Here is a 222,574-nt window from a genome sequence, read left to right on the forward strand (position 1 = left end):
CTGAAGGTTAAGAGGAGGAGTGCAAGCTCTGAATTGAAGCCCAGGTAAACGGCGGCCGTAACTATAACGGTCCTAAGGTAGCGAAATTCCTTGTCGGGTAAGTTCCGACCTGCACGAATGGCGTAACGACTTCCCCACTGTCTCCAGGACATGCTCAGCGAAATTGAATTCTCCGTGAAGATGCGGAGTACCCGCGGTTAGACGGAAAGACCCCGTGCACCTTTACTGCAGCTTCAGAGTGGCATTAGGAAAGAACTGTGTAGCATAGGTGGGAGGCTTTGAAGCATTGGCGCCAGCTGATGTGGAGCCATAGGTGAAATACCACCCTGTTGTTTTCTGATGTCTAACCTCGAACCATTAGCTGGTTCAGGGACCCTCTGTGGCGGGTAGTTTGACTGGGGCGGTCGCCTCCTAAAGAGTAACGGAGGCGCGCGAAGGTTGGCTCAGGCCGGTTGGAAACCGGCTGTTAGAGTGCAATGGCATAAGCCAGCCTGACTGCGAGACTGACAAGTCGAGCAGAGACGAAAGTCGGTCATAGTGATCCGGTGGTCCCTCGTGGAAGGGCCATCGCTCAACGGATAAAAGGTACGCCGGGGATAACAGGCTGATAACCCCCAAGAGCTCATATCGACGGGGTTGTTTGGCACCTCGATGTCGGCTCATCACATCCTGGGGCTGGAGCAGGTCCCAAGGGTTTGGCTGTTCGCCAATTAAAGTGGTACGTGAGCTGGGTTCAGAACGTCGCGAGACAGTTTGGTCCCTATCTGCCGTGGGCGTCGAAATTTGAGAGGAGTTGACCCTAGTACGAGAGGACCGGGTTGAACGTACCTCTGGTGTACCTGTCGTCGTGCCAACGGCGCAGCAGGGTAGCTATGTACGGACGGGATAACCGCTGAAAGCATCTAAGCGGGAAGCCTCCCTCGAGATAAGATTTCACAGGACGGTGAGAGACCATCACCTTGATAGATCGGATGTGGAAGTGCGGTAACGCATGGAGCTAACCGATACTAATCGTCCTATTCGCGCTTGAGAGTCCCACCATCAACGACAGCCCTGGCTGTCCAAGACGGTCGGATGATGAAAGCTCGACGCCAGAAACAACAAGCTCTTCAATGTGCACGCATCGATTTTAAACCTAACTCGTAACCCCGTCCGAATGGCATCCGCCATCTCGCCGGGGTCCCCGCGAACCATCATCTCGCGGGGCTGCCGCCGCCGGCTTCATTGCCTGGTGACCATAGCGTCGGTGTCCCACCCGATCCCATCCCGAACTCGGCCGTGAAACCCGACTGCGCCAATGGTACTATCGCTTAAGCGATGGAAGAGTAGGTCGTCGCCAGGCATTGCAGCCGGCGCGCATACGAGAAGAACCCATTCGCAAACTCGTCCCCAAAGGACACCGTCGCCTCCGCCACAAAGCGGAGGCGCTCGTGTCTCAAGGACAAAACTTCAGTGTCGCGGGGTGGAGCAGCCCGGTAGCTCGTCAGGCTCATAACCTGAAGGTCACAGGTTCAAATCCTGTCCCCGCAACCAAAACTAACAGAACAGCCCCCAGCGCCTCCGCGCTGGGGGCTGTTCTCGTTCTGGGCGAGTGTGAAAAGGTTCGATATCCTCGCTACGATTCGCACCACGCCTCAACCGTCTTCGCTGACATAGCTTGGTGCATGTTCGCCACGCACAAACAAAAAGGCGGCAGCCTCACGACGGCCCACTCCGGCTAGCTCTGGTTACTGCAAGGTACGCCAGCCCTCATCAGTTGATTGAGATTACGTAGAATTTGCGGAACGGGCGGTGAACTGTCCTCGTTGGATTACCATTCCCGAGGAGAAGGCAATGGCGGATCCAGCCCATACGGCGTCAGCGGACGATGCGCCGCTCTACACGTCGAAACATCGCGCGGCCGCGGTGGCGGCAGCGATGCATGGCTCGATCGATGCCCCGGCGGACGGCAATCCGGACGCACTGGTCGCGCGCAGCGTCACGATCAATCGACCGCCCGACGAGCTTTACGCCTATTGGCGCGATTTGCCGCAGCTCGCGACGTTTATGGAGAATGTCGAGCGGATTGAAATGCTCGACGATCTGCGCTCGCGCTGGGTAGTAAAGGCGCCGGCGGGCCGCGACGTCGAGTGGGTTGCGCAGATCACTGAGGATCGGCCGGGCGATGTGATCGCTTGGGCGTCCGAGGAGGGGGCCGAGGTGCCCAATAGCGGGCGCGTCGAGTTTCGCGACGCGTCGGGCGGACGCGGCACGGTCGTCACCGCGACGATCCTCTATGATCCGCCGGCAGGCGCGATCGGCAAGCTGATCGCCAAGCTGTTCCAGCGTGAGCCCGCGATCCAGGCGCGGCGTGACCTGCGCCGCTTCAAGCAACTGATGGAAACGGGCGAGATCGCCACCGGCGCCCGCAACCAGCGCCTCGTTCAGGAAGGAAAGAACTGATGCGCGCTCTGGCTTGGCACGGGAAGCACGACGTGCGCGTCGACACGGTTGACGATCCCGAGATCCTCAACCCGCGCGACGCGATCATCAAGATCACCTCGACCGCGATCTGCGGGTCGGACCTTCACCTCTACGACGGTTACATTCCGACGATGCAGTCGGGCGATATCCTCGGCCACGAATTCATGGGCGAAGTGGTCGAAACGGGGCCGAAATCGACGCTCAAGAAGGGGCAGCGCGTGGTCGTGCCCTTCACGATTTCGTGTGGGTCGTGCTTCCACTGCAGCAAACATCAATATTCGGCGTGCGACAACGGCCTGCCCGCGGACAATCAAGATATCGCGCAGTCGCTGTATGGCCAGCCGATGGCAGGCCTGTTTGGCTACAGCCACATGACGGGCGGCTATTCGGGCGGGCAGGCTGAGTATGTGCGCGTGCCGTTCAGCGACGTCGGCCCGATCGTGATCCCCGACGGCATCGAGGACGAGAAGGTGCTGTTCCTCTCCGACATCCTGCCGACCGGATGGATGGCGGCGGAGAATGCCGACATCGAGCCCGGCGATACTGTCGCGGTGTGGGGCTGCGGGCCGGTAGGGCTGTTCGCGATCCAGTCGGCGTTCCTGATGGGGGCGGAGCGGGTGATCGCGATCGACCACTTCCCGCATCGGCTCGAACTCGCCAAGCGCTTCGGCGCCGAGACCATCAACTTCGAGGAGAGCGCGACCTACGAGGCGCTGATGGAGATGACGGGCGGGATCGGCCCCGACGCGTGCATCGACTCGGTCGGCCTCGAGGCGCACGGGCTGTTCGTCGATAACATCGTCGATCAGATAAAGGCGTCGACCTTTCTCGGCACCGATCGCCCGCACTCGATCCGCCAGGCGATCGTCGCGTGTCGCAAGGGCGGCCGCGTCTCGATGCCCGCGGTGTACGGCGGGTTCGTCGACAAGTTTCCGCTCGGCGCATTCATGGAAAAGGGGCTGACGCTCAAGACCGGGCAGACGCACGTCCAGCATTACATGCCCGGTCTCCTCGCCGCGATCATGGAGGGGAAGATCGATACGACCTTCCTCATCAGCCACACTTTGCCGCTCGAGAACGCGCCCGATGGGTACCGCATGTTCCACGATCATCAGAACGAGGTGACCAAGGTCGTCCTGAAACCCGGCCTGGACCGCATCCAGCTCTGATCCCCCAGAACGGCGCGCCGTAGCGGCGGGCCAGGAGAAACAATCATGGCCGACAAATTGGCGATCATCACCGGCGCGTCGACCGGTATCGGGTTCGAACTGGCAAGCATCGCGGCACGCGAGGGCTACGACATCATCGTCGTCGCCGACGAGCCGCTGATCAACGCCGCCGCGCGCGATTTCGAGCAGTTCGGCACCAAGGTGGAGGCGGTCGAGGCGGATCTCTCGAGCATCGAGGGCGTCGACCGCGTACTCGATGCAGCGGCGGGGCGGCGGATCGATGTGGTGTGCGCCAATGCCGCGATCAGCAAGGGCGGGCCGTTCCTCGACGAGAGCGTCGCCGACTGGCGGCGATCGGTCGACACCAACATCACCGGCACCGTTTATCTGCTGCAGCGCACACTGCGCGACATGGTGGCGCGCAATTCGGGCAAGATCCTGGTGACGGGGTCGATCGCCGGGTACATCCCGGGCAGCTTCAACGCGATCTACAATGCGACCAAGGCGTTCGTCGACAATTTCACTGAGGCGCTGCGCGACGAGATCAAGGACGTCGACGGCGTCACGCTGACGACGCTGATGCCGGGGCCAACCGACACCGAGTTCTTCGCGCGCGCCGACATGCTCGATACGCCGGTGGGCAAAAGCGAGTCGAAGGCCGATCCGGCTAAGGTCGCGCAGGACGGATGGGACGCGCTGATCGCGGGCAAGGGGCATATCGTCTCTGGCCTGTCGAACAAGCTGCAGGTGATCGGATCGGGGCTGCTGCCGCAATCGGTGCTCGCGCAGATGCACCGCGGCATGGCGGAACCCGACGGCGGCAAGGAGTGATCGCCTAGCGATCCCCTGAGGCGATCGGGCAGGGCTTCCCCCGCGGCTCGATCCAATCAGGCCTGGCCAACGTGTCAGGCTGCTTCGCCCAACTCTCCTGCTAAGCCTGCACCGCTGGCGGCGATCGCCGCGCGCGAAAAGTGCTGGCAAGCGCGGACGGGCCCCGGCACACTCGTACGCGAGCCATCGGGATCGCCGCGCCGCGTGCGTGGCGACGGGTGAGGGGAGGGAAGGATGAGCAACCTGCCGCCGACGTTCGGCGAAGCGCTGGCGCGGCACGCGGTCGAGCGGCCCGATCAGGTCGCGCTGCGCTTCGAGGATCGCGTCACCGACTATGCGACGTTTGACGCGCATGCGAGCCAGATCGCCAACGGCTTGATCGCGATGGGGATGCGCAAGGGCGATCGCATCGCCTACCTTGGCAAGAACAGCGATTGGGCGGTCGAGCTTGCGCTCGGCGTAGCGCGGGCGGGGATGATCCTGGTCCCGGTGATCTGGCGGCTCGCGCCGGCGGAAGTCAACAGCATCCTCGCCGATTCGGGCGCCGAGATCCTGTTCGTCGAGCCGGCGTTCGAGCGGCTGTTCCCCGTGCCGACCGTGATCGTCCTCGACAATGGCTTCGCGCAGTGGCGCGACGCGCAGAGCGCCGTACCGCCCGCCGTCTCGGTCGACGAGGACGACGTCGTCCTCCAGCTCTACACCTCGGGCACCACCGGCGCGCCCAAGGGCGTGATGCTCAGTCATGCCAACGGTATCCGCCAGCGCCAGGCGCAGCTCGACGCGCAGGTCGACTGGCTGCTCGCCAATCCGGGCGACGCGACAATCATCGCGATGCCCTATGGCCATATCGGGGGGGTCGGCGTTGCGCTTGGCGCAGTCAACAGCGGCCAGGAACTCATCATCCACGCCGAATATGATGCGGGCGCGGTGATGGACGCGATTGCCGCGCATCGTGTGCGCCGGCTGTTCCTGGTGCCCGCCGCGATCGGGCTGATGCTGCAGCATCCCAAGGCCGCGACCGCCGATTTCTCGTCGATTGAGACGCTGTCCTACGGCGCCAGTCCGATCCCGCTGCCGCTGCTCCAGCAGGCGGTGGCGCGGATCGGCTGCGGCTTCGTCCAGGTCTACGGCATGACCGAGACGTGGGGCTCGATCGTCGCGCTGCCGCCCGAGGATCACCTGCCCGGCCGCGAGCACAAGATGACGGCGGCGGGCAAGGCGCTGCCCGGCGTCGAGCTGCGCATCCTCGACGAGGACGGCAACGACGTGCCGCCGGGGACGATCGGCGAAGTCGCGATTCGCAGCCCCAACAACACGCGCGGCTATTGGAACAAGCCTGAGGAGACCGCCAAGGCGCTGATCGGCGACGGCTGGCTGCGCACCGGCGATGCCGGGATCCTCGACGAGGAAGGCTATCTGTTCATCCAGGATCGCATCAAGGACATGATCATCACGGGTGCCGAGAACGTCTATCCCGCGGAGGTGGAGAGCGCGATCTACGGCCATCCCGCGGTCGCCGACGTCGCCGTGATCGGCGTGCCCGATCCCAAATGGGGCGAGGCGGTGAAGGCGATGGTCGTGCTGCACCCAGGCGCGGAAGCCGATGCCGTGGCGATCATCGGCCATGCGCGCGAGCGGATCGCCGGCTTCAAATGCCCCAAGAGCGTCGACTTCATCGACGCGCTGCCGCGCAACCCCTCGGGCAAGATCCTGCGTCGGACGCTGCGCGAGCCGTTCTGGGCCGGGCTCGATCGAAAGGTGAACTGATGGACTTCGCACGCACCGACGAGCAGCGAATGCTCGGCGAGACGCTCGACGCGATGCTGACGGTGGCGAGCAGCGACTGGCGGATCGTTGGCGAGGCAGGGCTCGACGCGCTCGGTATCGCAGCTGCCGACGATGGCCTGGGGGAGGAGGCGCGCGACGCGGCGGTCGTCGCTGCTGCGTTTGGCCGCGCCAACGTGGTGCTCCCTTGGGCGGAGCATTGGGTCGCGACGCGGCTCGGCGAGCGCGGCGATGGCGGCCCGCGCGCGGCCGATCCCGCGGCGGTGCTTGCGCGCGCAGGCAACCAGCGCGCCTGGGCCGAGGACGCGCTGACGGTGCTGCACTGCGCGGAGATCGTCGGTCTGTGTCGCACCATGCTGCGCGACGCGGCGCGCTTCGCCAAGGAGCGGCGGCAGTTCGGCGTCGCGATCGCGAGCTTTCAGGCGCTGCGCCACCGCATGGCGGACATGGCGATGACGCTCGAACTCGCCGCCGCGATGACCGATGTCGCGATCGATGCGCTCGACGCGGATGACGGGAACGAGGCGGTGCGCGCGAACGCAGTCTCCGCCGCGCGCGTGACGTGCGACGATGCCGCGCGACTCGTCGGCGAAGGCGCGGTGCAGATCCACGGCGCGATGGGGCTTACCGCCGAACTCGCGCTCGGCGGCTACTTCCGACGTGCCCGCACGCTAGCACAGGGCGATGGCACCGCGCGGGCGCACCTGCGCCGCTACGCCGCTTGATGGGGACGCTGCGGAACTGATGCGGATCAATGCCGTTGGATAAGCAAGCGATCGCATGGGCGGTCGCGCCCCTCGAACCAACGGAGCGCCATCATGGGTGAACTCACCGACAAGCTGTCCGCCGCGGGCAACAAGGTCGCCGGCAACGTCAAGGAAGCCGTCGGCAAGGCGACGGACAATGAGCGTCTTGAAGCCGAAGGCGAGGCGCAGCAGGCGAAGGGTACCGGCCAGGACGTCAAGGGCAGCGTCAAGGGCGCGCTCGGCGACAAGATCTGATCAATCCGCCATTGTGACGCGAGACGACCGCTCCCTGTCCGGGGGCGGCCGTTGTCGTTTGTGGGCTAAGCAGCCTGATCGACGACGACGCGCGCGATCAGATCGCGCTGGATCTCGTTAGATCCGGCGTAGATGCTGCTCGCGCGGTTGTTAAGATACTTGGGCATCGCGGTGGCGATCGCGTCGGGCGCGTCGTCGAGTGGCTGGTCCCATCCGGCGGCGATCTCGAGTGCGAGCAGGTCGATCCGCTGCGATGCCTCGGTCCCCAAGACTTTCAGCATCGACGGGCGCACGCCGTCCGCCGGCCCACGACCTTCGAGCACGGCGAGCTCGATTGCTCGCAGCGCGTCGATCGCGATCGCCTCGCGCGCCAGTCGCTCGCGGTTGCCCTCATGCCCGAGCCAGCCGATCGCTTCGGCCGCCTCGCGCACCATCGTCAGGTGCGCCGCGAGCCCCGGCGCGTAGCGACCGCCACGCTCGAACGTCAGCAGATGCTTGGCGACGGTCCACCCGTCATTCTCCGCGCCCAGCCGACCGCTCACCGGCACGCGAGCGTCGTCGAAGAACACCTGATTGAACTCATGTTCGCCGGCGAGCGTGGTGATCGGAGAGACGGTGACTCCCGGCGTGCTCATCTCGAGCAGCACGAAAGAAATGCCCGTTTGCGGCCGCCCCTCGGTGCTGGTGCGCACCAGGCAGAACATGCGGTTCGCGAAGTGCGCGTGCGTCGTCCAGATCTTTGAGCCGTTGAGGACGTAATCGTCGCCGTCGCGCACCGCGCGCAGCTTCAGCGAGGCGAGATCGGAGCCCGATCCCGGCTCCGAATAACCCTGGCACCAGTAATCGTCGCCCGACAGGATGCGCGGCAGCAGCTCGCCCTTCTGCTCCGGCGTGCCGTAATGCATGATCACCGGCGCGACCATCTTGAGCCCCATCGGCGACAGCGACGGCGCGTGCGCGCGGGCATATTCCTCCGCCCAGATATAACGCTGGATCTCGTTCCATCCCGTGCCGCCGTGTTCGATCGGCCAGTCGGGCGCGACCCAGCCCTGCGCGTGCAGGATCTTCTGCCACGGCACGGCGATATCGGGGTGAAGGAACACGCTGGTCCCACGCCGCGCGCCGCGCCGAAGCTCGGGCGTCAGCTTCTCGTCGAGAAAGGTGCGCACCTCGTCGCGAAAGGTGCGCGCGGCGGCGCTGTTCAGGCTCTCCATCGCGCCATCATGCGCAATGCCGCGCCGCTGTCCACCCTGACGCTCCTGCCAGGTTAGCCGCTTCACTTACGCATCGGGGCCGAGGAAGCCGTGCCCGGTGGCGATCTGGATCATCCGCGCGCGCGTCGTCGCCCCCAGTTTCTCGGCGGCGTTGCGCAGGTGGAAGCGCACCGTCGATACCGACAGCGTCAGGACCTTCGCGTGTGGCGACCACCCAGCCTTGCGCATCGCTGCGGATCAGGGCATCGCAACACCGTAACTGATGTTATGGTAGATAAAAGGGAGAGGGTGATGGCCGGTCGGTATGCAGGCAAACATGTGTTCGTCGCGGGGGCGTCGAGCGGGATCAATCTGGGCATCGCGCACGCCTTTGCCGCCGAAGGCGCCAAGGTAACCGTGCTGAGCCGCAGCGCTGACAAGATCGAGGCGGCGGCTGCCGGGCTGCACGACGCGGGTGCGGAGGCGATCGGCATCGCGTGCGACGTGCGCGACTATCCGGGGCTGGAGGCGGCCTATGCCGAGGCCACGGGTAAGTTCGGACCGATCGACGTCTTGATATCGGGCGCGGCGGGCAATTTCCTCGCACCCGCGGTCAAGCTGTCGGCGAACGCGTTCAAGACCGTCGTCGATATCGACCTGCTCGGCACGTTCAACGTGTTCCGCGCGAGCTACGATCACTTGGTGAGGCCCGGCGCGTCGCTGATCGCGATCACCGCCGGTCAGGCGGTCCATCCGTCGTCGTTCCAGATCCATGCCTGCGCCGCCAAGGCCGGCGTCAACATGGTAACGAAGTGTCTCGCGCTCGAATGGGGCCCGGCCGGCATCCGCGTCAACGGCATCTCGCCCGGCCCGATCGGTGATACCGAAGGCATGAAGCGTCTCGGCGGCGATCCGGCGCGCGAGCAGCAGATCAAGGGCCGCCTCGCGCTGCGCGACTATGGCACCAAGGCCGACGTGGCAGAGGCAGCGCTGTGGCTGTCGAGCCCTGAGGCGAAATACGTCACCGGCGCGATCCTCAACGTCGACGGTGGCAGCGACTTGGGCGACGCGAGCGCCAACGCGCTCGGCTGATCGAAAGCCGCGGCCGGCGATCAGGCGGGGCGGTTGACGCCGATCCCCAGATCCGCCGGCCCGAAGGCGTCCGGCAGTAGATCGGACAGGCGATAGTGCGCGATCGCATCGCCCTGCGCGCCGGCGCAATAGACGCGAACGTCACGTCCGCCGATCTGCGCGGCTTCGTTGATCACCTGACGGCAGCGGCCGCAGGGCCGGACGACATCCGCGCCGGTGATCGCGCCCGATCGGATCATCCCGCCGACGACGCCGATCGCGACGACGTCGCCCAGCCGCCCGCTCGCGCTCGCCGTCGCGATCGCTACCGTCTCCGCGCACAGCGACAGGCCGTAGCTCGCATTCTCGAAGTTGGCGCCCGGCACGATCGTGTCGTCCGCCAGCAGCACCGCCGCGCCGACGCCGAAATTGGAATAGGGGGCGTGCGCATGTTCCGCCGCCGCGCGCGCCGCTGCGATCAGCCGCGCCGCCTCGTCACCATGGTCCACGATATCGTTCATTGCGCCGCCACGTCCCAATTGATCGTTCCGTTCACCCCGTCGATCCGCCGCCGGTCGCTCGCGCGCCACATGCGCCACGGGCGCGAGGCATAGTCGGGCGCGAAGAAATTACCCTGTGCCCACAACGGACGCGGGATCGCACTTGCCAAATCGTATCGCCGTTCGACCGTGCGCGAGACGCGCAGCATCACCGGCGTGCCGGTATGCGCCTCGATCATGCTCGCCGCCTGCCGGATGGCGTCGACGAGCTGCTGACGCTCGGGCTGGGTGTCGCATCCCTCGACGGTGTCGATGTCGATCGCAGCAGGCAGTGCGCGGTCGTCGCGCGGTACGACGGTGTTGAACGCATTCGCCTGATCGATTGCCGGTTGGCACATCGACCAGACGTGAACCGCCCCGCGTCGCATGCCCGCGGCGGCGATGCCTTGCCAGTTCGTCTCGAACTGCCGGTCGCGTTGCACCGCGCCGTCGGTCGCGACAGCATAGGCGAAATCGGCGCCGCCGCCCGCCACGACCGGCCACTCGATCGCGCCGTTCGCCTCGCTCACGTCGACGCCCTGCACCGGATAGGTTTCGGTTGAGGGCCGCCAACGCGCGGCATATTGCCACCCCGCAACGCCAAGCACCGCCAGCGCGAGCACGATCAGGACGAAGCGGCCAATCCCGTACATCGCCTCAGCCCTTGATGTGCAGCACGCAGATCAGCGTGAACAGCCGCCGCGCGGTGTCGAAATCGACCTCTATCTTGCCCGCCAGCCGCTCGCGCAGCAGCTCGGCCGCCTCATTGTGAATCCCGCGCCGCGCCATGTCGACCGTCTCGATCTGCTGCGGCGTTGCCTGACGTATTGCTTGGAAGTAGCTGTCGCAGATTGCGAAATAGTCGCGGATTGGCCGGCGGAAACGCCCCATACCAAGAATATGCGCTTCGAGCGGCGAGCCGTCCTCGCGCTTGATCTGCATTGCCAGCCGCCCTTCCTCGACCGACAGCGCCAACCGGTACGGCCCGGCATAGCCGTCGGGGTGCTGCTTCTGCGGGGCGAAGTGATTGCCCTCGATAAGATCGAAGATCGCGATCCGCCGTTCCTGCTCGATATCGGCCGAGCGCCACAGGATCGTGCGTTCGTCCAGTTCGATGTCGATGATCCGCGGATCGGCCATCTGGTCGCGATAGAGACCAATTGTCGCTGCGACAATTCTCGTGTTCCACAGTTTCGCCGCGCGCCGGCAATGCGTAGAAGAGGTCGCATCATGGCGACTCTGGCTTTCCCGCAAGCGGCTCCGGCTGCCCCCGTCCACTTGCCCCGCAACGTTGAGGCGGAGGCCGCGATGCTCGGCGCGATGATGATCGACAACCGGCTGGCGGACGATATCGCCGACCAGCTCGATCCGCAGCATTTCTACGAACCGGTGCATGGCCGCGTCTTCGCGGCGATCAAGACGCTGCGGTCGAACGACATGCTCGCTACTCCCGTCACGCTACGCCCGATGTTCGAGGCGGACGAGGGGATGCGCGAGCTCGGCGGCCCGGCGTATCTCGCGCAGCTGACCGGATCGGGCGCGGGGCTGATCGGCGCGCGTCAGTTCGCCAAGCAGATCTACGATCTTGCGATGCTGCGCGCGCTGGTGACGGTGGGTCGCACGCTGGTCGATCGCGCGATGGACACGTCGGAGGAGGTGAACCCGCGCGCGCAGATCGAGCTTGCCGAAGAGGAATTGTTCAAGGTCGCAGCCGACGGGACGACCGAGAATGCGATCAAGAGCTTCGCGCAGGCGACCAAGGTCGCGCTGAAGATGGCGGAGACCGCGCTCAACTCGGGCGGCAAGGTTTCGGGCATCACGACCGGCTTCGATACGGTCAACGGCCGGATCGGCGGCATGCACCGTTCAGACCTTATGATCCTTGCCGGGCGCCCCGGCATGGGCAAGACGTCGCTCGCCACCAACATTGCGTTCAACGCCGCGCAGCGCTGGATGATGGACATGAAGGCAGGTATTGCGCCGAGCGAGTCGATCGGCGCCAAGGTCGCGTTCTTCAGCCTGGAAATGTCGGCCGACCAGCTCGCGACGCGTATCCTCGCCGAACAGTCGCGCATCACGTCGGAGAAGCTGCGCCGCGGCGACATCAGCCGCGCCGAGTTCCACCAGCTTGCCGCCGCCGCCGCCGATCTGGAAAGCCTGCCGCTGTTCATCGACGATACCGGCGGCCTGTCGATCAGTGCGCTGCACACGCGCGTTCGCCGGCTGCAGCGGCGTCACAATAACGAAATCGGTCTGGTTATCGTCGATTACCTCCAGCTCCTCAGCGGCAGCGGCAAATCGAGCGACGGCAATCGTGTGCAGGAAATCTCCGAGATCAGCCGCGGGTTGAAGACGCTGGCAAAGGATCTTCACGTCCCCGTGCTGGCGCTGTCGCAGCTCAGCCGCGCGGTCGAGCAGCGCGAGGACAAGCGCCCGCAGCTCTCGGACCTGCGCGAATCGGGGTCGATCGAGCAGGACGCGGACATGGTGTGGTTCGTGTTCCGCGAGGATTATTACGTCGCGGCGAAGGAGCCAAAGCGACCGACCGAGGGTGACAATTCGAAGATCTTCGAGGACCATGCGGCGTGGGCGAGCGACATGGAGCGCGTCTACGGTCTCGCCGAACTCATCATCGCCAAGCAGCGTCATGGCGCGACAGGGAAGGTGACGATGAAGTTCGATCCCAGCGTGACGCGGTTCAGCGACTACGCCGGCTATTGATCGGAATAGGTTCGCGTTGTTGGTGAGCACGTCTGAACCACGGCGCGCCTTCGGCCGCGGGGCGGCGCGTCAGAACGCGGGCTCTTCGCCCGGCTTCTCGGGCACGTGGATGCCACATTCCACCTTGTCCCAACCGCGCCAGCGCCCGGCGCGGGGATCCTCGCCCGGCAGCACCTTCGAGGTGCACGGCTTACACCCGATCGAGGGATAGCCGTCCGCCTCCAGCGGATGCCGCGGTAGTTCGTGCGTATCGAAATAGGCGTCGATACGCGCCTTGTCCCAGTCGGCGAGCGGATTGAGTTTCAGCCGTCCCTCGTCGATCTCGAACCGCGGCAGCGCGGCGCGGGTCTTCGACTGGAACCCCTTGCGGCCGGATATCCACGCGTCGAACGGCAGCAGCGCGCGGCGCAGCGGCTCTACCTTGCGCAGATCGCAGCAGCCGTCAGGATCATATGACCAGCGCAGCCCGGTCGCGTCCTTCGCCGCCAGCAGTCGCGGATCGGGCCGATAGACGCGCAGGTCGGTAAAGCCGAGCTGTTCGGCGAGTTGGTCACGATATTCAAGCGTTTCGCCGAACATCTTCTGCGTATTGGTGAAGATGACCGGCACGTCCTTGTCGACCCGCGCGATCATGTGCAGCAGCACCGCGGATTCGGACCCGAACGAGGACACCGCCGCCACCCGCCCGGCAAGGTCGCCGCTGAGCAGGATGCGCAGCATTTCCTGCGTTTCCACGCCCGCGAAGCGCGCCTCCATCGCCGCCGCATCTGCCTGGGTGAAGGCGGGCGTGACGTCGATCATGTCGAGGCGCCGCGCGGCCTCAGCCATGGCGCAGCTTCCACACCGGCACCGCCGCGTCGGCGGCGGACTGGTAATGGTAATCGTAGCGATCGAGGCTGCGCTGCAGCGTGTCCGGGTCAATCGGCGCCTCCGGCGCAAAGCTGTCGAACCCGCAGCGGCGCATGAACGGCAGCTGGTCGACCAGCACGTCGCCCGCTGCGCGGAGCTCACCGCTATAGCCCGCCTCGCGCAGTACGCGCGCCGCGGAATAGCCCCGACCGTCACGGAAGGTGGGGAAGCTCACTTCGATCAGCGCGAGCTGGCCGAGGTGCGGCAGCAGCGCGCGTGCGTCGTCGCCCGCTTCGATCCGCACCGCGCCGGCGTTGGTCTGTCCCTCGAGAAACGAGTCGAGCGTAACCGCCGGCTCGTCGTGCGCCTCGTCGTCGCGAAAACGCAGCAGCGCATCGGTGTTGCCGGCCAGATCAGCCATTGTAGATCGCCTCCTTGAACGCATCGAAGCCGACGCGGCGATAGGTATCGAGGAAGCGCTCGCCCGGCTCGCGGACTGCGACGAACTTGTCGGTGACGCGCTCGATCGCATCGACGATGCCGTCCTCGTCGAACCCAGGGCCGGTGATCTTGCCGAGGCTCACGTCCTCCGCGCCCGACCCGCCGAGCAGCAGTTGGTAATTCTCCTTGCCCTTACGGTCGACGCCTAGGATGCCGATGTGCCCGGCGTGGTGGTGGCCGCAGGCGTTGATGCAGCCCGATATCTTGAGCTTGAGCTCGCCCAGGTCGCGCTGCCGATCGAGATCCTTGAAGCGCGTCGCGATCTTCTGTGCCACCGGGATCGAGCGCGCGTTGGCGAGGCTGCAGTAATCGAGGCCGGGACAGGCGATGATGTCGCTGATGAGGTCGAGGTTCGCCTCGGCGAGCCCGGCCTCGGTCAGCGCTTGCCAGACGGCGTTGAGGTCCGCCTTGCGCACATGCGGCAGGACGATGTTCTGCGCATGCGTCACGCGAAGCTCGTCGAACGAGTAGCGCTGCGCGAGATCGGCCATCACATCGATCTGGTCGGCGCTCGCATCGCCGGGAATCCCGCCGACGGGCTTCAGCGAAATGTTGACGATGGCATAGCCCGGCGCCTGGTGCGATTTCACGTTCTGGTCGAGCCACACCGCGAAATCGGGATCGCTGCGGTCGACCGAGTCCGACGCGCTTGCCTCGAACGCGGGCGGCGCGAAGAAGGCGCTGATCCGATCGAATTCGGCGAGCGGGGGATCGATCCCCAGCGTCTTGACGTGCGCGAACTCCGCCTCGACCTGTCGACGATATTCATCCGCGCCAAGTTCATGGATCAGGATCTTGATGCGCGCCTTGTAGATGTTGTCGCGCCGGCCGTAGCGATTGTAGACGCGCAGGCACGCCTCGAGATAGCTCAGCAGATCGTCGGCACCGACGAAGTCCTTGATCTCGGGCGCGATCATCGGCGTGCGGCCCATGCCGCCACCGACGAACACGCGCCCGCCGAGAACGCCGTCGCGCTTCACCAGCTCGATGCCGATATCGTGCAGTCGCATCGCCGCGCGATCCTCGGGCGCCGCGATGACGGCGATCTTGAACTTGCGCGGCAGGTAGCTGAATTCGGGGTGGGAGGTGCTCCACTGGCGCAGCAACTCGGCCCAGGGGCGCGGATCGGCCACCTCGTCCGCGGCGGCGCCGGCATACTGGTCCGAACTAATGTTGCGGATGCAATTGCCGCTCGTCTGGATCGCGTGCATCTCGACCGTCGCTAGCTCGGCGAGAATGTCAGGCGCGTCCTCCAGCTTGATCCAATTGTACTGGATGTTCTGGCGCGTGGTGAAGTGGCCGTAACCACGGTCGTATTTACGCGCGATATGCCCCAGCATTCGCATCTGCCGGCTGTCGAGCGTGCCATAGGGCACCGCGACGCGCAGCATGTAGGCGTGGAGCTGCAGATAGAGGCCGTTCATCAGCCGCAGCGGCTTGAACTGATCCTCGCTGATCTGCCCCGCCAAGCGACGCTTCACCTGATCGCGGAACTCGTCGACCCGCGCGTCGACGATCGACTGGTCATATTGATCGTATTTATACATCGCGACTTTCGTCCAAATCTGCGGTTCGCGGAAGGCCTGGAGCGGCGTTACGCGGGAAGGGAAAGTAGAAGGGCAGGGCGGCGTGTCAGCCGCGCCCGATGATGCGTCTCAGATCACCCAGCTTCCTGCGTCGGCATCGGCGGGCTTCAGCGTCAGATCGGGGCGCACGGTCGGGCCGAGCGCACGAATGCGATCCTTGATGTGCGCCGGGCGCGGGCCTTCCGCGGTCGCCGTCGCATCGATCACATAGGGACCGTTGACGCGCCGCGCGCCTTCCTCGGCCTTGGCGATCGCCTCGCCCTTATCGGCGACGTCGACGGCATCCTCGACGTGGCGCGACCAGCCGTTGCCGGTCCACCACGTCACGTCGCCAGTCGGCAAATCGTTGCCCGTCAGCAGTTTCATGCGTTCAATCCCTCCGCGGCGCGCGCCCAGGCGACCAGCTTGTCCTCGGCGTCGGACAGTTCGACGACCTCGCCGACGACGATGATCGCCGGGCTCGCCACCGCCTCGCGTTCCACCATCGGGCCAAGATCGGCAAGCAGCGTCTTGAGCGCGCGATGCCCCGGCAGCGTACCCTTCTCGAGCACGGCGACAGGCATGTCGGGTGCGACGCCGTCGGCCATCAGCTTGTCGGCGATCGCCTCGGCGGTCGCGACACCCATGTAGATCACCAGCGTCCGACCCTGGCCGGCGAGACCGGCCCAGTCCTGCTCGGTCAGCCCCTTGCACTGGCCGGCGACGAAGCTGACCGCGCTCGAATGGTCGCGGTGCGTCAGCGGCAGCATCGCCTCCGCCGCGCAACCGAGCGCAGCCGACACGCCCGGCACCACTTCCACCGGCAGGCCGGCAGCGCGAACCGCCTCGACCTCCTCGCCGCCGCGCCCGAAGATGAACGGATCGCCGCCCTTCAGCCGCACGACGATACTCCCTGCGCGGACGTGCGCGACGATGAGCGCATTGATCGCCTCCTGCGGCAGCGTGTGGCGCGCGCGCCGCTTCGCGACCGAAATGCGATGCGCGCCGGCCGGCGCAATATCGAGCACGCGCGAATCGATCAGGCCGTCATGAACGACAACGTCGGCGACGCGCAGCGCCTCGACCGCGCGCACCGTCAACAGGACGGGATCGCCGGGGCCGGCGCCAACGAGGATGACGCGCCCGCGCGCGTCCGGATCGAGAAGGCTGATCATGCCAAAGGAGATGGGCGAGGCGCGAATGAGCGGCAACCGAGCGATGCTTGGCGTCGGCGTAGGTTAGCTATCGGTGGAGCGGCGGGGAGATTGCCGGCCTTCTAGGCCTATCGGGCCGGTGCCGCCGCGAGCCATAAACCGGTGGCGGTGCCGGGGCGCGGATTACAGGATCGGCGAAAGATGCGCCGACGGCCACGCAAAAAAGAAGGGGCGACCCAGCGGGCCGCCCCCCCGACAGATCAGTTGCTGTCCGAATCGTCGTTGTCGTCGACGACGAGGTAGATGCCACCAGCGACGATCAGCGCAGCGAGGATCGCCGGAACGATCGACACGCCAGCGAGGCGGTCGCCCTTCGCGGTCGCGGTGCCGGCACGCGCCGACTTGGCAACCGAGAGCTTGGCGGCAGGCGAGGTCGCCGGCGCGGCCGAGGCGGCGACGGGCGCGAGGACGAGCGCGGTGGCGCTCAGGCTGGTCAGGAACTTGGTCATCATATCGTTTCTCCTGTTAATGCAGGCAGCGAGAGGCGGCGAACTGCGAAGAGCTTATCTGGACGCGACTTTGCCGCACTGCGACACCCCTGTCGTACGGCCTGCGCGTTTTTCGCGACGGTTGTGCCATTTGTGCCACGCCGGGCCTGTCACCAGATCGGCTTCCGTCGGCGCGCTCAGCCGTCGCGCAGCCCGATCCCAATCGAGGCGCGCGCGGCATCGGCTTCGTTCGAGACGACCGGATAGGCGCAATAATCGGCGGCGTAATAGGCGCTCGGCCGGTGGTTACCCGACCAGCCGATCCCACCGAACGGCGCGGCCGACGAAGCGCCGTTGGTCGGCCGGTTCCAATTGACGATCCCTGCGCGCGCACCGGCCCAAAAGCGATCGTAAAGCGCCGGCGTCTGGCTGATCAGCGAGGCGGACAGGCCGTAGCGCGTGTTGTTCGCCTCCGCGATCGCCGCCTCGAAATCGGATAGCCGGACAACCTGCAGGATCGGTCCGAACAGTTCGAGATCGGGGCGGTCGGCCACGTCGGTCATGTCGATCAGGCCGGGGCCGAGGAATGGCCTGTCTGCCACAGGGCGTTCGAGATGCCGGATCACCTTGCCGCCGCGCATCAGCAGCGCGAGGAAGCTCTCCGTCAGCTGGTCGGCGGTATCGTTGTCGATCACCGGCCCCATGAAGGGCGAGGGGTCGTCGTGCGGCGCGCCGATGATCAGGCGGGCGAGCAGTCGATTGATCTGGTCGAGCAGCGGGTCCGCCAGCCGCTCGTCGACGATCAATCGTCGTGCCGCGGTGCAGCGCTGGCCCGCAGTGGTGAACGCCGATTGGATCACGAGAACGGCGGCGGTGTAGATTTCGGGCGTGTCCCATACTACGATCGGGTTGTTGCCGCCCATCTCCAGCGCGAGGATCTTCTCCGGCTTCTCAGCGAAGGCGCGGTTGAGCGCGATTCCGGTGCGCGCCGATCCGGTGAACAGCAGCCCGTCGATGTCGGCATGCGCGGCGAGCGCGCGGCCCTCTTCGGGACCGCCGATGACGAGACGGATGGACTCCTCCGGCACGCCCGCCGCGCGGTAGCATTCGACAAGGAAGGCGCCCGTCGCCGGCGTCTTCTCCGATGGCTTGAAGACCACGGCGTTGCCCGCGATCAGCGCCGGGACGATATGGCCGTTGGGCAGATGCGCCGGGAAATTGTACGGCCCCAGCACAGCGAGCACGCCGTGCGGCTTGTGGCGCAGCGCCATGCGCGATCCCATCGGCGCGTCGAGCCGCCGCTGCGCGGTCCGATCGGCATAGGCGCTGACGGAGATATCGACCTTGCCGATTACGGTGTCGACTTCGGTGCGTGCCTCCCACAGCGGCTTGCCCGTCTCGCGCGCGATGATGTCGGCGAAGGCGTCCTGCCGCTGGCGCACCACGTTGGCAAAGCGCCGCATCGTCTCGATACGATAGGTCAGCGGGCGCGCCGCCCAGGTCGCCCAGCCGCCACGCGCCGCCGCCACTTCCGCGTCGACGTCGCCGATCGGCCCGCGCCACAGTTCCGCGCCGGTCGCGGGTTCGAAGGAGACGATCTCGCTCAAGGGCAAACCTCTGGTACGCTGCCCGCACGCGATGGGCATTCGCCCGCCCTTACGAGACTTGCCCGGCGCGAGACAAGCCGCCCGCGAGGAGGCCGACGTAGGCGCGGCGCCGGCTTGCGGGCTGACCGGCGGACGTGGATAGGGGCCGGACGCGCTAGGAGGGCGGGCATGGCCGCGTGGCAGGATCTGTTTTGGTGGTCGGGTGATGGGCTGCGGCTGCATGCGCGCGACTTTCCAGGCGACGGAGCCAGCGGGAACGAGGCATTGCCGGTGCTCTGCCTGCCCGGGCTGACGCGCAACGCACGCGACTACGACACGCTTGCCCGCCGCCTATCGGGGCGCCGGCGCGTGCTCGCGATCGACCTGCGCGGGCGCGGTGAGAGCGCCTATGCCAAGGACCCGATGAGCTACGTTCCGCTCACCTACGCGCAGGATATCGCCGCGTTGCTCGCCGATCAGGGGATCGATCGCTTCGTCGCGGTCGGCACGTCGCTCGGCGGGATCGTGACGATGCTGCTCGCGGGCATGCTGCCGGGGCGCATCGCGGGCGCGCTGCTCAACGATGTCGGGCCCGAGATCGAAGCCGCCGGGCTGCACCGCATCCGCGGCTATGTCGGCAAGTCGAGCGCCTGGCCGACATGGATGCACGCTGCGCGCGCGACGCAGGAGGCGAATGCCGACATTTATCCCGATTGGGGGATCGAGGAGTGGCTGGCGATGGCGAAGCGGCTCTATCGGCTCAACAGCGCCGGCCGCATCGTGCTCGACTATGATCTCAAGATCGCCGAGCCGTTCCGCGTGCCGGGCAACGAGGCCGGGCCCGACATGTGGCGTGCGCTCGCCTCGCTCACGCCGGCACCGGTGCTGATCGTGCGCGGCGGGCGATCCGATATCCTGAGCGCGGCTACCGCCGACCGCATGGTCGCGGCGCTGCCCGATGCCGAGCTCGTCACGCTGCCCGGCATCGGCCACGCGCCGACGCTTGCCGAGGCCGGCGTGCAGGGCGCGATCGACCGGCTGTTGGAACGCGCCGGCAAGGAACCGCCAAGCCGCTGAAACGTCGGGGCTTCGACCAGACGGGAGCCACGATGACTGACCTTTCCGACGCGCATACCGGCGCCACGCCGCTCGCCGGCCGCCGCATCCTCGTGACCGGCGGGACGACCGGGATCGGCCGCGCGATCGCCGTGCTGCTCGCCAGCGAGGGCGCGAAGGTCTTCATTTGCGGCCGCGACCAACAACATCTTGCCGACGCGCTGGCCCGCATTCGCGAGGTGGGCGAGGGAGACGGCCTGTCGATCGACCTGGCAGAGGCGGACAATGTCGACCGGCTGTTCGCTGCGGCGACCAACTATCTCGGTGGCCTCGACGTCGCTGTCGTCAACGCCGCGCGCCACGCCGAGGGGCTCACTGAAATGAGCGAGGCCGATCTGCGCTACACGATCGGCAGCAACTTCACCGGCTATCTCCTGTCGGCGCAGGCCGCCGCCAAGGCGATGGGCGCCTATGGCGAGGATGCGAAGGGGCAGGGCGATATCGTCCTCGTCGGATCGATGAGCGCCTATGTCCTCGGGCCCGGTTCCACCGTCTATGCCGGGATCAAGTACGGCATCCAGGGCTTCGCGATCGCGCTGCGTCGCGAGCTCGGCAAGAAGGGCGTGCGTGTCTCGTTGGTCGAGCCGGGCCTCACCGGCAGCGACATGGTCAAAGATGGAGAGAACCAGGTCGAGCGGATCAACAAGGAAGAGATGCTGCGCGCCGAGGATATCGCGATCGGCGTCCACTATCTGCTGACGCAGCCGCGCCGCGCGGTCGTGCAGCAGATCACCATCTCGCCGCGCATGCAGGACCTGGAATGACCTTTCCGCTCGACCACCTCATCTTTGCCCCCGACGACGTCGATCTCTCGCGCTCCCCGCTCGCCGGGCAGATCGACGAGGAGACCTACGTCCTCGGCGCATTCAATCCGGGGATGACGCGGCTGCCCAACGGCAACCTCCTGCTGATGGTGCGGATCGCCGAGGCGCTGCGTACCCCGATCCGCGACGGTCACGTCCGCGCGATCCGTTGGGAAGGCGGCGACGCGGGCGGCAGCTATGCGCTCGACCCCTGGCCGCTCCAGCTCGTCGACACTGCCGATCCGCGCAAGTTCATGATGCGCGGCGGCGGGTGGAAGGTGATGGCGCTCACCTCGCTGTCGTGGCTGCTGCCGGTCGAGCTCGATCCCGAGGGGCGCCGCGTCGAGGCGGTACACTACGACCATGCGATCGCGCCGCGTGCCGGCTATCAGAATTATGGCGTCGAGGACGCGCGGATCAGCCGCGTCGGCGACCGCTATCTGATGACGACCTGCTCGGTCAGTCCCGAGCGACATTCGACCACGCTTTATACCAGCGCCGACGCGCGCGACTGGCAGCTCGAGGGCATCGTCCTCGATCACCAGAACAAGGACATGCTGATCTTCGAGGGCATGATCGGCGGCAAGTTCTGGGCGCAGACGCGGCCGCTCGGCGATCTCTACTTCGCCTATCCCCCCGGCAGCGAGTGGCGCGCCGGCCCGTCGATCAACCTCGCCTCGTCGCCCGACGCCTTGCACTGGAAACCGAGCGATCACCCCGGCATCCGTCCGCACGCCGCAACGGTCTCGACGGCGCGGATGGGCGGCGGCGCGCAGCCGGTGTTGACGCAGGTCGACGGGCAGGAGGGGTGGCTGACGCTGTGGCACGGTGTCGAGCCATCGGGCGTCGTCGGCATCTACCGCACCTATTGGACGCTGCTCGACAAGGATGAGCCGTGGCGCACACTCGCCACCAATCACACGGCGCTGCTCGAGCCGAACCCGGCGGTGACCGAGCCGCTGAAACATCAGCTCTATCTCGACAACGTGGTTTTCACGACGGGGCTGGTCGACGGCGGCGATCACTGGATTGTCGCGAGCGGCGAGGCCGATCTCGCCTGTCGCATCACGCACATCCCCAAGACGGCGATCACCGCCCGCGGGTGATCGCCCAGCCGCCGCCGGCTTAGTCGAGCGGCGGCCCGAACACCGACCAGCCGGTCCGCGCGCCGAACATTTCGAGCGCGCGGACGCCGAGCATCGAATTGCCGTTCTGGTCGAGATTGGGTGACCAGACCGCGACAGCGCCTCTCTCCGGTGCGACCGCGATGATCCCGCCGCCGACCCCGCTCTTCGCCGGCAATCCGACGCGCACCGCGAAATCACCCGATCCGTCGTAATGGCCGCACGTCATCATCAGTCCGAGCAACTTGCGCATCCGCACCGCGGTCGCCTCCGCCGCCTCGTCGGTGCGCGAGCGGCGGGTGCGTGCGAGGAACAGCCCGGTGCGTGCCAGCCCCCGGCAATCGAGCGTGATCGCGCACTGGTTGACGTACGCCTCCATCACCGCGTCGAGCGAGCCGTGAAGGTTGCCGTGGTGACGCATGAAGCTCATCATCGCCCGGTTCAGATCGCCGCCCTCATGCTCGGACGCCAGCACCTCTGGGTCCAGCGACACTGTGTCGCGGCCGGCATGATGGCGCACGAAATCGACCACCGCGCTCGCCTGCTCGTCGTCGCCGAGCTCTTCGACCAGGATATCGACGATCGCCAGCGCGCCGGCGTTGATGAACGGGTTGCGCGGAATGCCGTGCGTGCGCTCGAGGTCGACGATCGAGTTGAACGGATCGCCCGACGGTTCGCGTCCGACGCGGTCGAACACCTTGTCGCCGATCGCGCACATCGCCAGTTCGAGCGCGAAGACCTTGGCGATGCTCTGCAGCGGGAAGGGCGTCGTCGCTTTGCCGGCGGAATAGATTTCGTCGTCGACGGTGGCGACGGCGATGCCGAACGCACCGGGCTTCTTGCGGTCCTCCTTCGCATCGCCCGCTGCCTCGATCTCGGCGGCCTTGTCCGCGATCTCCGCCGCGATGTCGTCGACGATTTGCTGCACGCTCTTCTCCAATGGCTCACAGCCCGAACGGGTGACGGCGGCCATGTGTCCGGTCGTTCGCGAACGCGGCTGACATGCGAATCGCGCCGGGTCTCAACGCGCGCGGCTTTTTCGCCTAGACGTCGCGGCGCCATGCCTCAGCCGATAAACATCCTGCACCTCCATTCCACCTTCGATCTCGGCGGCAAGGAGGCGCGCGCGGTACGGCTGATGAATGCGTTCGGCGATGGTGCGCGCCACACGATCGTCTCTGGCATGGAGGGCCGCTACGGCGCGCGCGACCGTATCGAGCGGTACGTCAAGTACGAGATCGCGCAGGATCCGCCCCCGCTGCAGGGCCGTCCTTCGGTCTATCGCTACGATGCGATCGCGCGCTACATGCGGCGCTTCGATCTGGTGCTAACGTACAATTGGGGTGCGATCGACGGCGTTATGGCGCGCCGCGTGTTCGGCCGCGGCGTGCCTCCGGTGGTGCACCACGAGGACGGCTTCAACGAGGACGAGGCCGGCGGGCTCAAGCGCGAGCGAAACCTCTATCGCCGCCTCGCGCTCGGCGCGGCGCACGCCCTCGTCGTGCCCTCGGCGACGCTCGAACGCATCGCGCTCGATACCTGGAAGCAGCCGCGCGCCAAGGTGTACCGCATCGTCAACGGCATCGCGACCGATCTCTACGCGCGTCGCCCAGAGCCGAAGGCGATCCCCGGCTTCGTGCGCAAGCCCAAGGAGATTGTGATCGGCACCGTCGCCGGGCTGCGCACCGTCAAGGATCTGCCAGCCCTCGTCCGCGCTGTCGGCGGCCTTTCCGGCCGCTTCCGCCTCGTCATCGTGGGGGAGGGCCCCGATCGCATCAACATCGAGCGTACCGCGCTGGCGATGGGAATCGAGGATCAAGTCCTGCTCCCCGGCTTCCTCGACCGGCCGTATCGCTTCATCGGGCATTTCGACCTGCTCGCGCTGTCGTCACGGTCGGAGCAATTCCCGATCGCGGTGATCGAGGCGATGGCGGCGGGGCTGCCGGTCGTCGCGCCGCCGGTCGGCGACGTGCCGGCGATGGTCGCGCTGGAAAATGCGCCGTTCATTACCGATCATCCGGGCGAGATCCGCTTGCGCGACGCGATGCAGGCGCTGATCGCCGACCCCGATCTGCGCGCACAGGTCGGCGCCGCCAACCGCCGCAAGGCGCAGGCCGAGTATGACGAACAGCAGATGATCGCCCGCTACGCCGCGCTCTACGAGGCCGCGATGCGCCGGCCGGGCGCGCTGACGTGACGCGCAAATTGCTCGCGCGCTGCAACCTTTCGGGCTAGGGCGCCTTATTCTGTCCACAATATAGGTGATCGACGCTCGTGGCATCTGCCGTGTTCAAGGGGCTTCAACCCATCAACTATGCCGGCCGCGAAGTGTGGCCGCTGGTGGAGGGCGGCAAGGGCGTGGCGGCGACGAATCACGCCTCGGCCGGCGCCTGGGCGGCGGCGGGCGGCATCGGTACGGTCAGCGCGGTCAACGCCGACAGTTACGATCCCGACGGCAAGATCATCCCGCAGATCTATCGTGCGCTCACCCGGCGCGAGCGCCACGAGGAACTTATCGCCTACGCTATCGAGGGCGCGGTGCAGCAGGTCCAGCGCGCGTGGGACATTGCCGGTGGCAAGGGCGCGATCAACATCAACGTCCTGTGGGAAATGGGCGGCGCGCAGCGCGTGCTGCAGGGCGTGCTCGAGCGTACCAAGGGTCTCGTTGCGGGCGTGACCTGCGGCGCCGGCATGCCGTACAAGCTGAGCGAGATCGCCGCGTCGTACAACGTCAATTATCTGCCGATCGTCTCCTCGGGCCGCGCCTTCCGCGCGCTGTGGAAGCGGGCCTATTCCAAGGTCTCGGAGCTGCTCGGCGCAGTGGTGTACGAAGATCCGTGGCTTGCCGGCGGCCATAACGGCCTGTCGAACGCCGAAGATCCGCTGAAGCCCGAAGATCCCTATCCCCGCGTCAAGGCGCTGCGCGAGACGATGCGCGAGGGCGGCATTCCGGACAGCACGCCGATCGTGATGGCGGGCGGCGTCTGGTACCTGCGCGACTGGAACAACTGGATCGACAATCCCGAACTCGGCGCGATCGCCTTCCAATACGGAACTCGGCCACTGCTGACGCAGGAGAGCCCGATCCCGCAGGAATGGAAGGAGCGGCTGATGACGATCGAGGAGGGCGACGTCCTGCTCCACCGCTTCTCGCCGACCGGCTTCTACTCCTCCGCAGTCCGCAATCCTTTCCTGCGCAGTCTCGAAGCGCGTTCGGAGCGCCAGATCGCCTTCTCGACCCAAGAGGCGGGCGATCACGTCTTCCAGCTCGACGTCGGGGTGAAGGGCAAGAACTTTTGGGTCACCAAGGGCGATTTGATGCGCGCGCGTGAGTGGTTCGGCCACGGCTTCACCGATGCGCTGAAGACGCCCGACAACACGCTCGTCTTCGTCACCCCGCTGGAGAAGGCGGAAATCCGTAAGGACCAAGCCGACTGCATGGGCTGCCTAAGCCAGTGCCTGTTTTCGAGCTGGGCGGATACCGAGACGAACTCGACCGGGCGGCTCGCCGATCCGCGCAGCTTCTGCATCCAGAAGACGCTGCAGGAAATCGCGCACGGCGGCGATACGGAGGCCAACCTGATGTTCGCCGGCCACGCGGCCTACAATTTCAAGCGCGACCCCTTCTACTCGAACGGCTTCGTGCCGACGGTAAAGCAGCTGGTCGATCGCATCCTGACGGGCGACTGAGCCGCGGGTCGGCGTCGTCGATCCTCAGGCAGGAAGACCTCACTGCCATCGTAGCGGTGATGCACTCCTGACTTGCGCCAGTGATAGTGGGCCCGTGCAGCTTCGCTCTTAGGAAGCGCAAGCCGCTGTTGAGAGCGTTGACTTCGTTCAAGCCGGCTTGCTGCGCGAAACGGCGGCGCTCTCGAAGCCTCGCCGACCGATCGATATGGCGGCGCTACGACGCCAATCGGTAACGGTCGGCGGCGGCCCCGATCAGGCCCAGCCCTCGAGCACCTGATCGGGCGGGCGATGGCCGTCGGCCCACATGCGGATGTTGGTGATCACCTTCTCGCCCGTGGCGAGCCGCCCCTCGTAGGTGGCCGAGCCCATGTGCGGCGTCATCACCACATTGGGCAGCGCGAGCAGCCGCGGGTCGATCGCGGGCTCGTGCGCCCATACGTCGAGCCCCGCGCCGGCGAGCCGTCCCGCCTCGAGCGCGTCGACCATCGCCTCCTCGTCGACGATCCCGCCGCGGCTGGCGTTGATCAGGAACACGTGCGGCCGCAGCAGTGCGATGCGGTTCGCGTCGATCAGATTCTCGCTGTCGGCGTTGCGCGGCGTGTGGATCGTCAGGATATCGATCCCTGCCAGCATCTCGTCGAGGTTGGGGTGCCACTGCGCCTGCAACTCGGCCTCGACCACCTTGGGCAGCCGGTGACGGTTGTGATAGTGGATCGACAGGCCGAACCCGCGCGCGCGACGCGCCACCGCCTGGCCGATCCGGCCCATGCCGACGATGCCCAGCGCCTTGCCGCCGATACGATGCCCCAGCATCCCGCCGGGCGACCAGCCCTTCCATTCGCCCGATCGTACCAGCTTCTCACCCTCTGCCAGCCGCCGCGGGACGGAGACGATCAGCGCCATCGTCATGTCGGCGGTGTCCTCGGTCAGCACGCCGGGCGTGTTGGTCACGATGATGCCGCGCGCGCGCGCTGCCTTGAGGTCGATATGGTTCACGCCCGCACCGAAATTGGCGATCAGCTTCAGCCGCGGCCCCGCCGCCGCGATCAGCGCGGCGTCGATCGTGTCCACCACGGTGGGCACCAGCACGTCGCAGTCGCGTACCGCCGCCTCGAGCGCCGAACGGCTCATCGCCTGATCGCCGCGGTTGTTCACCGTGTCAAACAGCGTGTCTAGCCGATCCATCACGGCATCGGGCAGTTCGCGGGTGACGACGACGCGGGGCTGGGGAGTGCGCTGGCTGTCCATCGCCTGCCGACTTGGCGAAGCGCCGCGCAAGCGTCAACGATCGGTTGAAGCCGCGCCCCGCCCGCGGCTACAGCGGGGCAGGTGACAGGGGCGGGCGATTGGGGCAGGCAATGCGGCGAACAGGTAGCGTAATCATGGCATTGGCGGCCGGCGCATTGGCGTTCGCCGGCAGCGCCGAAGCACAGGCGGGCAAGGACAAGCCGAAGCCGCCGTATTTCGCATCGATCAGCGCTGGCAAGGCGCGGATGCGCTCGGGCCCCGGGCGCACCTTTCCCGCGACCTGGCTCTACGTGCGCGCCGATCTGCCGATCCGCGTGGTCGACGTGTTCAAGGAATGGCGCAAGGTGGAGGATCCCGGCGGCACGCAGGGCTGGATGCTCGGCGCACTCGTCAGCGGCACGCGCACCGCGATCGTTCAGGGTTCGGTCGTCGAACTGCGCGAGCGGCCGGCCTATGGCGCGCGGATCCTGTGGCGCGCCGAGCCTGGCGTCGTCGGCCGCGTCAGCCAATGCGCGCGCGGCTGGTGCCGGCTCGACGTGAAGGGGCAGGCGGGATACGCCGAAGTGGCGCGGCTGTGGGGCGTGACGCCCGACGAGACGCTGCCGTGACCCCGATCCCCGGCTTCGATCAGGACGCCTTCGTCACCGCGACGCTTGCCGAGGATCTCGGCGACGCGGGCGACATCACTTCCGCCGCGGTAATCCCCGCCGATGCACGCTTCGTCGCGGCGATGAACACGCGCGACGCGATCACCGTCGCGGGACTCGACGTCGCCGCCGCCTTCTTCCGCCGGATCGATCCCGAGGCGACGATCAAGATGCTTGTCGTGGACGGCACGCAGGCCGCCCCCGGCACGCGGTTGATGACAATCGAGGGCAGCGCCCGCGCGCTGCTCACTGCCGAGCGGTCGGCGCTCAACACGGTCCAGCATCTGTCGGGGATCGCGACGCTCACCGCGCATTATGTCGCCAGGATCGCGGGCACCGGCGCGGTGCTGCTCGACACGCGCAAGACGCTCCCCGGCCTTCGCCACCTGGAAAAATATGCGACGCGCACCGGCGGCGCGCAGAACCACCGCATGGGCCTGTGGGATGCGGCGATGATCAAGGACAATCACGTCGCGGTCGCCGGCAGCGTCGGCGAGGCGGTGCGCCGCGCGCTCGCCGCCGGCATCGCCGAGGTGATCGTCGAGGTCGACCGCGTCGACCAGATCGAGCCCGCGCTCGCCGCCGGTGCGACGCGGCTGCTGCTTGACAACATGCCGCCCGCCGTATTGCGCGGCGCCGTCACGCTGGTCGGCGGCCGCGTGCCGACCGAGGCATCGGGCGGCGTCAACCTCGACACGATCCGCGCGATCGCCGAAGCCGGGGTCGATTTCATCAGCGTCGGCCGGCTGACGCAATCCGCCCCCGCCGCCGATATCGGCCTCGATTTCGCGCTCATCTGAAGGACCTGCCGATCGTGCTTCGCCCGCCATCGATCGTCCGCTTCGAGCGGCTGTATCTCGCTGCCGTCGTGATCGGCCTCGCCAATACCGGCTTCGGCTGGGCACAGTCGATGCGCGGTTTCGCGCGCAACCCGATGCTCGCCGAGATGACGTGGCTGTTGCCCACGCTCGTCGCCGTCGGCCTCGTGCTGCGGCTAACGCTCTGGTACTTCACGGCGCGACGCCCGAGCCTCGTCGCCAAGTGGATCGTCGTGGCGCTCGCTGCGATCGCGGCGGTCGGTCTGCTGCTGCTCGTCTTTGCGCTGGCGAGCGGATCGTCGCCGTCGCCCGCGGCGACGGTTACCGGCGCGCTGTCGGGCGTGCTTCACGTTGCCGCGGCGGCCTGTCTCTTCCGCAACGACGCGCGGCAATGGTTCGGCGAAGCCGCCGACGAAGATCTGGAGAACGAAGAATGATCCGCGTTGCCCTTGCCGTATCGATGCTGCTGCCGGGGGTGGCGACCGCGCAGGCGCTGCAATGTTCGGTATCGCCAAATACCGCGCTGTCGGTCCGCCCCGATCTGCCCAGCGAGCGTGAGCCGCAGCGGTTGCTGCCGATCGGCCATTACACGCTCGCGATCAGCTGGGCCCCGCAATATTGCCGCAACAAGCAGGACGATCCGCGCGCCAGCTTCCAGTGCGGCGGGGACAACCGCTTCGGCTTCGTCCTCCACGGGCTGTGGCCCGACGGCGTCGGCAAGGAGTGGCCGCAATATTGCAAATCGACGCCGCTGCTCGCACCCGCAACCATTCGCGCCAACCTGTGCGCCACCCCCTCGGCGCAGCTGCTGCAGCACGAATGGGCGAAACACGGCACGTGCATGGCGGGTGAGACGCCCGACAGCTATTTCGCGCGATCCACCGCGCTCTACCGCAAGCTGCGCTATCCCGACATGATGCATCTGTCGCGCCGCCCGCTCACTGCCGGGCGCTTCGCGCAGGCGATGGCGCGGGCGAACCCCGGCATGCGCGCAGACATGATGCGCGTCACCGCGACGCGCGAGGGCTGGCTCGACGAGCTGTGGATCTGTATGGACAAGAGCTTCCGCTACGCGCGCTGCCCGGCCCATCAGGGCGGCGTCGCGCCGAGCGCCAAGCTGCGCATCTGGCGCGGCCGCCGCTGATCGGCGGCGAGGACCGCCCCCGCGCTGCCGGCGGGGGCGGGCATCCGGGTTAGCGCTTGCGCGTCAGCTCGCGCATCGCATCGTCGAGCCCGGCGAGCGACAGCGGATACATACGGTCGTTCATCAGCTCGCGGATCACCTTGACCGATTGTGAATAGCCCCATTGCGCCTGCGCCACGGGGTTCAGCCACACCGCGGCGGGATAGGTTGTGGTCAGCCGCTGCATCCACACCGCCCCCGATTCCTCGTTGAAATGCTCGACCGAGCCGCCGGGATGGGTGATCTCGTACGGGCTCATCGACGCGTCGCCGACGAAGACCAGCTTATAATCGTGCGGGAACTTGTGCAGCACGTCCCACATCGGCGTCCGCTCGGCAAAGCGGCGCTTGTTGTCCTTCCACACGCCCTCGTACGGGCAATTGTGGAAGTAGAAAAATTCTAGGTTCTTGAACTCGCTCGTTGCCGCCGAGAACAATTCCTCGCACAGTTTGACGAACGGATCCATCGATCCGCCGACGTCGAGGAACAGCAACAGCTTCACCGCATTGCGGCGCTCGGCACGCATGCGGATGTCGAGCCAGCCCTGCCGCGCGGTGCCGTCGATCGTGCCGTCGATGTCGAGCTCGTCCTGCGCGCCCTCGCGCGCGAACTTGCGCAGCCGGCGCAGCGCGATCTTGATGTTGCGGGTGCCCAGCTCCTTGGTGTTGTCGAGATTGCGAAACTCGCGCTGATCCCACACTTTCAGCGCGCGCTTCTGCTTCGATTCGCCGCCGATCCTGACGCCCTCGGGGTTGTAGCCCGAATTGCCGAACGGGCTGGTGCCGCCGGTGCCGATCCACTTGTTGCCGCCCTGGTGGCGCTTCTGCTGCTCCTCGAGCCGCTTCTTTAGCGTCTCCATGATCTCGTCCCACGAGCCAAGTGACTTGATCGCTTCCATTTCCTCTGGCGTCAGGAACTTGTCCGCCACCGCCTTCAGCCAGTCGGCCGGGATCTCGGCGCCCTCCTGCGCGAAGCTCGTCTCAATCCCTTTGAAGACCTTGGCGAAGACCTGATCGAACTTGTCGAGCAGCCCCTCGTCCTTCACGTACACCGCGCGCGACAGATAGTAGAAATCCTCGGGCGTGCGGTCGATCACCTCGTGCTGCAGCGCCTCGAGCAGCAGCAGATGCTCCTTCATGCTCGCGGGGATGCCGGCGACGCGTAGCTCGTCGAGGAAGTTCAGGAACATCGGCTCTCCGCCCTATCGTCTGCTTTGACGACGGCTGATGCCAGAGATGCGGCGAAGCGGCCAGCCTGAACTTCGGTTATGGTTTTCGCAGGTTCAGCGACGTGATGCTGCCGCGCCGGCTCCGGGCACGTAGGCGTCGATCAGCGCGCCGACGTAATCGGGATCACGCCCCGTCAGCTCGGCGGCGGGGCGGGCGGGGGAGTAGATGAACCCGTGCACGCGATAGGTCGTCCCGCCGAGCCCGTCGGCGTCGCGGTACCACACCTTCACCTCGCTCCAGTCGTTGCGCTTGCTGACGTCGAACACCGTCACGTCCTGCTCGGCATGGCCGCGCACGCCGTTTTGGCGCGACCAGTTGGCGTGGGTGAGCATCAGTACGCGGTCTTCGACGATCCGACTGACGACCGCGACATGGCCCAGCGGCAGCCGCGCCTGCTTGGCGAAGGCGATGACCGATCCGACGACGGGCTTCTCGCCGCGGCGATACTTGCCGTCGGCCTGATCCCACCACGTCCAGGCATCGCCGTAGATCTGGATGCCCGATGCCTGCCGCGCGAACGGCACGCACTGGCCAACATAGTCCAGCAGCGATCGGGCTTGCGCCGGGGCGGAGAGCAAACACGCAAACGCTGCGACGATAGCGAGGGGGGAGCGCTTCATCACCCCGCGAAACTACGCTCGATCGGTTGAGCAGCAGGTTGCGCGTCGTAGTTAGCAAAGCGTTAGCGCGCTCTCGTGAACGAGGCGTCGCATGCGTAACAATCGTTGATAACGATAAACCAACCCGCCGAATCGCGCGACCGGACCGGCCGGGGGCGGCGCGCCGATCGACGCGCCGCCGGCCCCAGTGATCAGTTCTTGTTCGCCTGCCGCTTGGCCATGAACGCCAGCCGCTCGAACAGCATCACGTCCTGCTCGTTCTTGAGCAGCGCGCCATGGAGCGGCGGGATCGCCTTGGTCGGGTCGCGGTTCTGCAGCACGTCGAGTGGCATGTCCTCGTGCAGCAGCAGCTTAAGCCAATCGAGCAGCTCGCTGGTCGACGGCTTTTTCTTCAGGCCCGGTACCTCGCGCACGTCGTAGAAGATGTCCATCGCCTTACTGACGAGCATCTTCTGAATGCCGGGAAAGTGGACGTCGACGATCGCCTGCATCGTCTCGCGATCGGGGAATTTGATATAGTGGAAGAAGCAGCGGCGCAGGAACGCGTCGGGCAGTTCCTTCTCGTTGTTCGAGGTGATGACGACGATCGGGCGCTCGGTGGCGCGCACCGTCTCCTTCGTTTCGTAGACGTGGAACTCCATCCGATCGAGTTCCTGCAGCAGATCGTTGGGAAACTCGATGTCGGCCTTGTCGATTTCATCGATCAGCAGCACGGGCAGCTCGGGTGCGGTGAACGCCTCCCACAATTTACCCTTCCGGATATAGTTGCCGATGTCGTGCACGCGCTCGTCGCCGAGCTGGCCGTCACGTAGGCGAGCGACGGCGTCATATTCGTACAGGCCCTGCTGCGCCTTGGTCGTCGACTTGACGTTCCACTCGATCAGCGGCGCGCCCGTCGCCTTGGCGATCTCGTAGGCGAGGACGGTCTTGCCGGTGCCGGGCTCACCCTTCACCAGCAGCGGCCGGCGCAGCGAGACGGCGGCGTTCACCGCGACTTTCAGATCATCGGTCGCGACGTAGCTCTGCGTACCTTCGAAACGCTTCATGCCCTCACCCCGTCTTCTTCGAATATCGGGTAGGGCGATGCGGGAATTTTCGCCGCGGTGCAAGCGGCTGAGACCGGCGCGCGTCAGTCGGTGCGCGCGCTCGCGCGGGCGTCGAGTAGATGCCACAGCCCGCGATGCTGCGCGACGAGCTGCTGCGCGCCGAAGCGCATCGCGCGTTCCGCCGCCGGGGTGGTCGCCGCACGATCGGCGATGCGCGCGATATCCGCCAGCCGCGGCAGCGTGCTCGGCGCGATCGGCGTGCCGGCGCGCTCGGCGGCGGCATCGAACATCGGGCGGATACGCTGCCAGTCGGCGAGGAAGGCGAGCGCCGCGCCGGTGGCGCAACCGAGCCGGTCCGATCGCGCCAGCGTCGCCAGCGCGTGACGCTGCCCGATGATCGTCGTCGTCGCTTCCGTCTGCCCCGGTGTCGACGGGATCGGCCCGATCGCGACGGTCAGCGCGATCAGCCGCTCGCGCTCCTGATCGAAGGCGAGCGCGGCGTCGCCGAGCCACATTCGAACGCCTGCGTCTGCGATCGCTGCACCCGCGAGTGCGACGATGCTCGGCGCGGTGCCGTGCAGGCTGCAGAAGGCGTGAACCGCATCGGCGAGATCGCGCCCGCTCGCGCCCGGCTGCATCATCCGTCGGGCATGCGCGGCGGACAGGCTGCCGTCGTCGGTGACGATGTCGACGATTGACGGGCCCAGCGCTGTGGAACCTGCACTGGAAATCATCGACACGCCCATTTCCCCAAACCGGTGGAGGGAGCGGCTTACAGGCAGGGGTGTAAAGAGGGCGTTTATGCCCCGCCGTCGTGCGGCACGATGACGGCGAATACCCCCGTAATGCGCCCGCCCGCGGTCAACGGCGCGAGCCCGATCGCCGCCGGCGATATCTCGGCGCCGCCGACCAGCAGCGAGGCCGAGAGCGACATCGCTGCACCCTGCTCGATCACGGCTTCCAGAGCATCGCCGACGCGCGTGCGATCGAAGACCGCGATCAGCGATACCAGCCGTGCCGCGGCAAGCGCGTCAAGCGTCGCGCCAGTGAGCGCGGCCAGCGCCGGGGTCGGCTCTTCGATTCGACCCCGGAGATTGAGGCTGACGGCGGCCGATCGCGTCGCGGCAAGCGCGGCCGACAGCGCCTCGTGCCGCTCGCGCCAGCGCTGACTCTCCTCGGTTGCGGTCGTGTCCGCGATCTTGACGACGCATCCCTCAGGCGTCGCGATCACGGTGCAGGCGAGGCGCCGTTCCGCGACGCGCGGCGAGCGGCACTCGATCGTCTCCGTCTCGCCCGATGCGAGAACGCGACGCACGGTAGCGGGTAGTGTCGTATCGCCTGGCGCGGCGCAGCCGGCGATCGGCTGGCCCGCGCTCGCCGCCGCCCCGAAATAGCGCCGCGCGCCGCGGCTCGCGCCGGTGATGACGAGATCGCGATCCGTCACCAGCATGATCGTCTCGACCACATCGAGCAGCGTGTCGCGCATGGTGTCACCGGATGCGGCCGCGAAATGCGGCGTGCACAGGGCGTCCATCACGTCGAGCGAGGTGAGCACCAGCCGCGGCCGCCCGCGATGCAGGATATAGATCGGCGCACGCGTCGCCCGCTCCTGCCAGACGCCGAAATGGCGGACTAGATCGGACGCGGTGACACGCTGTTCGGCACCGGGCTGCGTGGGAGAAAGTCTGATCATGCACTCGTTTCACCGAGCGCGCGTCACGACGACAACCGATCAGCGTCGGAGCGGATCAACCCGCATTTTTTTTGGGCCGAAACGAAGGTTCCCGTCACCAGGCGGCGGAAGGCGGACGGCGTGGCGTACCACGCCGCCGCGCTTTGCCCTTATTGGTCGAGGAAGCTGCGCATCTTCCGGCTGCGGCTCGGATGCTTCAGCTTGCGCAGCGCCTTGGCTTCGATCTGGCGGATGCGTTCGCGCGTCACGCTGAACTGCTGGCCGACCTCCTCCAGCGTGTGATCGGTGTTCATGCCGATGCCGAAGCGCATCCGTAGCACGCGCTCCTCACGCGGCGTCAGGCTGGCGAGGACACGGGTAACCGTCTCCTTGAGGTTCGCCTGGATCGCGGCGTCGACCGGGATAACGGCGTTCTTGTCCTCGATGAAATCGCCAAGGTGCGAATCCTCCTCGTCGCCGATCGGGGTCTCGAGGCTGATCGGCTCCTTGGCGATCTTCATCACCTTGCGCACCTTCTCCAGCGGCATGGAAAGGCGCTCGGCCATTTCCTCCGGGGTCGGCTCGCGGCCCTGCTCGTGCAGGAACTGACGGCTGGTGCGCACCAGCTTGTTGATCGTCTCGATCATGTGGACCGGGATACGGATCGTGCGCGCCTGATCAGCGATCGAGCGGGTGATCGCCTGCCGGATCCACCACGTGGCGTAGGTCGAGAACTTGTAGCCACGGCGGTACTCGAACTTGTCCACCGCCTTCATCAGGCCGATGTTGCCCTCCTGAATGAGATCCAGGAACTGCAGCCCGCGGTTGGTGTATTTCTTGGCGATCGAGATCACGAGGCGCAGGTTCGCCTCGACCATCTCCTTCTTGGCGATCCGCGCCTCGCGCTCGCCCTTCTGCACCATGTTGACGATACGGCGGAACTCGATCAGCGCCATGCCGGTCTGCTGCGAGATTTCCGCGATCTCGGTGCGGATGCGATCGACCGCCGCCGCCTCGTTGGTCGCGAACGCCGTCCATTTCTTGTCGAGCCCGTTGACGGTCGCGAGAAACGTATCGTCGAGCTCGTGGCCCATGTAGCGGTCGAGGAAGTCCTTGCGGTTCACCTTGTGCCGCTCGGCGAGGCGCAGCATCTGCCCGCCCAGCGCGGTGAGGCGCCGGTTATAGCTGTATAGCTGGTCGACGAGATACTCGATCTTGGCGTTGTGGAACTGGACGCTCTCGACCTCCGCGGTCAGCTCCTCGCGCAGCTTCTGATACTTGCGCTCGTCCGCTGCGGTCAGCTCGGTCCCGCCGCCCATCGCGTCGAGCCGGCCCTGCTGCATCTTGGAGAATTTCTTGTAGATCGCCGTGATGTTGGCGAACTTCTCAAGCGCCATTGGCTTGAGCGTCTCCTCCATCTGCGCGAGGCTGAGGGTATTGTCCTCCTCCTCGTCGTCCGACGGCCGCGGCGTGCGGCGCTCGGTCAGCTCGTCGTCCTCGTCGGCCGACGCTTCCTCGGGTTCTTCTTCTTCCTTGAAACTGGTGCCCGCGGTCTTCTCGCTGATCTCGCCGCTGTCCTCCTCGGCGCCCTCGACCTGCTCGGCGGATGGCCCCTTCGACAGCATCGCGTCGAGATCGAGGATCTCGCGCAGCTGCATCGTGCCTTCGTTAAGCTGCGTCGACCAGTCGATGATCGCGTTGAACGTGATGGGCGATTCGCAGAGACCCATGATCATCGTGTCGCGGCCGGCCTCGATACGCTTGGCGATCGCAATCTCGCCCTCGCGGCTGAGCAGCTCGACGGCGCCCATCTCGCGCAGGTACATGCGCACCGGATCATCGGTGCGGTCGACGGTTTCCTTTTTCTTCTCGGGCGCGGGGGCATTGTCCTGGTCCGCGTCGACGGTCTCGACCTCGTCCTCGGCCTGCTCCTCGCTCTCGCCGTCCTCGCCCGCTTCCTCGTTCTCGACGATGTTGACGCCCATCTCGTTCAGCGCGGACATCACGTCCTCGAGCTGATCGGACGACATCTGATCCTGCGGCAGCGCGGCGTTCAGCTGATCATAGGTGATGTACCCGCGCTTCTTGGCACGGGCGACCAGCTTCTTGATATCCGCGTCATTGAGATCGATCAGCGGGGCATCGGCCACTTCCGCGCCTTCGTCTGCACCGCTACCGTTCACCTTCGCCATTACTCTTCTTCGCTCCAATCGCTGTCGCCGCCACCAAGCTCGAAGCCGCGATCATAGAGAGCGGCTTTTTGCGCGTAGAGCGCAGATCGTGTCCGGTCGAGAGCCAAGTACTCCTCCGCAGACGGATCGGCACGAACCGCACGGTTCACTGCATCAATCTCGCGAAGCAGATCCTGTTCCTCATGAACAAACTCCACCATGCCCCCAAGCGTCCGAATGGAGGATGCTGGGTCAGCATCCCAGGGGAACCGTAGGTCGGTTTGGATGTCGTGACGGGTTTCTGGCTTTAGTTTGCTGGCAAGCAATATGGATTGCAGCGCGTCCGCATCAAGCCCTGGACGCTGAATCACCGCTTCAATCATAGTGTCACGCCAAGGCAGCAGTCGCTGGTCAGTCACCTCAAGGCTGCTGACTGGCTCCATCATGATTGCAAGTACAGCCGGGTACCGGGACAAGCCGTAAAATACGGATCGCATGTACGAGGCGAGTAGATTCCGGGGTGCATGAGGTCCCGTCTGGATCACCGCCGTTCCGATGACTTTACGTTCGCCGCGCTTCCACCCGTAATCCTCAAAAAACAGGTCGTTGAGGGCGCGTCGGTATTCTGCCTGAACAAACTTCGATTCAATCTTATCGGCTAGGTCGACGACGGCCTGTCGCAGGCCTGCCCGGCCTTCGGGCGTGTCCGTGAGAGCTTCGGCACGTGCGCTCTGGTATAGCACCGAAACCAGAGGCTTGCGTTGACGCGCAACCGCCTCGAATGCGTCGGATCCGCTTGCCCGCACCAAATCGTCCGGATCCTGCCCTTCCGGCAGCGTCACGAACGATAGGCTGCGCCCCGGCGCCAGCATCGGCAGCGCGCGATGCGCCGCGCGGATCGCCGCCTTCTGCCCCGCTGCATCGCCGTCGAAGCAGAGCGCCGGCACGTCGGCGATCCGCCACAGCCGTTCCAGTTGATGCTCGGTCAGCGCAGTGCCGAGCGGCGCCACCGTCTCGCCGATCCCCGCCTGCGCCAGCGCGATCGCATCCATATAGCCCTCGACGACGAACACCCGGTCCGCCTTGCGCGCGGCGGGCAGCGCGCGATCGAGGTTGTAGAGCGTGCGCCCCTTGTCGAACAGCGGCGTGTCGGGGGAATTCAGATACTTGGGCTCGCCGTCGCCGATGATCCGCCCGCCGAACGCGATCACCCGCCCGCGCTGGTCGCGGATCGGGATCATCAGCCGGCCGCGAAAGCGATCGTACGGCTCCTTGCCGTCGACGCTGATCAGCAGCCCCGCCTCGATCAGCATCGCGTCGCCGAACTGCTTCAGCGCAGCGCGCAGCTTGCCGCGCGTGTCCGGCGCAAAACCGAAGCCGAAGGCACGCGCCGTCGCGGCCGATATGCCTCGCCGGTCGAGCAATTCGCGCGCCGCAGCCCCCTCCAGGCCCGCCAACTGACCAGCGAACCATTCGCTCGCCGCCTGCATCACGCCGTGCAGCGACAGCGCCTTCTCCGCGCGTTCGGCCGATCTCTTGTCGGGCGCGGGCACGTCCATCCCCGCCGCCTGCGCCAGTTCCTTCACCGCATCGATGAACGGCAGCCCGCGCTGATCGGTCATCCAGCGGATCGCGTCGCCGTGCGCCGAACAGCCGAAGCAGTGGTAGAAGCCCTTGTCGTCGTTGACGTAGAAGCTCGGCGTCTTCTCGTTGTGAAACGGGCAGCAGCCCTTGTACTCGCGTCCCGCCTTGGTCAGCTTGGTCGTCTTGCCGATCAGCGCGCTCAGCGACGTGCGCGCGCGCAATTCATCGAGGAATGCGGGGCTTAATGACATAGACTGTCCGTCTGCGGCAGGTTCAGCACGTCAGCCCGCCAGCGCTGCCTTCACCAGCCCGCTCGCCTTCGACATGTCGAGCACGCTGCCGTGCCGCCCCTTCAGCTCGGCCATTACGCGGCCCATGTCCTTCATCCCCGCCGCACCGATCTCCGCCTTGATCGTCTCGATCACGGCGCGCGTCTCCGCCTCGTCCATCTGCCGCGGCAGGAACCGGTCGATCACCGCCACTTCGGCCTCTTCCGCCGCCGCCAGTTCCTCGCGGTCGCCCTTGCGATACATCTCGATCGATTCGCTGCGCTGCTTCTTCATCTTCTGCAGCACCTCGACGACGAGCGTATCGTCGTCGGGCGGCGTCGCCTGCGTGCGCACCTCGATGTCGCGGTTCTTGATCGCCGCCTGGATCAGGCTGATCGCCGCGCGGGCTTCCTTGTCGCCGGCCTTCATGGCGGCGATCTGGGCTTGCTTGATGTCGTCTCGAATCATGGTGCGGCGGCCCATATCAGATTGACGCGGCGGGGGGGCGGGTTTAGCGCGCCGCACTTAACACACATCGCCGATCACCCAGGAGTGCCCGCCCAATGGCCGACGCCAAGCCCTCGCACGCGCCCAAGCCCGACGGCGCCACCGGCGCCCTCGTGCTGGCGTCCGGCGACGTTCTGTGGGGACGCGGTTTCGGCGCGGAAGGGCAGGCGGTCGGCGAGGTGTGCTTTCACACCGCGATGACCGGCTATCAGGAGATCATGACCGATCCCTCGTTCGCGGGGCAAATCATCACTTTCACCTTTCCGCATATCGGCAACGTCGGCGCGAACCCCGACGACGTCGAGGCGGACGAGCCGCACGCGCTGGGCATGATCGTTCGCGAGGACGTGACCGCGCCGTCGAACTTCCGCGCGGTGGAGCGGCTCGACGGGTGGATGAAGCGGCATGCGCGCATCGGCCTTTCCGGCATCGATACCCGCGCGCTGACGCGGCGCATCCGGCAGGGCGGGGCCCCCAACGGCGTCGTCGCGCATTCGGCGAGCGGCACGTTCGACATCGATTTTCTGCTCGGGCTGGCGCGCGCCTGGCCAGGTCTCGAGGGCATGGACCTCGCCAAGCAGGTGACGCGCGAGACGCACGGCAGCTGGGGCGAGGATCGGGCGGGCGGCATCTGGCGGCTCGGCTTCGGCTACGGCGACAACGCGGACGAGGATCGCCCGCACGTCGTTGCGATCGATTACGGCAGCAAGCACAACATCTTCCGCAATCTGGCGCAGGCCGGCGCAAAGGTGTCGGTCGTCCCGGCGGAGGCGAGCTACGACACGATCATGGCGCTGCAGCCCGACGGCATCTTCCTGTCGAACGGGCCGGGCGATCCGGCGGCAACTGGGGAGTATGCCGTGCCGGTGATCCGCCAGCTGCTGGATACGGGCAAGCCGATGTTCGGCATCTGCCTCGGCCACCAGTTGCTCGGGCTCGCGGTCGGCGCGCGCACGACCAAGATGTTCCAGGGCCATCGCGGCGCGAACCATCCGGTCAAGCGCCTTGCCGATGGCGTGGTCGAGATCACCAGTATGAACCACGGCTTCGCGGTCGAGCGCGAAAGCTTGCCCGCAAATGCGCGCGAGACGCATGTTTCGCTGTTCGATGGCAGCAACGCCGGGCTGGAGCTGACGGACCGTCAGGCGTTCAGCGTTCAATATCACCCTGAGGCAAGCCCGGGGCCGCAGGACAGCCTGTATCTGTTCGAGCGATTCGTCGGTTCGCTCAGCAGGTGATCGAAGCCGTGCCTTGCCGGAACTAGCTCCCGGCAAGGCACGTGCGGTCATCAGAAGATGAAATCCGCCTCGACCGGCGCCGTACTGGTGCCAGCGAACTGAACGGTGAAATCGGCGAGGTCATCGGCATTGGTATCGACGCCGGCGAAGGTTACACCGCCGACCGACGAGAAGCTCACGTCGGCGGCAGTAATACCGAAGGCGCTGAGATCGACCTTGTCGGTGCCGGATACGAAGTCGAGGATCGTATCGTTCCCCGGCCCGCTGGTGAAGACGAAGGTGTCCGCGCCGGCGCCGCCAATGTGCTGGTCGTTGTTCGCGCCGCCGTTCAGCGTGTCGCTGCCGGCACCGCCGACCAGGAAGTCGCTCGCGCCGCCGCCGGTGATCGTGTCGTTCCCCGTGCCACCGTTGATATAGTAGCTGATCGTCGACGCGCTGTTATCAAGCACGTCGTCGGCTTGCGTGCCAAGCTGTACCGCGGCGAACTGATCGCCACGTGCCGTGCCGCTGACGAGATCGCGCACGTCGAACGTGACGCCGGCCGAGGAGAAGAAGGTGATCCCTTCATCGTCGAACCGACTTACTGCGCCGGTAAGGGCGCCGGTCGCATCCTCGGCCTGCAACCGAACGGCGAGGCCACCATCCTGATTGGCAGCCGTACCGGCATCCGCCGCATTGCCGTTACCCACCTCTGCACTGGTGAACGTCAGCCGCACCTGAGTCGTGCCGGTCGCGGCCGACACGTTGACACGATCATCGCCCACACCGAGATTGACCGCATCCGCGCCATCAGTTGATACGTTGAAGATCGCGGTGTCATTGCCAATCCCGCCGAACACCGTGTCAGCACCGCCGCCACCGATGAAGCTGTCATCGCCGGCAGAGCCGATCAGCCGATCGTTGCCGGCGCCGCCGACAAGGAAGTCGTTCGCGCTGCCGCCGGTGATGACGTCGTTACCGGCGCCACCGTTGATATAGTAACTGATGGTCGTCGCGCTGTTGTCGATAACCTCGCCGATGGACGTTCCCAGTTGCACCGCCGCAAACTGATCGCCGCGCGCGGCACCGCTGACGAGATCGCGGACGTCGAAGGTAAGCCCGGCACTGGAAGCGAAGAAGGTGATGCCTTCGTCGTCGTATCGGCTGGCGATACCGGTAAGCGCGCCGGCCGCGTCTTCCGCCTGCATCCGAACGGCTAGATTGCCGTCCTGATTGGCGAGCGTGCCGCTATCGCTGGCGTTTCCGTTGCCGACCTCGGCGCTGGTGAAGGTCAGGCGGACCTGCGTGGTTCCCGCTGCGGCGGACACGTTGACGCGATCGGCGCCCACGCCGAGATCGACGGTATCGACGCCGTCGGTCGATATGTTGAAGATCGCGGTATCGCTTCCTTGGCCGCCGCTGATCGTGTCGTTGAGCGCACCGCCGATGAAGCTGTCGTCACCCGCGCCGCCGACGAGGCGATCCGCCCCTGCACCGCCGACCAGAAAGTCATTGGCGCTGCCGCCGAAGATGACATCGTTGCCGTGTCCGCCGTTCACATAATAGCTGGCCGTAGCGGCGCTATTGTCCAGCGTTTCACCGGCGCGCGAGCCAAGCTGCACTGCCGCGAACTGGTCACCGCGTGCCGTGCCGCTCACCAGATCGCGGACGTCGAACGTCAGCCCGGCGGTCGTCGACACGAACGTGATGCCCTCGTCGTCATAGCGGCTGATCGCCCCCGTCAGCGCGCCTGAAGCGTCTTCCGCCTGCATCCGGACGGCTAGATCGCCGTCCTGATTAGCGAGCGTACCCGAATCGTTGGCAGCGAGATTGCCGACCTCGGCGCTGGTGAACGTCAGGCGGATCTGCGACGTGCCGACAGCGGCGGCGACGTTGACGCGATCGCTTCCGACACCCAAATCGACGCGGTCCGCGCCGTCGGTGGAAATGTTGAAGACCGCCTGGTCATCGCCCTGGCCGCCGGTGATCGTGTCGTCGCCTGCGCCGCCAATGAAGCTGTCGTTGCCGTCACGCCCGCCGAACAGTGTGTCATTGCCGGCGCCACCGACGAGGACGTCGTCGCCGAGACCGCCATTGATATCGTCGTTGCCACGACCGCCGTTGATATAGGCGGCGATCGTCGATCCGCCTTCGGCATAATAATCGTCGCTCGACGTGCCGAGCCGGACGATGCCGAACTGCGTGCCCCGTTCAACGCCGCTGACGAGGTCGCGTACATCGAAGGTGTAGCTGCCGTCAGAAACGAAGCTGATCCCCTCGTCGTCGAAGCGCCCGATTGGCCCGGTCAGCGCGCCGGACGCGTCCTCGCCCTGCACGCGAACGGCGAGATCACCGTCTTGGTTGGCGAGCGTGCCGTTATCTGTCGCGGAATCGTTGCCCACTTCCGCACTGGTGAAGGTCAGCCGGACCTGCGTATAAAGTTGCTCACGATTACCAAGAAAGACGACGTCGTATCCGGCGCCGAAGTCGCGTGAGACGCCTGCAAGAAACGCCAGGCTATACCCGGCCTGATCATCACGTACTCTGCTGCCGTTTACCGTCGCCATCCATCTTCTCCCTTGGTTATTGTGAGCAGCTACGAACAGGTGTGCGAGAGGATGCGCGGCAACAAAAAGAATTAATATGCCGTTAACCTTGCCTGCGCGCAGTTGCATTGGCGGGCCGACGTGTCATAGGGCGCGGCTTCGATGCATCAGCAACACACCCCCGGCGCGGCGCCGTCGCGCTCGTTCGCGCGCGGGTGCTGGCAATGATGAATTGTGCTGATGAAGCGTGCGGCGCGCGTGTTCCATCGTGCACCTCCTATCCAATGCGCGAGCGTTGCCGGGCGATCGCATCGATCGTCGCGCGGCGTCTTCGCTCGTCCAGCGAGAAGACCTAGATGCCCAAACGCACCGACATCTCCTCCATCCTCGTCATCGGCGCCGGCCCGATCGTGATCGGTCAGGCGTGCGAGTTCGATTATTCGGGCACGCAGGCGATCAAGGCGCTCAAGGAAGAGGGCTATCGCATCGTCCTGGTCAATTCGAACCCGGCGACAATCATGACCGATCCCGAGCTCGCCGACGCCACCTATGTCGAGCCGATCACGCCCGAGATCGTCGCCAAGATCATCGAGAAGGAGCGGCCCGACGCGGTCCTCCCGACGATGGGCGGGCAGACCGCGCTCAACACCGCGCTCGCGTTGTTCCGCGACGGCACGCTGGAGAAGTATGGCGTCGCCATGATCGGCGCCGATGCCGAGGCGATCGACAAGGCCGAGGACCGGCTGAAGTTCCGCAATGCGATGGACAAGATCGGCCTCGAAAGCGCCCGCTCGGCCGTCGCGCATACCGAGGCGGAGGCGCTGGACGGACTGGAGAAGGTCGGGCTCCCCGCGATCATCCGCCCGAGCTTCACGCTCGGCGGCACTGGCGGCGGTGTCGCGTACAACCGCGAGGAGTTCATCGAGATCGTCCGCAAGGGCCTCGATGCCTCGCCGACCACTGAGGTGCTGATCGAGGAGTCGCTGCTCGGCTGGAAGGAATATGAGATGGAGGTGGTCCGCGATCGCGCGGACAATTGCATCATCATTTGCTCGATCGAGAATGTCGATCCGATGGGCGTCCATACGGGGGATTCGATCACCGTTGCGCCGGCGCTGACGCTGACCGACAAGGAATATCAGATCATGCGCAACGCCAGCATTGCGGTGCTGCGCGAGATCGGTGTCGAGACGGGCGGCTCGAACGTCCAGTTCGCGGTCAATCCGAAGGACGGCCGCCTGATCGTGATCGAGATGAATCCGCGCGTGTCGCGCTCGTCAGCGCTCGCCTCGAAAGCGACCGGTTTTCCGATCGCCAAGGTCGCGGCGAAACTCGCGGTCGGCTACACGCTCGACGAGATCACCAATGACATCACCGGCGCGACGCCGGCGTCGTTCGAGCCGACGATCGACTATGTCGTCACCAAGATCCCGCGCTTCGCGTTCGAGAAGTTCAAGGGCGCCGAAGCCGTCTTGTCCACCGCGATGAAAAGCGTCGGCGAGGTGATGGCGATCGGCCGCAACATCCAGGAATCGATGCAGAAGGCGCTGCGCGGGCTCGAGACCGGGCTCAGCGGCTTCAACCGCGTCGAGCGGCTGATGGGGGCGCCGCGGGCGGAGATCGAGGCGGCGCTTGCCGTGGCGAGCCCTGACCGGTTGCTCGTCGCGGCGCAGGCGCTGCGCGAGGGGTTCACCGTCGCCGAGGTCCATGCGATCGCCAAATACGATCCGTGGTTTCTCGAACGGATCGCCGAGATCGTCGCGGCGGAGGAGGATGTGTGCCGCAACGGCCTGCCGATCGACGCGGCGGGGATGCGGCGTCTCAAGGCGCTGGGTTTTTCCGACAAGCGACTCGCCTGGCTCGCGCTGCAATCGGCCAATCTGCGCGGCATGCAGCGCGGCATCGCGCAGGGCAGCGGGCTGATCCACGAAGCGGTCAAGGCGATGACCGGCGGGGTAACCGAGGAGGAGGTACGGGCGCACCGGATCAAGCTGGGCGTACGCCCGGTGTACAAGCGCATCGATACCTGCGCGGCCGAGTTCGACGCCAGGACGCCGTACATGTACTCGACCTACGAGGGGCCGAGCTTCGGTGAACCGGAATGCGAATCGCAGCCGAGCGAGCGGCGTAAGATCGCGATCCTCGGTGGCGGACCGAACCGGATCGGGCAGGGGATCGAATTCGATTACTGCTGCTGCCACGCCTGTTTCGCGCTGGCGGACGCCGGCTTCGAGACGATCATGGTCAACTGCAATCCGGAGACGGTGAGCACCGACTACGACACGTCGGACCGGTTGTACTTCGAGCCGCTGACCGCTGAGGACGTGCTCGAGATCCTGCATGTCGAGGCAAGCCGCGGCGAGCTGGTCGGCGTCATCGTTCAGTTCGGCGGGCAGACGCCGCTCAACCTAGCGCGCGCCCTGGAAGCGGCGGGCATTCCAATCCTGGGAACGTCGCCCGCTGCGATCGATCTCGCGGAGGATCGCGAGCAGTTCGCTGCGCTCGTCAACCGGCTGCGCCTGTTGCAGCCCAACAACGGCATTGCGCGCAGCCGGGACGAGGCGCTCAACGTCGCCGAGCGCGTCGGCTACCCCGTCCTGATGCGGCCGAGCTTCGTTCTTGGCGGGCGCGCGATGGAGATCGTCGACGGCCCGGCTCAGCTCGACAACTATATCCAGACTGCGGTGCAGGTGTCGGGCGACGCGCCGGTGCTGATCGATCAGTATCTGCGCGACGCGATCGAGGTCGACGTCGACGCGATTTGCGACGGCGAGGACGTTGTAGTCGCCGGCGTGCTCCAGCATATCGAGGAGGCGGGCGTTCACTCGGGCGACAGCGCCTGCTCGATCCCGCCCTATTCGCTGCCGGACGAGATCGTCGCCGAGATCGAGCGCCAGACCGAGCTGCTCGCGCGCGGGCTCGAAGTCCGCGGCCTGATGAACATTCAGTTCGCCGTGAAGGACGGCGCGGTCTACCTCATCGAAGTAAACCCGCGCGCGAGCCGCACGGTACCGTTCGTTGCCAAGGCGATCGGCGCGCCGATCGCCAAGATCGCCGCGCGCGTGATGGCGGGCGAGAAGCTGCGCGATCTGCCCATGATCGATCGACGGATCGGCTATTTCGCGGTCAAGGAAGCGGTGTTTCCGTTCAACCGCTTCCCCGGCATCGATCCCGTCCTGTCGCCTGAAATGAAATCGACCGGCGAAGTGATGGGGATCGACCGCGATTTCACGACCGCCTTCGCCAAGTCGCAATTGGGGGCGGGGACGATGCTGCCTGATGCAGGCGCGGTGTTCGTCAGCGTCAAGGATGGGGACAAGGCGGCGATCGTCCCGGCGATCCGCGATCTCGCGAATGCAGGCTTCACCATCGTCGCAACTGCCGGAACCGCCGATCACCTGCAGCGCGCCGGCATCGACGTCGAGCTAGTCAACAAGGTAGCGCAGGGGCGGCCGCACATTGTCGATCGGATCAAGGACGGCGGGATCGCGCTGATCTTCAACACGACCGAAGGGTGGCAGAGTCTGAAGGATTCGCAGCCGATCCGCGCATCGGCGGTCAATCAGCGCATTCCGTATTTTACGACGGCGCAGGCGAGCATTCAGGCCGCGAAGGCGGTTACGGCCGCAACGCGCAACCTTGAAGTGCGGCCGCTCCAATCTTATTATTCGCGGCTGCACAATTAATCCCCGGCATCATTGTTGAGATGTGCGGCGATCCGAAGAGGCGGGTCGCCGGAGGAAGGGGTTTCGGGAAGGAAAAGGCGCGATGGCGACGGTCGACAAGATGCCGATGTTGCAGGAAGGCTATGATCGGCTGACGGCTGATCTGAAGCGGCTCAAGATCGAACGGCCGACGATCGTCGATGCGATCGAGGAGGCGCGCGCGCACGGTGATCTTTCGGAGAACGCCGAATACCATGCCGCGAAGGAGCGGCAGGGCCAGATCGAGGCGTCGATCGCGGACATCGAGGACAAGCTAAGCCGTGCGCAGATCATCGATCCGCGCGATCTGTCAGGCGACAAGATCGTGTTCGGCGCGACGGTGACGCTGCTCGACGAGGACGACAAGCTAGTCCGCTACCAGATCGTCGGGCAGACCGAGGCCGATGCGAAGTCGGGGCGCATCAGCTACAATTCGCCGATGGGGCGGGCGCTGATCGGGCGTAGTGTCGACGACGAGGTCGAGGTGTCGGTGCCGGCGGGCGAGCGATATTACGTCGTCTCAAAGATCGAATTTATTTGAGAGAATCGACGCGTTACGTGACCTGGCGCTGCAAATCGCGGCGGCAGGTCACCAGATTAGCTTACTCGGACGACGCGGCCTTAAGCAGGTCAGGCTCGAGCAGACGGTGCAGATGTACCACCACATATTTCATTTCCGCATCGTCGACGGTGCGCTGCGCCGCACCGCGCCACGCCTTTTCGGCGGAGGCATAGTCCGGAAATACGCCGACGATGTCGATCGACTTCAAGTCTGCGAAATCAAGGGTTCGCGGGTCGGAAACCCGCCCGCCAAATACGAGATGGAGCTTGCTCATGCCGGCTCCTTACCGTGTCGGCGGGCGGGTTTGAAGCGACTTACTGCGGCACCTTGATCTGCTCGCGACCGGCCTGCGCGGCGGCGGTTCCGGCATGCGACGCCGCTTTGGCGACGCCCTGGAACAGCGACTTCGCCTGATTACGCGCGGCGTCCTTCGTCAGACCAAGCTCGTCGAGCTCGCTCCGGCCGACATCCTTCGCTGCCGCAAACGCCGCGAGCGCCGCGGCACCGACGCGCTTGCCGACCGGGGCGAGCAATTCCTTCTCACGTGCGCTGCGCGGAACGAGCGCGCCGACCAGCGCGCCGACCGCAAGCCCACCGACCAGGACGCCCAGCGGGTTGTCCTGGACGACATCGCCGGTCTGATGCGCCGCCTCGCGCAGATGCTCCTTGGTCGATGAGGCTGCGTCTTCGGCACGCGCGAGCGCACTGTCGTAGGCGTTGGTCGCGCGATCGCGCAGCGTTTCGTGATCGGTCGAAGTGTGATTGTCGGTCATATGTCGTTCCTCTCGGCCAATTCCGGCCAGTCACCAGGGATCGAACGCGCTAGCGAAGGCGCGGTTTCGCTGTTCCGTTGCGCTGCGCCGCGCCCGCGCCGTTTGAACAGCGCGGCGATGCGGCGGCGGGCAAGTAAAGCGGCGGCGAGGGTTACCGACCAGACGACCGCGTCGGGATGCTGGCGCGCGGTTTCTACACCACTACGCAACGCCTTCTCGCCGCCTTCTGTCAGGCCGTCCATCGCGTCACGCGCCACGACACGCGGGTCGAGCTTTGCTTGCAGCGCCCCGACCGTGTCGCCAAAGCGCCTGCGCGCCTCTGCGACACGTGCTTCGGCAGTATGTATGCCGGTCGGATCGCTCATGCCGCGGTTCCTTGCGCCAGCCGCGACTTGCCGATCAGCGCCAAGATTCCCGCTACGAGGAATACGGCACCAACTACGGCGAGCGTGGCGAGCCCGGGCCCGATCAGCGTCGCGAGGCTGAGGATCAGGCCGACAAGCAACGCGATCAGACCTGCGAGACCGAGGACCGCTGCGATTCCGAAGAACGTCGCGGCCGACCGATACCGTGTAACTGACGCCGTCGCGCGCGCCTTTACCAGACCTATCTCGGCCTGCGCCATTTCTCGCGCGTCGACGACCAGCTGCGATACCAGCTGCCCGACGCCCGCGTCGCTATGGCGCACGGGAGTGCCCGTCACCGCGATCAGCCTTTATCGCGCTGATCGAGACCGGCAGAGAGCAGGCGCGCGACGACGAAACCAGCGGCGGCCGCGGCACCGATCGCGACGGCGGGGCTCTTGCGAACCAGGGCGCGTGCGTCGTCGAGCAGATCGTCGACCGATCGATCGTTCAGCGAGGAGGAGAAACCCTGCACGCTCTCGGCAGCGTTGCGCGCATATTGGCCGTATTGCGCGCCGAGCTTGTCGTCGACCTGCGCCGCCGCATCGTTGAGCATCTGCGACAGCTGATCGAGCGCGCCGCTAGCGCGGGCCTTGCCCTGATCGGCGAGGCCGAGCACGCGGTCGGCGGCCTCACCCTTCAGTTTCGTTACATTCTCGCTGATCGTCTGACGCGCGCCGGGCGACCCTTCATCACCGCTCGTCGCCGTATCTGCGCCGCTCGCGTTCGTGTCAGAACCGCTCGACGGCGACGCGAAATCGTCTCCGGCACTCTTCAGCGGATCAGCCGGCGCGAATGCGTCGGCAGCAGCAGGCGAGATGTCCTGATCGGTCATTGGTTTGGGCGTTTCGTCGGCCATCACGTATCTCCTTGGTCGAACCCAGAAACCCCGCGGCGCTCGCCCCGGTTCCATCGTCATTTGCCGCTGGGGCATTGCGTCGTTATCGCACGCGTCGAACTCGTCACCCGCCATCGTAGAAGGATCGTTACGTGACCGCAATTATCGACCTGCAGGGCCGCCAGATCATCGACAGCCGGGGCAACCCGACGGTGGAGGTCGACGTGATCCTGGAAGATGGCAGCTTTGGGCGTGCGGCGGTGCCATCGGGCGCATCGACCGGCGCGCATGAGGCCGTTGAGAAGCGCGACGGCGACAAGGCACGGTGGCTCGGCAAGGGCGTCGAGCAGGCGGTCGACGCGGTGAACGGCGAGATTGCCGACGCGATCCGCGGTCTTGAAGCAGAGGACCAGATCGAGATTGATGCGGCGCTGATCGACCTCGACGGCACCGACAACAAGGGGCGGCTGGGCGCCAACGCGATCCTGGGCGTCAGCCTCGCTGTGGCAAAGGCTGCGGCCGATGCGCGCGGCCTGCCGCTCTACCGCTACGTCGGCGGGGTCAACGCGCATGTCCTGCCGGTGCCGATGATGAACATCATCAACGGCGGCGAACATGCCGACAACCCGATCGACTTCCAGGAATTCATGATCATGCCCGTCGGCGCGGACAACATCATGGACGCGGTGCGCTGCGGATCGGAGATTTTCCATACGCTCAAGAAGGGGCTGCACGACAAGGGGCTGGCGACGTCGGTCGGCGACGAGGGCGGCTTCGCCCCGAACCTCGCGAGCACCACCGACGCGCTCGACTTCATCATGAGCTCGATCGAGAAGGCGGGCTACACGCCGGGCGACGACGTGATGCTCGCTCTCGATTGCGCCGCGACCGAGTTCTTCAAGGACGGCAAATATGTGATTTCCGGGGAGAACCTGACGCTGGAGCCCGGCGCGATGGCGGATTACCTGGCCGATCTCGTCGCGCGCTACCCGATCCTGTCGATCGAGGACGGCATGGCCGAGGATGATTTCGAGGGCTGGAAGGCGCTGACCGATCGGATCGGCAACAAGGTGCAGCTTGTCGGCGACGATCTGTTCGTGACCAACCCGGCACGGCTGCGCGATGGCATCGCGCAGGGGCTTGCGAATTCGCTGCTCGTCAAGGTCAACCAGATCGGCACGCTGTCTGAGACGCTCGAGGCGATCCGCATCGCCGAGCGCGCGGGCTACACGGCGGTGATGAGCCACCGTTCGGGCGAAACCGAGGACTCGACGATCGCCGATCTCGCCGTCGCCACCAACTGCGGGCAGATCAAGACGGGTAGCCTCGCGCGGTCCGACCGGCTCGCCAAGTACAACCAGCTGATCCGGATCGAGGAGGAGCTCGGCTCGATCGCGATGTATGCGGGCCGTGACGTGCTGCGGACACGCTGAAACCGCTTGTAACCAACGGGGGCTTGGGCGAGAATCGCGGCACGATGCGTCGCAAGCCCTCCAACTTTCGCTCCGTTCTGAAGCGCGCTGCCTGGCCGGCGGTCGCGCTGGTCGTGATGGCGTTCTTCGGTGGCTATGCCGTGCTCGGCGCCAACGGACTGCTCGCGTTCGGCGACTACAAGCGCCAACTGGTGAAGCGCGAGCATTATTACGCCGCGCTCGACCAGCGGCGAGAGATGCTCCGCAATCGTGTGGCGCTGCTCGACCCGCGCCACGCCAATCCGGACATGGTCGACGAGTTGGTGCGCCGCGAGCTCAACGTCGCGCATCCCGACGAGGTGATCGTCCCGCTGCGCTGATCGGTCGCTAGGCGGGCCGGCATCGCCGGCCCGCGCTGCGTCAGCGGAGGAACGTCAGCAGATCCTGCGTCAGCCGATCGCTCTCGGTCGCGAACAGGCCATGCGGCGCGCTGTCGTACTCAACTAGCTGGCTCGCGCTGATCCCGGCCGCCGCGGCGCGGCCCGTCGCGTCAATCGGGACGGTCTTGTCGCCGGTGCCATGAATGACCAGCGTCGGCACGCGGAATGCCGGCAGATCGGGGCGGAAATCGGTATGCCCGAAGCTGTCGGCGCATTGCAGCGTCGCGCGCAGCGATGCCTGCATCGCGAGGCGCCACGCCCAGTCGAGCGTCGCTTCGCTGACCGGACTGGTGACGTAGCCGACGCCGAAGAAGTCTTTGAAGAACGTGCGGAAGAAGTCCGGCCGATCCTTCTTGATACCGGCGGCGATCTGCTGAAGCTGATCCTCCGGCACGCCGTTAGGATTGTCGTCGGTCTGGAGCATGTACGGCACGACCGACCCGACCAGTACGGCGGAGGCGACGCCGCGGCCCTCATGGCGGCTCATGTAGCGCGCCACCTCGCCGCCACCCATCGAGAAGCCGACGAGCGTTGCGTCGCCGCCGATCTCCGCCGCCTTCATCACGTCGGCGAGATCATCGGTGAGTGAATCATAGTCGTAGCCGTCCCACGTCTGGCTCGATCGGCCGAAGCCGCGACGATCGTAGGCGATGACGCGGTAGCCCGCCTCCGCCAGCGCGACGGCCTGCGGGTCCCAGCTGTCAGCGGACAGGGGCCAGCCGTGAACCAGAACGACCGGCCGCCCGCTGCCCCAATCCTTGACGAACAGGTCGGCGCCGTCGCGCGTCTTCACATAGGGCATCATCATCTCCGATCTTCGACGATGCGGTAACGATGCTCGTTCGGCGGCGTTCCGGCTGTCGACAACACCACCCGGAAGCGTACGGTCAGCGTGGTTGGCGCAGGGTCAACACTTCGTCGCGCACCTCTTCGGTGCTGGGATTGCGGATAGACGGGCGCAGCCGCGCGATGCTGCATAGCCCGGCGAGCAGCGCCAGGCCGGCGGCGACGAGTGGGGGAACTGCGCCCGCACCGATCCCCGCGGCAAGCAGCGCGGCGGCGAGCGTCGCGCCGATCGTCTGCCCGGTCAACCGCACCGTAGAGACAAGACCGCCGGCCGCCGCCGCGCGCGCCTTCGGCGCCGATCCGACGATCAACCGTGCGTTGGGCGGGAGGTAGAGGCCGAAGCCGGACCCACACAGCGCCATCCGCCACGCGACGTCGACATAGCTTGGGTCGGCCGGCATCGTCGCGAGTAGCGCGAGCGCCACCAGGGTGACGGCCATGCCCAGCCCGCCGAGAATGCCGGCGGGCACGCGATCGGACAGGAAGCCCGATAACGGGGCGACGATCATGTTGGTCAGCGGCCACGGGGCGATGCAGGCGCCGATCTGCGTCGCGCTGAAGCCGAGCGCCGACAGGCGGAACGGCGTGGAGACGAGCAGCGTCATCGAAGCAGTGAAGGCGGTGAGGCTGCCGAACGCCGACAGCGCAATGATCGGCCGGGCGAGCAGGTCGACCGGCAGGATCGGGGCGGGTGCACCGATCTCGCGCCGGACGAAGACCCAGCCCAGCGCGGCGCCGGCGAAGATGATAGCAGCGCTGACGACGGGGCTGTCGCCGTGGACGAGGCTCTCGGCGCCGCCGATGATCAGCCCGAACATCGCCGCGCACATGATCGCGCCGACGAGGTCGAGCTGCGCGAGCCGCGGCGCCGGATCGGGCAGCGCGCGCCCCAGCGCGATGCTGACGACCGCGAAGGGAATGGCGCTGGCGAATACCCACGGCCAGGGCGCGACGGCGAGCACGAGACCGCCGATCGTCGGCGCCGCCGCGGCCGAGCTGGTAACGATCACCGAATTGATGCCGAGCCCGCGCCCGAGCTGCCGCGCGGGATAGGTCTGGCGGATCAGCGCGGAGGAGACGCTGAGCACGCCCGCCGCACCGATGGCCTGTACCGCTCGGACGATCAGCAGGAACGGCAGGCTCTTGGCGAAGAAGCACAGCAGCGTCGCTGCGGCGAAAACCATCTGGCCGGCCTGGTAGGTGCGTTTCAATCCGATCCGCTCGCCCAGCCCCGCGAAGGGCAGCAGCAGCATCACCAGCATGACTTGGTAGACGGTGACGATCGATACCACCGAACTCGGCGCGACGCCCAGGTCGCGCGCGATCGTCGGCAATGCGACGTTGGCGACGCCGCCGTCGATGATCACCAGCGCCGATCCGCACCCCAGCGCCGCGATCGCGCCGTAGCGGCGGGGTAGGGGAAGGCCGTCCGACATTGCGGTCCGCCATACGCCTCACGACGCGTGCGGCAAGTATTGCCGATACCCGGCGTGCGCGGCACAGGCGGCGCGACCTTCGAACGGAGCAGAGCGGATGAGGCGGTTGGCGATCGGGGCGGCGTGGGCGATGCTTGCGGCAAGTGGCGGCATCGCGCAGACGGCTGTGATGACCGATGCCGACCCGCTCGCCGCCGCCGATCCGCACATCTGGCTGGAGGACAAGGACGGCGCGGCGGCGCTCGCCTGGGTCGAGGCGGAGAACAAACGCACGCTCGCGCGGCTTGAGGCGGATCCACGCTTCACGACCTTCAACGACGAGGCGCTGGCGATCGCCGCGGCCGACGATCGTATCCCGATGCCCGCGATGATCGACGGTCGGATTATGAACCTGTGGCGCGACAAGGCACATCCCCAGGGCATCTGGCGGTGGACCAGCGAGGCAGATTATGCCGGTCCCGCCCCGCATTGGACTACGCTGATCGATCTTGATGCGCTGTCGCGCGCTGAGGGCAAGAAGTGGGTCTGGAAGGGCGTCACCTGCCGCCAGCCGGATGAGAAAAGATGTCTCGTCGCGCTGAGCGAGGGCGGGGAGGACGCGACCGAGTTGCGCGAATTCGATCTAGCAACCGGCAAGTTCGTCGACGGCGGTTTCGTCCTGCCGGCGTCGAAGCAGAACGCCGACTGGATCGATGCCGATACGCTGATCGTCTCGCGCGACTGGGGCGAAGGGACGCTGACGAAGTCGGGCTACCCCTTCGTCGCCAAGATCGTGAAGCGGGGCGAGCCGCTGTCGGCCGCGCGGGAGATATATCGCGGGACCGTCGACGATATCGGTGTCTGGCCGTTCGTGGCGGTCGACGGAAAGGGAAACCGCGCCGTCATCGTCACCCGTGCCAAAACGTTCTTCACGTCCGAGAACCTGTTGTGGGACGGCACGGCAACGCGGCGGATCGGTATCCCCGACAAGGCGGACATCAAGGGGCTGGTCGAAGGCCAGCTGATCGTCCGCGTCAGCGAGCCATGGGGCGCGATCCCGGAAGGCGCGCTGGCGTCCTTGGCGCTCGACGCCGCGCGTCGCGGCGAGGGAACGCCGACGCTGATCTTCGCGCCCGGGCCGCGGCAGTCGGTCGAGCGTGACAATATCCGCGTCACCGGCAATGCAGTGATCGCCGCGATCTACGACAACGTCCGCGGGCGCGCGATGGCGTTCCGCCGCGAAACGGGCGCATGGCGCGCGACCACGCTGGTGCTGCCCGACAATCTCTCGGTCGATCTCGTCGCGACCGATCTGCGGCACGATCGCGGCTTCCTGACCGTATCGGGGTTCACCACGCCGACGCGGCTGATGGCGTTCGATCTGGCGAACGGCACGGCACCGCGCGCGGTCAAGGCCTTGCCGGCACGCTTCGACGCGACGGAACTGACGGTCGATCAGTTCGAGGCTGTCTCATCCGACGGTACGAAGATACCTTATTTCGTCGTACACCGTGCCGGCGCTTCGGCCGACGGCGCCACGCCGACGCTGATGACGGCGTACGGCGGGTTCGAAGTCTCCATGACGCCCTATTATTCCGGCGTTACGGGCAAGCTCTGGCTCGAGCGTGGCGGCGCCTTTGTTCTCGCAAATATCCGCGGCGGCGGCGAGTTCGGCCCGGCCTGGCACGAGGCCGGGCGCAAGACAAAGCGGCAGTTGATCTTCGATGATTTCGCGGCGGTGGCGCGTGACCTGTCGCGGCGCGGCATCACGCGTGCGGACCGGCTGGGCATCTTCGGCGGCTCGAACGGCGGACTGCTGATGGGCGTCGAACTGACGCAGCATCCCGAATTGTGGGGCGCGGTAACGATCCAGGTCCCGCTGCTCGACATGCTCCGTTACGAGGGTATCGCCGCAGGCGCGTCGTGGGTCGATGAATATGGCTCGGTCGCCAATCCGGACGAGCGCGCGTTCCTCGCACGGATCTCGCCCTATCACGCGCTGCGGCGTGGCGAGCGTTATCCCGAACCCTATATTTGGACCACGACTAAGGACGACCGGGTCGGCCCGCAGCACGCGCGCAAGTTTGCGGCGCGGATGAAGGAGTTCGGGCTGCCGTATTTGTTCTACGAGGATACCGCGGGCGGACATTCGGGCGACGCCGATATCGCGCAAGCAGCGCGATTGCAGGCCTTGCAGACAGTCTATTTCGCGCAGAAACTGATGCCAGCCGGCGAACCGCGTTAAGGCGCTGGGGGACGCGATCGCTATCGATCGGCGTGCAAATGGCGAACGCTGGGTTGCGCAAAGGCTTCTTGCTGCGGTGCAGCGAAATACGTTAGTTGGCTGAACATGGAACTGACTATTGACGAGGATCGGGTGCACGCGCCGCCATCGCCGCCGCCGGCTTCGATGCCGGTCGTATTCGAGGCCATCGTCAAGCAGCAGGCGCTGGCCGCGACCTATAATCTCGGCGCGGTAACGCTTGCGCCACACGTCGTGTATACCAAGCACGGCGAGTTCTACGTCGATGCCGTGACGCTCGAGCGCGATGGCAAGCCTCCTAAGGAGCCGAAGCTCGGCGCGTTCAAGATCGCCGGTCTCGGCGGGATCCGCATGACGCCGCGCCGTTTCACGCCGAGCGAGCTATTCGATCCGATGGAGGCGCGATACGAGGGCGTCACGCTGCTAGCGATCGACCGGTGACGTTTCACGAAACTACGCAGGGTTAGGATTGAAACGTCCCGTCAGATTGCGTGACGTGTTCTCGGCGCGATGCTGAGCGCTTCCATGCCGCTCGCTGTCGCATCATTTTCGTCACTGCGAACGCCCGCCGCGAGATCCGGTGCACGCCTCGGAAAGGCGCCCCCTCCTTGCGGACGCGCTTCCGAGGCATGCGGTCTGCGCCTTACCGGCAGCGAACTTGGCTGTTCTGATCGACCGAGCGCCCCGCGAGTGCGCCGGCGGCTCCGCCGAGCAGCGTGCCGACGATTCGGCTGCGGCCGCCGTCGATGACGTTGCCGAGCACGCCGCCGAGCGCACCGCCGACGATCAGCCCCGTCGTTCCATCGGAGCGGCGGCAATAGTAACGGCCGTCCGATCCCGAATAGACGCGATCGTTCGGCGAGAGCACGCGCTCCTGATAATTGCCCTGCCGATAGTAACGCGAGGGATCATAATCGCCCTCGTCGCGCCACTGATCATCGTCGTAGCGTGTCACCGGCCCGGGCGCGGTACGCCCATCATCCCAGCGCGGATCGCGATAGCCGCCGCCGGGGACGCGCCGTACCGACTGGTAGCGATCATATTCGCTGCGGAAGATCTGCATCTCGCGCTCGAAGCGATCCTGCGCCGCGCGGAAGCGCGCGTCGTCGACGCTCGACTGGGCGAAGGCAGGGGTTCCGACGGCGACGCTGATCGTGGCCAGGGCGATACCGATGCGACGGGTAAGCATGTCACTATCCTCTCACTGCCCTTAAGCGGGCAATGCTGGATACGGTTACGCTGTCGTATCGTTCCAGCCCGATGACACCGCGCGATATCACCGCTAGGCCGGAAGGACGCGGGCGGCACATTGCCCGGCTTGGCCTTATCCTGTTCTACGCCGTCGCCGGGGTCGGGCATCTCGTCTTCACCGATGCGATGGTTCGGATCGTGCCCGGGTGGGTACCGCAGCCGCGCCTCTTCGTGCTGGCGACCGGCGTCGCGGAGCTTGCCGGTGCGGCGGGGCTTCTCAGCGTTCATACGCGCCGGGCGGCGGGGTGGGCGCTCGCGGCCTACGCGCTGTGCGTATGGCCGGCGAACGTGCAGCACGCGATCATCGATCTGGGCAGCGGACGCGGCCTGCCGATCGCCTATCACGCGCCGCGCCTCATGCTGCAGCCGCTGATCATCTGGTGGGCGTTGTGGGCGAGCGGCGCGTGGCCGCTGCGCCGCCGCGGCGCTCGGCATTGATCGAGCATCGGCGGCCTGGGGGAATCCTTTACCTCGAACGGACCGCATCAATTTGAAGAAGTATAGGCCAGCGCTACGGCGTCAGTACGAACTACAGCCTCGGCGCATCGGCGAGAATCAGGCACGACGAATGGTGCAAGCCCAACGGTGGCCACCCGCGGTGCGTTGCGCCTTTGCCACGAAAGCAAGTCACCGTCAGTACGGCGCCGCTAAATCTGGATTCAGCTTCGTCTCACGCGTACGCGTCAGGAAGGTGCGGATTCAGGGTAGCGAGATGAAACTGTCCATCACGCGCTTGCGGCCCGCTTTCTCGAACTCGATCTCGAGCTTATTGCCCTCGATCTCCGCGATCGTGCCGTAGCCGAATTTCTGGTGGAAGACGCGCAGCCCCAGCGACAGATCGTCGCGCCCCTTGTTGCCGAGGCTGACCGAAGGCGCGCGGCTTTCCACGACACGTGTCGGCTCGCGGCTGAAGGTGCGCGTCTGCCACTCGCCGCCGGGCTTGCCGCCCGCCGGCTGCGCGAGCGTGCCCGCCGCGCGCTGCCAACCGGGACCGCGCCCGGTACCTCGGCCGACATCCGCGAAGGGATCGGCGCGTTCGGACCAGTTCGCACGCCACAGGCTCTCGCCGCCCGACATCGTCGTCTCGGTATCGATATGGTCGGCGGGCAGTTCGGTGACGAAGCGCGACGGGATCGACGATGTCCACTGGCCGTAGATACGGCGATTGGCGGCGTGGAAGATCACCGCGCGGCGCCGCGCGCGCGTGATCGCGACATAGGCGAGGCGGCGCTCCTCCTCCAGGCTGCGCGTGCCGCCCTCGTCGAGCGCGCGCTGTGAAGGGAACAGCCCTTCCTCCCAGCCGACCAGGAACACGGTGTCGTATTCGAGCCCCTTGGCGGCGTGGATCGTCATGATCGTTACCTTGGGATCCTCGCGCGTCCCCTCGTTATCCATGACAAGGCTGACGTGCTCGAGGAACGCGCCAAGGCTCTCGTATTCCTCCATCGCGCGAACGAGCTCGGTAAGGTTCTCGAGCCGGCCTGCCGCCTCCGCCGACTTCTCGGCCTGCCACATCGCGGTATACCCGCTCTCGTCGAGCAGCTGCCGCGCGAGTTCCGGGTGCGGCAGCTCGCGCGCCATCTGCCGCCAGCGCGCGATGTCGCCGACGAGATTGCCGAGCGCGCGGCGCGCCTGCGGCGTCAGCTCGTCCGTATCGAGGATACGCGCCGCCGCCGCTGTCAACGGCAGCTGCTGCGACCGGGCGAGCTGGTGCACCTTCGCCACCGCCTTGTCGCCGAGCCCACGCTTGGGCGTGTTGACGATGCGCTCGAACGCGAGATCGTCCGCCGGCTGGTTGACGACGCGAAGGTAGGCGAGCGCGTCGCGGATCTCCTGCCGCTCGTAGAAGCGAAAACCCCCGACGATGCGATACGGCATACCGATCGCGATGAAGCGGTCTTCGAACTCGCGCGTCTGATGCTGCGCGCGGACGAGGATCGCGATCTCGTCGAGCGACTTGCCGGCGCGCTGGCACGCTTCGATCTCGTCACCGACGCGGCGCGCCTCCTCCGGCCCGTCCCACACACCGATCACGCGGACCTTCTCTCCGACATCGATCTCGGTCCAGAGCGTCTTGCCGAGCCGCCCGGTGTTGTTGCCGATCACCCCGCCGGCCGCGCCCAGGATATGCGGCGTCGACCGATAGTTCTGCTCCAGCCGGATGACCTTCGCGCCCGGGAAATCCTTCTCGAACTTAAGGATATTTTCGACCTGCGCGCCGCGCCACGAGTAGATCGATTGATCGTCGTCGCCGACGCAGCAGATGTTGCGTCGCTCCTGCGCGATCAGCCGCAACCAAAGATACTGGACCGAATTGGTGTCCTGATATTCGTCCACCATCACGTAGCGAAAGCGCTGCTGATAATGCGCCAACACTTCGCGATCGGTCTTCAGGATCGTCAGAACGTGCAGCAGCAGATCGCCGAAGTCGCAGGCGTTCACCGCCTTCAGCCGCTGCTGATACTGTTCGTACAATTCGCCGCCGCGGCCGTTGGCGTAGCGCTCGCTCTCGCCGGCATCGATCTCGCGCGGGGTAAGCCCCTTGTTCTTCCACTCGTCGATCAGCCCGGCGAGGCTGCGCGCGGGGAAGCGCTTCTCGTCGATATCCGCCGCGACGATAAGCTGCTTGAGCAGCCGTAGCTGGTCGTCGGTATCGAGGATGGTGAAGTTGCTCTGCAGCCCGACCAATTCAGCATGGCGACGCAGCATCTTCGCGCCGATCGCGTGAAACGTACCGAGCCACGGCATTCCCTCGACCACGTCGCCGACCAGCCGCCCGACGCGTTCGCGCATCTCGCGCGCCGCCTTGTTGGTGAACGTGACGGACAGGATTTCGCTAGGATACGCCTTGCGGGTATGGAGGAGATGCGCGAGGCGCGCGGTCAGCGCCGCGGTCTTGCCCGTACCGGCGCCGGCCAGCACGAGCACTGGACCGTCGGTCGTCAAGACCGCTTCGCGCTGCGGCGGATTGAGGCCGCGTAGATACGGCGGATCGGCAAGCTGGGTATCGGTCACCCAGGAACAGGTAGGCAGGGTTGCCCGGCGACGCAATCCATGAGAACAAAGGCGAAACGATAACGGGAGAGGATGAATGGCGACGACCGGAAGGTGCCATTGCGGGGCGGTGAGTTGGTCGGCAGAGGGGCCATGCGAGCATCACGCGCTGTGTCACTGCAGCGATTGCCGCCGCTGGTCCGGCGCACCGATGGTCGGCTGGATTGCGTTCAAGGCCGATCAGGTTACGGTGACGGGCACGCCCGCGGTGTACCGATCGTCGGAGCACGGCGCGCGCGAGTTCTGCGGCGCGTGCGGTACGGGCTTGTTCTATCGCAACGAAGCGTTCCTGCCGGGGCTGATCGACATTCATTCGGGCACGCTTGACGATCCCGAGAGCGAGCCGCCGGGGGCGCAGATCATGGTCAAGGACCGGCTGAGCTGGACCCCGACGATGACCAACTTGCCGGAATTCAGCACCTATCCCGGCTTGGGCGAATGATCCGTGATCCGATCGCCGCGTGGCACGGCTATATGGCGGCGCCGCGCGCCGCCCTGCTCGACGCGCTGATCGCTGACGAGTGCGTATTCCGCTCGCCCGCCGTACATACGCCGCAAGTCGGCAGGGCGCTGACGATCAAGTATCTGACCGCCGCAGCCGAAGTGCTCGGAAAGGACGGCTTCCGCTACGTGGGCGAATGGCGCGCCGACCGTTCGGCGGTGCTCGAATTCGTCTGTCGGATCGACGGCGGGATCGACGTCAACGGGGTCGATATCATTGCCTGGAACGACGCGGGGCTGATCGTCGATTTCAAGGTAATGATCCGACCGGTGAAAGCACTGAACGCGGTTATCCCGCTGATGGGCGCCGTGCTCGCGCGGTCATGCTGATAAAGGTCGGGGCAGCACGCTTACCGAGTACTGCCCCGTAGTTCAGGGAGGTGCGGGCAGGGGGGAACCTGCCCGACAGCCGACGCCCACAGGGGGGGAGGGGCGCCGACGCATCCGATCTAGGCGCGCGATGTTGCCGTAGTATGTCAGGCGTGGGAGTTGTTGTTGCGCGCCGGAAACATTGACGGCGGCGGTTGGGGATTGGATGGAACGTCGATGGATACCGCCGCGTCCCCCAATTCGCACCGCCGCGTCCTGCTGGCGAGCTTCGTCGGCACCGGCGTCGAATTCTATGATTTCTACATTTACGCGACTGCCGCCAGCCTCGTCTTCGGCCAGATTTTCTTCCCGGTGGCGGCGCCGGGCATGCAGCAAATGGCGAGCTTCGCGACGCTCGCCGTCGCTTTCTTCGCGCGGCCGGTGGGGGCGGCGTTCTTCGGCCATTTCGGCGATCGGATCGGGCGCAAGTCGACGCTGGTCGCCAGCCTGCTGACGATGGGCCTGTCGACGACGCTGATCGCCTTTCTGCCGACCTATGCGCAGGCCGGCTGGTGGGCGCCGTTCATCCTCTGCCTGCTGCGGTTCGGCCAGGGGTTCGGCCTTGGCGGTGAGTGGGGCGGGGCGGCGTTGCTGGCGGTGGAGAACGCCCCGCGTGGCTGGCGCGCGCGGTTCGGCTGCGCGCCGCAGATGGGCGCGCCGGCGGGGTTCATCGCGGCGAACGGCCTGTTCCTCCTCCTCGGCCTGTGGCTGACGCCCGATCAGTTCCGCGACTGGGGCTGGCGCATCCCGTTTCTCGTCAGTGCGCTGCTCGTCGGGCTGGGGCTGTGGATCCGGCTCAAGCTGACCGAGACGGCGGAATTTGCCGCCGCGCTGGCGGAGGCGCCGCCGCCCGCGGTGCCGCTGGCCGAACTGCTGCGCCACCATGGCGCGGCGGCGCTCGCCGGAACGATCGGGGCGATCGCGTGCTTCGCGCTCTATTATATCGCGACCGCCTTCACGCTCGGCTACGGGACAAAGTCGCTCGGCTATTCGATGCAGGCGATGCTGCTCGTCCAGCTCGGCGCGGTCCTGTTTATGGCGGTCGGCATCTACGCCTCGGCCTGGCTAGCCGACATGCGCTTCGACGAGCGGCGGGTGCTGGCGGGCGGGTGCGTGGGCGTAATCGTCGCCGGTTTTCTGCTTGGGCCGATGATGGGGTCGGGATCGCTCGTGCTGGTGTTCGCCTATCTGGCGCTGTCGCTGCTGCTGATGGGGTTCGTCTACGGTCCGCTCGGCGCGTGGCTGCCGGGGCTGTTCCCGCCGCGGGTACGCTACACGGGCGCGTCGATGGCGTTCAACCTCGCCGGCGTACTCGGCGGCGGGTTGACGCCGCTGGTGGCGCAGGCGCTGGCGGGCAACTTCGGGCTCGGCGCGGTCGGCCTGTACGGCAGCGCCGCCGCCGCGCTAAGCCTGATCGCGCTGATTGCGGTGCGGCCGACACCGCATACGCACGCCGTGGTGCTCGAGCCGTAGCTGCTCGGTCGACCTGCGGCGGTGCGATCAGGCGCGGCGCAGGATCGTGATCTTCGCCTTGCCATAGACCCGCTCGGCGGCGATCGCGAAGCCGTCAACCTTCGCGTCCTCGGTCCGCCCCGTCTCGATGCTGACCCAGGTGGCGGGCGACACCCAGCCCAACCGAGCGAGCTTGTCGAGGGCGACCGCGCCTGCGCCGCTCGCATAGGGCGGGTCCATCAGCATCACGTCGAGTGGCGCGCGTGCCGGGCCGAGCGCCAGGACGCTGCCCGCACGTACCTCGGCACTCGAAGCACCCAAAGCGGCGATATTGGCGCGCAACGCATCGAGTGCCGGCTTGTCCTGCTCGACGAACAGGCATGAGGCCGCCCCGCGCGACAGTGCTTCGATGCCGAGCGCGCCCGATCCGGCAAAGAGATCAGCGACTGCCAGCCCCTCGAAGCTGCCGACGCGGCTCGCCAGCATCGAGAACAGCGCCTCGCGCGTCCGATCTGCGGTGGGCCGCGTCGCGTCGCCTTTTGGCGCGATGATCGGGCGACCGCGCCACTGCCCGGCGATGACCCGCATCAGCGTTTGCCTCGCGGGCTGCCCGGCCGCGGCTTGCCGGGCTTCGTCGTGCTTGGACCCGTTCGCGCTCCGGGCCGCGAACCACCGGTGCCGGAGTTCGGGCGGCGGTCGTTGTCCGCCGGGCGCGACCCGCCGGCGCGTACCGGCCTCTCGGTGTTGCCGCTCGGCGCGCTCCGATCGGTTCGACGGCCGGCTCCCGCCCGCTGGTTGTCTTCCTGTCTGGCGTTCGATGTCGGCTGCCTGGCCGAACGCGTGGGGCGACCGCGCAATACGCCGGTCGCGCGACCCGCGTCGGCATCGTCGCGCGATCTTGCGGCCGGTACCGACGGGCGCGCGCCGCGCGCCGCGGCGGGCAACCGATCGGCTTCGTCGCCATGGGCTGCGCGGAACGATCGGCTGCGCGCCGATGGCCCCTTTACGCCGCGCGTCGCGACCGTGCCGTCTGCCCGGCGGCGCGGCTCGTCCTTCGCGGGGGGCTTGGCTCCACTCGCCGGTTTGGCGACGCGCGGTTTCTCGTTACCCGGTTGCGGCGCCGGTTTGAGAACGGCATCGGCCGGCAGTTCGACCGGGGTCACCGCACGGCGGCGCGCTGGTTGCGGGAGGTCGCGGCGTACCGGATCGGCGCGGAAGCTCTCAACGTCGTGGCGGCGCACTTCGCCGATTTGGCCCGGCTGGAGATCACCGAGCAGGAACGGCCCGTAGCGCGTGCGGATCAGGCGGCTGACCTGGAGCCCGAGATGTTCGAGCACGCGGCGCACCTCGCGGTTCTTGCCCTCCTTGAGGATCATCTCGATCCATACATTGGCGCCCGTACGCCGTTCGATATTGGCGTCGATCGAGCCGTAGCGGACGCCCTCGATCTCGATCCCCTCGATCAGTTCCTCCAGCTGCGGCTGGCTGATCTGGCCGTAGGCGCGGGCGCGATACGCGCGCTCGACGCCTGTCGCGGGTAGCTCGAGCTGTCGCTTGAGCTCGCCATCGGTGGTCATCAGCAGCAGACCCTCGGTGCTGAGATCGAGCCGCCCGACCGGCATCAGCCGCGGCAATCCCTTCGGCAGCCGATCGTAGATCGTCGGGCGGCCGGCGGGATCACGCTCGGTCGTCAGCAGGCCGGGGGGCTTGTGGTAGAGGAACAGCCGCGCGGATTCGGCCTCGGCGACGGCGTTGCCGTCGACGGTGACGCCGGCCAGCGAGGAAAGAAGCGTCGCCGGCGTTTCGATTACCGCGCCGTTGAGCGACACCCGGCCTTCGGCGATCATTCGCTCGACCTCACGGCGTGAGGCGACGCCCGCGCGGGCGAGCAGCTTGGCGATCCGGTGCGAAGCGGACCGATCGGGGGACGTCTTGGGCATGACGCCTGATACATGCGTTGAGCTGCGCGCGAAATTAAATGCGACCGGAAAGAGGCGGCAGCGTTATCGCTCCGCAGGCGTTACGGTGCCGACGTGTATCTCTTACATACAGGGTGTTCGGATGATCTTTGGCCGACGGAAAAGATCGATCGTCCGGCTCCTCGTTGTCGAGGACGAGCCACTGGTCGCGTTCGACGTCGAGCACATGCTGACGGATCAGAAGTTCGAGATCGTCGCGACAGTCGATCGCGTCACCGACGCGCTCGCGATCATCGCGTCGGGCGCCGAAATCCATCTGGTACTGGTCGACGTCGTCCTGGCCGATGGCAGCGGGGTCGAGGTGGCACGTGCAGCGCAGGTGCGCGGCATCCCGGTCATGTTTGTGACCGGCCACTGTCCGGGTGAGGCAGAGGCAGTCGCGAACGGGTGCCTGTCGAAACCCTATTCTGACCGCGATCTTGTCGGCGCGATCCGTGCGATCGAGGCCAGTCACGAGGGGCGAAAGCCTTCGCGGTTGCCGGTGGGATTTCGCCTGTTCGATCGGGATAGGGTCGCCATCGGCAACGGCGCTATCGCCACTTAGGCGCGTCGCTGCGCCTTTAATCGACGAGCGGGTCGTTCTCCGCGCCCGGCGCCTAGTCGACGTCTGCAAGGGCTGCCGGTCCGTCGCTGCGATCGCCAGCTACACCCTCGTCAGCCGCGCCAACTTCCGCGCCCGGGGATCGCGCCGACGCGTGTCGCTCGAGGTCGGTCTGGGCCGCATCGTCCTGCGCCGCGGGCGGACTGTCGGGTGCGACATCGCTGTCGTCCTCCGGCAGGCTATCCGGATTGGGGTCGCTGCCGCGCTGATCGGTCACGTCCGATGCCGCCTTCCTTATAAGTTTGGCTGCGTTGGTGCGGGATCGCTGCTCGGCGCGCCGGGTGCCGGTTGATCGACGTCCGGAGCGGGCGGCGTGATTTCGGGCGGCGGCGTGTCGGGCTGGCCGGGCTGGGTGGGCTGCGGGGCTTCGTTGGGGGGGACGGATGCCATTGGTCGTATTCCTCTCACTCGCACAACGCGCGGCGCGGGTGCAAGTTGCCGGTGCGGCTTGCCGTGCGGACTTGCGCGGTATAGAGGCCCGCGACCGGCGGTGCCTTAATGCGGGCGTGGCGGAACTGGTAGACGCGCTGGATTTAGGTTCCAGTATCGCAAGATGTGGGGGTTCGAGTCCCTTCGCCCGCACCAGTTACTCCGCGGCATGTTCGCGGACAGGCACCATCCACGAAATTTCAGTTGAAGGCACGAAGATGCAGACTGTCGAGACGTTGAACGAGGGCCTGAAGCGCGCCTACACGCTGACCATCCCGGCCAAGGATATCGAGGGCCGCGTGGATGCGGAGCTGAAGCGTGTCGCGCCGCAGGTGCGCATGCCCGGCTTCCGCCCCGGCAAGGTGCCGGCGAACCTCGTGCGCAAGATGCATGGGCCCGCGCTGCTTCAGGACGCGCTCAACACCTCGATCCAGGAAGGCATTCAGTCGCTGATCGCGGAGCAGCAGCTGCGCCCCGCGATCCAGCCGTCGGTCGAGCTTGTCGAGGGATATGAGCCCGGCAAGGATGCCGAGCTCAAGATCGAGCTCGAAGTGCTGCCGCAGGTGCCGGCGCCGGCAATCGACGGGCTGAAGCTGGAGAAGCTGACTGTTCCCGCCGATGACGCGACGGTCGACGCACAGCTGCAGAAGTTCGCCGACCAGTCGAAGCGCTGGGACGATACCGAGGAAGGCTATGCCGCGCAGACCGGCGACCTCGTCACCGTCGACTTCGTCGGCAAGACGATGGACGGCGTCGCGTTCGAGGGCGGCACCGGCAGCGACATGGCGGTCGAGCTCGGCGCGGGCCGTCTGATCCCGGGGTTCGAGGATCAGGTGGTCGGCGCCAAGGCGGGCGAGGATCGCCAGATCAAGGTCACCTTCCCGGAGGACTATCAGGCGAAAGAGCTCGCCGGGCAGGACGCGACGTTCGATCTCGTCATCAAGTCGGTGAAGACCGCCGGCGAGGCGACGGTCGACGAGGAACTGGCGAAGAACCTCGGCCTCGAGAGTCTGGAGCAGCTGCGCGGCCTCGTCCGCGGGCAGATCGAGCAGGAGCTCGCCGGGCTGACGCGCACCTACATGAAGCGCAAGCTGCTCGACCAGCTCGCCGCGGGGCACGATTTCGAAGTGCCGCCGTCGATGGTCGAGGCCGAGTTCCAGCAGATCTGGAGCCAGCTTGAGCACGAGGCGACGCACGAGCCCGATCCCAAGGCGGCGATGGAGGAGATGGAGAAGGAGCGCGACGATTATCGCAAGATCGCCGAGCGCCGCGTCCGGCTCGGCCTGCTGCTCAGCGAAATCGGCCAGGCGAACGGCGTCGAAGTGTCGAGCCAGGAAATGAACCGTCTGATCGCACAGGCCGCGCAGCAGTATCGCGGCGAGGAGCAGCAGCGCTTCATCCAGTACATCCAGCAGGAGCCGATGGCGGCCGCGCAGCTGCGTGCGCCGCTGTACGAGGACAAGGTCGTCGACTTCCTGTTCGACAAGGCCGAGGTGACCGAGCGTGAGACGACCCGCGAGGATCTGGAGGCGGCGATCGAGAGCGAGGACGGCTTCGCAACCGGTACGCATCATCACGATCACGACAATCACAAGCCGAAGCAGAAGGCGAAGAAGAACGCCGACGATGCCGCACTCGCCGATGGCGAGGTAGCGGATGCGCCGGCTGAGGCAACGGACGCCGAGGCGAAGGCTGCCAAGAAGCCCGCCGCCAAGAAAAAGGCGAGCGACGCATCAGACGGCGAGGGTGAGGCCGCACCGGCGAAGAAGCCGGCGGCGAAGAAGGCCAAGCCTGTCGCGCAGGACCAGAATGCGGCGGCTGAGGCTCCGGCTGGTGACGAGACGGCCAAGCCCAAGAAGGCCGCCGCGAAGAAGGCGCCGAAGACCGACGCCTGATTGCGTCCGACCGTTCGATCCCGACCGGCGTCCACTCTTCCGCAAGAACCTTCCGCTAGGAAGGCGGCGACAGTGGACCCGGGCGGCCGTCGCGCGGTGACGATAGGAAGAACCCGTGCCCGAGCCGACGATCGCCGTTCTTCTGCCGTGTTACAACGAGGAAGCGGCGATCGCGCAGACGGTCGCGGGATTTCTGGCAGCGCTGCCGTCCGCTACGATCTACGTCTACGACAATAACTCGCGTGATCGCACGGTCGAGGTCGCGCGCGCCGCGGGCGCGATCGTGCGCACCGAGCGAACGCAGGGCAAGGGCGCGGTGGTGCGCCGCATGTTCGCCGACGTCGATGCCGACATCTACGTCATGGCGGATGGCGACGCGACCTACGATGCCGCGTCATCCCCAACGCTGGTGCAGCGGATGGTCGACGAGCAGCTCGACATGGTGGTCGGCTGCCGGATCGGCGAGGCGGCGGCAGCGTATCGGCGCGGGCACCGGCTCGGCAATGCGATGCTCACCGGCATGCTCGCGCGGCTGTTCGGCCGCAGTTTCAGCGACATTTTGAGCGGCTACCGTGTCTTTTCGCGACGGTTCGTGAAGAGCTTTCCGGTACTGTCGGTGGGCTTCGAGATCGAGACCGAAATCTCGGTCCATGCGCTCGAACTCAAGATGCCGGTGACGGAGATCGAGACGCCCTATTTCGCGCGGCCCGAAGGCTCCGTGTCGAAGCTTAGCACCTATCGCGACGGCTGGCGGATACTTGGGACAATCGCGACGCTGTATCGCATTGAGCGACCGCTGTGGTTCTTCGGCGCGTTCGGCGCGGCGCTGCTGCTGCTTGCCGTCGTGCTCGCCATCCCGCTCGCCATCACCTATGCGCAAACAGGATTGGTGCCGCGCTTCCCCACCGCGATCCTCATCACGGGCCTGACGATTCTTGCCGCATTGTGCGGCTTTGCCGGCCTGATCCTCGATACCGTCGTGCGCGGGCGGCGCGAAATCCGCCGGTTGGCCTATCTCGCGCATCCCGCGCCCGGAAGCCGCTAGGCGACGACGCGCTTATCACGCTGGCGGCTGCGCCTGACCTGGGCTAGCGTCGCGGCATGACCCTGCGCTTCACCCGCCCGCTCGCCATTGCATCGCTTGCTGCGATCGGGCTCGCTTCCCCCGTACAGGCGCAGGACACGCAGCCGCCGCATCGCTACCGCGTGACGCTGGGGCCGCAGGTCGGCCCGCGCTATCCCGGCGCTGACGGAGCGAACATCACGCCGTTCTTCGATCTGGCGCGCGCGCGCGGTGACGAGCAGTTCGTTTTCTCCGCGGCGGACGAGAGTTTCGGGCTGACGCTGATCCAGGCGAACGGCTTCGCCGCCGGCGCGGTGCTTGGGCTCGAGGGATCACGGCGCAAGCGCGATGCACCGGGCCTGCCGCGCGTCGGCTTCACCTTTGAGCCGGGCGGCTTCGTCCAGTATAACTTCGGCGAGCCGCTGCGCGCCCGTGTCGAGGTGCGCCAGGGCATCGGCGGACACAAGGGGCTGACGAGCTACGCTGGCGTCGACTATGTCGCGCGCGATCGCGACGAGTGGCTGTTCGCGATCGGGCCGCGGCTGACGGTATCGAATGGCCGTTATCAGCGCGCCTATTTCGGCGTGCCGGCCGATCGATCGATCGCAAGCGGACTGCCCACCTATCGCCCCCCCGGTGGCATCCAGGCCGTCGGCGGGACGGCGAGCTTCATCAAGCGGCTGACGCCGCGCTGGGGCGTCTATACCTACGGCAAGTACGATCGATTGATCGACGACGCGGGCCGCTCGCCCGTCGTGCGCGCGTACGGCTCACGCAATCAGTGGTCGGCAGGGCTCGCGGCGTCCTACACTTTCGGCGGCGGGAACTGACCGCGCGCGGGTCTTGAAGTCGCTCGTTGCGCGGGCGACATAGGCGATCTCCAGGGCATAAGAGAGACTTTCAATGCATAATCCGTTCGAGACCGGTGACTTTGCAGGGGCCTTGGCGCGCGCCGGTGTCGGCATGCAGCAGACGCAGGCCGGGCTCGTTCCCATCGTGATCGAGCAGTCGAACCGCGGTGAGCGCTCATTCGACATCTTCAGCCGTCTGTTGCGCGAGCGCATCGTGTTCGTGACCGGCGGCGTCGAGGACGGCATGGCCAGCCTGATCACGGCGCAGCTGCTGTTCCTTGAATCGGAGAACCCGAAGAAGGACATCTTCATGTATATCAACTCGCCGGGCGGTGTCGTCACGGCGGGCATGGCGATCCACGATACGATGCAGTACATTCGGCCGCGCGTCGGCACCGTGTGCGTCGGCCAGGCGGCGTCGATGGGCAGCTTCCTCCTCGCCTCGGGCGAGCCGGGCATGCGCGTGGCGCTTACCAACTCGAGGATCATGATCCACCAGCCGTCGGGCGGCGCACAGGGCATGGCGGCGGACATCGAGATCCAGGCGCGCGAGATCCTTCGCATGCGGCATTTCCTCAACACGCTGTACGCCAAGTACACCGGCAAGCCGTTGGAGGAGATCGAGCGCGCGATGGATCGCGACAAGTTCATGAGCGCCGACGAGGCCAAGGAATTCGGCCTGATTGACGAGGTGTTCGACAAGCGGCCGGCCCCGGCCGATGATGTGGCAGCGGCGGCCTGAGCCTCGTTAGCCTTTTTCCGGCATTGCCGGATCGAGACTGGCCGGGTTACCATGCCCGGCCGAAAAGGAAGTGATTGAATGACCAAGCTCAGCGGCGGTGACTCGAAGAGCACGCTCTACTGCTCGTTCTGCGGCAAGTCGCAGCACGAGGTTCGCAAGCTCATCGCCGGCCCGACCGTGTTCATCTGCGACGAGTGCGTCGAGCTGTGCAACGACATCATCCGCGAGGAGACCAAGTCGGCGCTGGTGTCGAAGAAGGATGGCGGTGTGCCGACGCCGCAGGAGATCTGCGACGTGCTCGACGACTATGTCATCGGGCAGAAGCAGGCCAAGCGCGTGCTCTCGGTCGCGGTGCACAATCACTACAAGCGGCTGAATCACGGTGCCAAGGGCGCCGACGTCGAGCTCGCCAAGTCGAACATCCTGCTCGTCGGGCCAACCGGCTGCGGCAAGACGCTGCTGGCGCAGACGCTGGCGCGCATCCTCGACGTGCCGTTCACCATGGCCGACGCGACGACACTGACCGAGGCCGGCTATGTCGGCGAGGACGTCGAGAACATCATCCTCAAGCTGCTCCAGGCGTCCGACTATAACGTCGAGCGGGCCCAGCGCGGCATTGTCTACATCGACGAGATCGACAAGATCAGCCGCAAGGCCGAGAACCCGTCGATCACGCGCGACGTGTCGGGTGAGGGCGTGCAGCAGGCGCTGCTCAAGCTGATGGAGGGCACCACTGCCTCCGTCCCGCCGCAGGGCGGGCGCAAGCATCCGCAGCAGGAGTTTCTGCAGGTCGACACGACCAACATCCTGTTCATCTGCGGCGGCGCGTTCTCGGGGCTCGAGAAGATTATCGGCGATCGCCTGCAGGGCAAGTCGATCGGGTTCGGCGCTTATGTCGCCGCGCCGGAGGAGCGCCGCACCGGCGAGATGCTGCGCCAGACCGAGCCGGAGGATCTGCTTAAGTTTGGGCTGATCCCTGAGTTCGTCGGTCGTCTGCCGGTGATTGCGACGCTCGAGGATCTCGACATCGCCACGCTGGTGAAGATTCTGAGCGAACCGAAGAACGCACTCGTCAAACAGTATCAGAAGCTGTTCGACATGGAGGAAGTGAAGCTCGGCTTCACCGACGACGCGTTGGTGACGGTCGCCAAGAAGGCCATCGATCGCAAGACCGGTGCGCGCGGGCTTCGCTCGATCCTCGAAGCGATCCTGCTCGACACGATGTTCGAACTGCCGGGCATGGATTCGGTGGACGAGGTCATGATCGACAAGGACGTGGTCGATGGACGCAAGGAGCCGATCCGCGTCTACGCCGACAAGAAAAAGGCGACCAGCGGCGCGGCGTGACCGTTTCCGCCGTGTGAATGGTTGCGGAGGGGCGTCGGGAAACCGGCGCCCCTTTTTGTTGCGCACGTCCAAGGACCCAACGGGCGCGCGTGGCATTTGTTGTAGATAGCCCAAGGGAGAAATAATGCCGGAACAGGCCAACAACGTCGACGCGATCGTGCCGCCTGCCACGCAGCGCGCGCTCCTGAAACGGCTCGCGCTGCCGTGGTGGACGATATTGTTCCCGTTCCTTGCCGCTGTCGCCGTGCTCGTATCGCTCTACGCAATGGGCACCTTGGGAACGATCGGCGCTTCGGTCGTGCTGATCGGCGCAGTGCTGGCCGCCGTCCATCATGCCGAAGTCGTCGCGCACCGGGTCGGCGAGCCGTTCGGTACCTTGGTGCTAGCGATTGCGGTGACGGTAATCGAGGTGTCGCTGATCGTCAGCCTGATGCTGTCAGATGCCGGCGACGCGTCGGCGCTGGCGCGCGACACCGTCTTCGCGGCGATCATGATCATCATCAACGGTATCGTCGGCCTCTGCCTGATGGCCGGGGGGCTGCGGCACGGCGAGCAGCGCTTTACGCTGCGCGGGGTCAGCGCGGCGCTGGCGGTGCTGACCGCGATGGTCGTCCTGTCGCTGGTGCTACCAAATTTCGTCACCAGCGCGCCTGGACCGACCTACGCGCCACCGCAACTGATCTTCGTAGCGATCGTATCGCTGTTCCTCTATTTGATGTTCGTCCTGGTGCAGACGGTGCGCCACCGCGAATACTTCCTGCCCGACGAGGAACTGCCGGCGGACTCGCATGCGGAGCGCCCGTCGACACTGACGACCTGGGCCTCGGTTGGCCTCCTCCTCGTGGCGTTGGTCGGTGTCGTGCTGCTTGCCAAAGGGCTGTCGGGCATCGTCGAGCGGGCGGTGCTCGACGCCGGCTTGCCGCTGGCGATCGTCGGCGTCGTGATCGCGGCGCTGGTGCTCGCGCCGGAGAGCCTGGCCGCATACCGCGCGGCGAAGCGCAACCGCTTGCAGACCAGCCTCAATCTCGCGCTCGGCTCCGCGCTGGCGACGATCGGCCTGACGATCCCGTCGGTAGCGATCGTCTCACTCATCCTCGATCTGCCGCTCGCGCTCGGCATCGGATCGAAGAGCATCACGCTGTTGATCTTGTCGATGTTCACGATCACGCTGTCGCTCGGTACCGGGCGCACGACGATCCTCGGCGGGGCGGTGCATCTCGTGATCTTTGCCGCCTACCTGTTCACGACAATCGTGCCGTGAATGGCGTGCGGCTTGCCGGGAAGGCCGACCGCGCGCATGTCGCCGCGATGTTGGCGCGCGCGTTCGACGATGATCCCGCGATGCGCTGGATCATTCCTGACGCAGCGGAGCGAGCGCGCCGACTGCCGCGACTGTTCGCCATCCTGTTCGACGAGGACGCCGCAGGGATGCGGCTGGTGGCGCCGCAGGCGCAGGCCGCAACGCTGTGGCGGGCGCCCGGCGGCGCGCGGACCAACGTGGTTCAGATCGCCCGCAACCTGTGGCCTTACTGGCGCGCGCTCGGCGCCAGTATTCCGCGTGCGCTTGCGCTGTCCGGGGCGATCGCGGCGCACATGCCGAGTGGTGCCTTCTGGTATCTGCACGTTGCGGGGTGCGACCCGGCGGCGCAGGGGCGGGGGCTGGGCGGGGAGGTAATCCGCGCCGGCCTGTCCCGCGTCGCAGGGCGCTTCCCGGTGTACCTCGAAACGGCGACCGAGAAGAACATCGGCCTCTATCAGCGATTCGGCTTCGTCGTCACCGATCGGTGGCAGGTCGGCAGCGACGGGCCGACCTTCTGGTCGATGCTGCGACCGGCGGATTAGAAGATCTGCATCATCGCGATCAGCGTCAACCCAATGAGGCACGCGCTGGACAGCAGGAATAGGATGAAGCGCGGCTTCACCTTGTTTACGGTCGCCTGCACCAGGCTGTGGGCGATGCGAATAAGCGTGTAGCCCCAGGCCAAGGCCACGCTGCCGACATGATTTCCGGCACCGGCAAGCACCAGCGCGCCGCATATCGCGTAGAAGAGCGTCGGCTGTTCCATCAGGTGATTGTAGTTGTGCGCCTTCCACTGCGCGGCGGCGGGCAGCGAACGATCGGCGTCCGCCGCCTTGCTGCCGACCAGACTGCCCATGCTGATCCCTGCCTTGCGCAGCGCGGGCAGGCGTGTGATGAGCATCCAGCCGAGCATGACCAGGGTCCACGCAATCAGCGTGACGATGGGTTGAAGCAGCGCGGTCTTTGCCATGGCGACAGGCTAGCGCGCCCGCCGCCGCGTGTCAGGCGGATGTTTGCGGCACAAGAAAGCCCTCCCGCAGCAGCGTCACCGAAGCGACGTGCCGAGGGAGGGCAATGGTTAAGCCCTGTTACGGCGGGTCAGGCGAACAGCTTCGCCCAGCCGCGCTTGGCGCGATCCTTCCAGTGGCCGCGGTGATAGGCGTCGGATGCCAGCAGCGGCATCACCGAGCCTGCTTCCGCAAACACCATCTGCTCGATGCCGGTGTTCACCTTGCCCCACGACGCAGCTTCCTGCAGCGTCGAGGACGAGCAGGCGCCATCGCGCACGTCGGCGACGGTGATCTGCACCGCATACTTGTGCACCTCGACGTCCTCGTGACCGAGGATCTCGGCGCAGACGACGGTGTCCTGGATGAAGTTCTTCGGCACGCCGCCGCCGATCATCAGAAGCCCGGTGGTGCCGGCCTCGATCTTGATCTGCGTCAGCTCGCGGAAATCGGCGATCGCGTCGAGCACCATGTACGGCTGGCCCGCCTTCGCGCGATCGACCTGATGCTTCACCAGGCCGAAGCCGGCCGACGAATCGACGAACGCCGGGCAGAAGATCGGCACGTCATGCTCGTAAGCGAGCTTGACGAGGCTGTTGTCCTTCTTGCCGTGCTCGACGAGATACTTGCCCATCTCGCGAATGAAGGCGCGCGAGCTGTACGGCTTGGGTTCGAGCGACTCGGCGATCTTGTTGATCGTGAAGTCACAGTCCTGCAGCTGCTCCTCATCGATGTAGGTGTCGTAGATGCGGTCGATATAGAGCGAGCGAAGCGTATCGTCGTCGGGCACCTCGAGCGCCTGATAGTGCTTGTGGCCGAGCCCCTCGAAGAAATCCATGTCGACGATCGTCGCGCCGGTCGCGACGATGCAGTCGACCATGTTGTTGCGGACGAGTTCGGCGTAGAGATCCATGCAACCGCCGGCGGAGGTCGAGCCGGCGATCACCAGCACGACGGTGCAGTCCTTGTCGGCCAGCATGTCGTTGTAGATTTTCGTCGCGCGGCCGAGATCGCGGCTGGTGAAGCTCATGTCGCTCATCGCGTCGACGATCGGTCGCGCGTCGAACGAGCGGATGTCGATGTGCTTGACCTGCTTCGACAGCAGTTCCGCCTTGCGCGTGTCGTTGATCGGCGCGTTGGCGCCCGCGGTCTTGTTGAGGGTGTCGGTCATGGGTTGCTCCCGCATGATGGCACACGTCGTTCGAAGGGGACGCGCTAACCCGTAACGCGGCGGCGCCCCGAGGAGCGCCGCCGGCTTTTTCAATGTCGGCCGCGCGTTACAGCGTGACGACGTTGGACGCGGCCTCGCGTTCCACATCGGTGTACATCGACACCATCGGCTCGTCCGCGACGATCACCGTCTCGTCCGATCCGAAGCCGTTGAAGGCGGTGCGCATCGCCGAGCCGTAGGCGCCGAGCATGCCGATCTCGAAATAGTCGCTGGTCTGGATATCGGCCGGCAGCAGGAACGGGCCCTGCATATGGTCGATATCGTCGCAGGTCGGCCCGTAGAACGAGAAGGGGTGATCGCGCACGGTCGACTCCGGCTCGCGCAGCAGCGCAACCGGAAAGCGCCAGCCGATGTGCGCCGCGTCGAACAGCGCGCCGTACGCGCCATCGTTGATGTACAGCTCGTTGCCGCGGCGCTTCTCAACGCGCACGACGATGCTGCTGTATTCGGCGCACAGCGCACGACCGGGCTCGGCCGAATAGCTGATCGGCAGGCTCTCGAACGCGCGGTGAATCGTCTCGAAATAGCGCTCGAGCGGGGGCGGCTCCATGCCCGGATAGGACGAGGGAAACCCGCCGCCGACGTCGATCACGTCAACCGTCACCGCCGCCTCGACGATCGCCGCGCGCACGCGCTCCATCGCATCGGCGTAGGCGTCAGGCGTCATCGCCTGGCTGCCGACGTGGAAGCAGATGCCGAGCGCGTCGGCCGCCTGCCGGGCGGCGAACAGCAACGGCTTCGCCTCGTGCGGCGCGACGCCGAACTTCGATGCGAGGCTGAGCTTCGAGTGTTCCGACGACACGCGCAGGCGAACGCAGAGCGTCAGGTCCGCCGCGTTGCGCGTCGCGCGCATGATTTTCTCGAGCTCCTCGAGCGAATCGAGGCTGAAGGTGCGCACGCCATGCGTGAAATACGCCTCGGCGATCGCTTCCTCGGCTTTCACCGGGTGCATAAAGCACAAGGTGGCGTCGGGCAGCGTGCGCGCGACGAGCCGCACCTCGGCAATCGAGGCGACGTCGTAGTGCGTGATGCCGTTATCCCACAGGATCCGGATCAGCTCGGGCGAAGGATTGGCCTTGACGGCATACATCGACCGGCCCGGGAACTTCTCCACGAAGAACCGGGCGGCGCGTGCCGCGGCGTGCGGACGCACGAGCGTGACCGGCTGGACCGGCTTGCCCTGTGCGATGTCGATGGCGCCCGAAACGGTCGGGACGTCGGTCGAGAGGGGCGCTAGCCCCAGCGCGCGATGATCCTGGTGCAATTCAAGGGACCTCCAATGCCAGAGGGCAAGCCCCCGGTCTTCAGTTGCGAAAACACTGCCTTGCGGTGGAAGTCCCATGGGGCAGCGGAGGCGCGAGTTAGGGTCCGCGAAGGTGCATGTAAAGGGTTTTTGATACCGTGCCCTTGGCGCTAGGATGAGATGTGACGATTATACGACAGCCGACCCGCGCCGGGGTGCGCGACGCCGCCGCCAAGGTAGCCGCGATCCTGCCGCCGACGCCGCTTTTCACCGCCGAGATCCACGGCAGAACCGTAGCGTTGAAGGCGGAATCGCTGCAGCCGATCGGCGCATTCAAGATCCGCGGCGCGTGGCATCGGCTGACCGCGCTCGACGAGGCGGCGCGCCGGCGCGGGGTGGTCGCTTTCTCGAGCGGCAACCATGCGCAGGGCGTCGCCTGGGCGGCGCGGCGGCTCGGCATGGCGGCGACGATCGTCATGCCGGCCGATGCGCCGCGCGCGAAGGTGGAGGGCACGTTGGCGCTCGGCGCCGAGGTCGTGAGCTACGACCGCGAGCGCGAATCGCGCGAGCAGATCGCAGCGCGGCTCGCGAAAGCGCGCGGCGCGACACTGGTGCCGAGCTTCGACGATCCGTGGATCATCGAGGGGCAGGGATCGACCGGGGTCGAGGCCGCCGCGCAGATGCAGGAGGCTGGTCTGGGGCAACCGACGCGTGTGATCGTGCCGTGCGGCGGCGGCGGGCTCGCGGCAGGGATCGCGCTGGCGCTGCCGGACGCCGCGATCACCGTCGTCGAGCCCGAGGGCTGGGACGACATGCGTCGCAGTCTGGAGGCGAGCTGCATCGAGCCGGTGGGAGACTCGCCGCCGCCGACCGCGTGCGACGCGCTGCAGACCAAGATCGTGTCGCCGCTGACGTTCGACGTCCTTTCACGGCGTGATGCGACGGGGGTGGCCGTCAGCGAGAAGCAGATCGCCGCGGCGCAGCGCTGGGCGGCGGAGACGCTGCGGCTGGTGGTGGAGCCGGGGGGCGCGGTGGCGCTCGCCGCGGTGCTGTCGGGCGCGGTGCCGGTTGCCGACGGGACGCTTGTCATCCTGTCGGGCGGAAACGTCGATATCGCCGCCTATGCGCGTGCGATCGCGACGCGCTAGGGCGAAGCCATGAACGACGCTTACACCGGCATCGCCGCCGCCGCCCCCGCGATCGCGATGATCGCCGCCTTCGCCTGCGCGATCGGCGGCGGCTGGATGATCGTGTCGCGGCGTGATGCGCGGAAGGGCTGGCTGCTGATCGTGATGGCGACGGTGCTTGTTGGCAACGTCGCCATCTGGAACCTGTGAACCGGCGTAGGCGTCAGCGGATCGGCGAGTTCGGGTCGAGCCGCATGTCGAGGTAATTATCCACCGACTTCATCAGGTCGTCCATCTCGTGCTCGAAGAAATGGTTCGCGCGCGGGATCGTGTCGTGATGGATGGTAATGTGCTTCTGCGTGCGCAGCTTGTCGACCAGCTTCTGTGTCGCGGGCGGCGTCGCCACCTCGTCCTCGGCGCCCTGAATGATGATGCCCGACGAGGGGCAGGGCGCGAGAAAGGTGAAGTCGTAGAGGTTGGCGGGCGGCGCGACCGAGATGAAGCCGCGGATCTCGGGGCGGCGCATCAACAGCTGCATCCCGATCCAAGCGCCGAAGCTGAAGCCGGCGATCCACGTCGTCGATGCTTCGGGGTGGAAGCTCTGTACCCAGTCGAGCGCGCTCGCCGCGTCGGAGAGTTCGCCGACGCCGTTGTCGAACGTGCCCTGGCTTTTGCCCACGCCGCGGAAGTTGAAGCGCAAGGTGGCGAAGCCGCGGCGCTGGAAGGTCTTGTAGAGCGCCTGGACGATATGATTGTTCATCGTGCCGCCCGCCGTCGGGTGCGGATGAAGGATCATCGCGACCGGCGCGCGTGGCTTCGGGGCGGGGGCGAAACGCCCTTCGAGACGGCCTTCGGGGCCGGGAAAGATCACTTCGGGCATCGATACTCTTGTCGTTTTGCGCACGCCGGATGTGGCGCGGGAACTGCGGGACTATATAGGACGGGCTTTCGTTTAGGGAACGACTTTTGCCCGACCGGCTCTATCTCGATCATGCCGCGACCACGCCGATGACCGCCGCGGCACGTGCCGCGATGGCGCACGGCATCGATCTGTGGGCGAACCCGTCGTCGCCGCACCAGGAGGGCCGTGCAGCACGTGCGGCGCTCGAACAGGCGCGTGCGGCGATCGGTAGAGCCTATGGCTGGGAGCACGAGGTGCTGCTGACGAGCGGGGCGAGCGAATCGCTTGCGATTGCGCTGGGCCGCGCGATCGTGACGCGGCAACTCGTGTCGGCGGTCGAGCACGATGCTGCGATCCGAGCCGCGAGCGACGCGGCGGCGACGGTGCCGGTTGGGGCGGACGGAATCGTTGATTGCGCGTCGCTCGAGGCGGCGCTCACCGCGCAGGCCGGTGCGCGAACGCTCGTCTGCGTGCAGTGGTGCAACAGCGAGACCGGTGTGCGCCAGCCGATCGCTGCGATCGCGCGCATCGTTCATGCCGCAGGCGGCCTGCTGCTGGTCGACGCGGCGCAGATGCCTTCGTCGGCGGAACTGGCGGACCATGCCGACTTCGTCGCACTCTCGGCCCACAAGCGCGGCGGGCCGCCGGGGATCGGCGCGTTGCTGGTGCGCGATCTTGCTACGCTGCACCCGACCGGCGGGCAGGAACGCGGTTATCGGCCGGGTACCGAGAATCTCCCCGCCACGCTCGGCTATGCCGCCGCGCTCGCCGAGCTCGAACCTGATCATGCCGACTTGCGCGCGCGGCTCGACGACGCGATCCGGCGGTCGGGCGGCAGCGTGGTCGCCGATGGCTCCCCGCGTCACCCGGCGATCGCCAGCTACCGCCTTCCGGGTACGCCGGCGAGCGCGCAGCTCATCCGGCTCGACCTCGCAGGGATCGCAGTATCGGCCGGCAGCGCGTGCGCGAGCGGCAGTCTGAAGCCGAGCCATGTGCTGCGCGCGATGGGGTGGAGCGAGGAGGCGACGCGCGAGGTCATCCGGGTGAGCTTGGGCCGCACGACGAGCGCCGCCGACGTCGACCGCTTCATCGTCGCGTGGCGCGACATGGCGCGTGCCGTCCGATCGCTCGCCGCATGATCTACCTCGATTACCAGGCGACGACGCCGCTCGCGCCCGAGGCGTTCGACGCGATGGTGCCGTGGTTGCGCGACCATTTCGCCAATCCGCACTCGCCGAGCCGCATCGGCCGTGCGGCCAAGGCTGCGATCGAGGTGGCGCGAGACCAGGTGGCGGCGCTGCTTCCCCCCGGGGGACGAGTCGTCTTCACCAGCGGCGCGACCGAGGCGCTCAACTGGGCGATCAAGGGAACGCGCGGGTCGATCGTGTCGATCGCGAGCGAACATGCCGCGGTGATCGACACGCTGCGTGCCGAGGGCGCCGCCGGGCGCGAGGTAACGGTGCTGCCGGTGCGCCCCGACGGTCGACTCGACTTGTGGGTGGCGCGACGCGTGCTGGGGCAGGGGGCAGGCCTGCTCGCCGCGATGCTGGTCAACAACGAGATTGGCGTGACGCAGCCGATCCGCGAACTCGCCAGCCGCGCGCGGTCGGTCGGCGCGCTGGTGTTGTGCGATGCGGTGCAGGGTTTCGGCCGCGTGCCGATTCCCGAGCAATGCGACCTGATCGCGGTGTCGGCGCACAAGATCCACGGACCCAAGGGGATCGGCGCTTTGTGGATCCGCGACGGCGTGACGCTCGCGCCGCTGCTGCACGGCGGCGACCAGGAGGACGGGCGCTCGGGTACGCTGAGCCCGGCGCTGTGCGTCGGGTTCGGCGTCGCCGCGCGGCTGATGGCCGAACGACAGGACGCGGACCGGGCGCATGTTGGGCGGTTATGGGATATCGCGACCGAGCGGCTGCACGGCTGGACGCTCAACGGATCGGCAGAGCACCGCTACCACGGAAACGTCAACGTGCGGCGCGCGCGGCTCGACGTGAACCGATTGATGAGTGATTGCCGCGAGATTGCCTTCTCGGCCGGATCGGCCTGTGCCAGCGGATCGGGGCGGCCGAGCCATGTTCTGAAGGCGATCGGCCTGCTCGATGCCGAGGCGCGCGCCTCGATCCGGCTCGGGTTCGGCCGCTATACCAGCGAAGCGGAGTTGCGCGCCGGGCTCGACCAGATCGTCGATGCGGCGGATCATCAGGTCGGGCGATGAAGATCGTGTTCCGGCAAGGCGGCGCGGAAGACGTGATCGCCGACGGCGCGCCGGGCGAGCGCCTGCTGCGGGTTGGCCAGCGGCACGGGCTGCCGCTGGAGGGCACGTGCGAGGGTGATCTTGCCTGCGCCACCTGCCACGTCATCGTCGATGCCGAGGATTTCGCGCGGTTGCCGCCAGCGCGCGAGGAGGAAGAGGACATGCTCGACCTGGCGCACGGGGCGACGCGATATAGCCGACTGTCGTGCCAGATCATCCTCGACGAAATGCTCGACGGTCTGCGCGTGACGGTGCCCGGTTAAAGGGCACAGGTGGCGTTCATCTTGAAGGGTTTAGCCCCCGCAACGTGCGAACGTGTGAAGGAGTAACGAGATGAAGCTGATCGCTCTCACCGCCGCTGGCCTGCTCGCCGCCAGCGCGCTGACCCCCGTTCCCGCCGATGCGCAGCGCCGTGGCTGGCATGACGATCGTGACTGGCGTGGCGATCGTGGCTGGCGGGGCGATCGCCGACATTGGCGCGGGGATCGCCGCCATTGGCGTGGCAGTCGCGGTCATCGCTATCGCTACCGGCCGCGGCAGCGCGTCGTCTGCCGTGTCGTGCGCGGTTATTACGGCCCCGTGCGGCGCTGCTTCACCGTGCGGCGTTAGGCCGCACGTCGACCCTCTTGAACCCCGCCCCGCGCTCGGCCATATGGCCGCGCGGGAGTCGGGCGGACGTGGTCGTCGCCAACCTGGTCAGATCCGGAAGGAAGCAGCCACAACGATTTCGCCGCGGGTCGTTCCGGCTCCCACCGCGCCGCTCACGTTGGCCTAAGCTATGCGCCGGTCTGATAAGCGCCGTGTGAGCCGTTCTTCGCTTCCTCGATCGATTGCGACGGCATGCGGCGCGGGTGGCGAGACCGCCGGCACGTTTCCGCCGAAATCCCCCGCTGACTTGGCGGTGTCCTGCGCCTATGTTGCACCGGTGCGTAACCGTTATCTTCTCGCCGCTTCGTTGATCCGGGCATGACCGACACGCTTCTCGGCCTTGACGAGCCCGCGCCGCCGCCGCGTGGCGGCGAGGCGTATCGCGTGCTCGCGCGCAAGTATCGGCCGCAGACGTTCCAGGCGCTGATCGGCCAGGAAGCGATGGTTCGCACTCTGGAAAACGCGATCAAGCGCGACCGTATCGCGCACGCGTTCCTGCTGACCGGCGTTCGCGGCGTCGGCAAGACGTCGACCGCGCGCCTCATCGCCAAGGCGCTGAATTGCGTCGGGCCGGATGGGCAGGGCGGGCCGACGATCGATCCGTGCGGCGTCTGCGAGCCGTGCCGTGCGATTGCCGAGGGTCGGCACATCGACGTGATCGAGATGGATGCCGCAAGCCACACCGGCATCGACGACATCCGCGAGATCATCGAGGCATCGCGCTACGCCGCGGTCTCGGCGCGGTACAAAGTCTACATCATCGACGAAGTCCACATGCTGTCGAAGGCGGCGTTCAACGGCCTACTGAAGACGCTGGAGGAGCCGCCGGGGCACGTGAAGTTTCTTTTTGCCACGACCGAGGTGAACAAGGTTCCCGTCACCGTCTTGTCGCGCTGCCAGCGCTTCGACCTGCGGCGCATTCCCGCCGAGAAGCTGGCCGAGCATTTCGCCGCCGTCAGCGCGAAGGAGACCGTGTCGGCCGAGCCGGAGGCGCTGGCGCTGATCGCGCGCGCGGCTGAGGGCTCGGCGCGTGATGGACTGTCGATCCTCGATCAGGCGATCGCGCATGCCGATCTCGAGGGCGGCGGCGTCACCGCCGCGGCGGTGCGCGAGATGCTCGGACTGTCCGATCGCGGCGCGGTGCGCGATCTGCTCGGCTTGCTGCTTGCCGGCGACGCACCGGGTGCGCTCGCTGCGCTGCGCCGGCAATATGATTTCGGCGTCGACCCGCAGGGCGTGCTGCGCGCCTTGCTCGAGGCGGTGCATGGCGTCACGCTGGTCAAGGTCGGCGCCATGGACGATCCGGCGCAGCCGGCGGAGGAGCGCGCGGCGTTCCACGACTGGGCGGGCAAGCTCTCCTTCCCGCTGCTGCATCGCTTGTGGCAGCTGCTGCTCAAGGGACACGACGAGGTCGCGCGCGCCGCGCTGCCGATCGAGACGGCGGAAATGGCGCTGCTGCGCCTCGTCCACGCGCGCAGCCTGCCCGATCCGGCCGAGTTGATGCGCGCGCCGCGTGAGGCGGCAGCGCCGACCGCGGCGCTACCGGCTGCGCCCGCATCACCGACGCGCGAGGAATTTTCGGCGCAGGACGCGCTGCCTGCCAGCTTCGCTGCCATGGTCGAGCGGCTGGAGGCGGGGGGTCACCATCTGCTCGCCGTGCGGCTCGCCCATGGCGCGCGCGTGGTGCGCTACGCGCCGCCCGAGATTGTCTTCAGCGGCTCGCGTCCGATCGCGGCGGATACACTGAACGACACGACGCTTGCGCTGCGCGCGATCACGGGCACGGCCTGGAAGCTGTCGATGATCGACGCTCCGGGCGAGCAGACGTTGAAGGAAATCGCCGATCAGGCCGCGGAGGCGGAGCGTCAGGCAATCCTGGCATCGCCGTTGGTCAAGGCGGCGTTTGAAGCATTCCCCGAGGCCGAACTGATCGACTGGCCGCAGAAAAGGAACAACGCGTGAAGGATATCAACGAACTGCTCGCGGCCGCGCAGAGTGCGGCGGAGAACGTGCAGAAGCAGATGGATCAGGCGCAGGTGACGCTCGATCAGATCGAGGTCGAAGGCGCGGCCGGTGGCGGGCTCGTCAAGATCAAGGCGACCGCGAAGGGCCGCATCCTGTCGGTGGCGATCGACGATTCGCTGATCGTGCCGGCCGAGAAGCAGATGCTCGAGGATCTCGTCGCGGCGGCATTCAACGACGCGCGCGCGAAGGCGGACGCTGTGTCGTCGCAAGAGATGGCAAAGATGACGAGCGGACTGCCGCTGCCGCCGGGCTTCAAGCTGCCGTTCTGATCGACCGCGGCCAACGGGCTCGGCGGCCTGCGGTCACCGCAGGCAGGCGTCGAGCCCCTCGCGCCGAACGGTGCCGACGTAGCGCGCCAGTGTGTTGCCATGGCGTCGGACGAAGCCGTGCGGTGCGATTGCCGCGCGCTTCTTGGGCAGCGGCAACACCGCGGCGATGCGCGCCGCTTCGGTGGCGGTCAGCCGATCGGCCGAGTGATTGAAATAGCGGATCGCTCCTGCCTCGACGCCGTAGGTGCCGATCCCGGTCTCGGCGACGTTGAGATAGACTTCCATGATCCGGCGCTTGCCCCAGATCGTCTCGATCAGGAACGTGAACCACGCCTCGAACGCCTTGCGCGCGTAGCCGCCGCCCTGAAACAGGAAGACGTTCTTCGCCGTCTGCTGGCTGATCGTCGATCCGCCGCGAATCCGCCCGCCCTTGGCATTGCGATAGGCGGCACCGGCGATCGCGCGGAAATCGAAGCCGTTGTGGCTGCAGAAGCGCGCGTCCTCCCCGGCGATCGCGGCGCGCGGCATATCGGAGTCGATCTCGTCGAGCGGGCGCCACTCCTTGGTGATCGAGTGGCCGGAGATCAGGTCACCCAGCATGGTAAAGGTGAACGGCGGCGGAACGAAGCGCAGCGCGACGACCCACAGCAGCGATAGCACGACGAAGGCAACCGCGATCTTGGCGACGATACGAACGAGGCGTGCGCCTAGGCCCGGCCCGCTGCGCCTGCGCCGATCATCGCGCACCGAACTGCCGGCCATCGACGTCAGATCCGATCGGGGACATAAGCGAGCAGCCCAGGTGCGCCCGCCTTCGATACGTCCTCGAAGATTGCGAGGTAGCGCTCTGCCATCTGCGTCGGTGAAAGGACGGGCGGAATGGCCTGCTGCAAATGACCGTAGAGTTCGAGATCTGATGCCTCGGCAATGCGATCCGCGAGATCGGCCGGATCGCCGCGCAGGAAGTGCAGGCCGTTGACCCGATCGGTGACCTTCTCCGCCATGCCGCCGATACCCGTGCAAAGGACCGGGCGGCGCGCCTGGAACGCCTCTTGGATGACAACAGGCGAATTCTCCCACCACGTACTCGGGAAGACGACATAGTCGCACGCCGCCATCAGGTCGGCGACGCTGCCGTTATCGTAGGCTCCGGCGTAGCGCAGGAACGGATAACGCTCGCACGCCGCGTCGAAACGCTCGATAAAAGCGGGCGATTGTCCGATCATATTGCCATGAACGACGATGCGGATTTGAGCGCAAAGTGCCTCGTCACGCGCAATGATCGCACATGCATCGAGCAGCACGTCCATACCCTTGAAGGGATTGATCTGGCCGAAATAGCTGAAGGTCCAGATCCGTCTGCGCGAAACGGATCGTGTGGGCGAGGCGCGGCCCTGTTCGATACCGTTTTCAATGACGTGCACGCGGTCAGCAGGCAGTCCGTTTCGAACCATCGTGTCGGCGAGGAAATGGCTCGGCGAAACGAATGCGGCAACCGGCGCCAGCGCGGCCGCGAAATGCTGCTGACGGACCGCGAACTGCTGGCGGCTATGTTCGGGATAGCAGGCGCGGCAGGCGCCCGGCGTCGGCCCGTCGCAAAGTGCGTTGGTGTGACGCTTAATCAACTGTCCGTGATTGTGACAGATCGCGAGAAATTCGTGGATCGTGAAAACAACGGGAATGCCGACATCGGTTACGTCTCGAAAGATCTCGCTGCCCACGTTGAGAAAGTGATGCGCATTGAGCAGCGCAACCCGCTCGCGCTGCAGCAGCGCGATAAGCGATCGTCGCACGTCGATCGAGGAGAGGTGATAGAAATGGTCGTAGAGCGTCGAGCGATAAGGAAGGGCAAATTCATAGGGATCGAGATCGAGCCGATCCAATGCCGCTTCATCGCACGCGCTGATCAGGATCGCATCGACGCCGCTTGCGCGCAGGCCGCGGAACAATGTTCGCGCGGCGATCTCCGCTCCGCCCTTCGACAATGAGGGGTGCGTATGACTGAGGATCGCGATGCGTCGATCGGTCAGGGCGCCGGCTGCCGGCGACGGATCGACATCAGCCACCCGCGATCTCCAATGCCTGATCGATACGCGCGGCAAGTCTCGAAATGCGGGGTTGACCGAGCGATAGCGCGGCCTGCGTTATGATTGCGCGTTGTTCGCCGCGATCCTGCGAGACCTGCGTACCGTCATTGCCGTTGGAACGGTGCGTTCTCCCGGCGACGTCGGCCTGCCACCAGTCGCGGGTGGCGAGGCAGGCGTCAGTCGATATCACGGGGGCCAAGGTCGTATCGGCGGGATCATCGATGGCGAGAAACGAGACATCGCGCGGTGCAGTGCCGACCGCCGACCAACCGCGTTCGGTCAGTCGCACATGTCCGCTGACGAATGCGAAGCTGTCGAGTTCCAAAGCCGTCGTTATGGGATCGATCGCGTCGGATGTCGGATCGCATAGCGGTGAGAAGAACAGGCTGCACCGACGACCGCTATGCCGCTGTACATCGGCAAATAGCGAAAGCGTCAGCGATCGCTGCAGCGCAGTGCCGGCGATCAGGACGATACCCGTCGTTTCGGGCAGTCGCCACGCGTTGCGCATGATATCATCGACGAGAAGCATGAAATCGGACGGCGAGGACGGAACGGCAAGAATCAGCGCGTGCCCGACCGGCGCGACGACGTGTGCCGTTACGTTTCGTCTGCGGGCACGGGACATCACGGCCGCATGGTGCGCGAAGACCGGGAAGAAGCGTTCTGCTTCGATCGCAGGGTAGAAGCGTTCGACGATATCTATCGGGGCTGTGCGGCCGATCACCCGCACGGCCCCTGGCGGGATCGCGGCGGCGGTGCCCTTGCCGTCGTTCCACGTCGCCTTGACCATCACCCCGTCGATCGCAGCATCGTCGAAGGTGCCGCGAAAGAGTGCGATAAATCCGGAGGGGACGAGCGACTGATCGATGTCGCGCTTCAGCGCTGCGATATCTGGGCGTGGGTAGCGAACCACACTACCGTCTTCTGCGCCCACCACCGTGGTGCCAGCCTTTAGCATGAAGGACCGAGCCTCCTTGCGCGTACTGAGCACCCAACCGTTCACAAATACGCCGAAGCCGGGCAGGACGGCGGCTTCGTCGATCTGAATGCGCTCCGGGCTGGCGGGGGCGGGGTCCTCGAACCATGCGCCACCCTCGTGGAAAAGTTCCTGAAGGCGGCCGCGCATCGGCCCGGCAGACTTGTTGAGAATATCGCGTATCGACGGCGCGATTGCCGTTTTGGTGACCAGACGCGTCGGATCGAGCGATTCAAGGATACGCGCGCTACCATCCGCCATGAACATTCGAAACGGCGGACCGGCTTGTGGACGCCATCCCGAATGGACGATGCCTGCGAACGCGAGGCATCCGCTCGGCAAGTCGTCGCGCGGTGCGAGTGCGTAGGCAAAGCTGCCATCGAACGCCCCGTCGTCAAGGATAACGACCGGTCGATCAACTACCCCGTCGTCGACCATCCAGCCGGTGACCCAGACCAGTTCCGGATCCTCGACGCAGATCGTCTCGATAAACCCGGTCGCGCGCTGCGTCGCCCATTGTCGCGCGAGATCATGCGCGAGCCCGGCCTGCTCCGCCAGAAATGACAAGCGTTCGAACAGCGCATCGATCGTCGCGACGCGGCTGGTAGCGGCGTTGCGCCGAACGGCGCAAAGCGATCGCGGCGGGGATGAGGACTGAAGGAGCTGGTTCGTGTCGCGCACCCAAACGGATAGTTCGGCATCGCCCCCGCTTTCCGCAACCTGCACGATCTGGTCGCGCACCGCAGCGTCGAAGCGGAAGCCCGGACGAGCCTCAACACCGCGATCGCGCGCTACGTCGGGACGATCGATACCGTTGGTCGTGACTGCGATAACGGCATCGCCCGCGCGTAGCTCCAGCGTCAGCTTGCGCGCGGGATCGTCCTGGTCGAGCACCCAGCCTTCGGCGCCGAAGATCTCTCCGAGCTTCTCGACATGGCCGACGATGGTGCCGTGCGACAATACTGGATCGGCAACCATCGAAACGCTTATCCCGCTGAACGAGACGACAGTAAACAGACGCAGAGGCGGCGCTTGTCAACGGCGGCGATCGGCCGGACGGTGCAGCATCAAGATAGGAATTAATGGTCGGGGAAAGAGGATTCGAACCTCCGGCCCCCACGTCCCGAACGTGGTGCTCTACCAGGCTGAGCTATCCCCCGACCAGGGGACCGTCCGGCACTTCGGCCGGCGGCAGGTCGCGGTGTATAGCAGCCAAATTTGCTGCCGCAAGCGCGGATTCGATCGCCCGTTTCACAGCGCCCGCGCGGCAAGCATTGCGTCGATCGCAGTGAATTTTTCACGTGGGGAGCCATCGCGCGCGGCGGCGATTTCGGCCTCCTCGATGCGCTTCCAGTCGCGGAAGGTGACGACGTCGGTGCCGCGCGCCACGAACAAGGCGTCGAGACCGTCGCGACCGGCCTTGCCGCTGTCGTCGATGGTCTCGCCGGCGATCCGCTCGGCGATCATGAACCCGTCGGGCCGGTTCGTCCCGATCGTGCCGGTCGGCCCGCGGCGTGCCCATCCCACGGCGTAGAGGCCATCGTCGATGCGCCCGTCGACATTGGCGAAGCGGCCGAGCCTCTGATCGTAAGGCACACCGTCGATCGGCGGGGTACGATAGCCGATGCAGCTGACGACGAGATCGGCGGGGATGGTGTAGAACTCGCCGCTGCCAACGGCGCGGCCTTCGGCGTCGAGCATCGTTCGCTCGACCGTCATCCGCTCCACGCGGCCGTCGCCCTCGATCGCCGTCGGCATGGCGAAGAAGTCGAACGAGATCGCAACCGGCTTGGCGCTCGCGCCCGTCGCCGCGAAGCTGCGCAGGTGCGCGACCGACTTGCGCATCCCGGGATCGAGCTTTTCGTCGGCTTCGGCGGGTGGCAGGTCCGCCGGATCGACGCGCGGCGCGGCGCGGCCGAGATGCGCGAGTTCGCCGAGCTCCTTGGGCGTCATCGCGATCTCGTGCGGGCCGCGGCGCGCGACGATCGTGACCGAGGTGATCCGATGGGTTCCAAGCGCGTCGAACGCATGGCCGACGATGTCCGACCCGGCGAACTCGCCTTGCGTCTTGGCAAGGATGCGCGCGACGTCGAGCGCGACATTGCCGGCGCCGACGACCACTGCGTGCGGGCCGGCGAGCGGCGGGTCGAGGTTCGCGAAGTCGGGGTGGCCGTTGTACCAGCCGACGAACGCGGCGGAGCCGATCACGCCGGGCAGGTCGTCACCCGGGATACCGAGCGGCCGGTCGGCCGGCGCGCCTGTCGCTAGGACGACGGCGTCGTAGAGCCCGCGTAGCTCGTCGATCGTCACGTCGGCGCCGACGGTGACGTTGCCGACGAAACGGACGTTGTCGCTGAGCGCGGTCGCCTCGTAGCGGCGCGAGACCGCCTTGATCGACTGGTGATCGGGCGCGACGCCGGTGCGGATCAGGCCGTAGGGCACGGGCAGCCGATCGATGATGTCGACGCGGACGGCGTCGCCGAACTGCTTCTGGCACGCCTCGGCGGTATAATAGCCTGCCGGGCCCGAGCCGATGATGGCGACGTGACGCATGTTCGCTCTCCCTGCCGTCACGCTAGCGGGTTGGCGCGCGGGGGCAAGCGCGGTTATCTGCTGGGGCATGTCGCACCTCGAATGGCTTGCAACCCTGCTGGGGATCGCCTGCGTATGGCTGGCGGCGCGGCGACATATCTGGACGTTTCCGACCGGGATCGCGTCGGTCACGCTGCTCGGCATCGTCGTGTTCGAGGCGCGGCTTTATAGCGACGCCCTGCTTCAGGCGTTCTTCGTCGCCGCCAATCTATATGGCTGGCGCGCATGGCTGCGCGCAAAAGGCGCGGCGGGTGAGGTTCGCGTCGGGATGCTGGGCGGACGCTCTCGCGCGCTGGTGGCGATCGCGATCATCGCGGCGATGCTTGCCTGGGGCGGGGCGATGCGGTCTCTCACCGACGCGTCGTTTCCGTGGTGGGACGCGGCGATCGCGGCGGCGAGCGTCGCCGCGCAGCTGCTGATGGCGCGGCGACGGCTCGAGAACTGGCACCTCTGGATTGCGGTGGACCTTGCCTCGATCCCGCTCTACCTCGCCAAGGGATTGTACCTGTTTGCGGGACTGTATCTGATCTATTTAGCGCTCGCGATCCTCGGCCTCGTCCACTGGCAGCGTGCGTTGCGGGCGGAACGGCTGGCATGACGCCGCGGTCGGTCTGCCTGCACGGCCCCGAATCGACCGGCAAGTCGACGCTGGCCCCGCAGCTTGCGCGGCATTTCAACAGCGAGTGTGTCGCGGAGTTCGGCCGGACCTATTGCGAGCGCTACGGCACCGATCTGTCGATGGCCGATCTGGTGATGATCGGGCATGCGCATGATCTGAAGATTCGCGCCGCGCTGGCGAAGGATGCGCCGCCGGTGATCCTCGACACCGATCCGCTGATGACCGCGGTGTGGGCGGAGATGATGTTCGGCCGGCGCGATCCATGGTTCGATCGCTGGACCAACACGGCAGACCTCTACCTGCTGTTCGACATCGATCTGCCGTGGGAGGCGGACGGCACCCGGATGTTCGGCAGCCCGGCTGCGCGCCATCGCTTCTTCGATCTGTGCCGGCGCGAACTCGAGCGCCGGCAGGTGCGCTGGGTGACGATCAGCGGGCAAGGTTCGCAGCGCTATGCCGCCGCGCTGGATGCGATCCGTTCGTATATGGCCTAATGGATCGGCTGTCGGGCGGTACTTTCGGTTGAACGCGCGCTGGGCCGCGCCATCCTTTGGCATCGGGCGCATCCGGTGCTAACGGCCGCGACGATCCCCTTTTGCTGGTAGAATTTCGTGGCCACCGAGCTTTCCAAGATCCGTAACTTCAGCATCATCGCGCACATCGATCACGGCAAGTCTACGCTCGCCGACCGGCTGATCCAGCGTACCGGCGGCCTCTCCGATCGCGAGATGAGTGCGCAGGTGCTCGACAACATGGAGATCGAGAAGGAACGCGGGATCACCATCAAGGCGCAGACGGTGCGCCTCGAGTGGAAGGGCCACGTCCTTAACCTGATGGACACGCCGGGGCACGTCGACTTTGCCTATGAAGTCAGCCGCAGCCTCGCAGCGTGCGAGGGCGCGCTGCTCGTCGTCGATGCGGCACAGGGCGTGGAGGCGCAGACGCTCGCCAACGTGTATCAGTCGATCGAGCACGATCACGAGATCGTCCCCGTCATCAACAAGATCGATCTCCCCGCCGCCGAACCCGAGAAGGTGCGCGCCGAGATCGAGGACGTCATCGGGCTGGACGCGAGCGGCGCGGTGCTGGCGAGCGCCAAGTCCGGGATCGGCATCGACGAGATCCTCGACGCGGTCGTCGAGCGTATCCCGGCGCCGAAGGGCGATCCCAACGCGCCGCTGAAGGCGATGCTGGTCGACAGCTGGTACGATCCGTATCTGGGCGTCGTCATCCTGGTGCGCGTCGTTGACGGCATGCTGAAGAAGGGCCAGCAGGTGACCTTCATGCAGGCCGGGACGCAGCATCTGGTCGATCGCGTCGGCTGTTTCCGCCCCAAGATCGAGCAGCTGGCGGACCTCGGCCCCGGCGAGATCGGTTTCATCACCGCGCAGATCAAGGACGTGGCGCAGGCGCGCGTCGGCGATACGCTGACCGATACCAAGAAGCCTGCAGCGGAAGCGCTGGCGGGGTTCAAGGAAGTGCAGCCGGTGGTGTTCTGCGGGCTGTTCCCGGTCGACGCGAACGACTTCGAGAAGCTGCGCGAATCGATCAGCAAGCTGCGCCTCAACGATGCGTCGTTCAGCTTCGAGATGGAGACCAGCGCGGCATTGGGCTTCGGCTTCCGCTGCGGCTTCCTAGGGCTGCTCCACCTCGAGATCATTCAGGAGCGGCTGACGCGCGAGTATGATCTCGACCTTATCACCACCGCGCCGAGCGTGGTGTACGAGATCGATTTGACGCACGGCGGCGGGCAGATCGAGCTGCACAATCCCGCCGACATGCCCGACCCCAACAAGATCGAGCTGATCAGCGAGCCGTGGATCGAGGCGACGATCTACGTCCCCGACGAATATCTCGGCTCGATCCTGAAGCTGTGCCAGGATCGCCGCGGCATCCAGAAGAACCTGACCTATGTCGGCGGGCGCGCGCAGGCGACGTACGAACTGCCGCTCAACGAAGTGGTGTTTGACTTCTACGACCGGCTGAAGAGCATCAGCCGCGGCTATGCCAGCTTCGACTATCATCAGATCGGCTATCGCGAGGGCGACCTCGTCAAGATGAGCATCCTCGTCAACAACGAGCTGGTCGATGCGCTGTCGATGATCGTCCACCGCGGGACGGCGGAAACGCGCGGGCGCGGCATGTGCGAGCGGCTGAAGGACCTGATCCCGCGGCACCTGTTCAAGATTCCGATTCAGGCGGCGATCGGCGGCAAGGTGATCGCGCGCGAGACGATCGCCGCGATGCGCAAGGACGTGACCGCCAAATGCTACGGCGGCGACGCGAGCCGCAAGCGCAAGCTGCTCGACAAGCAGAAGGAAGGTAAGAAGCGGATGCGCGAGTACGGCTCGGTCAGCATCCCGCAGGAAGCATTCATCGCCGCGCTTCGCATGGGTGATGACGCGTAAGCCGAACCGCGCCGTTCAGCCGCAGGCGAATGGCCAAGCAGATTGCGCGTCGGGCGGTGAGTTCGCCCGGCATCGCGTACGCGCGGCGCCGGGCGTAGCGCATCAGCGGCGCTCGGCCGCCGTTTGCGCGCGGATCGCGACGAACTCCGACGTTGGACGCCACGCCGGCCACGTGCCCGCCTTCGCGAGCCGCGAACCCATCGCGTGGAACAGATCGACGTCCTCGGCCGCGCCGATGAAGTTCCAGCTAGGCGTCCAGGCGTCGCACGTCTTGTGGTAGCAGGCCATATAGCCGTCGAGCCACTGCTGGCCGGCGGGGCGGCCGCCGACGCGCATGTCGCTCGCTCCCCCCAATGCCATCAGCTGGAGCGAGGGCACGCCGCGGCGTACGACCGAGAAATGGTCCGCGCGGTAGAACAGCCCGCGCTCGCTGGCGGTCTCTGGGGTCACGGTGCGGCCCTGCGCGCGTGCGGCGTCGGCAAGCAGATCCTCGAGCGAGGACTGGCCTGCGCCGACGAGGATCACGTCCTTGGCGCGGCCCGCTGTCTGCAGGATGTCGAGCGTCAGGTTTGCGGCGGTGGTGGCGAGCGGCGTGACGGGGTGCGCGGCATACCATTCGGAGCCGAGCAGGCCGCGCTCCTCCGCGGTCCACAGCGCGAAGACGAGCGTGCGATCGGGCGCGGCGCCGGCCTTGAACAGGCGTGCGAGTTCAAGCACGCCGGCGACACCCAGCGCGTCGTCGTTCGCGCCGGGGCGGATCGTCTTGCCGGCGGCATCCGCCGGGCCCTCGCCATAGGCGTCCCAATGCGCGGCGAACTGCACCGTTTCCTGCGGCCGGGTGCGGCCAGGGATCTTGGCGAGGACGTTGGCACTCTCGATCCGCTCCACGGTGACGGGCAGGCGCGCGGAGAAGCGGGCCTTCATCGCGACCGGCTGAAACGACGCGCTGCGCGCCTTCGTGCGCAGATCGGCGAGATCGAGTTTCTCGGCGGCGAACAGGCGGGCGGCGGCATTGGCCGAGAGCCAGCCCTGCAACGCGATGCGCGGATCATCCGCGCCCCGGACGATGTCGTAATTCTCGCCGTTCGAGGCATTGGCGGTCGACCATGGATAGCCGGCGCCGGCAGTATCGTGGACGATCAGCGCGCCGATCGCGCCGCGCCGCGCGGCTTCCTCGTATTTGTACGTCCAGCGGCCGTAATAGGTCATGCGCTTGTCGCCGAAGCGGCCCTTAGCATCGTCGCCCGCAACAGCCTCGAAATCGGGATCGTTGACGAGGAAGACGGCAACCTTGCCCTTCAGGTCCTGTCCTTTGAAATCGTCCCACTGCGCCTCGGGCGCGCTGACGCCGTAGCCGACGAAGACAAGCGGCGCGTTGGCGATCGTGACGGCTGGATCGGGGCGCACCGTGGTGAGCGCGACATCGGTGCCCTGCGCGAGCTTGAGCGCGCCGGCGGATACCGGGCCGTCGCCGAGACGCGTATGGATCAGCGGCACCGCCTGCGTCCACGCACCGTTCGGGCCGGCGGGTTCGAGCCCCAGCGCCTTGAACTGCGCGATCGACCAGGCAATCGTCTTCTTCTCGCCATCGGTACCCGGCGAGCGGCCGCCGAACTCATCGGACGCGAGCGTCTTCATCATGTCCGACAGGCGGGCGGGATCGGTCTTCGGCTCGGCGGGGGCGGCGCGCTGCGCGGTGGCGGGAACGGCAAGCGCCGCCGCCAGCGCCGCGGACACGAGAAAGCGGGTCATGATCAGTCCTTCCACCGAACGAATACCTGATTGTCGCGACGGTCGATGTCGATCGAGGGGATCGCGTCGACGAGGTCCGACAGGCGCTTGTAGCCGTAGTTGCGCACGTCGAAGCTGGAGCGGTTCGCCGCGCGCTGGCCGAGCGCGGAGAGGCCGACGAAGCCCTTCGCGTCTGGTTTGAGCGATTCATACGCGTCGAAAAGCAGTTGCAGCAGTTCCGGGTCGTCGACGGTGCCAGCAAGCGACTTCGCCGCGGCGGGCGGTGCTGCGCCTATCGAGGGGGGCACCGACTGGTCGATCGGCACGTCGACCTTCTTGACGCGCTTCGGCTTGCTTGTCTCGAGCAGCGCATTGACGTCGATGAAGCGGGTGCACGCGGTGCGGAAGCCCTCGGGCGTATTGCCGTTGCCGAAACCGTAGACCGGCAGGCCATCCTGCCGGATGCGCGTCGCCAGCGGCATGAAATCGCTGTCGGACGACATGATGCCGAAGCCCTGGACGCGCCCGCGGAACAGCAGGTCCATCGCATCGATCGTCATCTTCATGTCGGTGGCGTTCTTGCCCTTGGTAAGATCGAACTGCTGCTGCGGTTCGATCCCGTGCTTCACCGTCATGTCCTGCCAGCCCTTGAGGCCCGGCTTGGTCCAGTTGCCGTAGACGCGGCGGACGTTGACGCTGCCGAGTTCGGCAAGAACGGTGAGCACGGGATCGATCGCGTGCCAGCTGGCATTGTCGGCATCGATCAGCAGCGCGATGTTGCGGGTGGGGAAGTCGTCGCTCATGCGCGGCGCATCGGCGCTGGGCGCGCCGCCGTCAATCGATCCGCGGCCAATCGCGCCGACGCCGGTCAGTCGTTGCCGCGGCGATCGCTGCGATACGCCTGGCCTGCATCAATATCGTCCTGCTTGGTGGCGCGCGTCGTGCCGTCGGGATCGTCGATCTGCTTCAGATCGGCGGCAGAGCCGATGTCACGCCCAAGCGCGCCGCCACTGGTACCGGTATCGGCGTCGCCGGCGGGGATCATGCCTTCGATCACGTCCTTGTCGTCGTGATCGCGCGCGCTTTCGGTGCGGGGATTTTCGTCCATTGCCTCAACTCCTTGTGCGGGATTGGGAGAACGGCCGGGCGGCGCATGGGGTTGCGTTCAGGATGCGGGATAGCTGACGGAGATCACCTCATATTCGCGCTCGCCCGCTGGCAGCGCAACGCGGCGAAGGTCGCCGATTGCCGCACCGCGCAGTGCACGCGCGAACGGCGCGTTCCAGCCGATGCGCCCGGTGCCCGCATCGGCTTCGTCGTCCCCGACCAGCGTCAGCGTGCGCTGCTGATCGTCCTCGTCGGCAACCGTCACGGTCGCGCCGAAATAGACGCGGGTGCGGTCGGGCGCCTGCGCGGGATCGACGACCTTCGCCGCCTTCATCCGGCGCGACAGAAAGCCGAGCCGGCGGTCGATCTCGCGCAGGCGCTTGCGGCCGTAGATATAGTCGCCGTTCTCTGACCGATCGCCGTTGCCCGCCGCCCAGGCGATCGTTTCGACGAGCGCCGGGCGCTCGGTGGCGAAGAGTTGATCATATTCCTGGCGCAGCGCGGCATAGCCGGCGGGGGTGATGTAGTTCGGGCGATCCATCGCGTCGTCCTAGGCGCTGCGTTCGCAGCCGTCATGCCGTGAGGTCATTTCCGGTTCCTGAAATCCCTCGTGCCGGCTCCGCGATGGCTTACCCCGTGCGATTGCGGCCGAGGTACCAGCTGAGGTTCGCCGGCCCGCGGCTGCGCGCGCGCGACGGATTCATGAGATCGTAGACGACGGCGTTCTCGAGAACGCGCTGGACGTAGTTGCGCGTCTCGGTGAACGGGATCGCCTCGATCCAATCGACCATGTCGACGCCGCCGGTGCGCGGATCGCCGTTGGCGCGCAGCCACTTGTTCACGTTGCCCGGCCCGGCGTTATAGGCGGCGACGGCGAGCGGATAGCTGCCGTAGCTGTCGAACACCCGCCTGAAATAGCTCGAGCCGAGCTGCGCATTGTAGCTCGTGTCCGAGATCAGCCGGCCGGTGTCGTAGGGCAGACCGATCTTGCCCGCCTGCTCGCGCGCGGTGCCGGGCATCAGCTGCATCAGCCCGCGCGCGCCGGCGGACGAGATGGCGGCACGATCGAACTGGCTTTCCTGGCGGGCGATCGCGTGAATCATCGTCCACTGATTGTCATACCCCGACGGCACGGCAACGGTCGGAAAGGCGATCGCGCTGTAATCGGTGAGGCCATTCTGCATCGCGGCGCGACCCACCATCACCGCGAGGTCGGGGCGGCGGATCGTCCGCGACAATTCGTCGGAGAGGAAGTGATCGGCATCGGAGGATACCGAGCCGGCGATCACCTTCACGAACGCCGATTGATCCTGATACTGGCCGATCGCGCCAAGGAACTGCGCCGCGCGCACCGTCTCGCGTGCGAAGAACGCCTGGCGTGTCGCAGGATCGATCGTGCGCGGAGCGAGCGGCGGCGGCGCGACGAGCGGGCGCCGCAAATGCTCGATCGCGAGCTGGCCGTAGAATTGGTCGCGATAGCCGGCGGCGCGGTTGAAGAAGGCGTCGCGATCCGCCGAGCGGCCCGCCGCTTCCGCGGCCCGGCCGGCCCAGTAGAAGCCCTTGGCGCGGGTCTGCGGCGATTGGCTGCCGCGGCCGTAGCGATCGAACATCGTCATCGCATCGGCCGGCCGCCCAAGCTTGTTGAGCGCGGTCTGGCCGGCCAGCCAGACGAGGCTCGTATAATCGTCGCGCTCGCCATACGGCTTCTTCGACACGTCGGTGCCGGCGGGATAGGCATCGTCGGCCTGGCGCGCGATGTCGTAGGCGGTCTGATGCTGGTTGTCCGCCGCCGCGCCGCGCGCGTTGGTGAGCAGGACCTCGTAGAATTCCTCGACGTTGCCGGGTTTCGTCATGCCGGACGCGCGGGCGCGGGCGAGCCAGCCGCGCGCGCTCGGCGACGCGCCGCTGTTGCGCAGCCACACCGCCTTGTCGGCGACATAGCCAGCGTCACTGCCGCCGATCGCATCGTTCGCCGCGGCGAGCGCGGACGCGCTCTGCGCGTCGGTGCGGAACGCCAGCCGCGCCTCGAACAGCGAACGTCGTGCGGGCGAGGTGAGCACGATCTGCCGCGCCGCGAGGCCGGTCGAGCCCTGCCACAGCAGCGCATCCATGCGCGCGTCGTGATCCTCGGGGCGCAGCGCGCCGGCGAAGCTCGTCAGCAGCGCGGCCTCATCGCCGGGTGACAGCGCCCCGCGGCGCCACGCGGTGCGCGCCGCCTCATACGCCTCGGCAGGTGCACCGCTCGCCTGCAACGCGCGGGCATAGGCGACGCCGCCCCCAGCGGTCTGCGGCGGGAAGCGCCGAAAATAGGCAACGACACTGCCCGGCGTCGCATAGCCGGTGCCGGCCTGCTTCTCCGCCGCGCGGCGGTTCGCTGCCTCGTTGGGCCAGCCGGGATGCGCCATCAGGAAGCCGGCGTAGCTGTCGAACGGCAGCGAATCGGTCTGCTGCAACGCGCGCCACTGCGCGATGGCGGCGGCGATCGCACCATTGTCGGTGTAGCTCGTCGTGGGCTGCGCGCTCACCGTCTGCTGCCCCAACAGGTTCGCCGCGCGGGTGCGTGCCGCCTCGTCCTGGTCCTGCGCGACGAACAGCGCGCCGCCCAGCCCAAGAGCCATTCCGATGATCGCGCCCGATTTCAATCCTGTCACCATGTGGACAGAATAGCCGGCCAACCCGTATCTGTCCTGAACAGATCAACGCATCTATCCGATTTCAGGAGCATCCCCCATGTTTTCCGGTTCGATCCCGGCGCTCGTCACGCCGTTCGACGCCGATGGCCGCTTCGTCGAGGCGGCGTATCGCGAGCTCATCGAATGGCAGATCGCGGAGGGATCGTCGGCGCTGGTGCCGTGCGGCACGACGGGGGAGGCGGCGACGCTGACGAAGGACGAGCAGTTCGGGATCGTGAAAGTCTGCGTCGATCAGGCGCGCGGGCGCGTGCCGGTGATCGCGGGGGCGGGATCGAACGACACGCGCGTCGCGGCGGAGAATATCGCTGCGGCAAAGGCGGCGGGCGCCGACGCCGCATTGATGGTGCCGCCCTATTACAATCGCCCGTCGCAGGAAGGCATCTTCCAGCATTTCGCGGCGTTGGCGCCAAGCTCGGCGGTACCGATCGTGCTGTACAACGTGCCGGCGCGGACGGTGACTGATATCCTGCCCGAAACGCTGATCCGCATCGTGTCTGCTTTCCCGAAGGTGTTCGTCGCGGTGAAGGACGCGAGCGGCGTGCTGCCACGCGTGTCGCAGCATCGCGCGGCGCTGGGCGACGGTTTTTGCCAGCTGTCGGGCAACGACGACCTGGCGCTGGCGTACAATGCGGTGGGCGGCGCGGGCTGTATCTCGGTGAGCGCCAACGTCGCGCCGCGGCTGTGCGCGGATTTCCAGGCGGCGGGGACGGGCGCGGACGCGCTGGCGCTCCACGACAGGCTGTTCGCGCTCCACACCGCACTGTTCTCCGATGCGTCGCCGGGGCCAGTCAAATACGCGATGACGAAGGTCCGCTCCGGCTTTCCCGCCGGCCTCCGGTTGCCGATGACGTGGCCAAGCGAAGCGGCGCGCGCCGCGGCGGATGCAGGGCTCGCACACGCCGGACTGGCCTGACCGCCGCCCCGCCGTAATGGCGCCGCAATGGCTGCGCAGCTTGCGGTGACGCAGGTGGGAGACGGCAGTGGCGGGTTGGATGATGCTCGCGCTGCAGGTGATTGCTGGCCCGCCCGCGCCCGTGCCGCCGCGCCGAGCGACCGAGCGGTCCTGCCCCGTCGCACAGCCCGGCGAGGATATCGTGGTATGTGCCCCGCCCAATGACACGTATCGCCTGAAGCCGCTGCCCGGACGCTTCGCCGCCGATCGCACGCCGCCCAAGGCAGAAACGACGATCGCCGGCGTCGGGCGGGTCGCGGCCGAAGTCGAGCAGGGGGCGGATGCGCAGGGCGGCGTGATCAACCGCGCGATGATCCGGCTGCGCATTCCGCTGGGCCGCAGCAAACCCTAGAAGGACGCGGCTTCCCACGCGGGATGCGACGCCCTACATCGCGCGTCCCATGTCGCGTCCCAAGCCAGCCACCTTCGACAAGAAGAAGATCGTCGCGGAAAACCGCCGCGCGCGTTTCGACTATGAGATCGACACCAAGTACGAGGCGGGGATCGTCCTGACGGGCACCGAGGTGAAGAGTCTGCGGTTCGGCGAAGGGTCGATCGCGGAGAGCTACGCCGAGGTGAACGACGGCGGTGTGTGGCTAATCAATTCGAACATCCCCGAATTCAGCCACGGCAATCGCTTCAATCACGAGCCCAAGCGGCCGCGTAAACTGCTGCTTCACGAGCGCGAGGTAAACAAGCTGCACGGCGCGGTTGCGCGCGACGGCATGACGCTGGTTCCGTTGATGATCTACTTCAACGGGCAGGGGCGCGCCAAGGTGGAGCTGGCGTTGGCGAAGGGCAGAAAGGCGCACGACAAGCGCGAGCATATCAAGGAGCGCGACTGGAAGCGCGACGCGGCGCGAATCATGCGCGAGCGCGGCTGATGGCGGCGCGGCCGCCGTCGATCTGGCAGCGGTTCGCGGGCTGGTGCCACCGGAACCTGCCGACGCGCGAATCGATGGAGCAGAGCCGGATGCTGCGCCCCGTCGCGCATCGCGTGCTCGCGCCGGCGCTGTGGCGCTTCACGCGGCGATCGGTGCCGCGCGGCGTCGCGCTCGGCATGGTGACGGGCATCCTCTTTCCCGTCGCGCAGATCCCGTTCTCCGCGCTGCTCGCGCTGCCGGTGCGCGCGAATATTCCGGCCGCCGCGCTGACGACGTTCATCACCAATCCGCTGACGACGCCGCCGCTGTGGGTCGCGGCCTATTATATCGGCAAATGGTCACTGCGGCTGGATCAGGCGTTGCCGGGCGACCCCGTCAGCAAGGCGGCGCACGATGCCGCGCAATCGAGCTGGATGCAGTGGCTGATGTCCGACGCGGCGCCCGCCACCGCGCTCGGGCTGCTGATCGTCACGGTGGTCCTCTCGGCGGCGGGCTATGCGCTGTCGGCGCTCGGCTGGCGTCTGTGGATCGCGCGCAAGTGGCGGCATCGTCACATCCGCAACCACATTGACGAGGCGTCTTAAGCGGATAGAACACGCGCCTTCCCCAACGAAGGCATTGTATCCATGCGTTCATCGTACATCGTCGCGGCCATCCTTTCGACCACCGCCGTGGCCGCCATCGCCCAAACTACGACGCGGGCGCCCGTTGCCGCACCGACAGCGGCGCAAACCGCAACGGTCGGTAAGGCAGCCGCCGGCACTGTCGCGCCGGCCGACGCCAACAAGCCGCAGATCGGCACTTTCGGTTTCGACATGGCGGGCCGCGACACCAGCGTCACGCCGGGCGACGATTTCTACGACTATGCCAACGGTACGTGGAACCGGACGACGCAGATCCCGGCGGACCGCTCGACCTACGGCATGTTCAACGTGCTGCAGGACCTGTCGCGCGAGCAGACGCGCACGATCCTAGAGGAGCAGAGCCGCCAGCCGGGCAGCAAGTCGGGCGATTTCTACGCGAGCTTCCTCGACGAGGCCGGCGCGAACGCCAAGGGCGTGACCCCGGTGAAGCCGTGGATCGCAGCGATCAAGGCGGCGCCGAGCAAGGCGGCGCTTGCCGCGGAGGCAGGGCGGATGCAGCGGCGCGGCGTCGGCACGCTGTGGAGCACCTACGTCAGCCAGGATGACAAGGCGCCCGACACCTATGCCGTCGCGTTCAGCCAGTCGGGGCTCGGGCTGCCCGACCGCGACTATTATCTGAAGGACGACGCCAAGCTCGCCGCCAACCGCACCGCGTACCAGGCGTATCTGGCGCAGATGCTGACGCTGGCGGGCGAGCCGAACGCCGAGGCGCGTGCCGCGGCGGTGGTGGCGATGGAGAAGGGGCTGGCGACGGCGCATTGGACGCGCGTCGAGAGCCGCGATGCGGACAAGACGTACAACAAGCTGAGCTTCGCCGATCTCAACACGCGGGCACCCGGCTATCCCTGGGCCGAGCATTTCAAGGCGGCGGGCATTCCGACGAACGCGACGCTGCTCGTCGCCCAGCCGAGCGCCTTCGTCGGCGAGGCCAAGGTGTGGAACGACACGCCGTTGCCGGTGCTGAAGGATCACCTGATGCTGCGCATGCTGTCGAGCTACGCACGCTATCTGTCGAAGGATTTCGACGATGCGCGCTTCGCTTTCTACGGCACCGAGCTCGCCGGTACGCCGCAGCAGCAGGCGCGCTGGAAGCGCGGCGTCGACCTCGTCAGCGATCAGCTGGGTGAGGATGTCGGCAAGGCCTATGTTGCGCGCTATTTCCCGCCCGAGGCGAAGGCGGCGGCGGACGCGCTGGTGCGCAACGTCATCGTCTCGATGGGCGATCGGCTGAAGAAGCTCGAGTGGATGGCGCCGGAAACCAAGCAGAAGGCGCTGGCGAAGCTAGCCGCGTTCACGCCCAAGATCGGTTATCCCGAGACGTGGCGCGACTATTCGGCGCTTGAGATCCGCCGCAACGACCTGGTCGGCAACGTCGCACGCGGGACGGAGTTCGAGTTCCAGCGCAATCTGAGCAAGCTCGGCCAGCCGATCGATCGCGGCGAGTGGTTCATGACGCCGATGACGATCAACGCCTACGCCAACCCGACGATGAACGAGATCGTGTTTCCGGCCGCGATCCTGCAGCCGCCGTTCTTCGATCCGAAGGCCGATCCGGCAGTCAACTACGGTGGCATCGGCGCGGTGATCGGCCACGAGATCAGCCACCATTTCGACGATCAGGGCCGCAAGTACGACGCGACCGGCAAGCTCACCGACTGGTGGACGGCGCAGGACGTCGCGCGGTTCAAGACCTTCACCGATCGGCTCGTCGCGCAATATGACGGCTATGAGCCGCTGCCCGGCCAGCACGTGCAGGGCGGACTGACCCTGGGCGAGAATATCGCCGATCTCGCGGGGCTGACGGTGGCGATCGACGCCTATCATCGGTCGCTGAACGGCAAGCCCGCGCCGGTGATCGACGGCGTCAGCGGCGATCAGCGCTTCTATCTCGGCTGGGCGCAGGTGTGGCGGACGAAGTATCGCGAGCCGATGCTTCGCCAGCTGCTACTGTCCGATCCGCACTCGCCCGGGATGCAGCGCGCCGATATCGTGCGTAATCTCGACCCCTGGTATGCGGCGTTCAATGCCAAGCCCGGGCAGAAGCTGTACCTGACCGATCAGCAGCGCGTTCGCATCTGGTGATCGGACGATCGCCGCCGCCGGCTTGACCGCGGGGCGGCGGGGGCGGAAGGACGGGGAAGCGATGGCGACGCTTCCCCCTCCCGAGCTGCACCGACTGACCCCGCGGGGGGCGCTAGCCGTGGCGCTGGGCGCTGGCGTTGTCGCCGCGTTGCTCGTCCTGTGGCTGGTCGGTGACGCGGTCGTTGCGCTCGGCTTCGTTGCGGCGGCGATCGTGCTTGGCGGCGGCGTGATCGCCCATCATCTTCTGGCGCCGGTGGCAGCGCCTGCCCCTGCCGAGATCGATTGGCATCTGGTCCGCACGCTGGCGGAAGAAAGCGGCGACGCGATCGCGATCACTGACCGCGCCGGGCGCCTAGTTTGCGCCAACGACCGCTACGAAGCGCTGTTCGACGGCCTCCCGACCCCGCCGGCGCTGCCGATCGACGTGGCCGGGGTCGGCGCCCTGTCGGACATCGGGCGCGCGGCGTGGCGTGACGGCCGGGCGCGGCTCGAGCGCGTCGCTGTCGGGACGCGATCGGTTTCGATCGAGGTCGTACGCACGGGGCATCAGCAGGATCTGCTGCTGTGGCGCGCCGCCTCGACGGCGGAGGCGGACGACAGCCGCGCGCTCGCGACGGCGCTCTCCGGCGCGCTGGGTCGTCGATTGGCGGAAGCGGGGATCATGGCCGCGCTGATGACGCCCGAGGGCCGGGTGCTGGCGGCGGATCCGGTGCTGGGCGCGCGCGCCGCAGGGCGGGGCGAAGCGGCGTTGATCGGCCAGGATTTCGCGCGCTGCCTGATCACCGACGGACGCGGCAGGATCCGGTTCGAGCGCGAGGGGCTCGACGGCAATCCGCTGCGCCTCGTCCAGGTGCCGTTCGCCGATCGGCCCGAGGCGCCGATCCTCGTCGCGCTGCTCGACGAGGAAGAGATGCCGCGCGCGATCGCAGGGGGCACGACCGATCATATCCGCACATTGGTGCAGATGATGCCGCTGGGCATTGCGCTGGTCGATCGCGACGGCCGCTTCCTCGAGATGAACGACGCATTCCTGCGTGCCGCGGCGGTCGATAAGGCGGCGCCGCCGCTCTACCCGGGCGACCTCGTCATGCGCGAGGACAAGGCGGCGGTCGCCGATGCGGTGCGGCGCTTCGCCGGCGGCGGTGCGGCGCACGCGGCCGACATGGCGGTGCGGCTGCGCGATCATCCCGACGAACCGGTGGTGCTCTCGATCGCCGGCGCGCGCGGGCTGGGCGAGGCGGCGGTGGTGCTCAGCCTCAAGGACAATAGCGAGGAATCGCGCCTCAAGCGCGAGGTCGCGCAGGCGACGAAGATGCAGGCGGTCGGTCAGCTCGCCGGCGGTGTCGCGCACGATTTCAACAACATCCTGACCGCGATCATCGGGCACTGCGACCTGATGCTGATGCGCCACTCGCCCGGTGACAGCGATTACGACGACATTCAGCAGATCCGGAACAATTCGAACCGTGCGGCGGGATTGACGCGGCAGCTGCTCGCCTTCTCGCGCCAGCAGACGCTGCGTCCGCAGGTGCTGCAACTGCCCGACGTCGTGTCGGAGGTGTCGAACCTGTTGAAGCGGCTGCTGGGCGAGACGGTGACGCTGGAGGTGCGCCACGGCCGCGATCTGGGCCCGGTGCGTGCCGATCCCGGGCAGCTCGAACAGGTGGTCGTCAACCTTGCCGTCAATGCGCGCGACGCGATGCTCGCCAAGCATCCGCACGGCGGCGGCAAGCTGACGATCCAGACGCGTTCGGCGACGATCGTCGAGGTGCGCCGGCGGGGGCCGGACATCATGCCCGCGGGCGATTATACCGCGCTCGAGATATCGGACACGGGATCGGGCATCCCGCCGGATATTCTGCCGAAGATCTTCGAGCCGTTCTTCACTACCAAGGAAGTGGGCAAGGGAACCGGGCTCGGGTTGTCGACCGTCTACGGCATCGTTAAGCAATCGGGCGGCTATATCTTCGCCGATTCGAAGCCGGGGCAGGGGGCGAGCTTCACCATCTATCTCCCGGTGCACGCGCGTGGCGAGCCCGTCGCGCCGCGCAAGCCGGCGGCGAAGCCGAAGCCAGCGGAAATGTGGGGCACGGGAACGGTTCTGCTGGTCGAGGACGAGGATATGGTGCGCGCCGTCGCGGAGCGCGCGCTGACGCGGCAGGGCTATACCGTGCTGACCGCGGAGAATGGCGAGGTCGCGCTCGAACTCATTGCGGAGCATCCGCGCTTCGACCTGCTCGTCTCCGACGTCGTCATGCCCGCGATGGACGGTCCGACGATGGCGCGCCACGTGCGCGCCCGCTATCCCGACCTACCGATCCTGTTCATGTCCGGTTATGCCGAGGAGCAGCTGCGCAAGTCGATCGATCTCGACAACGTCGCCTTCATTCCCAAGCCGTTCTCGGTGCAGCAACTGGCCGCTGCGGCGCGCGAGGCGCTGGCGGCGACGTAGCCGACACAGGTGCCCCGTAACGCGACGGATCGCACCGCCAACAGGCCGTTGCGAGGACGGTACGGCGCCTTTAAGGGCGACGCATGAATAGTCGCGTACTGCTCGTCGAGGACGAGCCGCTCATCGCCATGATGCTCGAAGATTTCCTCGAGGCGCTCGACCGGCAGTGCGCCGGCACTGCGGATAGCGTGTCGGCGGCGCTGCCGATGGTCGAGGCGGGAGAGGTCGATTGCGCGATCCTCGACGTCAATCTGCGCGGCGGCGAGAAGAGCTGGCCGATCGCCGCGGCGCTGGCCGAGCGCGACATCCCCTTCGTCTTCGCCACCGGCGGGGCGGACGACATGATCGCCGACGAATATCGCGATCGTCCGATCCTGCAGAAGCCGTTCACGATGGACGGCGTGGAAAAGGCGCTCGACGCGCTGGCGTAAGCGGCATAGGCGCTGGGGCGCCATGACGAACACCTTCGACAAGTCGCGGTTGCCGAGCCGCCATGTATCCGTCGGCCCCGAGCGGGCGCCGCATCGCAGCTATTACTACGCGATGGGGCTGAGCGAGGAGGAGATCGCGCGGCCGTTCGTCGGGCTCGCGAGCGCGGGAAACGACAGCGCGCCGTGCAACACGACGCTCGACGCGCAGGCCGACGCAGCGCGGCGCGGGGTTGAGCAGGGCGGCGGGATGCCGCGTCGCTTCAATACCATCACGGTGACCGACGGGATCGCGATGGGCCACCAGGGGATGAAGGCGAGCCTCGTCAGCCGCGAGGTGATCGCCGATTCGGTCGAACTCTCCGTGCGCGGGCATTGCTACGACGCGCTGGTCGGCTTTGCCGGGTGCGACAAGTCGCTGCCGGGCATGATGATGGCGATGCTGCGGCTCAACGTACCGTCGATCTTCGTCTACGGCGGATCGATTCTGCCCGGCCGCTTCCAGGACCGCGACGTGACCGTCGTCGACGTGTTCGAGGTGGTTGGCCGCTACGCCGCCGGCACCTGCCCGATCGAGGAGGTGCACGCGCTCGAGAAGGTCGCGTGTCCGGGGCATGGCGCGTGCGGCGGGCAGTATACTGCCAACACCATGGCTTGCGTCGGCGAGGCGATCGGATTGTCGCTACCGAACAGCAACATGGTGCCCGCGCCGTATACGACGCGCGAGCAGATCGCGGTGGCGGCGGGTGCGCAGGTGATGGAGTTGCTCGCGCGCAATATCCGCCCGCGGGACATCTGCACGCGCGAAGCGTTCGAGAATGCGGCGCGCATCGTCGCCGCGACGGGCGGATCGACCAATGGCGCGCTTCACCTGCCGGCGATGGCGCACGAGGCGGGGATCCAGTTCGACCTGTTCGACGTCGCCGAGATCTTCAAGTCGACGCCCTATTGCGCCGACCTGAAGCCCGGCGGGCAATATGTCGCGAAGGACATGTACGAGGCCGGCGGCGCGTACATGCTGATGAAGTCGCTGCTTGCCGAGGGTCTGCTGCATGGCGAGTGCATGACGGTCACCGGCAAGACGCTGGGCGAGAACATCGATCAGGTGACGTGGAACCCCGACCAGAAGGTGATCTACGACGCGAAGACGCCGATCACGCCTACGGGCGGCGTCGTCGGGCTGCGCGGATCGCTTGCGCCGAACGGGGCGATCGTCAAGGTCGCGGGCATGCACCGGTTGCAGTTCGAGGGGCCGGCGCGTTGCTTCGATTGCGAGGAGGATGCGTTCAAGGCAGTCGAGCATCGCCAGATCCAGGAGGGTGAGGTGGTCATCATCCGCTACGAAGGGCCCAAGGGCGGGCCGGGCATGCGCGAAATGCTGTCGACCACGGCGGCGCTCTACGGCCTTGGCATGGGCGAGAAGGTGGCGCTGATCACCGACGGGCGCTTCTCTGGCGCGACGCGCGGCTTCTGCATCGGCCACGTCGGGCCGGAGGCGGCGGAGGGCGGACCGATCGCGCTGGTCGAGGATGGCGACACGATCCGTATCGATGCCGAGGCGGGGACGATCGACTTGCTGGTCGAACCGGCCGTGCTTGAGCAGCGCCGAGCGGCATGGCAGCCGCGTGTGTCCGAATATGGGTCAGGCGCGTTGTGGCGCTATGCGCAGAATGTCGGGCCGGCGTACAAGGGGGCCGTCACCCACCCGGGAGCTGCTGCCGAACGCCATGTCTACGCGGATATCTGACGCACGGTTGCTCGTGCCGCTGGTGGCCGCGCTCGCGGCGTGCGGTCCCGCGAAGACCGACACCAAGGTGCTGGCGAAGGTGGAGGCCAACCAGGCTGCCGATGCGGTCGACGACGGCCGTGTGCAATGCGCGCCCGCCGGCGCCGACGCCTTCGCGCGCGTGTGCGAGATCGAACGCGCGGAGACCGAGCGCGGCATGGTGCTGACCGTGCGCCACCCCGACGGCGGATTCCGCCGCCTACTGGTGACCACCGACGGACGCGGCGTCGTTGCCGCCGACGGCGCCGAGCCGGCGCAGGTGACGCTGGTGGGGAAGGACGAGATCGAGGTGGCGCTGGGCGACGATCACTATCGCCTCCCCGTGACGACGCGGACGGTCGCCGCCAAGTGACGCGGATCGACGGGCAGCCGATCGTCCGCGCAGCCGAAATGCGCGCCGCCGAGGCGGCGGTGGTGGCGGCAGGCACGACGGCGCAGGCGCTGATGACGCGCGCCGGGCAGGCTGCGGCCGAGCAGGTGCGGCGGCTTGCAGCGGGCGCCGAGGTGCTCGTTCTGTGCGGGCCCGGCAACAACGGCGGTGACGGCTACGTTATCGCGACGGCATTGCGGCAAGCCGGCCAGCCGGTGCGTGTGGCCGCGATCGATCAGCCGCGCTGCGAGGCCGCGATCGCCGCGCGGGCGGGCTGGGGCGGGCGTATCGAGGCGCTGGCCGCGGCGGAGCCGGCACCTGTCGTCGTCGACGCCTTGTTCGGGATCGGTCTCACCCGGCCGCTCGACGAGGCAATCGCGGCACCGCTCGCGCGGCTGCTGCGCAGCGCTCGACTGTCGATCGCGATCGATCTGCCGAGCGGCGTTGCGACCGACGATGCGCACTGCCTGAACGATCTGCCGCCGGTAGACCTTACGTTCGCACTCGGTTCGCTCAAGCCCGCGCATGTGCTGCAACCAGCCGCGGCACGGTGCGGCACCGCGCGTGTGGTCGATATCGGCGTATCGGTGCCGGATCCGGTCCGCGCCGCGGCGGCGCCATCGCTCAACACGCCGCCAACGAGCGCGCATAAATACTCGCGCGGGACGGTGACGGTGGTGGCCGGATCGATGCCCGGAGCAAGCGCGCTCGCGGCAACGGCGGCGGCGCGCGCCGGTGCGGGTTACGTCCTGCTGCTGGGTAGCGCGACCGACCGGCTGCCGCACGCCATCGTCCGGCGGCGCTTTTCCGCCGAGGCATTGGCCGACACGCGGATCGGCGCTGTCGTGATCGGGCCGGGGCTGGGGAGCGGCGATGCGGCCCAGGCGCGGCTCTACGCGGCACTCGAAAGTGGGCGCCCGCTCGTCGTCGACGGCGATGCGTTGCGACAGATCGACGGCCGGCGTTTCAACGGCCGCGCGATACTGACGCCGCATGCAGGCGAGTTCGCACATCTGTTCGGCGAGGATGGTGGCAGCAAGCTTGACCGGGCGCTCGCCGCTGCACGGAAGGTGGAGGCCATCGTGGTCTTCAAGGGCGCTGACACGGTCATCGCGGCGCCTGATGGCCGAGTGATCATTCATGCCGATGCGCCAGCTTGGCTGTCGACCGCCGGTACGGGCGACGTGTTGGCGGGAACCATCGCGGCACGGCTCGCCGCAGGCCGCGATCCGCTCGACGCGGCGAGCGAGGGAGTGTGGCTGCATGCCGAGGCTGCGCGCCGCGCCGGCGCGGCGTTCATCGCCGACGATCTAACGCACCATCTGCCGGGAGCGATCGCCGCATGTCTCTGACCGATGCCGGGACAATCGTCCGCGTCGCCGCACGCGGAGAGGGAATAACCGGCGATGGGCGACCGGTGCCCTTCGCCGCGCCGGGTGACCGAATCGATGCGGGGGGTGCGCTCGAATGGGGCGCGCACCATCAGACGCCGCCGTGCCGCCACTTTCCCGAGTGCGGCGGCTGCCAGTTGCAGCATCTCGACGACGTAAGCTGGAGCGGCTTCATCGTCGACCGGATCGCGGGGGCGCTCGAGGCGCAGGGGCTGTCGGCCGATATCCGCCCGCCGGCGCTGTCGCCGCCGCGCACGCGCCGTCGCGCGACACTGCATGCCGAGCCGTCGGGCCGGATCGGCTTCTCGATCGAGAAAAGTCACGCGATCGTCGACCTGCAGGAATGCCATGTCCTGGCGCCTGAATTGTTCGCGCTCGTCGCGCCGCTGCGGCGCCTGATCCACGTGCTGCGTCCTAAGCGGCGGCTCGATATCCACCTGACGCTGGCTGATCAGGGCGTGGACTTGCTGATCATCGGGATCATGCCGCAGGGGTTGAAGGCGGCGGAGGCGATCACCGCCTTTGCCGAGGCGAATCGGCTTGCGCGGATCGCCTTCGACGAAGGCTTTGGTCCCGAGGTGCGCTGGGAGCCCGAGGCGGTGACGGTGACGCTAGGCGGCGTCCCCGTGCCCCTGCCGCCCGCCTCGTTCCTGCAAGCGACGCGCGAGGGGGAGGCGGCGCTGGTTTCGGCGGTGCGCGCGATCGTCGGTGAGGCGGGTGTCGTCGCCGACCTGTTCGCCGGGCTTGGCACCTTCGCGCTCGCGCTGCCGGGGCGCGTCTATGCTGCGGAGGGGGGACGGGAGCCGGTCAGCGCGCTCAAGGCGGCGGCGGGGCGCGCGCAGCGGCCCGTGTTCACCGAACATCGCGACCTGTACCGCCGGCCACTGACGGTTGCCGAACTCGACCGCTTCGGTGCGATCGTCATCGATCCACCGCGCGCCGGCGCGAAGGAGCAGGCGGCGGCGATCGCGGCGGCGCGCGGCCCGAAGCTCGCCTACGTGTCGTGCAATCCGAGCAGCTTCGCACGCGACATCAAGACGATGGTGGCCGGCGGCTGGACGGTCGACTGGATTCAGCCGGTCGGCCAGTTCCGCTGGTCGACGCACGTCGAGCTGGCGGCAAGCCTTAGCAAGCGTCCCTAAGCGGGGTAACTGGCGGCTACGAAGTAGAGCCCGTCGGGCGGCGCGTTGAGCCCGAGGCGGGCGCGGTCGCGTGCCTCCAACGCATTGCGCAGATCGTCCGCGCTCCAACGCCCGAGCCCAACCTGCGCGATGCTGCCCACCATCGAGCGCACCTGATGGTGGAGGAACGAGCGTGCCGCCGCCGCGATCGTGATGCGATCGCCGGTGCGCGTGACAATGAGCCGGTCGAGCGTCTTGACCGGACTCGCCGCCTGGCAGCGCGCCGAACGGAAGGTGGTGAAATCTTGCAGCCCCACCAGCGCCTGCGCCGCGGCGTGCATTGCCGCGGCGTCGAGCGGCTGCGCGACGTGCCACGCAAGCCCCTTCTGCCAGGTGAGCGGCGCGCGGCGGTTGACGATATGATATTCGTACGCGCGTCCGGTGCACGAGAAACGCGCGTGCCAATCGTCGGCGACCTCGGTGCAGGCGAGGACCGCGACGGGGGCGGGGCGCAGCCGCGCGTTGAGCGCTTCGCCAAGGCGGAACGCACCGATCGGCTTGGCGATATCGAGGTGCGCGCGCATCGCCGCGCCGTGGACGCCGGCATCGGTGCGCCCCGCCGCGTGGACGGTCGTGCGCTCACCGGTGACGGCAAAGGCGGCGTCCTCGATCGCCTGCTGCACGCTGGGGCCGTGATCCTGCCGCTGCCAGCCCATGAAGGGGCGGCCGTCGAACTCGACCGTCAGCGCGTAACGCGTCACAATCGCATGCCAACGGGAATGGCGAAGCCGCGCAGTAGTTGGTCGACAGACATCACGCCGCGACCGGCGCGTTGCACCAGCGTCGGGCGGATGGCACCGGGCGCGCAGGCGATGGTGAGACGGTCATCGAGCACGACGCCCGGCTTGGCAGTGCCGTCGTTCGCCTGATCCGACGACTCGACTACGTCAGCGGCAAGCAGGCGGATCCGCTCGCCCGAAACGTCGATCCACGCGCCGGGCGGATTGAAGGCGCGCAGCTGCCGCTCGACCGCGGCGGCCTCCTGCTTGAAGTTGACCCGCAATTCCTCCTTGGCGACCTTGGCGGCGTAGGTGATGCCGCCGTCGGGCTGCGCGACCGGCGGATAGGCGTCGAGATCGGCGAGCACCGTCACCATCAGCGCCGCGCCCATCGCGGCGAGCTCGGCACTGAGCTCGCCGGTCGTCTTGCCGCCGATCAAAGTTCGGCCCTCGAGCCGGACAGGGCCGGTATCGAGCCCCGCTTCCATCTGCATGATGCCGACACCCGTCTCGACGTCGCCGGCGAGCACCGCGCGGTGGATCGGCGCCGCGCCGCGCCAGCGCGGCAGGAGCGAGCCGTGGATGTTGAGGCAGCCATGGCGCGGCGCAGCGAGGATCGGCTGCGGCAGGATGAGGCCATAGGCGGCGACCACCGCGACGTCTGCGCCTAGAGCGGCGAACGCCTCCTGCTCCGCCGCACCACGCAGCGACGTGGGCGTGCGTACCGAAATGCCGAGCGCCTCGGCGCGCTGATGGACGGGGGAGGGGACGAGTGCGCGACCGCGCCGGCCGCCTGGGCGCGGCGGCTGACTGTAGGCAGCTACGATGTCGTGCCCCGCCGCAACCAGCGCGTCGAGCGCCGGCACCGCGAATTCGGGCGTACCCATGAAGACGATCCGCATGGCGCGCGCTTCAACGCGCTGGCGCGGTCCGACGCAACCCCCTATCTGTTCCCTCGATGGCATCACAGGAGATCGAGGCGCTGACGGGCGCGCTGGCGCGGCTGCCTGGCCTCGGGCCGCGGTCGGCACGGCGGGCGGTGCTGCATCTCGTCAAGAAGCGCGAAGGCGCGCTGATCCCTCTGCTCGCGGCGCTGCAGGCGGTAGACGAGCGGCTCGCCACCTGTTCGATATGCGGCAACGTCGACACCACCGATCCGTGCGCAATCTGCGCCGATGCGCGACGCGACGCGCGCGCGCTGTGTGTGGTGGAGGAGGTCGCGGACCTGTGGGCGCTTGATCGCTCGCGCCTGTTCCCGGGGCGATTCCACGTGCTCGGCGGGCGGCTGTCGGCGCTGGAGGGCGTGCGGCCGGAGGATCTTGCGATCGACCAACTCGTCCGGCGGATCGAGGCGGGCGGGATCGACGAGGTGGTGCTGGCGATGAATGCGACGCTCGAAGGACAGACCACTGCCCACTACATCGCCGAGCGGCTCGAGCGTTTCCCGGTGCGCCTCACCCAATTGGCGCACGGGCTGCCGGTGGGGGGCGAGCTCGATTATCTCGATGAGGGGACGCTGGCGCAGGCGCTGCGGGCCCGACGTCCCGTAGCTTGATTCGGCGGCGCGCGACCAATATCTGGCGCGCATGGCCGTACTTCCCATCGTCGAGATTCCCGATCCGCGTCTTCGCCTCGTCTGCGCCCCCGTCGAGACGATCGACGATGACGTGCGTCAGCTCGCCAACAACATGATCGACACGATGTACGACGCCCGCGGGATCGGGCTGGCCGCGATCCAGGTTGGCGTCGCGCGCCGCGTGGTGGTGATCGACCTTCAGGAGCGCGTCACCGAGGACGAGGAGAAGCCCGAAGCCGTTCGTGATCCGAAGGTGTTCATCAATCCGGAGCTCGTCTCGGTATCCGAGGAAACGTCGCGCTATAGCGAGGGGTGCCTCTCGATCCCCGAGCAATATGCCGAGGTCGAGCGGCCCGCGAGCTGCCGCGTCGCGTGGCTCGACCTCGAAGGGGCGCGACACGAGGAAGAGATGAGCGGGCTGATGGCGACGTGCATGCAGCACGAGATCGACCATCTGAACGGTGTTCTCTTTATCGACCATATCACGCGTTTGAAGCGCGACATGCTGCTCAAGAAGCTGGCGAAGATGCGCAAGAACGCCGCCTGATCGCGCTTGCCCGCACGCTTAGCGGCGGGTAGGTTCGCGCTTCGTTCTTGTGCGGGGTGCGGTGTGGATCCGGTCGTTGTCGTTTTCGTGATCCTCGCGCTGCTCGCCGGTCTCGCGGCGGGTTGGTGGCTCGCGAGCCGCGGCGTTGTCGTGCTGCGTGCCGAGCGCGACGCGCGCGCCGAGGAGGCCAAGCGCGCGATCGTCGATCTCGCCGGCGTGGAGGAGCGCGCACGAACGGCCGACAGCCTCCGCGCCGAACTGGCGGCGGTTCGCGCCGACCGCGACGGCGCGCGTGGCGACGTTGCGCGGCTCGAGGCCGAGGCGCGCGGGTTCGATGCGCGGCTGGCCGAGCTGCGCGAGGCGAAGGATGCGCTAACGGCGCAGTTCAGCCAGGTCGGCCAGACCTTGCTCGCCGAAGCGCAGGACCGCTTCCTGCAACGCGCCACCGAGCGGTTTCGCGAATCGGAAGAGACCGCCGGACAGAATCTTCGCGCGATGCTCCAGCCGGTCAGTGATCGTCTGCAACGTTACGAGGAGGGGGTCGCCAAGGTCGAGGCGGAGCGGCGCGACGCCTTCGGGGAGCTGCGCGGACAAATCGAGCAGATGCGCGTCGGGCAGGAGTCGGTGCGGAGCGAAGCCGCCAAGCTCGTCAACGCGTTGCGCAATGCACCAAAGGCGCGCGGCCGCTGGGGCGAGCAGCAGCTGCGCAACGTGCTGGAGAGTTGCGGGCTGTCCGAACACGCCGATTTCGCGACCGAAGTGTCGGTGACCGATGCTGACGGCGCGCGTTTTCGCCCCGACGTGATCGTGCGCATACCCGGCGGCAAATCGTTAGTGATCGATGCCAAGGTGTCGCTCAACGCCTATCAGGACGCGTTCGGTGCGGTCGACGAAACCGAACGGCTCGCCGGGTTGACGGCGCATGCGGCTGCGATGCGCGCGCACGTTAACGGGTTGGGCGCCAAGGCCTATTGGAACCAGTTCGACGATGCGCCCGACTATGTCGTGATGTTCGTGCCGGGTGAGCATTTCCTGTCCGCGGCACTCGAGCACGATCCGGTGCTGTGGGACTATGCGTTCGAGCGCAAGGTGCTGCTCGCCACGCCGACCAACCTGATCGCGATCGCTCGCACCGTCGCGGCGGTATGGCGGCAGGAGATGCTGGCGAAGGAGGCGCGAGAAATCGCGCAGCTCGGCAAGGATCTCTACGCGCGCCTGGCGACGATGGGGGGCCATGTCGCGAAGCTCGGCAAGAACCTCGACACCGCGATGAGCGCGTACAACCAATTCGTCGGCAGTCTTGAATCGCAGGTGCTGACGCAGGCGCGGCGCTTCGAGACGCTCAAGATCGACACTGCTGGCAAGAGCATCGAGTCGCTGCCGGTCGGCGAGCAGAATGCACGCGCGCTGACCAAGCTGGTCGGCGGCATGGACGAGGCAGCGGAGTAGGGATTCTCCGATACGCCGTCAGGGCGCCGACGGAGTCGACGGCGAGGGTGTTATCCGCGCAACGTAGAGGCGGCGCGCGCCTTGGCCTCTATTTCCTCCGGTGTGCCGCCGGCGACCCAGCTGCCACCCACGCACAGCACGCGATCGAACGCGAGCCACGTCGTGGCGGTGTCCTCAGTGATGCCGCCGGTGGGGCAGAAGCGGCACTGGTAGAAGGGAGCGGCGAGCGCCTTGAGCGCCTTTAGGCCGCCCGACGTTTCCGCCGGGAAGAACTTGAAATGCGTCAGCCCGAGGTCGAGCCCGCGCATGATGTCACCCGCCGTCGCAACGCCGGGGAGATAGGGCACGCCGCTGGCGACGATCGGCGCGGCGAGCCGCTCGGTCAGCCCGGGAGATACGATGAACTCGGCGCCGGCGTCCATCACCGCCTCGAACTGCTCGACCGAGACGACGGTGCCGGCGCCGACGATCGCGCCGGGCACACGCTTCATCTCGCGGATCGCGTCGAGCGCGGCGGGTGTGCGCAGCGTTACTTCAAGCACGAAGAGCCCACCGGCGACGAGCGCCTCGGCAAGCGGCCGCGCCGCCGAAAGATCGTCGATCACCAAGACGGGAATGACGGGCGCGGTGCGCATGATGTCGTCGATCGTGGTCATGCGCCATGTTCCTGCGCGAAGGCGGCCGCCGCCCCGAACAGGCCCGGCTGCGGATGGGTGATGAGCTTGACCGGGATGCCGGCCATCATCGACTGAAACCGCCCCTTGGCAACGAAGCGCTGGTCGAAACCCGATCGGATCAGCCGGTCCTTGATGCGCAGGCCGAGCCCGCCGGCGATGACGACGCCGTTCGCGCCGTGCGCCAGCGCGAGATCCCCGGCGGTGGCGCCAAGCGCGAGGCAGAAGCGATCGAGCGCGGCGAGGGCGATCGCATCCGTGCCCTCGAGCGCCTCGCGCCAGATCGCCTTGTCGTCGCGCGTCGGCACGGGCCGCCCCTCCATCTCGGCTAGCGTCTCGTAGATCGCGACGATGCCGGGCCCGGCGCAGATCCGCTCGGCCGACACGCGCGTGAAGGTGCGGCGCAGGCGCTTCAGGATCGCGTCCTCGATCGGATCGAGCGGCGCATAGTCGACGTGCCCGCCCTCGGTCGGCAGGACGTGATAGCCGGCATCGGTTCGGAAAACCTGCGCAACACCCAATCCGGTACCTGGACCGCACACCGTGGTGACGCCGCGCTCGGGCAGCGGCGTATCGGGGCCGCACAGATGCTCGAAGGCGGCGGCGGGGAGTTGCGCTACTGCGTGGCCGATCGCGCCGAAATCGTTGACGATCGTGTAGGTTTCCGCGCCTAGCCGCTCGGGGATCAGCGACGGGCGGATGACCCACGGATTGTTGGTCAGCCGGATGACGTCGCCAGTGATCGGCGAGGCGACGGCGATCGCCGCTGCGCGCGGTACCGGGCGGTCGAGCTTCTTCTCGAATGCCTGCCACGCCGTCTGCAGGCTGGCGTGTTCTGCAGTCTGAAGCGTGACGGGCTCGCCAAGCGCAGTGACGCGGCCGTCGGCGACCTCGGCGATCGCGAAGCGAGCGTGCGTCCCGCCGATATCAACCGCTACGACGTCCATCGCATCCTTCATCGATCTAGAGCCCGGCGCCGGCAAGGATAGCGGACGCCCCGCGTTCGGCCTCATCTGCCTGGCCGCGGAACAGGCCGAACAGCTCGCGCCCGAACCCGTCGGCTGCCGCCGGAGCGGAGGCTGGCAGCCGGGCCGCCCATTCGTCGGCGCCGACCAGCGCATCGAGCGTGCCAGCGACTGCATCGACACGGATTATATCGCCGTCGCGGATCAGACCGATTGCGCCGCCGACGCCGTCGGCACCGGGCAACGCTTCGGGCGAGACGTGGATCGCCGCCGGTACCTTCCCCGAGGCTCCCGACATCCGCCCATCGGTAACCAAGGCAACGCGGAACCCCCTGTTCTGCAGCACGCCGAGCGGCGGCGTGAGCTTGTGCAGTTCGGGCATGCCGTTGGCGCGCGGACCCTGGAAGCGGACGACGACGACGACGTCGCGATCGAGTTCGCCGCGCTGGAACGCCGCCAGCACTTCTGTCTGATCGGCGAACACGGCGGCAGGCGCTTCGACGATCCAGCGATCGCGCTCCACTGCCGATACCTTGATGCAGGCGCGGCCGATGTTGCCGGCTAGGATCCGCATTCCGCCATCGGGGGAGAATGGATCGGCCGGGGTGCGCAGGATCGTAGGGTCGCCGCTCGGGCCGGGGTCGCGCCAAGCGAGGGTGTCGCCTTCCAGCATCGGCTTGGAGGCGGCGTCGGCGAGCGTGCCGCTGCCGGCCGTCAGAATATCGCCGTGCAAATGGCCGCTCGCCAGCAATTCGCGGATCACGAACGCCATGCCGCCCGCCGCTTCGAAGCCGTTCACGTCCGCCGCGCCGTTGGGATAGACGCGGGCGATCAGCGGCACCGCGCTCGACAGCCGGTCCATGTCCTCCCAGTCAATTACGACGCCGGCGGCGCGCGCGATTGCGGGGAGGTGTAGCAGGTGATTCGTCGAGCCGCCGGTGGCGAGCAGCCCCACCGCGGCGTTGACGATCGCGCGCTCGTCGACGCAATGGCCGATCGGGCGATAGTCCGATCCGCGCCAGCCGAGCTCGGCGAGGCGATGCACTGCGGCGCGGGTCAGCGCCTGGCGCAGCTTGGTGCCCGGATTGACGAAAGCGGCACCGGGGATGTGCAGCCCCATCACCTCCATCATCATCTGATTGGTGTTGGCGGTTCCGAAGAAGGTGCAGGTGCCCTGCGTGTGATAGGCGGCGATCTCGCTGTCGAGCAGTTCCGCGCGATCTGCCTCGCCGCTGGCGTAGCGCTCGCGCACCGTCGCCTTGGCCTTGTTCGACAGACCCGACGGCATCGGACCACCCGGCACCAGCAGCATCGGCAGGTGGCCGAAGCGCAGCGCCCCCATCAGCAGGCCGGGAACGATCTTGTCGCAGATGCCGAGCAGCAAGGCGCCTTCGAACGTGCCATGGCTGAGCGCGATCGCGGTGGACAGCGCGATCGTGTCGCGGCTGAACAGCGACAGCTCCATCCCGGCATAACCCTGCGTCACGCCGTCGCACATCGCCGGTACGCCGCCCGCGACCTGTGCCGTCGCGCCGACTTCGCGCGCCCAGACCTTCATCTGCTCCGGGTAGCGATAATAGACCGCGTGCGCCGAGAGCATGTCGTTGTAGGCGGTGACGATGCCGATGTTCATCGCCTGACCGGCCTTCATTGCCGGGCGGTCCTCTTCCGTCCCGGCATAGGCGTGGGCAAGGTTGGCGCAGCCGAGCATTGGGCGGCCGATCCACTGGTCGCGCTCGCGAGTGAGGAGATCGAGATAGCGCGCCCGGCTTTGCCGTGAGCGCTCGACGATCCGATCGGTAACTGCACTGACGACGGGGTTCATCGTTCCCTTTCCCGTTCACCCCGCTCGAACGCCGGATCATGCCAACTGGTGCCCGTATCAGCGACGAGCGACCGCGACCTCAGCCCGAGCACGCCCGTCGACGCAAATCGAATACGTATGCGCCGGCCTAACCCTACCAGCGCGTCACTCCGCCCAGTGGATGTCGACCGGCAGCTCGGCATCGGCCAGCACGCGGCCAATCGGATAGCGCGAGCCTGTGCCCTGCTTGATCGCATCCTCGATCACCTTGCGCTTGGCGGCGCCGGTAACCGCGATCATCAGCGCCTTCGCCGAAATGATCCCAGCGCGCGACAGCGACACGCGCGGCACCGGTGCCTCCTGCGGCAGCGGATCGGGTATCACCCCGAGCGCGCGGCGCTCGCGCGGGCCGTTCAGCGCTTCCTCGAAGTCAGGCCCGGGGAAGATCGATGCGGTATGGCCGTCGCCGCCGACGCCGAGCAGACAGAGATCGAGCGGCCAGTGCAGGTCCTGCATCAGCGCATCGGCCGACCGGCCCGCCGCCTTGTAGTCGGCGGTCGCGGAGGGGACGATCGGCATGACGCGTGCGCCCTTCGGAATGAACGTCTTGCCGATCATCGTCACGTTGCTGAGCGGATCGCCCAGCGCCACGATCCGCTCGTCAGTCGGCACGATCGTGACGCGCTTCCAGTCGAGCTTGGCGGCGGCGAGCTTCTGATAGATCGGTACCGGCGTCTTCCCGCCGGCGAGCGCGACTACCGCGGCACCGCGCGCCTCGATCGCGCTCTCGATGATGAACTGCACGTCACCCGCGACGGCCGCCGCCATCTCGGCCGCGTCGTCATATTCCCACCATTCGATCTCGTCGCTCATCATTCTGCTTTCAAAAAATCTGTCGATCATGCGCTGCGAAGCGCGTGCACATTTGGACCTCAACGCTGGAAACGGCCGATCGCAGCGAAGGTTCGCTGGCTCAATCGTCCTGCCAACTGACGCCGTCGCGCTCTGTGAGCGCGATCGATGCGGCCGGGCCCCAGGTGCCGGCACTATAGTGCTTCGGCTTCATGTCGTTCGCCTTCCAGCCTTCGCGGATCGCGTCGATCCAGGTCCACTGCGCTTCCACCTCGTCGCGACGGACGAACAGGGTCTGGTCGCCCTCGATCAGGTCGAGCAGCAGACGTTCGTAGGCGATACGGCGGCGCGTGCCGGCGAATTCGGCATCAAGGCTGAGGTTGAGTGGCACCTCGCGCAGGCGGATGCCGTCGCGGTCGAGCCCCGGCTCCTTTGCCATCACCAGCAGCTGGATATATTCCTCGGGCTGCAGGCGGATGACGAGCATGTTGGGCTGCAGCAGACCGCCGCGGCCCGAGAACATCGAGTGCGGGACCGGCTTGAACTGGATCGCAATCTCGCTGCGCCTCGTCGGCATGCGCTTGCCGGTGCGCAGATAGAAGGGCACGCCCTGCCAGCGCCAATTGTCGAGATGCGCCTTGATCGCGACGAACGTCTCGGTGTGCGAATCCTTGCCGAGCTCCTCGTCATAGCCCTTGACGATCTCGCCCTTCACCGCACCGCCGAGATACTGGCCGATGACGGTACTGCCGGGCACTTCCTCCGGCTTCAGCTGACGCAGCGAGCGGAACACCTTCGCCTTCTCGTCGCGAATTTCGGTGACGTCGTAGCGCGCGGGCGGCTCCATCGCGATCAGTGCGACGAGCTGGAGCATGTGGTTCGCCACCATGTCGCGCAGCGCGCCGGCGCCGTCGTAGTAGCTCGCGCGATCCTCCAGCCCGACCGTCTCGCTGATGGTGATTTGGACGTTGTCGATGCCCTGCGCGTTCCACACCGGCTCGAAGAAGGAATTGCCGAAGCGCAGCGCGAGGATGTTTTGCACCGTCTCCTTGCCGAGATAGTGGTCGATACGGAAGGTGCGCTCTTCCGGAAAGGCGGTGGCGACGGTGTCGTTGATCTCGCGGCTCGACGCGAGATCGTAGCCAAGCGGCTTCTCCAGCCCGATCCGCACCGTCTCACCGGCGAGCCCCGCATTGGCGAGACCGTGGATCACCTGTTCGAACAGCGACGGCGCGGTCGAAAGGAAGATCGCCAGCCCGCCGGAGACGTCGCCGACCTTCGCCGCCAACTGATCGTAGTGATCGAGATCGGTCGCATCGAGCGGCTGGTAATGCAGTCGCTTGAGGAACGACGCGATCTTGCCCTTGTCCTTGCGGTCGTCCGGCAGGAATTCGTCGAGCGCGTCGCGCGCGAACTTGCGGTAGCTCTCGTCGTCGTGGTCCGAGCGTGCCGTGCCGGTGATCGTCAGCGCCTCGGGCAGCAGATTGTCGGCGTCGAGGCCGTACAGCGACGGCAGTAGCATGCGCTTCGCCAGATCGCCTGTCGCGCCGAACAACAGAAGCTTGGCTACCGGATCGCGTTGCATGACAGCTCCTTGGGTCGTTCGATCAGCGTCGTTCGGTTGGCCGGCCGCCATGGGCAGCGGGGGTCAGACCACCAGCCCGGTCATCGGATCGGCGCCGATCATCAGGTTCAGATTCTGCACCGCCGCGCCGGCCGCGCCCTTGCCGAGATTGTCGAGCATCGCGACCAGGCGAGCCTGCGTGTTTCCGGCGTCGGCGAAGACCCACAGGTCGAGCCGGTCGTTGGGCGCGGCATGTTCGACCAGCAGCAGCTCGTCGGGCTGATCGTCGTGCACGGTGATGAGCGGCGCGGCATCGAAGGCGGCGTGTAGCGCGCCGAGCATTGCGCCGCGCGACGGCGGAACGGGGAGGGCGGCGAGCGGCAGCGGCACTTCGACGATCATGCCGCGGAACGCGCGCGTGACATTGGGGGCGAAGAGCGGCGGATGCGCGAGCCCCGCGTGGCGCTGCATCTCCGACACGTGCTTATGCGCGAGCGAGAAGCCATAGCCGCGATAGGCGAGCTCGGGTTCCGCCGCGAAGCGAGCGATCAGCGCCTTACCTCCGCCCGAATAGCCCGAGACCGCGTTGACGCTGAGCGGCCAATCCGCGGGCACGAGCCCGGCACGGACAAGCGGCGCAACGAGCGCAAGGAAGCCGGTAGGATAGCAGCCAGGGTTCGACACGCGCTTTGCATTCGCGATGTCGAAGCCGAGTTCGGGAAAGCCGTAGGTCCACCCGTCGGCGACGCGATGCGCGCTCGACGCATCGATCACGCTTGTTGCAGGATTGTCGATCAGCGCCACCGCCTCGCGCGCCGCATCGTCGGGCAAGCAGAGGATCACCATATCGGCGTCGTTGAGCGCGGCGCGGCGCGCGTCGGCGTCCTTGCGACGATCATCGGGCAGCGTGACCAGTGTCAGGTCGTCGCGTCCCGAGAGTCGCTCGGCGATCTCGAGACCCGTGGTTCCGACTGCTCCGTCGATGAAGACGCGCATCATGCCGGCTGGCCGAGCGCTTCTGCGTCGAGATAGCCGACAAAGCCGCTCGCCGGCGCGACGCCCCATGCGATCGCTCCCGTCACGTCGAGCAGCTCGAACACGTCGCCCGCGTGCAATACGACGAGGACGCCGCCGTCCGGTTTACGCTCCGCGCGAAGTGCCGCTTCTTTGACGAGTGGAAGGGGAATGGCTTCGGCATAATGCGGCGCAAAGACTTTCTCGGCGAGTCGGACGTCAGCGATGTCGGGGCGGATTGCCTCGCGCGTCGGATCGAATGCGCGCGAGCGTCCGGTAAGCGCGAACGACCTACGCGCTGGCGCGGCGCTGAGGGGGCTCTTCTCCCTCGCCGATGAACTGACCGAACTCCTCAAGAAAATCTGCCCCTTCGGATGTGCGTGCGACGAAGATATTACGCTTGTCGCTGTCGTCACGCTGGCGCCGCAGATAGCCGAGCGCGCCGAGCCTGTTCAAGGCGCGAGTGACGACGGGTTTCGAGACATTGAGAATACGGGCAAGGCCGCGTACCGTGTGCGGGCCGGGTTTGAGGTAGACGACGAGCAACAGCGCCATCTGCCGATTGGTCAGATCAGGCTCGCCCGAGCGAACGTAATCGACCAACGTCTTCATCCATGAGCTCAGCTCTGTATTCATGAAGCTCGCCACGGTACATCTTCCGGGTTCGGGGACCGGATGGTCCAGCCGTTCGCGAGAGTTAACGTCCTCCTGCGCCACTGGTTTCAGCCCCGTGACGAATTCGGCAGGCTACTCGTTTTCCGGACGTACGACCGGTCGGACGACGGCGGCAGTTGATCGCGCGGGGGGCTCGCCCTATGTGCGCGCATCCGCTTCGGGCGGCCGGCCAACGATCGAGACTTGCATGTTCACCTTCCTCCTCGTCCTTCAGGCGATCATCGCCGCCGCCCTCGTGACGGTGATCCTGATGCAGCGATCGGAGGGGGGCGGGCTTACCACCGGTGGTAGCCCGTCGGGACTGATGTCGGCGCGCGGCGCGGCCGATTTGCTGACGCGCGCGACGGCGGTCCTGGCAAGCGCGTTCGTGTTGCTGTCGATCGGCCTGGCGGTGCTCGCCGCGACTCGCGGCGGGACCAGCGTCGATACCTCGCTCGAGCGGACGGTTCCCGTTACCGCACCGGCGCCTGCGCCTAAAGCCGATGGCGCGCCCTTTGCGGGTGCGCAGGACGAGGCCGCGCGGGCCGCAGCGAACGCGTCTACGCCGGCCGACAACGGCGTGCCGCTCGCCAACTGATCGTACCGCTTCGCCGGTTTCGCGGCGCCTGCGCGTGCGCAGGCGCTTGTTCCCCATGCCTGATAAAGAGTAGTCCGATATCCCCATGGCGCGGTTCATTTTCATCACCGGCGGCGTGGTCTCCTCGCTCGGCAAAGGTCTGATGGCGGCAAGCCTTGCCGCCCTGTTGCAGGCGCGTGGCTATCGCGTGCGGATCCGCAAGTTCGATCCCTATCTGAACGTCGATCCGGGCACGATGAGCCCGTACCAGCACGGCGAGGTCTACGTTACCGACGACGGCGCGGAGACCGACCTCGACCTCGGCCATTACGAGCGCTTCACCGGCGTTGCCGCGCGGCAGAGCGACAATGTAACGTCGGGGCGCATCTATCAGCAGATCATCCAGCGCGAGCGGCGCGGTGACTATCTCGGCGCCACGGTGCAGGTTATCCCGCACGTCACCGATGCGATCAAGGCGTTCGCGAAAGATCAGACCGACGATCTCGACTTCGTGCTGTGCGAGATCGGCGGGACGGTCGGCGATATCGAATCGCTGCCGTTCATCGAGGCGATCCGCCAGCTCAAGAACGAGGTCGGCCGCGGCAACGCGATCAGCGTCCACGTCACGCTGGTGCCGTATATTGCCGCGGCGGGTGAGCTGAAGACCAAGCCGACGCAGCATTCGGTGCGCGAACTCGCCGCGCTCGGCGTACAGCCCGACGTACTGGTTTGCCGATGCGAAAAGCCGCTGCCGCCGTCGGATCGCGCCAAGATCGCGCTGTTCTGCAACGTGCCCGAGACCGCCGTCATCCCGGCGCTGGATGCAAAGAGCATCTACGCCGTTCCGCTGCAATATCATGGCGAGGGGCTCGATACCGAGGTGCTGCGCGCGTTCGGCATCACGCCGTCGTCGGCGCCCGACCTGTCGCGCTGGACCGAGATCGTCGATCGCCTGACCAATCCCGAGGGGGAGGTGACGATCGGCGTCGTCGGTAAGTATGTCGGGCTGCAGGACGCGTACAAGTCGCTCAACGAGGCGCTGGTGCACGGCGGGATCGCCAATCGCGTCAAGGTCAACATCCGCTGGATCGACGCAGAGCTGTTCGAGAACGACGATGCGGAGATCGCAGCGCATCTCGAGCCGTGCGACGCGATCCTCGTGCCCGGCGCCTTCGGCGAGCGCGGCGCGGAGGGCAAGATCGCCAGCGTCCGCTTCGCCCGCGAGCGCGAGATCCCCTATTTCGGCATCTGTTTCGGCATGCAGATGGCGTGCGTCGAGGGTGCGCGCGACCTCGCGGGGATCAAGGACGCGTCGTCGACCGAGTTCGGGCCGACGAGCGAGCCCGTCGTCGGGCTGATCACTGAGTGGATGGGACGCGACGGGCTGGAGAAGCGCGAGGCGGAGGGCGACCTCGGCGGTACGATGCGGCTCGGCGCGTACGAGGCGAAGCTCGACGGGAACAGCGTCGTCGGTTCGATCTACGGCGACACGACGATCTTCGAGCGGCACCGCCACCGCTACGAGGTGAACACCGGCTACAAGGAAGCGCTCGAGAAGGGCGGGCTGGTGTTCTCGGGCATGTCACCTGACGGGACGCTGCCCGAGATTGTCGAGCGGCCCGACCATCCGTGGTTCGTCGGCGTGCAATTCCACCCCGAGCTGAAATCCAAGCCGTTCGACCCGCATCCGCTATTCGCTAGCTTCATCGGTGCCGCGGTGAAGCAGAGCCGGCTTGTCTGACGACATCGACCTGCCACCGTGGCGGGTGGAGGCGTCGCGCTACGTGATTGACGATACCTGGTTGCGCGTGCGCGCCGACGATTGCGTGGCGAACGACGGCGTGCGGATCGCGTCGTTAAACATTCCGACTGGTGATCGTCGTCGCGTCGACGATGAAGGATGCCTGCTGCTCGTCAATCAACATCGCCACGGCTGGGGCGTTGTCTCATGTGAGCAGCCGATCGACGCGGTCGATCCGGAGGATGCCGACATCGTCTCCGCGGGCCGGCGCGAGCTACTTGAAATGACGGGATATGGTGGTGGCAGTTAGCGGTAGGCCGCGACGCTGGCGCCAAATCAGGCGAATCGCTGCCGCATGGTGCTCGCGACCCGCGTCACCAGGTTCGCGGAGCCGCAGGACGCGCCTACCGAGCGCTTGCACCTCGTTCGCCATTCGTTCGCCGAAGCGGTCTCAATCGCTCAAAACGGGGCATCGTTCAGGCAATGCATGTCGCGGCACTCGCGATCGAGTTACCCGATTACTAGTCGCCGGCGAGTGCTATAATCGCGCGGCGATCGGCGTGACGAAGGCGCCCGGACCAATCGGCCCGGACGCCCCACGACGCCTCTCAAGGGAGCAAAAAGGCGCCGAACTGTCGCGCCGACGTCACGCCGCCTGGGCGGTGTCCGCGTCGCGCTTGTCCTCGACCACCGTCGGCTTCTGCCCGGTCTTTATCGAGATGCTCTTGGGCTTCATCGCCTCGGGCACTTCGCGGACCAGATCGACGACGAGCAGACCGTCATTCAGCCGCGCGTCCTCGACGAAGACGAAGTCGGCAAGCTCGAAGCGGCGTTCGAAGCTGCGCGTGGCGATGCCGACGTGCAGGAAATTCGGGCCATTCGCCTTGTCGTCCTTCTTGCCGGCGACGAGCAGCAGATTCTGCTGTGCTGTGATCTCGATCTCGTCACGCGAGAAGCCGGCGACCGCAAGCGTGATGCGGTAGCGATCCTCGGCGAGCCGCTCGAGGTTGAACGGCGGATAATTTTCACTCGTCGCGCGGGTATTGGCTTCGATGAGGTCGAACAGACGGTCGAAGCCGATGGTCGAACGACGATAAGGGGTAAGATCTAGACGCATCTTCCAAGTCCTCCAATGAGCGAGTTGAAAAGCAGCAGCGTGCACGGCGGCCCCGCTGCTGTCTGCACGGCCCATAGCGGCGCCACGCCCGAAAGATTTGGTACCGGCACAACCGTTTTCAAGGGTCGCGGCATGCCGACATTCAGGCTCGTAGGACCGACGATGCCATCACACGGTTGATCACTTGATGGCGCGCAAACAAAGCGGCGGCGCCGCAAGAAGATCGCAAGCATAAGGTGGCCGGTGCAGTCGGCCATAAAAGCAAACGCCCGGATCGTTTCCGACCCGGGCGCCTGCGTGACGATCACTCGTCAGCCCCCTTTGTTGCTCCCGCCCGCACGCCTTTACAGGCGGAGCTGAAAGCTTTTTCCCCGAACCACGGCCATTGCCTGTGTGCCAGTGACTTATTGCTAGGTTGAGCCTCGGCGCGCGTCCACCAAAATGAACGGGAGCTAAACCGAATGCGGCGCGCGTGTGACGATTCCGCAACAGCGCCGTTGCCAGCGAAAGGCGGCGTGGGTAGAGCGCGCGGCATGATCCTGTCGCGCTACGAACGAATGATCGCGCGGCGCTATCTGCTTCCCGGCCAAGGCGAACGCTTCATCGTCCTCGTCGCAGGCTTTAGCCTGGGCGCGGTGATGCTCGGCGTCGCGGCGCTGGTGATCGTGATGAGCGTCATGAATGGCTTCCGCGCCGAACTGTTCGACAAGATCGTCGGGCTGAACGGCCATGCGGTGGTGCAGGGAATCGGCGGCCGCCTGACCGACTGGCGCGACGTCGTACGACAGGCGGATGCCACCCCGGGGGTGACGCGCGCGGTGCCGCTCGTCGAGCAGCCGCTGATGTCGACGTACAATGGGCGGGTCGAAGCGGTGCTGGTGCGCGGGATGCGCGTGTCGGACATCCGCGGCAATTCGGCGATCGGCCGCAACGTCATCACCGGCAGTATCGCGTCGCTGACGCCCGGATCGAACCGCGTCGCGCTCGGCTCGCGGCTGGCCGAATCACTCGGTGCCACCGTCGGATCGGAGATTACGCTGATCAATCCTGCGGGTCAGACGACACCGTTCGGCACCGTGCCGCGCTACGTCAACTACACCGTCGCCGCGGTGTTCGAGATCGGCGTGTACGATTACGACAAGGCCTATGTCATCATGCCGATGGAGGATGCGCAGACGCTGCTTCTGCTCGGCGACGCGGTGGGGATGATCGAACTCGACACGGTTGACGCCGATCGGGTCGGCCAGATCCTGGCGCCGCTGGCGGAGAAGGTCGGGCGGTTCGCGGTGGTGAGCGACTGGCGGCAGATGAACGCGCAATTGTTCGAGGCGCTGGCGGTCGAGCGCGTGGCGATGTTCGTGGTGCTGTGCATCATCATCCTCGTCGCGGCCTTCAACATCGCCTCGTCGCTGATCATGCTGGTCCGTGCGAAGACGCGCGACATCGCGATCCTACGCACCATGGGGGCAACGCGCGGCGCGATGATGCGGATCTTCATGTCGGTCGGCGTCGCGATCGGCGTGCTCGGCATCGTCGCCGGGCTCGCGCTCGGCGCCATCTTCCTGTTCTATCGCCAGGCGGTGGTGAACTTCGTCCAGCTCGTCACCGGGCAGAACCTGTGGGATCCCTCGATCCGCTATCTCACCGAGCTGCCGTCAAAGCCGGATCCGGTAGAGATCGTTGCGATCGTCCTGATCACCGCGCTGATGACGCTGCTCGCCACGGTGTATCCCGCGTACAAGGCGGCGAGCACCGATCCCGTTCAGGTGCTGCGCTATGAGTGAGCCGGTTCTCGCGACGCGCGGCCTATCGCGCAGTTTCACGCAGGGCGGCGAGACGATCGCGGTGTTGCGCGGCGTAGAGTTGGCGGTTCAGCCGGGAGAGATCGTCGCGCTGCTCGGTCCGTCTGGCTCGGGCAAGTCGACGTTGCTCCAGGCGGTAGGCCTGCTCGAGGGCGGGTTCGACGGTTCGATCCGCATCGCGGGCGCCGAGGCGGCCAAGCTCGACGCTCACGGGCGAACGGTGGTGCGGCGCGACTCGCTGGGGTTCGTCTATCAATTCCATCACCTGCTCCCCGATTTCGACGCGCGCGAGAATGTCGTGCTGCCGCAGCTCATCTTTGGGGCTGAGCGCGAGGCGGCAGAGGAACGGGCGGCGACGCTGCTGACCGCGCTCGGGCTGGGACATCGACTAACTCACCGGCCGAGCCAATTGTCGGGCGGCGAGCAGCAGCGCGTCGCGGTGGCACGCGCACTGGCCAACCGCCCGGCGCTGGTGCTCGCCGACGAACCGACGGGCAATCTCGACGAGAATACCGCCGACCGCGTGCTCGGCGAATTCCTTCGGCTGGTACGCGAGGAAGGCTCCGCCGCGCTCGTCGCCACGCATAACGAGCGGCTGGCGGCGAAGATGGACCGAGTCGTGCGCCTTCACGAGGGCGTCCTGCAGTGAACGCGTGGCGCGACGCGCCCGTGCTTATCGGCCGTCATGTCCGCCTGCGTCCGCTCGAGGCGGCGGATCGCGACGCTCTTGCCGCGGCGGCGGCGGGGCTTACCGATCTCTTCTACGCCAACGTCTCGGGGCTCGCAGACCCCGATCGCTTCATGGCGTCGGCGCTGAAGGAGCGTGATTATGGCCGCGCAATGCCCTTCGCGGTCGAGACGCCCGATCACGCGATCGTCGGGCTTACGCGTTTCATGCGGATGAGTGAGGCGCACCGCCGGGTCGAGATCGGCGGCACCTTCTACGCCCCTGCGGTGCAGCGCAGCGGCGTCAATACCGAGGCGAAGCTGCTGTTGCTCGGCCACGCCTTCGACGTGCTCGGCTGCAACGTGGTGCAGATCCGCACCGACTGGTTCAATCGCGCCTCGCAGCGCGCGATCGAGCGGTTGGGCGCAAAGCGCGACGGCGTGCTGCGCTCGCATCAGGTGATGGACGGAAGGGTTCGCGATATCGTCGTCTACTCGATCATCGCGGGTGAATGGCCAGGGGTGCGCCAGAATCTGCAGCATCTACTGGCACGGCATGAAGGGGCGGGGCGATGAGCGCGATCACTGATTTTGAGGTCAAGGCGGCGAACGGCAGCGCCGCCTCACTGGCCGAATATCGCGGCAAGGTGCTGCTGATCGTCAACACCGCCTCGAAATGCGGATTAACCCCGCAATACGCCGGGCTCGAGAAGCTGCACCGCGACTATGCCGATCGCGGCTTCGAGGTGCTCGGCTTCCCGTGCAATCAGTTCGGCGCGCAGGAGCCGGGCGATGCGGCGGAGATCGCCAGTTTCTGTTCGCTGACCTACGACGTGAGCTTTCCCGTCTTCGCCAAGATCGATGTCAATGGCCCTTCGGCCGATCCGCTGTTCGAACGCCTCAAGGCCGAGGCGCCGGGGCTGATGGGATCGAAGGCGGTGAAGTGGAACTTCACCAAGTTCCTGGTCGATCGCAACGGGCGGGTGGTCACCCGCTATGCGCCGACGACCAAGCCCGAGGATATTCGGCCCGACATCGAAAAGCTGCTCTAGCGCCCTCACCGCTCGGTAAGCGTGTGATCGGCACGCGCCCGAGAGGCCGCGCAAGTTGCGCTAATCCACAGGCTTTGCGCGCCCGGCGCTGGCGGAATCAGCGGCGAGTCCCTAGCCTAGGGGCATGTCGCATTCCGGGTTCGTGCCGCTCCGTATCTTCTCGTCCTACACCATGCTTGACGGCGCGATCGAACCGAAGGCGATCGCCAAGCAGGCTGCCAAGCTCGGCTTCCCCGCCGCCGGATTGACCGATCGCAACGGGCTGTACGCGGCGATGGCCTTCTCCGACGCGTCGTTTGATGCAGGCGTGCAGCCGATCATCGGAACGATGCTGGGCATGGCGCGGCCCGACATGCCCGAAGGCGTCGCGCCGATCGTCGATTGGATCGCGCTCTACGCGCAGGACGCGCGCGGCTACGACAACCTCTGCGAATTGGTCAGCCGCGCGCATCTCGACCGGCCGATCGATCTCGCCCCGCACGTCACGTTCGACGCGTTGGCGCAATGGTCCTCGGGCGTGATCGCGCTGACCGCGGGCGGGGAAGGCGGGCTCGCGCGCCTCTTCGCCGAGGATCAGCCCGATCGCGCGCGGCGCTACGCCGATCGGCTGGGCGAAATCTTCGGCGATCGCCTCTACGTCGAACTGTCGCGGCGCGGCGAGGCAATCGAGGAGCGTGCGGAGGCAGCGTTGATCGATCTCGCCTACCAGCGCGATCTGCCGCTTGTCGCGACCAACCCGTGCTGCTTTTCCGAACGCGCATTCGGCGGCGCGCATGACGCCATGCTGTGCATCGCCAATTCGACGTACGTCGAGAGCGAGGATCGGCCGCGCAGTTCGCCCGACGCGTGGATGAAGCCGGCCGACGCGATGCGCGCGCTGTTCGACGATCTGCCCGAAGCGATCGACAACACGCTGGTCGTCGCCCGCCGCTGCGCGATCGCCGCCCCCAAGCGCGCGCCGATCCTGCCGAGCCTTGCGGGCGATCGCGAGGGCGAAGCGGCGATGCTGCGTACTGAGGCGCACGCCGGTCTCGACGCGCGTCTCGCGCGGATCGCCGAACTTGCGACCGAACCGTTCGCCGAGGGGTGGCAGGCAGCGTATCGCAGACGGCTTGATTTCGAGCTCGACGTCATCATTCAGATGGGGTTCCCGGGTTACTTCCTGATCGTTGCGGACTTCATCAAGTGGGCGAAATCGCACGATATTCCGGTCGGCCCGGGGCGCGGATCAGGCGCCGGCTCGGTGGTCGCCTGGGCGCTGACGATCACCGATCTCGATCCGCTCCAACTCGGTTTGCTGTTCGAACGCTTCCTCAACCCCGAGCGCGTCTCGATGCCCGACTTCGACATCGACTTCTGCGAAACGCGGCGCGGCGAGGTGATCCGCTACGTGCAGGAGAAATACGGCCGCGATCAGGTGGCGCAGATCATCACCTTCGGTAAGCTCAAGGCGCGCGCGGTGCTGAAGGACACCGGGCGCGTCCTGCAGATGAGCTACGGCCAGGTCGATCGTCTCGCCAAGCTGGTGCCCAACCATCCGACCGATCCCTGGACGTTGAAGCGCGCGATCGACGGCGTTCCCGAACTGCACCGTGAGTACGCCAACGACAATCAGGTGCGCCACCTGCTTGACCTCGCGATGCAACTCGAGGGGCTGCCGCGCCACTCCTCGACGCACGCGGCGGGGGTGGTGATCGGCGATCGCCCCCTGTCGCAGCTCGTGCCGCTGTATCGCGATCCGCGTTCGGACATGCCCGTCACCCAGTTCGACATGAAATACGTCGAGGGCGCGGGGCTGGTGAAGTTCGACTTCCTCGGCCTGAAGACGCTCTCAGTTCTGAAGCGTGCACTGCAACTGCTTGCAAAGCGCGACATTCACGTCGATCTCGATGCGCTGACGTGGGACGATGAAGCGGTCTACGCCCTGTTGCAGAAGGGCGATACGGTTGGCGTTTTCCAGCTCGAATCCGAGGGGATGCGCCGCACGCTATCGGCCGTGCGACCGACCAATTTCGGTGATATTATCGCGCTCGTCTCGCTGTACCGCCCGGGCCCGATGGACAACATTCCATCGTTCGGACGGCGCAAGCAGGGGACGGAGGCGATCGAATATCCGCATCCGCTGCTCGAACCGATCCTGGCCGAGACCTACGGCATCTTCGTCTATCAGGAGCAGGTGATGCAGGCCGCGCAGGTGCTGGCCGGCTACTCGCTTGGCGGCGCCGATCTGCTGCGCCGTGCGATGGGCAAGAAGATCAAGGCCGAGATGGACGCGCAGCGTGCGACCTTCGTCAAAGGCTGCGCATCGGCCAACCAGATCCCGGCCGATCGCGCCAACGCGCTGTTCGACTTGATCGACAAGTTCGCGGGCTACGGCTTCAACAAGAGCCATGCGGCGGCCTATGCGTTGCTCGCCTATCAGACGGCGTGGCTGAAAGCGCATTACCCGCACGAGTTCTTCGCCGCGTCGATGGCGTACGATATCCACCAGACCGACAAGCTTGCGATCTTCTGTGACGACATGCGAAGAACGCAGGTCAAGTGTCTGCCGCCAAACATCAATCGTAGCCAGGCTGACTTCGACGTCGAGGTCGATGCGGAGGGGCCGGCAGTGCGTTACGCGCTTGCCGCGCTTAAATCGGTCGGCGAGGGGGCGATGGAGAAGCTGGTCGCCGAGCGAGCGGCGAGCGGCGCGTTCGCGAAGCTCGATGATCTGGCACACCGCGTCGATCCCCGGCTGATCAACAAGCGCCAGCTTGAAACGCTTGCCGCGGCGGGCGCCTTCGACCCGATCGAACCAAACCGCGCCGGCGTTTTCGCGGTGGCCGAGACGATGCTCGCAGTGGCAGCGCGGACGCACGACGCGCGCACCAGCGGGCAGGGTGGGCTGTTCGGCGATGCCGAGCCCGCGGGGGATGCGATCAAGCTTCCCGCGTCGGCGCGCTGGACCATGGCCGAGCGGATGGAACAGGAGAAGGAGGCGTTCGGCTTCTATTTTTCGGCGCATCCGGTCGACCGGCACGCGCATCTCGCGAAGAGCCACGGCGCGCGCCTCTACACCGCGCTTGCCGAGCTCGCGATCCCGGACGACGGAACGCGCGCCGGCGCAACGATGGCGGTGCTGGTCGAGGAGGCGCGGTGGCGCACCTCGGCGCGCGGCAAGCGGTATCTGATGGCGACGCTGAGCGACCAGAGCGGGCAGTTCGTCGCGACGTGTTTCGACGATGCCGTGGCCGGCGATCTCGAGGAAGCGGCGCGGGCGGGCGGCTGTGGGCTCGCTACGGTCGAACTCGATCGGCGCCCGGGCGAGGAAACGCCGCGCGTGACGGTGAAGCGTATTCAGCCGTTCGAGACGCTGGCCTCGCTCGCTCGTTTTGTCGTCGAGGTGGTGATCGATGCGCCCGTAGCAATGCCGGCGCTCGCGGCGATGCTCGAGCACCAGCGCGGCGCGCGCGGCGAGGTGATCGTACGCGCGCTGGTGGCGAACGGCGAAGCAACCGTGCTGCTCGGGCGCGACTTCCTGCTGGACATCGAGCTGGTTCAGCAGATCGAAGGGCTACCGGGCGTTAGGCAAGTGACGCTGCGCCAGTCGGAGACGCGGCTCGCGCTGGTGGGCTGACGACAGCCGACTCGCCGCTCAGAACAGCTCGCCCTGCGGCCCGCGCGGCGGGCGGAAGAGGTCGGTGCGCAGCTGCATCTTCTCGCGGTTCTGATCGATGCCGTGCTTTCGGCGCGCGATCAGGAAGCGGGTGCGCAGCAGATCCGCCCACGGCCCCTGTCCGCGCATCCGGGTGAAGAAACCGGGATCGTTGTCGCGCCCGCCGCGCAGCGACTGGATCGTTGCCATAACCTTGTTCGCGCGATCGGGGAAATGTGCGTCGAGCCAGGCACGGAACAGCGGGGCGACCTCCCACGGCAGGCGCACGGGGATGAACGAGACACCGCGTGCGCCCGCCGCTGCGGCACGCGCGACTACCGCCTCGACTTCGTTGTCAGTGATCGCGGGAATGATTGGTGCCATGTTGACGTAAACCGGCACGCCGGCGTCGGCGAGCGTGCGCACTGCCGCCAGCCGGCGCTCGGGATGCGGCGCGCGTGGCTCAATCGTCATCGCGATTCGCGGATCGAGCGACGTCACCGAAATCGCGACGCCGGCAAGGCCCTTCGCCGCCATCGAGGCGAGCAAATCGAGATCGCGCACTACTCGGTTCGACTTGGTGGTGATCATCACCGGATGGTCGCATTCGGATAAAATCTCGAGCAATTCTCGCGTGATGCGCCATGTCGCTTCGATTGGCTGATAGGGGTCGGTGTTGGTCCCCATCGCGATCGGTGCGCAGCGATAGCCCGGTCTTGATAGCTCGACGCGCAGCAACGCCGCCGCATCGGGCTTCGCGAACAGCTTGGTTTCGAAGTCGAGCCCGGGCGACAAATCGTGGAAGGCGTGGCTTGGGCGCGCGAAGCAGTAGATGCAGCCGTGCTCGCAGCCACGATAGGCATTGATCGAACGGTCGAACGGCACGTCCGGTGACGTGTTTCGGGCGATGATCGTTCTTGGCCGCTCGATTGTTACAGTGGTGCGGATGGGCGGCACGGCGCCGTCGATCGCCTCGCGCTCGTCGAGCCAGTCACCGTCAGCCTCAGTCTGCGGCAGGTTGAAGCGCGCGCTCTCCGCGTTCAGCGTCGCGCCGCGGGCGACTCGTTTGGATGGCTGCGCCATCCGTAGGAACGTATCAGGAACATATGTGGCGTCAACGCCACTTGCCGGTCTCCATCCAGCGAAGCAGCGGCTTGAGTGGGGTGATCCATACGATGCCGGTGACGACGTAGAACACAAGCTGCGCGATCCAGTGCCAGCCGCCGATCACGTCGGAAAAGCTGACGATGACGATGCACCAGACAAGAATCAGCGTGAGGATCGCGAGCATGCCAACGGGTTTGCGCCACGATGGCGTCATGCTTCTATCCAATCGTTCTCGGTGATGATGGCGTGGAGCGGCACATCCCACGGATCCGTGGGAATGTAATCGACCTGCTGTACGGCAAAGGCGATGCCGATCCGCCGCGCGTTCGGATAGGCCGCGAAGGCGCGATCGTAGTGGCCTGCGCCTTGTCCCAATCGGGAGAGGCGGCCATCGAAGGCGACGAGCGGTGTAAGAATGATATCGGGGGCAACGGGTGCCGCGCTGTCGGCCGGTTGGGAAAGCCCGAAGGGGCCGACACTGAGCGCCCGCCCGATCTGCCATGAGAGGAAGCGCAGCGGCGTCGCCCTGTCCACCACATACGGTAGCGCGAGCGCGCAGCCAGCGGCCCAAGCCGCTTCGTGCAGCGGCGCAGGATCGGCTTCACCGCCGATCGGCCTGTAGCTCGCCACCGTCAATTCCGGCGCGAGCAACGCGCGAAAGATCGCCGGAACTTGGAGGGTGGGGCGCTCGTCGCCCAGGGCGGCGCGTGCCGCGCGGGCCGCCCGTCTGATTGCCTGCTTGTCGATCACGTTCGGCTCAGCGGAAGAGGGTGACGGGACCGCCGTGGCCGTTTGCCGGGATATCCACTGACGCCTAATACGTCAGGTGGGGACCATGTACGTCGGACCAGGGTCCGGGCAGGGACAGCCCCCTAGGATGATGAATAGCCTCAGGGATAGTTGCTGGCTCGCACCGGGCAGTACCCGTCGAGCACGATCTAGTCATTGTCGGGCAGATGCTCAAGGGCGGCGGCGAGCGCTTCGAGCCGATCGGCGACATAGGCGAGTGGGACATCGTCCGTCGGGGGCGGCGCGCTCTTGGCGTCGTTCAGCTCGTCGGCGAGCATCAGCGCGATCAGCAACATCGCGCGCGCCGTGTCGGTGTCGCCGGCGGCACGCCGCGCGCGATCCCAGCGTGCCTCGACCATCGCGCCAAGCTTGCGGACCTGCGCTTCCTCGCCGTCACGACAATTGACCGGCCAGCGGTTGCCGCCGATCTCGAGCGTCACGCGCGCCATCAGCCGACGTCCTTTGCCGCGCCGGCGGTCGTTCGATCGATTTCCACAATGGTAGCGGCGACTTCCAGCCGCAGCGCGTGATGTCGTTCGCGCAGCGCCAATTCGTGATGCGCGCGCCGATCCAGCGCCACCTCGATGCGCCTGATCGCGGCATCGATCCGCGTCACAGCGTCGTTATTTGTCATGGCGTTGGCTTAAGGTGCTGCCACGGCATCGGCAAGCCCCGATCCCGCGGCACGGCAGGGGTAACCGGCGGGTGTGGTTGACGCGGCGCATCACTCGCGCAAAGGCGCGCCTATTATTCGGGACGAGCGGAGAATCGGGCGGCATGACGAAGGTTGCGATCAACGGTTTCGGGCGCATCGGCCGCCTGGTGGCGCGGGCGATGCTGGAGCGCGGCGGCGATCTGGAACTGGTGACGATCAACGATCTCGCCGATGCCAAGTCCAACGCCTGGCTGTTCAGCCGCGACAGCGTGCACGGCCGCTACCCCGGCACCGTGGTGGCGGAGGGCAATGATCTCGTCATCGACGGCAAGCACATCCGCGTGACGGCCGAGCGTGATCCGGCGAACCTGCCGCACAAGGAACTCGGCGTCGACCTGGTGCTCGAGTGCACCGGCTTCTTCACCGATCGCGCGAGCGCGCAGAAGCACATCGACGCCGGCGCGAAGAAGGTGCTGATCTCGGCACCGGCGAAGGGCGTCGACCTCACCGTCGTCTACGGCGTGAACCACGACAAGCTCGAGGCGGGGCATGCCATCGTCTCCAACGCGTCGTGCACCACCAACTGCCTCGCGCCCGTCGCCAAGGTGCTGAACGATGCGATCGGCATCGAGCGCGGCCTGATGACGACGATCCACGCCTACACCAACGACCAGAAGATCCTCGACCAGATCCACCCCGATCTGCGTCGCGCCCGCGCCGCGGCGATGAACATCATCCCGACGACGACCGGCGCCGCGCGCGCGGTGGGCGAGGTGCTGCCCGAACTGAAGGGCAAGCTCGACGGTTCGGCGGTGCGCGTCCCCGTCGCCGACGGCAGCCTCGTCGACCTCACCTTCACGCCGAAGCGCGATACCAGCGTCGAGGAAGTCAACGCGCTGCTCAAGGCCGCCGCGGAAGGCCCGATGGAAGGCGTGTTGTTCTATTCGGACGAGCCGCTCGTCTCGATCGACATCGTCCACACCCCCTATTCGTCGACCGTCGACAGCCTGGAAACGGCAGTGATCGACGGTAAGCTCGTCCGCGTCGTCAGCTGGTACGACAATGAATGGGGTTTCTCGAACCGCATGGTGGATACCGCCGCGCTGATGGCGAAGCTGGGGTAATGTCGATCGGCCGCCTCGCCGGGATCGCGCGTCATGCGTTTCCGAAATCGCCGATGGAGGTGATCGAGGCGGCCGAGGTGACGCTCGAAGGCGGCATCGCGGGCGATTATCGCGGCGCGATGAAGGGCAAGCCGTACAAGCGACAGGTGACGCTGATCGAGCGCGGGGACTGGGACGCGGCGATGGCCGATGTCGGCCATGCGTTGCCGTGGCAGGAGCGGCGCTCGAACCTGCTCGTCGACGGGCTCGATCTGCCGCAGGTCGCCGGCGCGCGGTTGCGTATCGGGGCCGACGTGATTCTCGAAGTGACGCGCGAGACCGATCCGTGCGAGCGGATGGAAGCGCTCGCGGACGGGCTGAAGGCGGCGCTTGCGAGCGACTGGCGCGGCGGCGTCTGTACGAAAGTAGTGCACGGCGGCCGGATCGCCGTCGGCGATGAGATCAGGATCGAGGAATCATGCCTAAGTCATTCCGTACACTCGACGATATCGGCAGCGACATCCGCGGCAAGCGCGTCCTCGTCCGCGAGGATCTGAACGTCCCCTTCGCCGACGGTGCGGTGACCGACGACACGCGGCTGCGCGCCACGCTGCCGACGGTGCTCGAACTCGCCGACAAGGGCGCCATTGTCCTGATCCTGGCGCACTTCGGTCGTCCCAAGGGCGTGCCGACACCGGACATGTCGCTGGCGCAGATCGTCAAGCCGTACGAGGCGGTTCTCGGTCGCGCCGTCCGCTACGTCGACTGGGAAGGCGACACGGCGAACGTCGCGACGCTTCAGCCGGGCGATATCGCTGTGCTGGAAAATACGCGTTTCTTCGGCGGCGAGGAGAAGAACGCCGGCGACGTGATCGATCGCTTCGCCGCGCTGGGCGACTTTTACGTCAACGATGCCTTCTCCGCCGCGCACCGCGCGCATGCCTCGACCGAAGGTCTCGCCCACCGGCTTCCGGCCTTCGTGGGCCGCGCGATGGAGGCGGAGCTCGACGCGTTGCAGAAGGCGCTCGGCGAGCCCGAGCATCCCGTCGCCGCGGTGGTCGGCGGCGCGAAGGTGTCGACCAAGCTCGATGTGCTGAAGCACCTCGTCGGCAAGGTCGATCACCTCATCATCGGCGGCGGCATGGCCAACACCTTCCTCGCCGCGCGCGGCGTCGACGTCGGTAAGAGCCTGTGCGAGCACGATCTGACCGGCACGGCAGAGGAGATCCTCGACGCCGCGGATCGGGCCGGCTGCACCGTTCACCTGCCGTACGACGTCGTCGTCGCGAAGGAGTTCAGGCCGAACCCGCCGACGCGCACCGTCAACGTTCACGAGGTCGCGCCCGACGAGATGATCCTCGACGTTGGCCCATCGGCGGTCGAGGCGCTCGGCGATGTCCTCAAGAACTGCCGCACCCTGGTATGGAACGGGCCGATGGGCGCGTTCGAGACGGCGCCGTTCGACACCGCCACCGTCGCGCTCGCCAAAACGGCGGCCGCGCTGACGGTCGACGGCAGCCTCGTCTCGGTCGCGGGTGGGGGCGACACCGTCGCCGCGCTCAATCACGCCGGCGTTGCCGACGACTTCACCTTCGTCTCCACCGCGGGCGGCGCCTTTCTCGAATGGATGGAAGGGCGCGAGCTGCCCGGCGTCGCCGCGCTGACGCGCTGAGCCGTCCGCACGGCGACTAGCCAAAGCGCCGTGCCCCGCGTACGAGGCGCCGCATACGTATGCATGACGCGAAGGGGACTGCCACGATGACGCCTGCCGAGATGACCACCAAGATCGCTACCGGTGAGGGTTTCATCGCCGCGCTCGACCAGTCGGGCGGGTCGACGCCGAAGGCGCTCAAGGGATATGGCATCGAGGAAGGCGCCTGGTCGAACGACGAAGAGATGTTCGGCCTGATCCATGACATGCGCGCGCGGATCATCACCTCGCCATCATTCACCGGCGACAAGGTGATCGGCGCGATCCTGTTCGAGCGCACGATGGATGGCGAGGCCGGCGGCAAGCCGGTGCCGCAGGCGCTGCAGGATCGCGGCGTCGTGCCGTTCCTCAAGATCGACAAGGGGCTGGAGGACGAAGCCAACGGCGTGCAGCTTATGAAGTCGATGCCCGGCCTCGACGCGCTGCTCGATCGCGCCGCGAAGCTCGGCATCTTCGGCACCAAGGAGCGCTCGGTGATCAACCTCGCCAATCGCGAAGGGATCGCCGCGGTGGTTGCGCAGCAGTTCGAGGTGGCGCAGCAGGTGCTGGGTCACGGCCTCGTCCCGATCATCGAGCCCGAGGTGAACATCAAGAGCGCGGAGCGCGTCCAGGCGGACGAGATTCTGCGCGACGAGCTGGCGAAGGCGCTCGACGCGATGCCGGGCGATGCCAAGGTGATGCTCAAGCTGTCGCTGCCGACCAAGCCCGATCTGTTCTTGCCGCTCGTTCAGCACCCGCGCGTGCTCCGCGTCGTCGCGCTGTCGGGCGGCTACGAGCGGCCCGAGGCGTGCGTCGAGCTGGCGAAGAATCAGGGCGTCATCGCCAGCTTCAGCCGGGCGCTGCTGCAGGATCTGCGCCACGGCATGAGCGACGCCGAGTTCGACGCATCGCTCGGTTCGGCGATCGACGAGATCTGGCGCGCGTCCGCGCGCAAGGCACCCGTCGCCGCAGCAGCGTAAGCGCGCGTGGTCGAGCGCAAAGCCGACCCTGATGAAGCATGGACGGCGGTCGACGAGTATATCGTTGATCGCCTGATCCCCGACGATCCGTCGCACGTGCGCGACGCGAATGCCGCGGCGGGCCTGCCCGACATCGACGTGTCGATACCGCAGGGCAAGATGCTGCATTTGCTGGCGCGTGCGTGCGGCGCCCGTCGCGTGCTCGAGATCGGCACGCTCGGCGGCTATTCCACCGTATGGCTGGCGCGTGCCGTCCCCGCGGACGGAGCGGTCGTCACGCTCGAGATCGATCCCCATCATGCCGAGGTAGCGCGCGCCAACCTTGCCGCAGCCATGCTCGCCGATCGCGTCACGGTGATCACCGGCGACGCGCACGCCAGCCTCGCGGCGCTGACCGGCGCGTTCGATCTGGTGTTCATCGACGCCGACAAGCCCTCAAACGTTGCCTATTTCGCAGAAGCGACGCGGCTGTCGCGCCCGGGTACGATGATCATTATCGACAATGTCGTGCGCGAAGGCGACGTGCTCGATCCCACCAGCGACGATCCGCGCGTTCAGGGAACGCGCGCGCTGTTCGATGCGATCGCTGGCGAACCGCGCCTCAGCGCGACCGCGGTTCAGACCGTCGGCGCAAAGAAATGGGATGGGTTCATCGTCGCGTTGGTCGACTGACCCGATGACCGGAAAAGCGTGGAGCGGGTAACGGGAATCGAACCCGTGTATTCAGCTTGCAGCGCAGAAACCGCGCATTTCTCACGTTTTTCTGTGCAGAATCTACCTATCTCAGTCCAATATCGTCCAATGTAATTCAAGCTTGATGACCTAACTCTGGATACGCAGGTTGGGCGTTCGGATGCCTTTCAAGCGGATAGGGAATTACCCGCGGCGGGTAGAACATAACGAGAACTTAAACCCCACAGAACTTTACGTGAACAAGTTACACCGAACGCATCAAGTATATGTAGACACGACGCCGCAACGGACCTATCAGGCGAATCATGTCAGCGATCGACGGCAAGCTACAAGAATACCAGCTAGAGGTCGGTTATTGGACCGACCGACAGCGCGGGTATGAGTCGCAAGCGCGAGAGTGCGCGCTTAAGGCCGACCTGCTCCGCTCGCGTATCGCGGGTATCAAGGAAGCCTTGCAGATCCTTGAGTCGACGGAGGCGGAGGCGCCTTCAACCGAAGCGTCAGCTTCAGGCGCTGCGCGTTTGACCGTCCGCAAGCGCCAGCGCAGCCTAACGGGTCATTGGCAGCAGATCATGCAGTTGGTGGATGGTCACGAGGGCTTTGACTACGACACTCTAGCCGAAGCCGTCGAAGCCGTTGGGCACGATGCCAATCGCGACACTCTGCGATCGCAAATGTCACTCTACAAACAGAGTGGAATCGTCGAAGCTATCGAAGATGGGCGCTTCCGCCTCACGGACGCGGGTCGCCGTGTGGCAGGAATTGCACAATCAGATACGGGGGAAGTCCCCCCGAACGAGAACGGGGCGGCAGAAGCCGCCCCGGAAGCCCGGCCGGACGCCAATCCGGCCTAACCGAAACCCCGAACCCCCAATGATCTAGAGAGGTAGGTGCAAGCGTGACGGCGATATTATGAACCCAGCCGGTTGAACCGGCAGGCCCTGCGCCGGCGTGGCCGGGGCAGGGCCATACTCCTACGTCGATGTGAAAAACTCGTCAACAAGAGGACTATGGTTATGACAAAGAATGGAGGCGGGAAGCCGCCCACTCCGCGTGACAGCGGAAAGAACCCTTCCTCGATTGCTGGGCGTGTGCTTGGCGGGGGGAAGCCGACTGCGGCTGAGGCGCGCATTCTCGCCGCGTCTGTCATGTCTCAGAACCAGAAGCCCTAGCCGTAAAACTAAGGCTATGGGTTAGCTAAGTTATAGAACGCAGCGTGCAGGTGTGTGGATCATCTCCGACATCTGCACGCTGTTTGTTTATTCGACTAGGTCGTAAACTCACAAAGGTGGCCAACATGGACGCTTAGGCGTTTTGCGCGATCGCTATGAGTGCGCTGATTGCGAGTAGGGCGGTGAAGAACGCGTAGAAGCCTATGAGCGTCCAGAACCATGACGGAGCTTCGTGGCGCTGATACGTCTCGTACCATGGTGCGACGACACGCTCCCTTCTTACCGATCGCGCGGTGTTCCAGCCTATAATTGCGGCCAAGATGCCCAAAGCAATGGGTATGCCGAACACGTTGTTCTCCCCGGTGAGAAGCATAAGCGGATTTGACAACGCCTTCCATCGGGTGGGAACATCTGATTCAGGGCGGGCATGAGCCGATACGACCTGACCGACTTCGAGTGGCGTGTGATCGAGCCGCTGCTCCCCAACAAGCCAAGAGGCGTGCCGCGCGTCGATGACCGGCGAGTGCTGAACGGCATCTTCTGGGTGCTGCGCTCCGGTGCGCCGTGGCGCGACCTGCCCGAACGCTACGGCCCGCGCACCACCTGCTACTATTTCGATGCCCGCAAGTGACGTGTGCCATCACACACTTCGCGGCGGCGGGGCGGGTGCGATCTGCGACACAACCGATTCGTCTTTGAGATTAAAAAGGACGTCGCCCCTTGGAGCCACGATCAACGATTCGCGTAGCGTTAGGACAATTTCGCTCAACGATAGAGCGGCGTCGCGAACCCGTGTTTCCAGCTTTGCCTACTCGACACGGGAATTTACGCCTAACAACCTTGACTTAGACAAAATAAGTCTGTAAAATCAAAGTGGAGCGGGTAGCGGGAATCGAACCCGCGTATTCAGCTTGGAAGGCTGCTGCACTACCATTGTGCTATACCCGCGTGCGATGACGCGTGAGGCGCCCTGCCACGATCGCGCGCCCTTGGTCAACCGGCTCAATCGGCGTCGTGCGCGTCCTCCTGGCGCTTCAACCGGCGCTCGAGCACGCCGATCCGGCGATTCATTGCGATGATCAGGTCAAGCAGCGGCGCGATCGCGGCCGCCGGCGCCGGGGTGACAGCATCCGGCGCTGGTCCCGTCTGTGGTGGGACGAGTTGCAGCCCGAAGTCGTTCGCCAGCGCGGCATTGGTATCGGCGAACGAGGCGACAAAGCGCGACCATTCCGCGCCCCGCGGCAGCGTCGATCGTGGGTCGACGTCGCGATAGCGGCGCGTGGCGACCTTGTTGTCGCTTAGCGCGCGCTGCAGCGGATCGGGCAGCGCTTCGCCGTCAGCCTGCCCCTGATAGAGCCGGAACAGCGTCATCAGGGCTGGATCGGGCGTCTCATAGTGCCGCGTCGCGTCGCCACCCTGCGGCACGCTGCCGAGACCGGTGACGGCCAGGAAGTCAGCGACGACATCGGGCGTTTGATCGTAGGAGCGCAGGTGAAGGCGCTCGGCCCCGATAGCACGCAGCCATGCTTCGATGACGGCGCGATAACCGCCGCCGCGCGCCTCCGCCAGCGGCAGCCACTCGGCGAACGCGCGGAGCGGGCCCGGGTAGGTCTTGTGCTTGACGCCCCATTGCAGATACGCCGACACGAGCCAGCTTGCCTGGTGGCGAAAATAGAGGATCACCTCGGCATCGCAGACTGGCCGAAGCCGCTCAACGACCCGCCCGACGACGCCTGCGTGGCGGGCGAGCGCAATCTGGCTCCAGATGAACGTCTGAACGCCGGGCCGCGCTTCGATCTTCTCCTGCAGCAAGCTGACCAGCCGATCCTCGATCGCAGCGTCGCGGGACAATGCATCCTCCAGCGCTGCGGACGAAGCGAAGTCGTGCGGCGACGCTGCGCCGCGCTCGAGAAACATGCCCAGGTACGCCGCGCCGTGATCCCGCAACGCTGCCGAATTCTCACGGCAGTATTTTTGGATCGCCGACGAGCCGGACTTGCCGAGCCCGGCGTGGATTACCAGCCGCCTGCGCGGAGGCGGGGCTGTGCTGCTGAGGCCCGGTTCTGCCGTCATGCGTGCCTTGTAGAGGCGCGAACCCGCCAAAGGGAAGTTCTGCGGGGTCGTTGGGCGCTAAGCGCAGGAAACCGACCCTACGTGCACCGAAGCGTCGTTGAAGAACAAATCTACGTGACGGCTAGGTCACGTCAAGGCGGCGAAAAGCCGTCACAGGTTCGACGCTATCACGCTGATCCCACCGCGCGGGGAAGGTGGTGGAAGGGACTGGATTCGAACCAGTGTACACTTGCGTGGGCAGATTTACAGTCTGCTGCCTTTAACCACTCGGCCACCCTTCCACAGGGCCGCTTCTGGAAGCGAGGGGGCCCAATGCCGAAGCCGGCGGCGCGTGTCAACGCGCTGTTGACGATCGCGATCGCGGTTGCGCGCACTGCGTGCCACGCATAGCAGCGCAGCGACGATTTCGTCGCAGAGGTTTCGATGCAGACACATCCGCAGAAGGTCCGATCCACCAGCCCCGCAGCGCCCATAGGGCGACGCTGATGGCGGGGCGTGGGCATCGACCGAGCAAGGCATCGGCGGGACGTCCCCGTTTCTGGGGACGGCACGCGGTGACGGCGGCGCTCGCCAATCCCGCACGTGTGGTGCGCAAATTGTGGGGCACGCGCGAGGCGTTGGCGGGCCTTTCGCTGCCGCCGATCCTACCCGTCGTCTACGCCGAGGCGCCCGATCTCGGGCGGATGGTGCCGGCGGATGCGCCGCATCAGGGGCTCGTGATCGAGGTCGATCCGCTTGAGGAGATCTGGCTGGGCGACCTGCTCGAACAGGGGCGTGACGATCGTCGGCCGCTGGTGGTGCTCGATCAGGTGACCGATCCGCACAATGTCGGCGCCGTGTTGCGCTCCGCGGCGGCGTTCGACGCGCTCGGCATCGTCACGCAGGATCGTCACGCGCCGCCCGAATCGGGGGCGCTGGCGCGCGCTGCGTCGGGCGCGCTTGAGACGGTGCCGTGGGTGCGCGTGGTGAACCTCGCGCGGGCGCTCGACGAAATATCGGAGGCGGACTTCTGGCGCATCGGCCTGACGGGCCATGCCGACCAGACGCTGGGCGCAGTGATGGGCGAGGCGAAGGTCGCGATCGTGCTTGGCGCGGAAGGCGAGGGGATGCGCCAGAATACCGAGGCGCATTGCGACCAGCTGGCGAAGCTGCCGATCAGCGAGAAGGTCGAGAGCCTCAACGTCTCCAACGCCGCGGCGATCGCGCTCTACGCTGCGACCACCCGATAGGCGTGCGGCTCCCCGGTGTGTGGCAGGGGAGCCGACCGATCAATCCTCTTCGGCGATCCGCACCCGCAGGCCGTCGAGTGACGCGTCGAAGGGTACCTGACACGACAAGCGCGAATATTCGTCGCGACTGCTCGACGAATCGAGCAGATCGTTCTCGTCCTCGCTGATCGGCGACAGCTTGTCGGCGAAGGCGGGATCGACGTGTATGTGGCACGTCGCGCAGCTGCAGCAGCCGCCGCACAGTGCCAGGATCTCGTCGATCCCGGCATCGCGAATGACTTCCATCACCGACAGGCCCGCCTCGCCGGTGATCTCGCGTTCTTCCCCGTCGCGCAGCGTGACGATAAGCTTGGGCATGATGATCCTCTCGCAGATTCGCTCGCCCAATGCCTACGTTCGCGGCGTGTCGCAATGGGGCTGAGCGAGGCGCAACTGCGCGCCGACCTCGACGCGCTTGCCGCGATCGAGCCGCTGTTCGGCGAAGCGGTGCAGCGCGTCGGCTACCCGCCGACCCGCATCCGTGCGCGCGGCTATGCGACGCTGCTGCGCACGATCGTCGGCCAGCAAGTAAGCGTCAAGGCGGCCGATTCGATGTGGCGCAAGCTCGACGCGGCGTTGGGCGACGCCGGGGAACCGACGCGCGTGCTCCAGGCAAGCGACGAGGAACTTCGTGCAGCCGGAATGTCGCGGCAGAAAGCCGGCTATGCGCGCAGCCTAGCGGAAGAGGTGACCAGCGGCCGTCTCGATTTCGACGGTTTGCCGGACGACGACGAACAGGCGATCGCCAACCTGGTTCGCGTCAAGGGCATCGGGCGGTGGTCGGCAGAGGTCTATCTGCTATTCGCGGAAGGGCGGGGGGATATCTGGCCAGCGGGCGACCTAGCGGTGCAGATCGAAGTCGGCCGCATCCTCGGCCTCGAAGCGCGACCGAGCGAGAAGCTGACGCGCGAGCTAGGCGAACGCTGGCGGCCGTATCGCGGCGCGGCGGCGATCTTCACGTGGCACCATTATGGTGCCGGGGCGGACGCCGCGCCGGTGTGACGCACCGGCCGGTCGGCGTGCCCCTAACCAGCGGCTGGGCTCCCTTAGCGCGCCGGCTTCCAGGTCTGCGTCTGGCACAGGAAGGCGATGCAGCCCTTCACCTTGAGCGTGCCATTCGCTTCGCGCGAGACGATCGACTTGTAGCTCTTGCCCGTACGCGGGTCGTAGATGCGGCCGCGCCAGTCGCTGCCCGAATCGCTGAAATCGGACAGGATCGGCAGGCCGACGATCGGCCGCGAGCGCAGCTTGGCGTCAGGATTGTTGACGTCGGTCGTCGGCGCGCCGGGACGTGCCTTCAGCACCGTCTGAATGCGCCCGCAGGTCGCCCCGCCACACGGCCCGACGAGCACCACCGCGCTGCCGTCCTCCGTCAGCCATCGCCCCGCGATCGGCTGGGCGGCCTGTGCCGTGCCGGCGATGGTCAGGGCGAACAGGGCGGCAGCGGCGCGAGCGATGATCATGGGCGCTTCTGTAGGGGAGGATAGGTCGCGCGGGCAATGGAGGATTGCCGAGGAGGATCGGCCGGGAACCATCGTCTCGAACGGCTGCCTCAACGAAATGCTGATGCCCATCAGTATGGCGGGGCGCGGCAATGGTTGAAAGCGCCCGCATCGTCCCGCATGGCGGGGCGGATGAGCACGCCCGCGCCCAACCTCATGCGATCCCTGCCGGAAGTACACGGGTCGATCCGCGTGCCCGAAGGGGCGGGGTTCTGGCGGCGGCTGCTGGCCTTCGCCGGGCCGGGTTGGCTGATCGCGGTCGGCTATATGGACCCGGGGAACTGGGCGACCGACATCGCCGGTGGTTCGGCGTTCGGCTACACGCTTTTGTCGGTCGTGCTGCTGTCGAACCTGATGGCGATCGTGCTGCAATCGCTTTCGGCGCGGCTGGGCATCGGCGCGGGGATCGATCTCGCACAGGCGTGCCGGCGACACTATTCCAAACCGGTCGCGCTTGTCCTGTGGGTGCTGTGCGAGGTGGCGATCATCGCGTGCGACCTTGCGGAGGTGCTGGGCACTGCGATCGCGTTGAAGCTGCTGTTCGGCCTGCCGCTGATCGCGGGCGTCTGCGTCACCGCGCTCGACGTGTTCCTGATCCTCGCGCTGCAGCGATACGGCTTTCGGCGGCTGGAAGCATTCGTCGCGGCGCTGCTGGTGGTGATCGCCGCCTGCTTCGCGCTCGAACTGTTCTGGGCGGGGCCGGACTGGTCGGCGGCCGCCGCGGGGCTGGTGCCGTCGGCGCAGATCGTGACCAACCCGGCGATGCTGTATATCGCGATCGGTATCCTGGGCGCGACGGTGATGCCGCATAATCTGTACCTGCATTCCGCCATCGTGCAGACCCGTGCGGTCAGCGCTGGCATCGCGACCAAGCGCGACGCGCTGAAGATGGCGACGATCGATTCGACCGTAAGTCTTGGTCTCGCGTTCTTCATCAACGCCGCGATCCTGGTGCTCGCCGCCGCGACCTTCCACGTCGCCGGGCGGACCGAGATCGCGGATATCGAGGACGCGCATCGGCTGCTCGCGCCAATGCTGGGCGTGGGTGCAGCGAGCGCGGTATTCGCGATCGCGCTACTGGCAAGCGGGCAGAATTCCACCGTCACCGGCACGCTCGCCGGCCAGATCGTAATGGAGGGGTTCCTCGAACTGCGGCTGCCGATGTGGCTGCGACGACTGATCACGCGCGGCCTCGCGATCGTCCCGGCGGTGATTGGCGTCGCGCTCGCGGGCGACAGCGGCGCAACGCAGCTCCTCGTGCTGAGCCAGGTAGTGCTCAGCCTTCAGCTGCCGTTCGCCGTGCTGCCACTCGTCGCCTTTACCGCCAATCGGCGAATGATGGGGGAAATGGCCGCGCCGCGCTGGCTTGCCGCGCTCGCCTGGGCGATCGCGGCGGTGATCCTGACCCTGAACGGCTGGATGCTGTGGGGGCTGATCGCGGGTTAGGCGATCAGCCGTTCGCGCAGCGCCGCCCGGCGTTGTGCGTCGACGCCGAGTATTGCCTCCGCATAAGCTTCGGTCGAGCCGAACCGATCGTTGATCGACCTGGTGGCGGTGTGCAGATACCCCGCGTCGACCCCCATCAGCGCGACGATCGCGTCGTCGGTGATCTGCGCACCGTAGCGCTCGCGGATCGACCCGCCCGCGGCCGCGATGCGTTTCTGCGGATCGCCCGCGGTATTGGTGAGGAGGTAATCTGCCATCACATCGTCCTCGTGGACGCCGAGCAGCCGGTGAAGCACCGCGACGGCGAGCCCGGTGCGATCCTTGCCTGCGAGGCAGTGCAGCAGGCTGGCGCCGTCGCGCGTCGCGAGCGCCTCGAAATACAGCGTCAGCGATCGGACGAGCACGTCGCGGAACGGCATGTTGACGTAGAGCTTGGTCATTGCCGCGCGCGCCTCATCCGCCGTGGTGATGCCGCGGCCGGCTTCCTCGTGCGGGGCGAGCTCGGAACCTGCCGTCTCGCCCGGCGCGAAAAGCACCAGCCCATCGAAACCATCGTGGCGCAGGCACGGCATCATCTGCCGCTCGCTATCGCCGCGCAGATCGATCACCGTCCGGATGCCGAGTTCCGACACCGACGAAAGATCCGCCGGCGTCGCGCCGCCGTGCTGGCCCGAGCGCCAGAGCACCCCCTGCTTGAGCCGGCCGTCGCGCGCAGCATAGCCGCCGTAGTCGCGAAAATTGTGGATGCCTTCGAAGGCGCGGACACGATCGTTCATGCGCGGCTGATTAGCCAATCCATATGACGATGTCGCGTCGATTAAGCGATCGGGCTTAGTTGTCGCCGTCCTTGTACTTCATCTCGAGGAACCGGCCGCGCGTCTCGAGCGAATCGAGGTCGCCGCGCGCGAGTTCCTCGCTCATCTGCCCGATCTCGCGCTCGATCAGCTCCAGCCCTTCGACGAGCTGTCGATCGGGCGTTTTGCCGTTGCGCTCGGTGCCGCGCAGCGCGGCGGGTACGCGCTGATAATCGCGGACGAATTCGGGCAGCTGTTCGCCGACCAGGCGGCGAATGTCCGCGCCGGCGGGCGTGTCGTCGCCGACCGACTGCAACTGCTTGCCAAGCGTGTCGAGGCGCAGCCCGATACGGTCGGCCACCTGCACCGCCGGCGCGGGCAGGGCTGGGCGCTGCGCGTCGAGCCAGCGCGTCGTCTGCAGCGGCAGCGTTTTCAGGTCGCTGCGCGCAAGCTTCTCCTGCGCGACGGGGCGGGGACCGGGGGCAAAGGCGATCGCGATCGTCACTGCCAGCATCACCATCAGCACTGCGAGCGCGCCGAAGATGCCGAGCGGCACGACGGCGAGCCCGATCACCATCGCGGCAACGAGGACCGCTGCATTGGCGGCACCAATCGCCGCGAGCCGCTTGCCGACGCTGCGCTGCGCCCGCGGGCGACGCGTCGGCGCTACACCCTCGAAGGATTGCAGTCGGACGCGATCGAGCGCGCCCCGTGCGCTCGCCAGCGCCTGATCGGTATCGTGCGAGGTCACAGCGACTCCAGCTTGAACGTCTCGGGCGCGGAGCCGATGCGGTTCTGCGCGGCGCCTTCGGCACGCGCGATATAACCGCGCGACTTCTCGACCTCGGTCGATAGCGTCGTCACCGTCGTCTTCATCGAATCGAGCGCCTTGAGCTTGAACGTGTCGATCGCGTCCATCGTCTCGTAGATGTTCTGGAACGCACGCTGCAGCGTCTCGACCGGGATCGCGGAGCTCGCCGCCTGCTCGTGGATGCGCGCGGTATTCTCGCGCAGCAGCTTACCCGTCGAATCGATGATGTTGGCGGTGGTCGTGTTGAGCTGCGTGATCTGTTCGAGCACCAGCCTCTGATTGGTCATCGCCTGCGCGACGGTGACCGCGGTGCGCAGCGCGGCCACTGTGGTGGTCGAAGCGCGATCGACGCCCTTGATCAGCTCGACGTTGTTCTTCTTGACCAGATCGAGCGCGAGATAGCCCTGCACCGTTACCGCCATCTGCGTCAGCAGATCCTGCGTCCGCTGACGGGCGTAGAACAGCGCGCCCTCGCGGATCGCCTTGGCCTTCGTCGGATCGGTCGCATCGAGATCGTTCGCCTTGTTTTCGAGCTTGCTGTCGAGCATCCGCGACATCTGGATCATCTGTTCGAGCTTGCCCATCGCCGCCCACAGATTGGCGCGCTCGGTATCGATCGACGCATTGTCCATCAGGAGCTCGTCCTTGCCCGACGCGAGGCTCTTCAAGATCGAGGCGATGTGCGTCTGGCTCGACTTGTAGCTGTCGAAATAGTTGCGCGCCTTGTTACCGAACGGAATAAGGCCGAACAGTTTCTGCGGCGCGGTCAGGTTGCCCTTCTTCCCCGGATCGAGATCCTCGACCACGCGGCGCAGCTGCGCCAGATCCTTGCCGACGCCGGTCTCCTGATCCATCGCGCGCACCGGGCGATCGAGGAAGCGGTTCGACTGACCAGCAGCATCGCGGATCTCCTTCGCGCCCATATTGGTGATAGCATCGACGACTTTGCCGAATTCCGGGCTGTTCGCATCGCGCTCGACGAGCTGCTGCACGGCATAATCCGCGCGCTCCTCGAGCTTCGATTTGGTGCCCTCGTCCACGGGCACGAGACCGGCGGCGCGCTCGGCGGTGACGCTGGGCACCGGATCGGGCGGGGTCAGCTTCAGCGCCGGTTCCGTGGCCGTGATCGTGTCGGGTGTCGTCGCCATCAATATCCTCCAGCGTCTGCGCCACGATGGCGGCAGACGGTGCGCCATTCAAGTGTATCAGCGATATAATACGCTTCTGCGGTGGTGCAAAGTGCGGCGGCGCGCTGCCTACCGGCTCTAGCCGCAGCGCAGCAAATAGGCTAACGGCGCGCAAACGCCGCGAGGACCGCGGCCATTCCAGGAACTCCGATGCAATTGCGCAACATCGCCATCATCGCGCACGTCGATCATGGCAAGACCACCCTCGTCGACCAGCTCTTCCGCCAGTCCGGCACCTTCCGCGACAACCAGCGCATCGAAGAGCGCGCGATGGATTCGAACGATCTCGAGAAGGAGCGCGGGATCACCATCCTGGCGAAGCCGACGTCGATTGAGTGGGAAGGCACGCGCATCAACATCGTCGACACGCCGGGCCACGCCGATTTCGGCGGTGAGGTTGAGCGTATCCTGTCGATGGTCGACGGCGTGATCCTCTTGGTCGATTCGTCGGAGGGCGCGATGCCGCAGACGAAGTTCGTGACCGGCAAGGCGCTGGCGCTGGGGCTGCGCCCGATCGTCGTCGTCAACAAGGTCGATCGGCCCGACGAGCGCATCCAGGAAGTGCTCGACGAGGTGTTCGATCTGTTCGTGTCGCTCGATGCGTCGGACGAGCAGCTCGATTTTCCTGTGCTCTACGCATCGGGCCGCAACGGTTACGCCAGCGAAGATCCGTCGCGGCGTGAGGGAACGCTGACGCCGATGTTCCAGAAGATCGTCGATCACGTGCCGCCGCCGGCGCTCGACGTCGACGCGCCATTCACGTTCCTCGTCACGCTGCTCGACCGCGACAACTTCCTGGGCCGCGTGCTGACCGGCCGGGTCAACTCGGGCACGCTGAAGGTCAACCAGCCGATCCACGCGCTCGACATGGAGGGCAAGGTGATCGAGACGGGACGCGCGTCGAAGATCATGACGTTCCGCGGCCTCGAGCGTGTGCCGACCGATGAGGCGCGCGCCGGCGACATCATCAGCCTTGCCGGCCTGGCGGTGGCGACGGTGTCGAACACCATCGCCGATACCAGCGTGACCGAGGCAATCCAGGCGCAGCCGATCGATCCGCCGACGCTGTCGATGCGCTTTGCGGTCAACGACTCGCCGATGGCGGGGCGCGAGGGCAGCAAGGTGACGAGCCGCATGATCCGCGACCGCCTGTTCCGTGAGGCGGAATCGAACGTTGCGATCAAGGTGACCGAGTCGGCCGACCGCGACAGCTTCGAAGTCGCCGGCCGCGGCGAGCTTCAGCTCGGCGTGCTGATCGAGACGATGCGCCGCGAGGGCTTCGAGCTGGGCATCAGCCGCCCGCGCGTGCTGTATCGCGAGGATGAGAACGGCAAGCGTACCGAGCCGTACGAGACCGTAATCATCGACGTTGATGAGGAATATTCGGGCACCGTCGTCGAGAAGATGAACCTGCGCAAAGCGGAACTCACCGACATGCGTCCGTCGGGTGGCGGCAAGACGCGCATCACCTTCTCCGCGCCGTCGCGCGGCATGATCGGATACCACGGCGAGTTCCTGTCGGACACGCGCGGCACCGGCATCATGAACCGGCTGTTCGAAAAGTACGGCCCGTACAAGGGCGCGATTGAGGGTCGCAAGAACGGCGTCCTCATTTCGAACGGCGCGGGCGAGGCGAACAGCTACGCGCTCGGCCCGCTCGAGGATCGCGGCATCCTGTTCGTCGGCCACGGCGAAGCGCTGTACGAGGGCATGATCATCGGCGAGAACGCCAAGACGGATGACCTCGAGGTCAATCCGATGAAGGCGAAGCAGCTGACCAATTTCCGCGCCTCGGGCGGCAAGGACGATGCGATCCGCCTGACTCCGCCGAAGAAGATGACGCTGGAGCAGGCGATCGCCTACATCGACGACGACGAAATGGTCGAGGTGACGCCGAAGACGATCCGCCTGCGCAAGCGCTTCCTCGACCCGCACGAGCGCAAGCGCCACCGGCGGACCGCCGAAGCAGCTTGATCGTCGCGCAATCCCGACCGGCGTCAGTGACGTCGGTCGGGGTGGGCGTGAAGGGGCGTATCAGAGCAGCCGCCGCCGCCCGGTGCTTCGTGTTAACAAGCGGCGATTGCCATGCGATCAGCTGGCTACGGACAGGCCGCCCAGTTCCATCAGCACGCGCCATTCCTCCTCACGCACCGGCGTTACCGATAGCCGGCTCTGCCGCAGCACCTCCAGCGACGCGAGCCGCGGATCGGCCTTCATCGTTGCGAGCGGAACGGGCTCCGGCAGCCGGTCGAGCGGGCGGACCGCGACCGACGCCCATTCACCCTTCTCGCCGTCCGGCCGCCAGGCGCGGGTAATCTCCATCGTCCCCACCGCGGCTTTTTCCTTGTTCGAATGGTAGAAGATAGCGCGGTCGCCCAGCGTCATCTCCTTCAGGAAATTACGCGCGGTGTAGTTGCGCACGCCGTCCCACTCGGTGTCCCCGTCCGCGATAAGATGATCCCAGCCGTAAACATCGGGCTCCGATCGCAGCAGCCAATAACGCATCCAAAGTTCCTAAACGCCTCATGAACGCCACATTCCGGGTCGGTTCAGCCCGAATCGTCGAGACCGTGGCATACGCTCGCAGCCTCATGCGTTTCCCCTTTCGAGCGGACCGAGCGTAACTGTAAAGAGGAGGTTCGAGATGAACGGTCTTTTGATGAAGGCAGGATTGGGAACGGCGATGGCGGCGACAGCGCTCGCAGCGGCGGCGCCGGCGGATGCGCAGCGCTGGCGTCATCGCGGCTATGATCGCGGTGGCGACGTTGCGGCGGGTGCGATCATCGGCGGCGTGGTCGGGCTGGGCCTTGGCGCAGCGATCGCGTCGAACAATCGCGGCTGGCGCGGCGGTTATGGCGGGTACGGCTACAATGGCTACAATGGCTATTACGCACAGCCTTACTACAATGCGTATCGACCGCGCTGGCGCGGGCCGCGCTGTTTCCGCACGTGGCAGTACGATCCCTATTACGGTGGCCGGGTACCGGTTCGCGTCTGTCGCTGACGGCAGCCTCACTGTGACGACGAGCGGCGTGGGAGATAACCTCCCGCGCCGCTTTTTTGTTGGGGCCGGCCCGCGGATCGGTTAGGCGCGCCGGCCATGAACGACACGCCCAACACCGCGACGCCGCCCGATCACCTAGCGATCGATCCCGCAAGCCCGCATTTCGACCGGTCCGCGCTGGAGCGCGGCGTCGGCATCCGTTTCAAGGGCGTCGAGCGGACAGATGTCGAGGAATATTCGGTGTCGCAGGGCTGGATAAAGGTAGCGCTGGGCAAGAAGGTCGATCGTCATGGTCGATCGCTGACGATCAAGCTTACCGGTCCCGTCGAAGCCTTTTTCCACGACCGTGCCGGCGAGCCGGCGGAGACTGGCGATGGGGAGAACCACGAGGGCTGAACTGCCGCGCCTAGCCTGTCGTAGGCACCGACAAAAAAAGGGGCGGCCGCGGCCGCCCCTTTTCGTATCGAAATCCGGCCGGATCAGGCGGTCGGCGGATTGTCGAGATAAAGCGTCCACAGCGAGGCGATATCGGCGCGCGGCGCCGTCTTCACCGCGGCGAACGCGGTCTTCGCGCCGGCCTTGTCGCCCGAATTGGCAAGCGCGATGCCGAGCCGCGTGTTGACGGCGTCGGCGTCGACGCCACCCTTCTGCAACGCGACACGATAGAGCTCGATCGCCTTGGCGTAATTGTTCATGCCGAGATACGCGTCGCCCGTGTTGGCGGCGACGCGCCCGTTCGCACCGGCCTTCGCCTTCGCCTCGACCCCCGACAGCGAGCCTTCGGTCGCGATCGCCTGGTTGGCGACGCGCATCAGGTCGTTCGCCGACGCGCTGCTCGCCGGGATCTTGCCCGATGCCTTGCCCTCTTCGAGCACTGCCTTGGTCTCGTACGGCAGGCCGAGATCATAGGTCCACTGCGCGTAGGTCTCGTAATCATACTGATCGGCGAGCGACTTGGTCGCGCGCATCAGGCGATACATGTCGACCTTCTGGCCCTTGTCGAGCGTGACGGCGCTCGACTGCGTCATGCCGTAGGTGACGAGGCCATCGCGCCAGTTCTTCGCCGACGGATAGGCGACGACGTACTTCTTGATCCAGCCGGCGGTCTGCGGACCCATCTTCTTCTGGTTGGTCTTGGCGATCGCGTAGCGATAGAGGTCTTCCGACGGCTTCTGGCCGGCAGCGACCTGCGCATCGATCGCCTTCTCGAGCTCGGCCGAGCCCCCGGCGACGTCGCCCGCGTCCATCTTGAGCTTCACCATCTGCAGCGGCAGGTTGGGGTCGTTGTAGCCAAGCTGCTGCGCGCGCTGGAAATAGTTGATCGCACCGGCATTGTCCTTGGCGTTCGCCGCCATGATGCCGAGCTGATAATTATACTTGGCGACGTCGACCGCCGGGGTCTTCGGGTTGGCGACGAGCGCCTCGAGCGGCGCCTTCAGTCCCGCGTCGTTAGCGGTCTGGTTCGCGGCGCGCGCGTCCTGGATCTTGGTCGCCTCCATCTGCAGCTGCAGCGCGGCAACGATGTAGCGATCATCGTCGGTCTTCGCGCCGGCCTGCGCGGTCGCAAGCTGCGTGCCCGCGGTGGCGAAATCCTTCGCAGCGATGGCGGCCTGCGCGGCGGCGGCGGCGCCCTGAACTTCCTTGCTGAGCTTGAGCGCGGGGCCCTTCTGCTCGGCCTTCTTTTCCTTGGCGATCGCGGGGGTCGAGACGGCAACACCCGCCACGCCGGCCATCAGCGCGGCTGCCACCGCGACGCGGGAAATGGTCTTCATCGAAACTGCTCTCCTCATGGGGCGTCAACGCCTCGGCGACGCGCTTACCGCCGTACGCCGGCTCCATCAAGGAACGGCGCTGAACGGACATTGAACGTAACGCCGCACACGCCTAGCGGGTTCGCGCATGAAGACGGTGATCATCGGCGCCTCGGGCGGGATCGGCGGGGCACTGGCAGACGCGATTGAAGAGGAAGGCGAGTCGGTGCGTCGCCTCTCGCGCCCGACACTCGACCTGACCGACGAGGCGTCGATCGCCGCTGCGGCGGCGGGGGCGGGGAAGATCGACCGCGTCATTGTGGCGACCGGCGTCCTCCACGAAAGGGAGCAAGGGCCCGAGAAGGCGCTGCGCGACCTCGATCCGGCCTGGCTCGCCCGGCAATATGCAGTGAACGCGATCGGCCCGGCGCTGGTCGCGAAGCATTTCCTGCCGATTATGCCGCGGACCGGCCGGTCGATCTTCGCGGTCCTGTCTGCGCGGGTCGGCAGCATTTCGGACAATCGGCTGGGCGGGTGGTACGGCTACCGCGCGTCCAAGGCGGCGCTCAACCAGCTGGTGCGGACGCTGGCGATCGAGGACAAGCGGCGGAACGATCGCGGGATCGTCGTCGCACTGCATCCGGGGACGGTCGACACCCGGCTGTCGAAGCCGTTCCAGCAGGGTGGGCGCGATCTGTTCAAGCCCGATCGCGCCGCGGTACAGCTGCTCGACGTACTCGATGGGCTGCGACCGCAGGACAGCGGCAAACTGTTCGCGTGGGACGGCGCAGAGATCACGCCGTAACAATCGATATGGCGGGACGGACGACCCCTCACGCGTGCGTACGCGCGCGTGACAATCGGGTTGCAGCGTCCTAGACCATTGTGACCGACATATCCCATTTCGAAAGTGACGTTTTGACCGACGAGACCGTCCTCGCCGACCCTTCGGATATTCAGCCGATCTCGATCGTCGAGGAGATGAAGACCAGCTACCTCGATTACGCGATGAGCGTGATCGTAGCGCGCGCGCTGCCCGACGTGCGCGACGGGCTGAAGCCGGTCCATCGGCGCATCCTGTTCTCGGCGAACGAGAGCGGCTTCACCTACAACCGGCCGTATCGCAAGTCCGCGCGCATCGTCGGTGACGTCATCGGTAAGTATCACCCGCACGGCGACACGGCGATCTACGACGCGCTCGCACGGATGACGCAGGACTGGTCGATGCGCGCGCCGTTGATCGACGGCCAGGGCAACTTCGGCTCGATGGATCCCGATCCGCCCGCCGCGATGCGCTACACCGAGGCGCGGCTCGCCAAGATCGCCGATTACCTGCTCGACGATCTCGACAAGGACACGGTCGATTTCCAGCCCAATTACGACGGATCGGAGAGCGAGCCGCAGGTGCTGCCGGCGCGCTTCCCGAACCTGCTCGTCAATGGCGCGGGCGGCATCGCGGTCGGCATGGCCACCAATATCCCGCCGCACAATCTGGGCGAAGTCGTCGATGCCTGCCTCGCCTTCATCGACAACGGCGCGATCACGACCGAAGAACTGATGCAGATCGTCCCGGGGCCCGATTTCCCGACCGGCGCGATGATCCTCGGCCGGGCCGGCGCGCGATCGGCGTACGAGACCGGGCGTGGATCAATCATCGTGCGCTCGCGCTACGTGATCGAGGAAGGGCGCGGCGACCGGCGCTCGATCGTGCTCACCGAAATTCCCTATCAGCAGGGCAAGAACGCGCTGGTCGAGCGGATCGCGGAGGCGGCGCGCAAGAACGGCAGCGAGCCCGCGCGCGTCGAGGGCGTCAGCGACATCCGCGACGAATCGAACCGCGAGGGCGTGCGGATCGTCATCGATCTGCGCCGTGATGCGACGCCGGAGGTGGTGCTGAACCAGTTGTGGCGACATACGCCGGCGCAAGGGAGCTTCCCGGCCAACATGCTCGCGATCCGCGGCGGCCGACCCGAGCTGCTCAACCTGCGCGACATCATCGCGGCGTTCGTCCAGTTCCGCGAGATCGTCATCACGCGCCGCTCGAAGTTCGAGCTCGCGAAGGCGCGCGACCGGGCGCACATTTTGCTCGGGCTGGTGATCGCGGTCACCAATCTCGACGAGGTCGTGCGGATCATCCGCGGATCGTCTTCGCCGGCCGAGGCGCGCGCTGCGTTGATGGCGCGCGAGTGGCCGATTGCCGAGATCGCGGGCTACATCAAGCTGGTCGAGGCGGTGGAGACCGAGGTTACCGGCGACACCTATCGCCTGACCGAGATCCAGGTCCGCGCAATCCTCGACCTGCGCCTCCACCGGCTAACCGCGCTCGGCCGCGACGAGATCGGCGACGAGTTGAAGACGCTCGCCGGTTCGATCGCCGAGCTATTGGCGATCCTGGCGGATCGGGTGAAGCTATACGCGGTGATGCGCGATGAGTTCACCGAGGTGCGCGCGCTGTTCGCGACCCCGCGCCGTACCGAGATCGCGGCGGCCGCCGATGGGATCGACGACGAGGACCTGATCGAGCGCGAGGACATGGTCGTTACCGTGACCATGCATGGCTATATCAAGCGCACGCCCTTGGAGGCGTTCCGCGCCCAGGCTCGCGGCGGCAAGGGCCGCAGTGGGATGGCGACGAAGGACGAGGACGCCGTCACGAGCCTGTTCGTCACCTCGACGCATACGCCGGTGTTGTTCTTCTCCACCGCGGGCAAGGTCTATCGTATGAAGGTGTGGCGCCTGCCCGAGGGCGGCGCGAACACGCGCGGACGTCCGATGATCAACCTCCTGCCGCTCCAGGCGGGGGAGACGATCTCCACGGTCCTGCCGCTGCCCGAAGACGAGGGCGATTGGGGCAAGCTCCACGTCATGTTCGCGACGGCGAAGGGCAACGTGCGGCGCAACTCGATGGACGCGTTCACCAACGTGCCGTCGAACGGCAAGATCGCGATGAAGTTCGACGGTGAGGATGCCGACGACCGGCTGATCGGCGTCGCGCTGCTCGAGGAGGACGACGACGTGCTGCTCGCGACGCGGCAGGGCAAGGCAATCCGCTTCGCCGGCGACGAGGTGCGCGAGTTCCAGAGCCGCAATTCGACGGGCGTGCGCGGCATGCGGCTGACGGCGGGCGACGAGGTGATCTCGCTGTCGATCCTGCACCGCGCGGGGATTACCGACCAAGAAGAACGCGACGATTACCTGCGGCACGCGCCGTGGAAGGCCGAGGGGATGGATCGCCAGCCCCGCGTGATGGACGATATCCGTTTCGCCGAATTGCGCGCGAAGGAGCAGTTCATCCTGACGGTGTGCGCCAATGGCTATGGCAAGCTATCGTCCGCCTTCGAATACCGCCGCACCGGGCGCGGGGGGCAGGGTATCACGAACATCGACAACATCGCGCGCAACGGCGCTGTGGTGGCGAGCTTCGCCGCGAGCAAGAGCGATCAGCTGATGCTGGTGACTGATCAGGCCAAGCTGATCCGCATGCCGCTTGCTTCGCTGCGCGTGATCGGACGCGGATCGGCGGGTGTGCGGCTGTTCAATGTCGCCGATGACGAGCACGTCGTCGGCTGCGCGCGGATCGACGAGGAACCTGAGCCCGAGAATGCCGCCGAGGCGGCAGTCGCGCAGGATCTCTCGCCACTCGAGCGCGAGGTAGATACCGGTGCGACGATCGGTGACGATGCGGCGGCCGGCCCGGAGGATGGCGAATGAGCCGGCCGACGACCGCCTACAAGGTGCTGACCGCGGCGCAGATGGCGGCGCTGGAGTACGATGGTCGCTTCGCCGGCGCGCCGGTGGATCTTGCGGATGGTTACATCCATTTGTCGACCGCCGCGCAGCTAACCGAAACCGTAGACAAGCATTTCGCTGGGCAAGACGATCTACACGTCGCGGCAGTCGATCTGGACGCGGTGCGCGAGCAGGTCCGCTGGGAAGAGAGCCGTGGCGGGCAGCTGTTTCCGCATCTCTACGGCGTGCTAACGCTCGACATCGTCGTTGCGTACGGGCCGCTCGAACGCGATGGGGGCGGCGCGGTGCGCCTGCCGGTGGCGGGCTGATCGACCGTCAGGCGTAGAGGTCGACGACCTCCATGCCGCTGCCTTCCGCGGCCAGCAGCAGCGTGCGGTGGCAGTGGCACGGATCGCGCTCGTAGCAGAGCAGCGCACTCGGCTTTTCGGCGGCGAGATCACGCATCCTGGCCGCTGCGGCCTGTGCCTCGGGCAGATCGAGCTGTTCGTCATACACCGCGCGCAGCGTCGCGACGTCGCCCTTCTTGGCGGCATCGCGGCCGCGCTTCGGCGTGCCGAGCGCCTTCAGATGGACGTATTCGATCCCGGCGGCGGCAAGTGAGGCCGCGAGGATCGACTTCGAGAAGCCCGGACGGCGCGACAGTGGCAGTGCGCGCACGTCGATCACCCGCTCCACGCCTGCGGCTGTAAGCGCCGCAAGGAACGCGTCCATTGTCGCGCCTTCGTAGCCGATCGTGAAGACCCGCCCGCTCACGAACTGTGATCCGCGATGATCTGCCAGCCTGTCTTGCGTCGCTCGAAAATTAACGTCGTCAGGCCGGTCTGTGGGGCGGCAGAGCCCGCCAGCGTCCACCGGGCGACAAGGATAACGTGCACGGCGCTCAGCGGGCGCCACGCAACCGGCTGGAGGCGCAACGTGCCGCGCGTGTTCGCTCCCGCAGCGAAGCTTTTCGCATAGCGCTGCGCGATCTCGGCCCTGCCACGCGCCACCGTCGCACCCGAAACATAGACAGCATCGTCGGCGTAGAGTGCCATGAAGCGATCGAGGTCGCCACTGTTCCAGCCGTTTGCGCTATCCGTCAAAGCTTGCTCAATCGCGGCCTGCGGCGATGCGACCGCGGCGGCCGCAGCGATAATCGGGATCAGCAGAGCCGGCATCATCCGTCCTTCGTGTCGATCAGCTGGGCCAGTTCGCGTTCGTCAAGTGGCCCGGCGCAGAGGAAGCCCTGATATAGATCGCAGCCCTCGTCGGCGAGCAGGCGGCGCTCGTCCTCGTTCTCGACCCCCTCCGCGATCGTGCGCAGGCCGAGCCCCGCGGCAATCGCGATGATGCCGCGTACGACGATCCGCCCCCGCGGCTCACCTGCGATATCCTGCGTCAGGCTGCGATCGATCTTGAGGTAATCGAGCGGCAGTGCCTTGAGATAGGCGAGGCTCGAATAGCCGGTGCCGAAATCGTCGATCGCGACGCGCAGGCCAGCGCCGCGAAGCGCGTCGAGCCGGGCGGCAGCGATCGGCAGGTCGTCGACGAGGCCGCTCTCTGTGACTTCCGCCGTGACTTGCGAGGGCGCGATCCCGGATCGCCTGACGAGGTCGAGGAAATAGTCGGGGAAGTCGCCGCGGGCGAGATCGGCGGCGGTCACGTTTACCGCGACGCGCAGCGCGGCCATCGCGCCTCGCCAGCCGGCCGCGCGGCGAAGCGCGAGCGCCTGGATATGTTCGGACAATGCGGTCGCCAGGCCTGCGCGATCGGCTGCGGCGAAGAGGGTGGCGGCACCGAGCACGCCGTGGACCGGATGCTCCCACCGCGCCAGCGCTTCGACGCCGATCACCTTCCCGACGCGCAGCGAGACCTGCGGCTGAAACAGGATATCGATCTCGTGACGATCGATCGCGCGGTGCAGGTCGGCGGCCAGCAGAACATCGGAAGCCGTCTGCGGCTGCGGCGCCGTCCTGACGGCCGCGCCATCGCTGCCGAGGGCGCGATCGAGGGCTTCGCGCGCGCGGCGGATTAGGGCTGCGCCGTCCTCGCCCGCCGCACGATGCGCGACGCCGATACGAATGCCTAAGCTCGCTTCCGCCTGATCCACGATGAAACGGCGATTGAGCGCCGCCTCGATCGCCGCGATCCTGGCTGTTGCGGCCCGATCGCCTGGATCAGACCCGAAAGCGATGATGAAGCGCGCGCCCTCGTCGCGCTCGATCACGGCACGCGCCGGGAGAAGCGACGCAATACGCGCCGCGGCTTCGCGCAGCAGCCTATCACCGGCGTCGCGTCCGAAAGCGACATTGACGGTATCGAAGCGGGTAATCGCAATCAGCGCGACGCTGGCCCCTTCATCCAATTCGAGCGGCGCAAGAAAGCGCGCCGCGGCACCGTCGCTTGTCTCGCCGACGCGTCGCGTCCGTCCGGCGCCGCGCAGCCGGCGGGCGTAGCGGCCGGCGAACGCGAGTGCTTCGCGCAGCGCACGCTCGTCGGGTTCGCCGACCAGTATATGCGTCGCGCCTGCGGTATAGGCCGCCGCCGCCGCCGCCTGGTCTGCGATAACGGCAAGCAAGGCGGAGCGGTCGGCAAGGGCTCTTGCGTCCTCGGCAACGATGGCGTCGATGGCAGAACGGGCATCGACCAGCCGAATGTCGACGACGTTCTCGCAAATCTGCCAACCCGCGGCACGGATGCGATCTGCCAGAACTTTCGCCCCCGCGTCGCACGCCACCGTGCCAATGATCGTCGGTTCGTCGCTCACCGGCGGGGTGGTACGGCGGCGCGGGGGCGGCAGCAACACCTGCCCGGGCCTTGCCGTGACGATACGCAGCGCCTAGCTGTCCCTCAATGGGAGTCTCGCAGGCCGCCGCGGATGATCTGGTCGACGGCTTCGGCCGGACGATCCGCTATCTGCGTATCTCGGTGACTGATCGCTGCGATCTTCGCTGCCGCTACTGCATGGCGGAGAAGATGACGTTCCTGCCGCGCGATCGACTGCTCGCGTTGGAAGAGATCGCAATCATCGCGGAGCGCTTCATGGCGCTGGGCGTTCGTAAGATCCGCCTGTCGGGTGGCGAGCCGCTCGTCCGCCGCGACGTGATCGAGTTGACGCAACGCCTTGGCAGCCACGTCGGCGGCGCGCTCGACGAACTCACCATGACGACCAACGGCACGCGGTTGGCCGAGCACGCCGAGGCGCTCGTGGCGGCGGGGATGCGGCGCATCAACGTCAGCATGGACAGCCGTGATGCCGACACGTTCCGCTTCATCACGCGGCATGGCGACGTCGAGCAGGTGCTCGGCGGCATTGCGGCGGCGAAGCGCGCGGGGCTCGCGGTTAAGATCAATATGGTCGCGCTCAAGGGGCTGAACGAGGACGAGATCGCCCCGATGCTCGACTGGTGCGTCGCCGAGGGGCACGATCTCACGTTGATCGAGACGATGCCGCTCGGCGCGATCGACGAGGATCGGACCGATCGCTTCGTGCCGCTGACGGCGGTGTTCGAGAGGCTGTCGGCGCACTGCGACCTCAAGCGCGACCTGGCCGGCACAGGCGGCCCGGCGCGCTACTGGCGGGTGGGCGACAGCGGAACACGGCTGGGTCTGATCTCGCCGTTGACGGCGAACTTCTGCGACGGCTGCAACCGCGTGCGACTGACCACCGAGGGGCGCTTATATAGCTGTCTCGGCCATGACGATCAGGTCGATCTCAAGGCGGCGCTGCGCGAGGGCGGCGTACCCGCGCTCGACGCGGCGATCCGGCTCGGCATTGCGGGCAAGCCGGCGCGGCACGATTTCCGCATCGGCGTCGACGAAGCGCCGGCGGTGGCGCGACACATGAGCGTCACCGGCGGATGACGCATTTTGCGCGGCGGGCACTCGTCGCCTCGCCTACCGCCCCGGCCCAGGCGGCGCGTGCGGCGCTGGCGGACGCGTGGGACTGGTGCACGATCGACGAGGCGGACGTGGTGATCGCACTGGGCGGCGACGGCTTCATGCTGCAGACGCTGCATACGATGCTCGACGCCCGCCGCGCCAATGTGCCCGTGTTTGGCATGAACCTTGGCACGGTCGGCTTCCTGATGAACGAGTGGCGGCGTCACGATCTTGACGAGCGGCTGTCGAACGCGCGCGCGTTCAAGGTTACCCCACTGTTGATGACCGCCACCGGGCAGGACGGGCGCGTCCACACGATGCCGGCGATCAACGAAGTGTCGCTGCTGCGCGAAACGCGGCAGACGGCCAAGCTGGAAGTAACCGTCAACGATCGCGTCGTTATGGAAGAGTTGGCGTGCGACGGCATCCTGGTGGCGACGCCGGCGGGCAGCACGGCGTATAATCTTTCCGCCCACGGGCCGATCCTGCCGCTGGGATCGGCGATGATCGCGCTGACCCCAATCAGCGCGTTTCGCCCGCGGCGGTGGCGCGGCGCGATCTTGCCCGACAAGGCGCGGATCAAGCTGCGCGTGCTCGATCCCGCCAAGCGCCCAGTATCCGCGGTTGCCGACCAACGCGAGTTCCGGGAGGTGGCGGAGGTGGAGATCGCGATCGATCGCGCGCGCGAGCTGACGCTGTTGTTCGATCCCGAGCACGCGCTCGATGATCGCATCACGATGGAGCAGTTCGTCGCCTGACTGCCGATAGGGCCGCGCGCTGATAGCTGCGCCGCCACCTAGCCTACAATGTCGAAGGTCCCGCTGGCTCCCTGAGTAGGATTCGAACCTACGGCCGCTCGATTAACAGTCGAGAGCTCTACCGCTGAGCTATCAGGGAACGCTGCGGGAGGCGCGTCTTTAGCTGGATTTCGGGCCGGTGCAACCCCCCGCCAAACCGAAAAAGGCGCACGATACGAAAAGGGGCGGCCGAAGCCGCCCCTCGTTAGGTGACCTGCGTTCCGGCCGCTCAGGCAGCGTCGAAGCGCTTGCCTGCCTCGTCCCAGTTCACCACGTCCCACCAAGCCTTCAGATAACCGGGACGATCATTCATGTAGGTAAGGTAATAGGCGTGTTCCCACACGTCGTTGCCGAGGATCGGCGTGCCCGGCTCCTTCGCATCGTCCATCAGGGGGTTATCCTGATTGGGCGTCGAGGTGACCTTTAGCGCGCCCGAACTATCCTTGATAACCCACGCCCAGCCGGAGCCGAACTGGCCGGCACCCTTGGTGTTGAAATCTTCCTTGAGCTTGTCGAGCCCGCCATAGGCGTCGATCGCCTCGGCGAGCTTGCCTGACGGCTGGGTCGATCCCTTGGGCGCCATGATCTTCCAGAAGAAATCGTGGTTCCAATAGCCGCCGCCGTTGTTGCGCACGAGCGGCGGAAGCTGCGAGATCATGCCCAGGATTTCCTCGATCGACTTGCCCTCGAGTTTCGGATCGGCAGCGACGCCCTCGTTCAGCTTGTTGGTGTAGGCGGCATGGTGCTTGTCGTGGTGAAAGGTCATCGTCTCCTTCGAGATGACGGGCTCCAGCGCATCGTAGCCGTAGGGCAGCGGCGGGAGTTCGAAAGCCATGGGATGCTCCTTCAGAGAATGCGCCTTGCGGAACGCGACGCTGCCCAAATGGCTCCGGCGGGATCGTTACGCAACCGCTCCGACGATCTAGGAAGGCGTCAGCCGGTCGATCCGATCATGTCGTGGCGCCGCAGCGCATGGCGTAGCTGATCGTAGCTGAGGCCGAGCGCATCGGCGGTGGCGCGCTGGTTGAAGCGATTGTCGGCCAGCGCGCGCGACAGCAGTTCCTTCTCGAACAACGCCACCCGGCTCTTGAAATCGGACGGGCCGACGTCGCACGCGGCCACTTCGTCGCCGTCGTTAAGTGGGGCCTGCGGTGTGGAGCGTGAGGGGTTTGTGGGGGCTGGCGGGGGGCTGGAAGGGGCTGCGCCGCCCGGCCGGTAGGGCGACTGGAAGGGATCGAACTCGATCGACTCGATCGGGCAGTCATAATCCCAGCGATACACCGCACGCTCGACGACGTTGCGCAATTCGCGAACGTTGCCCGGCCAGCGATACTCGCGCAGCGCCTCTTGCGCCTCGGGCGCGAAGCCGGGCCAACGATCGCGATGCAATTCGGCCGCCATGCGCCGTCCGAAATGGTCGGCGAGGATGACGATGTCACTGCGCCGCGCGCGCAGCGGGGGCAGGGTGACGACTTCGAACGACAGCCGGTCGAGCAGATCGGCGCGGAACTCGTGCCGGTCGACCTTATCTGGAAGATGTTCGTTGGTGGCGGCGACGATGCGGACGTCGACGCGGATCGGCCGCGACGACCCGATCCGCGTCACCTCGCCATATTCGACCGCGCGCAGCAGTCGCTCCTGCGCGCCCATCGACAGCGTGCCGAGCTCGTCGAGGAACAGCGTCCCGCCATCCGCCTCCTCGAAGCGACCGACACGCGCCTTGGTTGCGCCGGTGAACGCACCCGCCTCGTGCCCGAATAGCTCGGCCTCGATCAGCGTCTCGGGCAACGCGGCGCAGTTCATCACGACCAGCGGCTGATCCCAGCGCGGGCTCAGCCGGTGGAGACGCTCGGCGACGAGCTCCTTGCCGGTCCCGCGCTCGCCGATCACGAGCACCGGACGATCGAGCGCGGCGGCGCGGCTCGCGCGTTCGAGCGCGTCGAGGAACGCGCCCGACTCACCGATCACTTGTGTCGCACGTTCCGCCATGCCGCCTCGCTTCGTCTGCCCAAGCCTTGGCGCATTCTCCCAATGCTTGGCAAGGCGTGTGTGGCGCCGACATATCACTGCGCTTCTACGCGCAAGCGGTCCCGCGCTGTCCTAAGCAGCTGTATTTGCATCAACATTGTCAGTCGAGATGTCGCCAGCGTTCCGTCACGAGCGTTTCGATAGATTTGGCACGCTGCCTGCAAAGCATCTGGCAACCCCGGTGTACGGGGACACGCAATCAGATCGAGGAGACATCGCCATGACCAAGTTTGAGAACATCGGCCGCACGCTCGCCGCCATCGCCTGCACGATCGTCTTCAGCACCATGATGGTGCTCGGCGCGGTCGGCCCGGCGCAGGCGGGCGGGGCGACCGCCATTGCTCGCGCAATCGCGTGAGCGAGGCGGCCGGGGCGCGGCTTTCCCTCGCCGAGCCTCGGCGCCCAGCCTATAAAAGGGCGTCACCCAGGAGTTTTTGTTGATGGGCATCTTTTCCCGAACCCGCGACATCGTAGCCGCCAACATGGCGGAATTGATCGAGAAGGCGGAAGATCCCGCCAAGATGATCCGCATGATCATCCTCGAGATGGAAGAGACGCTGGTCGAAGTGCGCGCGTCGGCAGCCCGGACGATCGCGGACATCAAGGAAATGCGCCGGCACGTCGCCAAGCTTTCCGACATCGAGGCAAATTGGACCGAGAAGGCCGAACTCGCGCTGTCGAAGGATCGCGAGGATCTCGCCAAGGCGGCGCTGATGGAGCGGCAGAAGGCCAGCGACATGATCGATCAACTGCGTGCGGAGGTCGGCGTGCTCGACGATTCGCTGCGCGGATCGGAGGAGGACATTGCGAAGCTGCAGAATAAGCTGCGCGAGGCGCGGACCCGGCAGAACAGCATCGCGACGCGACTGGAGAGTGCGAACAACCGCACCAAGCTGCGCGAGATGTGGAACGGCCCGCGCACGCACGAGGCGTTCAGCCGCTTCGACATGCTCGAGCGGCGCGTGGACGAGGCCGAGGGACGCGCGGACGCGCTGGGCCTTGGCGCATTGCCCAAGAGCCTGGACGAGGAGATCGCCGAGCTGAAGGCGTCGGATCGTGTCGATGCCGAACTGGCGGCGCTGAAGGCGCGCCTCAACAACCGCACCAACGGGGGAAAGTGAGATGGAGGACATTCTCGTCCCGATCTTCGTCGTCGGCATCCTCTTCATCGGGCTGCCGTGGCTGATCATGCACTATGTGACCAAGTGGAAGCAGGCGCCGGGGTCGATGACCGCGGAGGACGAAACGCTGCTCGACGACCTGCATTCGCTGGCGCGGCGCCTCGAGGATCGGGTGAATACGGTGGAGCGCATCGTCGCCGCCGACAACCCCGATTTCCGCCCTGGCATCGCCGAGTACCGATCCGATCCCGATTACCGGCTCGAAGACCGGACGCAGAGGAGGAACTGATGGCCGACAACAGCCGCACCAAATTCTATCTCAACCGCCAGGAGCGCAAGTGGAAGGGCGTGTGCGCCGGGATCGCCGATTATACCGGGATCGAGGTGCTGTGGGTACGGATCGCGATGATCCTGCTGACGCTCGCCGGCGGCTTCCCGTGGACGCTGGTTGCGTATCTGCTGATTAACTGGATGGCGGAGGATCGCCCGGCGGGCCTCTATGGATCGCCCGAGGACGTTAAGTTCTGGCAGGGCGTGCGTTCCAATCCGAAGCGGACCACCGCCGAAGTGCGGAGCAAGTTCCGCGAGCTCGACCGCCGGCTGGCCGACATCGAGACGCATTACACCAGCCGCAACACGCAGCTCGCCGACGAGATCGAGCGCCTGCGCTGATCCGATAAATCGGGAGACACTCGATGGATTTTCACGGTCCGTTCTTCGTCCTAGCGATCATCGCAATCTCGTGCAGTGCCTGGCTGATCAACAACTGGATCCGCGCCAAGCATGGCTATTCGATAAGCGACGACTGGGGCCGCAACATCGGCAAGGCCGACGCCCCGGCGAACCGCCAGCTCGAGCTGCTGACGAACGAGAACGAGCGGTTGACGGGAATGGTAAGCCGGCTCGAGCAACGGCTTTCGGTACTTGAGCGGATCGCGACTGATCCCGCGACACGCACCGCGCACGAGATCGAGCAGCTGCGCGATCGCTGACGAAAACATCGAGAGGGAGGATAGAGCATGACCGCCGCAGAGAAGATCCAGCTGTTCAGTGCGCTCGCCCCGATGATCGGCACGCTGGGTGTCGCGGCGATGCTGGGCTGGGTCGCGACAACCTGGATGCGCATCCGCAACGGCTATCCGCTCGACGGCCAGTGGGGCCAGGCTCTGTACCCCAAGCGCGACGACGAGACGATCGAGCGGGTCAAGCTGCTGACGCAGGAGAACGGCCAGCTGCGCGCCGAATTGGGCGCGATGAAGGACCGGCTGCAGAACGTCGAGCGGATCGTGACCGACAGCGGCCACCTGCTCAGCCAGGAAATCGAGCAGCTGCGCGATCGCGCGAACTAAGGGACGCAACCGATGAATAAGTACGGCTTCGTGATCGCCTTCTTTCTTATCGTCGTCGGCCTGCCGACGGTGTTTGGGATCGGCGGCGAGATGTTCAAGCGCTGGCTCAAGCACAAGGAGCGTATGGCGGAGGCGCTGACCGCGCAGACCGCGGAGAAGGCGGCGCAATATGCCGCGCATACCGAGCGGCTGGAGCAGCGCGTGCGCGTGCTCGAGCGTATCGTCACCGATCACGGCGTGTCGCTGGCGTCGCAGATCGAAGAGCTGCGCACGCTGCCCGACGCCGGCGTGACATCCGCGCGGCCGAACTGAACCATCCGATCATTCGATCAACAGGAGTTACCGATGCCCTGGTCCGTCGTTTTCATGGTTATCGCGATCGTCATGATCACATCGATCGCGCGCGTTTCGAAGGAGAAGTATCGCGCGATGGGTCGCGCCGAGGAGGGCGGAGCGCTGCCTGCCGATGCAGTCGCCGGGCGCGAGGAGATCCGCCAGCTGAAGGAGCGGATCGCGGTGCTCGAGCGCGTCATCACCGACAATCACGGTAGCGCCGATCTGACGCGTCAGATCGAAGAACTGCGCAACCGCTAAGTGGAGCCGACGATCATGTCCGATCCGAGCCTTTACCTCACCATCACGACGGCGGCGCTCGCCGGCCTCGTCATCCTCGTCCAGGCGATGCTGACGGGTTGGCGCGGCTGGCTACAGCTCAAGCAGCAGGAGCTTCGCCAGGAGAGCGATGCTCGCGCCGTCACCCCCACTGGAACGACGGCGCGGATCGAGATCGCGGACCTGAAGGAGCGTATCCGCAAGCTCGAGGCGATCGCCGCCGGCGTCGACCTTTGATCGCGCCGGTTGCCGCGTCACCGGCCAGTCGTTAGGCGCCGCGGCGATGGCCGACACCACCCCTGATCTCGCGGCACTGCGCGATGAATATGAATTCCTCGAGGCCGACGATCGCTATCGCTTGCTGATCGATCTTGGCCGGTCGCTCGAGCCGATGCCCGAGGCGCTGAAGACTGACGCGACTTTAGTGCGCGGATGCTCCGCCTCCGTCTGGGTCTATCCGACGCGGCGCGAAGACGGGACGCTGCACTTCCTCGCCGACAGCAACGCCGCCATCACGAAGGGCATCATCGCGCTGGTGCTGCTGACGGTGCAGGATCGCGAGCCGCACGAGATCGCCGCGACCGACATCCCCGGCGCGCTGGCGCCGTTCGATCTCAAGAACCAGCTCAGTTCGAACCGGACGCAGGGCATTCCCAACATGATCGCGCTGATCCGCGAGACGGCGGCGCGCTACCTCTAGGACGCAATCATTCGAGCAGCTTGGGCGCTTCCTGCTGCAGCTTGGCGCGAATCTTGTCGGAAAACAATGCCATGAAGGCGGGCAGCTCGAAACTCGCGTGAACATTTGTCTCGCGGACGTCGAGTTTCACCGCGACGCGCTGGCCAAGCCCCTCAACCGTGAACAGCAACGTGTCGCCGCTCCAGCGATGCTCGGTCACCGCGCCGCCGGGGACGAAATCGGCGAGCTTGCCGAAGCTGCCGGCGATCCGCGTCTTCGCCTGCGCGGTGCCGAGCTTGTGCGGGATGTCGATCTCGATCGGGGCGGTCATGCGCTGGGCTCCGTAGCGAATAGCTGAGCGTCGTCCGCGAACGCCTTGAATTCGAGTGCGTTGCCCGATGGATCACGGAAGAACATCGTCGCCTGCTCGCCGGCCTGGCCCTTGAAGCGGATGTGCGGCGCGATGCCGAACGGTACGCCCGCCGCCTCCACCCGCGTCGCGAGCGCCTGCCAGTCCGCCATCGTCAGCACCACGCCGAAGTGCGGCACGGGTACGTCATGGCCATCGACCGGGTTGCTCGATCCGGCGGGGCGCACCGCGTCATCGAGATGCGCAACGATCTGGTGACCGCCCAGATCAAAGTCGATCCAGCGATCGCTCGAACGCCCTTCGCGGCATCCGAGCACGTCGCGGTAGAAACCGCGCGCCGCAGCGAGATCGTGGACCGGAAAGGCGAGGTGGAAAGGGCGTAGTGTCATGGGCGGATGATACACCGTAGGAGAGCAAGCGTCACTATATGTCTTGCCGTGGGGTTGTCGCCGCCGATGGGCTGCCGCAAGAGCGCCGGCGGTCGCCCGCACCGGGCGGTGCGCCGCGAACAGCGGGCGGGGCGATGAGGATGCAGTTGCCAGCGTTTGTTTCCGATCTTCGGTCGTTGTGGGCGTCGCTGCCGCTCGGCGCAGCGGCGGCGTGCGGGTTTGCACCGCTGCAATGGTGGCCGCTGACGCTCGCCGCTGTCGCGGGCTGGATCGCGCTGGTGCATCGGGCCCCGACGATGAAGGCTGCGCTGTGGCGCGGCTGGGCGTTCGGCGTCGGGCATTTCACGATCAACAACAACTGGTTCCAGCACGCCTTTGATTTCCAGGATAAGATGCCGCCCGTGCTCGGCTATGCCGCGCCCCTCGCGCTGGCGCTCTATCTGGCGGTCTATCCGGCGTTCGCTGCGGGCGCCGCATGGCGCGTACGACGGCGCGACGTCGACGGGGGATTCGTGCTCGCCTTCGCCGCGGCGTGGATCGTTGCCGAGTGGCTGCGCAGCGTGATGTTCACCGGCTATGCTTGGGATCCGCTGGGCGTCATCTGGGTGCCCGTGCAGCCCGTTGCGGCGATTGCCGCATGGATCGGAACCTATGCGCTGTCCGGTTTGACCGTCGTGCTCGCAGGGTCAATCCTGTTGGTGCCGCGGCGTGCGACGACGATCACGGGCGGGGTGGCGGCGTTGGGCGCGCTGCTATGGGCGCAGCAGACGAGTTACCGCACTGTGCCGGTGGGCAACGCCTCGGCGGTCCGCGTCCGCGTGGTGCAGCCCAACGTGCCGCAGGACGCGCGTGGGGAGAGCGACGGCGAGATGATGCTCGCCAAGCTCTCGGCGCTCTCGGGACGGGCGGGGCCGACGCCGCGACTGATCGTGTGGCCCGAGGGCGTGGTGCGCGACTATTTCGAGGACGGCTATCCGACGCAATATTACGCTGCCGATCCGTTCTGGATCCGCTGGCGCATGGCGCGGCTGCTCGGCCCGCGCGACTTGCTGCTGACCGGCGGGACGGCGCTTCAGTTCGATCGCCGCGGCGAGCCGGTGACGGCGACCAATTCGGTGTTCGCGATCGATCCGCGCGGGCGCATCCGCGGGCGGTACGATAAGGCGCATCTGGTGCCGTACGGCGAGTATCTGCCGATGCCGTGGCTGCTGAAGCCGCTCGGGCTCGATCGGTTGGTGCCTGGATCGATGGACTTTGCCGAGGGGCCGGGGCCTCGCGCCCTCGACCTGCCTGGTCTCGGCGCGGTGGGCATGCAGATCTGCTACGAGATTATCTTTTCGGGTCAGGTCGTCGATCGGACGAGGCGCCCGCGCTTTCTGTTCAACCCGTCGAACGACGCGTGGTTCGGCAAATGGGGCCCGCCGCAGCATCTGGCACAGGCGCGGATGCGGGCGATCGAGGAGGGGCTGCCGATCGTTCGCGCGACGCCCAACGGCATATCGGCGGTGATCGCGGCGGACGGTGCGCTGGTGGCGACCATACCGCACGAGCGGGCGGGTGCGATCGAAGTGCCGCTGCCCCCGGCGCGACCGGCGACGCTGTTTGCGCGTGTCGGCAACTGGATGGCGGCGATCGTCGCCGTAATGCTGGCGGCAGCGGCCATTGCCATCCGCCGCCGCCGCCGATAAGGCATATAAAGCTATCTTTATATCGTTATCTCCTCAACAATTCTGCCGGAGCGACCATGCGCGAATCGTACCTCTTCACCAGCGAATCGGTCAGCGAAGGGCATCCGGATAAGGTCGCCGACCAGATTTCCGATGCGATCGTCGACCTGTTCCTGTCGAAGGATCCCGAGGCACGCATCGCGTGCGAGACGCTGACAACGACGCAGCTCGTCGTGCTGGCGGGCGAGATCCGCTGCAAGGGCGTGTACGAGAACGGCGCCTGGGCGCCTGGCGCGGAGGAGGAGATCGAGGCCACCGTCCGCAATACGGTGAAGCGCATCGGTTACGAACAGGACGGCTTCCACTGGCAGACGTTTCGGTTTGAGAACAATCTGCACGGACAGTCGGTGCAGATCGCGCAGGGCGTGGACGCGAGTGGCAACAAGGACGAGGGCGCCGGCGATCAGGGCATCATGTTTGGCTTTGCGTGCGACGAGACGCCCGAGCTGATGCCGGCGACGCTTTATTACAGCCACCGCATCCTGCAGCGCATGGCGCAGGATCGTCACGCGAGCACCGCGCCGTTCCTCGAGCCCGACGCCAAGAGCCAGGTGACGCTGCGGTTCGAGAATGGCGTGCCGGTCGCGTGCACCGCTATTGTCGTGTCGACGCAGCACGCCAAGGGCTATGACGAGGGCGAGAAGAAGGCGCAGCTCCACGCCTACGTCAAGCAGGTGGTGGCCGACGTCCTGCCCGCGCCGCTGCTGTCCGACGCGACCGTCTATCACATCAATCCGACCGGCAGCTTCGAGATCGGCGGACCCGATGGCGACGCCGGGCTGACGGGGCGCAAGATCATCGTCGACACCTATGGCGGCGCCGCACCGCATGGCGGCGGCGCGTTCAGCGGCAAGGATCCGACCAAGGTCGATCGTTCGGCGGCGTACATCACGCGCTATCTGGCGAAGAACATCGTCGCGGCAGGGCTCGCGAAGAAGTGCACGATCCAGCTCGCCTATGCGATCGGGATCGCCAAGCCGCTGTCGCTCTATGTCGATACGCACGGCACGGGCACGGTGGCCGATGACCGGATCGAGGCGGCGATCGCCGGGATCGGCAAGCTTGGTGGTATGACGCCGCGCGGCATCCGCACGCACCTTGGCCTCAACAAGCCGATTTACCAGACCACCGCTGCCTACGGGCATTTCGGGCGCGCGGCGGAGGGCGACACCTTCCCGTGGGAGAAGCTCGACCTGGTCGACGATCTGAAGGCCGCGATCGCCGCCTGACGCGATCTCCGGGCGCGTCCGTCAGCTCGGATGCGCCTCCGCCTCGGCCAGCACTTCGTCCGTCGTCCCCGCTGGCCGCGCACGGCGCAGCGTTTGGCCGGCGGCATCGATCAGCGCGCCCGCGGCCTGATCGGCGACATAGCCGATGACGGCGCCGACCAGCACGTCGCTGGGATAATGCGCGCCGCGCGGAAGCTGGAGCGCGGCGACGGCGAGCGCACCGCCGCGCGCCGATACCGCCAACTGCGGCTGGGTTGCGGCAACCGCCTGCGCGACGGCAACCGCACCGGCGGTGTGGCCCGACGGGAACGAGTTGAAGTCGGTGTCGCCGCCGCCCTTGCCGGCGCCGGCGTGATGCTTACCGTCGCGTAGCGCACGCTGCGGCCGCGTCCGATCAATCGACCGCTTGAGCAACGTTTTGCCGCCGGTGGCGAGGGCGTGCGCGAGGAGCATGCGCAACCCGGTGCGCGCGACGGCGGGTCGACGCATCACCAGGCCCGACCCAAGCGTGACGAGCGACAGTGCCACCATCGGCGGCTGATCGGCCACCTCGCTCGCCGAGCCGAGTAGCGCGACCGGCTTTATCCGACGCAGCGCCGCGACGTCGCCGACGAGGCGGTGTTCGGTGCTGGCAGCCTTCTTGGCGACTTTCGCTTTTCCCATTGAGCTCGAACATTCGTGCACCGGCTTTGCTCCCGCCGATGCGCGCGGTATGCGCCCGCCCGCATGAACGACCCAGCTACTATCCGCCGCCTGTACGGCCGTCGACAGGGCCACAAGCTGCGCCAGGGACAGGCCGATCTCGTCGAAACGCTACTTCCGGCGGTTGAGGTGCCGGCGCAGGGCGCGATCGATGCGCCCAGCCTGTTCGGCGACAACCGGCCGTTGCGGCTCGAGATCGGCTTCGGCGCCGGCGAACATCTCGCCGCGCAGGCAGACGCGGCGCCACATGTCGGCTTCATCGGCTGCGAGCCGTTCCTGAACGGCGTCGTCGGCGCGCTCGGCCATATCCGCGATGGTGCGCTGGACAATGTGCGATTGCACATGGGCGACGCGATCGACGTAATCGAGCGATTGCCCGACGGCGCGCTCGACACGGTGTATCTCCTGCACCCCGATCCATGGCGCAAGGCGCGGCATGCCAAGCGCCGGATGGTGAACCATGGCTCGCTCGACCTGATCGCGCGCAAGCTTCGACCGGACGGCGTCTTTCGATTGGGGACGGACGATCCGACCTATTGCCGCTGGGCGATGATGGTGATGAACCAGCGGCGCGACTTCAGCTGGACGGCGCGCGAGCCCGCGGACTTTCTTGTCCGCCCCGACGACTGGCCCGAGACGCGCTACGAGCGAAAGGCGCGGCGGCAGGGGCATGAGGTGTGGTATTTCACCTATGTTCGTGCGGAATAGTAGGTTCCGCCGAACCAGCCTTGCGTTTCCTGATCTTCGCACAATCGGCAGGTACGCGTTGCGCCCGATCGGCGGCTATGCAAAGCACGTTGCTAGTCTGTCGTTCACCTTATTGTTTCGAGGCTCTATGCTACAGCGGTTGGCGTTGCTTTTCGGCTTTGTATTGCTCGCGACCGGCTGTGCCGAGAAGGGGGATGGGCCCATCCTAGCGTCGGGCGATCGCTACGCCGCCGCGGACATTGCGAGCGACTACCGTCTGGGCGTCGGCGACAAGGTTCGCATGACGGTCTATAACGAACCAAATCTGACGGGCGAATTCTGGGTCAATCCCGACGGCACCTTGGCGCTGCCGCTGATCGGCAGCGTGCCGGCGCGCGGAATGGTGGTCGCCGACATCGCGCGAGACGCAACGACGAAATTTGCCGATGGCTATCTGCGGCAGCCCAAGGTCAGCATGGAGGTCATTACCTTTCGTCCGTTCTACATTCTCGGCGAGGTGAGCGCGCCCGGTGAATATCCCTATGCCTCGGGACTGACCGCACTCAATGCGATCGCCACCGCCAAGGGATTCACGCCGCGTGCAAACCGCGATGTGATCCGTATTCGCCGGCAAGGGGAAGCGAACGAAGTCAACTATAAGTTGACGCCGGAACTGGTGGTTCATCCCGGTGACACGATCAGGATCGGTGAGCGGTTCTTCTGATTGGCGCTGTGAAGAGGCATAATGTCTTGCCTCACATGGTGAATGGCGACACAACGTTTTGTCTATGGGGGGCAGTTCACTCTTTGCGGGCGGTCGTGCCAGGCTGACGGCTATCGCTGTTGCTGCCGTTGGCGTGCCGACGGGGGCAGTGGCGCAGGATGGTCTGGTCGTGCAGCCAGCGGTGCCGCAGGGGTTCGATCGCGACCGCAACGTCGGTGTGCTGCAACGACCGCGACCGTCGTACGATGCGCTCGGTATCAGCGTCGGAGGCCTGCTCTTCTTTCCCAGCGTCGAGGCCGGTGGCGGGGGTACCACGAACGCCTATCTAACGCGCGACAACGAGACTGCCGTTCCGTTCGTTTTTGTCGAGCCGGCGGTGACGATGCGGTCGATCTGGTCTCGCCATGCGATCAGTGCACGAGCGTCCACTGCACGCCGCGACTATATCGGGCAGTCGCGACGCAACGAGCGCACATGGGATCTTGGCGCCAGCGGGCGGCTCGATCTTGGGCGGACGATCGAGGTGACGGGCGAGGTACAATCTTCGCTCGACTTCGAGAACCAGTTTACCGGCGAGATCAACTCCGCCGTTGCTGCCGTGTCGCGTTTCCGTCGCAACTTCATCTCGCTGCGCGGCGAATATACGTCTGGTCGACTACGGGCGTTCGTCGTTGGCGATTATACCGACTTCCGCTTTCGGCCGCTCCCCCTTGGTGATGGCGCATTCCGTGACCAGACTGTACGCGACCGGAACCTCGCGCGAGTCACGGCGCAAGCCGAATATGCGCGTACGCCGAGCGTTTCCGTGTTCGCGCAAGTAAACTATACATCGACGACCTTCGTTAACCAATTGGTCGGCGCAAGCAGCCGCGATTCACAGACGATCCGCGCCAGCGCAGGCGCAAATGCGGATATCGCAGGACGGCTCCGCGGGTCGATTGCGTTCGGTTACAGCATTCGCGACTATTCAGCCGCAACGTTCGAGACGATCCGTGGACTCGTGGCAGAGGGTCGGTTGGATCTGTTCCCGTCCGAGCAATTTACGATCACGGCAACGGCGCGCCGGACCATCGAGGATTCGACGTTCGGCAATCGCCAGCCGTTCTGGGATAATCGCTTCGGGTTGCGCGGTGATTATGAGGTACGGCGGAACCTTATCGTCTCCGCTACCGGCGACTACGCCTTTCAGAATTACCTGGGGTCGGATCGTGAGAACAGCAGCTACCGCGCTCTCGCAGGCGCGCGGCTTCTGGTATCGCGGCGGCTGTCGTTCGACGGGTCGATCAGCTACGCACGTCGACGATCAAACGTCGATCTTGCTACCGACAATTCGGATGAGGGCCGCATTCAAGCGGGGCTCACCTATCGTATCTAACGTATCGCGCTGCAGATCAGCGGCGAATCACGGGAAGTCAGACGAAGATGGAAGTCAGACACGAAGCCGATGAATATGAGGCTCGGCTCGCCGATGTAATCAGCATCGTGCGAGATACGGTGCGGCGGCGCTGGAAGATCATGGCTGCGGTTACCGCGGCGATTTTCGTTGCCGGCGTCGTGCTCGTGTCGCTGATGACGCCGCAATACACTTCGACGGCGAAGGTGCGTCTTGACCCATCGCGCAATCCGCTTGCGACGAATGCGAACCAGACGCGCGCGGAGTTGACGCCCGAGGCGATCGAAACCGAGGTCACCGCGATCCGGTCGCTTGATCTCGCTCGCCTCATCGTCCGCCAGAACAAGCTCGACACCGATCCCGAGTTCGCCGGGAAACTTGATAAGAGCGGCACGACCTTGAACAACAGCGAGGCGCGGGCAAACGCCATTGCCGCCGCGGTATTGTCGCATTTGTCGGTTGATCGCGAAAAGCTGACCTATGTTCTCAATGTTCGGTTCACCTCGACCGATGCGTTGAAGGCGGCGAAACTTGCGAATGCTTTCGCCGATGGATACATCGCGACTCGAACGACCAACAAGATCGGCAATGCCGAGCGGCAGAGCGCATGGTTCGAGCAACGCCTGAACGAACTCGCCAATGAGGCGCGCCAGGCTGAAGCGCGCGCCGCCGATTTCCGGGCGAGTTCGGGGGTCGTCGAAAGCGCCGCAGCTAATAGCGCGGCTGGCACCGTCGCCGATCAGCAGGTTGCGCCACTTGCGGGCGGGCTGGCAGCGGCGGAGTCCGACGCGGCTGCGGCGCGCGCCAACCTAGAGGCAGCACGCGGTCAAACGCGCCGTGGCGGGCTCGATGCGGTCTCTGAAGTATTGAAGTCGCCGACGGTCGTTCAGTTGCGCGCGCAACGCGCCGAAGCCCTGCAAAACAAGGACGCCGTGGAGGCGCGGTACGGCGAGCGCCATCCGGAGAGTATTCGCGTTCGCGAGCAGTTGAGTTCGATCGACGCGCAGATCGATGCCGAGGCACGCCGTACGATCGGTTCGCTTCAGGCGACTGCGGCGGCGGCCGAAGCGCGCGCTTCGAGTCTTCGCAGCTCGCTGGGCCAGTTGGAGCGCCAGCGCGAGCAGACGACGCGCGCCTCGGTGGCTGCAGACAGCCTCGAGCGCGAGGCGGCGGCGAAGCGCGCGTTGTACGACAAGATGTCGCAGATGTCGCTCGAGAGTATGCAGGCGGCGCGCCTGTCGATCGCGCAGGCCGAAGTGATCGATCGTGCCGAGCCGCAGAGCCGGCCGACGTCACCGAACAAGCCGCTGCTCTACGCCCTATCGCTACTGGTCGCCTTGGCGGCAGGCGCAGGCACGATCGCAGTGATGGAGATGACAAGCGGTGGCTTCCGATCGGTCGAAGACGTGCAGACACAGCTCGGCGTCCCGGTACTGGCTGTCGTTCCCAAGGTGGCGAAAGCGGAGAATCCAAACGATTTGCTGCTTGATCGGCCGACGTCGATGTTCTCCGAATCGTACAGAATCGCGCGCGCGGCTATCCTCGGTGTTCGCGGCACGCGCGCACCCAAGGTGATCGCCATCACGTCCTCGCTGCCGGCGGAGGGAAAGACGACGTCCGCGGTCGCGTTCGCGCGCACGCTGGCCACCGCCAACGCGCGGACGCTGTTGCTGGAATGCGATATTCGGCGCGCGGCTGTCCGCCAAATCGTGCGCACGCCGGCGCCGACAGTCGGCCTCGTCGAGGTTTTGCATGGCGAAGCAAGCCTCGACGAAGCGATCCAGCGCGGCGACGTCGCCAATCTCGATCAGCTACTCGTCATCAGCCCTTATTTCTCGGCCGAAAATCTGTTCGGCGAAGGGCGGATGGAGCAGTTGCTGGCGACGCTGCGCGATCGCTATGATCACATCATTCTCGATCTGCCGCCGCTGATGGGCTTGGCCGATGGCCGTTTCCTGGCGGTACTTGCTGATGCGACTGCGTTGGTCATCAAGTGGAACAGCACGCCGATTTCGGCAGCACAGTCGGCGCTGAATTGGCTGAAAGGCGACGGCAGCAACCCGGTGGGCGTAATCTACACGCAGGTCGATCCGTCGGCGCATTCTGTCGGCGGACTTTATTATTACTCGAAACAATATTCAGACTATTATCAGGCCAATTGATATCACGCTCGCCGCAACGGCCATGTGGCGAGCGCCAGCGGCGAGAAGCGGCGCTGCTTCACGTCGATCAACGTGACGGCGCCCGCGGCCGCCAGCGTGTGACACCCATCGTTGAACGGAGCGGCGCTGCGCGGCGCTGATAGTTCGGTGATGATTCGAGCGCTAATCCGTTCGGGCGTCAGGGTATCGATTTGTGCCACGCGGACGCCGCTGCCGTAGGTTTTGACGCAGGACTGCAGCGGCAGGTACATGACATCGTCTTGCACTATCGGCGTGCCACCGGGGCGTGCGCCGGCCGGGTCGCGTAAGATCGGGCCGTCGCCGCACGCAGTCCATGGCCCGGCGAGGCAAGGGGCATGCGCAGCGTAAAGCGCGGTCAGGCGCTCGCCAATCGGGTGCGCGGCGGCATAGAATAGCCACCAGCGATCGTTCCGGCGAACAATCGTCGCGTCGAGCGGAACGTGTGGCAACGCTATCTCATATGATCGAACCCACCGGTCCGGGAATGCGGCTGATCGATAAAGCCAGCTCGTTCCAGACTGATGCGCCTCGGGCAGCATCCAGATGTCACCATCGGCTTCGAAAACATAAGGGTAGGAAAGGTGCCAGCGTTCGCTGATCACCGTTTTTTGCGACAAGATTTGAAATTTATGGCTAAACGTGATTGCATCGATCCGCCCTCGACCGCTGACGTAGTCGAAGTTCTCTACGAATACGTGCAATTGGTCATCACGCCACAGCGCGAACGGATCAGCGAGATACGTTAGTCCACGCGTACCGGGAAGCCAGCTGATTGCGAAATCATCAAGCGAACCGCGCGCGAGGATGGAAGAAGCGTCTGCGTGGACGATGCCGCAGCGCCAGAAATCTTTTACCCATTCCATCTTGCCAAGCGGTACACGGTGTCGTTGTCGGTGGCGACTGTCCTTTGCTGCCAGATCGTGCAACGCACGCGTGCTTGCGATATCGACTGTGCTCGCGTACCCGTGCGACAAGCTAATTCGGAGGCTGACAGGCATCGAGGCAGGCTGCGCACGTGGTGCATCTGGCACCAACCAGGGGGCTCGGACGACCGGTGGCAGGTGATGGCAGATCGGGCTTCACGGTTCTCGCCGTTGCCTCGGGCGGCGGGCATTGGGAAGAGCTGATGCTGCTGCGTCCTGCGTTCGATGAGTTGGATATGGTGTTCGCGACCAACATTCGCGAACTGGCCGATCGTGAAGGGCTGACGCGCGTTCACATCCTGCCCGATGCAAATCGTGATGTTCCAATTCAGGCACTGCGGTGCATGGTTGCCTGTGCCAAATTGATCTGGCAGGTCCGGCCGCACATGCTGGTGACGACGGGCGCGCTCCCCGGGCTGTTCTGCCTCGTATTCGCGCGGATGCTTGGCGCGCGCACGGTGTGGCTCGACAGCATCGCTAATTCCGACCGGCCTTCGCTGAGCGGCATCTGCGCTATCCCCTTCGCCACGCAATGGTTCACCCAGTGGCGCCATCTCGAGACCAAGCGGCGTCGTTACGAGGGCGCGCTGTTATGATCGTGGTAACGGTCGGTACCCAGCTGCCGTTTGATCGCTTCATCCGGATCGTCGATCGACTTGCTCCGCAGGCGGACGAAGAAGTGTTCGCGCAGACCGGCCGTGGCGAGTATCGACCGGTGAACATGCGCTGGCAGAGTGTCGTGCCCCCGATCGAATTCGAACAGATGATCCAGCGTTGTTCGCGAATCGTATCACACGCTGGGATCGGTACGATCGTCATGGCGCAGAAACATTCGAAGCCGCTGATCCTCTTTCCACGGCTCGGTTCGCTCGATGAGCACCGCAACGACCATCAGCTCGCCACGGTCCGCGCGTTGGATGGCCGCACGGGCATCTACACGGCGTTCGACGAAGCCGATCTTGCCGCGTTGATCACGCGATCGCTCGCGCCGCCCGTGCCGGTCGAGCGGCATCCGGAGCGGGACCGTTTGCGCCACGCGTTGACATCGGTGCTTCAGGAAGAGCGCGCGCGGCTTTGGCGGCGCTCCCGTCCGCTTGCGTAGGGACCGTGGCGTGTCGCTGAACACCCATGTGTGTTGCGATCCGTCGGCACGAGGGGGCACGATGCTTATCCTCGGGGGGTCGGTTCACCATCCTGGAGGCCTGGAGGCGTTTTGCGAACGTGCGGTCGCCGCAATCAACGCGCATGGCCACCGCTGGCGAGCCGAATGGCGGACAACCGATAACGCGTATCTCACGGCGCGCCGCCTGCCTCGGGCGTTCAAGCGCCTCATGCAGAGCTTCTGGCTGGCGAGGCGTTACGACGTCGTGTGGCTGCAATGGAGTACGCTCGCCGACCTGTTGTTCGTGATTGCCATGCGCGTGCGCCGTGTACCGGTGATCGTCACCCCGCATCTTGGCGGTAATGCCCGTTTGCAACGGGTACGAATTCTGCGGGATGCAGCACGTCGGCTGCTGGGCCTGGCTGATCGCCTTGCGCTGCTTTTCGCCGCACAAGCCGAAGAGTTGTCGCTACCACGTGATGTGCCTAAGGTAACCGTGCGAAGCTTCCTGCCTCAAGCGGCGCTTCAGGTCGGGGGCGCTGGTGCACGCAGCGGCGCGCTTCGGATCATCCACGCCGGGCGGCTTTCCGAAGCGAAGGGGAGTTTTCGCGCGATTGCTCTGTGTGCGGCGCTACATACCCACGGCTATCCGGTCTCGGCGACGATCGTCGGTCGGGCGGATCCTGCGACGATGCGACAGTTACATGACGCTGCGGACCAAGCCGGGCTTCGACAATCGATCGATTTCGTCGAATGGCTCGATGAGACGCGCTTGATCGCGGCGTACGAACAATCAGATGTTCTGGTGCATCTGTCGATGATCGACAGCTACCCGTTGGTCGTTCTGGAGGCGATGGCACGCGGGGTAGTGCCCGTCGTGGGGCCGATGGCAGGCGCTGCGTCGATGGTGGCGCAATACGGCGGCTATGTCGCGGAAGATCCGATGGTCGAGGCGGCAGCGACGTGGATCCTACAACGACCCGTGCAACAACTCCGTGAGTATGGCACGAGTATCGCGGCGTTCGTTCGAGCTGACTTTGCATGGAATGTTTGCGGCGAACGCATCATCGCGCTGGCGGAGGAGGTGCGCGGGTCAACGGCCGCTCATGTTCCGCTGAAGAGGCGGGATGTGGCGTGACGCATGAGTGATATTCCCACGCCAACTGTCATGACGATCGGTATCAAGGCGCTTAACGAGGAACGGCATATAGCCGCGACAATCGAGAGCGCTCTTGCCGCTGCCCGACCGTTCGGTGGTATCGTTCAAGTGGCTGACAGTGGCTCAAGCGATCGAACGGTCGCCATCGCGCGAGGTTATCCGATAAAAATCGTACAGCTGGCAGACCCAACGGCTCGATCCTGTGGAGCCGGTGCGCAACTCGCTTTTCAGGGCATCGCGACGGAGTTCTTTTGCCTGATCGATGGCGATATGACGCTTCGCCCCGAGTTCCTCGTTGCTGCGGCACGCTACCTGCGTGAGCATGAGGACGTCGCGGGCGTTGGCGGCGGCGTGATCGAGCGCAATCTGGAGACCGAAGAATTTCAGATCCGCGCGGCCGCGATGTCCGGCGAGCGCCACCGCCGTACAGGAATCGTCGATCGTCTCGATGGGGGCGGTGTCTACCGCGTCGCTGCCATCGAATCAGTCGGGTATTTCTCCGACCAGAACCTCAAATCGTTCGAAGAATATGATCTTGGCGCACGACTGACGCACGCAGGGTGGAAGCTGGCGCGCATTTCGATCGACGCAGTTGAGCACCATGGCCATGGCGGAAACGGCTATCGTTTGCTTTGGCGGCGGCTGCGGTCTGGTCAGCTTAGCGGCGCAGGCCAGGTGTTACGTGGCGCCATCGGGCAAAGGCATTTGTGGATCGTCCTGCGGCAGCTGAAGCACCTGCATGTCGCGGTGGCGATCTGGCTTTGGTGGATCATCCTGGTGGGGGCTGCCATTTTCGTGCCCGCAGCCTTGCTTCCGCTGATCAGCGTGCCGATGGCATTTCTTGCCTATCGTCGGCACTCGATTCCGCTTGGCCTTTTTTCGTTTGCGATGTGGAATGCAACGGCCATCGGGATTGCCCTTGGTCTATGCCGGCGCCGTGTTGATCCGCGGCAGCCTCTTCCGGCTACCCTGCTGCGCTAAGCCTGCCGCGATACCCGCTTCAGAAGGCGTTGCGGTGAATGACGACGCGCAGCGTTGCGAACAGAATCACGATGTCGCGCCGCAGGCTCCAGCCATTCACATATTCGAGATCTGCGTCGAGGCGGTTCACCAAATCCTCTCGTTGGTGCGTGGCACCGCGAAAGCCGCGTACCTGAGCGAGACCCGTCAGGCCCGGCTTGCAAACGTGACGATGGTGATAGCGCTGATCGATTTCCCAGAACAGTTTGTCGCCAGCCAGTGAGCCGATCGCGTGCGGGCGTGGGCCGACGAAGCTCATGTCGCCGCGCAGGATATTGAGAAGCTGCGGCAGTTCGTCGATGCTCGTCGCGCGGATAATCTTGCCGACCCGCGTAACCCGCGCGTCATTTCGTGCGGTAGACACGCGACCGTCGTGATCCAGCAACTTGTGATGCATGCTGCGAAACTTGAACATCGAGAAGAGCTGATTGCCTTCGCCGACGCGGCTTTGGACAAACAGGACGGGTCCACGCGAATCAAGCCGTATGAGTAAAGCGACAATCGCGAGCAGCGGCGCCAGAAAGAATAAAGCCGGAATAACAATCGCGAGGTCAAGGATGCGCTTTTGAATGCGATCGCGCAGCTGCAGCCCGCCTGTCGAGACGAGGACGGAGGCAATGCCGGCGAAATGCTTGTTCCCGATGACCCCGATCGTGTCGAGTTCGGGAATAAGCATCTCCGTCTTGACGCCGCCCCCCTTTAGGATCGTTGACCAAGTTGATCGGCGCGCAGGGGGGCACGCGACGAAAACCTCGTCGATCCCGCGCAAATGACGCGCCAGTCGATCGAGCGCAAGCGGATGGATTGCGAGTTCGGTATCTCCAATCGGTTCGCAAGAGACGATTTTGAGCCCGTCCGGCAGCGGGATATTCACTCCGTCGACGATTAGCATCCGGCTCAGCGCCGATCCGCGAAAGACGCGTTCCCCGATCACTCCGACCACTGCTCGGCAGCCGAGTAACAGTCCAGCGGAGCAGATAAAGGCGATCACCGTGCTCAATCGTGAGATCAGCGACACCTCTTTGAGGAAAAACGCGACGAAAACGGTGACGAAGAATGCGGTGACAAGGCTCGCCAGTGCCCGCCAAGCAGACACACGCCAGCGTTCGATCGTGTCGGCGGTGAAATTGCGCGTGCTCAGCAGCAGATAGATTGGCACGATCGCGGCCAACAACGTGAAGCTTTCCGATGGGAGGCCCCGTGCTGCCGCGAGTAGACGCCCCGCAGCGAATCCGATCGCCAGCGACGCCAGATCGCAGACGAAGATCACTGAATAGAAACGCAGGCGCAGCCCGCGTTTGCCATCGGTCGGTACAGTAGGCGTCGCGACGGGCGTCAACCAATCGTGCGCAGCAGAGAAATCAGACATGCGCGCGAAATCGTCCCCACCCGTCCGGAACTGTCCGGTACCAGCCCTCCGGCACGATCCCCCCCGATTAGTCTGCCCTTGAAGCGGGACCGTGCAAATGCTGCATGAAACCAATATGGCGCGACCTGCAAGAGGTGGTTTCTTGTCGTCGGACGAATTGAAGAGAAAATGGCCTGTGATGACGCGACATGCTCTTTGTCGGCGGCGAGAACGTCCGTTCGACGTCATCAGAATGGGCTATTTTACAGCTGTAGCATAGGCGCGTGTTTGAAGGCGGGATAATGGCGCCGCGCAGCCGGCGAAATTATTGAACGAGTGGCGAAGGTGTCTGTCCAGCATATGGCGCTAAGGTGATATTCCAATCGCCGACGACATCCCGAACAACGTTCGCTGTGCGTCGTTCCAAATGTAAGATGGTCGGAAGGAACAGTAGCATGGTGTTGCGCAGCACCTTGCGTTCGGCTGCTCGTTTACACGCCTGACGGGGCAGTAAGCGTCGATCGCAACGTCGCATCACGCGCCAACCGCCGCGTCGTTGCGAATAGGGCGGGCTGTTCGTCGTAGTAGGCGATCAGTTCATCGACATCGATCGGTTGCAGCGCCTTTCGGCCGAACATGAACATGCCGACCGATGCATCGAGCGCGCGGCGATCCGCACAGAAGCGATCGAGGAAACGCAGGGCGACGAAGGGAAAGGCCGCGATCTGACCCAGCTTGGTGCTGCGCAGTAGCGACTGCAGCAGATAGCGGATCGCGAGCGCGGCCATCGTGCCCGGTCCGGTCGACTGACCCGACGCGCTGACGGTGAAGTCGCGGAACAGCCAGCGCAAACCGCTCGGCGACCAGCGATGGAAATCATACGCCTTCTCGCACAGCGGGAACATGAACGTCGTATCGGTAAACATAAACCCGCCCGGCTTCAGGATCCGCGACGCCTCTGCCACAACGCGGCGAGGATCGATGGTAAATTCGAGCATGCCCTGCAGCCAGACGCCGTCGACGCTGGCGTCTTTTACGGGAACGTTATGGGCGTCGGCAACGAAGGTAACGATAGGGGAGGCATAGATGTCGAACGCAACAATCCTGACGTCCGGGTCCTCGTAAAGCGGCTTCGAACCGTATCCTTCCTCCCCGGCGCCGAACATGACGATCGTCTTGGGTCCAGGGGCGGGATCGCGCTTGACCCCGTCGAGCATCATTCGCGCGAACATACCGACGTAGGGGTTCGTGCCGTCGACGACGTGTCGGAAGACGGTCCGCCACGAACCGCGCTTGACGACGCTGCTCGCGCCGCTCGCCAATGTCGCCTCGCGATCGAGAACGCTGCGATCGAAGTCGACCAGGACGTCCTTACCGGCGAGTCGCGGAAGAACCGGTTGCGCATCGCCGGCGCATTTCTTGCTGCAGGACAGCCGGTCTGCGGGAGTGCGCGCCAGATCCGCCCCGCAACGTGGGCATGCAAGCAGATCAGCGATATCGTCGATATGTTCTACCAGCATTGATCCGGTCCGCTGATCAGGCAAGCAGTCACCAATTGCCCCTTTTGCGCGGATCGCTGCGCTTCTCGGATGGTTGGCGCTATTGGCCGTTGTGCGGATCGGCCGCTGTTCCGCGAAATACCCCTCATCCTATGTTGGAGCCGCCGTTGATCACGGCGCCACTATACGTTTCCAGTCGGGAGGGCAGCAGTCTTTTCCGAGGCGCGATCATCGCGTGGGATGTAACGGAGTGCGTCGGGATGGTAAAACCTGAAGAAGACAAATAACGGGGTTCGTCGATCGAGGGGCGGTGTCTCTGATCTGCGACCGACGGGCAGGTCGACGGTCGTTCCTGTGCGAAGAAGAGCCGACACGATGTCCAGGGGTGCCGGCATGTATTATCTGTCGAAAATCAGACGATATGCGCTGGCTGGGATCGGCCCGGTAGCGTTGGCCGGTACCCATTTCGCTTTGTCGTTCGTCATGCTGCGACTGCATACGCCCGCGGCGTTCGGCACCTTCACGTTCCTGTTCGTCGCGGCGCAGTTCACCGTTGCGCTATCCAGCGCGCTGTTCGGTGCCCCGCTTCAGTCATTCGCGTCAGCGCGGCAGGCAGATGGGGGAGGGCGGGTAGAAGCCGTTTTCGCGGTAGCAACTGCGCTTGCGTTGCTTATCGGCGCCGGCTTTCTGACGCTTGGACTTTCGATGCAACTGCCGGTCGAAATGGCGGTATGTTATGGGGGCTACACCACGGTGATGATCGTGCGCTGGCTTGGCCGGGCATGGTGTTTCGCGGACGGACGCCCGGAACGGGCGGTCGCCTCGGACCTCGTCTACGCTTTAGTGACCTTGAGCTGTCTTGCTGCCGGGACCGGTAGCAGTCTGATGTCCATGGACAGCGCGAGCTATGCCGCGCTTTTTACTGGTGCGTTGGCAAGCCTGCTGCCGTTCGGTCGCGGGCATGTCGCTTTGGCCGTGCGCTGGCCGACACGCGATCTGAGAGCGACGTACCGAGATATATGGCGCAGGCATGCGCGCTGGTCGCTGCTGAGCGTGACGGCGACCGAGCTAGCCGCAAACGCCCACGTCTATCTTGTCACGATTGTTGCTGGCGCGAGCGCGGTCGCGCCGCTCGCAGCGGCGGCGCTGCTGCTGCGGCCGATGAACGTTCTTCAGAACGCGCTGACCGAATATGAACGGCCGCAAATGGCGGCTTTGCTGGCAGACGACGCTGTCGATGACTTGCGACGATCGCGCCGGTTCTTTCTCGTCGTGCTGCTACTGGCTTGGTGCGGTACCGGCGCGGCGGCGGCTGCGATCCTCGTCTTTGCGCCGCAGATCGTCTTCTCCGCGCAGTACGATCTTTCCATGATTCGCTGGGCAGCGGTCGGATGGTTTGTCATCGCGCTGCTGATCGTATTGCAGATGCCCTCAAGCGTGATGCTTCAAGGCGCCGGCCGCTTTCGCGCTTTGGCCCGGGCAACCCTGATCTCGTCCGCCACCAACGTCACCGGCGTTGCGATCGTGCTGGCGATCGCGGCGCCGATCTGGACGATTGCGGTGATGGTTATTGGCTGGGGCGTCGAACTGGCGCTCGTGCATCGCGCGGCGCAGCGCCTGCTGGCCGGCTATGCGCATCCCGGCTCTGCGTGAGCGATCATAGCCGAAGTGCCGCTTCGCCGTCAGCGAGCCGTGCCCGAAGTCGCCAACACCTCGACCTTATCGGCCTCAAGGTACACGGCGCTCAGAACGCCCGTCGCGTAGGCTCCGGTATCGACGCCGATCCGGTTTCCGGGCATTTCGACGGTAGCCGAGATGGTGTGCCCATGGACGATCACGGCGCCGTGATCGCGCGGGTCGGCGAGGAACTCTTCGCGGATCCACAACAGGTCGCGCCGCTGCTGGCGGCGCAGCGCAACGCCCGGTCTAATGCCGGCATGACAGAGGAAATAGTCGCCGGACGTCGCCGTTAGCGGCCACGCGCGTATCCAATCGAGCCGGTCGGGTGTCACCGCCGCGCGCAACCGCTCAACGTAGTCACCCACATCATCGCCATCGAACGAGGGAAGCCCGAAACTTGCTGCCGCCTCCGCGCCGCCACTCCGCAGCCAGTTCGAGAAGCTCATCGGGTCACGCTCGCAGGCGCGGATCAGCATTTCCTCGTGATTGCCAAGCAGTGTCATCACGCCCGGCACCTCGTGCCTCTTGCGATCGAGCCAGTCGAGCGCGCCGCGCGTATCGGGACCACGATCGACGATGTCACCCAGAAAGACGAAGCGCGTCGTTTGGGCGGGCGGGCGGGTGGCGTTGTGCGCCATGATCCGAGCCCACAGGTCTTCGAGCAGATCGACGCAGCCGTGCACGTCGCCGATCGCGTAGATCCGCTCGCCGCGGGCCGTGACGGGAGCGCGGTTCCGCCGGCCGAAATTGCGCAATGCCCTGAGGATAGGTCGTGCTCACCATCATTGCGCGGCGTGGCGCCGCGCGACCCTGCGGTGCCACAAACGTCGGACGCGAACAATCGTGTTAGGCGAGCAGCCCCATCGTGCGCTGCGCGGCAGCGAGTGTCGGTGCGGCGAGGTCGCGTGCTTTGGCGGCGCCGTTCGCAAGGATCGCGTCGATCGCGCTTCGATCCGCCAGCAGCCGAACCATTTCGTCGCGGATCGGCGCAAGCGTGGCGACGGCGAGATCGGCGAGCGCGGGCTTGAACTGGCCGAACCCCTTGCCGGCAAATTCGGCCACCACATCGTCGGGCGTACGATCGGCGAGCGCGGCAAAGACGATGACGAGATTGCGCGCCTCGGCCCGGCCCTCCAGCGCCGCCCAGCTATCGGGCAGCGGATCGGGATCGGTCTTCGCCTTGCGGAACTTGTCCGCAATCGTCTCGTCGCTGTCGATCAGCTTGACGACCGACTGTTCGGACGGGTTCGACTTCGACATCTTGGCCGACGCGTCACGCAGGCTCATGATCCGCGGCGCGGCGGCGCTGATCAGCGGATCAGGCTGGGTGAAAAGATCCGTCTCGTAATCGAGGTTGAACTTGGCCGCGATGTCGCGCGCCAGTTCGAGGTGCTGCTTCTGGTCCTCGCCCACCGGCACGTGCGTCGCATTGTACAGCAGGACGTCGGCCGCCATCAGCACGGGATAATCGTAGAGTCCGACGCTGGCGCCCTCGCGGTTCTTGCCCGCCTTGTCCTTGAACTGCGTCATACGGTTGAGCCAGCCGACGCGTGCAACGTTGTTGAGCAGCCAGGCGAGCTCGCTGTGCGCGGGAACGCGCGTCTGGTTGAACAGGATCGAGCGTTCGGGATCGATGCCCGCCGCGACCAACGTCGCGGTCATCTCGATCGTGTTGGCGGAGAGCTCTGCCGGCGCGATCCACTCCGTGAGACCGTGTAGGTCTGCGAGGAAGTACATCGTCTCGCCGCCGGCCGCCTGAATCTCGTCCTGCATCGCGACCCACTGCTTCACCGCGCCGAGATAATTGCCGAGGTGGAGATTACCGGTCGGCTTGATGCCGGAAACGACGCGCATGCGGGATCCTATCGACGAACGAGGCTTCGCACGTCGGCGGGCCGGAACGCGCCGAACAGGAAGGTGGCGGCGACGTAGACCAGCGCGCCGGTGGTGACCAGCACCAGCATCGATCCCCAGCGCTCGAGCGCCGTGCCGAGGGTGTAGGGGCGGAACAGATCGACGGCGAACCACATCACTGCGCCCATCAGCAGCGCGGCGAGCGCGAGCCGGCCGACGCGGCGCTTCAGCTGCGCGTCCGCGACGAAATGCCCGCGCGCGGTGAGCGTGCGCCACAGCAGCGCGACGTTGACGGTGGAGGCGAGCGCAGTGGCGAGTGGCGGACCGACATGGCCGAGCGGCACGATCAGCGCGAGGTTGAGGACGAGATTGACGACCATCGAAACAGTGGCGAATTTGACGGGGGTGCGCGTGTCAGAGCGCGCATAGAAGCCGGGCGTCAGCACCTTGACGAGGATGTACGACGGCAGGCCGATCGAGAAGGCGGCGAGCGACTGGGCGGTAGCCGCCGTGTCATCGGCGGTGAAGGCGCCGTGCTGGAACAGCGCCGCAACGATCGGCGTGCCGCAGACGATCAGCGCAACGGTGGCGGGCAGGGTGAGGAACAACGCGAGCTCAAGCCCGCGGTTCTGCGTCGTCATCGCCGCCGCCTCCTCGCCGCGGCCGAGCTGGGCCGAGATCGTCGGCAGGAGGACGGTGCCGAGGCCGATGCCGATCAGCCCGAGGGGCAACTGGTTCAGCCGATCGGCATAGTAGATATAGCTGACCGAACCGGCGGAGAGCAGGCTGGCGGCGAGTGCGGTGGATACGACCAGGTTGATTTGAACCGCGCCGGCACCTGCCGCGGCGGGCCAGATCAGCGACAGCAGCTTCTTTACGTCCGGCGTGAGCGTTGGGCGCTTGAGTCGCAGCGCGACGCCGGCGCGACGGCAGGCCCAAATCAGCCACAGCAGTTGCAGCACGCCAGAGACTGTGACGGCGATCGCCTGATTTCGCGCGGTGAACAGCGGCTCGTGATCGTGGAATAGCAGCAAGGCGGCGATCAACGTCGCGTTGAGCAGGATCGGCGCAGCGGCGGCGACCCAGAAGCGATGCAGCGAATTGAGCATCCCGCCGAGCAGCGACACGAGGCTGATGAGCATGAGATAGGGAAAGGTGATGCGCGACAGCTCGACCGCGAAGGCGAACTGCGTCGGGCTTGCCGCGTTGAAGCCGCCCGACAGCAGCCAGGTGACGGGCCAGGCGGCGAGTTCCATCAGAAGCGTGAAGACGAACAGGACCGGAAGCAGCACCGACAGCGCGTCGCTGGCGAAGGCCACGCCGTCGGGAATGCCGCGCCCGTCCTTATCCGCCACCTTGCGGTTGAACATCGGGATGAACGCGGCGGAGAAGGCGCCTTCCGCGAACAACGCGCGGAACATGTTGGGGAGGCGGAAAGCGATCAGGAACGCATCCGATGCGAAGCCGGCGCCGACGTAGCGCGCGAACAGCGAGTCGCGCACCAACCCGAGGATGCGGCTGGCGAGCGTGAGACCGCCGACGGAGCCGAGCGCGCGTGTGAGGTTCATCGCTGTATCGGCTTTCCGGTGGCGGTCACGCGCTCAACGAAGCCAGCTTTTGCCCGCGTGTGGCGAGGCGGCATGACTTCGACGAACGCGCGACGAACGGACCGGGGCTGCTCTTACGCGTTGCCGAAATTGCCGGCGGCGAGCTGCGCGTCACGCTGCTCGGCCTGCTGCATGTACAGCGCGTTGAAGTCGATCGGCTCGAGCAGCAGCGGCGGGAAGCCGCCGTCGCGGATCGTATCGGCGACGACGCGGCGCGCGAATGGGAAGAGGAGGCGCGGCCCTTCGCCGAGCAGGAACGGCTGAAGCGCGTCCAGCGGTACGTTGCGTACGCCAAACAGCCCGGCATAGGCGAGCTCGACGAGGAAGGTGACGCGGCCCTGCGTTTCGGCACGGACCTCGATCTTCAGCACCACTTCGTGCGCGTCGTCGGCGATCTGGTTCGCCGCGATGTCGAACTGGACGTTGATCTCCGGGCCCTGCTGGTTCTGGAACACGGCGGGCGCGTTCGGATTCTCGAACGACAGATCCTTCACATATTGCGAGATCAGCCCGACGGCCGGCGCGTTATCTTCGCCGTTCGGCTGCGGCGTCGTGTCGAAACCGGTGCCGGTGTTCTGCTCGTCCATCGTGCGTCTTTCCCTGAGATGATGGTGGGCGCATGCGGAGCGCCGGACCGGCGCGCGCCTAGCAGGCGGCATGAACGGTTTCAACGGCGGCACCCATTTGAAACATGGGGCGTTGCGGACTATGTTGAAAGCTTAGCGTATCGGAGGCCTGGTGTTCTACATTATCGTGCTCGCCATGGTTGCCGCGTTCCTGGCGCTTCGGCTCTATTCGGTGCTCGGGAAGCGGACGGGACATGAGCAGCCCCTGCCCAAGCCTGCCGAGGAGCGGGTGGCGCCGCAGCCACTGCCCCGCGCGGTGGAAAAGGCGGCCGAACCGCGTGAGCCGATAGCGAAGCCGTTCGAAGGCAACGCCGAACCGGGCATCCGCGCGATCGTCGGGGCCGAGCAGGGTTTCGACGTCGCGCGGTTTCTCGACGGCGCGCAGGCGGCCTATCGCATGATCCTGGAGGCGTTCTGGCGCGGCGATCGTGCGACGCTCGACGATCTCGTCTCGCCGGACGTCGCCCGCGCTTTCGGTGACGCGATCGCGGCGCGCGAGGCGGCCGGCCACACGCTCGACAATCGTCTGGTGTCGATCGAGAAGGCGGTCATCACCGGCGCCTCGCTCAACGGCAAGGAGGCGCGCATCACGGTGCGGTTCGACGCCGATATCGCGGCGGTAACGCGCAACGCCGACGGCGAAGTCGTGGCGGGGTCGACCAGCGACGCCGTCGAGACGCACGACGTGTGGACGTTCGCGCGAACGCTGCGCAGCGTCGATCCCAATTGGAAGCTTTCGGACACCGACGAAGCGTGAGCCTGCGTTCGGGGGTAGTGGCGCTCGCCGGCGCGCTCGCGCTGTCGGCGTGCGTCGGAGGCGTGGAGCCGCCGCGAACGTCGGCAGCGCCGGCACTGCCGGCACTGCCGTCGAGGCTGCCGGTGCGCCAGCCCAGTGCCGCGACGCCGATCCCGCCGGTTTTGGTGGCCGCAAACGGCAGCGCGACGACGGCGATGACGGCGGGGCTAGTCGCGGGCCCGCCGGTAGCGAGCCTGCCGATCGCGGGCGACACGGCGGCGCGTGCACTGGCGGCGTTTCGGATCAGCTGCCCCTCGGTTGTGCGGCGTGCCGACCCGACGGGACTGACGCGCGGCGCTGACTGGCGTGCCGCATGCGACGCGGCAGCTGACGGTGCGGGCGATCCTCGCGACTTCTTCGCGCGGCATTTCGAAGCGGTGCAGGTGGGTGACGGAAAAGCATTCGCCACCGGCTATTTCATCCCGGAGATCGCGGGATCGCGCGAGTATCGCGACGGGTACGCGCCGATCTACGCGCGGCCGAGCGATCTCGTCGATGTCGACCTCGGACTGTTCTCGACCGACCTGAAGGGCAAGAAGATCCGCGGGCGCGTCGAGGGGACGAACTTCGTGCCCTATTACGATCGCACCGCGATCGAGCGCGACGCGCTGCGCGGGAAGGCGCGAATCCTGGGGTATGCCGCCGATCCGGTCGAGCTGTTCTTCCTTCAGGTGCAGGGCTCCGGCCTCGTCCGCCTGCCCGACGGTGAGGTGCTGCGGATCGGCTACGACAGCCAGAACGGGCGCGACTACACTGGGATCGGCAAGCTGATGCGCGACCGCGGATTGCTTCAGCCGGGGCAGGCCAGCATGCAGGGCATCGTCGCCTGGCTGCACGCCAATCCGGAGGAAGGCCGCGCGATCATGCGCGAGAACAAGAGCTACGTCTTCTTCCGGCTGCTCGACGGCCCGCCGCTCGGCGCGATGGGGCTGCCGGTGAGTGGAGGCGCGACGGTTGCCGCCGACACGCGCTTCGTGCCGCTCGGCGCGCCGGTGTTCCTGTCGATGGACCGGACCGACGCGACGGGGCTGTGGGTGGCGCAGGATACCGGCGGTGCGATCAAGGGGACCAACCGCTTCGATACCTTTTGGGGCGCGGGCGACGAGGCGCAGGCGATCGCGGGTGGAATGAGCGCGCGTGGTACCGCTTTCGTCCTGGTGCCGCGCGGTACGCTGGCTCGGCTCGGTGTCGCGCAACCTCGCCCCTGACGAAGCCGCGCTGTGGGCGCGCGTGATGGCGAGCGTCCGCCCGCTGCGCGCGATCCGGCCGGTGGCAGCCGCCAAGATCGCGCCGGCGACGCTGCCGCCGCCGGGCACGCCCAAGGTGCGCGTGTTACCTGTGCGCGCAGTGCCGCCGCCCAAGCCCGAGCCGCGCAAGGTGCCGCAACCCGGCGTTACGCTCGACGGGGGGTGGGACAAGCGGCTCGCGCGCGGGATGATCATCCCTGACGCGACGATCGATCTGCACGGACATACGCTGCACTCGGCGCACGATCTGCTCGATGCGGCGCTTGATCGCGCGATCCGGCGCGGCGACCGCGTCATCCTGCTGGTGACGGGCAAGCCACCGCGGCCAGAGAGCGAGCGGCCGCATGCGCGCGGCGCGATCCGCGCGGCGATCGGCGATTGGCTGGCCGCATCGCGGCACGCCGGTGCGATCGCGGCGGTGCGCGGCGCGCATCCGCGCCACGGCGGTCAGGGCGCGCTGTACATCGTGCTGCGCCGCCCGCGCGGCTGACGCGCGGGTCAGCCGCGCGGATCGAGCACGCGAGCGAGAATGTCGGCGTAGATGTCGGTGAGCAGGTAGAGGTCGGCAACGGCGACCGCCTCGTCGAGCTTGTGCATCGTCGCGTTGACGAGACCGAACTCAACCGTGGGGCATAGCGCGGACAGGAAGCGCGCGTCGGACGTGCCGCCGGTCGTCGACAGTTCGGGCACGATGCCTGTCCGGGCGGTGATCGCATCCGCGACGCTGGCCGAGAGTGCGCCGGGCGCGGTGAGGAACGCCTCCCCCGATACCTTGCCCTCGACACGCGCTTCCGGAGCATGACGCCGCACGACAGCGGTGATGCGGTCGATGAGCGTGGAACCGCGATAACAGTCGTTGAAGCGGATCGAGAGTCGCGCGGACGCCTTGGCAGGAATGACGTTGGTCGCGTGATTGCCGACCGTGAGATCGGTCACCTCGATGTTCGACGGCTGGAACCAGTCATTGCCCTCGTCGAGCACGATGCCGTCGATCTCGGCGAGCGCGGCGACGAGGCGCGGGATCGGGTTGTCGGCGAGATGCGGGTAGGCGACGTGGCCTTGGCGGCCAGGCACGTCGATCCAGATATTGACCGAGCCGCGCCGCCCGATCTTGATCATGTCGCCGAGCCGCATGGTCGAAGTCGGTTCGCCGACCAGGCAGGCGTCGGGATGCAGTCCGCGCGCCGCCATGCGATCGATCAGCGCGCGCGTGCCGTAGGTGGCGGGGCCTTCCTCGTCACCGGTGATGATGAGGCTGGTCGTTCCCGCCGTCCCCACCCGCGCGGCGGCGGCGACGAAGGCGGCGATCGCGCCCTTCATGTCGACCGCGCCGCGCCCGTAAAGGAGGTCGCCGCGAACCTCGGGCGCAAAGGCGCCGCTCGTCCAGCCATCGCCCGGTGGTACGACATCGAGGTGGCCGGCGAAGGCGAAGTGCGGCCCGCCGCTGCCGCGCACCGCGAGCATATTCTCGACTGGGCCATCGGGCGCGGTCCCCGCGACAAAGCGATCGACGGTGAAACCTAGCGGTACCAGCACCGCCTCGAGTACGTCGAACACGCTACCGCGCGCTGGCGTAACGCTCTCGCAGCCGAGCAGCGCGGTGGCGAGCGCGAGCGGATCGGTCACGGCGTCGAGCGGGCGGGGGCGGGCTGTTCGAACTGCTCGATCACCCATTCCTCCTCCTGCGCAGCCGCGATCCAGTCCTGCATGAAGGGGTGCGTCAGCACCGCCTCGATGTACGGCCCGGCGAAGCGCGCGACGGGAAGCGAGTAAGTAATGATCCGCGTGCAGACGGGCGCGAACATGATGTCCGCCGCGCCGAAAGCGCCGAACAGGAAATCGCCGTCGCCGCCGAAGCGCGCGCGGGATTGCGCCCACAGCTCCATCATCCGTGAGAGATCGCGCAGCACTGCTTCGGATGGCGGCACCGGAGGATAGATTTGTCGGATGTTCATGCTGTGCTCGCGCCGGAGCGCGGCGAAGCTCGAATGCATTTCCGCTGCCATCGATCGTGCCATCGCGCGCGCCGCCTCGTCCGCCGGCCAGAAACGATCGCGCCCGACCTTGTCGGCGAGGTACTCGATGATCGCGAGACTGTCCCACACCACGGCGTCGCCGTCCCACAGGATCGGCACCTTGCCCGACGAGGGGGCGAACTCGTCACCCTCACGCCGCTTGTCCCATTCCTGATCGTAGAGCGGCACGACCACCTCTTCGAACGGCAACCCCGCCTGCCGGCAGGCGAGCCAGCCGCGCAGCGACCAGGAGGAATAGGCCTTGTTGCCGATGATCAATTTCATGAGGCGGCAGGTAGAGCGGGGAAACCAGCGGTGCAACCGTCGGGCGGCGTCGCGTCAGCGCTCGAGAAACAGGTCGTAGCGCTTGCCTGTGTCGTCAGCTGCGGGCCAAACCCGACGCTCAGCTGGCGGCTGGCGTCACGTCGAACTCGTGTGACGTCAGCCAATCGCCTCGATCACCGCGGCGCGCAGCTCGGCGACGCCCATCCCCTTTTCCGACGAGGTCGCAATGATCTCGGGATGCGCGGCGGGGCGCTTGCGCGCCTCGGCAATCGTCCGCTCGGTCACCTCGGCAAGCTCGCTCGCCTTGATCTTGTCCGCCTTGGTCAGCACCATGCGGTAGCTGACGGCGGCCTTGTCGAGCATTTCCAGGATCTCGCGGTCGACATCCTTGATGCCGTGGCGCGCGTCGATCAGCACCAGCGCGCGCTTGAGCGCCTGGCGCCCGCGCAGGAAGTCGTTGACGAGAAAGCGCCACTTCTTGACGACGTCCTTAGGCGCCTTCGCAAAACCGTAGCCTGGCATGTCGACGAGGCGGAAGGCCAGCGGATCGCCGACGTCGAAGAAGTTGAGCTCCTGCGTTCGCCCCGGCGTAACCGAGGTGCGGGCGAGCGCCTTGCGCCCGGTGAGCGCGTTGAGCAGCGACGATTTGCCGACGTTCGACCGGCCGGCGAAGGCGACTTCGGGGACGCTGGCGTCAGGCAGGAACTGCAGCGAGGGCGCGGACTTGAGGAAGCTGATCGGGCCGGCGAACAGCTTGCGCGCCGCCTCGATCTCCGCCTCGTCGCGAACCGTATCCGCTACGCCGGCGTCAGCGCCCTCAGCGGCGTCGAAGGAGGAAGCCTCGTCGCTCACTTGGCGGCCGCCTCCTTCAACGCGGGGTGGCGGGCGTAGAGCAGCCGCTGCTGCAGGATCGTCAGCACGTTGGAGGTGATCCAGTAGACTTGCAGGCCCACCGCGAACGGCGCCATGACGAACATCAGCACCCACGGCATCAGCGCGAAGACCTGCTTCTGCGTATCGTCCATCGGCTGCGGGTTGAGCTTGAACTGGAAGTACATGCTAATGCCGAGCAGGATCGGCACGACGCCGATCGCCAGGAAGTGCGGCGGGGTGAAGGCGAGCAGGCCGAACAGGTTGACGGGCGTCAGCGGATCGGGGGCCGACAGATCCTTGATCCAGCCGACGAACGGCTGATGCCGCATCTCGATGGTCAGCATCAGCACTTTGTAGAGCGCGTAGAAGATCGGGATCTGCAGCAGCGTGGGCGCGCAGCCGGCGAGCGGATTGACCTTTTCCGTCTTGTAGAGCGCCATGATCTCCTGCTGCTGGCGCGGCTTGTCGTCCTTGTAGCGTTCCTGGATCGCCTTCATCTTGGGCTGCACGGCGCGCATCTTTGCCATCGAGGCAAACTGGCGCTGCGCGACCGGGAACATCAGCAGGCGGATGGTAAGCGTCAAAAGGATGATCGCAATGCCGAAATTGCCCAGCATCACGAACAGCCAGTCGAGATAATAGAAGATCGGCTTCTCGACGATGCGGAACCAGCCCCAGTCGATCGCGTAATCGAGCCGGTTGACGCCTTCCTTGTCGGTGTAGCGATCGAGCAGGCGGACTTCCTTCGCGCCGGCGAAGAAGCGCGTCGTCTGACTGAGCTGGCGGCCCGGCGGCAGCAGCTGCGCGGCGGCGGTATAGTCGGCCTGGTAGGCCTTGTTCGCGCCGGCGCGGAACTGACCGTCGAAGCTGCGCGCCTGATCGGGGATCAGCGCGGTGAGCCAGTATTTGTCAACGAAGCCGAGCCAGCCTGCGCTGGTGGTGAAGCGCTGCGCCCCTTCGTCGACATCTTTAAAGTCGACGTCGTAATCGGCCTTGTTGTTGTGCACCGCCATCGGGCCGGTGTGGATCGTCCAGCTGTCAGGATCCTTCGACACGCCGGCACGGTTGACGAGACCGTAGGCGGCGACCGGAACCGCGCCCGTGCCGCCGTTCGCCACCGTCTGCTTGATGCTGAACATATATCCATCGTCGACCGACAGCTCGATCGCGAAGCGCTGCCCAGTTGCGTTGGCCGCGGTCAGCGTGACGGGGCGGCCGGGGGCGAGCAACTGCGACGAGGCGGTCCACGTCGTATCAGCGGCGGGCGGCGCGAGGCCTTCGTTGCGCCAGCCAAAGGCGGCGAAATAGGCGTCCGCGGCGCCGGCCGGCGAGAGCAGTCGCACGGGCGCTGCGTTCTTGGCGATCGTTTCCTTGTAGTTCTTGAGCACGAGATCGTCGATCCGCGCGCCCTTCAGATTGATCGATCCCTGCATCGTCGGCGTGTCGATCCGCACGCGCGGCGCTTCGGCCAGAACGGCCGCACGATCGCGCACCGCGGCGGGGCTGTCCGCCGTCGGATCGGCGGCGGGATTGGGCACGACCTTGGTCTTGCCGCCCTCGATCTTCGTCACCGGCGGGTTGGCGGTCGGGAAGAACTTGTTCTGCACGATCGGCCAGCCGAACAGGATCAGCGCCGCGAGCACCGCGAACAGCACGAAATTCTGATTGTCTTTGTTCACGTGCGCCAACTTCCCTTACGGCACCGGATCATAGCCGTGCCCGCCCCACGGGCCGCAGCGCGCGATCCGTTTCGCCGCCAGCCAGCTGCCCCGCGCGGCTCCATAGCGGCGAAGCGCCTCGATTGCATAGGCGGAACAGCTTGGCTGATAGCGGCATGTGGGCGGCAGGATCAGCGATGGTCCAAGCTGCCAGCCGCGCGCGACGAGGATCAGCAGCCGCGCGATCATCGCGGTGCCGCGTCGCTTCGTGCCACCTTGCGCAGCGCCTTGCCGAGTTCGGTGCGCAGGCTGGCAAAATCGCGCTCGATTCCGCCGTTGCGCCCGATCAGCACGTGATCCGCACCCACGATGCCGTCCGCCGGCAGCAGTTCACGTGCCAGCGCGCGAAGCCGCCGCTTCATGCGGTTGCGGACGACCGAATTGCCGATTTTCTTGGTGACGGTGTAGCCGATCCGCATAGCGGGATCGCCATCGTCGCGAGGCCGCACCAGCAGCACGAAGCCGGGCATCGGTGCGCGTCGCCCGGCGTTCGCCGCCAGGAAATCCCGGCGGCGCGTCAACGTCCGGATTTCTGTCCGAATTAGGCCGACAGCTTCTTGCGACCGCGCGCGCGACGCGCCCGGATCACCAGCCGGCCGCCGACCGTCGCCATCCGTGCGCGGAAGCCGTGACGGCGAGCCCGCACCAGGTTGCTCGGCTGAAAGGTCCGCTTCATCGTTCATTCCCGAATCTGAAAAAACAGGGCCGCCCCGCAGGACGGCCCGAATGGTGCGCCGCATAGGCGAGGGGGCATGCGAAGTCAACGCAAGGGGGCTCATCGCGCGCCGAGCACGCGGCGACGCGCCCGGCGACGAAGCGCACTGCGCCGCCGCATCGCGCGGTGGACGAGATCCGCGACGCGCGGCCAGCGCCGCATCAGGCGCGTCCAGCGAACCTGCGCACGGCGCGAGTTGCGCAGGATCAGGATCATGCCGCCGGCGAACAGGAAGATGCCGCCCGGGCCGGGCAACGGGCCGAGTAGCGCCGCGCCGATCAGCAATAGTCCGCCGAGCGCGAGTTGCGCGACACGGGCGACGGGATGGCGCTGCGACATCTGCGGCATGTGGCTCCGGTGTGTTGGCTATGCAAGACGGCTGCAATAAGCGTTTGTGCGGGCTGGGCTTTGCAGCGCTGGCAAAGCAGCTATGAACGCAGGCGTAACGATGGCGTGAACGGGCGGGGGATGGATGGCGGCGATCGTTGCGACGGTGGCGTATCTCGGGCTGGAAGCGCGCGCCGTCGAGGTGCAGGTACAGCTGATCGCCGGGCTGCCCGCGTTCAATCTCGTCGGGCTCGCCGACAAGGCGGTGGGCGAGAGCCGCGAGCGCGTGCGCGGTGCGATCGCGGCGATGGGACTGGCACTGCCGCCGAAGCGGATCGCGGTGAACCTGTCGCCTGCGGACCTGCCCAAGGAAGGATCGCACTTCGATCTCCCCATCGCGCTAGGGCTGCTCGCCGCGATGGGGGTCGTCGATGCCGAGGCGCTGGCGGACTACGTCATCGTCGGTGAGCTGACGCTCGATGGGCGGCTGGCGCCGTCTCCCGGCGTGCTGCTCGCAGCGCTGCACGCGGCGGAGATCGGCAAGGGGCTGATCTGTCCGGCCGCGCAGGGCGCGGAGGCGGCGTGGAGCGGCTCGATCGAAGTGCTCGCCGCGCCCGATCTGCTCGCGCTCATCAATCACCTGAAGGGGCATGGCCAACTGGCCGCGCCGACGGAGGGCGCGGTACAGGCGGCGGGGCAGGGGCCGGACCTGCGGCAGGTACGTGGGCAGGAGACCGCCAAGCGCGCGCTCGAAATCGCGGCGGCGGGCGGGCATAACCTCCTGAAGTTGCTGGCGCCTCTTAGATATATCTTGAAAGGTTTAGGCCTGGAGCTTTGGCCAGCGGCATACGCAGCGACGCCAGTGTGAGGCGCTTGGCCACAACATCATGTCGAGGAGGCTGCCATTCATTCAGGAGGGGAAGGGGGCCGGTCACAGATGGATTGGTGGAAAGCGGCCTGTCTGCCTTCGAGCGACCCACCGCGGTAAGCTGCCGTTCGTTCAAACGAAGGAGCAGGGGGGCTTCGGATGCCCGACGTTGGTGGAAGGCCGCCCGTCCGATTTCGGCCCGCAATCGCAAGAACGCGGACGCTCGTTCAGGCCACATGGCGGGGCGCTCGAACGCTTGCCGTGGGGTAGGAAGCGGGACGACTGCTTTCGGCTAGCTTGCTGGCTTCGTGGTTCTTCGTTCAGCTGAGGCTTTCCAGCATCTCACGTCCTGAAATCAGCGATCTATAAACACCTGCGGGCTGTCGTCATCGCTCATCGTGCGGGCGGGATTCGGTCCAGATGTCTTCTTTGTCCAGACCGGAGACTCGCCCCTAGGATCATCGGGGGAGGAAGCCGCATTCATTGCTTTTGCCTGTGGCGCGATTGGAGATCAGGTCCAGTGGACGGTAAATTCGCCATCGCCTTGTCCAGAGAAGATGCCCGCCTCGCTGGTGCCAAGCAGCAATTGAAGGTCCGCCAGGGGCTCTCCGCCGCGCCGGTCGAGCGCGGCGGGCTTCGTTGCTGTCGGGTCAGACTCCGCGAAAGACCAGCGTGGTAAAGAGGGCCGGACTGATGATCGCCTTTCCCCATTTGTCATCGAAGTCGGCAGTCGGCCTGGCCGCGATCGTCTCCTCGAGCGTCTTGCCCTGCTTTTTGAGCGCAGCGACGTTGGCGCGGATTGCTACCAGCATGTTGCGATACTCGACCAGGCCCTTGCGCCCGCCCACAGGACCATGTCCGGGAACCACGATGGTACCGGAGCCTGCCATCGCGACGTTCGCCTCCGCGGCGCGGATCATGCCGTCGATGCTTCCGCCGGCGACATAGTCGATGAACGGGTATAGCCCGTTCCACCAGGTGTCGCCGGTCAGCAGCACGTCGGCCTTGGTGAAGTAGGCCGACAGATCGCCGTCGGTGTGCGACGGGACGTAGGGTCGCAGCCGTATCGTCTCACCGCCGAACTGCATCGACTTCTCGCCTCGTACGAGCTGCGCGATACGAGCATCCTGCGACACGGGTGTGAAGGTATGTCCCCACTCCTCGACTCGAATGGTCTGGTCGAGGTGCCTAGCGGTGTTCGCGTGCGCGATCAGCACCGCGCCCGCGCGATGCGTCCACTCGTTCCCGTCGGCATGGTCCCAGTGCCAGTGCGTGTTCACCGCATATCTGATCGGCGCCGGCGAGATGCCGCGCAGCGCCACCTCGATCTTGTCCTTCGATAGCGAGATGCCGTCGTCCACGAGGAACATGCCTTCGGCGCCTGCAAATGCTGCCATGTTGCCGCCAGAACCCTGAAGCAGCGACACGTTCCCGCGAAGCGGCTGGACCGTGACGGGCGAAGCCTCTGCGGCCGCATTGATGGTGGCGTAAGGGGTCTGCTGCGCCATAGCCGCGGTTCCCAGGCCCGAGCTTCCGATGACCGCGCCTAGTAGGCCGGCCTGCATTAGTCGTATGATCATCCCGTGCACCTTTCCTTGTGATCGTCCACGATCAGCGCAGGCGCGACGCAAGGCGCAGAGCAGCACGGAGCCGAGCTGCCTGCGTCGACGTGCAGGTGCCGTGGAGAGTTAGCCGATAGGGACAGAGCCCTGTCGAGCGCCGTCCTGCGAGCTTCTCGCACCTTCGGAAACTCGGATACATTCATACGACGGTATCGGATCTCACCGCACTTGGACGGCAGGCAACCGTGCCTGCATCGGTTGAAGCCATGCTGCGAAAAACGGTCGGAGCCGGCTCCTCGAAGGTTCGCTCCCGCCTGGAGCGGCTCCGACACGTACCCTGGTATTGGGTGATGCCTGACACGGTAGAATGGCGGGTCACGGCCCGCTTCGGCAGCTTTCTGCGCAGCCAACAACAGGGAGCGAACCAATGACCGCTTCAATACTGCAGCAGGTCCTGCCGGCCCTGAACGAGATGCCGGCCTTCGGCGTGGGGGAGCGCGTCCGCGTCGCGATGCGCGCGCCGATCGGTCACTACCGCGTCCCGATCTACCTGCGCGGCAGCGTGGGCACGGTCGAGCGCGTGATCGAGCCGGCGCTCGTCGACAACGAGGAGGAGGGATACGGACGGAACGCCGGCAGCAAGCGGCACTACTATCGCGTGTCCATCCCGATGCCCTCGCTCTGGGAGGGGTACAAAGGCTCTCCGCGGGACGAGCTCCACATCGAGATATACGAAACCTGGCTGGAGCGCGTATGATGGCTGGCGAACCGCACACCCACGACCACGACCACGACCACGATGATCATGCGCCGATCACCGCCGACGCGAAGCCGGGCTACTACGAGGTGATGGAGACCGCGGTGCGGGAACTTCTGATCGGGAAGGGGTTCATCACCGCGAACGACATCCGGCACCAGATCGAGGTGCTCGACAGCCGCACCCCTGCGCTGGGCGCCGCCGTCGTGGCTCATGCATGGACCGACCCGGCCTTCAAGGAGCGCCTGCTCGCGGACGGCCGAAAGGGCTGCGAGGAGCTGGGCATCACCTTCTACGACGATACGCAGCTGATCGTGCTTGAGAACACGGCCGAAGTGCACAACCTGATCGTGTGCACCCTGTGCTCCTGCTATCCGCGGCCCGTCCTTGGCCTTCCGCCGGACTGGTACAAGCTGAAGCCGTACCGCGCGCGAGCGGTGATCGAACCCCGCAAGGTGCTCGCCGAGTTCGGCACCGTCATTCCGGACGACGTCGAGATCCGCGTGAGCGACTCCACAGCGGTCGTCCGCTACCTGGTCCTGCCGCGCCGCCCCGAGGGCACCGACGGCTGGTCAGAGGAGCGGCTCGCCGCTCTGGTCACCCGCGACGCGATGATCGGCGTCATCCCCGTCACCCTGGACAAGGAGGCCGCGTGATGGCGACCGAGGACTTCGTCAGCCGACTGCCGAACGACATCGGCGGATTCGAGGCAGGATCCGTGATGCGGGTCGAGCACGTGCTCGAGCCGTGGGAGAAGCGCTGCCACGCGCTCGCCGACGTGCTCGACTTCAGGAAACTCATCAACACCGAGGAAAAGCGCAAGGGCGTCGAGGCGCTCGGCGAGGTGCTGATCGGCAAGTTGCCCTATTACGAGCGCTGGATCGTGGCCTTCGCGAACATCAGCTTCACCAAGGGCTTCTTCACGCCGACCGAGCTGGCCGAGAAAATGGCCGAAGTCGACGGGCGCTTCTCGGAGCAGGACGCGGCCTGATGCGCCCCGCCCAAGTCACCTGCTTCCACGAGGCCGATCCCGCGCTGTCCCTCTGGAGGCGGGCAGGGGTCGAAGCGCTCGGCACCCTGTTGCTGGTGCTGGTCGCGAGCGGCGGCGGCGTTGCGGCTAGTCGCCTGTTCACCGCCATGCCGGGTCTCGTGCTGCCGATAGTGGCGCTGGTGCTGGCAGGCGCTCTGGTCTCGCTGATCATCGCGCTCGGCGCCGTTTCCGGCGGCCACTTCAATCCGCTGATCACGGTCCTGCAGTGGCTCGCCCGAGAACGCGGCGGCATCTGCACGGTGGCCTATGTGGCGGCCCAGCTGGGCGGCGGCGTCCTTGGCGGCTGGCTTGCAGCTCGGGTGTGGCGCGTTACGGCATCCGACAGCGGCGGGCTTGGCTGGAACGGCGCCGTCAGCGAGATCGTCGCCAGCGCCGGACTAATGCTGGTGGTGTTCGGCTGCGCACGCAGCGGCCGCGCGAGCACTGGCCCCTTCGCCGTCGGCGCCTGGCTGATCGCCGACGTGATCGCCACGCCTACCACATCCTACGCCAACCCGGCCGTGGTGCTCGGGGCGCTGGTCACCGCGGGGCCTCTGTCCCTCGGCCATGAGTCGGCCGCTCCATACCTTCTCGGCGAGGGGGCCGGTGCGCTGATCGCCCTGGCGGCCGTGACCCTGCTTCTGCCCCGAACGGGAACTGCGGCATGAGCATCCCCGGCCTGATTACGCGTGCTGCCGCTGGCAGGTATGCCGAAGTCCTCGCGCGCCTTGAAAACGCGTTCGTGGCTCGCGGTGTGGTACCGATTGCCCGCATCGATCATGCCTCGGCGGCGGCGCAGGTCGGCTTACCGCTGGCTCCGCTCATGCTATTCGTGTTCGGCAATCCGCACGCGGGCACCGGGCTCATGCAGGCTCGTCCGACGCTGGGTATCGATCTGCCCCTGAAGCTGATCGTCTGGGAGGACGCCGACGGCGTCCACGTCGGCTACAACGATCCCGCATGGCTGATCCAGCGGCATGACGGGGATAACGGCGCGCCGATCCTCAACACGATGCGAGACCTGCTCGAGGCGCTCGCGCGGGAGGCTGCGTCGTGATCGCGCATCTCATGGCCCTTCTGCCGGCCGACTCGGGCTTCCGGCGCAATCTCGCCTTCGTCTACGCGGCGTTGGCCGTCCTGAACCTCGGTGGCTGGACATGGGCACTTCTGCTCTTCCACGACCGCCCTGCGATGCTCGGGGTGGCCGTCCTGGTCTATGGGCTTGGCCTGCGCCATGCCGTCGACGCCGATCACATCGCGGCGATCGACAACGTGACGCGCAAGCTGATGCAGGAGCGCCAGCAGCCGGTCGCGGTCGGCTTCTGGTTCGCGATCGGCCACTCGGCGGTCGTCATCCTGGTCACCTCCGTCGTGATCGCCGCAGCAAGCAATCTGGAGGCGTTCGAAACCTTCAGGGAGACGGGCGGAACGCTCAGCACCTGCATCTCGGGCATCTTCCTCCTGCTGGTCGCTGCGATGAACCTGATGATCCTGGTCACGATCCTTCGGACGATCGGGCGCATGCGAGCGGGCGAGCGGATCGACGACGGTACACTCGACCTCATGTTCGCCGGACGCGGTCCGCTGTCACGCCTGTTCCGGCCGCTCTTCGGGCTGATCGGCCGCTCCTGGCACATGGCGCCGCTCGGCTTCCTGTTCGGTCTTGGGTTCGACACCGCGACGGAAGTGACGCTGTTCGGCCTGTCCGCAACGCAGGCGGGGCAGGGCGTGCCGATCGAGGCGGCACTGGTCTTTCCCGTGCTCTTCGCCGCCGGAATGTCGCTGCTCGACACGACCGACGGCGTGATGATGGTCGGCGCCTACCGGTGGGCGTTCGTCCACCCGTTGCGCAAGCTCTACTACAACCTGACGATCACACTGATGTCGATCGCGGTCGCGCTGTTCATCGGCGGCGTCCAGATCGCCGCGCTCGCGGTCCGCAGGCTCGGTCTGGAAGGTCCGATCGCCCGTGGGGCCGTCGCGCTGAACGAGAACTTCAATGCGCTCGGCTTCGCGATCATCGGCGTATTCGCTGCGGCCTGGGTCATGTCGTTCCTGATCTGCCGGGCCATCGAGCGCAGGCCGCTGGTCGCCTGATGCCAATGGAGACTACAAGCATGCAGATCCCGTTCGCCTCGCCCAGGTCGTTCTGATGTGCCACGGGACCCGCCTGGCGGCTCTCGGTGCGGCCGCCTTCCTTAGCTGCGGGCATGCCGCTGCCGATCCCGCCCACGAGGAAGACCCATCGAGGGTCGTTGCGACCGAGGAGGACGACTCGGAGCCTGACGGAATCGTCGTGTTCGGTCGAGGAGAGGCGAAGATCGGAGTCGCCGAGGCGGCAAGCGAGGGCACGGTCAGCGGAGCGGATCTGCTCGTCCGTCCGCTGCTGCGCGTCGCCGAACTGGTGGAGGCGGTGCCAGGGATGATCGCGGCGCAGCATTCCGGAAGCGGGAAGGCGAACCAATACTTCCTCCGCGGCTTCAACCTGGACCACGGGTCCGACTTCACTGCCTATGTCGACGGCGTGCAGATGAACCTGCGCAGTCATGGTCACGGCCAGGGCTACCTCGACCTGAACGGCCTTATTCCCGAGATCGTCGCGCGCGAGGACTTCCGGAAGGGGCCTTACAGGGCGGACGGGGGCGACTTCGCGCTCGCGGGCGCGGCCTACTTCAGGACCATCGATAGCTATGACCGTCCCTGGGCGTCGGCGGAGCTGGGTTCCTACGGCTGGCGCCGCGTCGCGGCGGGTGGAACGATTGAGAACGTGGGCTCCGGAGCGCTCACGCTGGTCGGCGAGGGTAAAGCCTACGACGGGCCGTGGCAGCAACCTGAAAGGCTCCGGCATCTGGCCGGGTTTGGTAAGTACCGCGGGCGGGTCGGGACGATCGATCTCGCGGTTTCGCTCAATGCCTATCACGCGACTTGGCGACCTACCGAGCAGATTCCCGAGCGGGCGATCGGATCCCAGGTCTGCCCGGACGTCTTCTGCTCCCCGGATCCCAGCGCGCGAGGGAGAACCACGCGCCTGATCGGCAACGTCTCGGCCACAGGCGAGGGCTGGAAGGCGAACGTCTACGGCCAGCTCTATGACTGGAGGATGTTCTCCAATCCCACCTACACCGACCCGGACGGCACGAGCGCCCAGATAGAGCAGTTCGATCGTCGCTGGATCGTCGGTGGCAGGGGTGAGCGGAACTGGGCCGCCCTGCCGACCCTGGAACTGATTCTCGGAGGCGAAGCCCGCCACGACCACGTCGGCGACGTCGGCGTGTACCGAACCGCGTCCCGGCGCTTGTTGGGCTCGCTCGGTCGCTATCGGCTGCGGGAGAGCTCGGCGGCGCTGTTCGGAGAGGCGCGCTGGAGCCCGGCTCCCGGTCTTCGGCTCGTCGGGGGCCTTCGCGGCGACTACTACGGCTTCGCCGTGCGTGCGCGTGACGCGGAGGCCGCCTCGCTCGGGACCGGAACCGGCGACAGCCTCCTCGTCTCGCCGAAGGGGTCGATTGCCTATGCGCCCGCAACCTGGGTCGAGTTCTACGGCAACTGGGGAAGGGGCTTCCACTCCAACGACGTCCGCGGGTCGGTTAACCGCGACGCGGCGGTGCCGCTGCTCGTGCGTGGCGATGGCCGGGAGGTCGGCGCGAGGATGCAGAGAGGCAGCGTCAGCCTGACCGCGACCTACTGGTGGCTCGACGTGGACAGCGAGCTACGCTTCGTCGGCGACGCCAACTCGGTCGAGCCGACGGGTGCGAGCCGGCGGCACGGCTACGAGCTGGTTGGCTTCTGGCGACCCGCGTCCTGGCTCGCCTTGGACGCCACCTATACCGCCAGCTATGCCCGATACGACAATGGCGACCGGGTACCGAACGCCTTCGAGAACGCGGCGTCGGCGGGAGTGTCGCTCACGGCAGGCCCATGGGAGGGGAGTGTGCGGGTACGACATCTCGGGCCGTATCCACTCATCGAGGACAACAGCGTTCGCGACCGGGGCAGCACGGTCGTGAATGCCCGGGCGGCCTGGAAGCGCGGCAGCTGGGAACTCTACGGCGAGGTGCTCAACGCCCTCGGCAGCCGCGACAAGGACATTGCGTACCTGTACGAGGCCTACCTGCCTGCAGTCGACACCGGCGGCCCTGTTGAAGGCAGGCTAAGCCGTTTGGTTGAGCCGCGAACGGCAAGGCTAGGAATCCGACGCCAACTCTAAGATGCAAGGCGCCGAGAGTTGAGGGTGAAGTGGTGACGTATGGTTGCGCATGCGCTTTTCTCGGGCGTCCGCAAGAAGATCATCAAAGCTGTGACAGGAATTTTGGTGGGAAGCAACCTGTCCGCTTTCAAACTTCCGCCGCTGCAAGTGCTCGTTCGTTCACGTGGTGCGGTAAGGCCGCACAAACGCCGGCCTCTGGGGGAAGCGACAAGCTCGCTTCCGGCCTACGATCGCCGTGAACCGCCGTTCGTTCACTGCGCGTAAGAGACGGCTTGGCGTGGGCGAGCGCGGAGGCGTTCCGCGCCGAAGTGACGTCCGTGAAAATCGGTGCGTAAGCCTACTCGCGCGGCTGCGGCCTCGGCACGTTCTGAACGAATTGAACGGTCAGCTCCCCGTGGGCGCCGGGCTCGTCCCAGCTCAGCGTCATCCAGTTGTGGGCCTTGGGCTGCCGGATCACGATGCGGCCTGGCCGGAACCGTGCGTCGGCGAGGAACGAGAACTTGCCAAGATCCAACGGGCCGAGCAGCAGGACGAAGATCAACCCGAGGATGCTGACCTGCAGCGCCTCGATCTCGTCGTCGTCGTTCACCAGCGGCACGAGTTGGAAGCGCTGGTGGTTGGTGATCAGGTCGCCCGCTGCCAGCACGCAGTAGAGCCCGGCGCCCTCGGGCCAGGCTGTGGGATCGTCGAGCATCGTGACGACCGTCATGTCGCAGGCGAAGGTGCCGGGCAGGCGCTGGTTGCCCCGCGTAAGGTTTCCCGACACCGCCATCGCCTTGGCGGTCTTCAGCAGCCACCGTTCGATGTCGTGTCCAGAGACCAGCGCATGGCGGGGGCCGTCGTCGATTTCGAGATACGCCTTGAGTGAGGAGAAGAAGTGCCGCGCAGCGTCGTCGATCGGGCTCAGCGCGCTGTTGTGAATAGTGCAAAGGCAGTTCGCGCGCAGACTTTGCGGCGAGATAATCTTCTCCTCGCCGGGCTGGAGCCACGGCACACCCGAGACGGAAAAGCCGCCGTCGCCCTTCAGCACTTCGATCACGGATTTCGATATGATGTGCTCGCCCGAGATCGGCGCGACGCAGGATCCCAGCTCCAGCATGTAGCAGCGCTCGACGGTCGCCTCGGCCGGAAGGGCGGCGAGCCCGAGCTTCGCGGACGGCTTGTGCCAGCTCCCGGCGACTAAGCAGCAGTCGCGTGCAGGCCTTGCCTCGCCGCACGGGCAAGGGTCGTTCAGGACGACTTCGCGCTTCCTCTTCGTCTCACCCATAAGGTCACAGACTCTAACATAGCCCGCTAAGTATTATAGCCAAGATGGTCGCGACCTGCCGAGGTTAGAATCGCGTAAGCCGATTGACATAGGTGAACGAGTGACCGGAGTTGGATTGCCGATAAGGAGCCTCGAATAGCCGCAAATGGGTCCTTTACGCTGCTGGCTAGCTCCGAAATGACAACTTTGCGAAGTTGAATTCTGGCGGGCCGCTAATAAGGCACCGTTCCAAAGCTCGGGATCGCAGGCGCAGATCAGCCGCCTAGCGACAGACGCGTTACCTGCACCGAGGTGACGACGGCACCGTCGTTCCGCAGGAAGATCGTGACGAAGGTCTCCGGAGCGACATAGAGGAACTCGAGCCGTCCCGCCTTGCCAGCGCGGACGTACGACGCGCCGGCGTTCTCGAGCGCCGCTCTCGCCTGCTCGACAGCGACGCCTGGGCCGGCAATGCGCTCGATGAGCGACTGCTCGGCGTCTCGAATGCCGTCCTCTCCGACGACATGCTCGATCTCGAAGAATGAGGCTGGCTGCCAGGCGGCGGTGACCGGCGTGGAAAGCGCCAAACCCCATCCTGCTGCAACGTGGACCAGGAACGTCGAACGCCTGCGCATCGCGCTTCTCCTCGGCCAGACGGCGGCTGCCGCCCGTCCCATGCATGTGCGTCCGAGCCGGACCCCCGCCCTTGACCGTCAGACGCACGCTCATGTCTCGGCGGATCACTCTCAGAGAACAGACGGTCGACGTCGTTCAGGCCGCCTTGCCGGCGATGCGCAGCGCTCCCGGCCGGATGCCGTACCTGCGCAGGACCGCCTTGCTCAGGGCTCCTTCCGAGCCGTAGCCCACGTCGGCGGCGATACGCGCGATCGGCTCGTTCGTGCCGGCAAGGCGCTGGCGCGCGACCGCGAGCCTGAGGTCGGACAGAAACGTCATCGGTGCCTCGCCGCCGAGCCGCCGAAACGTGCGCACCAGTGTGGCGCGAGACATCGCGGCAACGTCGGCCATCTCGTCGAGAGACCACTCGCGCGCCAGGTCGCCGAGGATCGCGAGCACCACGCGGGCCGTGCTACGCTCGCGCAGCAGCGACAGGGTGCCATCGCCCGCATGCTCGGCGCCCAGGTGATCGCGCAGCATCATCACGAACAGTGCGCGAGCGAAGTCGGCTGCGATCACCTCCGACCCTGGCATGTCCGAATCCAGTTCATCGCGAATGTCGGCGAGCAGCCTGCGGAAACGATCCATCAGCCGCTCGCCGGCGGTGCGGATGACGATCTCGTCTGGCAGAACCGCGAGCAGGGGATTGCCGTCGCTGCCCTCGAACTGCAGACGGCCGCAGAGAAGCTCCGTCTCGACCTCGGTGCCGGCGGTGCTCTTGCCGCGCACGCCGTTGCGGTAGTCGACCGTGATCGGTCGCAGTACGCCCCGAACGGCGCTACGAACGACGTGGCTGTCGCCATGCGGCAGCAGCAGGACGTCGCCCGCTCCCAGCGTCAGTTCGCCCAGACCCGGCCGCTCCAGAACGCAGGCGCCCCGCGCCACGATGTGGAACTGGGCCCAGCCGCTGCCGGACGGCTCGTGCTCGGCGGCCCAGCTGCCGCCGAACCTGCAGAAGTCCTCGATGACGGGGCGCACGCGCAGCAGCGGCACCATGACTCTCAGCAGCTCCGACACGTCTTCGGGCAACACGCAGTCCTTTGATCCGCGCGGCCGTTCGGCTGCGCCGGCCGGCCATCCTCCTGCTGCGTATCGGGGACCAGATTGCATCCATCAACTGAACGAAGGGATGTAACGATGTCGATGCTGGACTGGAACGCCTACCGCGGTCAGGTCGTCGCCGGAGTGGGCGAGATCGCGAAGCTCAGCCCCGATACGGTGAAGGGCTACGCCACGCTGGGCGGCGCCGGCGCCAAGACGGGCCACTTGGGCGCGAAGACCCGCGAGCTGATCGCCCTGGCGGTCGCTATCTCGCTGCGCTGCGACGGCTGTATCACCGTCCACGCCGCCGCGGCCAAGAAGCTCGGCGTCACCAAGGAGGAGCTCGCCGAGGCGCTTGGCGTCGCCACCTCGATCAACGCGGGCGCAGCGCTGGTCTTCTCGACCCGCACCCTCGACGCCTTCGACGTCGCCTGAAGGAGGCAGCAGCCATGAACCAGGTCATCCACACCGGCCTCTCGATCGTCGCCGCTTCCCGGTCCAATCGGATCGGGATCGGCGCCATGAAGATCGCCGTCGCCATCATCTTCCTCTGGATCGGCGCACTCAAGTTCGTGCCGTACGAGGCCGACAGCATCACGCCATTCGTAGCGAACAGCCCGGTCATGTCGTTCTTCTACGAGCACCCGACCGAGTACAAGGCGCACATGACACACGAGGGCGAGCTAAAGCCCGCCGAGCGGGTCTGGCAGACCGCCAACAACACCTACGGTTTCTCGACCGGACTGGGCACGCTCGAGCTGGTGATCGGCGGCCTCACACTCGCGGGGCTCGTGTCCCGCAGGGTGGGGATCGTCGGCGCGGCGCTCGCCTTCGCCACGCCGTTCGTCACGCTGTCCTTCCTGTTCACCACGCCCGAGGCATGGGTCGGCGCCCTTGGGGACGCACAGCACGGGTTTCCCTATCTGTCAGGTGCGGGGCGCCTGGTGCTCAAGGACGTGGCGCTGCTGGCGGGTGCCTGGCTGATCATGGTCGATAGTGCCCGTGCGCTGCTTCGCGATCAGCATAGTGCGGATCTGCACCGGCTGCCGGCACGTGGCTCGGCAGAGCCCTTGGGACGAGCGGCATAGCACTGAAGGTTGCTTGGCTGGCCCCCTATCGCGGGTCGGCTCGCAGCCAAGATCCCGACATTCAAAAGGGGGTGGGACTAGCCGGTCCGCCCTGAGGCGTTCAGAGCGCGTAAGTGGATGCTGCTCATCTTGAGGGCTGCAGCAGAAACGTGAGGCAGATCACTCGTTCTGGAGCCACGCTCTCCAAGCTGCTGGAGACAGCGTGGCTATCGATCCTCAAGAATTACCTCGTCCGGCTTGACCGTTGGGGTGGCGGGCGGCGACCAGATCCGCGGACATGCGCAGCTAAGAAGCAGGGCCGCACAGGCAACGTTCGGTCTGTTCGAGCCGTTGACGGCTCCAGCTAAATTCGGATTGGTCAACCTCGCAGCGGATATGGTCCGAGCAGAAGCGCACGGATGCCAGGTCTGCACACCTAAGCCTCGCCAAACGAAGCGCGGCGGGTATCGGCCGGGGGCTCAGGACGTGGGAAACGACAACAGGTTCGTCGCCGAAGCAGACCAGAGCGACCTCGATGGCGTCCAATTGGCGCAACGCCTTCATTTCCACGTTCAGCTCCACGCAGAGGTCGGCAGAATTGCCTGTGCCAAACAGGCTACGAAGACTCTTCATCAGCGCCGTTCTTCGCGCCGTCCAGGAGGAGCCGGGACTCATCGCGTGGCCCAGAACACCTGCCTTCCGGCTCCCTTTCGAGTTCACGCACATGCACCTGTTTCCCGACGACAGAACTCTTGCGGTCTCGCCGAAGCCAAGACGGACTCTACCTGCGCCGGCCTTAGGTCGGAGCCAGTTCACCGGTATCGGGAGAGGGCGACATGCGGCTGACCGGTACCGGGCATCACCCATGCCCATAGGGAGGATCGGCCCTACCATGCACGACTCACGGTCGGGTGCCGGGTCCGCCCGGGCCGGCCCGCTAGGGCTTGGCTGCGACCGGCAGCCGGAATGGCGCTCCCAGGCGATTGAAGGCGTTCATGGCAGCGATCACGATGGTCAGGTCGACCAGATCCTTCGGCCCGAACGCGGCGGCGGCGGCGGCGTACTCTGCGTCCGACGCATGGGTCTCGCTGACGTTCGTGACTTCTTCAGCCCAGGCGAGAGCGGCGCGGTACTGGTCGGAGAAGAAATACGGCACCTCGCGCCAAACCGGGATCAGCCAAACCTTCTCGATCGGCATGGTCCGGAGCAGATCGCGCGAGTGCAGGTCGATGCAATGGGCGCAGCCGTTGATCTGCGAGACGCGCAGGAAGACGAGGTGGATCAGCTCGTGCGGAAGGTCCGTGCCGCTCATGGCATAGTGGTGGACGCCGAACAGCGCCTTCGCTCCTGCTGGCGCTACTTCATGCCAGCTCAATCGCTTCATGTCGGTCATGTGCAGATCCTTCACCGGTGCCGATCGTCGGCGCCTGCCTTCAGGACGAGACAGCATGCTTCGGTGTGACACCGTCGGTCCTACCGGGCCTGCAGTGAGCGCTGGCGTGGTACGCCACCCCCGACGGCGTGGAGTTCGGTTCCGAGCCTCGTGCATGGCGAAGGCGGGAGCCGTCCGTTCGGCTGCCTGGATCGCCTGAGGGCAGGGGTGGCCGAACTATTGGGGCACGGCTGTAGCAGGAGAGAGCATGTTGCAGGCCAGCGGCTAAGCCTGGCTGAGCTCGTCCGCGATATGGCGCAGCTTGTCCGGATTTCGGACGATGTAGATCGCGGTGATCACACCATCGCTGATCTCGAGCGCAGTAGTCTGAAGCACTTCGCCACGATCGATGCTGACGTAGCCGGGCAATCCGTCGATGGTCGCGGTTCGCAGCAGCCGGGGTTGGAAGGCGTGCTTGCGCCGGAGACCCTGGAACAGACGGAGCGCCCGATCGAGGCCGCGTACGACGTTGAGGAAGGCGAGCACTTTCCCGCCGCCGTCCGAATGGATCGCAACGTCCTTGGCGAGGAGACTGGTAAGGGCGGCCGCGTCGCCGCTGCTCGCCGCAGCGAAGAAGGCGCGGGCGATCCTCTCCCCCTCCTCCCGTCCCAAGGCGAAACGTGGCCTTGCGGCCTGGACATGCTTGCGCGCTCGGGATGCCAGCTGGCGCACCGCTGGTGGGTCGCGGCCGAGGGTGACCGCCACCTCGGTGAGAGGCTGTTCGAAGACGTCGTGGAGAAGGAAGGCCGCGCGTTCGAGCGGGGACAGCCGCTCCATGGCAAGCATGAGGGAGAGCGTGATGTCGTCGGCCAGCGTTTCGTCCTGCTCGGTGCTCCCCACCAGCGGATCGGGAAGCCACGCACCGACGTAGGTCTCGCGGCGGCGGCGCGCCGACTTGATCTGATCGAGACAGAGCCGCGTCACGATGCGGGTGAGATAGGCGGCGGGCGCGTCGACGCCTCCGTCCGTCTCTCGCCAGCGCAGCCACGCGTCCTGCACCACATCCTCCGCCTCGCTGATCGAGCCGAGCATGCGGTAGCCGAGACGCAGCAGCCGGGGCCGCTGCGCCTCGAAGTCGGCGAGTCTTCCGTCAGTCGACGGCATGGTGCTCTTCCGGCTCAGGCGGGTGCGCCGCCCGGAAGCCGACCTGCAGCCGGTTCCAGGTATTGATCGCACCGATCGCGAGCGTCAGCTGCACCTGCTCCTCGTCCGAGAACTGCTCCCTCAGCGCTTCATAGTCCCGATCGGGCGCCTTCGTCTCGGCCAGAAGCGTCAGCGCCTCGGTCCAGCCCAGGGCCGCTCTCTCCCGCGCGGAGTAGAGCGTCGACTCCCGCCAGGCGTCCAGCATGTAGAGCTTCATCTCCGCGACCTCGTGTCTGCGCAGGAAGGTCGCGTGCATGTGGATACAGAAGGCGCAGCCGTTGATCTGCGACGCGCGCAGCTTGACGAGCTCGAGCAAGACCGAGTCCAGTCCGGCGGCGTGCAGAGCCTGCTCAAGCGTCATCATAGCCTTGATGCCGGCCGGGAAGAGGGCGCTCGGGTTGTCGATACGTGGGGTCATCTCAGGCTCCTGTGATCTGGGCATGTGGAAGGCGGACCGTGTCCGAGCGAAGGTCGCGCCAGGCCCATGCGGCGAGACCGGTTGCGACCAGGGCTGGCAGCGTGACAGCGGGAAAGTCGCGTGCGATCGCCTCGGAACCGCAGATGCCGACAGCGACTTCCCAGAGGTGGAACAGTGCATGGCCGGCCAGCCATAGGGCTGCGGCACTCCAGAGCGACGTGCGCAGCGCTGGCCTAACCACACCCGCCAGCATGGCCGTCCCGATCAGGACGAAGATCAGCCCGATGTCGCGGAGGAAATGCTGGTTGAACGGCCCCGTGGTCGTCACGCCCGGTACGGCGAAATACCAGTTCGCAGGCGACGCCAGCATGAAGAGGCCGTTGGCGCCAAGCCCGACGCCTTCGACCGCGGCAAGGCCCAGGACGAAGCCGCGCATCAGGCGTGCTCCAGCTTGCGCTGGCTCTCGAGCCAGGCATCGAACCGCGTGGGCAGAAGGCGAGCCCGCTCGCCGGGTACGAGAGAGGTGTCGTCCACCGGCGTGCCGAAGTAGGACGTGCCCTGATCGATGTAGACCGGCCGGGGGTCGTCCCGCTCTCCGAGCCAGCTGCCGACGAACTCGGCGAGCGGAGCGCGTTCCGGCCCGGCGATCTCGACCACGCCGCCAAGGGGCGGGGCAAGGGCCACATGAACGAGGGCTGCTGCCACGTCCGCGGATGCGATGGGCTGAAGGGCGAAGGTCGGCAGATGTACGACGCCGTCGCGGGTGTAGCCGTCGGCGATCGTCGCCATGAACTCGAAGAACTGCGTGGCGTGTACGATGGTGAACGGAAGGCCGCTCGCCTGGATAAGATCTTCCTGCGCCTGCTTGGCACGGAAGTAGCCTGACGCCTGCAGGCGAGCCGTTCCGACGACCCAAAGTGCGACCAGGTGCGCGACCCCGGCCGATCTCGCGGCCGCAACGACGTTCCGGGTCGAGGTATCGAAGAAAGAGAGGACCGCCTTGTCCTCGAAAGATGGCGAGTTGCTGACGTCCACCACGACGCGCGCATCCGCAAACGCCTCGTCGAGCCCCGCGCCGGTAAGCACGTCTACCCCGCTGGATGGGGAGGCGGCGACCGCCTCACGGCCCATGCCCAGCAGATTGCCGACGAGCTGCCGGCCTATCAGTCCGGTACCACCGATAACGACGATCTTCATGTCCGTGCCTCCTGCATCTCGTGCAGGCATGACGAGACAGGCAGGGCGGGTGTGACATCCCGCGTCAAAGTCTCATCAGTTGGCGCCACTTCGGATGACTACCGGAACGAGGACTTCACGCAGCGGCTGCACGACTACGACGTCGTCCTCACCTCCCGGGAACCAAACGTGCTGGAGCGGTCGCTTAAGGTCCTGCGGCCCGGCGGCAAACTCATCTCCCTGTCCGGGCCTACCGATCCGGCGTTCGGCCAATCTGTGGGGGCGAACTGGGCCGTGCGCCAGATCATGCGCCTGATGAGCTCCCGGTTCCGGCGGCTCGCCAGGCAACACGGGATCGAGTATTGCCTTCTCTTCATGAGGGCGGGCAGAGCCCAGCTCGCGAAGATCGCTGCTTTCGACGAGAGCGGGGCGATCAGGCCGGTACTGGATCGGATCAGGCCGTTCGTGCGCACGTCGGAGATCCTGTCGCTGATCGACGACACGCGGGGGCCGGGCAAGGTCGTGGTGTCGCGCGACTTGGACCCGTACTCGGTCGACGATCTCCTTACGAAGCCCCGGTCTGTTTCGCGCATCAAGCGCGATGTCTCGACGTCCTGATCAAGCGAGTCTTTCCAATGCAATCTGCGCGGAGTATCAGAAGACTTATCCCGGATGGCGGAAAGGATGATCGGGTCGTGACCTCGTTTGCGGAGCGGCCACAGCCCTTCTACGCCGCGCCCGCGCCTGAGCAGCAACTTTCCACATCAGTGCCGTCGGGGTTGTCATCAGGATCCGTAGAGAACTATGCCGACGGATCCCCATTGCTGCTCCTGCATGCAGATCCATCGGGCGAAGCGCTATTTCTGAACCTCAGATACTCGGATCTCACCGGAGAGGACCGTGATCAAGCGATCGCCGAACAGCTTTGGAAGACCCGGATTCATCCGGAAGATCTTGGGTCACTGCTCGGAACGCTTAAAGGAGCAGACGAAGATGGTCGATTAGCGCAGGCCGAGTTCCGCCTGAAGCATGCCGACGCCTCGTTCCGCTGGATGCGGCTCTACCTGAGGCTTCACGCTGACGATGACGGAAACCTCGTCTGGCACGGGATGGCTACCGACATCGAAGGAGAGCGAGCGGCGCAGCTGGAGCTGCAGGCGCTCAGCGAAAGTCTGCAGAGTCGCATAAACCGGCAGGCCGCCGAACTCGCCCGGACCGAGGCCCGCTACTCCAGTCTCTTCGCTGTCAGCAAGATCGCTTTCGCCGAGCAGGACATGGCAGAGGCGGCGCGTTTGCTGCAGGCGCTCAAGGCAGAGGGGGTGACGGACCTCGCAGCGTACATGGACGCGCATCCCGAAACGATGGCGAAGTGCGTCGCGGCCGTGACGACGGTTTCGGTCAACGAGGCCTGCATGAGCATGCTGGGCTTCGATGACGTAGACGGCGCGGTGGATCGTCCGGTTGACCGAACCGCGGAAGACATCGAGACGGTCCTGCTGCGGCAGTTCGAGATGATCTTCTACGATCGGGAAAGCGTAGAGGGCCGGGTCGTCCTTATCGGCAGCAAGGGACGCCGGGTCCCCGTCTTTTATTCGGCCACGCGGCTAGGGGACGAGCGACAGCTGTCCAGCCTGGTGGATGTGAGCAGCCAGGAGCGTGTCGAGGAGCTGCGGCGCGCGGCGCAGGAGGAGCTTGCCCGCGCCAATCGCGTGGCGACCGTCGGCGCCTTCTCTGCATCGATCGCCCATGAACTCAATCAGCCGATAGCATCCGTCAGCATGGATGCGAACACCGGGTTGCGACTCCTGCGGCGTGACACCCCGGATTTCGTTAGCGCCATCAGGATCCTGGAGAGGGTCGCCACCACCGCACAGCGGATCGGCACCATCGTCAAGCACACTCACGACCAGATCACCAGCGGGCGACAGGACTTGCGGAGGCTCGATCCCGCCCAGCTCGCGCGGAGGACCTGCGAGCTCCTCGCGCGCGACATGCGGGACGACGGAGTGGATCTCCGGTTCGAAGACGATGGCGCGGCGCCAGCGATCATGGGCGACTTCATCGATCTCCAGCAGGTGCTGATCAATCTTGTCAACAACGCACGCGACTCCATGCTTGACGTGCCGCATGTTCCAAAGATCATCACCGTTCGGGTGCAGTCGACGGAACACCAGGTAGCGGTGTGCGTGGAGGATGTCGGAAAGGGCATCCCGGAAGACGACAAAGACCGACTGTTCCAGCCGTTCTTCACGACGAAGGCAGGTGGCATCGGTCTGGGACTGCAGATCTGCCTTTCGACCATTCAACGGATGGGCGGCGAGATGACCGCCGCGAACAGGCCGGCTGGAGGAGCGGTATTCTGCTTCCGGCTTCCGGCCCTGGACTGATGATGGTGCTCGAGACTTCACCGCGCGCTTCCTGCCGGGCTGGCTCCCGTATGCGGAACCAGCACCGTCGAACTCGGAAAGTCGGACGAGGCTGGCTGGCGATCGTCATCGCGGCGTGCGGTTCGTTCTCGCCTAGCGCCGCATACGGTCAGGCTGCCAATATGCCCGCCGCCGCAGACGCGGCCGAAGACGGTCGGGCGGATGACATACTGGTCACCGCTCGACGTCGCTCGGAACGCCTGCAGACTGTTCCCATCGCCATCACTGCCGTGAGCTCGGAGGAGTTGGCGCGTGCGGGCGTTCAGAACATCTCTCAACTTGAGGCGATCGATCCTTCGTTGACGTTTCGGGCAGCCAACATCGCCAGCTCGACTGCCAACCTGATCGTGCGAGGGCTTGGGACGACGGGTTCCAACCGCAGCTTCGAAGGATCCGTCGGCATCTTCGTCGATGGTATCTATCGGACAAGGGCTGCGGCGGCGCTCCAGAACTTCGTCGACGTTGGGGACGTGGAGGTGCTCCGCGGCCCCCAGGGTACGCTCTTCGGCAAGAACACGAACGGAGGCGCGGTCCTTCTTTCCTCCAATCGGCCGTCCTTCGAAGGCCAGAGCGGCTCGCTCGAGGCAAACTACGGCTCATACGACAGTCTTATCGTGCGCGCGGCTCTGAACCTCCCGCTCTCCCACGTCGTGGCGGTCCGGGCGGCAGGAACGGTGTCGCACACCGACGGCTTCTTCGATGACGTGAGCCGAAATCGTTCCTTGAACGGCGGCGACTCGCAGGTCTTCAAGCTGCAGATGCTCCTGGAGCCGGCACCCGGACTGTCGATCCGGATCATAGGGGACTACGCTGAAGGGCAGGGCAACTGCTGCTACGCGACGTCCCAGCTCGCTGTCGGGCCGCTGCAGCCGCTCGTGGACGAACTTATTCGCGCAGGTGGAGGCAATCTGCCTTCAAGGCGTGCCTCCGACCGGGAGCAGAGCCTGAATGGCGACGGCCATCAGACGATCAGCGATGCCGGCGTGTCGCTGATCGTCGATGTTGCGGTGCCGGGCGGAAGTCTGCGGTCGTCCACCGGGTACCGCTTCTATCGCGTTCGGCAGACCGACATGGACCCGGACTTTTCGGGGGCAGACATATTTCGATACGACGAGGCCTTCCGAAGCAGCTTCGTCTCACAGGAACTCGTCTACGCCGCTAATATCCGGCCGTTGCGCGCCGACGTGGTTGTCGGAGGCTTCGCGTCGGACGAGCGGCTCGCAATGGATCGCCAGTTGCCCTGGGCCGCTCAGGCTCAACCAGTCTGGGACTCCGTCTTCGCGGGCCTGGGCCTGCCGGTCGGCACGGCTGACGCCGCTCCTGGCTTGATCGGCGACGAGGCGATGGGCGGAAGCGTTCGATCCTACTCGGCCTTCGCACATGCCGACATCCAGCTGAACGATCGTCTATCCGTGATCGCCGGCCTCCGATACTCCGTCGAGGACCGAACCGGGAGGTTCGCCTACCGCTACTACCGACCCGCCCCAACCGAACCGTTCCGACTGCTGGGCATCCAGCCGGGGCCCGCATACGACGATCGGCACCACGATGGCGCTCTCAGCGGCACCCTCGGCTTCGAACTGCGGCCCTGGCGGAACGTGACGACCTACCTGACGTACAATCGCGGCTTCAAGGCGGGCGGGGTTAACATCGACGCAAACGGGGCGGGTACGCGGGCGAACAATCCGGCGGAGGTCGCGGACGGCACTCCCCTAAGCGCCGAATACCAGCCCGAGACAATCGATGCGTTCGAGTTCGGTGCCAAGGCTGGGTATCTCGGTGGTCGCGCGCAGACCAACGTAGCGATCTTCTACTACGACATCGCCAAGCTGCAGACTGCGCAATTCGTCGGTCTGCGGACGACCATCATCAACGCCAGCAGCGCGACCGACTATGGTGCGGAGATCGAGAACACGCTTCGCATCAGTCCGGCTTTGTCGATCGAGGCCGCCGCGACCTGGATTCCCCACGCCCGATATGGTCGCGGGGGGGGTATCGATCCTGTCCTCGCCGGGGCCCGCTTCCGTTTTACGCCGGTGGTGAGTACGAACATTGCGGCGCTGCTGGAGCGGCCTGTTTCCCCGGCCATAAATCTTACGGGACGCTTGGCATATCGCTTCCGGAGCGCACAGTTCGTCGACACGGCGGGGACCACGCGGCAGGAACCTACGCACCTTGTAGATGCCTCGCTCGGTCTCCGGCTTCCTGCGTCGGATCTCGAGGTCAACCTGATGGCCAGCAATCTTCTTGATGTGACCTACGTGGAGCAGGCGCTCGCGACGCCGCTTCAGGCAGGGTCAATCAGCGGCTTCCTGGCGCCGCCGCGCACGATCCAGGTAAGAGTCTCGAAGAGGCTCTAATGCATCGTGAACCGCGAACGAGTTGTCACGCCACCGGGGCTCAGCTGTCAGCAGAGCCCTCGAAGACGATGCTGAACCGCGTGCCGTTTTCTCCGGACGCAACCTCGACGAAGTGCCCCAGAGCAAGGCAGTGCTCCCGCACGATCGAGAGGCCGAGACCAAGCCCGTCGCTTGATGCATCGGCCTGATAGAATGCCTCGAAGAGGCGGGCCTGGGTGTCAGCGGGGATGGCGGTCCCGTCGCTCAAGACGTCTACGCGAACCTTCCCTGCGCTCCGCCAGGTGCTCACCCTGACAAAGCCTCGCCCATATTTCAGGGCGTTGCCGATCAAGTTGTCCAGGATCGAACGCATGCGTACGCGGTCGGTGCGGACGGGGACGGACAGACGAGCGATCTCAAGTCTGACGCCTCCGGCGGCGGCGGACTTCGCCCAGACCGCCTCGGTCTCGTCCATGATGGCTCCCAGGCATTGAAGGACGGGTGGGCCGAACGGCTCCTGCGAGATCGCGGCCCCGACAAGATCGGCCAGCCCACGCGCCATCCGGCGCACCTGCGTTCGAGCGGCCTCAATCCAGACACGATCGGCAGCCAGCTGCTCCGCCAGGTCCAGCCTCTCGAGCGCGTGCGAGATGATCTGGAGCGGCTGCATTAGATCATGGCCAGCAGCTGCCATAGCCGAGCGCAGGGCGCGGGTAACTGCCAGGTCAGCCGGCTCCGCCGCTACAGGAATGGCGGCAGCGCTGTCCGTCTGCGTTGTCGCGACATGGACAGCGCCGCCGATCGGCTCAGATGCCCTCATGAATGCCATCCGATGCTGCATTGCACTTCTCCGCTCCTGCGAGATCCGCACTTGGTCTCGCCGCGTTGCCGCTCCTGCAATCCGCGCATCTCAACGCCGATGCTGCGGACGCCGCGTGGTCGGCCTTCCACTCCATGGCCGCCTCGATACGCCGAGCGTTGCTGGGATGATCGTAGAAGAGGAACTCCTCCAGTCGGGTCGGTCGGCTTGCCCGGTAGTCCGCAGTGGCGAGCACCGCCCGGGCCATGCCGTCCGGTTCGCGAGCGAGTTCGAGACCGTATCTGTCAGCATCGGCCTCCACCAGGCGCTCGGCCGTGTTCACGAGCGGCGTCGTGACGAGCGTGTACACGGCGAAGATGCCGAGCAGGATCGGTAGGCCGGCGGGGTCCGCGAGGCTCAGTTCCGACCTTCCGAGCAGGCGTGCGGACGACTTGAAGGAGCGCTGGGCCACCAGTAGACCCACTCCGACCACGAAGGTTAGGAAGATCGCGAGCTGAAGCGGATGAGCATGCCGCTGATGTCCAAGTTCATGGGCCACCACCGCCCTGACCGCGCCAACGTCTGCGCCCTGCGCGAACATCGCGTCGCTCAGCAGCACGGTGGCCGAAGAACCAATGCCCGTGACCGACGCCGTGTATCGGCTGCTCTGGCGTGATCCGTCGTACACGAGGATGCGGTCGCCGCCCACGCCGCCCACGCCGCCACTCGCCACCAGTCGCTCGACCGCCGTGCGCATCTCGCCGGCGGGTGCGGGCGCGTAGCGATGAAGAATGGGAGCAAGCGCGACAGGCTGGACCACGAGCGCGAGAACGAGTCCTAGTGCCGCAAGCCCGGTTCCCCACACCCACCAGCGTGGGCCCGTGCGGCGTGCCGCCGCGTAGAAGCCGGCGAGCAGCGGGGCGCCGACGAGTGCCGTCACGAGAGACTGGATCGCATATTCTGCCGCCCAGGCTGCAAGCGGCTGATGCGAGAAGCCGTACGAACGCTCGCGGTGCCAGTCCGCCACGGCGAACCAGGGCATCTCTAGGGCGAAGTAGGAGAAGAGGATCACGAAACTGATCGCGAACGCGGACCGGTTTGGTTTCGCTCGCGATCGGAGGCTGGCGGCCAGCATCGCTGCCAGATCGATCCGAGCAAGCAACGCGGCGATGGCGAGCGCCACCAGCTTGGAGCAGAGCAGGAGCCAGTGCGCTTCTCTCGTGTACGCGGTCGCGGCAAGCTCGCGCGCAAGCGGGATGAGGTGAAGGTAGGCTTCCGTCGCCGATCTGACATCGATGGCCATCCGACCTTAGCTCCGTCTGACGTGCCGTCGTGACACCCGACGGACTATCCGGACATCGACCCCGCTCTCCTATCACGCTGTCGTATCGGGCCTGGCCGACCTTGGCACCGCCACGGGCTACCAAGGTATGGTCCGGCGCAGGTATGTCCCCGCCGGCTACAGGGATTTCGACGGAACGCCGAGCTTCGCTGACTCGCGTGTTGCACCTCCTCTGGAGGCGATCCGAAGCACGCGAACGATGAGCTTCGAGCAGGCCGCGACAGCTAACGTGGTCTTGGCGAGGAAGCGTACGTTCTGGTGCCACGGGCACCCCCTACCAGCGTCCAGCTTCCCACCTTCATCGGAGTGCTTCAGTTCAGTAGGGGCGGGGCCCATAGGGGCAGGCTCGCGTCATGAGCATGGGGCGCGATGTCGTTTCTGGCCTTTGGTATAGCGCTGATCCTCGCTGCCTTGTGCGGAGCTATTCTGGCGCATCGTCTCGGCGCGACGGGCCGGACTCGCGCCCGGGAGGGCAGCGAGGACAATATTCGGCACGTCGCGGACTCCGTCCCGCAGGTGCTCTGGCAGGGCCTCCCCGACGGCCGGGTCACCTTCATGAATCTGCGGTGGACCGAGATCACCGGAGCCACCGTCGAGGAAGGTCTCGACGAGGACGGCTGGGCCTGGAAGAACTGGTTCCACCCCGAGGATCGGCAGGGCCTCCTTGACGACTGGGCCCAGGCACGCGCGACTGGCCGCCAGTTCGACTCCTACCGTCGGCTGCTGCATGCGGACGGAACGTACAGATGGCTCCAGATCACTGCCCGCCCGGTGCGAAGCGAGGAGGGCGCGATCCTGCGCTGGTACGGAGTGTCCACCGACATTCACGCCGAGATGCAGGCGCAGCTGAGCGTCCGCGCGCTGAACCAGACACTGGAACAGCGGGTGGAGGAGCGGACCCGCGACCTTTCGGTCAGCGAGCAGCGGTACAGATCGATCTTCGAGCGATCACAGGTTGCCCTCTTCGAGCAGAACCTGGACGAGCTGGTGGAGGCGCTGTCGTCACTGCACGCCCTCCATGGAGATCTGCTGGCGGGCTACCTCCGAGACAATCCGGACAAGCTGTCGGAGCTGCTCCAGCTGCTGAGGACCGAGGAGGTGAACTCGGCCGCCCTCCAGTTCCTAGGCAAGTCACGCAGTTCGCTGCTCAGGCATTCGCGTCCCGGCGTCGTCGATCCGAAACCGTTTGCAGAGCTTCTCCAGCTCATAGCTGAGGGGCGGCAGGACC

General features: G+C 66.2%; 230 protein-coding genes, 6 tRNA genes, 2 rRNA genes, 1 other RNA gene and 2 pseudogenes (2 of these 241 running past the window's edge). 130 read left to right on the forward strand and 111 right to left on the reverse strand.

Annotation, left to right across the window (positions count from 1 at the left end; translation table 11 throughout):
• From F1C10_RS02205 to F1C10_RS02245, 9 genes are all read left to right on the forward strand, one after another.
• Positions 1-1,031: ribosomal RNA gene (locus tag F1C10_RS02205) — 23S ribosomal RNA — on the forward strand (it extends 1,747 nt beyond the left edge of the window).
• Positions 1,032-1,227: 196 nt separating this feature from the next.
• A 5S ribosomal RNA gene (gene rrf / locus F1C10_RS02210) occupies positions 1,228-1,342 on the forward strand.
• 114 nt (positions 1,343-1,456) lie between these two features.
• Positions 1,457-1,533 (forward strand) — tRNA-Met (locus tag F1C10_RS02215).
• Between the two features lie 300 nt (positions 1,534-1,833).
• The gene (locus tag F1C10_RS02220) at positions 1,834-2,442 is read left to right on the forward strand and encodes an SRPBCC family protein (protein WP_185208417.1); all 609 of its coding nucleotides are present in this window, start codon (positions 1,834-1,836) and stop codon (positions 2,440-2,442) included.
• Entirely contained in the window at positions 2,442-3,632 is a 1,191-nt protein-coding gene (locus F1C10_RS02225; protein WP_185208419.1) for a zinc-dependent alcohol dehydrogenase, read from the forward strand. The genes F1C10_RS02220 and F1C10_RS02225 overlap by 1 nt, the downstream gene beginning before the upstream one ends.
• A 45-nt stretch (positions 3,633-3,677) precedes the next feature.
• A complete protein-coding gene (locus tag F1C10_RS02230; RefSeq protein ID WP_185208421.1) occupies positions 3,678-4,463 on the forward strand; it encodes an SDR family oxidoreductase in 786 nt (261 codons plus the stop codon).
• A gap of 234 nt (positions 4,464-4,697) precedes the next feature.
• Positions 4,698-6,230, forward strand: coding sequence for a fatty acid--CoA ligase (locus tag F1C10_RS02235; protein ID WP_185208423.1), 1,533 nt, complete (start codon positions 4,698-4,700; stop codon positions 6,228-6,230).
• Positions 6,230-6,973, forward strand: a complete 744-nt coding sequence (locus F1C10_RS02240; RefSeq protein WP_185208425.1) for an acyl-CoA dehydrogenase family protein — start codon at positions 6,230-6,232, stop codon at positions 6,971-6,973. The genes F1C10_RS02235 and F1C10_RS02240 overlap by 1 nt, the downstream gene beginning before the upstream one ends.
• 93 nt (positions 6,974-7,066) lie before the next feature.
• Positions 7,067-7,249 (forward strand): CsbD family protein, encoded by a 183-nt coding sequence (locus tag F1C10_RS02245; protein ID WP_185208427.1) that lies wholly within the window; start codon positions 7,067-7,069, stop codon positions 7,247-7,249.
• A 65-nt stretch (positions 7,250-7,314) separates the two neighbouring features.
• Here F1C10_RS02245 and F1C10_RS02250 read toward each other — a convergent pair whose 3' ends face one another.
• Both F1C10_RS02250 and F1C10_RS02255 read right to left on the reverse strand, forming a co-directional pair.
• On the reverse strand, positions 7,315-8,529 hold the full coding sequence (locus F1C10_RS02250) for an acyl-CoA dehydrogenase family protein (RefSeq protein WP_308458073.1): 1,215 nt from the start codon (positions 8,527-8,529) through the stop codon (positions 7,315-7,317).
• Entirely contained in the window at positions 8,530-8,691 is a 162-nt protein-coding gene (locus F1C10_RS02255) for a LuxR C-terminal-related transcriptional regulator (RefSeq protein ID WP_185208429.1), read from the reverse strand.
• Positions 8,692-8,754: 63 nt separating this feature from the next.
• Between F1C10_RS02255 and F1C10_RS02260 the strand changes: the two genes are divergently transcribed.
• On the forward strand, positions 8,755-9,534 hold the full coding sequence (locus F1C10_RS02260) for an SDR family oxidoreductase (protein WP_185208431.1): 780 nt from the start codon (positions 8,755-8,757) through the stop codon (positions 9,532-9,534).
• A 20-nt stretch (positions 9,535-9,554) separates the two neighbouring features.
• Here F1C10_RS02260 and F1C10_RS02265 read toward each other — a convergent pair whose 3' ends face one another.
• From F1C10_RS02265 to F1C10_RS02275, 3 genes are read right to left on the reverse strand one after another with little or no spacing between them, the layout of a single operon-like run.
• Positions 9,555-10,034, reverse strand: a complete 480-nt coding sequence (locus tag F1C10_RS02265; RefSeq protein ID WP_185208433.1) for a cytidine deaminase — start codon at positions 10,032-10,034, stop codon at positions 9,555-9,557.
• Positions 10,031-10,705 carry a GH25 family lysozyme gene (locus F1C10_RS02270; protein WP_185208435.1) on the reverse strand — a complete coding sequence of 225 codons (675 nt, stop codon included), beginning with the start codon at positions 10,703-10,705 and terminating at the stop codon, positions 10,031-10,033. The genes F1C10_RS02265 and F1C10_RS02270 overlap by 4 nt, the downstream gene beginning before the upstream one ends.
• Positions 10,706-10,709: 4 nt before the next feature.
• Positions 10,710-11,192: a UPF0262 family protein gene (locus F1C10_RS02275; RefSeq protein ID WP_185208436.1), complete on the reverse strand. Its 483-nt coding sequence runs from the start codon at positions 11,190-11,192 to the stop codon at positions 10,710-10,712.
• 90 nt (positions 11,193-11,282) lie between these two features.
• Between F1C10_RS02275 and F1C10_RS02280 the strand changes: the two genes are divergently transcribed.
• The gene (locus tag F1C10_RS02280) at positions 11,283-12,773 is read left to right on the forward strand and encodes a replicative DNA helicase (RefSeq protein ID WP_185208438.1); all 1,491 of its coding nucleotides are present in this window, start codon (positions 11,283-11,285) and stop codon (positions 12,771-12,773) included.
• Between the two features lie 69 nt (positions 12,774-12,842).
• Here F1C10_RS02280 and F1C10_RS02285 read toward each other — a convergent pair whose 3' ends face one another.
• The 7 genes from F1C10_RS02285 to astD form a co-directional block, all read right to left on the reverse strand.
• The gene (locus tag F1C10_RS02285) at positions 12,843-13,601 is read right to left on the reverse strand and encodes a phosphoadenylyl-sulfate reductase (protein ID WP_185208439.1); all 759 of its coding nucleotides are present in this window, start codon (positions 13,599-13,601) and stop codon (positions 12,843-12,845) included.
• Positions 13,594-14,043, reverse strand: coding sequence for a DUF934 domain-containing protein (locus F1C10_RS02290; RefSeq protein WP_185208441.1), 450 nt, complete (start codon positions 14,041-14,043; stop codon positions 13,594-13,596). Before F1C10_RS02290 ends, F1C10_RS02285 begins: the two co-directional genes overlap by 8 nt.
• Positions 14,036-15,670, reverse strand: coding sequence for a nitrite/sulfite reductase (locus F1C10_RS02295; RefSeq protein ID WP_185208443.1), 1,635 nt, complete (start codon positions 15,668-15,670; stop codon positions 14,036-14,038). The genes F1C10_RS02290 and F1C10_RS02295 overlap by 8 nt, the downstream gene beginning before the upstream one ends.
• A 108-nt stretch (positions 15,671-15,778) precedes the next feature.
• Positions 15,779-16,075, reverse strand: a complete 297-nt coding sequence (locus tag F1C10_RS02300) for a DUF2849 domain-containing protein (protein WP_085809398.1) — start codon at positions 16,073-16,075, stop codon at positions 15,779-15,781.
• Positions 16,072-16,863 (reverse strand): uroporphyrinogen-III C-methyltransferase, encoded by a 792-nt coding sequence (gene cobA, locus F1C10_RS02305; RefSeq protein ID WP_185208444.1) that lies wholly within the window; start codon positions 16,861-16,863, stop codon positions 16,072-16,074. The genes F1C10_RS02300 and cobA overlap by 4 nt, the downstream gene beginning before the upstream one ends.
• Positions 16,864-17,102: 239 nt before the next feature.
• Positions 17,103-17,351, reverse strand: a complete 249-nt coding sequence (locus F1C10_RS02310; RefSeq protein WP_185208446.1) for a hypothetical protein — start codon at positions 17,349-17,351, stop codon at positions 17,103-17,105.
• 176 nt (positions 17,352-17,527) lie between these two features.
• Entirely contained in the window at positions 17,528-18,976 is a 1,449-nt protein-coding gene (gene astD, locus F1C10_RS02315; protein WP_185208448.1) for a succinylglutamate-semialdehyde dehydrogenase, read from the reverse strand.
• Between the two features lie 129 nt (positions 18,977-19,105).
• Between astD and F1C10_RS02320 the strand changes: the two genes are divergently transcribed.
• The 3 genes from F1C10_RS02320 to F1C10_RS02330 are packed head-to-tail and all read left to right on the forward strand — an operon-like array spanning position 19,106 to position 21,941.
• The gene (locus tag F1C10_RS02320) at positions 19,106-19,993 is read left to right on the forward strand and encodes an alpha/beta fold hydrolase (protein ID WP_185208450.1); all 888 of its coding nucleotides are present in this window, start codon (positions 19,106-19,108) and stop codon (positions 19,991-19,993) included.
• A gap of 32 nt (positions 19,994-20,025) precedes the next feature.
• Entirely contained in the window at positions 20,026-20,796 is a 771-nt protein-coding gene (locus tag F1C10_RS02325; protein WP_185208452.1) for an SDR family oxidoreductase, read from the forward strand.
• Positions 20,793-21,941 (forward strand): glycosidase, encoded by a 1,149-nt coding sequence (locus F1C10_RS02330; RefSeq protein ID WP_185208454.1) that lies wholly within the window; start codon positions 20,793-20,795, stop codon positions 21,939-21,941. The genes F1C10_RS02325 and F1C10_RS02330 overlap by 4 nt, the downstream gene beginning before the upstream one ends.
• A gap of 19 nt (positions 21,942-21,960) precedes the next feature.
• On the opposite strand, the gene glsA is transcribed toward F1C10_RS02330, so the two are convergent.
• On the reverse strand, positions 21,961-22,887 hold the full coding sequence (gene glsA, locus F1C10_RS02335) for a glutaminase A (protein WP_185210019.1): 927 nt from the start codon (positions 22,885-22,887) through the stop codon (positions 21,961-21,963).
• A 132-nt stretch (positions 22,888-23,019) separates the two neighbouring features.
• On the opposite strand from glsA, the gene F1C10_RS02340 reads away from it, so the two are divergent.
• Both F1C10_RS02340 and F1C10_RS02345 read left to right on the forward strand, forming a co-directional pair.
• Positions 23,020-24,156 (forward strand): glycosyltransferase family 4 protein, encoded by a 1,137-nt coding sequence (locus F1C10_RS02340; RefSeq protein WP_185208455.1) that lies wholly within the window; start codon positions 23,020-23,022, stop codon positions 24,154-24,156.
• An 89-nt stretch (positions 24,157-24,245) separates the two neighbouring features.
• The gene (locus F1C10_RS02345; protein WP_085809789.1) at positions 24,246-25,649 is read left to right on the forward strand and encodes a nitronate monooxygenase family protein; all 1,404 of its coding nucleotides are present in this window, start codon (positions 24,246-24,248) and stop codon (positions 25,647-25,649) included.
• Between the two features lie 252 nt (positions 25,650-25,901).
• Here F1C10_RS02345 and F1C10_RS02350 read toward each other — a convergent pair whose 3' ends face one another.
• Entirely contained in the window at positions 25,902-26,897 is a 996-nt protein-coding gene (locus F1C10_RS02350) for a D-glycerate dehydrogenase (RefSeq protein ID WP_185208457.1), read from the reverse strand.
• A 134-nt stretch (positions 26,898-27,031) separates the two neighbouring features.
• Here F1C10_RS02350 and F1C10_RS02355 point away from each other — a divergent pair, with 134 nt between their 5' ends.
• From F1C10_RS02355 to F1C10_RS02370, 4 genes are read left to right on the forward strand one after another with little or no spacing between them, the layout of a single operon-like run.
• Entirely contained in the window at positions 27,032-27,505 is a 474-nt protein-coding gene (locus tag F1C10_RS02355; protein ID WP_258043022.1) for an SH3 domain-containing protein, read from the forward strand.
• Positions 27,502-28,344, forward strand: a complete 843-nt coding sequence (nadC, locus tag F1C10_RS02360) for a carboxylating nicotinate-nucleotide diphosphorylase (RefSeq protein ID WP_258043023.1) — start codon at positions 27,502-27,504, stop codon at positions 28,342-28,344. The genes F1C10_RS02355 and nadC overlap by 4 nt, the downstream gene beginning before the upstream one ends.
• A gap of 14 nt (positions 28,345-28,358) precedes the next feature.
• Entirely contained in the window at positions 28,359-28,799 is a 441-nt protein-coding gene (locus F1C10_RS02365; protein ID WP_185208463.1) for a hypothetical protein, read from the forward strand.
• Positions 28,796-29,506 (forward strand): ribonuclease T2, encoded by a 711-nt coding sequence (locus tag F1C10_RS02370; RefSeq protein ID WP_185208465.1) that lies wholly within the window; start codon positions 28,796-28,798, stop codon positions 29,504-29,506. The genes F1C10_RS02365 and F1C10_RS02370 overlap by 4 nt, the downstream gene beginning before the upstream one ends.
• A 49-nt stretch (positions 29,507-29,555) precedes the next feature.
• Here the strand turns inward: F1C10_RS02370 and F1C10_RS02375 are convergent, their stop codons facing one another.
• The 8 genes from F1C10_RS02375 to F1C10_RS02410 all read right to left on the reverse strand — a co-directional run bounded on the left by F1C10_RS02375 (position 29,556) and on the right by F1C10_RS02410 (position 38,604).
• Positions 29,556-30,734, reverse strand: a complete 1,179-nt coding sequence (locus tag F1C10_RS02375; RefSeq protein WP_185208467.1) for a VWA domain-containing protein — start codon at positions 30,732-30,734, stop codon at positions 29,556-29,558.
• 93 nt (positions 30,735-30,827) lie between these two features.
• Complete coding sequence (locus F1C10_RS02380; protein ID WP_185208469.1) at positions 30,828-31,394, reverse strand: CHAP domain-containing protein; 567 nt, start codon at positions 31,392-31,394, stop codon at positions 30,828-30,830.
• A 191-nt stretch (positions 31,395-31,585) separates the two neighbouring features.
• Positions 31,586-32,440, reverse strand: coding sequence for a MoxR family ATPase (locus F1C10_RS02385; protein ID WP_185208471.1), 855 nt, complete (start codon positions 32,438-32,440; stop codon positions 31,586-31,588).
• An 83-nt stretch (positions 32,441-32,523) separates the two neighbouring features.
• Positions 32,524-33,174, reverse strand: a complete 651-nt coding sequence (locus tag F1C10_RS02390; RefSeq protein WP_258043135.1) for a DUF6975 family protein — start codon at positions 33,172-33,174, stop codon at positions 32,524-32,526.
• Between the two features lie 65 nt (positions 33,175-33,239).
• The gene (locus tag F1C10_RS02395) at positions 33,240-34,133 is read right to left on the reverse strand and encodes a hypothetical protein (protein WP_185208473.1); all 894 of its coding nucleotides are present in this window, start codon (positions 34,131-34,133) and stop codon (positions 33,240-33,242) included.
• A gap of 149 nt (positions 34,134-34,282) precedes the next feature.
• A complete protein-coding gene (gene rpoD / locus F1C10_RS02400) occupies positions 34,283-36,304 on the reverse strand; it encodes an RNA polymerase sigma factor RpoD (RefSeq protein WP_185208475.1) in 2,022 nt (673 codons plus the stop codon).
• Entirely contained in the window at positions 36,304-38,118 is a 1,815-nt protein-coding gene (gene dnaG / locus F1C10_RS02405) for a DNA primase (protein WP_185208476.1), read from the reverse strand. The genes rpoD and dnaG overlap by 1 nt, the downstream gene beginning before the upstream one ends.
• A gap of 30 nt (positions 38,119-38,148) precedes the next feature.
• Positions 38,149-38,604, reverse strand: coding sequence for a GatB/YqeY domain-containing protein (locus tag F1C10_RS02410; protein ID WP_185208478.1), 456 nt, complete (start codon positions 38,602-38,604; stop codon positions 38,149-38,151).
• Between the two features lie 95 nt (positions 38,605-38,699).
• On the opposite strand from F1C10_RS02410, the gene carA reads away from it, so the two are divergent.
• On the forward strand, positions 38,700-39,881 hold the full coding sequence (gene carA / locus F1C10_RS02415) for a glutamine-hydrolyzing carbamoyl-phosphate synthase small subunit (protein ID WP_185208488.1): 1,182 nt from the start codon (positions 38,700-38,702) through the stop codon (positions 39,879-39,881).
• A gap of 50 nt (positions 39,882-39,931) precedes the next feature.
• Here the strand turns inward: carA and F1C10_RS16855 are convergent, their stop codons facing one another.
• Positions 39,932-42,427 (reverse strand): calcium-binding protein, encoded by a 2,496-nt coding sequence (locus F1C10_RS16855; protein WP_219729777.1) that lies wholly within the window; start codon positions 42,425-42,427, stop codon positions 39,932-39,934.
• Positions 42,428-42,762: 335 nt separating this feature from the next.
• On the opposite strand from F1C10_RS16855, the gene carB reads away from it, so the two are divergent.
• Positions 42,763-46,092, forward strand: a complete 3,330-nt coding sequence (gene carB / locus F1C10_RS02430) for a carbamoyl-phosphate synthase large subunit (protein ID WP_185208497.1) — start codon at positions 42,763-42,765, stop codon at positions 46,090-46,092.
• A gap of 82 nt (positions 46,093-46,174) precedes the next feature.
• Complete coding sequence (gene greA / locus F1C10_RS02435; RefSeq protein WP_185208499.1) at positions 46,175-46,651, forward strand: transcription elongation factor GreA; 477 nt, start codon at positions 46,175-46,177, stop codon at positions 46,649-46,651.
• A 61-nt stretch (positions 46,652-46,712) separates the two neighbouring features.
• On the opposite strand, the gene F1C10_RS02440 is transcribed toward greA, so the two are convergent.
• From F1C10_RS02440 to F1C10_RS02460, 5 genes are read right to left on the reverse strand one after another with little or no spacing between them, the layout of a single operon-like run.
• Positions 46,713-46,946, reverse strand: a complete 234-nt coding sequence (locus F1C10_RS02440; RefSeq protein WP_185208501.1) for a DUF4170 domain-containing protein — start codon at positions 46,944-46,946, stop codon at positions 46,713-46,715.
• Positions 46,947-46,986: 40 nt separating this feature from the next.
• A complete protein-coding gene (locus tag F1C10_RS02445; protein WP_185208503.1) occupies positions 46,987-47,445 on the reverse strand; it encodes a YqjD family protein in 459 nt (152 codons plus the stop codon).
• The gene (locus F1C10_RS02450) at positions 47,442-47,810 is read right to left on the reverse strand and encodes a DUF3618 domain-containing protein (RefSeq protein ID WP_185208505.1); all 369 of its coding nucleotides are present in this window, start codon (positions 47,808-47,810) and stop codon (positions 47,442-47,444) included. The genes F1C10_RS02445 and F1C10_RS02450 overlap by 4 nt, the downstream gene beginning before the upstream one ends.
• Positions 47,807-48,148: a phage holin family protein gene (locus F1C10_RS02455; protein WP_258043024.1), complete on the reverse strand. Its 342-nt coding sequence runs from the start codon at positions 48,146-48,148 to the stop codon at positions 47,807-47,809. The genes F1C10_RS02450 and F1C10_RS02455 overlap by 4 nt, the downstream gene beginning before the upstream one ends.
• Positions 48,149-48,153: 5 nt before the next feature.
• Positions 48,154-48,708 (reverse strand): hypothetical protein, encoded by a 555-nt coding sequence (locus F1C10_RS02460; protein WP_258043025.1) that lies wholly within the window; start codon positions 48,706-48,708, stop codon positions 48,154-48,156.
• Positions 48,709-48,839: 131 nt separating this feature from the next.
• Here F1C10_RS02460 and eno point away from each other — a divergent pair, with 131 nt between their 5' ends.
• Both eno and F1C10_RS02470 read left to right on the forward strand, forming a co-directional pair.
• Positions 48,840-50,120 (forward strand): phosphopyruvate hydratase, encoded by a 1,281-nt coding sequence (gene eno / locus F1C10_RS02465; protein ID WP_185208507.1) that lies wholly within the window; start codon positions 48,840-48,842, stop codon positions 50,118-50,120.
• Positions 50,121-50,164: 44 nt separating this feature from the next.
• Positions 50,165-50,479 carry a septum formation initiator family protein gene (locus tag F1C10_RS02470; RefSeq protein WP_258043026.1) on the forward strand — a complete coding sequence of 105 codons (315 nt, stop codon included), beginning with the start codon at positions 50,165-50,167 and terminating at the stop codon, positions 50,477-50,479.
• A gap of 40 nt (positions 50,480-50,519) precedes the next feature.
• Here the strand turns inward: F1C10_RS02470 and F1C10_RS02475 are convergent, their stop codons facing one another.
• Together F1C10_RS02475 and F1C10_RS02480 are read right to left on the reverse strand one after the other, a co-directional pair.
• Positions 50,520-51,341, reverse strand: a complete 822-nt coding sequence (locus tag F1C10_RS02475; protein ID WP_185208509.1) for an alpha/beta fold hydrolase — start codon at positions 51,339-51,341, stop codon at positions 50,520-50,522.
• 85 nt (positions 51,342-51,426) lie between these two features.
• Positions 51,427-52,821 (reverse strand): MFS transporter, encoded by a 1,395-nt coding sequence (locus F1C10_RS02480; protein WP_185208511.1) that lies wholly within the window; start codon positions 52,819-52,821, stop codon positions 51,427-51,429.
• Positions 52,822-52,918: 97 nt separating this feature from the next.
• Between F1C10_RS02480 and F1C10_RS02485 the strand changes: the two genes are divergently transcribed.
• The gene (locus tag F1C10_RS02485) at positions 52,919-55,045 is read left to right on the forward strand and encodes a prolyl oligopeptidase family protein (protein WP_185208513.1); all 2,127 of its coding nucleotides are present in this window, start codon (positions 52,919-52,921) and stop codon (positions 55,043-55,045) included.
• A 105-nt stretch (positions 55,046-55,150) separates the two neighbouring features.
• On the forward strand, positions 55,151-55,504 hold the full coding sequence (locus F1C10_RS02490; RefSeq protein ID WP_258043027.1) for a hypothetical protein: 354 nt from the start codon (positions 55,151-55,153) through the stop codon (positions 55,502-55,504).
• Positions 55,505-55,706: 202 nt separating this feature from the next.
• Here the strand turns inward: F1C10_RS02490 and F1C10_RS02495 are convergent, their stop codons facing one another.
• A complete protein-coding gene (locus F1C10_RS02495) occupies positions 55,707-56,252 on the reverse strand; it encodes a glycine zipper 2TM domain-containing protein (protein WP_185208515.1) in 546 nt (181 codons plus the stop codon).
• Positions 56,253-56,284: 32 nt separating this feature from the next.
• Here F1C10_RS02495 and F1C10_RS02500 point away from each other — a divergent pair, with 32 nt between their 5' ends.
• The gene (locus F1C10_RS02500; RefSeq protein ID WP_258043028.1) at positions 56,285-56,752 is read left to right on the forward strand and encodes a hypothetical protein; all 468 of its coding nucleotides are present in this window, start codon (positions 56,285-56,287) and stop codon (positions 56,750-56,752) included.
• Between the two features lie 261 nt (positions 56,753-57,013).
• On the opposite strand, the gene F1C10_RS02505 is transcribed toward F1C10_RS02500, so the two are convergent.
• Positions 57,014-59,329, reverse strand: coding sequence for an ATP-dependent helicase (locus tag F1C10_RS02505; RefSeq protein WP_185208517.1), 2,316 nt, complete (start codon positions 59,327-59,329; stop codon positions 57,014-57,016).
• 76 nt (positions 59,330-59,405) lie between these two features.
• Between F1C10_RS02505 and F1C10_RS02510 the strand changes: the two genes are divergently transcribed.
• The 3 genes from F1C10_RS02510 to F1C10_RS02520 all read left to right on the forward strand — a co-directional run bounded on the left by F1C10_RS02510 (position 59,406) and on the right by F1C10_RS02520 (position 61,711).
• The gene (locus F1C10_RS02510; protein ID WP_185208519.1) at positions 59,406-59,810 is read left to right on the forward strand and encodes a GFA family protein; all 405 of its coding nucleotides are present in this window, start codon (positions 59,406-59,408) and stop codon (positions 59,808-59,810) included.
• Positions 59,807-60,199, forward strand: coding sequence for a nuclear transport factor 2 family protein (locus F1C10_RS02515; RefSeq protein WP_219729778.1), 393 nt, complete (start codon positions 59,807-59,809; stop codon positions 60,197-60,199). Before F1C10_RS02510 ends, F1C10_RS02515 begins: the two co-directional genes overlap by 4 nt.
• Before the next feature lie 216 nt (positions 60,200-60,415).
• Entirely contained in the window at positions 60,416-61,711 is a 1,296-nt protein-coding gene (locus tag F1C10_RS02520; RefSeq protein ID WP_185208521.1) for an MFS transporter, read from the forward strand.
• Between the two features lie 27 nt (positions 61,712-61,738).
• On the opposite strand, the gene rsmD is transcribed toward F1C10_RS02520, so the two are convergent.
• Both rsmD and F1C10_RS02530 read right to left on the reverse strand, forming a co-directional pair.
• Positions 61,739-62,278, reverse strand: coding sequence for a 16S rRNA (guanine(966)-N(2))-methyltransferase RsmD (gene rsmD, locus F1C10_RS02525; protein WP_185208523.1), 540 nt, complete (start codon positions 62,276-62,278; stop codon positions 61,739-61,741).
• Entirely contained in the window at positions 62,278-63,630 is a 1,353-nt protein-coding gene (locus F1C10_RS02530) for a pseudouridine synthase (protein WP_185208525.1), read from the reverse strand. Before F1C10_RS02530 ends, rsmD begins: the two co-directional genes overlap by 1 nt.
• Here F1C10_RS02530 and F1C10_RS02535 point away from each other — a divergent pair.
• Complete coding sequence (locus tag F1C10_RS02535; protein WP_308458083.1) at positions 63,629-64,213, forward strand: response regulator; 585 nt, start codon at positions 63,629-63,631, stop codon at positions 64,211-64,213. The two genes, F1C10_RS02530 and F1C10_RS02535, sit on opposite strands and share 2 nt — an antisense overlap.
• Before the next feature lie 52 nt (positions 64,214-64,265).
• Here F1C10_RS02535 and F1C10_RS02540 read toward each other — a convergent pair whose 3' ends face one another.
• Complete coding sequence (locus F1C10_RS02540; protein WP_185208526.1) at positions 64,266-64,487, reverse strand: hypothetical protein; 222 nt, start codon at positions 64,485-64,487, stop codon at positions 64,266-64,268.
• Positions 64,488-64,770: 283 nt separating this feature from the next.
• Between F1C10_RS02540 and F1C10_RS02545 the strand changes: the two genes are divergently transcribed.
• From F1C10_RS02545 to F1C10_RS02580, 8 genes are all read left to right on the forward strand, one after another.
• Positions 64,771-64,855, forward strand: a tRNA-Leu gene (locus F1C10_RS02545).
• Positions 64,856-64,917: 62 nt separating this feature from the next.
• Positions 64,918-66,594: a trigger factor gene (gene tig, locus F1C10_RS02550; RefSeq protein ID WP_185208528.1), complete on the forward strand. Its 1,677-nt coding sequence runs from the start codon at positions 64,918-64,920 to the stop codon at positions 66,592-66,594.
• A 115-nt stretch (positions 66,595-66,709) separates the two neighbouring features.
• The gene (locus F1C10_RS02555) at positions 66,710-67,639 is read left to right on the forward strand and encodes a glycosyltransferase family 2 protein (protein WP_185208530.1); all 930 of its coding nucleotides are present in this window, start codon (positions 66,710-66,712) and stop codon (positions 67,637-67,639) included.
• Between the two features lie 56 nt (positions 67,640-67,695).
• A complete protein-coding gene (locus tag F1C10_RS02560; protein ID WP_185208532.1) occupies positions 67,696-68,487 on the forward strand; it encodes a MipA/OmpV family protein in 792 nt (263 codons plus the stop codon).
• Positions 68,488-68,560: 73 nt separating this feature from the next.
• Entirely contained in the window at positions 68,561-69,250 is a 690-nt protein-coding gene (locus F1C10_RS02565; RefSeq protein WP_085809437.1) for an ATP-dependent Clp protease proteolytic subunit, read from the forward strand.
• A gap of 78 nt (positions 69,251-69,328) precedes the next feature.
• The gene (gene clpX, locus F1C10_RS02570; RefSeq protein WP_185208534.1) at positions 69,329-70,597 is read left to right on the forward strand and encodes an ATP-dependent Clp protease ATP-binding subunit ClpX; all 1,269 of its coding nucleotides are present in this window, start codon (positions 69,329-69,331) and stop codon (positions 70,595-70,597) included.
• A gap of 124 nt (positions 70,598-70,721) precedes the next feature.
• On the forward strand, positions 70,722-71,858 hold the full coding sequence (locus tag F1C10_RS02575; RefSeq protein ID WP_185208535.1) for a calcium:proton antiporter: 1,137 nt from the start codon (positions 70,722-70,724) through the stop codon (positions 71,856-71,858).
• 5 nt (positions 71,859-71,863) lie between these two features.
• Complete coding sequence (locus F1C10_RS02580) at positions 71,864-72,439, forward strand: N-acetyltransferase (protein WP_258043029.1); 576 nt, start codon at positions 71,864-71,866, stop codon at positions 72,437-72,439.
• Here F1C10_RS02580 and F1C10_RS02585 read toward each other — a convergent pair.
• The 3 genes from F1C10_RS02585 to F1C10_RS02595 all read right to left on the reverse strand — a co-directional run bounded on the left by F1C10_RS02585 (position 72,436) and on the right by F1C10_RS02595 (position 75,399).
• On the reverse strand, positions 72,436-72,867 hold the full coding sequence (locus tag F1C10_RS02585) for an MAPEG family protein (protein WP_185208537.1): 432 nt from the start codon (positions 72,865-72,867) through the stop codon (positions 72,436-72,438). The two genes, F1C10_RS02580 and F1C10_RS02585, sit on opposite strands and share 4 nt — an antisense overlap.
• Before the next feature lie 128 nt (positions 72,868-72,995).
• Entirely contained in the window at positions 72,996-74,075 is a 1,080-nt protein-coding gene (locus F1C10_RS02590; protein ID WP_185208539.1) for a deoxyhypusine synthase, read from the reverse strand.
• 106 nt (positions 74,076-74,181) lie between these two features.
• On the reverse strand, positions 74,182-75,399 hold the full coding sequence (locus tag F1C10_RS02595) for a type III PLP-dependent enzyme (protein WP_185208541.1): 1,218 nt from the start codon (positions 75,397-75,399) through the stop codon (positions 74,182-74,184).
• A gap of 161 nt (positions 75,400-75,560) precedes the next feature.
• Here F1C10_RS02595 and F1C10_RS02600 point away from each other — a divergent pair, with 161 nt between their 5' ends.
• Both F1C10_RS02600 and F1C10_RS02605 read left to right on the forward strand, forming a co-directional pair.
• Positions 75,561-76,526, forward strand: coding sequence for a threonine/serine dehydratase (locus tag F1C10_RS02600; RefSeq protein WP_185208543.1), 966 nt, complete (start codon positions 75,561-75,563; stop codon positions 76,524-76,526).
• 9 nt (positions 76,527-76,535) lie between these two features.
• Positions 76,536-76,715, forward strand: a complete 180-nt coding sequence (locus tag F1C10_RS02605) for a hypothetical protein (protein WP_185208545.1) — start codon at positions 76,536-76,538, stop codon at positions 76,713-76,715.
• A gap of 13 nt (positions 76,716-76,728) precedes the next feature.
• Here F1C10_RS02605 and F1C10_RS02610 read toward each other — a convergent pair whose 3' ends face one another.
• A complete protein-coding gene (locus tag F1C10_RS02610) occupies positions 76,729-77,385 on the reverse strand; it encodes an alpha/beta hydrolase (protein WP_085809445.1) in 657 nt (218 codons plus the stop codon).
• 86 nt (positions 77,386-77,471) lie between these two features.
• Between F1C10_RS02610 and F1C10_RS02615 the strand changes: the two genes are divergently transcribed.
• The 7 genes from F1C10_RS02615 (at position 77,472) to F1C10_RS02645 (ending at position 82,605) form a co-directional block, all read left to right on the forward strand.
• The gene (locus tag F1C10_RS02615) at positions 77,472-78,545 is read left to right on the forward strand and encodes a cysteine desulfurase family protein (protein WP_185208547.1); all 1,074 of its coding nucleotides are present in this window, start codon (positions 77,472-77,474) and stop codon (positions 78,543-78,545) included.
• Positions 78,542-79,624, forward strand: coding sequence for a cysteine desulfurase family protein (locus F1C10_RS02620; protein ID WP_185208549.1), 1,083 nt, complete (start codon positions 78,542-78,544; stop codon positions 79,622-79,624). The genes F1C10_RS02615 and F1C10_RS02620 overlap by 4 nt, the downstream gene beginning before the upstream one ends.
• On the forward strand, positions 79,621-79,926 hold the full coding sequence (locus tag F1C10_RS02625; RefSeq protein ID WP_185208551.1) for a 2Fe-2S iron-sulfur cluster-binding protein: 306 nt from the start codon (positions 79,621-79,623) through the stop codon (positions 79,924-79,926). The genes F1C10_RS02620 and F1C10_RS02625 overlap by 4 nt, the downstream gene beginning before the upstream one ends.
• A gap of 70 nt (positions 79,927-79,996) precedes the next feature.
• Positions 79,997-80,272 (forward strand): hypothetical protein, encoded by a 276-nt coding sequence (locus F1C10_RS02630; RefSeq protein ID WP_185208553.1) that lies wholly within the window; start codon positions 79,997-79,999, stop codon positions 80,270-80,272.
• A 50-nt stretch (positions 80,273-80,322) separates the two neighbouring features.
• An RNA gene (ffs, locus tag F1C10_RS02635) (signal recognition particle sRNA small type) lies at positions 80,323-80,420 on the forward strand.
• A gap of 209 nt (positions 80,421-80,629) precedes the next feature.
• Positions 80,630-82,273, forward strand: a complete 1,644-nt coding sequence (locus tag F1C10_RS02640; RefSeq protein WP_185208554.1) for a DNA polymerase III subunit gamma/tau — start codon at positions 80,630-80,632, stop codon at positions 82,271-82,273.
• Entirely contained in the window at positions 82,270-82,605 is a 336-nt protein-coding gene (locus F1C10_RS02645) for a YbaB/EbfC family nucleoid-associated protein (RefSeq protein ID WP_185208556.1), read from the forward strand. Before F1C10_RS02640 ends, F1C10_RS02645 begins: the two co-directional genes overlap by 4 nt.
• Before the next feature lie 33 nt (positions 82,606-82,638).
• On the opposite strand, the gene mtgA is transcribed toward F1C10_RS02645, so the two are convergent.
• From mtgA to F1C10_RS02670, 5 genes are all read right to left on the reverse strand, one after another.
• Positions 82,639-83,367 (reverse strand): monofunctional biosynthetic peptidoglycan transglycosylase, encoded by a 729-nt coding sequence (gene mtgA / locus F1C10_RS02650; protein ID WP_185208558.1) that lies wholly within the window; start codon positions 83,365-83,367, stop codon positions 82,639-82,641.
• A 5-nt stretch (positions 83,368-83,372) separates the two neighbouring features.
• Positions 83,373-84,671 (reverse strand): glycosyltransferase family 4 protein, encoded by a 1,299-nt coding sequence (locus tag F1C10_RS02655; protein ID WP_185208560.1) that lies wholly within the window; start codon positions 84,669-84,671, stop codon positions 83,373-83,375.
• Complete coding sequence (locus F1C10_RS02660; RefSeq protein ID WP_185208562.1) at positions 84,664-86,238, reverse strand: hypothetical protein; 1,575 nt, start codon at positions 86,236-86,238, stop codon at positions 84,664-84,666. The genes F1C10_RS02655 and F1C10_RS02660 overlap by 8 nt, the downstream gene beginning before the upstream one ends.
• 516 nt (positions 86,239-86,754) lie before the next feature.
• Positions 86,755-86,831, reverse strand: a tRNA-Pro gene (locus F1C10_RS02665).
• Between the two features lie 91 nt (positions 86,832-86,922).
• The gene (locus F1C10_RS02670) at positions 86,923-88,224 is read right to left on the reverse strand and encodes an FAD-dependent oxidoreductase (protein WP_185208564.1); all 1,302 of its coding nucleotides are present in this window, start codon (positions 88,222-88,224) and stop codon (positions 86,923-86,925) included.
• Between the two features lie 67 nt (positions 88,225-88,291).
• Between F1C10_RS02670 and pnuC the strand changes: the two genes are divergently transcribed.
• From pnuC to lepA, 3 genes are all read left to right on the forward strand, one after another.
• On the forward strand, positions 88,292-88,861 hold the full coding sequence (pnuC, locus tag F1C10_RS02675) for a nicotinamide riboside transporter PnuC (protein WP_185208566.1): 570 nt from the start codon (positions 88,292-88,294) through the stop codon (positions 88,859-88,861).
• Entirely contained in the window at positions 88,858-89,376 is a 519-nt protein-coding gene (locus F1C10_RS02680) for an AAA family ATPase (RefSeq protein ID WP_185208567.1), read from the forward strand. The genes pnuC and F1C10_RS02680 overlap by 4 nt, the downstream gene beginning before the upstream one ends.
• 117 nt (positions 89,377-89,493) lie before the next feature.
• Entirely contained in the window at positions 89,494-91,290 is a 1,797-nt protein-coding gene (gene lepA / locus F1C10_RS02685) for a translation elongation factor 4 (RefSeq protein ID WP_185208569.1), read from the forward strand.
• 102 nt (positions 91,291-91,392) lie between these two features.
• On the opposite strand, the gene F1C10_RS02690 is transcribed toward lepA, so the two are convergent.
• The 5 genes from F1C10_RS02690 to F1C10_RS02710 form a co-directional block, all read right to left on the reverse strand.
• Positions 91,393-93,042 carry a M28 family peptidase gene (locus F1C10_RS02690; protein WP_185208571.1) on the reverse strand — a complete coding sequence of 550 codons (1,650 nt, stop codon included), beginning with the start codon at positions 93,040-93,042 and terminating at the stop codon, positions 91,393-91,395.
• A 2-nt stretch (positions 93,043-93,044) separates the two neighbouring features.
• Positions 93,045-93,824, reverse strand: coding sequence for an NYN domain-containing protein (locus F1C10_RS02695; protein WP_085809458.1), 780 nt, complete (start codon positions 93,822-93,824; stop codon positions 93,045-93,047).
• Between the two features lie 65 nt (positions 93,825-93,889).
• Positions 93,890-94,129 carry a hypothetical protein gene (locus tag F1C10_RS02700; RefSeq protein ID WP_185208573.1) on the reverse strand — a complete coding sequence of 80 codons (240 nt, stop codon included), beginning with the start codon at positions 94,127-94,129 and terminating at the stop codon, positions 93,890-93,892.
• Positions 94,130-94,186: 57 nt separating this feature from the next.
• Positions 94,187-94,669, reverse strand: coding sequence for a transcription elongation factor GreB (gene greB, locus F1C10_RS02705; protein ID WP_185208575.1), 483 nt, complete (start codon positions 94,667-94,669; stop codon positions 94,187-94,189).
• Positions 94,670-94,757: 88 nt separating this feature from the next.
• The gene (locus F1C10_RS02710; RefSeq protein ID WP_185210030.1) at positions 94,758-96,782 is read right to left on the reverse strand and encodes a lytic transglycosylase domain-containing protein; all 2,025 of its coding nucleotides are present in this window, start codon (positions 96,780-96,782) and stop codon (positions 94,758-94,760) included.
• Positions 96,783-96,858: 76 nt separating this feature from the next.
• Here F1C10_RS02710 and dapA point away from each other — a divergent pair, with 76 nt between their 5' ends.
• The 11 genes from dapA to F1C10_RS02765 all read left to right on the forward strand — a co-directional run bounded on the left by dapA (position 96,859) and on the right by F1C10_RS02765 (position 108,952).
• Positions 96,859-97,734 (forward strand): 4-hydroxy-tetrahydrodipicolinate synthase, encoded by an 876-nt coding sequence (gene dapA / locus F1C10_RS02715; protein WP_185208577.1) that lies wholly within the window; start codon positions 96,859-96,861, stop codon positions 97,732-97,734.
• A 67-nt stretch (positions 97,735-97,801) separates the two neighbouring features.
• Complete coding sequence (locus tag F1C10_RS02720; RefSeq protein ID WP_185208579.1) at positions 97,802-98,125, forward strand: hypothetical protein; 324 nt, start codon at positions 97,802-97,804, stop codon at positions 98,123-98,125.
• Between the two features lie 49 nt (positions 98,126-98,174).
• A complete protein-coding gene (smpB, locus tag F1C10_RS02725) occupies positions 98,175-98,657 on the forward strand; it encodes an SsrA-binding protein SmpB (RefSeq protein WP_185208587.1) in 483 nt (160 codons plus the stop codon).
• Complete coding sequence (locus tag F1C10_RS02730; RefSeq protein ID WP_185208589.1) at positions 98,657-99,241, forward strand: DUF2062 domain-containing protein; 585 nt, start codon at positions 98,657-98,659, stop codon at positions 99,239-99,241. Before smpB ends, F1C10_RS02730 begins: the two co-directional genes overlap by 1 nt.
• 42 nt (positions 99,242-99,283) lie before the next feature.
• A complete protein-coding gene (locus F1C10_RS02735; RefSeq protein ID WP_185208591.1) occupies positions 99,284-101,383 on the forward strand; it encodes a M13 family metallopeptidase in 2,100 nt (699 codons plus the stop codon).
• 61 nt (positions 101,384-101,444) lie between these two features.
• Entirely contained in the window at positions 101,445-103,835 is a 2,391-nt protein-coding gene (locus F1C10_RS02740; RefSeq protein ID WP_185208593.1) for an ATP-binding protein, read from the forward strand.
• Positions 103,836-103,918: 83 nt separating this feature from the next.
• Positions 103,919-104,266 (forward strand): response regulator, encoded by a 348-nt coding sequence (locus F1C10_RS02745; RefSeq protein WP_185208594.1) that lies wholly within the window; start codon positions 103,919-103,921, stop codon positions 104,264-104,266.
• Positions 104,267-104,288: 22 nt separating this feature from the next.
• Positions 104,289-106,010 carry a dihydroxy-acid dehydratase gene (gene ilvD / locus F1C10_RS02750; RefSeq protein ID WP_185208596.1) on the forward strand — a complete coding sequence of 574 codons (1,722 nt, stop codon included), beginning with the start codon at positions 104,289-104,291 and terminating at the stop codon, positions 106,008-106,010.
• Entirely contained in the window at positions 105,991-106,401 is a 411-nt protein-coding gene (locus tag F1C10_RS02755) for a hypothetical protein (RefSeq protein ID WP_185208598.1), read from the forward strand. The genes ilvD and F1C10_RS02755 overlap by 20 nt, the downstream gene beginning before the upstream one ends.
• A complete protein-coding gene (locus F1C10_RS02760) occupies positions 106,398-107,771 on the forward strand; it encodes an NAD(P)H-hydrate dehydratase (RefSeq protein ID WP_185208600.1) in 1,374 nt (457 codons plus the stop codon). The genes F1C10_RS02755 and F1C10_RS02760 overlap by 4 nt, the downstream gene beginning before the upstream one ends.
• Positions 107,762-108,952 carry a class I SAM-dependent RNA methyltransferase gene (locus F1C10_RS02765; protein WP_185208601.1) on the forward strand — a complete coding sequence of 397 codons (1,191 nt, stop codon included), beginning with the start codon at positions 107,762-107,764 and terminating at the stop codon, positions 108,950-108,952. Before F1C10_RS02760 ends, F1C10_RS02765 begins: the two co-directional genes overlap by 10 nt.
• Here F1C10_RS02765 and truA read toward each other — a convergent pair.
• Positions 108,949-109,692, reverse strand: coding sequence for a tRNA pseudouridine(38-40) synthase TruA (gene truA, locus F1C10_RS02770; protein ID WP_185208603.1), 744 nt, complete (start codon positions 109,690-109,692; stop codon positions 108,949-108,951). The genes F1C10_RS02765 and truA overlap by 4 nt on opposite strands.
• Complete coding sequence (gene fmt / locus F1C10_RS02775; RefSeq protein WP_185208604.1) at positions 109,689-110,612, reverse strand: methionyl-tRNA formyltransferase; 924 nt, start codon at positions 110,610-110,612, stop codon at positions 109,689-109,691. Before fmt ends, truA begins: the two co-directional genes overlap by 4 nt.
• 56 nt (positions 110,613-110,668) lie before the next feature.
• Between fmt and recR the strand changes: the two genes are divergently transcribed.
• The 3 genes from recR (at position 110,669) to rmuC (ending at position 113,282) form a co-directional block, all read left to right on the forward strand.
• Entirely contained in the window at positions 110,669-111,265 is a 597-nt protein-coding gene (gene recR, locus F1C10_RS02780; RefSeq protein WP_185208606.1) for a recombination mediator RecR, read from the forward strand.
• 31 nt (positions 111,266-111,296) lie between these two features.
• Positions 111,297-111,833 carry a peptide deformylase gene (gene def, locus F1C10_RS02785; RefSeq protein ID WP_185208608.1) on the forward strand — a complete coding sequence of 179 codons (537 nt, stop codon included), beginning with the start codon at positions 111,297-111,299 and terminating at the stop codon, positions 111,831-111,833.
• A 63-nt stretch (positions 111,834-111,896) separates the two neighbouring features.
• Positions 111,897-113,282 (forward strand): DNA recombination protein RmuC, encoded by a 1,386-nt coding sequence (gene rmuC, locus F1C10_RS02790; protein ID WP_185208610.1) that lies wholly within the window; start codon positions 111,897-111,899, stop codon positions 113,280-113,282.
• Between the two features lie 50 nt (positions 113,283-113,332).
• Here the strand turns inward: rmuC and eda are convergent, their stop codons facing one another.
• The 8 genes from eda to F1C10_RS02830 form a co-directional block, all read right to left on the reverse strand.
• Positions 113,333-113,938 (reverse strand): bifunctional 4-hydroxy-2-oxoglutarate aldolase/2-dehydro-3-deoxy-phosphogluconate aldolase, encoded by a 606-nt coding sequence (gene eda / locus F1C10_RS02795; RefSeq protein ID WP_185208612.1) that lies wholly within the window; start codon positions 113,936-113,938, stop codon positions 113,333-113,335.
• Positions 113,935-114,903, reverse strand: a complete 969-nt coding sequence (gene glk, locus F1C10_RS02800; protein ID WP_185208614.1) for a glucokinase — start codon at positions 114,901-114,903, stop codon at positions 113,935-113,937. Before glk ends, eda begins: the two co-directional genes overlap by 4 nt.
• Positions 114,904-114,919: 16 nt before the next feature.
• Positions 114,920-116,746, reverse strand: a complete 1,827-nt coding sequence (gene edd, locus F1C10_RS02805) for a phosphogluconate dehydratase (protein ID WP_185208616.1) — start codon at positions 116,744-116,746, stop codon at positions 114,920-114,922.
• 144 nt (positions 116,747-116,890) lie between these two features.
• Positions 116,891-117,598: a 6-phosphogluconolactonase gene (gene pgl / locus F1C10_RS02810; RefSeq protein WP_185208618.1), complete on the reverse strand. Its 708-nt coding sequence runs from the start codon at positions 117,596-117,598 to the stop codon at positions 116,891-116,893.
• Between the two features lie 100 nt (positions 117,599-117,698).
• Positions 117,699-119,162 (reverse strand): glucose-6-phosphate dehydrogenase, encoded by a 1,464-nt coding sequence (gene zwf / locus F1C10_RS02815; RefSeq protein ID WP_185208620.1) that lies wholly within the window; start codon positions 119,160-119,162, stop codon positions 117,699-117,701.
• Between the two features lie 63 nt (positions 119,163-119,225).
• Complete coding sequence (gene argC, locus F1C10_RS02820; RefSeq protein ID WP_374939361.1) at positions 119,226-120,137, reverse strand: N-acetyl-gamma-glutamyl-phosphate reductase; 912 nt, start codon at positions 120,135-120,137, stop codon at positions 119,226-119,228.
• Positions 120,137-120,511 (reverse strand): SH3 domain-containing protein, encoded by a 375-nt coding sequence (locus F1C10_RS02825; RefSeq protein WP_258043030.1) that lies wholly within the window; start codon positions 120,509-120,511, stop codon positions 120,137-120,139. Before F1C10_RS02825 ends, argC begins: the two co-directional genes overlap by 1 nt.
• A complete protein-coding gene (locus F1C10_RS02830; RefSeq protein WP_185210032.1) occupies positions 120,447-120,767 on the reverse strand; it encodes a MarR family transcriptional regulator in 321 nt (106 codons plus the stop codon). Before F1C10_RS02830 ends, F1C10_RS02825 begins: the two co-directional genes overlap by 65 nt.
• A gap of 250 nt (positions 120,768-121,017) precedes the next feature.
• Between F1C10_RS02830 and secG the strand changes: the two genes are divergently transcribed.
• The 3 genes from secG (at position 121,018) to F1C10_RS02845 (ending at position 123,437) form a co-directional block, all read left to right on the forward strand.
• Complete coding sequence (gene secG, locus F1C10_RS02835) at positions 121,018-121,407, forward strand: preprotein translocase subunit SecG (protein WP_185208624.1); 390 nt, start codon at positions 121,018-121,020, stop codon at positions 121,405-121,407.
• A gap of 85 nt (positions 121,408-121,492) precedes the next feature.
• Positions 121,493-123,127 carry a CTP synthase gene (locus F1C10_RS02840; RefSeq protein WP_085809484.1) on the forward strand — a complete coding sequence of 545 codons (1,635 nt, stop codon included), beginning with the start codon at positions 121,493-121,495 and terminating at the stop codon, positions 123,125-123,127.
• Entirely contained in the window at positions 123,120-123,437 is a 318-nt protein-coding gene (locus F1C10_RS02845; RefSeq protein WP_185208626.1) for a hypothetical protein, read from the forward strand. The genes F1C10_RS02840 and F1C10_RS02845 overlap by 8 nt, the downstream gene beginning before the upstream one ends.
• Positions 123,438-123,773: 336 nt before the next feature.
• On the opposite strand, the gene F1C10_RS02850 is transcribed toward F1C10_RS02845, so the two are convergent.
• On the reverse strand, positions 123,774-124,244 hold the full coding sequence (locus F1C10_RS02850; RefSeq protein WP_185208628.1) for an Hsp20 family protein: 471 nt from the start codon (positions 124,242-124,244) through the stop codon (positions 123,774-123,776).
• Positions 124,245-124,777: 533 nt separating this feature from the next.
• Between F1C10_RS02850 and F1C10_RS02855 the strand changes: the two genes are divergently transcribed.
• From F1C10_RS02855 to dnaE, 5 genes are all read left to right on the forward strand, one after another.
• On the forward strand, positions 124,778-126,028 hold the full coding sequence (locus tag F1C10_RS02855) for a lipoprotein-releasing ABC transporter permease subunit (RefSeq protein WP_185210033.1): 1,251 nt from the start codon (positions 124,778-124,780) through the stop codon (positions 126,026-126,028).
• Positions 126,021-126,695, forward strand: a complete 675-nt coding sequence (locus F1C10_RS02860; RefSeq protein ID WP_185208630.1) for an ABC transporter ATP-binding protein — start codon at positions 126,021-126,023, stop codon at positions 126,693-126,695. The genes F1C10_RS02855 and F1C10_RS02860 overlap by 8 nt, the downstream gene beginning before the upstream one ends.
• Positions 126,692-127,288, forward strand: coding sequence for a GNAT family N-acetyltransferase (locus F1C10_RS02865; protein WP_185208631.1), 597 nt, complete (start codon positions 126,692-126,694; stop codon positions 127,286-127,288). The genes F1C10_RS02860 and F1C10_RS02865 overlap by 4 nt, the downstream gene beginning before the upstream one ends.
• Positions 127,285-127,764, forward strand: a complete 480-nt coding sequence (locus F1C10_RS02870; RefSeq protein ID WP_185208633.1) for a glutathione peroxidase — start codon at positions 127,285-127,287, stop codon at positions 127,762-127,764. The genes F1C10_RS02865 and F1C10_RS02870 overlap by 4 nt, the downstream gene beginning before the upstream one ends.
• 124 nt (positions 127,765-127,888) lie before the next feature.
• Positions 127,889-131,383, forward strand: coding sequence for a DNA polymerase III subunit alpha (gene dnaE, locus F1C10_RS02875; protein WP_185208635.1), 3,495 nt, complete (start codon positions 127,889-127,891; stop codon positions 131,381-131,383).
• An 18-nt stretch (positions 131,384-131,401) separates the two neighbouring features.
• Here dnaE and F1C10_RS02880 read toward each other — a convergent pair whose 3' ends face one another.
• From F1C10_RS02880 to F1C10_RS02900, 5 genes are all read right to left on the reverse strand, one after another.
• Positions 131,402-132,484, reverse strand: coding sequence for a PA0069 family radical SAM protein (locus tag F1C10_RS02880; RefSeq protein ID WP_185208637.1), 1,083 nt, complete (start codon positions 132,482-132,484; stop codon positions 131,402-131,404).
• Positions 132,485-132,515: 31 nt separating this feature from the next.
• Entirely contained in the window at positions 132,516-132,722 is a 207-nt protein-coding gene (locus tag F1C10_RS02885; RefSeq protein WP_185208639.1) for a DUF2842 domain-containing protein, read from the reverse strand.
• Positions 132,719-133,258 (reverse strand): 5-formyltetrahydrofolate cyclo-ligase, encoded by a 540-nt coding sequence (locus F1C10_RS02890; protein ID WP_185208640.1) that lies wholly within the window; start codon positions 133,256-133,258, stop codon positions 132,719-132,721. Before F1C10_RS02890 ends, F1C10_RS02885 begins: the two co-directional genes overlap by 4 nt.
• Positions 133,259-133,446: 188 nt before the next feature.
• Complete coding sequence (locus F1C10_RS02895; protein ID WP_185208642.1) at positions 133,447-133,746, reverse strand: cell division protein ZapA; 300 nt, start codon at positions 133,744-133,746, stop codon at positions 133,447-133,449.
• Entirely contained in the window at positions 133,746-133,931 is a 186-nt protein-coding gene (locus tag F1C10_RS02900; RefSeq protein WP_185208644.1) for a hypothetical protein, read from the reverse strand. The genes F1C10_RS02895 and F1C10_RS02900 overlap by 1 nt, the downstream gene beginning before the upstream one ends.
• 143 nt (positions 133,932-134,074) lie before the next feature.
• Between F1C10_RS02900 and gap the strand changes: the two genes are divergently transcribed.
• The 7 genes and pseudogenes from gap to F1C10_RS02935 form a co-directional block, all read left to right on the forward strand.
• Positions 134,075-135,076 (forward strand): type I glyceraldehyde-3-phosphate dehydrogenase, encoded by a 1,002-nt coding sequence (gene gap / locus F1C10_RS02905; RefSeq protein WP_185208652.1) that lies wholly within the window; start codon positions 134,075-134,077, stop codon positions 135,074-135,076.
• On the forward strand, positions 135,076-135,612 hold the full coding sequence (locus F1C10_RS02910) for an MOSC domain-containing protein (RefSeq protein WP_308458074.1): 537 nt from the start codon (positions 135,076-135,078) through the stop codon (positions 135,610-135,612). Before gap ends, F1C10_RS02910 begins: the two co-directional genes overlap by 1 nt.
• On the forward strand, positions 135,534-136,727 hold the full coding sequence (locus F1C10_RS02915; RefSeq protein ID WP_185208654.1) for a phosphoglycerate kinase: 1,194 nt from the start codon (positions 135,534-135,536) through the stop codon (positions 136,725-136,727). Before F1C10_RS02910 ends, F1C10_RS02915 begins: the two co-directional genes overlap by 79 nt.
• Positions 136,728-136,813: 86 nt before the next feature.
• A complete protein-coding gene (locus F1C10_RS02920) occupies positions 136,814-137,725 on the forward strand; it encodes a fructose bisphosphate aldolase (protein WP_185208656.1) in 912 nt (303 codons plus the stop codon).
• 6 nt (positions 137,726-137,731) lie between these two features.
• A complete protein-coding gene (locus F1C10_RS02925; protein ID WP_185208658.1) occupies positions 137,732-138,397 on the forward strand; it encodes an O-methyltransferase in 666 nt (221 codons plus the stop codon).
• Positions 138,398-138,723: 326 nt separating this feature from the next.
• Complete coding sequence (locus tag F1C10_RS02930) at positions 138,724-139,272, forward strand: hypothetical protein (protein WP_185208659.1); 549 nt, start codon at positions 138,724-138,726, stop codon at positions 139,270-139,272.
• 745 nt (positions 139,273-140,017) lie between these two features.
• Positions 140,018-140,200, forward strand: a pseudogene (locus F1C10_RS02935) (transposase); the annotation flags it as partial.
• Between the two features lie 264 nt (positions 140,201-140,464).
• On the opposite strand, the gene F1C10_RS02940 reads toward F1C10_RS02935, so the two are convergent.
• From F1C10_RS02940 to F1C10_RS02950, 3 genes are all read right to left on the reverse strand, one after another.
• A tRNA-Gly gene (locus F1C10_RS02940) sits at positions 140,465-140,538 on the reverse strand.
• Between the two features lie 54 nt (positions 140,539-140,592).
• Entirely contained in the window at positions 140,593-141,663 is a 1,071-nt protein-coding gene (locus F1C10_RS02945) for a hypothetical protein (RefSeq protein ID WP_185208661.1), read from the reverse strand.
• 195 nt (positions 141,664-141,858) lie between these two features.
• Positions 141,859-141,944 (reverse strand) — tRNA-Tyr (locus F1C10_RS02950).
• A 204-nt stretch (positions 141,945-142,148) separates the two neighbouring features.
• Here F1C10_RS02950 and rlmB point away from each other — a divergent pair.
• A complete protein-coding gene (gene rlmB / locus F1C10_RS02955; protein ID WP_185208663.1) occupies positions 142,149-142,892 on the forward strand; it encodes a 23S rRNA (guanosine(2251)-2'-O)-methyltransferase RlmB in 744 nt (247 codons plus the stop codon).
• 39 nt (positions 142,893-142,931) lie between these two features.
• On the opposite strand, the gene F1C10_RS02960 is transcribed toward rlmB, so the two are convergent.
• A complete protein-coding gene (locus F1C10_RS02960) occupies positions 142,932-143,249 on the reverse strand; it encodes a 2Fe-2S iron-sulfur cluster-binding protein (protein WP_185208665.1) in 318 nt (105 codons plus the stop codon).
• 54 nt (positions 143,250-143,303) lie between these two features.
• Between F1C10_RS02960 and F1C10_RS02965 the strand changes: the two genes are divergently transcribed.
• Complete coding sequence (locus tag F1C10_RS02965; protein WP_185208666.1) at positions 143,304-143,933, forward strand: DNA-3-methyladenine glycosylase; 630 nt, start codon at positions 143,304-143,306, stop codon at positions 143,931-143,933.
• A 44-nt stretch (positions 143,934-143,977) separates the two neighbouring features.
• On the opposite strand, the gene F1C10_RS02970 is transcribed toward F1C10_RS02965, so the two are convergent.
• The gene (locus F1C10_RS02970; protein ID WP_185208668.1) at positions 143,978-144,394 is read right to left on the reverse strand and encodes a DUF2147 domain-containing protein; all 417 of its coding nucleotides are present in this window, start codon (positions 144,392-144,394) and stop codon (positions 143,978-143,980) included.
• A 171-nt stretch (positions 144,395-144,565) separates the two neighbouring features.
• Between F1C10_RS02970 and F1C10_RS02975 the strand changes: the two genes are divergently transcribed.
• Positions 144,566-145,879 (forward strand): Nramp family divalent metal transporter, encoded by a 1,314-nt coding sequence (locus F1C10_RS02975; RefSeq protein WP_308458075.1) that lies wholly within the window; start codon positions 144,566-144,568, stop codon positions 145,877-145,879.
• Here the strand turns inward: F1C10_RS02975 and F1C10_RS02980 are convergent.
• From F1C10_RS02980 to F1C10_RS02990, 3 genes are read right to left on the reverse strand one after another with little or no spacing between them, the layout of a single operon-like run.
• The gene (locus F1C10_RS02980; RefSeq protein WP_185208672.1) at positions 145,876-146,655 is read right to left on the reverse strand and encodes a tyrosine-protein phosphatase; all 780 of its coding nucleotides are present in this window, start codon (positions 146,653-146,655) and stop codon (positions 145,876-145,878) included. The two genes, F1C10_RS02975 and F1C10_RS02980, sit on opposite strands and share 4 nt — an antisense overlap.
• Before the next feature lie 55 nt (positions 146,656-146,710).
• Positions 146,711-147,424 (reverse strand): hypothetical protein, encoded by a 714-nt coding sequence (locus F1C10_RS02985; RefSeq protein ID WP_185208674.1) that lies wholly within the window; start codon positions 147,422-147,424, stop codon positions 146,711-146,713.
• The gene (locus tag F1C10_RS02990; RefSeq protein ID WP_185208675.1) at positions 147,421-148,632 is read right to left on the reverse strand and encodes a toxic anion resistance protein; all 1,212 of its coding nucleotides are present in this window, start codon (positions 148,630-148,632) and stop codon (positions 147,421-147,423) included. Before F1C10_RS02990 ends, F1C10_RS02985 begins: the two co-directional genes overlap by 4 nt.
• Positions 148,633-148,821: 189 nt before the next feature.
• Here F1C10_RS02990 and typA point away from each other — a divergent pair, with 189 nt between their 5' ends.
• Positions 148,822-150,645, forward strand: a complete 1,824-nt coding sequence (gene typA / locus F1C10_RS02995) for a translational GTPase TypA (protein WP_185208677.1) — start codon at positions 148,822-148,824, stop codon at positions 150,643-150,645.
• 117 nt (positions 150,646-150,762) lie between these two features.
• On the opposite strand, the gene F1C10_RS03000 is transcribed toward typA, so the two are convergent.
• Positions 150,763-151,176, reverse strand: coding sequence for an EVE domain-containing protein (locus tag F1C10_RS03000; protein WP_185208679.1), 414 nt, complete (start codon positions 151,174-151,176; stop codon positions 150,763-150,765).
• A 139-nt stretch (positions 151,177-151,315) separates the two neighbouring features.
• Between F1C10_RS03000 and F1C10_RS03005 the strand changes: the two genes are divergently transcribed.
• The gene (locus F1C10_RS03005; RefSeq protein WP_185208681.1) at positions 151,316-151,675 is read left to right on the forward strand and encodes a hypothetical protein; all 360 of its coding nucleotides are present in this window, start codon (positions 151,316-151,318) and stop codon (positions 151,673-151,675) included.
• Between the two features lie 96 nt (positions 151,676-151,771).
• Positions 151,772-152,071, forward strand: a complete 300-nt coding sequence (locus F1C10_RS03010) for a DUF3297 family protein (RefSeq protein ID WP_185208683.1) — start codon at positions 151,772-151,774, stop codon at positions 152,069-152,071.
• An 83-nt stretch (positions 152,072-152,154) separates the two neighbouring features.
• On the opposite strand, the gene F1C10_RS03015 is transcribed toward F1C10_RS03010, so the two are convergent.
• A complete protein-coding gene (locus F1C10_RS03015) occupies positions 152,155-153,447 on the reverse strand; it encodes a hypothetical protein (RefSeq protein ID WP_185208685.1) in 1,293 nt (430 codons plus the stop codon).
• Positions 153,448-153,574: 127 nt separating this feature from the next.
• On the opposite strand from F1C10_RS03015, the gene F1C10_RS03020 reads away from it, so the two are divergent.
• From F1C10_RS03020 to F1C10_RS03030, 3 genes are all read left to right on the forward strand, one after another.
• Complete coding sequence (locus tag F1C10_RS03020) at positions 153,575-154,231, forward strand: SDR family NAD(P)-dependent oxidoreductase (RefSeq protein ID WP_185208687.1); 657 nt, start codon at positions 153,575-153,577, stop codon at positions 154,229-154,231.
• 113 nt (positions 154,232-154,344) lie between these two features.
• Entirely contained in the window at positions 154,345-157,137 is a 2,793-nt protein-coding gene (gene gyrA / locus F1C10_RS03025) for a DNA gyrase subunit A (RefSeq protein WP_185208689.1), read from the forward strand.
• Complete coding sequence (locus F1C10_RS03030) at positions 157,134-157,484, forward strand: DUF952 domain-containing protein (RefSeq protein WP_185208691.1); 351 nt, start codon at positions 157,134-157,136, stop codon at positions 157,482-157,484. The genes gyrA and F1C10_RS03030 overlap by 4 nt, the downstream gene beginning before the upstream one ends.
• 7 nt (positions 157,485-157,491) lie before the next feature.
• Here the strand turns inward: F1C10_RS03030 and F1C10_RS03035 are convergent, their stop codons facing one another.
• From F1C10_RS03035 to F1C10_RS03045, 3 genes are read right to left on the reverse strand one after another with little or no spacing between them, the layout of a single operon-like run.
• Complete coding sequence (locus F1C10_RS03035; RefSeq protein WP_185210035.1) at positions 157,492-157,887, reverse strand: DUF488 family protein; 396 nt, start codon at positions 157,885-157,887, stop codon at positions 157,492-157,494.
• A 38-nt stretch (positions 157,888-157,925) separates the two neighbouring features.
• Positions 157,926-158,333 carry an SgcJ/EcaC family oxidoreductase gene (locus F1C10_RS03040; RefSeq protein WP_185208699.1) on the reverse strand — a complete coding sequence of 136 codons (408 nt, stop codon included), beginning with the start codon at positions 158,331-158,333 and terminating at the stop codon, positions 157,926-157,928.
• Positions 158,333-159,961, reverse strand: a complete 1,629-nt coding sequence (locus F1C10_RS03045) for a GGDEF domain-containing phosphodiesterase (RefSeq protein WP_258043031.1) — start codon at positions 159,959-159,961, stop codon at positions 158,333-158,335. Before F1C10_RS03045 ends, F1C10_RS03040 begins: the two co-directional genes overlap by 1 nt.
• A 47-nt stretch (positions 159,962-160,008) precedes the next feature.
• On the opposite strand from F1C10_RS03045, the gene moaA reads away from it, so the two are divergent.
• Positions 160,009-161,019: a GTP 3',8-cyclase MoaA gene (gene moaA, locus F1C10_RS03050; protein ID WP_185208701.1), complete on the forward strand. Its 1,011-nt coding sequence runs from the start codon at positions 160,009-160,011 to the stop codon at positions 161,017-161,019.
• Positions 161,016-161,795 (forward strand): NAD kinase, encoded by a 780-nt coding sequence (locus tag F1C10_RS03055; RefSeq protein WP_185208703.1) that lies wholly within the window; start codon positions 161,016-161,018, stop codon positions 161,793-161,795. Before moaA ends, F1C10_RS03055 begins: the two co-directional genes overlap by 4 nt.
• Before the next feature lie 64 nt (positions 161,796-161,859).
• Here F1C10_RS03055 and F1C10_RS03060 read toward each other — a convergent pair.
• From F1C10_RS03060 to pspF, 3 genes are all read right to left on the reverse strand, one after another.
• Positions 161,860-161,934: transfer RNA gene (locus F1C10_RS03060), tRNA-Asn, on the reverse strand.
• Positions 161,935-162,063: 129 nt separating this feature from the next.
• Complete coding sequence (locus tag F1C10_RS03065) at positions 162,064-162,669, reverse strand: superoxide dismutase (protein WP_085809810.1); 606 nt, start codon at positions 162,667-162,669, stop codon at positions 162,064-162,066.
• 98 nt (positions 162,670-162,767) lie between these two features.
• Positions 162,768-163,823, reverse strand: a complete 1,056-nt coding sequence (pspF, locus tag F1C10_RS03070; RefSeq protein ID WP_185208705.1) for a phage shock protein operon transcriptional activator — start codon at positions 163,821-163,823, stop codon at positions 162,768-162,770.
• A gap of 259 nt (positions 163,824-164,082) precedes the next feature.
• On the opposite strand from pspF, the gene F1C10_RS03075 reads away from it, so the two are divergent.
• The 10 genes from F1C10_RS03075 to F1C10_RS03120 all read left to right on the forward strand — a co-directional run bounded on the left by F1C10_RS03075 (position 164,083) and on the right by F1C10_RS03120 (position 167,644).
• On the forward strand, positions 164,083-164,220 hold the full coding sequence (locus F1C10_RS03075; RefSeq protein ID WP_185208707.1) for a hypothetical protein: 138 nt from the start codon (positions 164,083-164,085) through the stop codon (positions 164,218-164,220).
• 82 nt (positions 164,221-164,302) lie between these two features.
• The gene (gene pspA, locus F1C10_RS03080; RefSeq protein ID WP_185208709.1) at positions 164,303-164,983 is read left to right on the forward strand and encodes a phage shock protein PspA; all 681 of its coding nucleotides are present in this window, start codon (positions 164,303-164,305) and stop codon (positions 164,981-164,983) included.
• 1 nt (position 164,984) lies between these two features.
• Positions 164,985-165,272: an envelope stress response membrane protein PspB gene (gene pspB, locus F1C10_RS03085; protein ID WP_185208711.1), complete on the forward strand. Its 288-nt coding sequence runs from the start codon at positions 164,985-164,987 to the stop codon at positions 165,270-165,272.
• Positions 165,272-165,655: an envelope stress response membrane protein PspC gene (gene pspC / locus F1C10_RS03090; RefSeq protein ID WP_185208713.1), complete on the forward strand. Its 384-nt coding sequence runs from the start codon at positions 165,272-165,274 to the stop codon at positions 165,653-165,655. Before pspB ends, pspC begins: the two co-directional genes overlap by 1 nt.
• A 23-nt stretch (positions 165,656-165,678) precedes the next feature.
• Entirely contained in the window at positions 165,679-165,975 is a 297-nt protein-coding gene (locus F1C10_RS03095; protein WP_185208714.1) for a hypothetical protein, read from the forward strand.
• 27 nt (positions 165,976-166,002) lie between these two features.
• Positions 166,003-166,332: a hypothetical protein gene (locus F1C10_RS03100; protein WP_185208716.1), complete on the forward strand. Its 330-nt coding sequence runs from the start codon at positions 166,003-166,005 to the stop codon at positions 166,330-166,332.
• Between the two features lie 12 nt (positions 166,333-166,344).
• Entirely contained in the window at positions 166,345-166,644 is a 300-nt protein-coding gene (locus F1C10_RS03105; RefSeq protein ID WP_185208718.1) for a hypothetical protein, read from the forward strand.
• 33 nt (positions 166,645-166,677) lie between these two features.
• On the forward strand, positions 166,678-166,926 hold the full coding sequence (locus F1C10_RS03110) for a hypothetical protein (protein WP_258043032.1): 249 nt from the start codon (positions 166,678-166,680) through the stop codon (positions 166,924-166,926).
• A 15-nt stretch (positions 166,927-166,941) separates the two neighbouring features.
• Positions 166,942-167,181 (forward strand): hypothetical protein, encoded by a 240-nt coding sequence (locus F1C10_RS03115; RefSeq protein ID WP_185208719.1) that lies wholly within the window; start codon positions 166,942-166,944, stop codon positions 167,179-167,181.
• Positions 167,182-167,227: 46 nt separating this feature from the next.
• Entirely contained in the window at positions 167,228-167,644 is a 417-nt protein-coding gene (locus F1C10_RS03120) for a SufE family protein (RefSeq protein WP_185208721.1), read from the forward strand.
• Positions 167,645-167,651: 7 nt separating this feature from the next.
• On the opposite strand, the gene F1C10_RS03125 is transcribed toward F1C10_RS03120, so the two are convergent.
• Both F1C10_RS03125 and F1C10_RS03130 read right to left on the reverse strand, forming a co-directional pair.
• A complete protein-coding gene (locus F1C10_RS03125; RefSeq protein ID WP_185208723.1) occupies positions 167,652-167,954 on the reverse strand; it encodes a polyhydroxyalkanoic acid system family protein in 303 nt (100 codons plus the stop codon).
• Complete coding sequence (locus tag F1C10_RS03130) at positions 167,951-168,382, reverse strand: VOC family protein (RefSeq protein WP_185208725.1); 432 nt, start codon at positions 168,380-168,382, stop codon at positions 167,951-167,953. The genes F1C10_RS03125 and F1C10_RS03130 overlap by 4 nt, the downstream gene beginning before the upstream one ends.
• Before the next feature lie 140 nt (positions 168,383-168,522).
• On the opposite strand from F1C10_RS03130, the gene lnt reads away from it, so the two are divergent.
• Positions 168,523-170,070, forward strand: a complete 1,548-nt coding sequence (gene lnt / locus F1C10_RS03135; protein WP_185208727.1) for an apolipoprotein N-acyltransferase — start codon at positions 168,523-168,525, stop codon at positions 170,068-170,070.
• 56 nt (positions 170,071-170,126) lie between these two features.
• Entirely contained in the window at positions 170,127-171,338 is a 1,212-nt protein-coding gene (gene metK / locus F1C10_RS03140; RefSeq protein ID WP_185208729.1) for a methionine adenosyltransferase, read from the forward strand.
• A gap of 21 nt (positions 171,339-171,359) precedes the next feature.
• Here metK and F1C10_RS03145 read toward each other — a convergent pair whose 3' ends face one another.
• Positions 171,360-172,001, reverse strand: a complete 642-nt coding sequence (locus F1C10_RS03145; protein ID WP_185208731.1) for a phosphatase PAP2 family protein — start codon at positions 171,999-172,001, stop codon at positions 171,360-171,362.
• Positions 172,002-172,064: 63 nt separating this feature from the next.
• Here F1C10_RS03145 and F1C10_RS03150 point away from each other — a divergent pair, with 63 nt between their 5' ends.
• The 4 genes from F1C10_RS03150 (at position 172,065) to F1C10_RS03165 (ending at position 177,006) form a co-directional block, all read left to right on the forward strand.
• Complete coding sequence (locus F1C10_RS03150) at positions 172,065-172,748, forward strand: tRNA (guanosine(46)-N(7))-methyltransferase TrmB (RefSeq protein ID WP_185208733.1); 684 nt, start codon at positions 172,065-172,067, stop codon at positions 172,746-172,748.
• Positions 172,749-172,887: 139 nt separating this feature from the next.
• On the forward strand, positions 172,888-173,451 hold the full coding sequence (locus F1C10_RS03155) for a polysaccharide biosynthesis/export family protein (RefSeq protein ID WP_258043033.1): 564 nt from the start codon (positions 172,888-172,890) through the stop codon (positions 173,449-173,451).
• Positions 173,452-173,515: 64 nt separating this feature from the next.
• On the forward strand, positions 173,516-174,826 hold the full coding sequence (locus F1C10_RS03160) for an outer membrane beta-barrel protein (protein ID WP_258043034.1): 1,311 nt from the start codon (positions 173,516-173,518) through the stop codon (positions 174,824-174,826).
• A 47-nt stretch (positions 174,827-174,873) separates the two neighbouring features.
• The gene (locus F1C10_RS03165) at positions 174,874-177,006 is read left to right on the forward strand and encodes an AAA family ATPase (protein WP_185208737.1); all 2,133 of its coding nucleotides are present in this window, start codon (positions 174,874-174,876) and stop codon (positions 177,004-177,006) included.
• 2 nt (positions 177,007-177,008) lie between these two features.
• Here the strand turns inward: F1C10_RS03165 and F1C10_RS03170 are convergent, their stop codons facing one another.
• Complete coding sequence (locus tag F1C10_RS03170; protein ID WP_185208739.1) at positions 177,009-177,953, reverse strand: formyl transferase; 945 nt, start codon at positions 177,951-177,953, stop codon at positions 177,009-177,011.
• A gap of 89 nt (positions 177,954-178,042) precedes the next feature.
• Here F1C10_RS03170 and F1C10_RS03175 point away from each other — a divergent pair, with 89 nt between their 5' ends.
• From F1C10_RS03175 to F1C10_RS03190, 4 genes are all read left to right on the forward strand, one after another.
• Positions 178,043-178,546 carry a glucuronosyltransferase gene (locus tag F1C10_RS03175; RefSeq protein ID WP_219729780.1) on the forward strand — a complete coding sequence of 168 codons (504 nt, stop codon included), beginning with the start codon at positions 178,043-178,045 and terminating at the stop codon, positions 178,544-178,546.
• Positions 178,483-179,052 carry a glycosyltransferase gene (locus F1C10_RS03180; RefSeq protein ID WP_185208741.1) on the forward strand — a complete coding sequence of 190 codons (570 nt, stop codon included), beginning with the start codon at positions 178,483-178,485 and terminating at the stop codon, positions 179,050-179,052. Before F1C10_RS03175 ends, F1C10_RS03180 begins: the two co-directional genes overlap by 64 nt.
• Before the next feature lie 61 nt (positions 179,053-179,113).
• Positions 179,114-180,190: a glycosyltransferase family 4 protein gene (locus F1C10_RS03185; RefSeq protein WP_185208743.1), complete on the forward strand. Its 1,077-nt coding sequence runs from the start codon at positions 179,114-179,116 to the stop codon at positions 180,188-180,190.
• Between the two features lie 3 nt (positions 180,191-180,193).
• The gene (locus tag F1C10_RS03190) at positions 180,194-181,192 is read left to right on the forward strand and encodes a glycosyltransferase family 2 protein (RefSeq protein ID WP_185208744.1); all 999 of its coding nucleotides are present in this window, start codon (positions 180,194-180,196) and stop codon (positions 181,190-181,192) included.
• Positions 181,193-181,211: 19 nt separating this feature from the next.
• Here the strand turns inward: F1C10_RS03190 and F1C10_RS16635 are convergent, their stop codons facing one another.
• Together F1C10_RS16635 and F1C10_RS03200 are read right to left on the reverse strand one after the other, a co-directional pair.
• A complete protein-coding gene (locus F1C10_RS16635) occupies positions 181,212-182,600 on the reverse strand; it encodes a sugar transferase (RefSeq protein WP_258043035.1) in 1,389 nt (462 codons plus the stop codon).
• Between the two features lie 470 nt (positions 182,601-183,070).
• Positions 183,071-184,099, reverse strand: coding sequence for a class I SAM-dependent methyltransferase (locus F1C10_RS03200; RefSeq protein ID WP_185208746.1), 1,029 nt, complete (start codon positions 184,097-184,099; stop codon positions 183,071-183,073).
• A 372-nt stretch (positions 184,100-184,471) separates the two neighbouring features.
• Here F1C10_RS03200 and F1C10_RS03205 point away from each other — a divergent pair, with 372 nt between their 5' ends.
• Positions 184,472-185,731, forward strand: a complete 1,260-nt coding sequence (locus F1C10_RS03205; protein WP_185208748.1) for a hypothetical protein — start codon at positions 184,472-184,474, stop codon at positions 185,729-185,731.
• Positions 185,732-185,760: 29 nt separating this feature from the next.
• Here F1C10_RS03205 and F1C10_RS03210 read toward each other — a convergent pair whose 3' ends face one another.
• The 4 genes from F1C10_RS03210 to secB form a co-directional block, all read right to left on the reverse strand.
• Positions 185,761-186,513, reverse strand: a complete 753-nt coding sequence (locus tag F1C10_RS03210; RefSeq protein ID WP_185208750.1) for a metallophosphoesterase family protein — start codon at positions 186,511-186,513, stop codon at positions 185,761-185,763.
• Between the two features lie 91 nt (positions 186,514-186,604).
• Positions 186,605-187,612: a tryptophan--tRNA ligase gene (gene trpS / locus F1C10_RS03215; protein ID WP_185208752.1), complete on the reverse strand. Its 1,008-nt coding sequence runs from the start codon at positions 187,610-187,612 to the stop codon at positions 186,605-186,607.
• Between the two features lie 8 nt (positions 187,613-187,620).
• The gene (gene murJ / locus F1C10_RS03220; RefSeq protein WP_185208754.1) at positions 187,621-189,180 is read right to left on the reverse strand and encodes a murein biosynthesis integral membrane protein MurJ; all 1,560 of its coding nucleotides are present in this window, start codon (positions 189,178-189,180) and stop codon (positions 187,621-187,623) included.
• Positions 189,181-189,293: 113 nt separating this feature from the next.
• Positions 189,294-189,806 carry a protein-export chaperone SecB gene (gene secB, locus F1C10_RS03225; RefSeq protein WP_085809547.1) on the reverse strand — a complete coding sequence of 171 codons (513 nt, stop codon included), beginning with the start codon at positions 189,804-189,806 and terminating at the stop codon, positions 189,294-189,296.
• 151 nt (positions 189,807-189,957) lie between these two features.
• Here secB and F1C10_RS03230 point away from each other — a divergent pair, with 151 nt between their 5' ends.
• The 3 genes from F1C10_RS03230 to F1C10_RS03240 are packed head-to-tail and all read left to right on the forward strand — an operon-like array spanning position 189,958 to position 192,378.
• Positions 189,958-190,602: a Tim44/TimA family putative adaptor protein gene (locus F1C10_RS03230; protein ID WP_185208755.1), complete on the forward strand. Its 645-nt coding sequence runs from the start codon at positions 189,958-189,960 to the stop codon at positions 190,600-190,602.
• A gap of 2 nt (positions 190,603-190,604) precedes the next feature.
• On the forward strand, positions 190,605-191,849 hold the full coding sequence (locus F1C10_RS03235) for a murein transglycosylase A (protein ID WP_374939377.1): 1,245 nt from the start codon (positions 190,605-190,607) through the stop codon (positions 191,847-191,849).
• A 25-nt stretch (positions 191,850-191,874) separates the two neighbouring features.
• Complete coding sequence (locus tag F1C10_RS03240; RefSeq protein ID WP_185210041.1) at positions 191,875-192,378, forward strand: Smr/MutS family protein; 504 nt, start codon at positions 191,875-191,877, stop codon at positions 192,376-192,378.
• Between the two features lie 8 nt (positions 192,379-192,386).
• Here F1C10_RS03240 and dapE read toward each other — a convergent pair whose 3' ends face one another.
• The 8 genes from dapE to F1C10_RS03280 all read right to left on the reverse strand — a co-directional run bounded on the left by dapE (position 192,387) and on the right by F1C10_RS03280 (position 197,842).
• Positions 192,387-193,562, reverse strand: coding sequence for a succinyl-diaminopimelate desuccinylase (dapE, locus tag F1C10_RS03245; RefSeq protein ID WP_185208759.1), 1,176 nt, complete (start codon positions 193,560-193,562; stop codon positions 192,387-192,389).
• Positions 193,511-194,188, reverse strand: coding sequence for a glutathione S-transferase family protein (locus F1C10_RS03250; RefSeq protein WP_185208761.1), 678 nt, complete (start codon positions 194,186-194,188; stop codon positions 193,511-193,513). Before F1C10_RS03250 ends, dapE begins: the two co-directional genes overlap by 52 nt.
• A 156-nt stretch (positions 194,189-194,344) precedes the next feature.
• Positions 194,345-194,959, reverse strand: coding sequence for a ribosome biogenesis GTP-binding protein YihA/YsxC (gene yihA / locus F1C10_RS03255; protein ID WP_185210042.1), 615 nt, complete (start codon positions 194,957-194,959; stop codon positions 194,345-194,347).
• Between the two features lie 77 nt (positions 194,960-195,036).
• Complete coding sequence (gene yidC / locus F1C10_RS03260) at positions 195,037-196,740, reverse strand: membrane protein insertase YidC (protein ID WP_185208763.1); 1,704 nt, start codon at positions 196,738-196,740, stop codon at positions 195,037-195,039.
• Between the two features lie 15 nt (positions 196,741-196,755).
• On the reverse strand, positions 196,756-196,968 hold the full coding sequence (gene yidD, locus F1C10_RS03265; RefSeq protein WP_076742951.1) for a membrane protein insertion efficiency factor YidD: 213 nt from the start codon (positions 196,966-196,968) through the stop codon (positions 196,756-196,758).
• Positions 196,965-197,300, reverse strand: a complete 336-nt coding sequence (gene rnpA / locus F1C10_RS03270) for a ribonuclease P protein component (RefSeq protein WP_185208765.1) — start codon at positions 197,298-197,300, stop codon at positions 196,965-196,967. Before rnpA ends, yidD begins: the two co-directional genes overlap by 4 nt.
• A 20-nt stretch (positions 197,301-197,320) precedes the next feature.
• Complete coding sequence (rpmH, locus tag F1C10_RS03275; protein ID WP_085809552.1) at positions 197,321-197,455, reverse strand: 50S ribosomal protein L34; 135 nt, start codon at positions 197,453-197,455, stop codon at positions 197,321-197,323.
• Between the two features lie 99 nt (positions 197,456-197,554).
• A complete protein-coding gene (locus tag F1C10_RS03280) occupies positions 197,555-197,842 on the reverse strand; it encodes a hypothetical protein (protein ID WP_258043036.1) in 288 nt (95 codons plus the stop codon).
• A gap of 124 nt (positions 197,843-197,966) precedes the next feature.
• On the opposite strand from F1C10_RS03280, the pseudogene F1C10_RS03285 reads away from it, so the two are divergent.
• Positions 197,967-198,620 (forward strand): annotated as a pseudogene (locus tag F1C10_RS03285) (magnesium chelatase domain-containing protein); the annotation flags it as partial.
• A gap of 719 nt (positions 198,621-199,339) precedes the next feature.
• On the opposite strand, the gene F1C10_RS03290 reads toward F1C10_RS03285, so the two are convergent.
• Positions 199,340-200,269, reverse strand: coding sequence for an MBL fold metallo-hydrolase (locus F1C10_RS03290; RefSeq protein WP_258043137.1), 930 nt, complete (start codon positions 200,267-200,269; stop codon positions 199,340-199,342).
• A 409-nt stretch (positions 200,270-200,678) separates the two neighbouring features.
• Between F1C10_RS03290 and F1C10_RS03295 the strand changes: the two genes are divergently transcribed.
• From F1C10_RS03295 to F1C10_RS03325, 7 genes are read left to right on the forward strand one after another with little or no spacing between them, the layout of a single operon-like run.
• Positions 200,679-201,008 (forward strand): SH3-like domain-containing protein, encoded by a 330-nt coding sequence (locus tag F1C10_RS03295; protein ID WP_185208767.1) that lies wholly within the window; start codon positions 200,679-200,681, stop codon positions 201,006-201,008.
• Positions 201,008-201,664 carry a nitrile hydratase subunit alpha gene (gene nthA, locus F1C10_RS03300; RefSeq protein WP_219729781.1) on the forward strand — a complete coding sequence of 219 codons (657 nt, stop codon included), beginning with the start codon at positions 201,008-201,010 and terminating at the stop codon, positions 201,662-201,664. The genes F1C10_RS03295 and nthA overlap by 1 nt, the downstream gene beginning before the upstream one ends.
• Positions 201,664-201,999 carry an SH3-like domain-containing protein gene (locus F1C10_RS03305; protein ID WP_185208771.1) on the forward strand — a complete coding sequence of 112 codons (336 nt, stop codon included), beginning with the start codon at positions 201,664-201,666 and terminating at the stop codon, positions 201,997-201,999. Before nthA ends, F1C10_RS03305 begins: the two co-directional genes overlap by 1 nt.
• The gene (locus tag F1C10_RS03310; RefSeq protein WP_185208773.1) at positions 201,999-202,706 is read left to right on the forward strand and encodes an aquaporin; all 708 of its coding nucleotides are present in this window, start codon (positions 201,999-202,001) and stop codon (positions 202,704-202,706) included. Before F1C10_RS03305 ends, F1C10_RS03310 begins: the two co-directional genes overlap by 1 nt.
• Positions 202,703-203,095 carry a DUF302 domain-containing protein gene (locus F1C10_RS03315; RefSeq protein ID WP_185208775.1) on the forward strand — a complete coding sequence of 131 codons (393 nt, stop codon included), beginning with the start codon at positions 202,703-202,705 and terminating at the stop codon, positions 203,093-203,095. Before F1C10_RS03310 ends, F1C10_RS03315 begins: the two co-directional genes overlap by 4 nt.
• A complete protein-coding gene (locus tag F1C10_RS03320; protein ID WP_258043037.1) occupies positions 203,092-204,135 on the forward strand; it encodes a HoxN/HupN/NixA family nickel/cobalt transporter in 1,044 nt (347 codons plus the stop codon). Before F1C10_RS03315 ends, F1C10_RS03320 begins: the two co-directional genes overlap by 4 nt.
• 55 nt (positions 204,136-204,190) lie before the next feature.
• Complete coding sequence (locus F1C10_RS03325) at positions 204,191-206,242, forward strand: TonB-dependent receptor (protein ID WP_185208777.1); 2,052 nt, start codon at positions 204,191-204,193, stop codon at positions 206,240-206,242.
• A gap of 337 nt (positions 206,243-206,579) precedes the next feature.
• Here the strand turns inward: F1C10_RS03325 and F1C10_RS16535 are convergent, their stop codons facing one another.
• The 3 genes from F1C10_RS16535 to F1C10_RS03340 all read right to left on the reverse strand — a co-directional run bounded on the left by F1C10_RS16535 (position 206,580) and on the right by F1C10_RS03340 (position 209,192).
• Positions 206,580-207,509 carry a hypothetical protein gene (locus tag F1C10_RS16535; RefSeq protein WP_219729782.1) on the reverse strand — a complete coding sequence of 310 codons (930 nt, stop codon included), beginning with the start codon at positions 207,507-207,509 and terminating at the stop codon, positions 206,580-206,582.
• Between the two features lie 254 nt (positions 207,510-207,763).
• Positions 207,764-208,123 carry a hypothetical protein gene (locus F1C10_RS03335; protein ID WP_185208779.1) on the reverse strand — a complete coding sequence of 120 codons (360 nt, stop codon included), beginning with the start codon at positions 208,121-208,123 and terminating at the stop codon, positions 207,764-207,766.
• A gap of 136 nt (positions 208,124-208,259) precedes the next feature.
• Entirely contained in the window at positions 208,260-209,192 is a 933-nt protein-coding gene (locus F1C10_RS03340; RefSeq protein ID WP_185208781.1) for an AraC family transcriptional regulator, read from the reverse strand.
• A gap of 108 nt (positions 209,193-209,300) precedes the next feature.
• Between F1C10_RS03340 and F1C10_RS03345 the strand changes: the two genes are divergently transcribed.
• Complete coding sequence (locus tag F1C10_RS03345) at positions 209,301-209,639, forward strand: carboxymuconolactone decarboxylase family protein (RefSeq protein ID WP_374939362.1); 339 nt, start codon at positions 209,301-209,303, stop codon at positions 209,637-209,639.
• A gap of 14 nt (positions 209,640-209,653) precedes the next feature.
• The gene (rclC, locus tag F1C10_RS03350) at positions 209,654-210,292 is read left to right on the forward strand and encodes a reactive chlorine resistance membrane protein RclC (RefSeq protein ID WP_185208783.1); all 639 of its coding nucleotides are present in this window, start codon (positions 209,654-209,656) and stop codon (positions 210,290-210,292) included.
• Between the two features lie 285 nt (positions 210,293-210,577).
• Here rclC and F1C10_RS03355 read toward each other — a convergent pair whose 3' ends face one another.
• The 6 genes from F1C10_RS03355 to F1C10_RS03380 form a co-directional block, all read right to left on the reverse strand.
• The gene (locus F1C10_RS03355; RefSeq protein WP_185208785.1) at positions 210,578-210,904 is read right to left on the reverse strand and encodes a hypothetical protein; all 327 of its coding nucleotides are present in this window, start codon (positions 210,902-210,904) and stop codon (positions 210,578-210,580) included.
• Positions 210,905-211,208: 304 nt separating this feature from the next.
• On the reverse strand, positions 211,209-211,664 hold the full coding sequence (locus tag F1C10_RS03360) for a carboxymuconolactone decarboxylase family protein (protein ID WP_185208786.1): 456 nt from the start codon (positions 211,662-211,664) through the stop codon (positions 211,209-211,211).
• A gap of 264 nt (positions 211,665-211,928) precedes the next feature.
• Positions 211,929-212,807 (reverse strand): sigma-70 family RNA polymerase sigma factor, encoded by an 879-nt coding sequence (locus tag F1C10_RS03365; protein ID WP_185208788.1) that lies wholly within the window; start codon positions 212,805-212,807, stop codon positions 211,929-211,931.
• Positions 212,794-213,264 carry a carboxymuconolactone decarboxylase family protein gene (locus F1C10_RS03370; RefSeq protein ID WP_185208790.1) on the reverse strand — a complete coding sequence of 157 codons (471 nt, stop codon included), beginning with the start codon at positions 213,262-213,264 and terminating at the stop codon, positions 212,794-212,796. The genes F1C10_RS03365 and F1C10_RS03370 overlap by 14 nt, the downstream gene beginning before the upstream one ends.
• Before the next feature lies 1 nt (position 213,265).
• Entirely contained in the window at positions 213,266-213,700 is a 435-nt protein-coding gene (locus tag F1C10_RS03375) for a hypothetical protein (RefSeq protein ID WP_185208792.1), read from the reverse strand.
• Entirely contained in the window at positions 213,700-214,461 is a 762-nt protein-coding gene (locus tag F1C10_RS03380; protein ID WP_185208794.1) for an SDR family oxidoreductase, read from the reverse strand. The genes F1C10_RS03375 and F1C10_RS03380 overlap by 1 nt, the downstream gene beginning before the upstream one ends.
• Positions 214,462-214,512: 51 nt before the next feature.
• On the opposite strand from F1C10_RS03380, the gene F1C10_RS03385 reads away from it, so the two are divergent.
• The 3 genes from F1C10_RS03385 to F1C10_RS03395 all read left to right on the forward strand — a co-directional run bounded on the left by F1C10_RS03385 (position 214,513) and on the right by F1C10_RS03395 (position 219,226).
• A complete protein-coding gene (locus tag F1C10_RS03385) occupies positions 214,513-215,058 on the forward strand; it encodes a zinc-binding dehydrogenase (protein ID WP_185208796.1) in 546 nt (181 codons plus the stop codon).
• Between the two features lie 77 nt (positions 215,059-215,135).
• Positions 215,136-216,827, forward strand: coding sequence for an ATP-binding protein (locus tag F1C10_RS03390; RefSeq protein WP_185208798.1), 1,692 nt, complete (start codon positions 215,136-215,138; stop codon positions 216,825-216,827).
• Between the two features lie 161 nt (positions 216,828-216,988).
• On the forward strand, positions 216,989-219,226 hold the full coding sequence (locus F1C10_RS03395; RefSeq protein WP_258043038.1) for a TonB-dependent receptor: 2,238 nt from the start codon (positions 216,989-216,991) through the stop codon (positions 219,224-219,226).
• Positions 219,227-219,266: 40 nt separating this feature from the next.
• Here the strand turns inward: F1C10_RS03395 and F1C10_RS03400 are convergent, their stop codons facing one another.
• Positions 219,267-220,046, reverse strand: coding sequence for a HAMP domain-containing sensor histidine kinase (locus F1C10_RS03400; RefSeq protein WP_185208800.1), 780 nt, complete (start codon positions 220,044-220,046; stop codon positions 219,267-219,269).
• On the reverse strand, positions 220,012-221,307 hold the full coding sequence (locus tag F1C10_RS03405; RefSeq protein ID WP_185208802.1) for a M48 family metalloprotease: 1,296 nt from the start codon (positions 221,305-221,307) through the stop codon (positions 220,012-220,014). The genes F1C10_RS03400 and F1C10_RS03405 overlap by 35 nt, the downstream gene beginning before the upstream one ends.
• Positions 221,308-221,715: 408 nt before the next feature.
• Here F1C10_RS03405 and F1C10_RS03410 point away from each other — a divergent pair, with 408 nt between their 5' ends.
• Positions 221,716-222,574, forward strand: partial view of an ATP-binding protein gene (locus F1C10_RS03410; RefSeq protein ID WP_185208804.1) — the 5' end (the start) only. 863 nt of this gene lie beyond the right edge of the window; only the first 859 of its 1,722 coding nucleotides appear in the window; it begins with the start codon at positions 221,716-221,718; its stop codon lies beyond the right edge, outside the window.

The sequence above is a fragment of the Sphingomonas sp. NBWT7 genome (genome assembly GCF_014217605.1).
In the GTDB taxonomy this organism is placed as follows: domain Bacteria; phylum Pseudomonadota; class Alphaproteobacteria; order Sphingomonadales; family Sphingomonadaceae; genus Sphingomonas.

Excerpts from the sequence above, each read along its gene's own strand:
- F1C10_RS02220 (WP_185208417.1), top strand. The coding sequence starts at position 1,834 with ATGGCGGATCCAGCCCATACGGCGTCAGCGGACGATGCGCCGCTCTAC.
- F1C10_RS02225 (WP_185208419.1), top strand. The coding sequence starts at position 2,442 with ATGCGCGCTCTGGCTTGGCACGGGAAGCACGACGTGCGCGTCGACACG.
- F1C10_RS02230 (WP_185208421.1), top strand. The coding sequence starts at position 3,678 with ATGGCCGACAAATTGGCGATCATCACCGGCGCGTCGACCGGTATCGGG.
- F1C10_RS02235 (WP_185208423.1), top strand. The coding sequence starts at position 4,698 with ATGAGCAACCTGCCGCCGACGTTCGGCGAAGCGCTGGCGCGGCACGCG.
- F1C10_RS02240 (WP_185208425.1), top strand. The coding sequence starts at position 6,230 with ATGGACTTCGCACGCACCGACGAGCAGCGAATGCTCGGCGAGACGCTC.
- F1C10_RS02245 (WP_185208427.1), top strand. The coding sequence starts at position 7,067 with ATGGGTGAACTCACCGACAAGCTGTCCGCCGCGGGCAACAAGGTCGCC.
- F1C10_RS02255 (WP_185208429.1), bottom strand. The coding sequence starts at position 8,691 with ATGCGCAAGGCTGGGTGGTCGCCACACGCGAAGGTCCTGACGCTGTCG.
- F1C10_RS02260 (WP_185208431.1), top strand. The coding sequence starts at position 8,755 with ATGGCCGGTCGGTATGCAGGCAAACATGTGTTCGTCGCGGGGGCGTCG.
- F1C10_RS02265 (WP_185208433.1), bottom strand. The coding sequence starts at position 10,034 with ATGAACGATATCGTGGACCATGGTGACGAGGCGGCGCGGCTGATCGCA.
- F1C10_RS02270 (WP_185208435.1), bottom strand. The coding sequence starts at position 10,705 with ATGTACGGGATTGGCCGCTTCGTCCTGATCGTGCTCGCGCTGGCGGTG.
- F1C10_RS02275 (WP_185208436.1), bottom strand. The coding sequence starts at position 11,192 with ATGGCCGATCCGCGGATCATCGACATCGAACTGGACGAACGCACGATC.
- F1C10_RS02280 (WP_185208438.1), top strand. The coding sequence starts at position 11,283 with ATGGCGACTCTGGCTTTCCCGCAAGCGGCTCCGGCTGCCCCCGTCCAC.
- F1C10_RS02285 (WP_185208439.1), bottom strand. The coding sequence starts at position 13,601 with ATGGCTGAGGCCGCGCGGCGCCTCGACATGATCGACGTCACGCCCGCC.
- F1C10_RS02290 (WP_185208441.1), bottom strand. The coding sequence starts at position 14,043 with ATGGCTGATCTGGCCGGCAACACCGATGCGCTGCTGCGTTTTCGCGAC.
- F1C10_RS02295 (WP_185208443.1), bottom strand. The coding sequence starts at position 15,670 with ATGTATAAATACGATCAATATGACCAGTCGATCGTCGACGCGCGGGTC.
- F1C10_RS02300 (WP_085809398.1), bottom strand. The coding sequence starts at position 16,075 with ATGAAACTGCTGACGGGCAACGATTTGCCGACTGGCGACGTGACGTGG.
- cobA (WP_185208444.1), bottom strand. The coding sequence starts at position 16,863 with ATGATCAGCCTTCTCGATCCGGACGCGCGCGGGCGCGTCATCCTCGTT.
- F1C10_RS02310 (WP_185208446.1), bottom strand. The coding sequence starts at position 17,351 with ATGACCAAGTTCCTGACCAGCCTGAGCGCCACCGCGCTCGTCCTCGCG.
- astD (WP_185208448.1), bottom strand. The coding sequence starts at position 18,976 with ATGCCCATCGCGTGCGGGCAGCGTACCAGAGGTTTGCCCTTGAGCGAG.
- F1C10_RS02320 (WP_185208450.1), top strand. The coding sequence starts at position 19,106 with ATGGCCGCGTGGCAGGATCTGTTTTGGTGGTCGGGTGATGGGCTGCGG.
- F1C10_RS02325 (WP_185208452.1), top strand. The coding sequence starts at position 20,026 with ATGACTGACCTTTCCGACGCGCATACCGGCGCCACGCCGCTCGCCGGC.
- F1C10_RS02330 (WP_185208454.1), top strand. The coding sequence starts at position 20,793 with ATGACCTTTCCGCTCGACCACCTCATCTTTGCCCCCGACGACGTCGAT.
- F1C10_RS02340 (WP_185208455.1), top strand. The coding sequence starts at position 23,020 with ATGCCTCAGCCGATAAACATCCTGCACCTCCATTCCACCTTCGATCTC.
- F1C10_RS02350 (WP_185208457.1), bottom strand. The coding sequence starts at position 26,897 with ATGGACAGCCAGCGCACTCCCCAGCCCCGCGTCGTCGTCACCCGCGAA.
- F1C10_RS02355 (WP_258043022.1), top strand. The coding sequence starts at position 27,032 with ATGGCATTGGCGGCCGGCGCATTGGCGTTCGCCGGCAGCGCCGAAGCA.
- F1C10_RS02370 (WP_185208465.1), top strand. The coding sequence starts at position 28,796 with ATGATCCGCGTTGCCCTTGCCGTATCGATGCTGCTGCCGGGGGTGGCG.
- F1C10_RS02375 (WP_185208467.1), bottom strand. The coding sequence starts at position 30,734 with ATGTTCCTGAACTTCCTCGACGAGCTACGCGTCGCCGGCATCCCCGCG.
- F1C10_RS02380 (WP_185208469.1), bottom strand. The coding sequence starts at position 31,394 with ATGAAGCGCTCCCCCCTCGCTATCGTCGCAGCGTTTGCGTGTTTGCTC.
- F1C10_RS02385 (WP_185208471.1), bottom strand. The coding sequence starts at position 32,440 with ATGAAGCGTTTCGAAGGTACGCAGAGCTACGTCGCGACCGATGATCTG.
- F1C10_RS02390 (WP_258043135.1), bottom strand. The coding sequence starts at position 33,174 with ATGATTTCCAGTGCAGGTTCCACAGCGCTGGGCCCGTCAATCGTCGAC.
- F1C10_RS02395 (WP_185208473.1), bottom strand. The coding sequence starts at position 34,133 with ATGATCAGACTTTCTCCCACGCAGCCCGGTGCCGAACAGCGTGTCACC.
- rpoD (WP_185208475.1), bottom strand. The coding sequence starts at position 36,304 with ATGGCGAAGGTGAACGGTAGCGGTGCAGACGAAGGCGCGGAAGTGGCC.
- dnaG (WP_185208476.1), bottom strand. The coding sequence starts at position 38,118 with ATGTCATTAAGCCCCGCATTCCTCGATGAATTGCGCGCGCGCACGTCG.
- F1C10_RS02410 (WP_185208478.1), bottom strand. The coding sequence starts at position 38,604 with ATGATTCGAGACGACATCAAGCAAGCCCAGATCGCCGCCATGAAGGCC.
- carA (WP_185208488.1), top strand. The coding sequence starts at position 38,700 with ATGGCCGACGCCAAGCCCTCGCACGCGCCCAAGCCCGACGGCGCCACC.
- F1C10_RS16855 (WP_219729777.1), bottom strand. The coding sequence starts at position 42,427 with ATGGCGACGGTAAACGGCAGCAGAGTACGTGATGATCAGGCCGGGTAT.
- carB (WP_185208497.1), top strand. The coding sequence starts at position 42,763 with ATGCCCAAACGCACCGACATCTCCTCCATCCTCGTCATCGGCGCCGGC.
- greA (WP_185208499.1), top strand. The coding sequence starts at position 46,175 with ATGGCGACGGTCGACAAGATGCCGATGTTGCAGGAAGGCTATGATCGG.
- F1C10_RS02440 (WP_185208501.1), bottom strand. The coding sequence starts at position 46,946 with ATGAGCAAGCTCCATCTCGTATTTGGCGGGCGGGTTTCCGACCCGCGA.
- F1C10_RS02445 (WP_185208503.1), bottom strand. The coding sequence starts at position 47,445 with ATGACCGACAATCACACTTCGACCGATCACGAAACGCTGCGCGATCGC.
- F1C10_RS02450 (WP_185208505.1), bottom strand. The coding sequence starts at position 47,810 with ATGAGCGATCCGACCGGCATACATACTGCCGAAGCACGTGTCGCAGAG.
- F1C10_RS02460 (WP_258043025.1), bottom strand. The coding sequence starts at position 48,708 with ATGGCCGACGAAACGCCCAAACCAATGACCGATCAGGACATCTCGCCT.
- F1C10_RS02470 (WP_258043026.1), top strand. The coding sequence starts at position 50,165 with ATGCGTCGCAAGCCCTCCAACTTTCGCTCCGTTCTGAAGCGCGCTGCC.
- F1C10_RS02475 (WP_185208509.1), bottom strand. The coding sequence starts at position 51,341 with ATGCCCTATGTGAAGACGCGCGACGGCGCCGACCTGTTCGTCAAGGAT.
- F1C10_RS02480 (WP_185208511.1), bottom strand. The coding sequence starts at position 52,821 with ATGTCGGACGGCCTTCCCCTACCCCGCCGCTACGGCGCGATCGCGGCG.
- F1C10_RS02485 (WP_185208513.1), top strand. The coding sequence starts at position 52,919 with ATGAGGCGGTTGGCGATCGGGGCGGCGTGGGCGATGCTTGCGGCAAGT.
- F1C10_RS02490 (WP_258043027.1), top strand. The coding sequence starts at position 55,151 with ATGGAACTGACTATTGACGAGGATCGGGTGCACGCGCCGCCATCGCCG.
- F1C10_RS02495 (WP_185208515.1), bottom strand. The coding sequence starts at position 56,252 with ATGCTTACCCGTCGCATCGGTATCGCCCTGGCCACGATCAGCGTCGCC.
- F1C10_RS02500 (WP_258043028.1), top strand. The coding sequence starts at position 56,285 with ATGCTGGATACGGTTACGCTGTCGTATCGTTCCAGCCCGATGACACCG.
- F1C10_RS02510 (WP_185208519.1), top strand. The coding sequence starts at position 59,406 with ATGGCGACGACCGGAAGGTGCCATTGCGGGGCGGTGAGTTGGTCGGCA.
- F1C10_RS02515 (WP_219729778.1), top strand. The coding sequence starts at position 59,807 with ATGATCCGTGATCCGATCGCCGCGTGGCACGGCTATATGGCGGCGCCG.
- F1C10_RS02520 (WP_185208521.1), top strand. The coding sequence starts at position 60,416 with ATGGATACCGCCGCGTCCCCCAATTCGCACCGCCGCGTCCTGCTGGCG.
- rsmD (WP_185208523.1), bottom strand. The coding sequence starts at position 62,278 with ATGCGGGTCATCGCCGGGCAGTGGCGCGGTCGCCCGATCATCGCGCCA.
- F1C10_RS02535 (WP_308458083.1), top strand. The coding sequence starts at position 63,629 with ATGACGCCTGATACATGCGTTGAGCTGCGCGCGAAATTAAATGCGACC.
- F1C10_RS02530 (WP_185208525.1), bottom strand. The coding sequence starts at position 63,630 with ATGCCCAAGACGTCCCCCGATCGGTCCGCTTCGCACCGGATCGCCAAG.
- tig (WP_185208528.1), top strand. The coding sequence starts at position 64,918 with ATGCAGACTGTCGAGACGTTGAACGAGGGCCTGAAGCGCGCCTACACG.
- F1C10_RS02560 (WP_185208532.1), top strand. The coding sequence starts at position 67,696 with ATGACCCTGCGCTTCACCCGCCCGCTCGCCATTGCATCGCTTGCTGCG.
- F1C10_RS02565 (WP_085809437.1), top strand. The coding sequence starts at position 68,561 with ATGCATAATCCGTTCGAGACCGGTGACTTTGCAGGGGCCTTGGCGCGC.
- clpX (WP_185208534.1), top strand. The coding sequence starts at position 69,329 with ATGACCAAGCTCAGCGGCGGTGACTCGAAGAGCACGCTCTACTGCTCG.
- F1C10_RS02575 (WP_185208535.1), top strand. The coding sequence starts at position 70,722 with ATGCCGGAACAGGCCAACAACGTCGACGCGATCGTGCCGCCTGCCACG.
- F1C10_RS02585 (WP_185208537.1), bottom strand. The coding sequence starts at position 72,867 with ATGGCAAAGACCGCGCTGCTTCAACCCATCGTCACGCTGATTGCGTGG.
- F1C10_RS02590 (WP_185208539.1), bottom strand. The coding sequence starts at position 74,075 with ATGACCGACACCCTCAACAAGACCGCGGGCGCCAACGCGCCGATCAAC.
- F1C10_RS02605 (WP_185208545.1), top strand. The coding sequence starts at position 76,536 with ATGAACGACGCTTACACCGGCATCGCCGCCGCCGCCCCCGCGATCGCG.
- F1C10_RS02610 (WP_085809445.1), bottom strand. The coding sequence starts at position 77,385 with ATGCCCGAAGTGATCTTTCCCGGCCCCGAAGGCCGTCTCGAAGGGCGT.
- F1C10_RS02620 (WP_185208549.1), top strand. The coding sequence starts at position 78,542 with ATGATCTACCTCGATTACCAGGCGACGACGCCGCTCGCGCCCGAGGCG.
- F1C10_RS02625 (WP_185208551.1), top strand. The coding sequence starts at position 79,621 with ATGAAGATCGTGTTCCGGCAAGGCGGCGCGGAAGACGTGATCGCCGAC.
- F1C10_RS02630 (WP_185208553.1), top strand. The coding sequence starts at position 79,997 with ATGAAGCTGATCGCTCTCACCGCCGCTGGCCTGCTCGCCGCCAGCGCG.
- F1C10_RS02640 (WP_185208554.1), top strand. The coding sequence starts at position 80,630 with ATGACCGACACGCTTCTCGGCCTTGACGAGCCCGCGCCGCCGCCGCGT.
- mtgA (WP_185208558.1), bottom strand. The coding sequence starts at position 83,367 with ATGGCCGGCAGTTCGGTGCGCGATGATCGGCGCAGGCGCAGCGGGCCG.
- F1C10_RS02670 (WP_185208564.1), bottom strand. The coding sequence starts at position 88,224 with ATGCGTCACGTCGCCATCATCGGCTCGGGCCCGGCAGGCTATTATACC.
- pnuC (WP_185208566.1), top strand. The coding sequence starts at position 88,292 with ATGTCGCACCTCGAATGGCTTGCAACCCTGCTGGGGATCGCCTGCGTA.
- F1C10_RS02680 (WP_185208567.1), top strand. The coding sequence starts at position 88,858 with ATGACGCCGCGGTCGGTCTGCCTGCACGGCCCCGAATCGACCGGCAAG.
- F1C10_RS02690 (WP_185208571.1), bottom strand. The coding sequence starts at position 93,042 with ATGACCCGCTTTCTCGTGTCCGCGGCGCTGGCGGCGGCGCTTGCCGTT.
- F1C10_RS02695 (WP_085809458.1), bottom strand. The coding sequence starts at position 93,824 with ATGAGCGACGACTTCCCCACCCGCAACATCGCGCTGCTGATCGATGCC.
- F1C10_RS02700 (WP_185208573.1), bottom strand. The coding sequence starts at position 94,129 with ATGGACGAAAATCCCCGCACCGAAAGCGCGCGCGATCACGACGACAAG.
- greB (WP_185208575.1), bottom strand. The coding sequence starts at position 94,669 with ATGGATCGCCCGAACTACATCACCCCCGCCGGCTATGCCGCGCTGCGC.
- F1C10_RS02710 (WP_185210030.1), bottom strand. The coding sequence starts at position 96,782 with ATGGTGACAGGATTGAAATCGGGCGCGATCATCGGAATGGCTCTTGGG.
- dapA (WP_185208577.1), top strand. The coding sequence starts at position 96,859 with ATGTTTTCCGGTTCGATCCCGGCGCTCGTCACGCCGTTCGACGCCGAT.
- smpB (WP_185208587.1), top strand. The coding sequence starts at position 98,175 with ATGTCGCGTCCCAAGCCAGCCACCTTCGACAAGAAGAAGATCGTCGCG.
- F1C10_RS02730 (WP_185208589.1), top strand. The coding sequence starts at position 98,657 with ATGGCGGCGCGGCCGCCGTCGATCTGGCAGCGGTTCGCGGGCTGGTGC.
- F1C10_RS02735 (WP_185208591.1), top strand. The coding sequence starts at position 99,284 with ATGCGTTCATCGTACATCGTCGCGGCCATCCTTTCGACCACCGCCGTG.
- F1C10_RS02740 (WP_185208593.1), top strand. The coding sequence starts at position 101,445 with ATGGCGACGCTTCCCCCTCCCGAGCTGCACCGACTGACCCCGCGGGGG.
- F1C10_RS02745 (WP_185208594.1), top strand. The coding sequence starts at position 103,919 with ATGAATAGTCGCGTACTGCTCGTCGAGGACGAGCCGCTCATCGCCATG.
- ilvD (WP_185208596.1), top strand. The coding sequence starts at position 104,289 with ATGACGAACACCTTCGACAAGTCGCGGTTGCCGAGCCGCCATGTATCC.
- F1C10_RS02755 (WP_185208598.1), top strand. The coding sequence starts at position 105,991 with ATGTCTACGCGGATATCTGACGCACGGTTGCTCGTGCCGCTGGTGGCC.
- F1C10_RS02765 (WP_185208601.1), top strand. The coding sequence starts at position 107,762 with ATGTCTCTGACCGATGCCGGGACAATCGTCCGCGTCGCCGCACGCGGA.
- fmt (WP_185208604.1), bottom strand. The coding sequence starts at position 110,612 with ATGCGGATCGTCTTCATGGGTACGCCCGAATTCGCGGTGCCGGCGCTC.
- recR (WP_185208606.1), top strand. The coding sequence starts at position 110,669 with ATGGCATCACAGGAGATCGAGGCGCTGACGGGCGCGCTGGCGCGGCTG.
- def (WP_185208608.1), top strand. The coding sequence starts at position 111,297 with ATGGCCGTACTTCCCATCGTCGAGATTCCCGATCCGCGTCTTCGCCTC.
- eda (WP_185208612.1), bottom strand. The coding sequence starts at position 113,938 with ATGACCACGATCGACGACATCATGCGCACCGCGCCCGTCATTCCCGTC.
- glk (WP_185208614.1), bottom strand. The coding sequence starts at position 114,903 with ATGGACGTCGTAGCGGTTGATATCGGCGGGACGCACGCTCGCTTCGCG.
- edd (WP_185208616.1), bottom strand. The coding sequence starts at position 116,746 with ATGAACCCCGTCGTCAGTGCAGTTACCGATCGGATCGTCGAGCGCTCA.
- pgl (WP_185208618.1), bottom strand. The coding sequence starts at position 117,598 with ATGAGCGACGAGATCGAATGGTGGGAATATGACGACGCGGCCGAGATG.
- zwf (WP_185208620.1), bottom strand. The coding sequence starts at position 119,162 with ATGCAACGCGATCCGGTAGCCAAGCTTCTGTTGTTCGGCGCGACAGGC.
- argC (WP_374939361.1), bottom strand. The coding sequence starts at position 120,137 with ATGCGCGTCTTCATCGACGGAGCAGTCGGAACCACGGGTCTCGAGATC.
- F1C10_RS02830 (WP_185210032.1), bottom strand. The coding sequence starts at position 120,767 with ATGAAGACGTTGGTCGATTACGTTCGCTCGGGCGAGCCTGATCTGACC.
- secG (WP_185208624.1), top strand. The coding sequence starts at position 121,018 with ATGTTCACCTTCCTCCTCGTCCTTCAGGCGATCATCGCCGCCGCCCTC.
- F1C10_RS02840 (WP_085809484.1), top strand. The coding sequence starts at position 121,493 with ATGGCGCGGTTCATTTTCATCACCGGCGGCGTGGTCTCCTCGCTCGGC.
- F1C10_RS02850 (WP_185208628.1), bottom strand. The coding sequence starts at position 124,244 with ATGCGTCTAGATCTTACCCCTTATCGTCGTTCGACCATCGGCTTCGAC.
- F1C10_RS02855 (WP_185210033.1), top strand. The coding sequence starts at position 124,778 with ATGATCCTGTCGCGCTACGAACGAATGATCGCGCGGCGCTATCTGCTT.
- F1C10_RS02860 (WP_185208630.1), top strand. The coding sequence starts at position 126,021 with ATGAGTGAGCCGGTTCTCGCGACGCGCGGCCTATCGCGCAGTTTCACG.
- F1C10_RS02870 (WP_185208633.1), top strand. The coding sequence starts at position 127,285 with ATGAGCGCGATCACTGATTTTGAGGTCAAGGCGGCGAACGGCAGCGCC.
- dnaE (WP_185208635.1), top strand. The coding sequence starts at position 127,889 with ATGTCGCATTCCGGGTTCGTGCCGCTCCGTATCTTCTCGTCCTACACC.
- F1C10_RS02880 (WP_185208637.1), bottom strand. The coding sequence starts at position 132,484 with ATGGCGCAGCCATCCAAACGAGTCGCCCGCGGCGCGACGCTGAACGCG.
- F1C10_RS02885 (WP_185208639.1), bottom strand. The coding sequence starts at position 132,722 with ATGACGCCATCGTGGCGCAAACCCGTTGGCATGCTCGCGATCCTCACG.
- F1C10_RS02895 (WP_185208642.1), bottom strand. The coding sequence starts at position 133,746 with ATGGCGCGCGTGACGCTCGAGATCGGCGGCAACCGCTGGCCGGTCAAT.
- F1C10_RS02900 (WP_185208644.1), bottom strand. The coding sequence starts at position 133,931 with ATGACAAATAACGACGCTGTGACGCGGATCGATGCCGCGATCAGGCGC.
- gap (WP_185208652.1), top strand. The coding sequence starts at position 134,075 with ATGACGAAGGTTGCGATCAACGGTTTCGGGCGCATCGGCCGCCTGGTG.
- F1C10_RS02910 (WP_308458074.1), top strand. The coding sequence starts at position 135,076 with ATGTCGATCGGCCGCCTCGCCGGGATCGCGCGTCATGCGTTTCCGAAA.
- F1C10_RS02915 (WP_185208654.1), top strand. The coding sequence starts at position 135,534 with ATGCCTAAGTCATTCCGTACACTCGACGATATCGGCAGCGACATCCGC.
- F1C10_RS02920 (WP_185208656.1), top strand. The coding sequence starts at position 136,814 with ATGACGCCTGCCGAGATGACCACCAAGATCGCTACCGGTGAGGGTTTC.
- F1C10_RS02930 (WP_185208659.1), top strand. The coding sequence starts at position 138,724 with ATGTCAGCGATCGACGGCAAGCTACAAGAATACCAGCTAGAGGTCGGT.
- F1C10_RS02945 (WP_185208661.1), bottom strand. The coding sequence starts at position 141,663 with ATGACGGCAGAACCGGGCCTCAGCAGCACAGCCCCGCCTCCGCGCAGG.
- rlmB (WP_185208663.1), top strand. The coding sequence starts at position 142,149 with ATGGCGGGGCGTGGGCATCGACCGAGCAAGGCATCGGCGGGACGTCCC.
- F1C10_RS02960 (WP_185208665.1), bottom strand. The coding sequence starts at position 143,249 with ATGCCCAAGCTTATCGTCACGCTGCGCGACGGGGAAGAACGCGAGATC.
- F1C10_RS02965 (WP_185208666.1), top strand. The coding sequence starts at position 143,304 with ATGGGGCTGAGCGAGGCGCAACTGCGCGCCGACCTCGACGCGCTTGCC.
- F1C10_RS02970 (WP_185208668.1), bottom strand. The coding sequence starts at position 144,394 with ATGATCATCGCTCGCGCCGCTGCCGCCCTGTTCGCCCTGACCATCGCC.
- F1C10_RS02975 (WP_308458075.1), top strand. The coding sequence starts at position 144,566 with ATGAGCACGCCCGCGCCCAACCTCATGCGATCCCTGCCGGAAGTACAC.
- F1C10_RS02980 (WP_185208672.1), bottom strand. The coding sequence starts at position 146,655 with ATGAACGATCGTGTCCGCGCCTTCGAAGGCATCCACAATTTTCGCGAC.
- F1C10_RS02990 (WP_185208675.1), bottom strand. The coding sequence starts at position 148,632 with ATGGCGACGACACCCGACACGATCACGGCCACGGAACCGGCGCTGAAG.
- typA (WP_185208677.1), top strand. The coding sequence starts at position 148,822 with ATGCAATTGCGCAACATCGCCATCATCGCGCACGTCGATCATGGCAAG.
- F1C10_RS03000 (WP_185208679.1), bottom strand. The coding sequence starts at position 151,176 with ATGCGTTATTGGCTGCTGCGATCGGAGCCCGATGTTTACGGCTGGGAT.
- F1C10_RS03005 (WP_185208681.1), top strand. The coding sequence starts at position 151,316 with ATGAACGGTCTTTTGATGAAGGCAGGATTGGGAACGGCGATGGCGGCG.
- F1C10_RS03010 (WP_185208683.1), top strand. The coding sequence starts at position 151,772 with ATGAACGACACGCCCAACACCGCGACGCCGCCCGATCACCTAGCGATC.
- F1C10_RS03015 (WP_185208685.1), bottom strand. The coding sequence starts at position 153,447 with ATGAAGACCATTTCCCGCGTCGCGGTGGCAGCCGCGCTGATGGCCGGC.
- F1C10_RS03020 (WP_185208687.1), top strand. The coding sequence starts at position 153,575 with ATGAAGACGGTGATCATCGGCGCCTCGGGCGGGATCGGCGGGGCACTG.
- F1C10_RS03030 (WP_185208691.1), top strand. The coding sequence starts at position 157,134 with ATGAGCCGGCCGACGACCGCCTACAAGGTGCTGACCGCGGCGCAGATG.
- F1C10_RS03035 (WP_185210035.1), bottom strand. The coding sequence starts at position 157,887 with ATGGACGCGTTCCTTGCGGCGCTTACAGCCGCAGGCGTGGAGCGGGTG.
- F1C10_RS03040 (WP_185208699.1), bottom strand. The coding sequence starts at position 158,333 with ATGCCGGCTCTGCTGATCCCGATTATCGCTGCGGCCGCCGCGGTCGCA.
- moaA (WP_185208701.1), top strand. The coding sequence starts at position 160,009 with ATGGGAGTCTCGCAGGCCGCCGCGGATGATCTGGTCGACGGCTTCGGC.
- F1C10_RS03055 (WP_185208703.1), top strand. The coding sequence starts at position 161,016 with ATGACGCATTTTGCGCGGCGGGCACTCGTCGCCTCGCCTACCGCCCCG.
- F1C10_RS03065 (WP_085809810.1), bottom strand. The coding sequence starts at position 162,669 with ATGGCTTTCGAACTCCCGCCGCTGCCCTACGGCTACGATGCGCTGGAG.
- pspF (WP_185208705.1), bottom strand. The coding sequence starts at position 163,823 with ATGGCGGAACGTGCGACACAAGTGATCGGTGAGTCGGGCGCGTTCCTC.
- F1C10_RS03075 (WP_185208707.1), top strand. The coding sequence starts at position 164,083 with ATGACCAAGTTTGAGAACATCGGCCGCACGCTCGCCGCCATCGCCTGC.
- pspA (WP_185208709.1), top strand. The coding sequence starts at position 164,303 with ATGGGCATCTTTTCCCGAACCCGCGACATCGTAGCCGCCAACATGGCG.
- pspB (WP_185208711.1), top strand. The coding sequence starts at position 164,985 with ATGGAGGACATTCTCGTCCCGATCTTCGTCGTCGGCATCCTCTTCATC.
- pspC (WP_185208713.1), top strand. The coding sequence starts at position 165,272 with ATGGCCGACAACAGCCGCACCAAATTCTATCTCAACCGCCAGGAGCGC.
- F1C10_RS03095 (WP_185208714.1), top strand. The coding sequence starts at position 165,679 with ATGGATTTTCACGGTCCGTTCTTCGTCCTAGCGATCATCGCAATCTCG.
- F1C10_RS03100 (WP_185208716.1), top strand. The coding sequence starts at position 166,003 with ATGACCGCCGCAGAGAAGATCCAGCTGTTCAGTGCGCTCGCCCCGATG.
- F1C10_RS03105 (WP_185208718.1), top strand. The coding sequence starts at position 166,345 with ATGAATAAGTACGGCTTCGTGATCGCCTTCTTTCTTATCGTCGTCGGC.
- F1C10_RS03110 (WP_258043032.1), top strand. The coding sequence starts at position 166,678 with ATGCCCTGGTCCGTCGTTTTCATGGTTATCGCGATCGTCATGATCACA.
- F1C10_RS03115 (WP_185208719.1), top strand. The coding sequence starts at position 166,942 with ATGTCCGATCCGAGCCTTTACCTCACCATCACGACGGCGGCGCTCGCC.
- F1C10_RS03120 (WP_185208721.1), top strand. The coding sequence starts at position 167,228 with ATGGCCGACACCACCCCTGATCTCGCGGCACTGCGCGATGAATATGAA.
- F1C10_RS03125 (WP_185208723.1), bottom strand. The coding sequence starts at position 167,954 with ATGACCGCCCCGATCGAGATCGACATCCCGCACAAGCTCGGCACCGCG.
- F1C10_RS03130 (WP_185208725.1), bottom strand. The coding sequence starts at position 168,382 with ATGACACTACGCCCTTTCCACCTCGCCTTTCCGGTCCACGATCTCGCT.
- lnt (WP_185208727.1), top strand. The coding sequence starts at position 168,523 with ATGCAGTTGCCAGCGTTTGTTTCCGATCTTCGGTCGTTGTGGGCGTCG.
- metK (WP_185208729.1), top strand. The coding sequence starts at position 170,127 with ATGCGCGAATCGTACCTCTTCACCAGCGAATCGGTCAGCGAAGGGCAT.
- F1C10_RS03145 (WP_185208731.1), bottom strand. The coding sequence starts at position 172,001 with ATGGGAAAAGCGAAAGTCGCCAAGAAGGCTGCCAGCACCGAACACCGC.
- F1C10_RS03150 (WP_185208733.1), top strand. The coding sequence starts at position 172,065 with ATGAACGACCCAGCTACTATCCGCCGCCTGTACGGCCGTCGACAGGGC.
- F1C10_RS03160 (WP_258043034.1), top strand. The coding sequence starts at position 173,516 with ATGGGGGGCAGTTCACTCTTTGCGGGCGGTCGTGCCAGGCTGACGGCT.
- F1C10_RS03165 (WP_185208737.1), top strand. The coding sequence starts at position 174,874 with ATGGAAGTCAGACACGAAGCCGATGAATATGAGGCTCGGCTCGCCGAT.
- F1C10_RS03180 (WP_185208741.1), top strand. The coding sequence starts at position 178,483 with ATGGTTCACCCAGTGGCGCCATCTCGAGACCAAGCGGCGTCGTTACGA.
- F1C10_RS03185 (WP_185208743.1), top strand. The coding sequence starts at position 179,114 with ATGCTTATCCTCGGGGGGTCGGTTCACCATCCTGGAGGCCTGGAGGCG.
- F1C10_RS03190 (WP_185208744.1), top strand. The coding sequence starts at position 180,194 with ATGAGTGATATTCCCACGCCAACTGTCATGACGATCGGTATCAAGGCG.
- F1C10_RS16635 (WP_258043035.1), bottom strand. The coding sequence starts at position 182,600 with ATGTCTGATTTCTCTGCTGCGCACGATTGGTTGACGCCCGTCGCGACG.
- F1C10_RS03200 (WP_185208746.1), bottom strand. The coding sequence starts at position 184,099 with ATGCTGGTAGAACATATCGACGATATCGCTGATCTGCTTGCATGCCCA.
- F1C10_RS03205 (WP_185208748.1), top strand. The coding sequence starts at position 184,472 with ATGTATTATCTGTCGAAAATCAGACGATATGCGCTGGCTGGGATCGGC.
- trpS (WP_185208752.1), bottom strand. The coding sequence starts at position 187,612 with ATGCGCGTCGTTTCCGGCATCAAGCCGACCGGTAATCTCCACCTCGGC.
- murJ (WP_185208754.1), bottom strand. The coding sequence starts at position 189,180 with ATGAACCTCACACGCGCGCTCGGCTCCGTCGGCGGTCTCACGCTCGCC.
- secB (WP_085809547.1), bottom strand. The coding sequence starts at position 189,806 with ATGGACGAGCAGAACACCGGCACCGGTTTCGACACGACGCCGCAGCCG.
- F1C10_RS03240 (WP_185210041.1), top strand. The coding sequence starts at position 191,875 with ATGGCGAGCGTCCGCCCGCTGCGCGCGATCCGGCCGGTGGCAGCCGCC.
- dapE (WP_185208759.1), bottom strand. The coding sequence starts at position 193,562 with ATGGGTGATCGAGCAGTTCGAACAGCCCGCCCCCGCCCGCTCGACGCC.
- F1C10_RS03250 (WP_185208761.1), bottom strand. The coding sequence starts at position 194,188 with ATGAAATTGATCATCGGCAACAAGGCCTATTCCTCCTGGTCGCTGCGC.
- yidD (WP_076742951.1), bottom strand. The coding sequence starts at position 196,968 with ATGATCGCGCGGCTGCTGATCCTCGTCGCGCGCGGCTGGCAGCTTGGA.
- rpmH (WP_085809552.1), bottom strand. The coding sequence starts at position 197,455 with ATGAAGCGGACCTTTCAGCCGAGCAACCTGGTGCGGGCTCGCCGTCAC.
- F1C10_RS03280 (WP_258043036.1), bottom strand. The coding sequence starts at position 197,842 with ATGCCGCAGATGTCGCAGCGCCATCCCGTCGCCCGTGTCGCGCAACTC.
- F1C10_RS03290 (WP_258043137.1), bottom strand. The coding sequence starts at position 200,269 with ATGATCATACGACTAATGCAGGCCGGCCTACTAGGCGCGGTCATCGGA.
- F1C10_RS03295 (WP_185208767.1), top strand. The coding sequence starts at position 200,679 with ATGACCGCTTCAATACTGCAGCAGGTCCTGCCGGCCCTGAACGAGATG.
- nthA (WP_219729781.1), top strand. The coding sequence starts at position 201,008 with ATGGCTGGCGAACCGCACACCCACGACCACGACCACGACCACGATGAT.
- F1C10_RS03305 (WP_185208771.1), top strand. The coding sequence starts at position 201,664 with ATGGCGACCGAGGACTTCGTCAGCCGACTGCCGAACGACATCGGCGGA.
- F1C10_RS03310 (WP_185208773.1), top strand. The coding sequence starts at position 201,999 with ATGCGCCCCGCCCAAGTCACCTGCTTCCACGAGGCCGATCCCGCGCTG.
- F1C10_RS03315 (WP_185208775.1), top strand. The coding sequence starts at position 202,703 with ATGAGCATCCCCGGCCTGATTACGCGTGCTGCCGCTGGCAGGTATGCC.
- F1C10_RS03325 (WP_185208777.1), top strand. The coding sequence starts at position 204,191 with ATGTGCCACGGGACCCGCCTGGCGGCTCTCGGTGCGGCCGCCTTCCTT.
- F1C10_RS16535 (WP_219729782.1), bottom strand. The coding sequence starts at position 207,509 with ATGGGTGAGACGAAGAGGAAGCGCGAAGTCGTCCTGAACGACCCTTGC.
- F1C10_RS03335 (WP_185208779.1), bottom strand. The coding sequence starts at position 208,123 with ATGCGCAGGCGTTCGACGTTCCTGGTCCACGTTGCAGCAGGATGGGGT.
- F1C10_RS03345 (WP_374939362.1), top strand. The coding sequence starts at position 209,301 with ATGTCGATGCTGGACTGGAACGCCTACCGCGGTCAGGTCGTCGCCGGA.
- rclC (WP_185208783.1), top strand. The coding sequence starts at position 209,654 with ATGAACCAGGTCATCCACACCGGCCTCTCGATCGTCGCCGCTTCCCGG.
- F1C10_RS03355 (WP_185208785.1), bottom strand. The coding sequence starts at position 210,904 with ATGAAGAGTCTTCGTAGCCTGTTTGGCACAGGCAATTCTGCCGACCTC.
- F1C10_RS03360 (WP_185208786.1), bottom strand. The coding sequence starts at position 211,664 with ATGACCGACATGAAGCGATTGAGCTGGCATGAAGTAGCGCCAGCAGGA.
- F1C10_RS03365 (WP_185208788.1), bottom strand. The coding sequence starts at position 212,807 with ATGCCGTCGACTGACGGAAGACTCGCCGACTTCGAGGCGCAGCGGCCC.
- F1C10_RS03370 (WP_185208790.1), bottom strand. The coding sequence starts at position 213,264 with ATGACCCCACGTATCGACAACCCGAGCGCCCTCTTCCCGGCCGGCATC.
- F1C10_RS03375 (WP_185208792.1), bottom strand. The coding sequence starts at position 213,700 with ATGCGCGGCTTCGTCCTGGGCCTTGCCGCGGTCGAAGGCGTCGGGCTT.
- F1C10_RS03380 (WP_185208794.1), bottom strand. The coding sequence starts at position 214,461 with ATGAAGATCGTCGTTATCGGTGGTACCGGACTGATAGGCCGGCAGCTC.
- F1C10_RS03395 (WP_258043038.1), top strand. The coding sequence starts at position 216,989 with ATGCCCGCCGCCGCAGACGCGGCCGAAGACGGTCGGGCGGATGACATA.
- F1C10_RS03400 (WP_185208800.1), bottom strand. The coding sequence starts at position 220,046 with ATGCAGCATCGGATGGCATTCATGAGGGCATCTGAGCCGATCGGCGGC.
- F1C10_RS03405 (WP_185208802.1), bottom strand. The coding sequence starts at position 221,307 with ATGGCCATCGATGTCAGATCGGCGACGGAAGCCTACCTTCACCTCATC.